This is a genomic window from Oxalicibacterium flavum (assembly GCF_014635065.1).
GTDB lineage: Bacteria > Pseudomonadota > Gammaproteobacteria > Burkholderiales > Burkholderiaceae_D > Oxalicibacterium > Oxalicibacterium flavum.
The window spans coordinates 284422-515107 of record NZ_BMCG01000002.1; the positions used below are offsets into that span (position 1 = coordinate 284422).

The window sequence follows — 230686 nt, forward strand, 5'->3', positions numbered from 1 at the left end:
TCGAGCTCCGGCAGCAGCCGCGTCAGGCCGTAGCCGCCGCGCAGCGCGAGCACGATGTCGATCTCCGGATCGCTGGCCGCTGCCAGCAGTTGCGCGATGCGCTGGTCGTCGCTGGCGCCGAAACGGTGGAAACGCTGCGCCGGATCGGTCAGGTTGCGCACGCGGCAGCCCTGCGCTTCCAGCGTGGCAATGCCGCGCGTGACGGCCGCCGGATCGGGCGCGTAGCCGCTCGGCGAGACGATCGCCACGCGCGGCCCCTGCCCGTCCTGCGCATTCAGGGTTGTCCGCAGGCGCTGGTTCAATTCTGTACTCATGGGCAGGCGAGCTGGGCGTCGGCATCGATGTCGGAATACGCACTCGGCTGCGCTTGCGGATGCAATTCGGCGGCACGGCAATGCGCGGCGATCAGAGCCGTCAGCTGCGGATTCAACTGGTCCGGCAGATCGTGGCCCATGCCGTCGATCTCGTGCATGACCGCGCCGGGCACCAGTTGAGCAACGTCGCGACCGCCCTCGATCGGCACCAGCGGGTCGGCCTTGCCGTGGATGACCAGGGTCGGCACGCGCAGCGCTTCAAGCAGCGCCACACGGTCGCCCGAGGCGCCGATCGCCAGCAGCTGGCGTGTGGTGGCGACCGGGTCCAGGCTGCGCTGCACGGTGCGCGCCACGCGCTCGCGCAGGGCCTCGGGCGGCGTCGGATAGGCCGGGCTGCCGATGACCTGCATGGTGCGCACGAAATGGGCGATCACGCCTTCATGGTTGAGCGGATCGGGCGGCGCCGCGAACAGCACCTTGCGCGCGGCGCGCGTCGGCGGCGGCAGGCCGCGGCGGCCGCTGGTGGACATGATGGAAGTCAGGCTCAAGGTGCGTTCGGGATAACGGCCGGCGACGATCTGCGCAATCATGCCCCCCATCGATGCACCGACCACGTGCGCCTGCCTGATCTGCAGCGCGTCGAGCAGTCCGACCGCGTCGCGCGCCATGTCGTCGAGCAGGTAGCCGGCCGCCAGCTTCATGCGCAGCGCGAGCTTGAGTACCGCCAGCAGCGTGTTCGGCTTGCCCAAGTGATCGAGATGGGTCGAGAGGCCGTTGTCGCGGTTGTCGAAGCGGATCACGTAGAAGCCGCGTTCCACCAGGCACCGGCAGAACGATTCCGGCCACGACACGGCCTGCATGCCGAGACCGACGATCAGCAGAATGGGTGGATGAGAGGGATCTCCCTGGGTGTCGTACCAGATATCGAGTTCGTTGACTTTGGCGATGGGCAAGGATGGACTTTCTCAAACGGTTGACGCCATGCGGCATTGCCACGACACGATACCATCGCCGCAGCTGAAAATCGAGTTGACCGGCATGCATGACGGGCGTGCCGTATTGCGCTTGGAACGCGCGCCCTGCCTGCGGTTCCCGCTGAAAAGCGGAGTCGCTTCAGGAATCGGCTCTGCCGGCCTGACGCAATGCCTGCGCCGCGCGCCGGCGTTCGGCGAAGAAGGCGCGCAGCAGTTCGCCGCACTCGTCGGCCAGCACGCCGCCCGTGACTTCGGTGTGATGATTGAGGCGTTCCTGCGCGAACAGGTCGAGCACCGAGCCGCAGGCGCCGGTCTTGGGATCGGTCGCGCCATAGACCACGCGCGCCAGCCGCGCATGGATCATGGCGCCGGCGCACATCACGCAGGGTTCGAGCGTGACGTAGAGTTCGCAACCCGGCAGACGGTAGTTGCCGAGGATGTCGGCGGCGGCGCGCAGCGCCCTGATCTCGGCATGTGCGGTCGGGTCGTGGGTGCCGATCGGCTGGTTGTAGCCGCTGGCGATGACCTCGCCCTCGCAGACGACGACCGCGCCGACCGGTACTTCGCCGAGCGTCCACGCATGGCGCGCCTGCATCAGCGCCTGCTGCATGAAGAGGATGTCGCGGCTGCGATTCTGCACGGTACCGTCCTGCATGTGCGGTGCCGTCAGTCGCCGGCCGTGATCTCGGCCCAGCAGTTCGGCGTTTCGTGCAGCACCAGCTTGTGCAGGCGCAGGCCGGTGCCGTAGCGATCGACGTAGGCGGCATTCAGGATTTCGAACGCGGTCTGCGCAAGGTTCTCGACCGTCGGGATGCGCTTGATGACGACCGTCTTGTGGCCCGGGATGCTTTCGAGGAATTCGCGCACCTTCTCGTCCTTTTCATAGACCAGGAAGGCGTGGTCCCAGACGTCCACCAGATGCTGCCTGGCGAGCGTCTTGATGTCGGAAAAGTCCATGATCATGCCGTTGTCGGAACTGCCCTCGACGTCGATGACTTCGCCGACCAGCGTGATCTCGAGCGTATAGCGATGACCGTGCAGATTGCGGCACTGGCTCTTGTGATCGGGGATGCGGTGGCCGGCGTCGAATTCCAGCTTGCGGGTGATGGTCAGCATGATTACGGTATCTGTAGGAGTTTATGGGTCTGCAGGCTCAGCTTCCATTTCGGATTGCGCTTGCAGACGTCGATCGCGAGTCTCGTGTTCTGTTCGGCCAGCGGGCCATCCATCGGTTGCACGAAGAAATGCTGGAAATCCAGCCCTTCGTAGGCCGCCAGCGACTGTTCCGCCTGCGGGATCACGACCTTGATCTCGCTGCCCTTCTTCACCACCAGTTCGGAACCCATCTTGGGACTCACGCAGACCCAGTCGATACCTGCCGGCACCGGCAGGGTGCCGTTGGTCTCGATCGCGATCTCGAAGCCGGCCGCGTGCATCGCATCGATCAGCGCGGCATCCAGTTGCAGCAGCGGCTCGCCGCCGGTGAAGACCACGTACTTGCTGGCGGTATAGGTGGTCGGCCACAGCGCATCGACGGTCGCCGCCAGTTGCGCGGCATTGGCGAACTTGCCGCCGCCCTCGCCGTCGGTGCCGACGAAATCGGTATCGCAGAATTGGCAGATCGCCTTCTCGCGGTCGCTCTCGCGGCCGGTCCACAGGTTGCATCCCGCAAAGCGACAGAACACCGCCGGGCGGCCGGCGTGCGCGCCTTCGCCCTGCAGGGTGTAGAACATCTCTTTTACGGTGTAGGTGTAGGTCAAGGTCGTGGCCTGTCGGAATCAAGCGCAAAGCAAGGCCGCGCTGCCCGCTCATCAAAGACGGCGGAAAACATGGCGCAGGCGGGAGATCGCGGGCCGTCATTATAGATCAGGCACCCGCAGAGGGCACGCGCCGCCCCTGCTTGCGGCCGCGGACGTTGGCAGGAAGTCAATGCGCCTGTTCGCGGCTCAGGGCGTTTTCGATCAGGTCGAGTTCGCGCAGCAGACCCTGATGGACCGAGTCGTCGAGCTTGTCGGTCAGCCACATCTGGAACAGTTCGTCGCGCTCGGCGCGGATCGCTTCGAGCCGGAAGGCGCGCTCGGCCTCGGCCAGCTCCAGGATGCGCGCGGCTTCCTCGCCGTCGCTGCCGCCATAATCGAGCCGGCGCTGGTAGAGCTCGATGACGCGCGAGACCGCCTCGGAACGCGCTTCATCCGCAGCCGTGATGCCCTCGCCGATCTGCCGCAATCTCGCCAGCGCCGCTTCGGCCGCTGCCGCGCGCGCCTGGCCTTCACCCGCGCCGATCACCGGTTCCGGCAGCGTTTCGAGATCGCGTGTCAGCAGCGGCAAGGCGATGCTGGCCGTCAGCAGCGACAGCAGGATCACGCCCTTGGCGAGGAAAATCAGCAGATCGCGTGCCGGGAAAGCACCGCCGTCCGGCAGCAGATACGGCAGTGTCAGGATGCCGGCCAGCGTCAGCGCACCGCGCACACCGGCAAAGGCCGTGACCAGCAGCATGATGAAGGACGCCTTGATATCGTCGGCATCATCCTTGTTGCGGTGACGGAACAGCGTCAGGTTCAGCGAACTCCAGACCCACAGGAACCGCAGCGCCGCCAGCACCGCCGTGATCGCCAGCACGTAGAGCGCGAGCCACCATGCGCTGCCCAGGCCCAGTTCCGACGCCACCTGCGGCAATCCCTCGACCGTGCTGCGCAACTGCGCGCCGAGGATCACGAAGATCACGCCGTTCAGCGCCATCTGGATCGTGTCCCACACCGCGCGCCGCTGCATGCGCGTGGCCGCCAGCCGACGTCCGACCAGGTCGGCGTAATGGGTCGTGATACCAGCCGCCGCAGCAGCCAGGATGCCCGATCCGCCGATATGCTCGGCCGCCATGTAGGCCGCGAACGGCACCAGCAGGCTGATCAGGATCTGCGTGCCCGGGTCCTCGCCGGCCACCGCCACCAGCCAGCGGTTGAGGATGCCGGTCAGCCACGCCACCGCGACGCCCGCCACCAGCCCGCCGCCGGCCGCCTGCAGGAAATCCAGCCCGGCGTCAACCAGCGAAAACGCGCCGGTAATGACCGCCAGTACCGCAAAATTGAAGCAGACCAGGCCCGACGCATCGTTGAGCAGCGACTCGCCTTCCAGGATGTGCATCAGGCGCGACGGGATCGGACTCTGCGAAGCGATGGCCGAGACCGCCACCGGATCGGTCGGCGACAGAATGGCCGCCAGTGCGAACGCGGCCGCCAGCGGCACCGCCGGAATCATCCAGTGCACGAAGTAGCCGACGCCGACCACGGTGAACAGCACGAGGCCGATCGCCAGCGTCATGATGGGACGCGCGTCGCGGAAGAAGGCACTCTTGGGAATGCGCCAGCCGTCTAGGAACAGCAGCGGCGGGATGAAGAAGAGGAAGAAGAATTCCGGATCGAGCGGCACGCTGATGCCGAATCCGTAGGACAGACCCGCGCCGGCCGCGATCTGCACCAGGGGCAGCGGCACCTTGAGCGGCAGCATGCGGGAAACGAAACTGCTGGCGACGACCGCCAGCAGCATGATGAGGACGATGGTGACGGTATGCATCGGGGCCGTTTGGGCAAATCGGTCAATCGGCAATTCGGTGCCGCGCGAGCCATGCCTGCCATGGCCCTGCCCGATTCTACGCGCTCCCGATACGGAAGGAAATGAGGGATCGCCTCATTGTCCTTCGGTTACAGACAACACGATGCAACATATAACGATGCAGCACGCCGATCAGGCGCGGTCCATCTTCTCGCGGCGAATCGCCTCGTCGTCCATCAGTTCGTACCACATGGCGTTGAGGACGGCGAAGGCGGCTGCCAGCGGCAGGCCGAGTATCCAGGCGAAATACCACATACGATTTTCCTTTTCTAAAACCGGCCGCCGGCGATGGCGGCCGCGTGAATCGACAGACGGATCAGTAGGCGTGACCGCTTTCCTCGCGGATCGCCTTTTCATCGACCTTGCCCCACAGCACCTTATAGACCCAGCTGGTATAGGCCAGGATCAGCGGCATGAAGATCGCGGTCACCACCAGCATGATGAACAGCGTCAGGTGGCTCGACGACGAATCCCATACCGTTAGGCTGGCGCGCGGATCGAGCGAGGACGGCAGGATGAACGGGAACATCGAGGCGCCCACGCTCAGTACGATGCCGGCGATGCTGACGGTACTGGCCAGCAGCGCCAGGATTTCGCGGCGCGCCAGCAGGCCGATCCAGGCCAGCGCGGCGCCGGCCAGGCCGAGCACCGGCGCCAGCAGCGTCCACGGATGCGCTTGGTAGTTGGCGAACCAGATGCCGGACTGCGTCTCGGCCGTCTTCAGCAGCGGGTTCGACGGGCCCGTTGCATCGACCACGCTGCTGATGCGATAACCGTCAACGTACAGCCACAGCAGCACGCCCGCCAGCGCGTACAGCACCAGCGTCGCCAGCGCCGCGAAGCCGCCGAAACGGCGCGCACGATCGGCCACCGGACCTTCGGTCTTCAGCTGCAGCCAGGTCGCGCCATGCATGACCAGCATCGCCAGCGACACCAGGCCGCACAGCAGCGCGAACGGGTTGAGCAGGCCGAAGAAGCTGCCTTCGTAGAAGATGTGCATCGCGCCGTCGAAACGGAACGGCACGCCCTGCAGCACGTTGCCCATCGCCACGCCGAAGATCAGCGCCGGGATGAAGCCGGACACGAACAGCGCGATGTCCCACGCCTTGCGCCAGCCCGCATCCTCGCGCTTGCTGCGGAACTTGAACGCCACCGGGCGCACGATCAGTGCGAACAGGATCGCGAACATCGCCAGGTAGAAGCCCGAGAACGAGACCGCGTACAGCTGCGGCCAGGCGGCGAAGATGGCGCCGCCGCCGAGGATCAGCCACACCTGGTTGCCTTCCCACACCGGGCCGACCGCGTTGATGACGACACGGCGCTCGACGTCGGTCTTGCCGGCGAACGGCAGCAGGATGTTGGTGCCGAGGTCGAAGCCGTCGGTGACGGCGAAGCCGACCAGCAGGACGCCTAGCAGCAGCCACCAGATCAGGCGCAGGACGTCGTAGTCGATAAGGGTATGCAGAATCATGCTAGCTCCACGGTTTCGGTTGGTGCGGAAGGTTGGTTGGCGCGGACATTGACGCCTTCGTCAGGCGCATGCTCGACCAGCGGCCCCTTGCGGATGGCCTTGAGCATCAGCTTCATCTCCACGATCAGCAGCACGGTGTAGATCAGGATGAAGCCGCCCAGCGAGATCAGGAGCGTCGTGATGCCGAGGTTGGACACTGCTACCGCCGTCGGCAGCACACCCTCGATGACCCACGGCTGACGGCCGAACTCGGCCACGATCCAGCCTGCCTCGGCCGCGATCCACGGCAGCGGGATCGACCACACCGCCACCTTCAGCAGCCAGCGATGGCGATCCAGCGCGCGGCGCGCCGACAGCACGAAGAACACGCCGGTCAGCAGGATCATGAACAGGCCGATGGCGACCATCACGCGGAAGCTCCAGAACAGCGGCCACACCTGCGGCACGGTATCCTGCGCGGCCTGGCGGATCTGTTCGGGCGTAGCCTGGCGCGGATCGTCAACGTAGCGGCGCAGCAGCAAGGCATAGCCAAGATCGCCGCCGTTCTCCTCGAACGCGCTGCGCAGTTCAGGCGTGATGTTCTTCATGCCGCCGTTCTCGCGAATCTTCTGCAGTGCATCGTAGGCTTTCAGGCCGTTCGAGATGCGGCCCTCCGCGCGCTCGACCAGTTCGATGATGCCGGGAATCGAGGTATCCAGCGAACGCGTGCCGATCAGGCCCATGACCCATGGAATGTGGATCGCGAAATGGTTCTCGCGCGCCTCCTGGTCGGGAAAACCGATCAGGGTGAAGTCCGCCGGCGCGTTCTGGGTATCCCACATGCCTTCGATGGCGGCCAGCTTCATCTTCTGGTGTTCGGTGGACAGGTAACCGCTTTCGTCGCCGAGCACTACCACCGACAGCGCAGCGGCCAGGCCGAACGAGGCGGCCACCGTCATCGAGCGCTTGGCGATCGCCAGATGACGGCCCTTCAGCACATACCAGGCCGACACGCCGAGCACGAAGATGGCGGCCGTCACGTAGCCGGCCGATACCGTGTGCACGAACTTGGCCTGCGCCACCGGGTTGGTCAGCACGGCGGCGAAATCGGTGACTTCCATGCGCATGGTGTCCGGGTTCAGCGCGGCGCCGACCGGGTTCTGCATCCAGCCGTTGGCGATCAGGATCCACAGTGCCGACAGGTTGGAACCCAGCGCCACCGCCCAGGTGGTGATCAGGTGGCCGACCTTGGACAGCTTGTCCCAGCCGAAGAAGAACAGGCCGACGAAGGTGGCTTCGAGAAAGAAGGCCATCAGGCCCTCGATCGCCAGCGGCGCGCCGAACACGTCGCCGACGTAGTGGCTGTAGTAGCTCCAGTTCATGCCGAACTGGAATTCCATGACGATGCCGGTCGCCACGCCCATGGCGAAGTTGATGCCGAACAGCGTGCCCCAGAACTTGGTCATGTCGCGCCAGATCACACGGCCCGTCATGACATAGACGGTTTCCATGATCGCCAGCACGATCGACAGGCCGATCGTCAGCGGTACGAACAGAAAGTGATACAGCGCCGTCGCGGCAAACTGTAGTCGTGATAGTGAAACAATATCGAGATCCATGACGTCCTCTTTTTAAAAACCCTTAAAACCCTAGAAACTCTTCACACAGCCATTCAAGATTTCTGCAACTTCATAAAATCATCTGTCCTTCAGTCCGCGCGCAAGGTATCGAGCAAGGCATCGAACAACGCCTCGCCGCGACGCGTATCGGCCACGATCACCCCTTTGCGCATCTGCACGATGCGATCGGCCAGCATCGCCTCGCGCCGCACGTGGGTGGCGATCAGAATGGCCCGTGCCCGGCCTGCGCGCTGCTCCAGATCGAGCGCATGCCGCAGTCGTGCCAGTACATCGCCGGCCGTGACGTGATCGAGTCCCTCGGTCGGTTCGTCGAGCAGCCACAACGGCACTTCGCGCAGGAACGCGCGTGCCAGTGCGAGGCGGCGCGCCTGTCCGCCGGAAAGACCCAATCCACCCTCGCCCAACCGCGTATCGAGTCCGCCAGGCGTCGCCGCGATCGTGTCGGCCAGCCCGGCCTGACGCAGCGCGCCCCACAGCGTGGCGTCATCGGCCTGCGGCGCGGCCAGCAGCAGGTTGTCGCGCACGCTGTCCTGGAACAGTTCGGTGCGTTGCGTGAGCAAGGTATGTGCCGCAACCGCGACCATGCCCTCCTGCACCGGCAGTTCGCCGGCCACGATTGCCATCAGGGTGGATTTGCCGGCGCCGCTATGGCCGATCAGTGCCACCCGCTCGCCATGACGGATGTGCAGCGACAAGTCATGCAGATAAGGGAGTCCGGTCGCGGCCGCACCTGCCGGGTCGCCTGCAATGGCGTCGAGACGGACAGCGAAGGTATTGGACGAGAAGGCACCGGCAGCCACCGCGCACTCGGACTCCTGCACCCGTTCGGCCAGCCGTCTTGCGGCTAGCAGCGTGCGTCCCCATTCCAGCGCGCCGCGCCGCAGGGCAGAAAAAGGTTCGGTTGCCGTCAGTACCAACAGCAGTGCCAGTGCCGCCACCGGCGTGCCGATGACGCCCTGCTCGACCAGCGCCGCGGTCCACAGCAAGGTGCCGCACAGCATGGCGACACCGGCGATTGCATAGGCCATGCCGGACAGCGACTCCAGATGATTGAGCGCATCGTCTGCCTCGGCCATGCGTGCATCGGCCTTTTGCAGTTTGTCGCTCTGCGCGGAAAGGCGGCCATGCATCAACAGTTCGGTCTGGCCCGCAACCAGGTCGATGCTGCGCGCACGCAGCGCTTCCAGCATGTGATAACGGCGCCGTGCGATATCGCGCGCACGCCATGCCACGGCCAGCGCGATGCCGAGTCCGCTACCCAGCAGCCAGAGACCGACGCTCAGCCCCAGCCACGCATCGATGAAGGCCAGCGCAATACCGGTCGCCAGTGCCGCCATGGTGGCGGCGAACATCGGCACCATGACCCGCAGATAGACGGAATCCAGCGCATCGATATCGGCCGTGAGGCGAAACAGCAGTTGCGCCGGCCGCGCCAGCAGGCGGCGCGCAGCCTCGGGTCCGGCCCAGCCGCGGAACAGACGCACGCGCAGATCGGCCAGCACTGCCAGCGTCGTGTCGTGCGTGATCAGGCGTTCCGCATAGCGCAGCCCGGTGCGCCCCATCGCCAGCAGGCGGATGCCGGCCGACGGCATGAAGACGTCGAAGGCAAAGGCCAGCGCGACATTCAGGCCGGCGATCGCGGTCGCCGTGATGAACCAGCCGGACAGTCCGAGCAGCGCCATGCCCGACAGCACGGTCAGGGCCGCCACGCCGGCGCCCAGCCATGCACGCTGACGGTGTTCTGCTGCGAACAGGTGGATCACGGCACGCAATTCGTTGACGGCCGACAGCTTCATGCCTCTCATGCCCGCACCTTTTCACGTTCGCCCAGCACGATCGAGCGGTCGAGGCGTTGCACCAGGGCCATGTCATGCGTGGCGACCGCCATGGTCCGCCCCTGCGCCAGATGCAGCAAGGCCCGCATCACCTCCTCTGCGGTGTCGCGATCGAGATGAGCGGTCGGTTCGTCAACCAACAGGATGTCGGCATGCGGATGCGCAGCCGCGCGTGCCAGTGCCAGCCGCACTGCCTCGCCGCCCGACAGGCCACCGCCCATCTCGGCCAGCATCACGCCCGCCTGTGCCTGCCGCACCTTGTGCAGCGCGGCCAGACGCAAGGCCAGTTCGACATCGCCGCTGTCCATGCCGGCGCGCCCCAGCGTGACGTTGCTGCGCACCGAACCGGCAAATACATGCGGCTTCTGTCCTATCCATGCCATGCGCGCGCGCAATGCAGCTGCGGTGTCGGCCTGCAGACGGCAATCGCCGATCACGATGTCGCCCTGCTGCGGCGACGCCATGCCGGCCATCAGCGACAGCAGGGTCGATTTGCCGGCACCGCTGGGCGCGACGATGGCGACATGCTCGCCGCGCTCGATGTGCAGATTCAGTCCCGCAAAGACGGCATGTCCGCTGTCCGGATAGGAAAAATGGAGATTGCGCACCGCGATGGTCGGTGCGCGCATCGCATCGTGACGCGCAGATGTCTGGCCCACTGCATGCAGGCCGGCTTCCGGCAGCGGCATGCCCTGCCGGGTCAGGCGTTCGATCTGTTCGAGCGCCGCCTCGCCGGCGGCGCGGTCATGCCACACCGCCGACAGTTCGCGCAACGGCTCGAAAAAGGACGGCGCCAGCAGCAGCACGAACAGCCCCTGCCCCAACGACAGCTTGCCGCTCCAGGCGCCGAAGTTTAGTTGTCCGAGCAGATGGAAACCGATATAGACCGCCACCATCGCCACGCCCAGAGCGGCAAACAGCTCGAGCACGGCGGACGACAGAAAAGCGATCCGCAGCACCGCCATCGTGCGGCGACGCAGGGCATGCGCGGCGGACTGCAGGCGATTCGCAGTGAGATCGACCGCCTGCAAGGAGCGGATCGTGGTCAGACCGCGCAGACGATCGAGCAGAAAACCGTTCATGCCGCCGATCTCGCTCATCTGTGCCTCGCTGGCCGCCTTGGCGCGCCAGCCCACCAGCGCCATGAAGATCGGGATCAGCGGTGCGGCCACCAGCAGGATCAGGCCGGCCAGCCACGAAACCGAGAACACCGCCGAAAGGATGAACAAGGGCACCAGCGTGGCGCGCATGCGGGCCGGCTGATAGCGTGCCAGATAAGGCAGGATCGCCTCGGCCTGTTCGGCCATGGCGCTGGCGGCCAGCCCCGAGGCCGGACGCTGCGGATCGAGCGGAGAGCGCATCGCCAGCGAATCGGCCAGCACCGCCCTGATTTTCGACAGGTGGGCGCGTGCGCGCTTGAACGTCAACCGCGTTCCCGCCATCTCGCACACCGCACGCAACACACCGAGCATGAATACCGCCAGCGCAGGCAGCACCACCGACCGCATGCCGCCACCGTCGGTCAGCGACTGCAGGCTCCAGGCCAGCAATGCCGCTTGCGGAATCCACAGCAGCGAGCCTGCCGTCTGCAAAACGCTCCCCGCGCTTCTTCCGTCTGAAAGATGCAGTGGGGATAACCTGGCCGCAGCTTGCTTCATGTGTTGATAGTCGATCAGTCTTGAAAGTCTGTCGATATGGCAAATCACCCAAGGACAATTCGCCCACGGACAAATTGCCTCATGCATCGACAGCAGTTGAGCGTATGGTCCTCCAACCAGCGAAACAACTTTTGAGCTATATCAACTAAACCGTATTCGCCTTGCCGGTTTACAACACAGCCCAACACAACCGCGACATATCCCGCAGCGCAAGACAAAAAACCGCTTGACCATGGTAGAACGATCGTTCTACCATGCATTCATGGACGATGCTTCCGAACTCACAGAAACACAGAAGAAGCTGCTCGCGGCAACCGAGCGGCTGATTTACGCCGGCGGTATTGCCGCCACCGGCATGGACAGGATAGTCAAGGAATCGGGCGTTGCAAGAAAAACCATCTACCGCTACTACCGCGACAAGGACGAACTGGTGGCCGACGCGCTGGCCAAGCGCGACGTGCGCTGGATGGACTGGTTCATTGCCGCCAGCGGCAAGGCCGACACGCCGGCCGGCCGCCTGCTCGCGACTTTTGATGCACTCGAGCAATGGTTTTTCACACCGGACTTCCGCGGCTGCGCCTTCATCAACGCCGCCGGCGAGATCGGCGATCCCGGCGACCCGATCCGCGAAGTCGCCAAGGAACACAAGGTCAAGCTGCACACCTACCTGCGCCAGCTGGCCGAGGAATACGGTGCCGACGATCCCGACGAGCTGGCATCCGAATTCCTGATCCTGATCGACGGCGCCATCACCGTGGCGCTGGTGCTGGAGAAGAAGGAAGCTGCGCGCGAGGCGCAGAAGCTGGCGCGCAAGCTGCTCCGGGAGTGAATGCGTCGCCGCTTCATTCCGAAATTTTTTCTTTGTTGTTCAATCCGTTGTTCTTCCAGGAGATATCGATGTCTGCAAATCCGAACGTCCGCCCGCCGCTGCCGCCCTTCACGCGCGAGACCGCCATCCAGAAAATTCGCCTGGCCGAAGACGGCTGGAACGGCCGCGACGCCTCCAAGGTCGCCCTCGCCTACAGCACCGACACCAGGTGGCGCAACCGTGCCGAGTTCGTCAAGAACCGCGAGGAAGCGCAAGCCTTCCTCGAGCGCAAATGGGCCAAGGAACTCGACTACCGCCTGATCAAGGAACTGTGGGCCTTCACCGACAACCGCATCGCCGTGCGCTACGCCTACGAATGGCACGACGACGCCGGCAACTGGTTCCGCTCCTACGGCAACGAGAACTGGGAATTCGGCGAAGACGGCCTGATGAAGGTGCGCCACGCCAGCATCAACGACCTGCCGATCAAGGAAGGCGACCGCAAGTTCCGCTGGCCGCTGGGCCGCCGTCCCGACGACCATCCGGGCCTGTCCGAACTCGGCCTGTAATTCACACCGCTGCCGCCATCGCGCGGACGGCGTTAAGATGGAGACCTGTCGCCGCCTTTTCATGATGCAGCGGCAGGTTTTTTCCTTTGGATGACAGCCATGCCCGATCCCGCCCTCTGCACCGACGACGAAGTCCGCACCCTGGTTCATGCGTTTTACGCCAAGGTCCGCAAGGACGATCTGCTCGGACCCATCTTCAACAGCCGCGTGCACGACTGGGACGAACACCTTGCGACACTGACCACGTTCTGGTCCTCCATCCTGCGCGGCAGCGGTGCCTACAGCGGCACGCCGATGCAGAAGCATGCCGCGCTGCCCCATCTCGATGAGGATTTGTTCAGACGCTGGCTCGCACTATTCCTCGAAACCACCGGCGAACAACCGAACCAGGCCATGGGTCAGCGCGCCTACACGATGGCACAGCGCATCGCGCAAAGCCTCTGGTACGGCTGGCAGATGAACCGCAAGCCGGACGCATTGCCGGCCGACTTGCGGTTGGACTGAAGCGGCTTTACTGCTCGTTTCACTTCATCAGAAGCGATAGGTAGCGGTCGCCACCGCGGTACGGCGCGTGCCATACCAGCAGTCGCCGCGCGACAGGCAGGTCGAGTTGTAGAGCTTATCGGTCAGGTTGTTGATGTTGAGCGCATAACGCCACGGACCGTTGTCCCACGCCAGCATCATGTCGAGCAGCGTTACCGACGGCGTGCGCGGCGCAGTACCGTCACGGAACGAACTCATGTAGCGGACGCCGGCGCCGAGCGACAGCCCTTCCACATTACCCACACTGAAACGCCACTTGCCCCAGACCGCTGCCTGATGCTGCGGAATGCCCGACAACTGGTCGTCGAGTTCGATGTAGTTGTAATGCGCAAGCGCGTCGAAGCTCGGCGTCAGGCTTGCCTTCCATTCGAGTTCGACGCCGCGGTTCTCGGTCTCGCCCGCCTGAATCTGATTGAGCGGATTACCCGGGTCTTCGGTCAACTGATTCTTTTCCTTGATGCGCCACACGGCAGCCGTGAACTGGCTCTTGCCATCGGCCGGCATGTACTTGACGCCTGCTTCGATCTGTTCGCCTTCTACCGGCTTGTAGCGCTGCCCGTAGAAATCGAGACCGGCCTGCGGCGTGAACGATTCGCTGTAGCTCACGTACGGCGACCAGCCATTGTCGAGCAAGTACATCAGGCCCAGGCGGCCGGTGGTGGCGCTGCTTTTCTCATCGTCGCTGCCGGCCGACGCATTGGTGACGCGATCGTGGCGCAGGCCGGCCACCACGATCCACTTGTCGCCAATCTTCATCTGATCCTGCAGATAGACGCCGGTCTGGCGCTGCTTGTTGCGCGGCTGATCAGCCAGCGTCAGCGGCACCGGATTGCCATAAACCGGATTGAAGACGTCGATCGTGTCACCGCCACCGCCCGAGGCCGAATCGAGCTGGTAATGCGTATAGTCCAGTCCGGCCAGCAACGTATGCTTGACGCCGCCGGTCTGCAGTTTTCCTTGCAGATGCTGGTCCAGCGTCGCGATCCTGGTCTTGGAAATGCTGCCATGTGCGATGCGCCCGATCACGCGCTGATTGATCGGGTCGAGTGTCCAGCCGCCGGGCTGCCCGGTCGTCGGATCGATGCTGAATGAATTGGCATAGTGCGAGAAGTAATCGACATCATTGACCGTGTAACGCACGTTCTGGCGCGCCGTCCATTGATCGTTGAACCTGTGCTCGAGCAGGTAGCCGACCGAGGTGCGGTCCGTGTCGTAACGGTCGGTCGGCTCGCCGATGAAGCGACTGGCAGGAATCTGCCCGTTCACGTTCGGCGTCAGCATGCCAGCCCACGGCAGGAACTGCGAAGTCGAACCCGTGCGATCGCGCTGGTGCGACGCCTGCAACGTCAGCGTGGTGGTGCCGTTCGGCTTCCACGTCAGCGAAGGTGCCAGCAGGTAACGGTCGTCGCTGACGTAATCAACCTGTGTGTCCGAGTCGCGCGCCACCGCCACCACGCGGTACAGCCACTGTCCATCCTCGGTCAGCGGCCCGGTCACGTCGGCCTGCAACTGCTTGCGACCGAAATTGCCGATCTGCACGCCGACCTCGCCCTGAAAGGTATCGAGCGGCCGCTTGGAAACCAGATTGAGCACGCCGGCGGTGCTGCCCTGCCCGTACATCATGGCAGACGGTCCGCGCAGCACTTCGATGCGCTCGAGTGTGTATGGATCAGGCCGCGCCGCACTCGTGTAGTAACCATTGGTCTGGCGCAGGCCGTCGATGAACGTGCTTGGCTCAGACCCGCGCACCAGCACGGAGTCGGTGCGCGAATCCAGACCATAGGCATCGGAGCGTACGCCCGCTGCATAGTTGAGCGCATCCTGCAGATTGGTCGCGCCCTGATCGATGATCTGGTCGCGTGTCACCACGGTGACAGACTGCGGCGTTTCGGCCAGTGGCGTATCGGTCTTGGTGGCAGTGGCCGAACGCGAAGCGCGGTAGCCTGCGACCGGCCCGGTCGCCGTCTCCTGCTCACCAACGACCTGGACCGACGGCAGCACCGCGTCCTGTTCCGATTGCTGGGCCTGTGCCTGCCCCGCCAACAGGACGAGCGTTGCGCCCGCGCCGGCGAAGAATGCCTGGCGCAAGGCCAGTTGCAAGGGTGATCGGGAATGAAATGTATGCAACGACATCATGGCAAATGAACTCCTGAAAATGAACGATGAGGAGCGGAGACATTTGCCGGCGTCCAGGTGGACGGAAAAACAAAAAGGCAGCACAGGCCGGCAGAATGTTCCGCACGGCTGGCTGCCTCGTCTGGTAGCTGGCTGATGCTAAAAAAGTGATCCTCGACAGTCTGCAGGCCCGGCATCTTCACCGCAACGGTTTTGTCCTGCTCCCTTATCGCGTGTGGTTTTTACGCAAACGTCATTGCCGGCCGGCATCGATCCGACCGGCTAAGGACCGTCTCCTTTTCTAGAATTTCAGCGACGCATTGATACTCAGCGAACGCGGGTCGCCGGTCTTCACGTAGTCGGAGTACTGGAACATCCAGTAGCGCTTGTCGGTCACGTTGTTGAGCGCCAGACGGAAGGTGGTTTCGTAACCCTTGATGCGCGTGTCGTAGCTCGCACCGAGGTTGAACAGCGTGTAGCCGGATACCTCCACATCGTTGGCCGGACGCAGCATGGTCGGCCCCGTATATTTGGCATTCGCGTGCAGACGCAAGCCTGGCACCTGCGGCACTTCCCAGGCGAGCTGCGCCGCGACGATGGTTTCCGGCGCGCCGGCCACGCGATTGCCGTTGAAGGCGAAGCCCTGTCTGTACTCGGAATCGAGCAGCATCAGGCTGCCGCCCACCTGCACGCCGTGCCCGAGCTGCACGGTCGAACCGAGTTCGAGGCCCTGATAGACCGACTGTCCATCCTGCACCAGATAGTTGTCGGCATTCGCGTATTCGGCCTTCTTCTCGATGCGGAACAAGGCAGCCGTCGCGCTCCAGTCGGTACGCTCGGTCTTGATGCCGACCTCGTACTGCCGGCTCTTCAGCGGATCGAGCAACTCGCCGTTGTTGCGGTAGGCCACGCCAACCGATGAGCCCGGCTCCAATGATTCGATATAGCTGGCATAGGCCATGGTGCGCGGATCGAAGCGGAACATGAGCGCCACGGTCGGTGTCAGCACGCCGTCCTTCTCGTAGGGCTGGCCCGGCGTGCCGTCAACGCCGTAGCTGACCTGGCGATAATCGGTATAACGCAGGCCGGCCAGCAGCGAGAGTTGTTCGGAGAAGGCGATGGTGTCGCTGGCAAACAGCGCCTTCTGCGTGATGCGGCCGGCGCGATACAGATCCAGGCTGCCCGGACCGTCGTAGCGGTTGACGTTCTGCTCGCGCAGGTTGCCGGTGCCGACCAGACCGAAGAAGCCGTTGGAACTGTAGTCGTTCTTCTGCACCTGCGAAGAAGCGCCGAATACGACCTGATGCTGCACGCTGCCGGTCGCGAACTTTCCTTCCAGCATGGCCTGCACCTGGTTGAACTGGTAGGCCTCGGCATAATCGGAGTGGTAGTCGTCGTAGTTGCCCAAGCTGTCGCTCAGGTAGAGCACGGACTCGTTGCGGCGCGTGCGCGTCGCGCTGTGGCTGTAGCTGGCGCTGAGCTTCCAGTCGGGCGCCAGCGCATATTGCAGGCCGGTCGAGTAAAAGCGGAAGGCATTGTCGGCAAAGGTGCCGCCACCGACCAGCGTGCGGTCGTTGTTGCGCACCACGGACGGCAAGCGGTTGCCCATCAGGCCCGTATAGATGGTCGGCTCCTGCCCTTTCGCGTCGCGGTCCTGCACCAGCGACTGGAAGTCCCAGGTCAGGCGATCGGTAAGGCGCGCATCCAGCGCCAGCGACAGCGAGTTACGCTTGAGCGAACCGTTGTTGAAGGTCTTGCCTTCCTCATGGCTGGCGTTCAGACGGTAACCGAAGCGCCCGCCCTCGCCCAGTCGGCCGCCGAGGTCAACATGCTCGCTGATCAAGCCCTTGGTCGAATAGCCGATATCGACACTGCGCAGGTTCTGTTCGGTCGGCTTCTTCGTCACATAGTTGACCATGCCACCCGGCGAGCCGAAGCCGTACATGAAGCCCGACGATCCTTTGAGCAGATCGACCTGTTCCAGATGCTCGTACGGCAGCGTGATGACGTAACTCAGGAAAGGCTTGCCGTCGATGCGATAGGAATTCTGCCAGTCGAGCGCCAGGCCGCGCACCGTCAGGTAGCTGGTCCACGCGCCGTAGGCACCGCTGTTGTCGGATACCGAGGCATCGGTGGCGAATACGTCGCCGAGCTTGGCGACCTGCCGGTCCTGCAATTCGGCATTGCTGACAACGATGCCCGAGAACGGCGTCTCCAGCATGCTGCGGCTGCCGAGCGCACCGGCATTGACCGGCGCATCGAGCGCGCCTGCCTGCACGGCGCTGACCTTCACCGCCGGCAAGGCGCCCGTCTCGCGCGCGGCGTCGCCATCGTTGCGCCGCACCACGGTCAGGGTGCCGTTCTGCGTGCGCACGAGTTCCAGAGAATGACCTGCCAGCGCGCGCTGCACGGCCTGCTCCACCGTCAGCTCGCCTTCGATGGCCGGCGCCCGCAAGCCCTGTACCAATGCCGGATCGACGGAGATCGCGGTATGGCTGCGGCGCGCGATCTCGACCAGCGTGTCGCCAAGCGGACCGGCCGCAATACGGAAATGCGTGGCGGCAACCGCGCCGGGCGTAACGGTTGCCGGGGTTGCGTTCTGCGCCTGCGCGATGCTCGATACGGCAAGTGCCACCGCCAGCACCAGCGGGCGGCGAGTCAGGGAAACAAGACGATTCATGGATGGGTTCCTGTGGTTCGTTGAACATGCTTTCACAGGACATGTGCAGTGAGGGCGGGAAAAGTGATCATCCCGCGCAGGATTTTTTTCAGGCCGTGTCGATGAATGCCAGCCAGCGGCTGTAGTACGTGATGCGAATCGGCAACGTCTGCACCAGCGATTCCAGCAGGCGGTCGGTATCGTCGAGGGGGAACCCGCCAAGCACGCGCAGACGCGCGGCCTCCGGCGAAATGCGGATGAAGCCGGTGCGGTACGGCCGCACCGCCGCGATGACGTCGGCCAGCGGCAGGTCGTGCGCCACCAGCATGCCGTGCTCCCAGGCGGCGCGGTCGGCCATGTCCTGCTGCAGCGGGCCGAACTGGCGGCGGTCGAACCAGAGCGCTTCGCCGGCCTGCAGGGTGCGCGTTTCGCCGCCTTGCGAAGTAACCTCGACCGATTGCGCCAATGCCAGCACGAAGCTGCGTTCGGCCTCCTGCCGCAGCAGGAAGCGCGCGGCCGGCGCGTGTGTGGCCGATGTGCGCACCGAACCGCAGGCGGTATGGATCACGAACGGCCGTGCGGCATCGGCCACCGTGGTCGCGATGCATTCGCCCTTGCGCAGATACAGCACACGCTGCGTGGCGTCGAACCTCACATCGACGGCCGAACATGCATTGAGCAGCACGCTGCTGCCATCCGGCAGATCGAAGCTGCGGCGCTCGCCGGTGCCCGTATGCAGGTCTGCCGCGGCGGCCACCATGGAACCGTCGCGCAGCGCCACCGCACCGGCGGCGCCAAGCACGCCGAACAGCAGCATGCCGCGCACCATCTTGCGGCGGCCTGCATGCGGTGCGCGCAGGATGGCTTGCGCCGCGGCCGCACCCTGGCGCGGTTCGCGCAGGGGTGCGAACGAACGCTCGAGCGTGCCGGCCACCTGCTGCCAGGCTTGCGCATGGTGCGGATGCGCTTTCTTCCATGCTTCGAACTGTCTTTTGTCGCGCTCGCTCATCTCGCCCGAGCGCCAGGCAACCATCCAGTCGATGGCGGCATCGAGCGCCGCGTAGGAAGGCGATGCGGCATCCTCGCGGGATGGCATATGAGCGGTGGGAGGCGGCATGGATCAGGAATGCGTCAGTCGGAAGAAACCAGGCAGCAGGCGCGGATGGCCTGCTTCATGTAGCGCCGCACGGTAATGACGGGCATGGCCAGCTGCGCCGAAATCTCGCTGTAGGTCAGCTCCTGCAACTGGTTCAGCAGGAACACCTGCTTGACCTTGAACGGCAAGGCGTCGAGCGCGTGGTCGAGCTGTTCGAGTGCTTCCATCACCAGCATGCGCTGCTCGGCCGATGGCGCGTATTCCTCGGGCAGCACGGCCAGCGCATCGAGGTAGGCCTGTTCCAGATCGCGCCGGCGCCAATGGTTGAACAGCACGCGTTTGGCAATCACGGTCAGGTAGGCGCGCGGCTCGTGCATCTGCACGACCTGCTCGGCCGCCATCAGTTGCACGAAAGTGTCCTGCGCCAGATCGGCGGCCTGCTCGCCGCAGCCGAGCTTGCGGCGCAGCCAGCCGAACAGCCACGGCTGGTGTTCGACATAGAGGTCGGCAAGCGGCAGGTCTTTGGATGAAATGGTGGTCAAGGCAATCCGGGTCGATAAACGACGATGCGAATGGCTGGCTGCATCAGGATGACCGGCTTGCCCATGTTGAGAATGGGTCTCATTATTTCATCGCCTCCCCGGCGCGGTCAATTTGACGTGCGCCATCTGTCGCATGGATGCCTCATTGCCGCAGACAAAGAAAAAGGCCGCCAATGTTTGGGCGGCCTTTCGGAAGGTTCAATGCACGCGCATCATGCGGCTCTCGTCCTGCTGCAGACGCCCCACGCCACCTGCCAGGCCACCGCCACCGCACCGACGAGGAACACCACGTCGCCAAAGGTACGTACCCAGCGCAGGGTCTGCAGCAGGTCCTGCTGCATGAACGCTTCGCTGCGCGCATACCAGAGTCCTTCGCTGACGCTGGCATGGAACTGGATCAGACCGATCGGCAACAGGCTGGTGAAGATCATCAGCAGCAGGCCAATGTTGAGTCCCCAGAAACCGACCTTCATCAGCCGGACGTTAAAGCGCAGTTCGGGCCGCACGTAGCGCAGCACCAGCAGCGTGAAGCCCAGCGCGAGGAAGCCATAGACACCGAACAGCGCGGCATGGGCGTGCACGGGCGTCGTGTTCAGGCCCTGGATGTAATAGAGCGAGATCGGCGGATTGATCATGAAGCCGAAGATGCCCGCACCCAGCATGTTCCAGAAGGCGACGGCGACGAAGCACATCAGCGGCCACTTCAGGCGTTCCATCCATTGCGCACGCGAACCGAGGCGCCAGTTTTCCCAGGCGTCGTAGCCGAGCACGATCAGCGGCACCACTTCCAGCGCGCTGAAGCTGGCGCCGACCGCCATCACCGGCGTCGAGGTGCCGGAGAAATACAGATGGTGGAAGGTGCCCGGAATACCGCCCAGCATGAACAGCGAAGCCGACGCCAGGCTGGCGGTGGTCGCCATGCGGCGCGAGACCAGTCCCAGCGTGGAGAAGATGAAGGCCAGTGCCGTGGTGGCAAACACCTCGAAGAAGCCTTCGACCCACAGGTGCACGACCCACCAGCGCCAATATTCCATTACCGACAGGTGCGTGCGTTCGCCATAGAAGAAGCCGGCGCCGTAGAACAGGCCGATGGCCGCGACCGAGGCCGTCAACAACGCCAGCAGGTTCTTGTCGCTGCCCGGCGTGGTCAGCGCTGGCAGAATGCCGCGCAGCATCAGCACCAGCCAGAACGCAATGCCGGCGAACTTGCCGATCTGCCACAGGCGTCCCAGATCGACGTACTCGTAGCCCTGGTGTCCAAGCCAGAAATTCCACTCGGCCGGCATGATCTGCGCGATCGCCAGATACTGGCCGATGAAGGAACCGACCACCACCGCCACCAATGCCCAGAACAGGATATCGACGCCCAGTTTCTGGTAGGCGGGATCCTTGCCGCCATTGATGAGCGGCGCAAGGAACAGGCCGGCGCCGAGGAAGCCGGTCGCGATCCAGAACAGCGCGCTCTGGATGTGCCAGGTCCGCACCAGCGAATACGGGAACCACTGCGAGACGTCGATACCGTAGAACTGCTGGCCTTCGACCGTATAGTGCGCGGTAAAGGCGCCGATGAACACCTGGAACACGAACAGCGCCACCACCAGGAACAGATACTTGCCCAGCGCGTGCTGCGAAGGCGTCAGCGCAAACGTGGTCAATGGATCGACCGACGGTACCACCGGCTGTTCCTCATCGTGCTTGCGCAGGAAGGCCCAGGCCCAGATCAGGAAACCGACGCCGGCCAGCAGGATCACCACGCTGATGATCGACCACATGATGTTCTCCGTGCTCGGATGGTTGCCGACCAGCGGCTCGTGCGGCCAGTTGTTGGTGTAGGTCACCTTCTGGTCCGGCCGTTCGGTCGCAGCGGCCCAGGCGGTCCAGAAGAAGAACTGCGTCATGCGCTCGCGGCGCTCCGCGCTCGGCAACGTGTCCTCCTTCATTGCAAAACTCTCGCGGCTCTTGCGCAGCGCGGGATCGGCCGAGAACAGCCTGTCGTAATAGACGGCCGTGGCCGCCATCGCCTGTGCGCGGCGCGGCGAGACCGTCAGCGTGCCCTTCTCATCGACACGGTTGCCGCGGTACTCGCGCTTCAACTGCTCGCGCAGCACCACCTGCTGCGATATGTCGAGCGTGTCGTATGCGCCACCATGGGCTTCCTGTGCCGCCAGGTCGAGCCAGGCGGTCGCCTCGCGATGCAACCAGTCTGCCGTCCAGTCCGGTGCCTGATAGGCGCCATGGCCCCAGATCGAGCCGAGCTGCATGCCGCCGACCGACTGCCACGCGGTCTGGCCGTCGAGGATGTCGTCCTTGCCGAACAGCGCCTTGCCGTCCGCCGAGACCACCTGCTGCGGAATCGGCGGCGCCTGACGATAGACTTCGCCGCCGTAATAACCGAGCAGCGAAAAGGTCACGATCAATATGCCGATCAACAAAAACCATAGCTTGCGGTACGGTCCCATGCACTCTCCTTCGTGATTTTCAACAAACATGCATTTCAAATGCATGAAAATGCGCGAAGCATGCATTGTATTGGCAACGCAGCATTTGATATGGATCAATAGGACTACATAAAATTACTGCCCTAGCTACCAAGGAGCCCCCTTCGCCACCGCGACGAAGCTCTTAGGCACAGCACCTTAGTGATCAGATTGCGTTTCTAACGGATCTTGTGAATTACGGTACGAATCTCATTGTTCGCGTATTAGGCACAGGAGATGAAGATGTCTCCAAGTTGATTGTCTGCGGCGGGCTGCTCAAGCACATTGTCGGAATGATGGATGCAACTGTGGTGCTATTAGAAAGCGGGCACTCTACTACTGCCTCTTGCAAGCGCGTTCGGCTTTCGAGGCCTCTCTTTACATCCAATTAGTCCTGAAAAAAGACCCGATCCGCCGCGCTCGCATTTATATGGTGGGAGAGTGCCGTCGTCATCGGGCCTTTGCGATAAGCGTGCTTGACGATTCCAAAGTCTCTGGCTCATTCAATGCAAAAGCAGGCGCACGAAGGTGTCCGCGTCAGGTCCGCCGCATCGCAGGCGTCGCCGAGCTTGCGGCGCAACCAGGAAAGAAGCCAGCCGTGATGTTCGCTGTAGAGCGACTGGACGGCGTCATGGCCGGAATGGGCGAGAGGCATGAAGGAAATGAAAAACGAAAATGAGAAGCACCAATCGATAATGCCTCTCATTATCTTCACCCACCCTGTCCGGCGGTCAATGCGTTGTTGTTTTGCGCGCAGATCACCAGCGATAGCTGGCCGTGGCAAGAACCGAGCGTTCGATGCCGTAACGACAATTCAGCATACTGTTGCGGCAGACCACCGTTTCCGTGTCGAACAGGTTGTTGGCGCTCAGGCCCAGCATCCACTTGCCGATTCCATAACGCAGCGAGGCATCGAACAGGGTCGCGCTGTCGTTCTCCAGCGTGTTGGTGACGTTTACATAAGTGGTACCGACGTACCGCACACCGATGCCCAGCCCCAGGCCATCGAGTGCGCCGCCATGCTGCGTGTAGTTGAGCCATGCCGAAGCCATGTTCTTCGGCGTCACGATCGGCATCTTGCCCAAGTTGGCCGTGTTGCTGCGCGTGACTTCGACGTCGTTATAGGTATAGGACGCCGCCACATTGACGCTCTTGCTCAATTCCGTCTTCAGTTCGAGTTCCACACCCTTCGAGTTGATCTCGCCGGTCTGCACGTTGAAAGTCGGGTAAAGCGGATGCGTCGTCAACACATTCTGCTGGGTCAGGTCGAACACGGACAGTGTGGCGAGGCTGTTGCTGCCCTTTGGCTGGTACTTGATGCCGGCCTCTACCTGCTGTCCGGTAGTCGGCTTGAATGCATTGCCATCCGGATCGGTGCCGGCCTGCGGCAGGAACGAAGTCGCATAACTGACGTAGGGTACGAAGCCGGCATCCGATACATAAGCCATTGCCACGCGCCCAGTCCATTTGCTGCTTTTCACGTTGCTCGATTCCGCGCCGGGCAGCCGGTTGTCCAGGCGATTGCGCGCGCTGTCGTGGCGCGCGCCCAGCGTCAGCACCCATTTGTCATCGAACCTGATCTGGTCCTGCAGATAGAAGCCGAGCTGTGTCGTGCGCTCGGCCTGATCGAGCCAGGTGCCGGCAGCCGTGGGCATCGGAATGTCCTGACCATAGACAGGGTTCAGCAAATCGAGCGATGGCGCGAGGCCGTTGCGGTACCACGAGTAGGCATCGAGCATCTTGTAGTCGATGCCGGCCAGCACCTGATGCGTCAGCCGTCCCTGCGACCAGTTTGCCTGCAGCTGGTTATCCATCACGAGGCTGTGCGCATTCTGGTGCGAGGTCATCGCGTAGCGGTTCATTGTATGACCATCGGCCTGCAGTCCGAGTTGATACAGATTGCGCAGATCGATCGCGCCATCCTGGTAACGCACCGACTGGCGGAACGAGAAGGTGTCGTTGAAGCGATGATCGAGGAAATAGGCGAGCGAATAGACGTCGCGCTCGTTACGGTCGAAGCTGTAATCGCCGCTCAGATAACGCGTCGGATAGATCGGCCGCGACTCGCCATCGTTGACATCGTGCTGGTAGCTCGCGAGGACGGTCACCGCGGTATCCGGCGAGATGCGCCACGAGAACGAGGGGGCAAGATAGACCGTGTCGTCCTGGTAGCGATGCCCGGCATCGTAGCGGTCCTGCGTCTTGCTGTCACGCACCAGCGCGGTCAGGCGGTACAACAGCTTACCATCGGCATCGAGCGCATCGCCGATATCGACGCCGACCTGGCGATGATCGAAGCTGCCGAGCTGCACTTCCACTTCGCGCAGCCGTTCGGCCTGCGGACGCTTGGTCACGCGGTTGACGATACCGCCCGGCTCCACCTGGCCGAACAGCACGGACGACGGTCCGCGCACCACTTCCACACGTTCGAGCCCATAAGCCGGCGTGCGTGCGCGCAACTGGTCGTAGGGCATCTGGCTCATGCCATCGCGATAGTCACCGGTCAGCTTGGCATCGAAGCCGCGCAGCACGACCCAGTCGTTGCGGATCTCGTTGCCGCCGAAGTTGTTGACCTGCACGCCCGGCGTATATTGGATCGCCTGCGCCACGCTCTGCGCATTGCGGTCACGCATCTCTTGCGCCGTAATAACGGAGACCGATTGCGGAATCTCTACCAGCGGCGTGTCGGTCTTGGTGCCGGCGCTGCTGCGGCGCGCCACGTAGCCGACCGTCTCCGCCTGCGTGGTCACGCTGACCGCCGGCAGCACGGCATCGCCGGCGGCGGCCGGCGCCTGCCGTACCGTCAACGTGCCGCTGCCGCCGACCGTCATTTCCAGCCCGCTGCCGCGCAGCGCCTGTGCATACGCCTCGCTGCTGGTCAGCTCGCCCTGCACCGCTGGCGCACGCAGGCCGCGTACCAGTTCCGGCGGCACCGAGAGCACCTGTCCGCCCTGGCGCGCAATGCGCGTCAGCGTCGCGTCCAGCGGACCGGCGGGAATGTCGAAGCTCTGGCGCGCGCCGGCCACCGCCTGTGCGTGCGCGGCATGCATGAAGGAGGGATAGGCCGCGGCAATGCACAATGCGGCAACGGTCGGCCGCAGCAGCGGCAGGGTCAGGCGGGACAGGCGTTTCAAGGGAGTTCTCCGGTTTCCGTAACAGATGAATGGGGTGCTTTCATCTGGTATGTGGAACGAGAACGAAAAAGTGTCAGGGCTGGCGCAAAAAATTATCGATAGAAATTTTTTACAGCGCCTCGATCGTGACCCAGTAGTCAGTGCGGCGATAGACCGCGATCGGCAGCGTCTCCATCAGTGCCGCCAGCGTGCGTTCGCTGTCGTCGAGCGGGAAGGTGCCGGTCACGCGCAGCGCGGCGGCCTGTGGCGATACACGCAGGAAGCCGCGCCGATAAGGCCGCAACGCCGCCACCACCTCGCCCAGCGGCCGATCGTGGACTTCGATGAAGCCCTCGGTCCACGCCGCCGATTCGGCCATGCCCTGCTGCACCGGCTCGATGCCAGCCGCATCGAAACGCGCACCCTGCCCGGCGCCGAACACCGCGCTCCGGCCTTGCCGCGTATCGATGCGCACCGAGGAATGCAGCACTGCCAGCATGCTGCTGCCGTCTTCCTGCCGTGCCAGGAAGCGCGTACCGAGCGCCTGCATGGTTCCCTCGCGCGTCTCGACGATAAGCGGCCGCGCAGCGTCTCTTGCCACATCGATCACCAGTTCGCCGCCCTGCAGCACGAGCCGGCGCTGGCGGTCGTCGAAACGCACATCGACCGCGCTGCGCGCATTGAGCCAGAGTGTGCTGCCGTCGGCCAGCATGATGCGGCGCCGCTCGCCGGTAGCCGTGCGCAGATCGGCCAGCACGTTCTGCAACGGCGTCACGCGCTGCGCGACAAAACCGGACCCGACCGCCAGCAGGAGCATGGCGGCACCACCGCGCAAGACCTTGCGGCGCGAGGACGGCGCCAGCAAGACGCGCCGTGCCGAGGCGCGGGCCTGCGTCGAATCCGGCAAGGCGTCGAACCTGCCAAGCCGCTGTTCCAGCCGCGACACCGCTGCCTCGTGTCGCGCATCGGCATGTCGCCATGTCTCGAAGGCGCGCCGTTCGTCGCTGCTGCATTCGCCGCTGCGCAACAGGATGATCCATTCGATGGCGGCCTGGGCCACCGGATCGTCAACCGCCGGCGCCGGCATGGAAGCAGTCTGCATGGGCATCGTCACAGCGCCGCGTAGCAGCACGTCAGGGCCTGCGCCATGTATTGGCGCACGCGGCTGGCGGACACGCCGAGTTCGGTGGCAATCTGCTGGTAGGTCAGGCCGTCGAGCTGGCTCATGAGAAAGGCGGTGCGCGCCTTGTGGGAAAGACCGTCGAGCAGGCTGTCGATCGCCAGCAGCGTCTCGAGCACGATGGCCTTTTCTTCGGGGGATGGCGCGACGTCTTCCGGCAAGGCCGCCAGCTCGGCCAGCCACGCCTGCTCCAGATCGCGGCGGCGCCAGCTCGCAAAGACGAGCCGCCGCGCGATCGTCGTCAGGTAGGCGCGTGGCTCCTGCATCGCGACCGGCTGCGCGGCCGACATCAGTTGCACGAAAGTATCCTGCGCCAGATCGGCTGCGTGGTCGCTGCAGCCGAGCTTCTTCCTCAGCCAGCCGAACAGCCAGCCATGGTGATCGCTGTAGAGCGCATGCATGTCCCGCTGCATGCGGGCGTCGCCTGCCGGCGCGGCATTGCTTACTGATGCTGACATGGCTCCACGAACATAATGAGAATTGTTCGCATTATATTCGCAGCAGCCACGCCCAGGCAATTCACGCGTCGCGGGTGTTGCGCAAACGCTCCACCCGCGATGTCACGCTCAGAACTTGAGATTGGCCGACAGCACGATCACGCGTGCGTCGCCAAGGAAGGAGTTGTTGACCCAGTAGCGCTTGTCGGTCAGGTTGTTGACGTTCAGGCGCAGCGTCAGCGGATAACCGGCAGCCGCCATGACGTAGCGCGCGCCGACATCGAACACCGTGTAGCTGGGCAGGCGGTCGGTATTCATCGTATCGGCCCATGCCGCGCCGACACGGTTGAAACCGCCGCTCAAGGTCAGACCCGGCACGCCCGGCACCTGATACTCGCCATAGAGCTTGAAGAATTGCTTGGCCGTTCCGGTAGGTCGCTTGCCTTCCAGCGCGGGATTCTGTTTTTGCTCCTTGACCTTGGCGTCGAGCAGCGTCAGGCCGCCGACCAGCGTCCAGTCGCGGCTGACCTTGCCGGTGGCGGTCAGCTCGATCCCGCGATGCACCTGACGGCCATCCTGCACATACGTGGGTTGGGTCGGTACGGTGGCATCGTAGTATTGCAATCCCTTGTCGATCTCGAACAGTGCGCCAGCCAGCTGCATGCCGCCGACCGACGCCTTGGCGCCTACTTCCACCTGTTTGCTGACCAGCGGCCCCATCACTTGCCCCGCATTCGTCACCGGTGCGCCGTTATACAGATCGGCCGCCACGCCACCCTGCTCCAGCGATTCCATGTAGGTGGCATAGGTGGTCACGTATGGCACCGGCTTGTAGAGCAGCGAGATGGTTGGCGTGGTCTTGCTTTCCTTGTAGGAAGAGCTCCAGCTGTCCGACGGATTCGAGCGGCTGCTGTTGTCGATCGTTGAACGGTTCAAACCGATCAGCATCGACCATTGCTCGTTGAAGGTAATGTCGTCGCCGATGATCCAGTTGTTCTGCCGGCTGATGGAACTGTTCCAGTTCGGCAGTTGACCATGCGAACCCCAGGCCGGTTCGTCGATATAACTGGGTGCATCGAGCGACAATCCGGTGCGCAGTGGTGCCGTGGACGAACCATCGATGTGGTCGTAGCGCGTCACGCGCGTGGCAAGATGCCCGGCCGTCAGCTTGTGGCTGATCGCGCCGGTATTGAAGCTGAAGTCGGCAAAGGCATTCCATGCCTCGCCCTGCATGTCCTGCGGAGCGGCAATGACATTGCTCTGGTTGTAGCTGCCATCGGGCTGGATGGTATTGGTGGAGAACGAATAGGCGCGCGTATCGCGTCGCTTCAGCCAGGAAGCGCGCAGCGTCACGTTGTCGTTGGCTTCCCACTTGATGTTGGTGCCGAGACGCTTGCTTTCGACGTCGAAGAAGGTCCACTTCTGCGACCACAGCTTGTCCGGATCGAGCCGGTCCGCAGACGGCCTGACGGCGCCGGTGACCAGCGCCCAGTACGCTTGCCGCTGCGAATCGTAATCGCGATACGAACCGTCAACCTGCACCAGCAGCTTGTCGGTCACCTTCCAGTCGAAGGCGCCGGACAGGAAGTTCTTCTTGATGTTGAAATCGTTGATGGTGGTTTCGCCATCCTGCACGACTGCATTGATGCGGTAACCGAAGCGTCCCTCGGCATCGATCGGGCCGCCGAAGTCGCCGTGGATGTAACCGTTACTGCCGCCCGTGTAACCTGTGGTGATCGAGTTGTAACGCTCGGCGGTCGGCCGCTTGGACACATAGTTGATGAGCCCGCCCACGTTGCCGGTACCGTACAGGAAGCCGGACAGACCGGTCAGGATCTCGATGCGTTCGACATCTTCGGTACTCGTGCCATGACCGTACATCGCGCCGGGCAACCCGTTGCGTGCCGGCGTGGTGCTCAAAAAGCCGCGCATATAAACGTACGGCGTATCGTTCTGCGATTGCGGCCAGGTCAGTTGCGTGGTCGGGTTGACGCGATACAACTGGTCGGCGGTCGTGGCCTGCAGGTTCTCGATCAGCTCGGTCGGAATGACGTTGACCGAATATGGCGTGTCCTGCAGGCTGCGGCCCTGCCATGGGCCGACACCGCTGACCTTGTTGGTGCGATACCCGGCCTCGGCCGTACCATCCGTCTCCACCACCGCACCGCTCACCTGCACTGCCGGCAATGTCGCTTCTTCCGGCAATGCCGGCGCCAGCGTATAACCGCCGTTGGGTTGCGCGACCGGCTGCAGGCCGGTGCCGCGGAACAGGCTGCGCAGTGCTTCGCCGGCCGTATAACTGCCGCTCACGCCCGGACTCTGGCGGCCGGCCACGTCGGCCGCGCCGTAGGAAATCATCACGCCGCTTTCCTGCGCGAAACGAACCAGCGCGCTTTCCAGCGAACCGGCGGGGATTGTGTATTGACGGCGCTGTTCGGCCGATGGTTGTGCCTGCGCCGACAGAGGCTGGCCGGCAATGCCGACGGCAGCAATCGCGAGCAAGGCGTGGCTGACGGCAACCGCCATGATGCGGCGGCGGCAGATCATGGAAAACGCGCGCGGAATGGCGCGGGATTGAACATGGTGCATCGGATGTTTCCTTTTCCGGGAGAGGGAGAAAATGGGCTTTCATCTCCTATGCCACTTGAAAAGAAAAAACACCTCAGGTTTTTTTGAGCGATATTTGCAGCCGCTGGCTCGGCATCCGGAATCGATGGCCGATGCGTTGGAATTGCCTGATTACACCGAATCCGACCTTGGTCTCAGCCTGACCCAGTAACGCGTCCAGGACTGCATCTCGATCGGCAAGGTCCGCAGCAGCATGTCGAGCACGCGCTCGGTATCGTCGAGCGGATAGATGCCAGACACCTTCAACTCGGCAATCGCCGGATCGCAGCTCAAATGGCCACGGCGATAGCGCTCCAGTTCCGCCAGGAAATCCGCGAGCGGCATCTCGCGCGCGACGAACATGCCGGTCGCCAGCGGTGAGGCCACATCCGGCAGCACCTCGCTCTCTGCGATGTGGCTGTGCGTGAAATGCGTACGCTCGCCGGCCTGCAGCACGCGAACGCCGGCCGCCGCATTGCGCGGGCTGACCTCGACCGCGCCTTCATAGACGCCGACGCTGGTATCCGCATTCCAGTGACGCACTTCGAAACGCGTGCCGAGCGCACGCAGGCGGCCATCCGGCGTATCGACCAGAAAAGGCCGCGCACCATGGCTTGCGGCCTGCGGATCGGCGGCGGTGGTGATGAGTATGTCGCCTTCGAGCAGCGTGACCAGCCGCTGCTGCGCGTCGAAGCGCAGATCGACCGCAGTAGCGCTGCCCATCACGAGTTGCGTGCCGTCAGCCAGCGTCAACGTGCGCCGCTCGCCGGGCGCGGTGCGGTAGTCGGCCAGCCATGCTTGCGCCGGTGTGCTCCTGCCGGCCATCCAGACACCGCCGCCCGCAACCGCCAGCACGGCCAGCAGCTTGAGCGACTGGCGCCGCTGCCGTGCTGCACTGGCGGAACGCGTCAGCGTGCCATGCACCAGCAGCGGATCGAAAGCCGCCAGTTGCGCGCGGAACGATTCGATATGTTGCCAGGCCTGTTCATGCGCCTCGCTTTCAGCACGCCAGCGCCGGCAGGCGGCGTGCGTGTCCGCCGTGGCGTCCGGCGCCTGCAGCGCGACCAGCCATTGCACGGCCTGCAGGCTGACGGATTCCGCGACGCTGGGTGCGTCTGGCAAGGAAGATGGGGAAACCGGGGCGATACTTGGCATGCTGGTCAGTCGGCCGATACCATCGCCGCGCCATGAAAGAAGCAGCGATGCATGGCCTTGACGATGTAGCGCTGCACGGTCGCCAGCGACAGTCCGAGTTCGGTCGCGATCTGCGGCTGCGTCATGCCGTCGAGCTGCGACAGCAGAAAAGCCTTGCGCACCGGCAGCGGCAGACCGTCCAGGCGGCGGTCGATCTCGACCAGCGCCTCGAGCAGGATGGCGCGCGTTTCCGGGTCCGGTGCAAGCTGCTCGGGCATGGCGGCCAGCGTGTCGAGATAGGCTGCCTCGATCTTGCGACGGCGATGGAAATTGGAAACCACACCCTGCGCAACCGTGGTCAGGTAGGCGCGCGGTTCCTGCAATGCCGGCGTTTCCTCGCGTGCCAGCAGGCGCACGAAGGTATCGTGCGCGAGGTCGGCGGCGTCGAAGGAATTGCCGAGCTTCTTGCGCAGCCAGCCGAGCAGCCAGCCATGATGGTTGGCGTAGAGATCGGCGATCGGCACTGCGGTCTTGTCGGGAGAGGAAACGAGGGTCACAACGGTCCAGTCGGGCGGATGCCACGCGGCTGGCTGGCGATCCGGGAATCGCGTGGCCTGCCTTATTTGAGAATGGTTCTCATTGTTTCATCAGCGCGACGCGAGCGTCAATAGAACCGCCCTGCTCTGTTGCAAAGTCGCCATATCCTGCGCGCAACAAAAAACGGCTGCCATGGTTTCCACCATGAAGCAGCCGTTTGCCGATCATCCTTGACTCAGAACGAGGCGCGCAGTCCCAGCGATATCTTGCGCGGCTCGCCGTAGATCAGGCCGTCGTAAAAACCGTACTGACGATAATAGGTCTTGTCGAACAGGTTGCTGACATTGAGGGTCGCGACCAGGTTGTCGTTGATCTGGTAACGCGCCATGGCGTTGAACAGCGCATAGGCACCGGTCTTGAGCGGCGTGTCATCGAATGCGCCGCCGCCCAGCGGCCGTCCCGGCATGGCGCTCCAGACCGAATGGCTTTGCCACGACACGCCGCCGCCTACCGTCAACTTGTTCCATTCGTCAGGCAAGCGATACGAGGTTTGCATGCGCAAAATCTGACGCGGATCGCGTTCCACCGTATTGACGTTATCGACGCTCAGATAGGTGTAGCCAACCATGGCCGTCCAGTTCTTTGTCAGGTTGCCACTGGCCTCGAACTCGAAGCCCTTGGTTTCCACGCCGCTGCCGCCTGCAATGTATGCCTGACTCGCCGTGCCCGGCACCAGATTGGCGCCGTCCGCCACCGCCACGTTGTTCTGTTTGGCCTGGAACACGGCCGCCGAAACGTTCAGGGCACCATCGAGCAGTTCGCCCTTGATACCGGCCTCGTAGCTCGATCCGGTGACTGGCTTCAGGTATTCACCGTCGCGGTCGCGCTGCGATTGCGGGTTGAAGATATCGGTATAGCTCGCATACAGCGAATAGTTGGCGTTGAGGTCATAAATGATGCCGGCGTACGGCGTGACGACATCGTGCCGCATCACGTTGTTGCGCGACACCGCATTCTGGAGGGTGAAGGTATCGATGTAGGTCTTGTAGTGCGTCAGACGCGCGCCGACGATGGTCTTGAGCGCATCGGTGAGGTTGAAGCGAGCCGCCGTGTAGAGACCGATGCTGTCGGTGGTGGTCTCGCTGCGTGCATTGGTGCGATAGGTGTTGAAGCCGGCATAATTGCCGTCCCAGTTGCGCCAATCCGCAATCGGCAGTTGCAGACGATACTGACAGCTGCCGCCTGCCGATACGCCGCCGATGTTGCAGTTGCCGAGATTGGACGAGAAGGTATAGGAGGTGTCCTCCAGATGGTAGCCATTGATGCCGACCATGGCCTCATGCTCGCGGCCGAACAACTGGAACGGACCATTGGCCGCCAGCGACATGCTGCTGCGCTCGCTTTCCGATTCCGAATGGATGCCGTTGAGCACGGCACCGGTGCCATCCTGATTGTAAAAGCCTCCCCATAGTCCGCCCGCGGTATTGGCCTTGGCGACACCGAAATTGTTGATCGCCTCGCCCTTGCTGTGCGCCAGCGACAGATTGGCCTTCCAGCCGCCGCCCAGCTTTTGTTCGAGGTCGGCGAACAGCGTCGTGGTCTCGCGATCCGTGTAGCTCCAGTTGGCAGCGGGATTGTAGCTGCGCGAGAAATTCGTGCGCGTGCCGTCGGCATACCAGATCGGCACGTTGGCGCCCCACGAGGTGCCGTCGTTGCGCGTCTTCTCGTGCTGGATGCCGACGCTGACACGCGTATCCGCCGTCAGGTCCGCCTCGACGATACCGAGCACGCCGAGATTGCTGACATGCTCGCGATCGCGGAAGGTGCCGCCATCGTCGCTGCTGATGACGAAACGCGAACGCACGCGGCTGTCGTCCGACAACGGCAGGTTGGCATCCACATCGACGTGCTTACTGTTCCAGCTGCCGACGCGCACGCCGCCGCTGATGCCGCGTTCCGTGGTCGGGCGCTTGCGCGACAGATTGATGGTGGCCGAAGGATCGCCCTTGCCGCCAAGCAGGCCGTTGGCCCCGCGCACCACCTCGACGTGATCGTAGAGGTCGAGGTTGATGCTGCTGCCGATACCGCTGAAGTCCGCGCCGCCGCTGATTTCCAGGCCATCGACACGATAGGTCGTGATGTCGAAGCCGCGCGCGCGATAGGTTGAGCGTGCACCAACGTCGGTCTGCGTCGAGCTAATGCCGGACGCGATGTTGAGCAATTGATCCATATTCTGGATGTTCTGATCGTCGAGCTGCTGGCGCGTCACCACGCTGACCGCTTGCGGGGTGTCGCGCGGCGCCAGCGTGAGGCCGGCAGACGAACTGGCTGCGCGTGCGCCATAGGAGCCGGAACCTTCGGTGGCAGTATCGCGCACGGCGGTGGCGATCACGGCCGGCAGCACGGAATCCTCGGCAGCGCCGGGTTCGGCCGCATTAGCGGCACGTGCGGCCTGCGTGGGCAGGATGGAAGCGACCGTCAGGCTCAGCAGTGCGCTGCGCACGGCACGGTGCATGGTGTGGGGACGCGATGGAATCGCGGGAACAGAGGCGTGGCGGGATGCCATGAAGCTTTCCTTTCGTAGAGAAATGCAGGCACGGAAAAAACGGCCTTTCATCTGCATTACCGTACGAAGCGGAAAAAGGTATCAGCGCAATCGCGAATCAGCCGCTGCCCGACTCACCACGCCACATCGCTTCCGCCAGCGGCATCATCACCATCAGCATGCCGAGCATGGACATCCCACGCCGCTGTCCCCGCCCGGCCACCGCGCGCAACGTGGCATGTCCGACTCCCGGCGGGGCCTTTCCGAACAGCCGCATCAGTTCTTCCGCACGCTGCCAGGCCGCACCATGCATGTCGCTCGTGTGCAGCCAGCGATCGAATGCATGGCGTTCCCGCTCACCTGCCTCATCGGACTGAAAACGCATCAGCCAATCCACCGCTTCTGCAAGGATGGCCGCGTCAATAGAAGCATGGGCGGAGGAAGGGGCAGATTGTGGCTGCATTCAGACCACCATCATGCAGGCCATGAATGCCGCGCGCATGTGACGCTTGACCGTGATCAGCGAGGTACCGAGCCGCTCCGCGATCTCGCCGTACTTGAGCCCGTCGAGCTGGGCCAGCAGGAAGATCTGACGCGTCTTCTCGGGCAGGCCGCGCAGCATGGCCTCGATGCGGCACAGCGCATCCAGCACCAATACGCGCGTCTCTTCGCACGGTGCGTGATACTCGGGCAGATGCGCAATGGCTTCCAGATACGCGCGCTCGACTTCCTGGCGCCGCCAGTGGTCAATCATCAGACCTTTCGCGACATGCGTGAGCAAGGCACGCGGCTCACCGCCGAGCGATTCCCCGCGCCGCCGCTTCAGAATGCGCACGAAGGTATCCTGCGCCAGGTCGGCCGCGTCGCAGGCATTGCCGAGCTTGCGCACCAGCCATGCCTGCAGCCAGCCGTGATGATCACGGTACAGGGTCTGCATGTCGTCATGCATTTCATGTTGGGGTTCGTGCTGGAAGATGGCTTGTGCTGCGGACATGGCGGCAAGAATCAAACAATAACGATTCTCATTTTATGAACCGCTGCGCCCCGTCACAACGGACGCATTCCCATAAACAACACTCATAAGGGATATCCCCAGTCACGCGCTAAGGGACAACCGAAACGATTTCGGTTTCAGAATGTTGTGAACACAATTCAAAAAAAACGGACGCATTCTTGCGTCCGTTTTTATCGAGCAAATCGCGCCCGGTTCAGAAGTCCATGCTGGCCGACAGCAGCCATGTCCGGGGCGGCGCTACCGAGATGAAGTTGCGGCCGCCTATCGTCCAGTGCGCATCGTCGAGCAGATTGTCGATGCCTGCGCGCAGCGTCACGAGACGCTCGCCAAGCCGCATCTGATAGCGCGCACCGATATCGACACGGTTCCACGATGGCAGGCGCTGCGTGTTGGCAAGGTCCGCATAGGCAGCGCCGGTATGGATCACGCGTGCGCTCAGTGTCATGCCGGGCACCTGAGCCAGATCGACCTCCGCACCAAGGTTCACGTTCAGTTCCGGCACGCCGATCGGCTTGGCGCCATCGAAAGTGCCGTTCTGCGTGCGCTGCATCTTGCCGTCTATCCATGCCACGCCGCCCAGAAGACGCACGCCCTTCGCCACCTCGCCAAAGGTTTCGAGCTCGATGCCGCGGTGCTGCTGCTCGCCTGCTGCGCGGAACACATTGTCGCTGTCGAGGAAGGCGGTGGTCTTGATGATGTCGAAGTACGCGGCGGTGATGCCGTAGTGTCCCCTGTCCCACTTCAGACCCACTTCGCGTTGCTTGGAGACGTAAGGCGGCAGGTTCTCGCCGATGTTGCTGCCTGCGGTAGCGGTCTGCCCTTTCGCCAGCGACTCCGCATAGTTGCCGTAGATCGAGAGTCCGTTGTCGATCTTGTACAAGGCGGCGACGGTCGGCGTGGTCTTCGAATGATCGGAGGCCCCCTGCTTGATGGTCTGGTTGCGCAGCGCCAGCGTCAGCAACAGACGTTCGTCGAACATCGACAGCGTGTCGGCAATCGCCACGCTGTTCAGATACAGCGCCGGGCTCGTGACGCCGGGAATGTCGGGGGTGCCATCGGCGAACGGATTCGGCACATCGGTATAGCCATACAGATCGGCCACCACCGGCGTTGCCAGCAATCGCGTCTGCTGTTTCATGTCCTGCAGCTGATGACGCTGACGCAGGATGGCCACCGACAGCTGGTGCTTGACGCTGCCGGTATCGAACTGCCCGCGCACGCCGGCGGTACCGACCTCGTTCTCCTGCGTCCACAACAGGCTGGTTGCGCGATCGTAGGTCACACGGCCTGCGCCATCGATGGTGGTGTTGTCGATGTAAAGCCGCTCGGGCGTATTCTCGTGCAGTTTGCCGTAGCGCACATAGGCGGTCCAGTCGTCGGCGACATCCCATTCCGCGCTGACGAGACCGAAAGTCTGGCGCACGTCCAGCGTCTCCCATTTCGGCTTGATGTGCACCGAAGGATCGGGCACGGCCGGCAGCGCCGCGCCCGGCGCCAGTATCCAGTGATTGAACAGCGGAGAAGACTTGCGGCGCGAATATCCGGCGTCTAGCGCCAGACGCACCCCGTCGCCACGGTAGTCGAGCGCAATCTGCGGCGCGACGAGATGACGTTCGGCATCGTCATACAGTTCGCCATCCTCTGCAGTCATGTTGAGACGGAAGCCGAAACGGTTGTCGGTGCCGAAGCGCTGGCCGATATCGATGTGCGTGCCGAACAGCGACTTGTCGTTGGCATAGACGGTCGCACTGCGTACCGGCGCATCGGTGGCGCGCTTGGGTACCAGATTGAAGGTGCCGCCTACCGTGCTGCCGTAACCGGAGGCGCCGACTACGCCACCAGCCGGTCCCTTCAGCACTTCCAGGCGCTCGTAGTGCTGAATCGGCACGTTGCTGTAGGCGATCAGGCCTTCGACGCCATCGAACAGATAACCGTCGCTGTTGGTCATGAAGCCGCGTATCGCACTTTGGTCGAGCGGCGATGTCGCCGACAGGCTGGTACGAATGGAAGGATCGTTGGCGACGACATCGTTGACGTTTCGCGCGCTCTGATTGCGGATCAGCTCGTTGGTATAGGACTTGACGCTGAACGGCGTCTTGAACATGTCGCTGTTGCCCAGCATGCCGATCCGACTGCCGCGCGCAACCTGCCCGCCGGCATACACCTGCGGCAGGTCGTTGCGCCCGGCCTGCGCCGCTACGCGGACTTCCGGCAGGGTTGTCGCGCCGGCCGGCAGGCGGCGCAGTACGTAGCGGCCATCGCCGGTACGACTGGCTTCCAAGCCGGTACCCGACAGCAGACGCGCGAAACCGCCCTGCACCGTGTAGCTGCCCCGCAGGCCGTCGGAATGCGCGGCTCCCAGTTGCGATGCATCAAACGACAGCGTGACGCCTGCCGCACCCGCATAGCGGCCGAGGACCTGCGCCAGCGGACCGCCTGCCACGTCGAAACTGCGTACCTCCGCTTCGCCTGCAGGCGCGATACCGGCCGTTACGGCTTCCTGCGCATTGGCAGTCATACCCGCGCCCAGGGCAAGCGCGAACACGGCGGAATGCACGGCAAGCAGCAAGGGCCGCCGAGGAAAATTTGAAAACGAGGATGTCATGAGAACTCTCTGGTTGAATGAAAAAAGCGTTTCAACCAGGAGGACGCGCAACACATGCTCAAAATGCAAAGAGGAGAAAAATTTCTGCGGCAATGAATCGTCACGCTGCCTTGATGGTGGTCCAGAATCGCGTGAAACGCTCGATCCGCAGCGGGAAACTCTCGGTCAGCGACAGCAGGGTCTGCTCGACGTCATCGAGCGGAAACGCGCCCGATACGCGGATTGCCGCCACCGCATCGTCACATGCCAGATGTCCGGAACGGTAGCGCGCCAGCTCCGCGACGAATTGTCGCAGCGGCATATCGACCACCACCAGCCGTCCGCGCTGCCAGGCAGCGACCGATGCATCGGCCGTGACCGGGGAGCCCATGCGTGTCGATGAAAATGCCAGCTGCTGGCCTGCTTCCAGCCGCAATGCATCGCTGCCCTGCATGACACGCACCTCGACTGCCTTTTCCAATACCGTGACGCGGGTTTCATCGTCTTCCACGCGCACATTGAAACGCGTGCCGAGCGCGGTGATGCGACCATGCCGTGTCTCCACGATGAACGGCCGCGCCATGGCCTGCTGATCCGGATGGGTGGTCACGAGTATCTCGCCTTGCTGCAACCGCACCAGGCGTTGCGTCTCGGAAAACGCCACATCGCCCCTGGTGTGCGTATTGAGCGACAGCATCGACAGGTCCGCCAGCGTGACGTCGCGCCGCTCGCCGGTCGCGGTCGCCAGATCGCTGCCCCATCCGGCCAGCGGCTGCATCCGGTAAGCCACCGCACCGCCGGCGCCCACGGTCACCAGAATCGCAAGGCCGCGCAGCACGCCGCGCCGTGCGCGTGCCTGCTGCATGGAGCGCGTGAGCGTATTGCCTGCCACCTTGCCCGGCACGCGGGCAAACTGCTGGCAGACCTGCTGCACCTTCTCCCATGCCAGGCCGTGCTCGGGATCGGCCGCCAGCCACTGTGCCCACTGGCATTGCAGCGCATCGCTGCCCTGCCCGGCCTGCAGGCGCGCATACCACTGCGCGGCCTCGTTAACGGCGCGAATGTGTTCGGGGGAATGCTGGGAGCCGCCCTTCGCCAGCAAGGTGGCGCGATCGGCGCTCATGGCAGCAGCAGACAGCAGTGCGCCATCGCGCGCGCGACGTAGGTATTGACCGAGCGCAATGAAATGTCGAGCCGCCGCGCGATCTCGGCATAGGACAGGTCCTCGAACTGGCTCAGGATGAACACCTGCTTGACCTTGGGACCGAGGCCATCGAGCATGCCGTCGATCTCGATAAGCGCTTCCTTCATGATCGCCTGTTCTTCCAGCGAGGGCATGTCCTGCACCGGCAATGCCGCCAGCACCTCGAGATAGCTGCGCTCCACGCGCTGCCGGCGGAAATGGTCGAGCACCAGCCGGTTCGCCACCGTCGCCAGATAGGCCCGCGGTTCGCGAATCTGCTGGCTGACCTGCGCCAGCATGACCTTGATGAAGGTGTCCTGCGCCAGATCGGCGGCATCGCCCGCATTGCCGAGCTTGCCGCGCAACCAGCCTTGCAGCCAGCCGTGATGCGCGCGATACAGGGCGTGGACTTCCTGATGGGAGGAATCGAGCGAGGACATGCGAATTTTAAAAATGAGAATTATTCGCAATGCTAAACGTGAATCAGCGGTACGGCAATCGTGCCATGTCGTGCTGTTGCATGCGTGTCATATGCATCGGATTGCATCTCGCCCGCCGATGAGACACGCACGCGTCACGAATCGGGCATCTGCCAGCCGCCGCCGAGCGCACCGACGAGCCGCATGCTGGCCGTCAGCAGTTCGGCCTGCACGTCGAGCGCATTGCGGCGGCTTTGCAGCGCGAGGTTCTGCGCGGTGGCGACTTCGAGGAAGGTGATCTCGCCGGCTTCGTAGCGATAGGTGACGACCTGCTCGTTCTCGCTTGCGAGTCTGACGAGTTCCTGCTGCTGTGCATCCTGTTCGCTCAGCGACTGCAGCGAAGCCAGTGCATCTTCGGTCTCGCGCACGCCCAGCAGCACTGCCGAACGCCATGCGGCGGCGCGCTCGTCGTATTGCGCGCGCGTCTGGTCCAGCACCGAGCGACGTGTACCGCCATCGAACAGCGTGGCGGCCAAGGCCGGCCCGGCCGACCAGACGCGCGTCGGCGCATCCCACAAGGCTTGCCAACCGCCGGCCTGCAGGGTACCGGTGGCACCGAGAGTCAGGTCCGGCAGCCAGGCGCTTTGCGCCACGCCGATGCGCGCATTGGCAGAGGCGACCTGGCGTTCGGCGGCGGCGATGTCCGGGCGCTGGATCAGCAAGGCCGATGGCAACGCGGCGGGTACGGCCGGCGCGTCAGGTAGCGGCAGGTCGTTGGGCGTCAGGCGCCATTGCGCGGGCGTGCTGCCGGCCAGCGTTGCCAGCGCGTGTTCCTCGAGCGTGCGCTGGCGCTGCACGGCCGATACCTGCGTGCGCAACGACTGCAGCTGCGTTTCGGCCTGGATCACGTCGGCACGCGCGACGAAGCCGGCTTCGTACTGCCGGCGCGTCAGTTGCAGCGAACGTTCATAGGCGGTCAGCGCGCGCGCCATCAGCGCGGCATGCTGGTCGAGCGCACGCACGCGCACATAACCTTGCGCGGCTTCCAGTTGCAGTGCGAGCCGCGCGGCATCGAGCAGCGCCTGCGCCGCCTGCGCATCGGCCTGCGCCGCTTCGCGCTGGCGCGCCACCCTGCCCCACAGGTCCGGCACCCACGCGATATCGAGCTCGGCACCATAGACATTGCGCGTGGTGGTCGTGTTGCCGCCGGTGCGTGAGCGCGAAACGCCGGCGCCCACCGTCGGCAGGCCGGCCGCCCTTGCGCTGCCGATCAGCGCGATGGCCTGGCGCCAGCGCGCCTCGGCCTCGGCCAGCGAAGCGTTGTTCTGCTCGACCTCGCGCAGCAGGCGGTCGAGATCGGCGTCGCGATAGATGTCCCACCAGGCGCCGGGCGCAGGTTGTTCGGCCAGCGAGGCCGTCGCCTGCCAGCCATCCTGATGACGGAAGGCGGTCGGCAATTCCATGGACGGCGCCACGTAGTCGGGACCGATGGCGCAGCCGCCGAGCAGCAGCGCCATCAGCAAGGCCGAGGGCAATCTGGAACGTGAAAGAGGAAAGCGAGCAAGTGTCATGGCAGAGTCATCGCAGGATCATGAGGAGACGGCGGGCTGTGCCGTCCGGTGCAGCACGCGCTGGCGCACGCGTTCGAGCAGCAGATAGACCACCGGCGTGGTGTAGAGCGTCAGCATCTGGCTGACCGTCAGGCCGCCGATGATGGCGATGCCGAGCGGCCGCCGCATCTCCGAGCCTTCGCCCATGCCGAGCACCAGCGGCACCGCGCCGAGCAAGGCGGCCAGGTTGGTCATCAGGATAGGACGCAGGCGGCGCTGCGCGGCTTCGCGGATTGCATCGAACGGCGTCGCACCGCGGTCGCGCTGGGCGGCCAGTGCAAAGTCGATCATCAGGATCGCATTCTTCATCACCACGCCGATCAGCAGGAACAGCCCGAGCAAGGCGATCAGGCTGAACTCGATGCCCGACAGCTTCAGCGCCAGCAAGGCGCCGACGCCGGCCGACGGCAGGGTCGAGAGAATCGTCAGCGGATGCAGCGTGCTTTCGTAGAGGATGCCGAGCACCAGATACACGGTGACCAGCACGCCGAGGATCAGCCACGGCTGCTTGCGCAATGTGGCCTGCAGGCTGTTGTCGTCCTCCGCGCTCTGGCCGGTATAGATGCTCGGCGGCAGCGTCAGGCCGGCGACGGCGCGATCGATGGCGGCCTGCGCCTGCTGCAGCGTGACGCCGGGCGCAAGACCATACTCGATCGCCAGCGCCGCGAACTGGCTGTCATGGAACACGCGATCCTGCGTCAGCCCGTAGCGCCAGGTCGCAAAGGCCGACAGCGGCACGCGCGCGCCACTGTCCGAGAACACCTCTACCTGCGCCAGCGAAGCCGGCTCGCCGCCCTGACGCGGATCGACTTCCATCACCACGCGGTACTGGTTCAGCTCGTCGTAGAGCGTCGCCACCTGCCGTTGCGAGAACGAGTTGTTGAGCGCGGCCGCCACCGTTTCCATCTTCACGCCGAGCCGGCGTGCTGCCTCGCGATCGATATCCAGCACGACCTGCTGCGCTTCCTCGCCGCCCGGAATATCGACGTTGACCAGTTCCGGCAACTTCTCCAGCGCCTCGCCGACCGGGCGCGTCCACTTGCGCAGGTCGGACAGCGAATCGGAACGCAGCACGTACAGGTATTCGCCATCCCCGCCCTGATTGGACAGGCGGATATCCTGATCGATGAAAATCATCAGCACCCCGCCCGCAACCTGCGGTGCCTTGGTGCGCAGGCGTGTGACCACCACGGAGGCCGACTCGCCGCGTTCCTTCAGCGGCTTGAGGCGGATGCGGAACCACGAGTTGGTCAGGCCGCCGCTGCCGCCGCTGGTACCGGTGACGTCCGCCACGGCCGGATCGGCCACCAGCAGCTTGCGATACGCCTCGATCTTGGGCTGCATGATCTGGAACGAAAAACCGTCGTCGCCGCGTACCAGCCCGCTCAGCTGGCCGGTATCCTGCTGCGGCAGCATGCCCTTGGGGATCGCGATGTAGAGCCAGGTATTCACCGCGATCGCGGCCAGCAGGATCAGCAGCGTCACCACGCGATGCCGCAGGGCCCACGCCAGCGTGCGCGCATAGAAGGCCTGCAGATCGGCGAACAGTTCCAGCCCGAAGCGGGCGAAGCGCCCCGGCTCGGTCTGCCGTGCCGGCAGCGCATGCGCGCACAGCGCCGGCGTCAACGTGACCGAGACCGCCAGCGAGATCAGCATGGCGGCCGCCAGCGTGATCGAGAACTCCTTGAACAGGCGCTCGACGATGCCGCCCATGAACAGGATGGAGATGAACACCACCACCAGCGCGCTGTTCATCGCCAGCAGCGTGAAGCCGACCTCGCCGGCACCGCGCAGCGCGGCGCGGAAGATCGCGAAACGGCCGTTGCCGTCGCCCTTCCCGCGAGCCTGTTCGACATGGCGCTGCACGTTCTCGAGCACGACGATCGCGTCGTCAACCACCAGGCCGGCCGCCACGATCAGCGCCATCAGCGACAGGTTGTTGAGCGAGAAGCCCTGCCACCACATGATCGCAAAGGTACCGATCAGCGACACCGGCAGCGCCAGCGCCGGAATGATCGCGGTGCGCGCGCTGCCAAGGAAGGCCCACACCACCATCATTACCAGCAGGCACGACAGCAACAGCGTGAATTGCGCCTCCGACAGCGTGGCACGGATGCCGGGCGAACGATCCATCACGACCTTCAGTTCGGCATCGGCCGGCAGCAAGGCGCGTAGCTGCGGCAGTTCCGCGTGGATGGCGTCGATGGTCTCGACGATGTTGGCGTTAGCGCGGCGGTTGATCAGCATGACCACGGCCGGGTCATGGTTGTGATAGCCGCTGGTATAACGATTCTCGACCGAATCGGTGACTGCGGCCACGTCCGCCAGCCGCACGATGGCGCCCTGGCTGCGATAGACGACCAGCTTGGCGAAGTCATCGGCAGTGCGCATCGGCGACGACAGCGCGATCTGCCAGCGCTGCGCGTCGTGCTCGAGCGTGCCCAGCGGCCGCCATGCATTCGCTTCGGCAATCGCGTTGCGCACGTCGTCCAGCGCCAGGCCGCGATGTGCGAGCGCGGCCGGATCGATCTGCACGCGCACCGCCGGCAACGAGGCGCCATCGACCTTCACTTCGCCGACGCCGATGATCTGCGACAGCTTCTGCGCCAGCACGGTGGACGCGTTGTCATAGAGTGCCGATGGCGGCAGGCTGGGCGAACTCAACGCCAGCGCCATGATCGGCGCCTGCGACGGATTGACCTTGACGTAACTCGGGTTCTCCTTCATGCCGGACGGCAGTTGCCCGCGCACGGCATTGATCGCGGCCTGCACCTCGCGCGCGGCTTCGTCGATGTTGCGCGTCAGGTCGAATTCCAGCGTCACGCTGGTGGACCCCTGGTTGCTGCTCGACTGCAGGCGCGTCACGCCGGCAATGCTGCCGAGCGCACGCTCCAGCGGGCCGGCAACGGTGGCCGCCATGCTCTCGGGACTGGCGCCCGGCAGGTTGGCGCGCACCTGGATCACCGGAAAATCCACCGCCGGCAGCGGCGCAACCGGCAGCAGCCGCCACGCCAGCAGACCCGCCAGCACGACCGCAATCGCCAGCATGGCGCTGGCGACCGGACGGCGGATGAAGAAACGGGCGATCGCGTCCATCAGCCTGGCGCCTGCTCCGTCTGCGGCGCATTGCGTTTGCGGCCGAGTCGGTCAAACGCCAGATAGACGACCGGCGTCGTGAACAGCGTCAACACCTGGCTCACGATCAGGCCGCCGACCATGACGATGCCGAGCGGCTGGCGCAGTTCGGCGCCGGAGCCGGTCGCCAGCATCAGCGGAATCGCACCGAACAGCGCCGCCAGCGTGGTCATGAGGATAGGACGGAAACGCAGCAGCGCCGCGCGGCGGATCGCCTCGGTCGGCGACATGCCGAGGTTGCGCTGCGCCTCCAGCGCGAAGTCAACCATCATGATGCCGTTCTTCTTGACCAGGCCGATCAGCAGCACGATGCCGATCACCGCGATCAGATCCAGCGGCCGGCCGCTCAGCAGCAGCGCGAGCAAGGCGCCGACCGTGGCCGACGGCAGCGTCGATAAAATCGTCAACGGATGCTTGGCGCTTTCGTACAGCATGCCGAGCACCAGGTACATGACGACCACCGCCGCCAGGATCAGCCACAGCGTGTTGGTGAGCGACTTGCGGAAGGCTTCCGCCGCACCCTGGAACACCAGTTCCACCGATGCCGGCAAGGCCACTTCCTGTTGCACCTCCTCCACCGCCGCCACCGCATCACCCAGCGAATAGCCGGCGCCGAGATTGAACGACAGCGTCACCGCCGGGAACTGGCCCTGGTGATCGATCGCCAGCGGCGCATGCCGCTCCACCACGCGCGCCACTGCAGACAACGGCACCGGCACCGCCTGTGCACTCTCCGCAATCAGCGTCTGCACGCCGGCGCTGACATTGGTATCCACCGACGTGACGTAAATGCCGTCGAGCGCATTCAGTCCGCTGCCTTCTGCCTCGCTGCTTTCGAGCACGACGCGATACTGGCTCGCATGCGTGAACATGGTGCTGACCTGGCGCTGGCCGAAGGCGCTCTGCAGCGCGGAGGCAATGTCGCCGACGCGCAGGCCCAGGCGCGAGGCTGCGTCGCGGTCGATCTCCACATAGGCCTGCAGGCCTTCGCCCTGCAGGTTGCTGGCGACGTCGGCCAGCTCCGGCCTTTGCTTCAAGGTGTCGAGCAGACGGTTGGTCCATTCGGCGAGTACCGCCCGATCCGGCGAACTCAACGTCATCTGGTATTGCGTGCGGCTGATGCGGTCTTCCATGCCGAGCTCCTGCACCGGCTGGAACCACGCCGAAATGCCGGGCACCGCGTTGGCCTTCTCGCGCAGCGTGGCGATCAATTCCTGTGCCGTGACGCTGCGCTGCGCGTGCGGCGCAAGGTTGATCTGCATGCGGCCGCTGTTGAGCGTGGCATTGCCTCCATCGACACCGATGAAGGACGAGATGCTTTCCACGCCCTCTTCCTGCAGCAGCGCGGACGCCAATGCCTGCTGACGCTCGGCCATGGCGGCGAAGGAAATGCTCTGCGGCGCCTCGGTCACGACCTGGATCGCGCCGCTGTCCTGCACCGGGAAGAAGCCCTTGGGCACGACCAGATACAGCAAGGCCGTCAGCACCAGCGTCGCCACCATCGCCAGCAGCGCCAGCGGCTGGCGCGCCAGCACCCAGTCCAGCGCGCGCGCATAACGGTCGATGGTGCCGCTGAGCCAGTCGCGCGGCGCCTCCTCGGTATCGTGATGCGCACCGGGCGCAGTCTTCAGCATGCGCGCCGCCATCATCGGCGTCAGCGTCAGCGAAACCACCAGCGAGATCGCAATCGCGATCGCCAGCGTGACGGCGAATTCGTGGAACATGCGGCCGACCACGTCGGCCATGAACAGCAGCGGGATCAGCACCGCCACCAGCGACACCGTCAGCGACACCAGCGTGAAGCCGATCTCGCGCGCGCCCTCGAGCGCCGCCTGCATCGGCCCGGCGCCAGCCTCGCGATGGCGTGCGATGTTCTCCAGCATCACGATCGCATCGTCCACCACGAAACCGGCCGCGATGGTCAGCGCCATCAGGCTCAGGTTGTTGAGCGAATAGCCGAGCAGATACATCGCGGCGAAGGTGCCGATCAGCGACAGCGGCACCGCGATACTCGGAATGATGGTGGCCGGCAATGTGCGCAGGAAGACGAAGGTCACGATCACCACCAGGATGATGGCGAACACCAGTTCCTTCTGCACGTCGCGCACCGAGCTGCGGATGCTCTCGGTGCGGTCGGAGATCACCTCGACCTTGACCGCAGCCGGCAATGTCGCCGTCAGTTGCGGCAGCAGTTCGCGCACGCGGTCGGCGACGTTGATGACGTTGGCGCCCGGCTGGCGCTGGATGTTCAGCAGCACGGCGGGCTGCACCTCGCAGTCGGCGGCTGCTTTTCCTTCTTCATCGCGGCAGGCCTGGCCCGACCATGCAGCGAGGAAACGATCCTCCGCACCGTCGGCCACGGTCGCCACGTCGCCCAGGCGCAGGGGCGCGCCATTCTTCCAGCTCACGATCAGGTTGCGGTATTCCTCGATGGAGCGCAGTTGATCGTTGGCATCCAGCATGGTCGAACGCGTGGCGCCGTCAAAGCTGCCCTTGGGCTGGTTGCTGTTGGCGGCGGCAATCGCGGTACGCAGCTGTTCGAGGCTCAGCCCTGCGGCAGCCAATGCACGAATGTTGGCCTGCACGCGGATCGCCGGCCGCTGGCCGCCGGCCAGGCTGACCAGGCCCACGCCCGGCAGGCGCGAGAGCTTCTGCGCCATGCGTGTTTCGACCAGATCGACCACGCGCGGCAGCGGCAAGGTGTCGGAGCTGATGGCCAGCGTCATGATCGGCGTGTCGGCCGGGTTGACCTTGCGATAGATCGGCGGCGTCGGCAGGTCGGACGGCAGCAGGCTGGCCGCGGTCTGGATCGCCGCCTGCACGTCCTGCTCGGCGACACCCATATCGACTTCGAGTTCGAACTTGAGCGTGACGACCGATACGCCCGACGAACTTGTGGAGGTCATCTGCTGCAGGCCCGGGATCTGACCGAGCCGGCGCTCGAGCGGTGCCGTGATGGTACGCGCAGTCACGTCGGAACTCGCGCCCGGCTGGTAGGCGAACACCTGGATCACCGGGTAGTCAACCTGCGGCAAGGCGGAAACGGGCAGCAGCCGCCATGCCATCAGGCCGGCGATCAGCATGGCGAGCATCAGCAGCGAGGTCGCTACCGGCCGCAGGATGAAAGGACGGGAAATCTGCATTGCGCCCGCCTACCGGGCGGCCGGCGCCGCGGTCTCGGCAACAGGCGAAGCGGCGGGTGCGGCGGCCCCCTCGGTCACGATCACCTCACGCCCTTCTCTCAGGCGATCCAGCCCTTCGAGCACCACGGCTTCGTCCTTGTTCAGGCCCTTGGCGACAACCACGCGGCCATTGCTCGACGGGCCCAGTTCCAGCATGCGCACCGTGGCCTTGCCATCGTTGATCGCATAGACGTAGCTGCCGCGCGAACCGTATTGCACCGCATCGAGCGGGATCGTCACCGCATTCGGCAGCTTTTGCAGTGCCAGACGCAGGTTGACGAACTGGTTGGGGAACAGGCTGTCGTCGGCATTCTCGAAACGCGCCTTCAGGCGCAGCGTGCCGGTGGCAACGTCGATCTGGTTGTCCAGCGTTTCCAGCCGGCCCTGGGCGAGCCGCTTGCTCGCGTTGCGATCCCAGGCTTCCGCCACCGGCTTGACGTCGCCGGCATAGGCGGTGCGCACCTGCGCGATCTGCGTTTCCGGTACGTTGAACAGCACCGAAATCGGCTTGGTCTGCAGCAGCGTGAACAGGCCGTTCGCATCGTTGGCCGTAATCAGGTTGCCGGCATCGACACGACGCAGACCGACGCGGCCACTGATCGGCGCCTCGATGCGCGTATAGGACAACTGCAACTTGGCGTTATCGACCTGTGCCTGATCGGACTGCAGCGTGCCGCGCAACTGCTGCACAAGTGCCGCCTGGCGATCGAGCTGCTGGCGCGCCACTGCGTCCTGCTTGAACAACTGCTCGTAGCGCGCCAGTTCGCTCTCCGCATTCTTCAACTGCGCCATGTTCTGCTGTTGCTGGCCCTGTGCCTGCGCCAGCTGCACGCGGAACGGCCGTGCATCGATCTCCGCCAGCAACTGGCCACGCTCCACGTGCTGTCCCTCGCGCACCAGCACGCGCGCCAGCTCGCCGTCAACGCGGCTGCGCACGGTCACCGTGTTGTACGGCGTGACGGTGCCGATCGCCTGCAACTGCACGGTGAAGTCTTCCACGCGCGCTGCCTCCACCTTGACCGCCACCGGCCCCGTCCACGGATTGGGACCGCCCTCTGCCGGTGCCTTGGAGCGCAACAGGAAGAACAGCACCAGGCCGATCAATACGGCCGCCAACACCAGCCAGATCAGGCGTCGGGAAAAACGGGAAGAGGACGATGCGGAGGCAGGATCAGGGTGTGGAGGAAACATGGAAGGCGCGCAAAAAATCGCCGGCGGCCAAAAGCCGCCGGACAGAATGGGGGACACTCAACAAATAAGAACAATTCTCATTTTAAAGAGAATCGTGCATTTGTGCAACGAGCCGCATGTTCCCCGCCACCCGAAGCCGAAATGCTTACTGCATATAGCGCGACTCGAACTCCGCTACCACCGTGCCCTGCCCGTCCAGCAGCCGCAGGCGCTCACCTTCGATCTGCCAACTTGCCACCGTCGGCAGCATGGTGTGGATACGATGTTCCTGATCCATGCCATGCGGACACGCCATCAGCGTTCCCGCCATGCGGCTGAAACTCAGGCGCTGCCCCTCCAGCCGATAGCTGCCGCCCATGCCATTGCATCCGCCCGAGCCGGAAACGCTATGCCGGTCCGGATGAAGCACCAGATGCGGCTCACGCTGATGCTCCGCCACCGTCACCGGCTGACCGTTCAGGCGCACCATCTTCCAATAGGTGTTCTCGAGCGTGGCGCGGCTTGACGGCTCCGCCGGCATTGCCCGTTTCAACAGCATATCGACGTGCCGCACACCATCGGCTCCCAGCACCGGATAAGCGGTATCCGTGACGAACAACAGGCTTCCGCCCGCCTTGATGCTGGCGCGCACCTGGTAGCGATGACCGGATTGCAGGCGCGCCGGATCATAGGGGATTTCGAACCGGATCGGCACCTGCCCGACCGGCTGCACGGTGGTGCCACCGATCTCCACCGCCGGCGCATCGGCACGGGACACGTCTTCGAGTTGCACCTCCAGCACTGCGTCGGGCGGCAAGGCCATGCGCTCGCGGTAGCTGGCGCTGCCGGTGATCGACGAGGTGGGCGGTACCGCCGCGCAGCCGCCCAATGCAACGATTCCCATCCAGGTGGCAAGCAATGTGCAATAACGGAAGATCATGGCGTGTTCTCCTTTTTTGATAGCGATGGCACCAAGGCAATCGGCCGACTGATTCTAACAATAGAGACAATACTGAAACAGAGTTGAATATCTGCAATATGGCGTGGTACTGATACTTCATCACAACGAAGGGAACAATCTGCAGTTGTCCCCGGGATTTCTCATCCGCTAGAATGCAAGGCATTTTCCCGTCAACGATGCCGATCTCCGGTGAGCCGCCGCCACGACCAGATGCCCGCTTCTTGATGCACCTATTCGTTTCCCGGATCAATCGTGGTTGCACGTTACTACCGAGAATTACTGAGCTTCCTGTCGCGCACTGTCAAGGATCGCGATGCTGCGGCCGATCTGGCGCAGGAAAGCTATGCCCGCGTACTGGCTGCGCAGCAGGCAGGCCAGGCCATCCATAATCCGCGCGCCCTCCTCTACCGCACCGCACGCAATCTCGTGATCGACCAGCATCGTCGCGACGCCACGCGTGCGGAAATCGAAGACGCCAACGCTGACGACATCCAGGATATCGAGGCCGGTCCTGCCGCACTCCAGCCAGACGTATTGCTGGCATCGCAACAGGGGGTCGAAGCCATGATTGCCGCGATTGAACAACTGCCACCGCGCTGCCGTGAGACTTTCATCCTGCACAAGTTCGACGGTCTCTCATATGCCGAGATTGCCGAGCGCATGAACATCTCCGCCCGCACGGTGGAAATGCAACTGAAGATCGCCATGGATGTTTGCTGGCGTTGCTTCGACGCACTGCACGGCGACGGCAAGCCACACCGCAGAAAACGGAACAGGAAATGATGCAACGCTACACTCGGCATCACTTGCACATCGACGCATCCGCTGGCTGGCGCACTGCGCCGCCTACCGTATTTTGCGCCGGTCGTGCGTCTGCATAACAAGGAACCAGTCAACGCCATGCGCTTATCCACACCCGCCACGGACAGCACCACCCTGCGCCCTCAGGTGCTCGACTGGTTCGCCCGTCGCCAGCGCCACGACTGGAGCAAACAGGACGAACAAGCATTCAATGCCTGGCTCGACGAAGACCCCAACCATGCCGCGAGTTACCGCGAATGGCTGTCCAACTGGCAAGCCATCGATACTCTACCTGCTGATGCCGTGGCGCGTTTGCGTGCCGGCCTCGCACGAGACAAGGCGCAGGGACAGGCAAAGTCACAAACGCAAGGCAAGACAACGACACAGGCTGCGCCGCTACACCCCACACGCCGACGATTCTTCCGTCCCATCCTGGCACTGGCAACCACCGCCGCGCTGGTCGTCGGTACCACGTGGCTGGTCCGGCCGCAGTGGTACGGCAGTCCCGTCTATACACAAATCTTCGAGACCGCACGCGGTCAACAGGGCCAGGTACAACTGCCGGACGGCAGCGTTCTGCAACTGGACACGTCCACCCGTCTCGAGATTGCCTATTACGAAGACCGCCGCCAAATACGACTCACTGACGGACAAGCTGCCTTTGACGTACAGGCCGATACCGCCCGGCCTTTCCACGTACTGGCCGGTCCCATACGCGCCACCGCACTTGGCACACGCTTCGTAGTCCGCCACACTCCAGAGATTGCCGGCGATGCCGGCGTCCACGTCACGGTGGAAAAAGGCAAGGTACGCGTGGCCAGCCTGACCGACCGCAACGACGCTGACGAAGAAGCCACCGCGCAATACCTGACCGCCGGCCAGCAGATCGGTGCCGATGCCCAAGGCATTCTCGGCCATATCGCCGCGGTCCCGTCCGATGGCATTGCACCCTGGCGTGACGGAAGGCTCAGCTTCATCAATGCCCGCCTCGATCGTGTACTCGACGAATTCCGCCGCTATGGCGATGTCCCCTTGCGAATCCGCGATCCGCAGGTCGCCGCGCTGCGCCTGTCCGGCACCTTCGACCCGCAAGATCCGGCCACCCTGCAACGCATCCTGCCCGCCGCCCTACCGGTTCGCCTTCAGCAATCGGCACAAGGCATCGAAATCCGCTCCCGGGAATAAACGCAAGACATACCCATATCACTTGCAGGGAAATGCGTCGGAAAAATTGTTGGCGATGCTTACCGTATTTCTCAAACCTCGCCCGTCTTCCCAATTAGGAATAATTTTTATTCAATCTTGGGAGATCAAAAACATGAAAGACGCCATCCTCCGTCCCGCACCGCTTGCCCTGCTGATTGCACTGGCATTCGGCAGCGGCGCACTGCACGCGCAGCCAGCGGCCGCACCCGCCAACTCCATACAAATCAGCATCAATGCACAGCCACTGGCGGAAGCCCTCAACGACTGGGCACGGCAGACGCGCATTCAGTTGGTGGTCGAACAGTCGCTGGTGGCGGGCAAAACCGCGCCGGCCGTTAACGGCAACCTGACACCACGCCAGGCACTCGACAGACTGCTTGCAGGAAGCGGGCTTGCTGCCATTGACGATACAGGAGGCGCAATCGTGATCAGGGCGATTCCGTCAGCCGGACAGGAAGCGACGCTTCCTGCCGTGAAGGTCATGGCGGAGACAATGCTCCCGGCTGCTTACGCAGGAGGACAAGTTGCTCGTGGCGGACGGGTCGGCATGCTGGGTAACCGCGATATGCTCGACACGCCTTTCAGCACCACCCAGTACACCGCCCAACTGGCGGAAGATCAGCAGGCGCAGACCATTGGCGACGTACTGGTCAACGATCCCTCGGTGCGTAATACCTATGCGCGCAGCGCGGGCCGCGAGGAATTCAACATCCGTGGCTTTACGCTGTTCAACTATGACGTCTCCTATAACGGCCTCTACGGCCTGTCGCCGCGCAATGCCGCCTCGCTGATCGGCGTGGAGCGCGTGGAAGTGCTGCGCGGCCCCAGTGCACTTCTCAACGGCATGGCGCCCGCCGGCTCTGTGGGCGGCGGCATCAATCTGGTGCCCAAGCGCGCAGGGGCCGATCCGCTCACTCGCTTGACACTGTCATACCTCGATGACGGTCAGTTCGGCGCGCATGCCGATGTATCACGCCGTTTTGGCAACGAACAACAGTGGGGTGTGCGCTTCAATGCCGCCAAGCGCTCGGGTGACACACCTGTCAATGGATCGAGCGAACGGGTAGATGCCCTTGCTCTCGGCCTGGACTATCAGGGCGAACGCGTGCGCCTGGAGGCGGATCTCAACTACCAGGACCGCGTGACACACGGCCGCAGCAGCCTGCTGTTCCCTCCAGCCTCCGGCACGCCCATCGCCGCGGCGCCGGACAACAAGCTCAACTTTCAGCCCAAGTGGAGCTACTGGGAAGCAAAGGAGCGGGCCGCCGTGGTGCGCGGCGAAGTTGACATCGCGCCCGGACTGGTCGCCTACGGCGCGCTGGGCGCCATGCAGTACGACTTCGACAGCCTGCAGACCACCTCGTTGCTGCAGGATGCGCAGGGCAATCTCCTCGTCCGTCCGTACCGGCTCAAGGAGTATGTCGATACCCGCACCATCGAGGCCGGCCTGCGCGGCAGGTTCGAGACCGGCAAGTTGCACCATGAGGTCGTGGTCAGCGCCACCAGCTATGCACAGGACAACGGTTTGCTGAGGCAAAACGACGCCATCTCCCCGTCGAGCATCTACACGCCGGCAGACATCGCATTCCCGAACATCACGCTCGGCGGTTCGATTCCGAGGACCTCTGAAACCCGGATGCGCAGCCTGGCCTTCGCGGACACGATTTCCTCGGCGGACCGCCGCATCCAGTTGACGCTGGGCGCTCGCCACCAGGAAGTACGCACGCGCACGCTGGACCCTGACACGGGCGCGCAATCGGCCCGCTACGACAAATCCGCGGTGACACCGATGGCTTCCCTGCTGTTCAAGGCAACGGAAGGCGTTTCTCTGTACGGCAACTACATCGAAGGTCTGTCCCAGGGTCCCACTGCGCCCAGCGGAACATCCAACATGGGCCAGATGTTCCCGCCGTCCAAATCCAAGCAGGTCGAAATCGGCGCCAAGTACGACACAGGTCGTTTTGCCACCACGGTCAGCCTGTTCCAGATCGAACGTCCCAGCAGCGTGCTGGATGCCGCCACTGCACCGCCCACGTTCCGCATGGATGGCCAACAGCGCAACCGCGGCCTGGAAATCATCAGCCAGGGCGAAGTGACCAGCGGTGTGCGGCTGTTGACAGGCATGGCTTATACCCAGGGCAAGCTGGTCAAGACCGAGGGTGGTGCCAACGATGGACGCACCGCCCCTGCAACACCACGGCTGCAAATCAACCTGGGCGGCGAATGGGACACGTCCTTCCTGCCGGGCCTGACCCTGACCGCACGCGGGCTGCGCACCAGCTCGCAGTACGTCGATATGGCAAACACCCAGCAACTGCCATCGTGGACGCGCTGGGACATCGGTGCACGCTACCGCTTCAACGCGGGCGGCAGGCCAGTGACGCTGCGCGCCTCCATCGAGAACGTGCTGGACAGGGACTTCTGGCAATCCGCCGCTCGCGAAGGCTTGACGATGGGCGCGCCGCGCACGCTACTGGTTTCTGTCTCCACCGATTTCTGAGCGCGCTTGAATGACAGGATCAGGCATTGCCCGCGAGTCGGCAATGCCTGATCCTGAATTGAAGGCACCGCTTCACCTCAAAACGAGCCACGCAACGTCAACATGAAGCTCCTCGGTTCGCCATACATGGTCCCCTGATCCAGCAGGTTGAAGCGCCCGTAGTACGTCTTGTCGAACACGTTGTTCAGCAACGCGGCAACGGTCCAGTTCTGATCAATGCGATATGCCACGCGTGCATTCCACAGCGCATAGCCCGGCTGCTCCATGCGTTGTCCGCTAAGCACTCGATAGAACATGGTCTGCGCATTGACGCCGCCGCCGACGTTCCAGCGGTTCAATTCGCCAGGCAGTTGATACGTGGTCCACAGACGGAAAATGTGCCTGGGCACCCAAGCCGCCAGCGGTTCGCCTTCGTTGATGCTTGGCGCGCCGGTAATCGTGCGGTCCCTGACGTATTTCGTGGTGTTGTACGTGTAGCCAGCGAACAGGTTCCAGTTGGCAGACAGCGCCCCACTCGCTTCCGCTTCGAAGCCCTGGCTGCGCGTTTCGCCACCCTGGACATAACAGGCCGAGTTGTTGCAGGCAGTCGGGTCTGTGTTGACGGGATCGCGCTGCGCGATATTCTTGCGCTCGATATGGAACAGCGCCAGCGAGGTACTGAGACGTCCATCGAACAGCTCGCCCTTGAGGCCGATTTCATAATTGGCGCCGGTGGTGGGGTCCAGTTGCCGGCCATCGAACATGAAGCGATTCTGCACCTCGAACACATCGGCATAACTGGCGTACGCGGACCAGGTCCTGTCCAGATCGACGACGAGCCCTGCAAACGGCGTGATGGCGCGATCGCTGTAATCGCTTGCCACCACGCCGGTTCGCAGATTGTGCTGCTTGAATTCCCAATGACTGTCGCGCGCGCCGAGGATCAGCGTGGTCGCATCGGCGAGCTTCAGACGCAGCGTGCCGTATATCCCGCTCTGGGTCGTATTCTGCTCGTTAGCGCCGTTGGGCGATACCGGCGTCATGGGTTCCGGCACCGAGTACGGATCGTAATTGAAGATATCGACCGGGGTATAAGGCATGGGATACAGACTGATGATGTCGGACCGATAGCGGTGCTCCGAACGGTTGGCGCCCAGCACCACTTCATGCCGCCGTCCCCATGCTTCGAAGCTGCCGCTCAGGAAGGCATCCAGTCCCTGGCGTTCGACTTCCGCATCGACCGCATTGCCGCGCTGGAAGGAACCCGTACCCGTCACCGGATCGATCGCGCCCAGCAGGAAGCCTATCTTGGAATCGGTCCTCGACAAGGTCCGTGTCGCGCCGACCTTGAGCTTCCAGTCGCTAGTGAAGTGGTGCTCCATCTCGCCGAAGAGTTCGGTGTTCTTTGCCTTTTCCCTATTCCATGCAGCACCCGGGAAAGTCGAACGCGGCAGCTTCAGATCCGCTCCGTTGCTGTATCGCGGCAGGTTGGTGCCGTTTATCGGGATGCCGGTCACATCCTGGTGGCTGGCACCGACAGTGAAGCGCGTCTGCGCTGAAAGATCGTATTCAACGACGCCATAGACCAGCGCCCTGTCCTGCTCGGCCACGTCATAGAAGAATTCGCGGTCTTCCTTCACCACCACGCCGCGCGCGCGCAACGAACCATCGGTATTCAATGGCGCACTGCCATCGATCTCTATCCGTTTGTTGTTCCAGGAACCATAGGAAGCGCTGGCCCTGAACTGTCTTTCCTGCGTGGGACGTTTGCGCACCAGCCCGATCACGGCACCGGGCGTGCCAGCACCGTTGAGCAGACCGGCCGCCCCGCGCAGCACTTCGACGTGGTCATAGATGGCGAGATCGGCCGTATCGAAACTGTAGTTATTGGTCGGCATGGCAACCGGCACGCCGTCGATCTGCGCATTGCTGACCAGGAATCCGCGTGCGAACAGGCTCGCCGATCTGTTCAAGGTGTTGTTGACCGTGATACCGGTGGACTGTCCCAGCGCCGCATCCAGGCTGGTCAGATTCTGATCCTGCAGGCGTTGCTGCGTAATCACGCTGACCGACTGCGGCGTCTGCCGAAGCGACTGCGCCGTCTTGCTGCCGATCGTCATGGCGGGAGAGGTATAGGAATCGCGTCCTTCGGTGACGGTTGAAATGCCCGTCACATGAACTGTCGGCAGGCGCTGCTGTGTCGCATGGCGACCACTCGCACTGGCGAGGCCCTTGGAACGGTCGTCTTCGGAAGATCTCTCCGCCTCGAGCAACGGCGACTGTGCTTCATGTGCCGGCGAATGTTGAGCGATCACCGGACTGGTAAAGGCCGACAATGCGGCGAGCGTAACTAACAGACGCGTCAGGCGTCCAACGAAATAAGTGGGTTTCATACATGCATTCGAGAAGCGGCCGTGCCGATGCAAGGCATCGCGGCCGTGTACTGGTAAACGCAGCCTCAATCGGCTGCGTATCGGAAGGATGACGGAGTCGCCCGAATGGGCGGATCAGGCTATCGCTGCAGGCGGATCGAGTCCTGACGGATAGGCATACCAAAGGCTGGGGAGCCGAACGCTGCACGGAAATACGGTCGCGAACACCAGCCTGTCATGCTCTGGCTTTTCCAGCGGCCGGGGAACGAATGTCAGCGAAAGCTGCGCGAAAGCATGACAGGATGCGCATCCATCGTCCTCTGCAAGATCCCGGTGCACAGGCACGTCGCGTTGCGTAATGTCGACTTCGGTATGCTCGTGCTCCAGATGCATCGCTTCGTGCATGGACAAACCGAAGGTCGAATTGAATCCGACCACGATCAGCAGCAACCAGAGCATGAAATGGCGACGCACCATATATGGCGTATGCACGAGGGAAAGAATCGTCGCAGTATATGCAACAAAGTTGCAAATTACAATGCTGGCTCGCTGTTGGTTTTCTCGAGCATCGAAGTTGATCTCGAGACCACTGAAAGGAGAGCATCACCCGAAGAACGACAGGTGCGAATGAGCGCGTCACACACGACGGGAAGTTCGATACCTCCGAAGGCGTGGCGTCCGGCATCGCCCGCCGATTGGCGAAAACGCCGCCGAGATCATCGACAGAGGGGCGCTGCTCGCAGCCGGTATGCCGAGATTCTGATAGGCGCACGTGGTCGTCGTGATGGCGAGGCTGATCGCCAGGATCGTGATCAGCTTCTCGCCCCATACGGCGTCAGCAAGCAGCTCACAACATGTTTCCCTTTGACAACGATTCAATCCAAAACAGGATATTTACCCATTTATCCCATTTTGGGTAAAATACCCTTATCTTTTCATTCTCCGGAGTCCGCCATGACCCAGCCCATTCTCGACACCCTCGACGCCCTGCCCCGCACGCCGGCTTCCGATGTGAAGAAGCATGGCTGGCGCGGCGTGATGCAGTCGGTCACGCATCATGGCAAGGTGCTGGTCACCAACCACAATGCGCCGGAAGCCGTGATTCTTTCCACTGCCGAATACCGCGCCATGGTCGAAGCCGTGCGTGCCGCCCAGGCGCAGGTGCCGGCCACGCTGGAGAATCTGCGCAAGCGTTTCGACGAGCGCCTGTCCGTGCTGAACGAAGCCGATGCCGGCGAGCGCCTGCGTGCGCTGATCGGTCAGGCACCGCGGCTTGAAGGCAAGGTCAAGGCAGGCAGCGGCTTCTGAATTCTCCCTTGGCGCGCCCTTTTCTTTATGTACTGGCCGGCGTCAATGGCGCCGGCAAGAGTTCGATCGGTGGTTACCTGCTGCGCCAGGCCGGCCTCGCCTGGTACAACCCGGACACCTTTGCGCGCGAGCTGGTCGCCGCCACCGGCTGCAGCCAGATCGATGCCAATGCCGCCGCCTGGCAGGAAGGCGTGCGACGGCTCGACGAGGCGATCGCCAATCGCCAGAACTTCGCCTTCGAAACCACGCTCGGCGGCAACTCGATTCCCGCGCGCCTGCGCAATGCCGCCACCACGCACGATGTGATCGTCTGGTTCTGCGGCCTGTCCTCGGCCGAACAGCACATTGCGCGCGTGCGCTCCCGCGTGCAGATGGGCGGCCACGATATCCCGGCTCCCAAGATCCGCGAGCGCTTCACTTCTTCCCTGGCCAACCTGATCGCGCTGATGCCGCATCTGGCGCATCTGCGCGTCTATGACAACAGCCGGGATGCCGCACCCGGCGAAACCGTGCCCGACCCGGTGCCGGTACTGGAAATGGTCGGCGGCCGCCTGTCGTGGCCGACCACCGCGGAAGACCTGCGGCAGACGCCGGACTGGGCCAAGCCGCTGGTGGAAGCGGCGCTGGACGCCTGAACCGCGCTATCAGCCCGCCATCAGGCCGATCACCAGCGCATTCACCAGATCGATGAAGAAGCCGCACACCAGCGGCACCACGATGAAGGCACGCGGCGCGGCGCCGTACTGGCGCGCCACCGCCGTCATGTTGGCGATCGCCGTGGCGGTCGAGCCGAGCGCGATGCCGCCGAAGCCGGCGCAGACCACCACCGCCTCGTAGTCGCGTCCCATGCAGCGGAACACGACGAAGACGATGAACAGCACCACCAGCAGCAGTTGCAGCGCCATGGCGATGCTGATGAAGCCAAGCATGGATTCGAGCTCCCACAGCTGCAAACCCATCAGCGCCATGACCAGGAACAGGCCAAGGCTGATATCCGAGATCAGCGCCACGCCCGGCTGCATGCTTTCCCACTTCCAGAGGCCGCCACGACCGCCGATCAGGTCGCCGATCGCGCGCAGCACGATGCCGGCCAGCAGGCAGCCGACGAAGGACGGCAACCGCAGCCCGGTTAACTCGATCGCGGAACTGATGCCCTGCCCGAACAGGATGGCGACGTTGAGCCACAGCACGGCCAGCAGCACGCCGTAGTAGTCGAGCGTGGTGTGCTGCGCGGTCAGGTGCAGGGTGCCGATGTCGAGCTCGGCATCGCCCGACGGCTGGATGCCGTGGCGGCGCATGAGCCACGCCGCCAATGGCCCGCCGACCAGACAGGCAGCAATCATGCCCAGCGTGTTGGCCGCAAGCCCCAGTTCGCCCGCACCGGCGATGCCGAGCGTATCGATGAAGTGCGGCGTCCATGCCACCGTGGTGCCGACACCGCCGGTCAGCGAGATCGAACCGACCATGAGCCCGGCGCGTGCATCGAGACCGTGCGCGGCGGCGATTGCCATGCCGAGCACGTTCTGCCCGATCATGAAGACCACCGCCAGCGCCAGCAGCACGATCAGGCTGCGCCCGCCCTGCCGCAGCGTGCGCACGTCCGAGTTGAGGCCGATGGCGGTGAAGAAATACAACAGCAGCATGTCGCGCGCATCGAGCGAAAAGCGCAGCTGTGCCTGCATGCCGTAGTAAAGCGCGCAGATCACGCCGGCGCACAGCACGCCGCCGATCACCGCGTCCGGAATGCTGTAGCGGCGCAGCCATTCGACGCGCGCCAGCAGCCCCTTGCCGATGAAGAGCAGCACGATGGCCAGCGTGAAGCTGACGAAGGGATTGATCTGGATGATGTTCAAGCGTCGTTACCTTCTCGTTCAATCATGATGACCTGCCATGTTGCACGCGGCGCGGACCACCGGCGCATCAATCGTCGTCCAGCGCGGCAAACCGGTCCGCCAGAAAATCCACCAGCGCACGCACCGCCGGCAGCAATCCGCGGCGCGAGGCGAACACCGCATGGATGATCTCGCGTCGCGGTTCCCAGCCCGGCAGCACGTGGATCAGACGGCCCTGCGCCAAATCGTCCGCCGCCATCATCGACGGCAGTTGCACCACGCCCACCCCGGCCACGGCGGCGATCCGCAAGGCCGGCATGCTGCGCGTGACCAGCCGCGGATGATGCCGGACCACGGCCCTGGCCCCATCCGGTCCGACCAGTTCCCACACATATTCGTTCTGCGCCAGCCCGAGCGCCATGCTGGGCAGAGACGCGAGATCGGCCGGCACTGTCGGCAATCCGGCCTCCAGCAAACGCGGACTGGCCAGCAGGCATTGACGCCGGTCGGCCAGCACGCGCATGATCAGTCCGCTGTCTTCCAGCGGTGGCGGGCGCACGCGGATGGCGATGTCGATACCTTCGGCCACCACATCGACGCGGCGATTCGTTTCTTCCAGATGCACTTCCACGCGCGGGTGCGCCACCATGAAGGCTGCCACCATGTCGGCCACGCGCGTTTCCAGCAAGGCCACCGGACAGCTCATGCGCACCACGCCGCACGGTTCGGCATGCGTGCGCGCAATCGCCTCCTCGGCCGCCTCCGCCTCCACCAGCATCGCCTTGCAATGGGCAAGATAGGTCTGGCCGATCTCCGTCACGCTGAACTGGCGCGTCGAGCGCTGAATCAGGCGCACGCCCAGCCGCGCCTCCAGTTGCGCGATGTGCCGGCTCAGCTTGGACTTGGGCACGCCGAGCGCACGGCTGGCCGGCGCAAAACCGCCATGCTCGACCACCTGGACGAAATAATAGAGATCGTTGAGATCGTGCATTTATCTTCCTGATCGTTCATCAAATGGAACGCTGTATGCAAATTATGCGTACTACCGGGATATTCGTTCCAATTATATGATGTCTCATACGTTCAACCGGAAGGAGAACCACCATGAAAAAAATCCTCGGCCTGTACAGCGCACCGCCCGCCCACTGGGTCGGCGACGGCTTCCCGGTGCGCTCGCTGTTCGGCTACGACGGCCTGGGCAAACATCTGAGCCCTTTCCTGCTGCTCGACCATGCGGCGCCGACGCCGTTCCCGCCGGCCACGCAGCCGCGCGGCGTGGGCCAGCATCCGCACCGCGGCTTCGAAACCGTGACCATCGTCTATCAGGGCGAGCTCGAGCATCGCGATTCCACCGGTGCCGGCGGCGTCATCGGCCCCGGCGACGTGCAGTGGATGACGGCGGCCGGCGGCATCCTGCACGAGGAATTCCACTCGCGCGCCTTCACCGAGCGCGGCGGCACGATCGAGATGGTGCAGCTGTGGGTCAACCTGCCGGCAAAGGACAAGATGACCGCACCCGGCTACCAGACGCTGCTGAACGCCGACATCCCGGTAGTGAAGCTGCCGGACGGCACGGGCACGGTACGCGTGATCGCCGGCGATTTCGACGGTCATCGCGGTCCGGCGCGCACCTTCACTCCGATCGAGGTGCGCGACATCCGCCTGCAGCAGGGCCGCAGTGCGCGCTTCGAGGCGGTGGAAGGCCATACGCTGGCGCTGGTGGTGCTACACGGCACCGTGCTCGTCAACGGCAGCGAGGTCGCGCGCGAAGGCCAGCTCGTGCATTTAGACCGGCACGGCAGCGCCGTCGAGATCGAGGCCAACAACGACGCGACCGTGCTGTGGCTGTCGGGCGAGCCGATCGACGAACCGGTGGTCGGCTACGGCCCGTTCGTGATGAACAGCCAGGAAGAAATCCTGCAGGCGATGGACGACTTCCGCAGCGGCCGTTTCGGCAGCATGCCAGCCTGATCGCGGCACGGCACAAGAAAGAGACTCCCATTGCCGGGAGCCTCTTTTTATTCCGCGAACGCCCGACTTCCCATACAGGGACCTTGCGTCGAACTGATGGGACATCCTTGCCTTGCCGGATACGTGCTTGCGGTTCTGAAAAAAGTCCTTCCGGAGTCCGAATCAATAAACGAACGGCATGGCGAAATCCGCACCGGACTGCGTGTTCTTGTGCCACCGCTGCATGACGGATTTCTGCCTGGTATAGAAACGCACGCCTTCTTCGCCATAGACATGCATGTCGCCGAACAGGCTGGCTTTCCAGCCGCCAAAGCCATGCCATGCCATCGGCACCGGGATCGGCACGTTGATGCCGACCATACCGACCTGAATGCGACGCGCAAATTCGCGCGCGGTGCCGCCGTCGCTGGTGAAGCAGGCCACGCCGTTGCCGAACTCATGCCTGTTGACAAGATCGATGGCGTCTTCCAGCGACTGCACGCGGGTACAGGACAGCACGGGACCAAAAATCTCTTCCCTGTAGATTGTCATGTCGGGCGTGACGTGATCGAACAGCGTGCCGCCGATGAAATATCCGCCTTCGTTGCCGGGCACCTTGTAGTTGCGGCCGTCGACCAGCAGTTTTGCGCCCTCTTCCACGCCCCTTGCGATGTACCCTTCGATACGGTCGAACGCTTCGCGCGTCACCACCGGCCCCATTTCGGCGTCCAGGCGCATGCCGTCGGAAATCTTCAGCGTTCTGACGCGTTCGATCAGCCGCGGCATGACGCGCTCGGCCGCGTCGCCCACCAGCACCGCGACCGAAATGGCCATGCAACGCTCGCCGGCCGAACCGTAGGCCGCGCCAATCAGCGCATCCACCGCCTGTTCGATATCGGCGTCGGGCATGATGACCAGATGATTCTTGGCGCCGCCCAGTGCCTGGAAGCGCTTGCCGTATTTGACGGCCTGCTCGGAAATGTAACGTGCGATCGGCGTGGAACCCACAAAGCTGACAGCCGAGATATCAGGATGCGCGATCAACGCATCGACCGTGTCCTTGCCGCCCTGCACGACATTGAAGACGCCGGGCGGCAAGCCCGCTTCGGTAAACAATCGTGCCATGAACAGGCTGGCGCTCGGATCGCGTTCGCTCGGTTTCAGGATGAACGTGTTGCCGGTGGCGATCGCAATCGGAAACATCCAGCACGGCACCATGCACGGGAAATTGAACGGCGTGATCCCGGCGACGACGCCCAGGGGCTGACGCATGGTCCAGTTGTCCATGCCGCTGCTGACTTCTTCCGTGTAATCGCCTTTCAGCAATTGCGGAATGCCGCAGGCGAATTCGATGATGTCGATACCGCGGGCGACCTCGCCCAGGGCGTCGGTAAATACCTTGCCATGCTCGGCAGTGATCATCGCCGCCAGTTCTTCCTTGTTCTCGTTCATCAACCGCAGAAACTTGTTGACGATACGCGCGCGGCGGATGGGCGGCACGGCGGCCCATCCTTCGAATGCATTGAGCGACGAAGCGACAGCCGCATCGACATCGGAACGCGTGGCCAATGCCACTTTTCTGGCAACGGAGCCGATGGCCGGATTGAAGACGGCCTGGGTATCCACCGTTTCGGCAAGGACCATCCTGCCGCTGACGTAATGACCGATGGTAGCCGTGGATGTATAGGCAGGGACTTTGCTCATTGAAGACCTTTCAGTTCGGAGAATGAGGCAAGTCTAGTTTCATGCTATGTTAAGAACAATCGCTCAAAATTGAATTCATTGTTCACTATTTAAAACAATACGATGAACCAGAAAAAGCATGAAGCCTTATGGGGACACATCCACTCTCTTGTGGTCCTCGAAGAAGTCGGCAGCTATACCGCGGCCGCGACGCGGCTCGGCATCAGCAAGAGCGCGGTCAGCCAAAGAGTCAGCGAACTCGAGAAGGTCGTGGGAATGTCGCTGGTTCAGCGCACCACCCGCAGCGTGCGCTTGACCGAAGCCGGACAACGCCTGGTCGATTCGAGCCGCGATTATTTCGAAGGCATCGAACGCAACTTCGTTCAGTTGCGGGATTCGTTGCGCGACCCGCGCGGAATCGTGCGCGTCACCGCTCCGGTAGCGCTGGCGCGGCAGCAGATCGTGCCACGCCTGGCGGACTTTCTACGCCGCTATCCCGATATCCGGATCGAGCTGGAACTGTCCGACCAGATCGTGGCGCTGGCCAAGGAAGGTTTCGATCTGGCGATACGCCATAGCGAAACGGTGCCGGACACGCATATCGCCTGGACGCTCTGCAAGACCGATGCCGTACTGGTCGCCACCAAACGATATCTGATCGAGCGCGGCAACCCGCACACTCCCGAAGCGTTGAGCAATCATGATTGCCTCCATTACTTCCGGCGCGGCCAGATACCCGTCTGGTCCTTTCAAAAGGAAGGCCGCAATGCGAATCGCATCAATGTCCCCATCAACGGACCGCTCGCGACCAACAACAGCGAAGCCCTGAGGGAAGCCGCGCTTGGCGACCTCGGCATTGCCTTGGTCCCCGACTTCTCCGCGGAAAAGGATTTACGGGAAGGCAGGCTCGTTCGCGTCCTGCCGAACTGGCGCTCGGTCGGGGCATTTGGCGGCAAACTGCATGCGGTGCGTCCGTACAGCCCTTACATTTCCAAACCCGTGCGCATATTCGTGGACTACCTGAGAGAACAATTGCGCAACGGCTTTGCAAATAAAAGCCCCACGTGAATCGAGGCCGGCATCCGTGGATGCTGCCTCGCCTTTGGTTTTGCGCATCAACGGCATCGCGCATGTGCACTATCCTGAGCGCTGTCGCCTGTGCATGGGCCGGCTCCGGTGCGGTACGCCATTGCCATGGCGCATTGCAATGTTACCCATAATCAAGTAAAATCAAGGACTTGCCAGCTTTTAACAGAAATTGGCCCCTATCTTGCTTATCAGCATGTCATAGCCCTCGAGGCGCCGTTTCGGTGCATCGATGGACCGCACGCCGACCGGCCCTGCCGCCGATCGATTTTTCCGGCACCCGACCACCGCACCATCACCGCGAACGGTCCCGCTGCCCTCATCTGTTGCCACCCTCGCCCGCATCTGCGTCGAACCGGCAACGCCAACCGGACCTTGCTGTCCGGAACAGCCGCTCCCGGAGCGGCACCGCCGCGCTAGCGGCGGGTTCTTGTTTCCGCGCGAAACACAGCCTCCCGGCACGATGCCAGGGGTTCTGCCTTCTTTCGCCTCGCAGGAAACACCATTGATGTACAAGGAAGGAAAAGCAGTCATGATCAACTTCAAAGGGAAAACCATACACGCCGCCATCTTCGATATGGACGGCACCATGTTCGATACGGAATGCCTGCGCTTTCGCACCATCCGGGAAGCGTCGGAAGAACTGACCGGCCGCCCCATCTCCGACGAGATTCTGATGGGCTCGCTGGGACTGAGCGCAAAGAAGGCGGAAGCACTCGCCAAGGAACACAACGGCCAGGATTACCCCTACGCCGAAATCCGCCGCCGCGCCGACGAACTCGAACTTGCCTACGTGCGCACCCACGGCGTACCGATCAAGACCGGCCTGCTCGAAGTGCTGGAACGGCTGCGCAAGAGCGGCCTCGCGATGGCCGTCGCCACTTCCAGCCGCCGCGCCATTGCCGAGGAATACCTGATCAATGCCAACGTCCTCAAATACTTCGACATCACCGTCTGCGGCGACGAAGTCCGCCAGGGCAAGCCGCATCCGGAAATCTTCCTGCGCGCGGCCCACGGCCTGAGCTGCACGCCCGACACCTGCCTGATGTTCGAGGATTCGGAAAACGGCCTGCTCGCCGCCGAACAGTCGGGCGGACAAGCCATCCTGATCAAGGACATCAAATGGCCGCGCCCCGAGATTCGTTCCCGCGCCTTCCAGGGCTATGAACGGATGCAGGATTTTCTTGCCGACCTGATCGAATGCACGCCGCTGATGAGCGCGCCCAAACTGACGGAAAACTTTCCGCTGACGCTCAATCAGGAAACCGTCGGCATTCACGGCTTCGGCGCCATCGGCGGCGGCTATCTGACGCAGATCTTTTCGCACTGGGACGGCTACACGCGCCCGCGCGAAATCATCGGCGTGACCGGCGATCCCATGCTGCTCAAGCTGGTCAATGCCTTCGGCAAGTTCAGCGTGCGTTACTACGCCGCCTCCTTCGACCAGACCATCGAGAACGTGCGCCTGATCGACATGCAGGACCAGGATGCGATCTCGGACATGTACAGCGTCTCCGAGATCGTCGGAATGAGCCTGCCCGAACATGCGATCCGCCAGCAGGCCGATGCCATCGCGCGCGGCCTGATCCGCCGCTTCGAACAGCGCGGCCGTCCGCTGACGATCCTGGTGGTGCTCAACAAGATCGCCGGTGCGCGCTTCGTGCGCCGCCACGTCGAAGCCGCGCTGGCGCGCATGGTGCCGGCCGAGACCGCGCAGCAGATCATGCAGAAGACGCACTTCTCGGAAACCGTGGTCAATCGCATCGTCTCGCGCCTGACCAAGGAGGCGCTGCTGCGCCAGGTGCGCATCAAGTTCAAGATCTTCGAGCAGAACGTCGCGCAGGCGCGCGAGCAGGCCGATGCCGTTGCGCCTGCCGCCTATGTCGCGCCGGCCACCGATATCGACCGCATCGCCGCCAAACTGCGCCAGGCCTCGCAACTTGCCAATGCGCTCGGCCAGCTGAATCTGATCCTCTTCAACAGCGAACCCGACATGCAGCTCTATGCCGAACGCGGCAGTCCGCTGCTCGAACGCCTGCGGCAAATCAGGACGGTGGCCGACATCACGCAGATCCAGACCGTCAAGAACCGCCTGTGGAACGGCACCCATGCGGTGATCGCATGGTATGCCAGCCTGCTCGGCCACCAGACCATCGGCCAGGGCATGAGCGACGACCGCGTCACCGCGCTGGCGGCGCTATTGATCAAGACCGAGATCGAACCGGCCATGCTGAAGGAAGACCCGGAGTTACAGAGCATCCTGCCGTCCTTCATCAAGACCTTCCTCGCGCGCTGCCGCGCTTCGTTCAAGGACCCGTGCGACCGGGTCGGCCGCGACCCGTTGCGCAAGCTGCAGCGCAAGGAACGCATCCTCGGCAGCATCGATCTCGCGCACAAGTTCGGCATGCCCACGCCCATGCTCGAATATGGCGTGGCGCTTGGCATTCTCTATGCACTGCGTTCAACCGACAGCGAAGACCGCGAAATCCGCCTGATCAAGGAACTGTATGCGCGCGCGCACAATGTGAGCGCCGTCCTCGCCTATCGCGGCAATTACAACGGGCGTCCGTACGCGGGACTGGATACGCAGGCCGATGCCGAACTGATCGGTCGCATTGCAGCGCACTTCAACCAACTGCTGCGCGAACCGCAGGGTGAACACTGGAACTGGCCGCTGACGCGTATCGAACAGCATCCGCTGTCCGCCGCCATGCACAAGAGCATGAACGAGCCGGTCGCGCCGCACGCGGTGCAAAGCGAACCGGTGGATGCGGTGCAATAAACACCTTCCACAACGGCAAACGCCTCACTGGCGCTTGTCCAGCGCCATCCGCAATCCGAACAGCCACGCCATGGCGGCAAAAACCATGGCGCCCCAGGCCGGCTCCCGCATGCTGAACGCGACGACGATTGCCCCTCCGGCCATGGCCATGATGAACAGGCCAATGCCGCGTGAGCGCCATGTGCCATAAAAATGGGTGCGCTGCACCGGCGCGCTTCCTGCCGGCTGGCGCTTCTCCCATGCCTCGAGCGCAGCCCGGAATTCGCGCAGCAGTCGTTCGCGGCTGGGCAGATCGACTGCGCTCACCAGCAAGGTGGCGCGGCCGGGCCGTACCAGCTTGAGGTAATCGTCCGTTCCCCAGGTGGACAGTTCGCCGTAGGGCACCGGCGAACGGCGCGAAAAATGCAGCGCCTCGGGCGTCACCGTCACACTGTTGCGGGTCGGGAAGCCGCGAAAGGCCATCAGCGGCGGCAGCACCAGCACCAATACCGCGGCACCCGCCGCCGCCAGGAGATCGACACGGTTGAAGACAGCGAGGGCGAACACGGTCGGCGCCAGCAGGAAAGCCAGCAGCGTGGACAACTGGTGCCAGCGGGTATAGACACGCACCTGGATCGCGTGGTCCGCAGGCGCGGTCGGTGTACTCGGTATGGATTCCGTCATGCTTCCTTCCTGCGTCGCCAGCGGCACCGCATCGATCAAATGGCGATAATGATATTGCAACTTTATCTTGCCAACAATCGATTGGACGCGAGGCTACGCCGCTCGCCTCCGGCACGATGCAATCCCGCCGCCGCCCTGCATTGCCAAACGACCGGTGGCGGCGCATAATCCGTCGCTTAAGCTCAAGAGAGAATGGTTTCTATTTACAAACCCTCTCTTCCATCCACCGGGGCACGGGAAAACAGCATGATGAAGATTGGAGACGGCGCCTGCGCGACTTCGGTCGAAACCTTGTACCACGACAATCACCTCTGGCTGCAAGGCTGGCTGCGCAGAAGGCTGGGCAACGCCGCCGATGCCGCCGATCTGGCGCACGACACCTTCGTCCGTCTCATTTCCGGTTCGTCTCCCGGCCATTTCAACACGTCGGCAGAAGCGCGCGGCTACCTGCGCACCACGGCCAAGAACCTGTGCATCAATCTGTGGCGTCGGCAGGAAATCGAACGTGCCTGGCTGGAAACGCTGGCAAGCTACCCCGATCAGGCCTATCCCTCCGCCGAACGGCAGGCCGTGGTGCTGGAAGCCCTGCACGAAATCGGCACCATGCTGTATGCGCTTCCGCCCAAGGCCTCGCGCGCCTTCCTGCTGGCGGTCGCCTGCCAGGCCACCGACGACCAGGTTGCGGCCGAACTCGGGGTATCGAGCCGCATGGTGCGCAAGTACGTGGCGCAGGCCATGCTCGGCTGTCTCAAGCTGCGCGCACGGCAGACAGTGGCGGAACTGCGCCAGGAGCATGAAATCTGACGCTGCCTCGCAGGCATCTCGATGCCTTGTCGTTCACCGATACACATGAGTCTTTCCTCCACCACCACGCTCGACGAGCTTTCCCACACCACGCTGGAACAGGCGGCGGAATGGTATGCCCTGCTGCGCTCGGGCGATGCCAGCGAACAAGACAGATCGCGCTGGCAGGCATGGCTGCACACAAGCAATGAACACCGTGCCGCATGGCGCCATGTGGAAGACATCAGCCGCAGCTTCGCTCCCCTGCAGGACACACTGGACCCGCGTACAACGGCCGGCAATCTGTTCGCCGCCAATGCCCGCCTGCGCCAGCGCCGCCGCACGCTGTTGAGCGTGGGCGTACTGGCCGGCACCGGCGTGCTGGGCTGGGCGGCGTGGCGGCATGCGCTGCTGCCGGACACCATGCTGGCATGGACCGCGGATCACCGCAGCGCCACCGGCGAACAACGCGAGGTCACGCTGCCCGACGGCACCCAGGTCCGGCTCAACACCGCCAGCGCCTTCAATGTGGATTACAGCGCGACCCTGCGTCGCATCGTCCTGCTGGAAGGAGAAATATTCGTTAGCACCGCGACCGATGCGCAACGCCCTTTCGTGGTCGATACGGATCAGGGGCGGCTGCGCGCGCTCGGCACGCGCTTCAATGCGCACCGCATCGAGGATGAAACCCGGCTGGCCGTCTATCAGGGTGCAGTCGAGGTACGCCCGGCGGAGAGCGGCAACGCCGCCGTCGTCCGCTCCGGCTGGCAAACCCGGTTCACGCGCGATGGCATGGCGGCGCCAAGTGCACACAATATCGAAGAGCCGGCATGGACACGCGGCATCCTGATTGCAGACGACCTGCCGCTACGCGACGTGGTACGCGAACTGCGTCGCTATCGCAGGGGGCATATCGGCCTGGACGACAGCGTTGCCGACCTGAAAGTCTATGGCAACCTGCCGCTGCACGACACCGACCGTGCTCTGCTCATGCTCACCACTGCGCTGCCGGTCCAGTTGCGCGAGACCTTTCCATGGTGGATCAGCCTCGAGGCACGGCGCTAGAGGTTCGGTACCGACCGTGTCCTTCGCTCCCTCGCCGCCATGAGCATCGCTTCCTTCTCTGCCCGTTTTCCTTTCCAATCAAAGACTTATCGGATTTTCTGCAAAAAGATGAAAAAAGCGGTTCCGGGTTTTGTCCTCTCGCTGGTTTTACCCGATGAGAGAAGCATCATCATCGCTCACGTAGCCACCCACGTATGATCCGTACCCGATAGACGGCAGGTCATGTCCAGGCAGCCAGACAGATGGCGTGATGAACATCTTCACGACCCATTGCCCATACTCTGCCGGAGGAACCATTCATGACTTGTCGTACCCTACCCAACCGCCATACGCCGCATGTGCCTGCCAGCCGTCCCACTGCTTCCGTATTCGCCCTGAAACCGCTGGCATTGGCCATTCACCTGATGGCGTTCGGCAGTCTGCTGGCCGCCGCAGGCTGGAGTGCAGATGCACAGGCGCAAATCGCCGCCCCGCCATCGGCAAACACCGCCCAGGCCCGCCACTATGACATTCCGGCCGGTGCGTTGAGCACGGTCCTGACCCGCTTTTCGTCGGAAACCGGCATCCACCTGATCGGCGCCAGCAGCCAGGCGCAGGGCAAGAACAGCCCCGGCCTGCATGGACAACACAGCGTGGAAAGCGGATTCGCCGCCCTGCTTGCCGGCACCGGACTGGAAGCATTCCGCCAGGCCGACGGCAGCTATGGCATTCGTCCCCAGGGCGATGCACAGGTGTCGGCACAACCTGCCGGTGAAGCATTGCCCGCCGTGACGGTGACCGGCAACTGGCTGAACAATCCCAACGAACGACGTGTGCTCGAACATCCGGGTGCGCGTTCGATTCTGGAACGTGAGCGCATCCACGAGAGCGGCGCTGCCAGCGTGCGCGAAGCGTTGCGGCAAGTTGCCGGCGTGCAGGCCCAGGAAAACAACGGCACCAGCGACAGCGACGTCGCACTCAACGTCGGCGTGCGCGGCCTGACGGCGCGCATGTCGCCGCGTTCGCTGATCATGCTCGACGGCGTTCCGGTGTCGTTCGCGCCCTACGGCCAGCCGCAGCTGTCGCTGGCGCCGGTCTCGCTCGGCAACATGGAATCGATCGACGTGGTCCGCGGCGCGGGTTCGGTGCGCTACGGCCCGCAGAACGTAGGCGGCATCATCAACTTCGTCACGCGCGCGATTCCGCAGGATTTTGCCGGCAGCGTCAGCCTCGATACGGAAATCTACGGCCATACCGATCACATCAAGTACAGCCCCAACCTGTTCCTCGGCGGCACCAACGACAAGGGCCTGGGCGGTGCGATCCTGTACTCGGGCACGCACGGCAAGGGTTACCGCGCCGCCAACAGCACGACCGACATCGACGACATCATCCTCAAGGGTAGCTACCGCTTCTCGCCGCAAAGCGATCTGGCCGTCTCGCTGCACCACTTCGACGGCAAGGGCCGCATGCCGGGCGGCCTGACCACGGCCGAATACGCCAACGATCCGTTCCAGTCCACGCGCCCCTACGACCAGTTCATGGGCGACCGTACCGATGCCTCGGCCAAGTACACCTATCACGACGGCATCAACAATTTCGAGGTGCTGGCCTATTACGTCGATTCCTTCCGTGGCAGCTATGTCGAGCAGGAAGGTGCGGATGCCAACGCCGGACGCCGCCGCCTGACTTCGGCGCCGCGCAACTACCACTACTTCGGCATCGAGCCGCGCTATTCGCGCCTGTTCGAGACCGGCTCCGTGATTCAGGAAATCAGCATCGGCTACCGTTACCTGAAGGAATCCAGCGCCGAGGTCGCGGCGCGCACCGCCTACTACGATCCGGCCGGCGGCAACGCCTTCGACCTCGCCATGCTGCCCTACCAGACCAGCAAGGGCGGCACCACCGCCCACGCGTTCTACATCGACGACCGCATCGACTTCGGCAAGTGGACCATCACGCCCGGCGTGCGCTTCGAACGCATCAGCACCTACAACGACGTCGCCACCATCAACACCGCCGGTGCAGTGACCGACTTCATCCAGCCGAGCATCGATGCGCGCGAAACGCTGCCGACGATCTCCGTGCAGTACCGCGCCAACGAGGCATGGTCGCTGTTCGCCAATGCCGGCAAATCCTTCGGCCCGCAGCAATACAACCAACTGACCTCGACCACCAACGGCCTGCACCCGGAATCGGCCAAGACCTACGAGATCGGCACCCACTTCAACAACCAGTCATTGCAGGGCGAACTGACGCTGTTCCACATCGACTTCGACAAGGAACTGCAGCTTGAGCGCACCATCACCGGCGAAGGCCAGTGGACCGACCTTGGCGCGACGCTGCACCGCGGGCTGGAATCGGCGGTGCGCTACGATCTGGGCGACTGGGACAAGGCGCTGCGCGGCCTGTCGCTGTACGCGACCTACACCTATACGCAGGCCATCTCGCGCGCCGGCAACTTCGAAGGACGCGACCTGCCGCTCTATTCGCGCCACGTGGCGCAGTTCGGCACGCGCTACGAGATCGACCGCTGGACCTTCAACGCCGACGTGCACATGCAGTCCAAGCAGCGTTCGCCGGGTTCAGGCGCAACCTACGTCACGCAGGAGAATGCGGCAGGCCGCCTGGGCGACATTCCCGGCTACGCCACGCTTGGCCTGCGTGCCGGCTACGACTTCGGCAAGCAGATGGACAACCTGAAGCTGTCGGTCGGCGTCAAGAACGTATTCGACCGCCGCTACTTCACGCGCTCGACCGACAACAACGGCGGCAAGTTCGTCGGCATGCCGCGCACGATCTATCTGCAGGCATCGGTCGGATTCTGATCGGAACGGTTACCGCTCCATGCAAACATGCCGCCTTGAAGGCGGCATGTTTGTTTTATGCGTGAGCGAAGATACGACTATGCAGCTCAGCGTTCCGACAACCGCTGCAGACGTCGCGCCGCTTCGTGCAAGGTATCTTCGCGCTTGGCAAAGCAAAAACGCACGACCTTTTCGTCGAAGCCATCATGATAAAAAGCCGATAGCGGAATGCATGCCACACCGATCTCGCGCGTCAGCCATTCGGAAAATTCCAGTGACGACATCTCGCCCAGCACTGGCAAATGGGCAAAGCTGGCAGAGACAAAGTAACTCCCTTCGGATGGCAACCAGCGCAGGCCGCAGTTGGCTACAGCATTCACGAACAGATCGCGCTTCTGCTGATAAAAGGCTGCTAGTTGCAGATGCGCGCCGCACGGCAGATACTGCGCCAGCGCATGTTGCGAAGGCGCATGCGTGCAGAACACGATGAACTGGTGCGCCTTCTGGAATTCCGCCATCAGCGCGCGCGGCGCGAGGCAATAGGCAATCTTCCAGCCCGTGATGTGGAACGCCTTGCCGAACGACGACACCACATAGGACCGCTCGGCCAGTTCCGGATAACGCGCCACGCTTTCATGGCGCTTGCCGTCGAACACCATGTGCTCATAGACCTCGTCGCTGATAACGACGACATTGGTATCCCTGAGCACCTCCGCCAGCATCTGCATGTCTTCGGCAGTCCACAGCCGTGCGGTCGGATTGTGCGGTGAATTGATGAGGATGGCACGCGTGCGTGGCGACAGCGCAGCCAGCACCGCATCCCAATCGGGCCGATAGTCGGGCGCGCGCAGGCGGATGGGTACAGGCTTGCCACCATTCAGCAGGATAGCCGGCTCGTAACTGTCGAATGCCGGCTCGAACAGAATGACTTCATCACCCGGCCGTACCAGCGCACTGATAGCCGCATGGATGGCTTGCGTCGCACCGGCCGTGATCGTGATCTCCGTTCCCGGATCGTAGGTACGTCCGTAGAGCGCCTGTATCTGCTGCGCCACCGCCTCGCGCAAGGCCGGCACACCGGCCATCGGCGCGTACTGGTTGTGTCCGCTCTGCAGCGCCTCCTGCATGAGCCGCAACAGCTCCGGATCGCAATCGAAATCCGGAAAACCCTGCCCCAGATTGACGGCATTGGCCTGCTGGGCCAGTACCGTCATATGGGTGAAGATGGTGGTACCGGCATGCGGCAGTTTGGAATCGAACTGGATCATGGAGAAAACGAGCCGTAAATGGAATCAACATGATAACAATGCTGAATATCCAGTATGAACAAGCTGTGGAAGAAGTCCATTGAAGCTCAAGCGATCATTTAAACAAAATGGGGAGGCGTATGCACGCACTCCCCATTCCAATACTCTTCAGCTCGACGAATAGTCGATCATTCCCACTCAATCGTTGCCGGCGGTTTTCCCGAAATGTCATACACCACGCGATTGATCCCGCGCACTTCATTGATGATGCGGTTCGAGACCTTGCCCAGCAGCTCGTGCGGCAGGTGTGCCCAATGCGCCGTCATGAAGTCCAGCGTCTGCACTGCGCGCAAGGCGACCACGTATTCGTAGGTACGGCCGTCGCCCATCACGCCGACGGATTTGACCGGCAGGAAGACCGCGAAGGCCTGGCTGGTGGCGTCGTACCAGTTCTTGTGGAAGGCGCCGTGGCCTTCGCCTGCAGCCAGTTCGGTGGCGAGCGGGATCGGGGTATTGCGCAGTTCCTCGATGAAGATGGCGTCGGCGCGGCGCAGCAGGTCGGCGTATTCCTTCTTGACCTCGCCGAGGATGCGCACGCCCAGGCCCGGACCGGGGAATGGGTGGCGATAGACCATCTCGTGCGGCAGGCCGAGCGCGACGCCCAGCTTGCGCACTTCGTCCTTGAAGAGTTCGCGCAGCGGTTCGAGCAACTTGAGGTTGAGCGTCTCCGGCAGGCCACCGACGTTGTGGTGGCTCTTGATGGTGTGCCCCTTCTTGCCCTTGCCAGCGCTTTCGATCACGTCCGGATAGATGGTGCCCTGCGCCAGCCATTTGGCGTCCTTGAGCTTGCCGGCTTCGGTCTGGAAAACTTCGACGAACTCGGCGCCGATGATCTTGCGCTTGGCTTCGGGATCGGTCACACCGGCCAGCTTGCCCATGAACTGCGCGGTCGCGTCAACGTGAATGACCTTGACGCCGAGGTTCTTGCCGAACATGTCCATGACCATCTTGCCTTCGTCCAGGCGCAGCAGGCCGTGGTCAACGAATACGCAGGTCAGCTGATCGCCGATGGCGCGATGGATCAGCGCGGCCGCCACGCTGCTGTCAACACCGCCGGACAGGCCGAGGATGACGTGGTCGTTGCCGACCTGGGCACGGATTTTCTCGACGGCCTCGCTGATGTAGTCGGGCATGTTCCATTCCGACTTGCAGCCGCAGATTTCGTGCACAAAGCGGCCGAGGATGGCTTCGCCCTGCAGCGTGTGCGTGACTTCCGGGTGGAATTGGAAGGCGTAGAAGCGGCGCTCCTCGTCGGCCATGCCGGCGATCGGGCAGTTCGGCGTCGATGCCATCAGCTTGAAGCCGGGCGGCATGTCATTGACCTTGTCGCCGTGGCTCATCCAGACCTTGAGCATGCCGTAGCCTTCGGGCGTGGTGAAGTCGCTGATTTCGTTGAGCAGGCGCGTATGTCCATGCGCGCGCACCTCGGCGTAGCCGAACTCGCGCACCAGGCCGTTCTCGACCTTGCCGCCGAGCTGTTCGGCCATCGCCTGCATGCCGTAGCAGATGCCCAGCACCGGCACGCCGAGTTCGAACACGGCCTGCGGGACACGCGGCGTATCGCCCTCGATCACGGAATTGGGGCCGCCCGACAGGATCACGCCGGCGGCGCCGTATTCGCGCACGAAGTCGTCGCTGACGTCATAGGGAAACACTTCGGAAAACACGCCTGCGTCGCGCACGCGGCGTGCGATCAATTGCGTAACTTGCGAACCGAAATCGAGGATGAGAATCTTGGAGTGCATGGGATGAGTCGCTTGGCAGGTGGCTATAAGGGTCAGTGACAATAAGGTTCAGCGTGCTACAGAGCCAGCACCGCTGGAAGACGAAGAAAGATGCCATTCGCGTTCGGCCAGCGCCAGCAGGTCCGCCAACAGCTCGCGGTCGCCCGCCGTGAAGGCGCGCGGACGGTCGTGCAACAGGCCCAGCAGTCCGACGACGGTGCCCGATGCATCGCGCAGCGGTTGCCGCAACTGGAAGCGTACCTCGATCTGTCCGACCTGCCCCAGCGCCGGCTGGAACGGCGTCTGCTTTTCCGGCAATATCTGCAAGTCGTCCGGCAAGGCAGGCTGCGCGCAAAAGACATGGGCTGGCGTCTGCTGCCGGCCGTGCTGCGACTCCGGCAGCACCAGTACGCAGGCGGCGACGCCGAACAGATGCTTGCCGATCCGTTCGATGCGCTCGAACTGCGTCGCCGTCTGTCCGGACATGTCGCTTGCCTTCACCGCGTGCGTGAGGCCTTGCCTCAGTCGGCGCGGTAGTTCGGCGCTTCCTTGGTGATCTGCACGTCGTGCACGTGCGATTCGCGCATGCCGGCCGAAGTGATCTCGACAAACTCGGCGCGTTCGCGGAATTCATCGATGCTGGCGCAGCCGCAGTAGCCCATCGACGAACGCACGCCACCGACCAGTTGGTACAGGATCGCGATCGCGCTGCCCTTGTATGGCACGCGGCCTTCGATGCCTTCCGGCACGAACTTGTCGACGTTGCTGGCGGTGTCCTGGAAATAGCGGTCTGCCGAGCCGTCGGCCATTGCGCCCAGGCTGCCCATGCCGCGATACGACTTGTAGCTGCGGCCCTGGAACAGGATGACTTCCCCCGGCGCCTCTTCGGTGCCGGCGAACATGCTGCCCATCATGACACTGGATGCTCCGGCGGCCAGCGCCTTGGCGATATCGCCCGAGAAGCGGATGCCGCCGTCGGCGATGCATGGCACGCCCGATTCCTTCAGCGCCTCGGCCACGCTCGAGATCGCATAGACCTGCGGCACGCCAACACCGGCGACGATACGCGTGGTGCAGATCGAGCCGGGACCGATGCCGACCTTGACGCCGTCCGCGCCGTGATCAACCAGCGCCTTGGCGGCAGCGGCGGTCGCGATGTTACCGCCGATGACATCGACGCCCTTGTAGTTGTCCTTGATCCAGCGCACGCGGTCGAGCACGCCCTTGGAATGGCCGTGCGCGGTGTCAACCACGATCACATCGACGCCGGCCTTGACCAGCAAGTCGATGCGCTCGTCGTTGTCGGCACCAACGCCGACCGCCGCGCCGACGCGCAGCTTGCCGAGGCTGTCCTTGGCTGCCATCGGGTGCTCGGTTGACTTCTGAATGTCCTTGACCGTCATCAGGCCGCGCAGCTCGAACTCGTCGTCAACCACCAGCACGCGCTCGAGGCGGTGCTTGTTCATCAGACGCTTGGCTTCCGACAGATCGGCGCCATCCTTGACATAGACCAGCTTTTCGCGCGGCGTCATCTTGGCGCTGACCGGTGCGTCGAGCTCTTCCTCGAACCGCAGATCGCGGTTGGTGATGATGCCAACGACCTTCTTGCCCTCGACCACCGGGAAGCCGCTGATGCCATGCTGCTGCGACAGCGCGATGACGTCGCGGATCTTCGTGTTGGGAGGAATCGTGATCGGGTCGCGCACCACGCCGGACTCGAAACGCTTGACCTTGGCGACTTCGCGCGCCTGATCGCGCGCCGTCAGATTCTTGTGAATGATGCCAATGCCGCCTTCTTGCGCCATCGTGATCGCCAGGCGCGACTCCGTCACCGTATCCATCGCTGCCGACAGCAGCGGAATGTTCAAGGTGATGTTACGCGTCAAGCGCGTGGTAAGAGAGGTGTCCTTGGGGAGAATGTCGGAGTAAGCCGGGACCAGCAGCACGTCATCGAATGTGAGTGCTTTTTGTAAGAGACGCATAGTGTTTTTCCTATTGGCGCAAAAGCGAATTATACAGAAATCCTTGCCCGCCGTCGCCGGAACATCAAAAACCACGCCATTTTCACCTGCAATTGACTTCCGGCCCGAAGCGTGGCGAAATCGTCATCGATCCGTGCTTTCGCGGCCTTTTTTCTCAAAGGAATCCCATGCCAGGAAACACTCTGCGACATCTTTCCCTCGCCGTTCTTCTCTGTGTATCCGGCGGCGCAGCCGTGGCCCAGTATGTCTGGCAGGACGAAAAAGGCGTGCGCCAGTATTCCGACGTGCCGCCGCCCGCCTCCGTCCCCCAAGAAAGAATATTGAAGTCGCCCGGCACTATGGTCCGTCCGGTGCCGACGGCCGCTCCACCGAGCGCAGCCCCCTCTTCGCTAGCCGAACGCGAGGCCGATTTCCAGAAGCGCCGCGCCGAAGCAGCAGAAAAGCAGCAGAAGGATCAGGAACAGGCCCGGCAGGACGCCGAGCGCAAGAGGAATTGCGAACGCCTTGCCCAGTACGGTCGCGCTCTTGAGTCCGGCGAGCGCATCCGGGGCGTCACGCCCTCCGGCGAGCGCAATTACCTGAGCGACGAAGAACGCGAGCGCGAGCTGCGTGAAAACAGACGGGCGCGAGAACACTGCATCTGACGACAGACTTGATCGCAAAAAGCCGGATCACTGATCCGGCTTTTTTTGTTCCGCCTTGTTCGCCCGTCGCCGTCGCGATTCCTTGGGATCGGCTATCAGCGGCCGGTAGATCTCGATGCGGTCATGCTCGCGCACCACGGTGTCGAGCGGCTTGACCTTGCCGTAAATGCCGACGCGCCAGACCGAAATATCGATCTCCGACGCCTGCGCCACGATGCCGCTGCGTTCGATGGCCTGCTGGATGGTGGTGCCTGGCTCGACCGTGCAATCCAGCACAAGCTGGCGCTCCGGGCAGACATAGCAGACCTGGACCGCCACGCCGGCAGGCTGCTCAGCCATAGACCTGATCCGCGCGCTTGCTGAAGGAATCCACGAAACTCGTCGCGATCATGTTGAAGACCGGACCGATGATGGATTCGATGAGGCGATTGGAGAATTCGTACTGCAGGTCGAAATCGATCTTGCAGGCATCCTCGCGCAAGGGCTTGAAGGTCCAGGTACCGTGCAGATGCTTGAACGGTCCCTCGAGCAGCGTCATCGTCATCGAGCGCGGACGGTCGTTGGTGTTCTCGGTCGTGAAGCTCTGCCGCACACCGTGGTAATTGATCATGAGCGTGGCGATCAGATGATTCTCGCCGCGCTCCTTGACTTCCACGCCACCGCACCAGGGAAGAAACTGGGGATAATCCTCGACCCGGTCAACCAGCTCGAACATCTGTTCGGCGCTGTACCCGAGCAAGACTGATTTATGCACTACCGCCATCGAATGGAACCGTTTGATAGAATCGCGAAGTTGCCATTTTACCTGACCCCTCGCAGAAACTCATGAGCATTGTCGATAACAAAAAAGCCTTCCACGATTACTTCATCGAGGAGCGCTTTGAGGCCGGGGTCGTGCTCGAGGGATGGGAAGTCAAGTCGATCCGGGCCGGACGCGTGCAGCTGAAGGAAGCCTACGTGGTCGTGCGCAAGGGCGAAGTATTCCTGTTCGGCTGCCACATCAGCCCGCTGCCGACCGCTTCCACCCACGTCCATCCCGATCCGGTCCGTACCCGCAAGCTGCTGCTCAAGTCGGAAGAAATCAAGAAACTCATTGGCAAGGTTGACCGCGCCGGCTACACCATGGTGCCGCTGAACCTGCACTACCAGCGCGGCCGCATCAAGTGCGAGATCGGGCTCGCCAAGGGCAAGAAGCAGCACGACAAGCGCGACGCCGAGCGCAAGCGCGATACGCAGCGCGAGATTCAGGCGGCGATGAAGCAGAATCGACGCTGATTGCACCCACATAAAAAGAAACGGCGCCTTCCACAGGCGCCGTTGTCCTTTCCGGCGATACGGTCAGGTCTTCTTCTGCGACTTGACCACCTGCATCGCCGTCGCAATCAGCCCGCTCATGTCGCCCAGGTTGGCCGGCACGATGATCGAGTTGTTGGTCCTGGCCAGTTCGGCAAAGGCATCGACGTACTGCTCCGCCACCTTCAGGTTGACCGCATCCTCGCCGCCCGGCTCCTGGATCGCCGCGCCGGTCTTGCGAATGGCTTCCGCGGTCGCCACGGCAATCGAGAGGATGGCCGAGGCTTCGCCCTGGGCACGGTTGATGGCGGCCTGCTTCTCGCCTTCCGAGCGGGCGATGGCGGCTTCGCGTTCGCCGTTGGCAATGTTGATCTGTTCCTGCTTGCGGCCTTCCGACGCGGCGATCAGCGCGCGCTTCTCGCGCTCCGCCGTGATCTGCGACTGCATCGCATGCAGAATTTCACGCGGCGGCGTGAGGTCCTTGATCTCGTAGCGCAGCACCTTGACGCCCCAGTTGGTGGCCGACTCGTCCACCGCGCTGACGACGGCATGGTTGATCAGGTCGCGTTCCTCGAACGTCTTGTCGAGTTCCATGCGGCCGATCACCGAACGCAAGGTGGTCTGCGCCAGTTGCGAGATCGCCGAGATGTAGTTGGACGATCCGTAGGACGCCCGCATCGGATCGGTCACCTGAAAATACAGGATTCCATCGACCTCGAGCTGCGTGTTGTCCTTGGTGATGCAGACCTGCATCGGCACATCGAGCGGGATCTCCTTCAACGAGTGCTTGTAGGCGATGCGGTCGATGAAGGGCAGCACGATCTTGAGCCCCGGCCCCAGCGTCGCATGGTATTTCCCCAGCCGCTCGACCACCCACGCGTGCTGCTGCGGCACGACGTTGACGGTCTTGACGACGAAGACGATGGCGACGATGAGTAGAAAGATGACTGTGGTGGAAGTGGTACCGAACATGAAGGCTCCTGCTCAAGATTGGCTTGTATGGGCGTTGGTGACGATCAGGCGGTTGCCGCGCGCTTCCCGGATCACGAAGGCGCCTTCAACCGGATTGCCGCCCTCCGCCAGCTCCACGTCCCACAGCGCGCCGCGATAACGGGCGCGCGCGGTGGCCGGCGCGCCCGGCACGACGTGCCAGTTGCCGACTTCCAGCGTCTGGCCGACGTCGAGATTCACATTGGGATCGCGGCTGGCGTCCACCGCATTGGGACGCGCAAAGCGGCTGCGCCGCAGGCCGAAGGTGGCGAGCGCGGCGGTAACGGCCGCCAGCACGGTCTGCGTCATCGCATCGAACCCGAGCAGCGCCGCCACGCCGCCGGCGGCCGCGCCGATGGCGATCATCAGCAGGTAGAACGTGCCGGACGCCATTTCCAGGCCAACCAGCACGCATGCCACGATGAACCAGATCATCCAGTCACTCATGCGCGATTTTCTCCCATCATCCTGCTCCGCTCATCCGTTCAAGGATGTTTTCATGCGGACAACACGAGCAGTGTAGGACAAAACGCCAGCCGGCGGCGCACTAGTTTTGCAGGCGCTCGCTTTACAGCCTTGCAGCCAGTGCCTGCCAGGTCTCCACCACGGAATCCGGATTGAGCGACAGCGAACCGATACCCTCCTGCATCAGCCAGGCGGCAAAGTCCGGATGGTCGGACGGCCCCTGCCCGCAGATGCCGACGTACTTGCCGTGCTTGCGGCAGGCCGCGATCGCGCGCGAGAACATCGCCATCACGGCCGGATCGCGCTCGTCGAAATCGGCGGCAAGGATATCCATGCCCGAGTCGCGGTCGAGTCCCAGCGTCAGTTGCGTCAGATCGTTGGAGCCGATCGAGAAGCCGTCGAAGTAGTCGAGAAACTCCTCGGCCAGGATCGCATTGGACGGCACCTCGCACATCATGACGATGCGCAGGCCGTTCTCGCCGCGCTTGAGTCCGTTTTGCGCCAGCAGCGCGATGACCTTCTCCGCCTGCCCCAGCGTGCGCACGAAGGGCACCATGATCTCGACGTTGGTCAGGCCCATGTCCTCGCGCACGCGCTTGAGCGCAATGCATTCCATCTCGAACGCCTGCGCGAAGTCCGGCGCCAGATAGCGCGCCACGCCGCGAAAACCGAGCATGGGATTTTCCTCGTCGGGCTCGTAACGAGTTCCGCCGATCAGCTTCTTGTACTCGTTCGACTTGAAGTCGGACAGGCGCACGATCACCGGCTTGGGCCAGAACGCGCCGCCGATGGTGGCGATGCCTTCGGCCAGCTTGTCGATGTAGAAGTCGCGCGGCGAAGCGTATCCGCGCGAGACCGACTCGACCGCACGCTTCAGATCGGCATCGATCTTCGGATAGTCGAGGATCGCCTTCGGATGCACGCCGATATTGTTGTTGATGATGAATTCCAGCCGCGCCAGGCCGACACCCGCGTTCGGCACCGCCTGGAACTCGAACGCCAGTTGCGGGTTGCCGACATTGAGCGTGATCTTCAGCGGCAACTCGGGCAAGGCACCGCGCGAGAATTCCGTGACCTCGGTTTCCAGCAGCCCGTCATAGACCTTGCCCTCGTCGCCTTCGGCGCAGGAGACGGTCACCAGTGCATTGTCGCGCAACAGTTCGGTCGCATTGCCGCAGCCGACCACGGCCGGCACGCCCAGCTCGCGCGCGATGATCGCCGCGTGGCAGGTCCGCCCACCGCGATTGGTGACGATGGCCGCGGCGCGCTTCATGACCGGCTCCCAGTTCGGATCTGTCATGTCGGCCACCAGCACGTCGCCGGGCTGCACGCGCTCCATGTCGGCCGGATCGAGGATCACGCGCACCGGGCCGGAACCGATCTTCTGGCCGATCGCGCGGCCGGTCGCGAGCACCACGCCGTTACCCTTCATGCGAAAGCGTTGCTGGATATCCGTCGCGCCCTGCTGCGACTTCACGGTCTCCGGACGCGCCTGCAGAATGTAGAGTTTGCCGTCCTGCCCGTCCCTGCCCCATTCGATGTCCATCGGCCGGCCGTAATGCTGCTCGATGATGACCGCATAGCGCGCCAGTTCGACGATCTCGTCATCGGTGAGCGAATAGCGGTCGCGCAGTTCGTCCGGCACGTCAACCGTGCGCACCGATCTGCCGGCACGCGCTTCCTGCGTGAACTCCATCTTGATCAGCTTGGAGCCGAGATTGCGGCGAATGATCGGCGACTTGCCTGCGGCCAGCATCGGCTTGTGCACATAGAACTCGTCGGGGTTGACCGCGCCCTGCACCACCGTCTCGCCGAGACCGTAGCTCGAGGTAATGAAGACCACATCGCTGAAACCGGACTCGGTATCCAGCGTAAACATCACGCCTGCCGCGCCGAGGTCGGAGCGCACCATGCGCTGCACGCCGGCCGACAGTGCCACATCGGCATGCACATACCCCTTGTGGACGCGATATGAAATCGCGCGGTCGTTGTAGAGCGAGGCGAAGACGTGCTTGATCGCTTCCAGCACATTGTCGATGCCAACCACATTGAGAAAGGTTTCCTGCTGCCCGGCAAAGGAGGCATCCGGCAGATCTTCGGCGGTGGCCGACGAACGCACCGCAAACGAGGCATTGCCCGCATCCTGCGTCAGCGCCGCATAACTTTGCGTGATCTCCTGCTGCAGGCGCGGCGGGAATGGCGTGGCGACGATCCAGTCGCGAATCTGCACGCCGGCTTCGGCCAGCGCGCGCACATCATCGACGTCGAGTCCGTCGAGCCGGTCGGCGATGCGTTGCGCCAGACTCGGGCCGCCCTGCGCATGCGAGAGAAAGTCGCGAAACGCCTGCGCCGTCGTCGCAAAGCCGCCGGGCACGCGCACGCCGGCGCCAGCCAACTGGCTGATCATCTCGCCCAGCGACGCATTCTTGCCGCCGACCGACATCACATCGGTCATGCGCAACTGTTCGAAGGGGATAACATAGGTGTCCGGAGAGGATGCGACAGCGCTACTCTCCGGATGTAATGCCTTTGACATACCAAACCTCTTTCAGGGGTGAGAAGAAATTTTCATGCGTGCATTGCAGCCGGCCATTTTGCTATTCTCCTATGGCAAAACGAACGAGCAGTTGAAAAATATTCTACCGAATCCGGGGCGTCGCGGAAGATCGCGAAACGATCAATTTACTTACGTCAGCCTTACATCTCGCCATGTCCGACACCAGCCAGCAAGCCGCTCTGCGCACGGTCTTCTTCGTCTCGGACGGTACCGGTATCACCGCCGAAACCTTCGGCCATTCGGTACTCACGCAGTTCGACGTGCGCGTGCGCCAGATCCGGCTGCCGTTCATCGATTCGATCGAAAAGGCCGAGGAAGCGCTGCGCACCATCAACGCCACCTGCATTGCCGACGGCCAGCGCGCCATCGTCTTTTCCACGCTGGTAAAGGACGAACTCTCCGATATCCTGCGCCGCTCGCAGGGCATGTACATGGACCTGATCCGGACTTTCATTGCTCCACTGGAACAGGAATTCGGCTTGAAGGCGATGCATACCATCGGGCGCAGCCATACCAGCACCGACTCGGCCGAATACAAGAACCGCATCGAAGCGATCAATTTTTCGCTGGCGCACGATGACGGGCAATCGAGCAAGAATCTGGAAGAAGCCGATGTGATCCTGGTCGGCGTGTCGCGCTCGGGCAAGACGCCGACCACGCTGTTCCTGGCGATGCAATACGGCATCAAGGCCGCCAACTATCCGCTGACGCCGGACGATTTCGAACGCGGCAAGCTGCCCTCCAGCCTGCTGCCCTATCGCGACAAGATGTTCGGCCTGTCGATCGCGCCCGAACGCCTGAGCGAAATCCGCAACGAGCGGCTGCCGGGCAGCAAGTATGCGGCGCTTGCGAATTGCCGTTATGAAGTCAACGAAGCGGAAACAATGATGAAGCGCGAGGGGATACGCTGGATGTCCTCGACCACCAAGTCCATCGAGGAAATCGCCGCGACCATCCTGCAGGAAATCCGCAGCAACGGCCGCTGAAGCAATTGCGATATGGTCAGCGTGCGAGCGTCTGCCTGACCTGTTCGAAGAAGCAGACGGCCGCACTGGCCGCGACGTTGAGCGATTCGACCTCGCCCAGATGCGGAATCGCCACACGATGCGTCGCCGCCGCCAGCAGCGCTTCATCGACACCCTGCCCTTCGTGGCCGAAGAGCCAGGCGACCGGCGCCGAAAGATCGAGCTGGTACAGCGACTGCTCGGTATGTGAACTGGTGGCGATGACGGGAATTGCGGCGCTCGCTACCAGCGGCGCCAGTTCGGCATTCTCGAAAATCTCGAGCACGAAGTGCGCGCCCATGCCGGCGCGCAAGACCCTGGGCGACCACGCCTGCACCGTGCCCGCGCTGCAGAACACCTGCTTCACGCCGGCCGCGGCCGCGCTGCGCAGGATGGAACCGAGATTGCCCGGGTCCTGCACGCGATCCAGCAGCACCGACGATTGCGTCAATGCCGACGGCGCAGCAGGCACCGGCGTTTCCACCACGAACAGCAGATCGACGCCATGCTCGACCTGGCTCAGGGGATGAAACAAGGCGTCGGGCAGAGCGACTACCCTGGCGTCGCCCTGTTCGCAACGCTGCACGATTCCAGACACTTCCGGATTCGCCAGCGCACTTTCACCAACCACGCACAGCAAGGGCATGCCGGTCTGACGCAGCCAGGTGTCGCACAGGTGCACGCCGTCGAGCAGCGATTGCCCGGCCTTGCGGCGCGCCTGCGCATTGTCGGCCAGCCGCCGCAGTTCCTTGTATTGCGGATTGTCGCGCGAAGTGATCGAGCGGATCGTCATGATGCCTCTGCCGGCTGCAGCAGCGCACGCACCGGCGCATACGAGGTGCGATGCACGGGCGATACGCCATGCAGGCGCAGGCGTTCGAGATGCAGCTCGGTCGGATAGCCCTTGTGCTGGTCGAAGCCGTAGAGCGGATACTGTTCGTGCAGCAGACGCAGCGCGTGATCGCGTGCGGTCTTGGCGAGGATGGAAGCGGCGGAGATCGCCCTGACCTTGTCGTCGCCCTGGATCACGGCCTCCGTGCGAACGTTCATCACCGGGCAGCGGTTGCCGTCGATCAGCGCCAGCGTCGGCACGATATGCAGGCCTTCGACCGCGCGCCGCATCGCCAGCATGGTCGCCTGCAGGATGTTGTGGGTATCGATTTCCTTCTCGCAGCACTGCGCGATCGACCACGCCAGCGCACGCTCCTTGATCTGCACGGCCAGTTCGTCGCGGCGCGCCTCGGTCAGCTTCTTGGAGTCGCGCAGGCCTCGGATCGGGCGCCTGGGATCGAGGATCACGGCCGCCGCGAACACCGGCCCGGCGAGCGGCCCGCGGCCTGCTTCATCGACGCCGCAGACGATGTCGTCCTCGCAAACCGAGAACAGGGACATGCTGAGCTGGCGCGTTTTCTTCATGGTTGCCATCCTAGTCCAGGCTGCCCGTGCGGTCGATCAGGTTCATGACCGCCTGCGCGCTCTCGCCCGCCGTGTCGCGCAGCAGGCTGAAGTGCATCTCGACGAAGCGCTGCCGCAGACGCTCGCGATGCGCGGCGTCCTCGAGCTGCAGCCACATCGCGTCGGCCAGCGCCTGCGGCGTAGCGGCATCCTGCAGCAATTCCGGCACCAGAAATTCACGCGCGAGGATGTTCGGCAGGCCGATCCACGGCTGGTATCCCATGTGCCGCAGCACGTGCCACGAAGCGCGCATCATCTTGTAGGCGATCACCATCGGCTTCTTGAACAGTGCCACCTCGAGCGAGGCGGTGCCGGAAGCGACCAGCACCGCGTCGGCCGCTGCCAGCGCGGCATGCGACTTGCCGTCGGCGATCAGCAGCGGCACGTCCTGCAGGCCGGCCTGCGCGATCAGTTCCTGGAAGTAGCGATGCCGCGTCTCGCCCGCCATCGGCGCCACGAAGCGCAGCGACGGATCGCGCTGCAACAGCAGCTTGGCGGCACCGACGAAGGCGGCCGCATTGTATTTGAGTTCGGACATGCGGCTACCCGGCAGGATCGCGACCACGCGCCCTTCCTGTGGCAGACCGAGTTCGGCGCGTGCCGCCGCCTGGTCCGGCTCCATCGGGATCACCTGCGCCAGCGGATGGCCGACGTAGGTGGCCGGAATGCCGGCCTTGCGGTAGATCTCTTCCTCGAACGGAAAGATCACCAGCATGTGCGACACCGAGCGCGCGATCTTCTTGATGCGGCCGCCGCGCCAGGCCCAGATCGAGGGGCCGACGAAATGCACGGTCGGGATGCCGGCATCCTTGAGCTGCGCTTCCAGTCCGAGGTTGAAATCCGGCGCATCGACGCCGATGAAGACGGCCGGCCGCTCCGCGAGCAGCTGGTCGCGCAGTGTGTTCTGGATGCCCTTGATCTCGCGGTAATGCGCGAGCACCTCGAACAGCCCGCGTACCGAGAGTTTTTCCATCGGGAAGTCGCTGACGAAGCCGTACTTCGCCATCGCCGGACCGCCGATGCCGTGCATGTGCGCATCGGGCAGGCGCGGCCGCAGGCCGGACAGCAGGCGCCCGGCCAACAGGTCGCCGGAAGTCTCGCCCGCCACCATGGCGACCGAGAGGCCTGCCTGTTTTTCAGCGAATGATGCCACGGGGCGATGCGTCTATGAATTCGCGCAACTGCTTGAGATAGGCGGCGGCGTCCGGCGATTTCTGCTCTTCCTGCTGCAGCGCGGCCTTGGCCTCGTCGAGCGGCAGGCCCGAACGATAGACGATGCGGTAGCCGCGCTTGATCGCCGCGATCTGCTCGCTGCTGAAGCCGCGGCGCTTTAGGCCTTCGCTGTTGATGCCGGCCGGTGCTGCACGATTGCCCGCCGCCGTCACGAACGGTGGCACGTCCTGGCTGACGGCGGCCGTGAAGGCGGTCATCGCATGCGCGCCGATATGACAGAACTGGTGCACCGAGGTGAAGCCGCCGAGGAACACCCAGTCGCCCAGATGCACGTGGCCAGCCAGCGTCGCATTGTTGGCGAGAATGATGTTGTCGCCGAGCTGGCAGTCGTGCGCGATGTGCACGTAGGCCATGATCCAGTTGTTGCTGCCCAGGCGCGTGATGCCTCCGTCCTGCACAGTACCGAGGTTGATGGTGACGAATTCGCGGATGGTGTTGCCGTCGCCGATGATCAGCTGCGTCGGCTCACCCGCGTACTTCTTGTCCTGCGGCGCAGCGCCGATGGAAGCGAACTGGAAGATATGGTTGTCGCGGCCGATCGTGGTGTGGCCTTCGATCACGACGTGCGGGCCGATACGCGTACCGGCGCCGATCTGCACGTGCGGGCCGACGACCGTATAGGCGCCGATCTCTACCGACGCATCGACCTTGGCGGCAGGATCAACCAGCGCGGTCGGATGGATCGCCATGTTTACTGTCCCGCTGCCGGTGCAGCGTCGCTGATGGTGCGCATGGTGCACATGAGTTCGGCTTCCAGCGCGACCTGCCCGTCAACCGAGCCGACCGCCTGGTATTTCCAGATGCCGCGCGCGTTGCGCAGGATCTCGACGTCCATCTTCAATTGATCGCCCGGCTCGACCGGACGCTTGAAGCGCGCGCCGTCGATGCCGACGAAATAGACGACGCTGTTGTCATCCGGCTTCAGGCCCATGGTCAGGAAGGACAGCAAGGCGGCGGTCTGCGCCAGCGCCTCGATCATCAGCACGCCCGGCATGACCGGCTTGTGCGGGAAATGGCCGTTGAAGAATTCCTCGTTGGCGGTGACGTTCTTGATCGCGGTGATCGATTTGCCCGACTCCCACGTCAACACGCGGTCAACCAGCAGCAGCGGATAACGGTGCGGCAGGTACTGTTTGATCTGGTTGATGTCGAGGGTCTTGCTGACTGGAGTGTTCATTCTGCGATTTTCGGTTTCGTTTGATCGCCAGGCGATTTGATGGTTTTTTCGAGTTCCCGGATTTTCTCACGCATCGCGGCCAGATTGCGCACGATGACGGCGGATTTTTCCCATTCGGCATTCTTTGCCAGCGGATAGAAGCCCGTATATTGCCCCGGCTCGTGGATCGAGCGCGACACCAGGCTGCCGGACGAGATGTGCACCTTGTCGGCGATCGTCAGGTGGCCGAGCACCATGGCCGCACCGCCAAAGGTACAGTACTTGCCGATCACGGCGCTGCCGGCCACGCCGACGCAGCCGGCCATCGCCGTGTGCGCGCCGATATGGCAGTTGTGGCCGATCTGGATCTGGTTGTCGAGCTTGACGCCATCCTCGATCACGGTGTCGGCCAGCGCGCCGCGGTCGATCGAGGTATTGGCGCCGATCTCCACGTCGTCGCCGATGCGCACCGCGCCGGTCTGCGGAATCTTGACCCACGCGCCGCCTTCGTTGGCAAAGCCGAAGCCATCGGCGCCGATCACCGCGCCTGACTGGATGATGCCGCGCGCGCCGATGCGGCATCCATCCAGGAAACTCACGCGCGGATGAAAATGCGTGCCCGGACCCACATATGCGTTGCGCCCAATCACGCAACCGGCTTCGATCACGCAATCGTCTTCCACCACCGCGCCGGCACCGATGGCCACATGCGGACCAACGACAGCCGAAGGCGCGACACTGGCAGTCGGATCGACGAAGGCGGAAGGATGAATACCTGCTTCCCTCGCAGGCGCTGCCAGCGCGACGAAATACTGCGCCGCATGCGCAAAGTAGGCGTACGGGTTGGCGGTAACGATGCGCGCGCCGGCGTAATCGGCACCGATCGCCTCGTTGTCCTTGTCGGAAAGGATCAGGCAGGCTGCACGCGTCTGCGCCGCCTGCGTTCTCAGCTTGGGATTGGAGAGGAAAGTGATGTGCGACGCATCGGCGTCGTTCAATGGTGCGATGCCAACCACGGTCAGGTCGGCATCGCCTATCAGTCGGCCACCCAAGCGTTCGACCAAATCACCCAGTCGAGTGCTCATCGTTGCCTTGTCCGTTTACTTGGCGAGTGCCTTGATGACCTTGTCGGTGATATCGATGCGGTTGCTGACATAAGCCGCTTCCTGCAGGACGATGTCGAACTTCTCTGCTTCGGCAATCTGCTTGATGACCTTGTTGGTACGGTCGATGGCGCCGGCGGTCTCTTCATTGCGGCGCTGGCTCAGGTCTTCCTGGAACTCGCGCTGGCGGCGCTGCAGGTCGCGGTCCATGTCGGACAGCTCACGCTGACGGCGCACGCGATCCGATTCGGACAGCACCGGCGCATCCTTGTCGAACTTGTCGGCAGCGCTCTTCAGGCGGGTCGCCATATCCTGCAATTCCTTCTGGCGACGCGAAAATTCCTGCTCGAGTCGTGCCTGCGCGGCCTTGTAAGGCGCGGCTTCGCGGAACACGCGCTCGGTGCTGATGAAGCCGATCTTTGCCGACTCCTGAGCTTGCGCCGGGGAAATCAGGCAGAAAGCCGACAGCATGACCGCCGCGCCCTTGGTGATGACTGATGAGGTAAAAGTTGCCTTCAAGATTGTTCTCCGCATTTCATGTTGCGATCATCAAACGAATATTATGCCTCAGATGATCAGAAGCCTGTACCCAGTTGGAACTGGAAGGCCTGTGTTTCGTCACGTGTTTCGGGTCTGCCATCCTTGTTCGGATTCAGAGCCTTGCCGAAGCTCAGCTTGAGCGGGCCGATCGGCGACACCCAGCTCAGACCGATACCGACAGAATACTTGAGATCGCTGCCGAAACTCGTTTTCGGACCAGCTTTTTCATCGGTGTTATAGACGTTACCGGCATCGGTAAACACGAACCAGCGCAGAGTACGATCGGTTCCGGAACCCGGGAACGGGAACTGCAGTTCCGCGTTCAGGATCAGACGCGCCGAACCGCCATATGGATCGCCATTTTGGTCTTTCGGACCGAGCGACGCACTTTCATAGCCACGCACCGAACCGATACCACCGGCATAGAAGTTCTTGAAGATCGGGTAACCCTTGTCGCCGATCCCTTTGCCGTAGTTGATTTCACCGTTCAGCGCCAGCGTGCTGGCAGAGAACAGCGGCATGAAATACTGGTGCTGATACGTGGCACGGTAATACTTGGAATCGCCGGCGGGCGAAACCTCGAAGTTGGCGCGTTGATAGCGGCCCTTGGTCGGTACCAGCGCGCTGTCGCGGCTGTCGCGCTGCCATGCCACCGTCAATGGAATGCCCAGGGCCGACGCCTTGTAGGTTCCGTTCGCCGAGGTATCGATGCTCGGGTCCATGCGCTCCACATATCTCTTGAAGCGATCCGGACTGTTGTAATACGGATCCGAACTCGTATAGACCTCCACTTCCGTGCGCTCGACGCCGGCGCCGAAGAAGACGCGATCCACTTCCGAGAATGGCACGCCAAAGCGGATGCTGCCGCCGGTGCTGCGGAAGCGGTAGTCACCGGTGCTGATCGTTGGCGGGCGCGTGGTACGCGTGAACAGTTCGTAGGTGCGGCTGATGCCGTCTTCCGTGAAGTACGGGTTGGTGCTCGACAGCGCGATCGTGCGGTTCAGGCGGCTGGTATTGACGTCGATGCCGATCGTGTTGCCGCTGCCGAAGGCATTGGCCTGGTTGATGGAGCCGCTCAGGGTGAGCTTCTCGCTGCTCGAGAAACCGGCACCCAGCATGATGTTGCCGGTCGGCTTTTCGGTCACGCCAACATTGACGTCGACCTGATCCACGCTGCCCGGCACATCCGGCGTTTCGATCGTCACGTCGTTGAAGTAGTCGAGACGGTCGATGCGATCGCGCGAGAGCTTGATCTTCTCGCCGTCATACCACGAGTGTTCGTACTGGCGCATCTCGCGACGAATCACTTCGTCGCGCGTCTTGGTGTTGCCGCCGATGTTGATGTTGCGCACATAGACGCGCTTGCCCGGATCGATGAGGATGGTGAACGCGACTTCCTTGTTCTCGCGATTGATCTGCGGATTGGCGTTGACGTTGGCGAAGGCGTAACCGAAGTTGCCCATGCGCTCGGAAATCGCCTTGGTGCTGGCGGTCAGCTTCTCGCCCGAATAGACATCGCCCTTCTTCAACTGCACCAGCGAGGCCAGTTCATCCTTGCGGCCCAGGGTTTCGCCTTCGATCTGCACGTCCGATACCGTGTACTTCTCGCCTTCGGTGATGTTGATGGTGATGAAGATGTCTTTCTTGTCGGGCGAGATCGAGACCTGCGTCGAATCGACGCGCATCTCGATGTAGCCGTTGTTCTGGTAGAAGGACTTCAGCTTCTCGATATCGCCCGCCAACTTCTGCTTGGAATACTGGTCGGCCTTGGAATACCAGGTAAACCAGCCCGGCGTGCGCAGGCTCAGGTTGTTGACCAGTTCCTTTTCCTTGTAGGCCTTGGCACCGATCACATTGATGCTCTTGATGCGCGCCACGTCGCCCTCTTCCACCGCGAAGGTGACCGAGACGCGGTTGCGCTCGAGCGGCGTGACGGTGGTCGTGATCGAGACGCCGTACAGGCCGCGCGACAGGTACTGGCGTTTCAGCTCCTGCTCGGCACGGTCAACCAGCGCCTTGTCATAGATGCGCGATTCGCCGACGCCGATTTCCTTGAGGGCCTTGGTCAGTTGTTCCTTGTCGAATTCCTTGGTGCCCGTGAATTCCACGCTGGCGATCGCCGGGCGTTCCTCGAGGAACACCACCAGCACGTCGTTCTCGACCTCGATGCGCACATCCTTGAAGAAGCCGGTCGCGTACAGAGCGCGGATCGCATCGGCGCCCTTCTCGTCGGTAAAGGTATCGCCCACACGCACCGGCAGATAACTGAAGACGGTACCGGCTTCGGTACGCTGGATTCCTTCGACGCGAATGTCCTTGACGGTGAAAGGTTCGGCCGCCTGGGCATAACCGGAGCACAGTGCGAAGGCGGCGATGGCAACGAGACGACGGGGGAAAATCGGCAAGGAAAAACGCTCGGAATGTAATTTCATTGGTGTCGGGATAAGGTTACCTTGTAGGACGATGCTTCAAGCGGCATCGTTCAAGAAACAAGCCGGTTGATGTCGTTGAAGACCGCCACCAGCATCAGGGTCATCAGCACTCCTATGCCCGCGCGCTGCGCAATCGCGCCTACACGCTCGGAGACCGGACGGCCCGTCAAAACTTCCACAGCATAATACAGCAAATGCCCCCCATCCAGCACCGGAATGGGAAGCAGATTCATCACGCCCAGACTGATGCTGACGAAGGCGATGAAGCTCAGATAACTGACCAGGCCGATACGTGCGGTCTGCCCCGCGTAATCGGCGATCGTGATCGGTCCGGTCACGTTCTTCCACGACACTTCGCCCACGATCATCTTGCCGACCATCTTGAGCGTCATGACGCTGGTATCCCAGGTCTTGACCACGCCCTTGACGAGCGCCGCCAGCGGGTTGACGCCTTCGCTGACCATCTCCGGCATCATCGACACCTCGACCTTGACGCGGCCGATTGCCTGACCGTCCTGCTCGACGCGCTCGGGCGTCAGACGCAGCGTCAGCGGCTGTCCGTCGCGCTGCAGATCGACCAGCAGATTGCGTTCGGGTGCGTCGCGGATCGTCTCGACCAGCGCCAGTCCGTCCGGCACCGCTTTGCCGTCGATGGCAAGCACCAGATCGCCCTCCTTCAAACCGGCGCGATCTGCGGCACCGTCCGGCACCACCTTGCCCAGCACCGGCGGCGGACGCGCCACGTCCAGTCCGAGCTTGCCGAGGAAATCGCCTTCGAGCTCCTCGGTCGACACGCCGGCCACCGGCAGCACGACCGTGCGCACCGCCCCATCATCGTTCGACGGCGCCACTTCCAGCAGCGCCGGCTTGCGGTCCACCACTGCCTGTACCAGCGACCAGCGCAATTCATTCCAGACATGGACGGCTTCGCCATCGACCTTGAGCACGCGCTCGCCGCCGCGCAATCCGGCCTGATAGGCGGCCGTCTGCTCGGCCGGCGCCCTCAGCTTGGGCGCGGGTTCCGGAATGCCATGCACGTACAGCGCGGCAAACACCAGGATCGCCAGCAGGAAATTGGCGATCGGACCCGCCGCCACGATCGCAATGCGGCGCCATACGGATTGGCTCGTGAATTCACGTTTGGTGTCTTCCGGAGAAATGACCATGCCATCGCCTTCGCGCGCATCGAGCATTTTCACGTAGCCACCCAGGGGCAGAATGGAAACCGCCCACTCGGTCTGATCGGGGCCGAAGCGACGCGACCAGACGACCTTGCCCATGCCGACCGAGAAGCGCAGCACCTTGACGCCGCACCAGCGCGCCACCAGATAGTGCCCAAGCTCGTGCACGACGATCAGGACGCCGAGGACGACGGCAAAGGCAAGTATGGTTTGCAGCAATGTCATGACTGAATAAGGGTATGGGCCAGTTCGCGCGCGCGTCTGTCGAGTTCGAAGACCGATGCGATGTCGTCAACCGGGCTGGCAGGCAACGCATCCATCACGCGAGCAATGAGATCGCAGACCGCACGGAAACCGATGCGACGATCAAGGAAGGCCTGGACCGCAATCTCGTTCGCGGCATTCAACACGGCCGGCGCGGAACCGCCCGCGTGCAATGCATCATACGCCAGTTTCAGGCACGGAAAACGCCGCATGTCGGGCGCCACGAAGGTCAGTTGCGCGATCTGCACCAGATCGATCGGCGCCACGCCCGAGGCGATGCGTTCGGGATAGGCCAGCGCGTGCGCGATCGGCGTGCGCATGTCCGGGTTGCCGAGCTGCGCCAGCACCGAACCGTCGGCATACGACACCATCGAATGCACCACGCTTTGCGGATGAATCACGACCTCGATGGCGGATGCCGGCATGCCAAACAGATAATGGGCCTCGATGACTTCCAGCCCCTTGTTCATCATGGTGGCGGAATCGACCGAAATCTTGCGCCCCATCACCCATTTCGGATGCGCCACCGCCTCCTCGCAGGTCACGCTGTCGAAGGTATCGAGCGGCCGCGTCAGGAAGGGGCCGCCCGAGGCGGTCAGCATGATCTTCTCTATGCCGTGCGCCGTCGGGGTGCGCGTGTAGTGCTGCGGCAGACACTGGAAAATGGCGTTGTGCTCGCTGTCGATCGGCATCAGCACGGCGCCGCTGGCCGTCACCGCATCCATGAACAGAGGGCCAGACATCACCAGCGCCTCCTTGTTCGCCAGCAAGATCTTCTTGCCGGCGCACGCCGCCGCCAGCGTTGGCGCCAGACCTGCACCGCCCACGATGGCCGCCATCACGGTATCGCAGCCATCGGCCGTCACGGCCGCGCACAGTGCCGACTCGCCAAAGGCGACTGCCGTAGTCACCTTTCGCTCCCGCAGCAGCGCTTCCAGGCGCTGCGCCGCATCGGCCGAACCAACCACGGCCACCTCGGGATGAAAGCGCTCGCATTGCGCCGCCAGTTCCTCGACCCGGTTCTGTGCCGTCAACGCAAAGATGCGGTAACGGTCCGGATGCCGCGCCACGACGTCCAGCGTCGATACGCCGATGGACCCGGTCGAACCGAGAATGGTGATGTGCTGCATGAAAACCTTACATCCAGTGGCTGAACAGAACGGCAAGCGGCACCGTCGGAATCAGCGCATCCAGACGATCGAGCACGCCGCCGTGGCCGGGCAGAAGATTGCTGCTGTCCTTCATGCCGGCACGGCGCTTGAGTTGGGATTCGAACAGGTCGCCGACGATGCTGGCGGCGACCATCAGGATCAGCACCGCCGCCATGCCGGCCACGCCCCAGTGGCGGAACAGCTGCACGGCAAAGGTGTCTTCGAGTGCCGGCACGGCGAGCGAGGCAAAGCCCGCCGCCAGCACCAGCAGCGCGCCGCCGATTGCGCCTTCCCACGACTTGCCGGGCGAGATGGACGGCGCCAGCTTGCGCTTGCCGAAAGCCTTGCCGCTGAAATAGGCGCCGACGTCGGCGATCCAGACCAGCATCATGACCGAGAACATGTAGAGCACCGAATGCGCGAACAGCGCCAGGATGCCGAGGAAGGCGCCGAGCAGCGCAATGCCGTAAATGCCGGTCAGGAAACGCCCGTTCATGCTGTCCTGCGGCGGCAGGCCGATGGCCAGCGAGGGCGTCAGGCGCGCGGCCCAGATCGCCACGCAGATCGCGGGCAGCAGGATGCTCTGGTTGTAGTTGCCGTTATAGACCAGCCAGGCGAAGGCCGCGACCCAGATCGCGGCGCCGAACAAGGGCTGGCGGTTGCCGAACAGGCGCAGGCATTCCCACGAGGCGACGGCAAAGAAGGCTCCGGTCAGCACCGCAAAGGCCAGCCATGAACCGGAAGACAGCACCGCCAGCAGCACGATCAGCAGAACGACTGCCGTGATGATGCGGGTCCTCAGCATTTGGCGACCGCCATTTGCTCGACAACCTGTTGACTGGTACGGCCGAAACGACGTTCGCGTTGCTGGTAGGAGGAGATCGCCAGCCCCAGCGCATCGGCGTCGAAATCGGGCCAGTAGGTATCGGTGAAATACAGCTCGGTATACGCCAGTTGCCAGAGCAGGAAGTTGGAGATGCGCTCCTCGCCGCCGGTGCGGATGAACAGGTCCGGCTCGGGCGCATAAGCCAGCGCCAGATACGGCGCCAGCTCTTCCTCGCCGAAACCGGCAGCGCCCGGATTGTCGGCGATCATGCGATTGACGGCCTGCATGATGTCCCAGCGGCCGCCGTAATTGGCGCACACCGTGACCGTCAGTCCGGTGTTGGCGGCCGTCTTGCGCTCGGCGCTGGCGATCAGCTTCTGCAGCTTGTCGTCGAAACGGCTCAGGTCGCCGACGATCTTCAGACGAATGCCGTTGGCGTGCATCTTCGACACCTCGCGTTCGAGCGCGGTGACGAACAGGCGCATCAGGGTCGAGACCTCGTCGGCCGGACGACGCCAGTTTTCGGAACTGAAGGCAAAGAAAGTGACGTACTCGACACCCTGGCGGGCGCAGGCCTCAACCACGCCGCGCACGGCTTCCACGCCCTTGACGTGGCCCGCCACGCGCGGCATGAAGCGTTTGGTCGCCCAGCGTCCGTTGCCATCCATGATGATGGCGATATGACGCGGCACAGCCGATGTTTCCGGCACGACCTGGGTTGAACTCTTGGACGTCATAGGGTGACAGGCAAATTGGAGAAAACGGAAAAAGAAAACGGGGGCCTGCTCAAACCGTCATGACCTCTTTTTCCTTCTCGACCACCAGTTTATCGACTTCGGCCACGAAACGATCGGTCAGCTTCTGCACGTCGTCCTGTGCGCGGCGCTCATCGTCTTCCGAGCACTCCTTGTCCTTCAGCAGCTTCTTCAGGGTCTCGTTGGCATCGCGGCGAATGTTGCGGATCGCGATCTTCGCGTCTTCCGCTTCGGTCTTGACCAGTTTCACCATTTCGCGGCGGCGCTCTTCGTTGAGCGGCGGCGTTGGCACGCGGATCAGATCGCCCTGCGACGACGGATTGAGGCCGAGATCGGCTTCGCGGATTGCCTTTTCGATAGCAGCGCCCATTTTCTTCTCGAACGGCTGCACGCCGATGGTGCGCGCGTCAACCAGCGTCAGGCTTGCGACCTGGTTGATCGGCGTGGGATTACCGTAGTAGTCGACCGTCACGTGATCGAGAATGCCGACGTGGGCACGGCCGGTGCGCACCTTGGCCAGGTCGGCCTTCAGCGTCTCGATCGATTTCTGCATCTTCTGCTCGGCGGTCTTCTTTGCATCTGCAACAGACATTTACTGCTCTCCTCTTCTTGCTGCGAGTTGAATCCGGATTATTGATTGATGAAGCATTTGCCGTTCGGCAAACCGTACGCTATCACACGTGGACCAGCGTACCCTCGTCTTCGCCCAGCACGACGCGCTTCAACGCGCCCGGCTTGACGATGGAGAATACCTTGATCGGCAGGCGCTGGTCGCGGCACAGCGCAAAGGCGGTGGCGTCCATGACCTGCAGGTGCTTGGAAATGGCTTCGTCGAAGCTGATCGTCGCATAGCGCGTGGCAGACGGATCCTTGTTGGGGTCTGCGCTATAGACGCCATCTACCTTGGTCGCCTTGAGCACGACCTCGGCGCCGATTTCCGAACCGCGCAGCGCGGCGGCGGTATCGGTGGTGAAGAACGGGTTGCCGGTACCGGCCGCGAACACCACGATCTTGCCCTCTTCCAGGTATTGCAGCGCCTTGGGACGCACATAGGGTTCGACCACCTGCTCGATGCCGATGGCCGACATCACACGGGCCGTCATGCCGACTTGCCGCATGGCATCGGCCAGCGCCAGCGAGTTCATGACGGTGGCCAGCATGCCCATGTAATCGGCCGTGGCGCGATCCATGCCCTGCGCACCCGGTGCGACGCCACGGAAAATGTTGCCGCCGCCGATCACAATCGCCAGTTCCACGCCCAGTTTTGCCACTTCCGACACATCGGCGACCATTCTTTCGATGGTGGCCCGATTGATTCCGTATGGATCATCTCCCATCAACGCTTCTCCCGACAGTTTGAGGAGGACACGTTTGTATGCTGGAGTTGTCATTGGCTGCATTCCTTGTCTTGCCCGGCTCTTCCGGGACAGTTCAGTTCTTGTTCGTTGTTATTACAGCCGGCGCATGCACCGGTTTGCCACATGCAGACGAATCTTAATCGTTTGTCACATCAAAGCATACTTGATGATGTGAAAAAAACGGGCCTTCCGGCCCGATTTTTTTACTACGCCTGTTTTGCCGCTGCTACTTGCGCCGCCACTTCGGCAGCAAAGTCATCCTGTTTCTTCTCGATGCCTTCGCCAACCACGTACATCGTGAAGGACTTCACCGTGGTCTTGGCTTCCTTGAGCATCTGCTCGACGGTCTGCTTGTCGTTCTTGACGAACGGCTGGTTCAGCAGCGAAACCTCTTTCAGGTATTTCTGCACGGAACCTTCGACCATCTTGGTGACGATATCGGCCGGCTTGCCCGACTCGGCAGCTTTCTGCTCGGCAACCGAACGCTCCTTGGCGATCAGATCGGCCGGCACGTCGGACGAAGCCAGCGACACCGGCTTCATGGCGGCGATGTGCATGGCCACATCCTTGCCGACCTGGTCTTCGGCACCGTCGAAATCGACGATCACGCCGATGCGCGTACCGTGCAGGTAGGCAGCCAGCTTGCCGGTGGTATCGAAACGCACGAAACGGCGGATCGACATGTTCTCGCCGATACGGCCGATCAGTTCGGTACGGGTTTCCTCGGCGGTCTTGTCGCCCAGCTTGACTGCCGACAGCGCAGCCACGTCAGCCGGATTGGCCTCGGCAACTGCCTTGGCCAGCGCGTTGGCAAAGCCCAGGAAGTCGTCGTTCTTGGTGACGAAATCGGTTTCGCAGTTGACTTCGACCATCGCGCCGACATTGCCGGACACGTAGGTGGCGATCACGCCTTCTGCGGTCACGCGCGAAGCGGCCTTGGATGCCTTGCTGCCGAGCTTGACGCGCAGGATCTCTTCCGCACGTTCCATGTCGCCGTCGGCTTCGGTCAGCGCCTTCTTGCATTCCATCATGGGCGCGTCGGTACGTGCGCGCAGTTCACCAACCAGTGCTGCAGTAATTGCTGCCATTACAAATCTCCTTGCAATCGACGTCTTTCTGACGCCATCGATTCAAACACGTTCAAAAATCCGCGTTCAAAATGTGTATTTCAAAACGCGCCCGAAAAAAAGGGGCGAACGATCGTTGCCCCTTTGGTCCTGACGCGCGAGTCATCAGAGGCAGGGCATTACGCCTGTTCGCTGACCTCGACGAAATCGTCGCCGCCCTTGATCGATTCGACCAGTTCGGTTGCTGCATTGGCACGGCCTTCGAGAATGGCGTCAGCCACGCCGCGAGCGTACAGGGTGATCGCCTTCGACGAGTCGTCGTTGCCCGGGATCACGTAGGTCACGCCTTCCGGCGAGTGGTTGGTATCAACCACGCCGATGACCGGAATGCCGAGCTTGGCGGCTTCGGTGATCGTGCCCTTGTGGTAGCCGACGTCGATCACGAAGATGGCGTCGGGAATGCCGCCCATGTCCTTGATGCCGCCGATGGATTTTTCCAGCTTGACCTTCTCGCGCTCGAACATCAGCGCTTCCTTCTTGCTCAGCTTGGCGACCGAACCGTCTTCGATCGCAGCTTCCATTTCCTTCAGGCGCTTGATCGAGGTCTTGATGGTCTTGAAGTTGGTCAGCATGCCGCCGAGCCAGCGCTGGTCGACGAAAGGCATGCCGGCGCGTTGCGCCTCGGCCGCGATCAGCTCACGCGCCTGACGCTTGGTGCCGACGAACAGCACGGTGCCGCGGTTGGCGGACAGCTGGCGAACATACTTCATCGCCTCCTGGTACATACCCAGGGTTTTTTCCAGGTTGACGATATGGATCTTGTTGCGATGACCGAAAATATAAGGGGCCATCTTGGGGTTCCAGAAGCGCGTTTGGTGACCGAAGTGGACACCGGCTTCCAGCATTTCACGCATGGTGACGGACATGAATTTCTCCAGGGTTAGGGTCTGGAATCCGCTCAGTCACCCGGCAACATGCCAGGCACCCTTTGCGAGCGAATTCGCGATTTACAAACAACCGCCCGAAAACCGATCCGGGCAGCCCGAGATTCTACCCCGGAATGCCATTCCTTTTCAAGTCCTGCAATGCGGGACGCGGCGCCCTGGCGTACGCTCGTCTATAATCTCGCCTGAACATTCTTCTTTTCATTGCTGACATTATTGCTGACATTTCAGCAACTTCCGGATTCCCCATGAGCAACATCACCATCAAAACCGCCGAAGACATTGCCGGCATGCGCGTCGCAGGCCGCCTCGGCTCCGAGGTTCTCGACTACATCACCCCCTTCGTCAAGCCCGGCATCACCACCGGCGAGCTGGACCGCCTGTGCCACGACTACATGGTCAACGTGCAGGGCACGATTCCGGCACCGCTCAACTATTGCCCGCCCGGCTACACGCCCTACCCCAAATCGGTCTGCACCTCGGTCAACGACGTGATCTGCCACGGCATTCCGGGCGACAAGGTGCTGAAGAACGGCGACGTCATCAATATCGACGTCACCGTCATCAAGGATGGCTACCATGGCGACACCAGCCGCATGTTCTTCGTTGGCGAACCATCGATCCTGGCACGCCGCCTGAGCGAAATCACCTATGAATGCATGTGGCTCGGCATCTCGAAGATCAAGCCCGGCGCGCATCTGGGCGACATCGGCCACGTGATCCAGCAGCATGCCGAAAAGGCCGGCTACAGCGTGGTGCGCGAATTCTGCGGCCACGGCATCGGCAAGATCTTCCACGAAGAGCCGCAGGTGCTGCACTACGGCCGCCCCGGCACGCTCGAGAAACTCGTGCCCGGCATGATCTTCACGGTCGAACCCATGATCAACGCCGGCCGCCGCGAAATCCGCGAGATGGGCGACGGCTGGACCATCAAGACCAAGGACCGCAGCCTGTCGGCGCAGTGGGAACACACGGTACTGGTGACCGAAACCGGCTACGAAATCCTGACGCAATCGGCCGGCACCCCGCCGCCGCCAGCCTTCATCGTGCCGACCGCCGCGCCGCAAGCCATCGACGCCTGACCATGTCCGCTCCCGCCCCGGCCCTTGTTCCCACCCTTGCCCTCGCTCTCAAGCAGCAGCTCAAGAGCGGTCGGCAGGCCGTCATCGACAATTTTCTGGCGAACGGCAAGGCTGAAATACTGCTCGGGGCGCTCAAGGACGCGGTCGATGTCGCACTGATCCGTGCCTGGACCGAGTTCGGCCTGCCGCCCAGTGCCGCGCTGGTCGCCGTCGGCGGCTACGGACGTGGCGAACTGTTTCCGCATTCCGACGTCGATGTGCTGATCCTGTTGCAGGAGCAGCCGGATGCCGAACTGCAGGGCAAGCTCGAGGAACTGGTGCAACTGTTCTGGGATATCGGCCTCGAGATCGGCCACAGCATCCGCACCGTCGAGGAATGTCTGCGCGAAGCCAAGGCGGATATCACGGTACAGACCAGCCTGCTCGAGGCGCGCCTGATCGTCGGCAACGCTGCGCTGTTCCAGGAACTCAAGCAGCGCTGCGACGCCGCCATGGATGCGCAGGCCTTCTTCCAGGCCAAGACGCTCGAACTGCGGCAGCGCCACGCCAAGTACGAAGACACACCCTACAGCCTCGAACCCAATTGCAAGGAAAGCCCGGGCGGCCTGCGCGACCTGCAGGTGATCCTGTGGGTCGCCAAGGCAGCCGGCCTCGGCGATTCGTGGCGCAAGCTCGCCGAGCGCGACCTGATCACGCCGACCGAGGCGCGCCAGCTCAAGCAGAACGAACGCGCACTCAAGGAAGTGCGCATCCGCCTGCACATCGTCACCGGCCGCCACGAAGACCGGTTGGTGTTCGACGTACAGACCGCGATCGCCGAATCGATTGGCTTCCACAACAGCGACACGCGACGCGCCAGCGAGTACCTGATGCAGCGCTACTATCGCGCCGCCAAGGCCGTCACCCAGCTCAACGCGATCCTGCTGCAGAACATCGAGGCGCGCCTGTTCCCGGAAATGGTGTCGCCGGTCGCCATCAACCAGCGCTTCAACGAGGTCAACGGCTTCATCGACATCGCCGCCGACGATACCTTCGACACCACGCCATCGGCCATGCTCGAAGTGTTCCTGCTGCTGGCGCTGCATCCGCAGCTCAAGGACATGACAGCGCGCACCCTGCGCGCGCTCTGGCATTCGCGCTTCAAGATCGACAACAAGTTCCGCCGCGACCCGGCCAATCGCGCGCTGTTCCTGCAGATCCTGCAGGCGCCGCAGGGCGTGACCCATGCGCTGCGCCGCATGAACCAGACCAGCATCCTGGGCCGCTACCTGCCGAACTTCCGCGCCATCGTCGGCCAGATGCAGCACGACCTGTTCCACGTCTATACGGTTGACCAGCACATCATGATGGTGGTGCGCAACGTGCGCCGTTTCATGCTCAGCGAACACGCGCACGAATATCCATTCTGCAGCCAACTCGCCGCCAATTTCGAGAAGCCGTGGCTGCTCTACATCGCCGCCCTGTTCCACGATATCGCCAAGGGCCGCGGCGGCGATCACTCGCAGCTCGGCATGCAGGATGCGCACGATTTCTGCACCGACCATGGCTTGAGCAAGGAAGATACCGAACTGGTCGTGTTCCTCGTCGAGAATCACCTGACGATGTCGCAGGTCGCGCAGAAGCAGGACCTTTCCGACCCCGAGGTGATCGCGCATTTTGCGCAGGTGGTCCGGGACGAACGCCACCTGACCGCGCTCTATCTGCTGACCGTGGCCGATATCCGCGGCACCAGCCCCAAGGTCTGGAACGCGTGGAAAGGCAAGCTGCTCGAAGACCTCTACAACATGACGGCGCGCGTGTTCGACGGCCAGGCGCCATCGGCCGAACGCGAACTGAAGAATCGTCAGGAAGAGGCATTGAAGAACTTGCGGCTGTACGGCCTGCCCGACCATGCACACGAAAAGCTCTGGGCCCAGCTCGACGTCGTGTATTTCCTGCGGCACGATGCTTCCGACATCGCCTGGCAGACACGCGTGCTGCACGACCGCATCGACAGCGAGACGCCCGTCGTCAAATGCCGCATCGCTCCCATCGGCGAAGGCCTGCAGGTCACCGTCTATCTGAAGGACCGGTCGGATTTGTTCGCACGCATCTGCAGCTATTTCGACGGCAAGAACTTCAGCATTCTCGATGCCAAGATTCATACGACCCGGCATGGCTACGCGCTCGACACCTTCCTGATCAGCGATCCGACCTTTGCCGACAATTACCGCGACCTGATCAGCCTGATCGAGCACGAGCTCGGCGAGGCGCTGCGCGCACAGGGCGCGCTACCGGCGCCGTGCTGCGGCCGCCTGTCGCGCCTGTCGCGCAACTTTCCCGCCACGCCGCTGGTCGATCTGCGTCCCGACGAACGTGGCCAGCAATACCTGCTGACAGTTTCGGCCAACGACCGCAACGGTCTGCTATATTCGATCGCCAATGTGCTGGCACGCTACAAGGTCAACCTGCACACCGCCAAGATCATGACGCTCGGCGAACGCGTCGAGGATATCTTCCTGATCGACGGCGCGGTGCTCGACAATCCGCGCAGCCAGATCCAGCTCGAAAGCGACCTGCTCGACGTGCTGCGCATCTGACCTACAGCTTCCACCTGAAACACATACGGCGCCGTCTTGGCGCCGCGATTCCAACTGCAACCATGACCGAACCCTACCGCCTCTCCAAACGCATGTCAGAACTGGGCCTGTGCTCGCGCCGCGAAGCCGACGAATGGATCGCGCGCGGCTGGGTGCGTGTCGATGGCAAGGTCGTCTCCGAGCTCGGCACCAAGGTCCTGCCCTCGCAGCGCGTGAGCGTCGAACGCCAGGCAGCCGCCGAACAGAGCAAGCGCGTCACCATTCTCATCAACAAGCCGGTCGGCTACGTCAGCGGCCAGGCCGAGGACGGCTACAAGCCGGCGGTGGCGCTGGTCAATGCCAATACACGCTGGAGTGACGACAAGGCACCCGTGCAATTCCACCCGACGCAACTGCGCAGCCTGGTCCCGGCCGGCCGCCTCGACATCGATTCGGTCGGTCTGCTGGTGCTGACGCAGGATGGCCGCGTCGCCAAAAAACTCATTGGCGAAGATACCGAGATCGAAAAGGAATACCTGGTGCGCGTGCAGTACGGCAAGCCGGGCCGCCTGCCGGACGCCGATCTCAGGCGCCTGAATCACGGCCTCTCGCTCGACGGCAAGAAACTGCTGCCGGCCAAGGTCAGCTGGCAGAACGAGGATCAACTGCGCTTCATCCTGCGCGAAGGCAAGAAGCGGCAGATTCGCCGCATGTGCGAGATGGTCGGACTGAAGGTGCTTGGCCTCAAGCGCGTGCGTATTGGCCGCGTCAAGCTCGGCGATCTGCCGACCGGACAATGGCGCTATCTGCGCGAGGATGAGCAGTTCTAGCAGAGGACTGGAGCAAACGCGTCAATCGTCCTCGTTGGGGTCTAGTTCGGGAAACAGGACTTCCGTGAAGCCGAAACGGCTGAAATCCTCGATGCGCATCGGATAGAGAATGCCGTCGAGGTGGTCGCATTCGTGCTGCACCACGCGCGCATGGAAACCGTCGGCATCGCGGCTGATCGGATTGCCGAACTGGTCGAAACCTTCGTAATGCAGGGTCGAGAAGCGCGGCACCACGCCGCGCATGCCGGGCACCGACAGGCAGCCTTCCCAGCCATCCTCGCGTTCGGCATGCAATGGCCGCAGGACGGGATTGATCAGCACCGTTTCCGGCACCGGTGGTGCTTCCGGGTAACGCACGTTCTGTTTGAAGCCATAGATCACCACGCGCAGGTTGACGCCGATCTGCGGTGCGGCAAGGCCGGCCCCGTTGGCAGCGTGCATGGTGTCGAACATGTCGGCGATCAGCGCATGCAGCTCGGGCGTGTCGAATTGCGTGACCGGCTCGGCGATGCGCAGCAGGCGCGGGTCGCCCATCTTCAGGATGTCGCGTACTGTCATTTTTCCTCCTGTGCTGCGTCTGTGCTGACACCGGCGGCATCTGCGCTTCCGGCTTCGGCCAGCAAGGCGAGCAGCGCGTCTTCGTCGAGGATCGCAATGCCCAGTTCCTCGGCCTTGGCGAGCTTGCTGCCGGCTTCCTCGCCGGCCACCACGTAATGCGTTTTCTTGGAGACCGAACCGGCCACCTTGCCGCCGGCTTCCTCGATGCGGTGCGCAGCTTCGTCGCGCTTGAGCGTCGGCAGCGTACCGGTCAGTACGAAGGTCTTGCCGGCCAGCGGCTTTACCGCACGTTCCACCACGTGCTCCGGCCAGTGTACGCCGGCCGCGCGCAGCTGCTCGATCAGTTCCATGTTCATCGGATCGTCGAGAAAGCTGCGGATGGAAGCTGCCACCACCGGGCCGATGTCGGCCACTTCCAGCAACTGTTCCTCGCTGGCCGTCAGGATCGCGTCGAGATTGCCGAAGTGGCGCGCCAGTTCCTTGGCGGTCGCCTCGCCGACATGACGGATGCCAAGCGCATAGACGAAACGCGCCAGCGTGGTCGCCTTCGATTTTTCCAGCGCCGCCATCACGTTCTGTGCCGACTTGTCGGCCATGCGGTCGAGCTCGGCCAGCGCACGGAAACCAATCTTGTAGAGATCGGCCGCGGTCGTGATGATGCGCTTGTCCACCAGTTGCTCGACGAGCTGGTCGCCCAGCCCTTCGACGTCCATCGCGCGACGCGAGACGAAATGCAGCAGGCCGCCCTTGCGCTGCGCCGCGCACTTGACCCAGCCGCCCGAGCAGCGCGCAATCGCCTCGTCTTCGGGCCGTATCACGGGCGAGCCGCAGACCGGGCAATGCGTCGGCATCACGAATTCGCGCGCGTCGGCCGGACGCAGTTCGGGCACGAAGGACAGCACTTCCGGAATCACGTCGCCGGCGCGGCGCACCGCGACCGTATCGCCGATGCGGATGTCCTTGCGCCGCACCTCGTCCTCGTTGTGCAGCGTGGCGTTGGTCACGGTCACGCCACCGACCAGCACCGGCGCCAGGCGCGCCACCGGCGTGATGGCGCCGGTGCGGCCGACCTGCACCTCGATGTCCTGCACCGTGGTCAGCGCTTCCTGCGCCGGAAACTTGTGCGCGATCGCGTAGCGCGGCGCGCGCGACACGAAGCCGAGCTGGCGCTGCTGGTCGGCGCGGTTGACCTTATAGACCACGCCGTCGATTTCGTACGGCAGGCTGGCGCGCTTGTCGCCGATACCGCGATAGAAATCCAGCAAGCCCTGTGCGCCGTGCACCACCGCGCGCTCGGCGCAGACCGGCACACCCATGTCCGCATACCAGTCGAGCAGCGCCGAATGCGAAGGCGGCATCTCCGCACCTTCCAGCAAGCCGACACCGTACGCGAAGAAGCGCAGCGTGCGCTGCGCCGTGATGCGCGAATCGAGCTGGCGCAGGCTGCCGGCGGCCGCATTGCGCGGATTGGCGAATTCCTTGGCGCCCGCTTCGCGCTGGCGCGTATTGAGCTTGACGAGGTCGTCCTTGTACATCATGACCTCGCCGCGAATGTCGATCACCGTCGGCGGATGGTCGGTATGCAGGCGCAGCGGAATCGCGCGGATGGTGCGGATGTTGGCGGTGACGTTCTCGCCGGTGCTGCCGTCGCCGCGCGTGGCAGCCTCGACCAGCAGGCCGTTTTCATAGCGCAGGTTGATCGCCAGGCCGTCGAACTTGAGTTCAGTCGCGTACTCGACGTCCTGCAGGCTTGCCAGTCCTTCGCTGACGCGGCGGTCGAAATTGACGATGTCCTCGTCCTCGAAGCCGTTGCCCAGCGACAGCATGGGCACCGAATGCGTGACCGGCGGGAATGCCGACAGCGCCAGTGCACCGACGCGCTGCGTGGGCGAATCGTGCACCAGCAGTTCGGGATGGGCGGCCTCGATTTCCTGAAGTTCGCGGAACAGCTTGTCGTACTCGGCGTCCGGAATCGTCGGCGCGTCGAGCACGTGATAGGCGTAGTTGTGACGATTGAGTTCGTGGCGCAGCCAGGCGGCACGCGCCGGCGGATCGCCGGCATCCGGCACTGCCGGCGTGTCCTGCGATCCGGCAGAGAAAAAATCCGATTGCATCTTCTTTAATTGAACAAACGCAGCGCCCGCGTGGAACCGGCTGGAATCTCGGACGATTCCATGTCGGCATAGAAGGCATCGATCTGGCCCGAGATTTCGGCCAGGGCGGCTTCCGACAGCGGCTGACCGCCGTCGTCAACTACCGTGCCGTCGAGGCGCGAGGCCAGCGAACGTGCGCAGGCGACCATCGCCGCAAAGCCTTCGCGCTGCGGGCTGACTGCCGGCACGTCGAGCAGGAGCGTCAGGCGGCTGGTGGTTTCCTCGGCCAGCGTGACGTTGGTCGACAGCGAGAACAGCACACCGCCGTCGCCGTCCGGCATCACCAGCCGGCCTTCCGGGCGCACGTCGAAACCCTGGCGCTCGAGCGCCGACAGCAGCGTGGTCACCGACCATGGCGCGCCGTTGGACTGCACATTGATGCCGAGCTTGGCATCGTGTTCGGCGACAAAATGATGCAGCGAACGCGCGGTCGTCATCACCTCGGTCATGTCGGGCACATCGGGATCGGCATCGAATTCGTCGGCGATCTGGCGCAGGCGCATGACGAATTCCGAATATTCGAGCTCGTTGAGCGCATTGTTGCGGTTGGCAAGCTGCACGCCGGCCATCAGCGAGACATAGACGCTGCCATGGGTGATGGCTTCCCAGCCGCCATCGGCGCGCTGGCCGACGAAATGGATCGGCTTGCCGCCCACCGAACGCAGCGACTGCGTGGCGGCCAGCACCTTCTCGCCGCGCAGCTGCGCGTTCAGCGCCAGCGGCACCGTGCAGTCGATCAGATAATCGACCGGCAGTTCGCGTTCCTCGGCCAGTTGCAGGTTGTCAACCGGCGCCGGTGCTTCCAGCGGCGCGTCGGCGGAAACATCGGCCGGCACATCCTGCGCCGCGCCTTCCTGCTGCACGGCATCGAGATCGGCCTGCGACAGATGCGGCTCCTGACGTTCGCCGACAGGCAGGCTGCCAGCGCCCATCAGCACGTCGTCATGCGAAGACGAAAAGGCGCGTTCCACGCTCTTTTTCGCCTTGTGCTCCTGCCACTTGTTGTAGGCAACGACACCGACGACGATCACGCCGCCGATGACGATCAGGCTCAGTTGAAGATCGGTCATGCGGCACCGCCCGTCGCGCAGAGAAGCGGCGCAGCACTTGCGCCCGTATAAAAAACAGATCGTTTCATGATTGTCCGGTTTCCGCGGAACGGCGCTCTGTCCATGGATGGGACGCCGCGCATTCCGTATTGCATTGGGAGAAAGTATTACAAAGCGGGCCGGCCGACGCAACACCTGCCGTCGTCCGTCCCGCCATCGTTGGTTCCATCTTCACGTGCGCATTCATCGTCAGGCAGTCGCAAAGTCGGCCGCCGACTCCATATCCACGGCCACGATACGCGAAACGCCCTGCTCCTGCATGGTCACGCCGATCAGCTGCTGCGCCATCTCCATCGCGATCTTGTTGTGCGAGATGAAGAGGAACTGCGTGTGCGACGACATGCGCTTGACCATGTTGCAGAAGCGCTCGGTATTGGCATCGTCCAGCGGTGCATCGACCTCGTCGAGCAGACAGAACGGTGCCGGATTCAGCTGGAACATCGAGAACACCAGCGCGGTCGCCGTCAGCGCCTTCTCGCCACCCGACAGCAGGTGGATGGTCGCGTTCTTCTTGCCCGGCGGCTGCGCCATGACCTGCACGCCGGAATCGAGAATCTCTTCGCCGGTCATGATCAACTTGGCCTGGCCGCCGCCGAACAGGATCGGGAACAGTTCGCCGAAATGCTTGTTGACCTTGTCGAAGGTGTCCTGCAGCAGTTCGCGCGTTTCCTTGTCGATCTTGGCGATCGCATCTTCCAGCGTGGTGATCGCCTCGGTCAGGTCGGCATTCTGCGCATCGAGGAAGTTCTTGCGCTCGGAGGCCGCCGCCAGTTCGTCGAGCGCCGCCAGGTTGACCGCGCCCAGTGCCGCGATCGCATTGGTCAGGCGCGTGACCTCGCCCTGCAGATAGGACGGCCGCATGTCCGGGTTCAGCTTCTCGGCCAGCGCGGCTTCGTCGGCCTGCGCCTCGGCCAGCTGTTGCGCGTACTGTTCCTGATTCAGGCGCGCCGCCTGCTCCTTCAGCTGCAGTTCGGTGATGCGGTCGCGGATCGGCTGCAGGCTGCGTTCTGCCTGCATGCGCGCCTCGTCGTGGCCGCGCAGGGTCTGCGTCAGCTGGTCGAGTTCGTGGCGTGCATCGGCCAGCGCGCGTTCCTGCTCGGAACGCTTGTCGAGCAGCGTCTGCAGGCCGGCCTGCGCCGCCTGGTCGTCCAGGCTTTCGAGTTCCAGCGAGCCCTGCTGCATGTTGGCGAACAACTGCGCCGCCTGCTCGAGCGCGGTGGCGATGCTGCGTTTCAATTCCTCGATCTTGTTGCGCTGCGATTTTTCCGAGAACTCGGCTTCCTGCGCCGCGCGTTCGAGTTCGCGCACGCGCTGGCGCGCATCGTTCAACTGCTGTTCCTTGGTCAGGTAATCGGTCTGGCCGTTCTCGTGGGTTTCCTGCAATTCGGCCAGTTCGGCGTCGAGCTGCTCGAACTTGGCTTCCGACTCGGCACGGACCTGCTGCTGCTCGGCTTCCTGCGCGGCGATTTCCTCGAGGTCGGCGGCAATCTGCGAACTGCGCTGGTTGAAGCGTTCCTGCACTTCCGACTGCTTCATGACGTCGATCTGCAAGCCGTGCACGGCCTGCGTCAGCGTACCCACGCGCTGGCGGATTTCCTGCAGGCGCTGCGTGGCCTGCGTCAGTGCGGATTCGGCACGCACCGAGCGCGACCTGGCCTCGTCGGCCAGCATCTGCTGCGCGCGCAATTGCTTGGTGATGTTCTCGATTTCCTGCTGGCGCGCCAGCATGCCGTCCTGCTCGGAATCCGATGCATAGAAGCGCACGCTCGAGCGGCCGATCACGTGGCCCTGCTTCGTCGCGAAGCAGGCGCCTGCCGGCAGCTTGCTGCGGTCAACGAAGGCGGCCGCCGTGTCGTCGGCGACATAGACGTTGTGCAGCCAGTCCTGCATCAATGCGCGCAGGCCCGGATCGTTGAGCTGCAGCAGGCTGAGGAAGGGTTTGAGCCCAGGCGCCGCTTCGGCCGCTGCGCCGACCGCCGCATTCGGCGAGAACAGCGCGAGCTTGGCCGGTGGCGCGTCATTGAAGAAGGCCTTGGCCCAGTCGAGATTCGAGACTTCGAGCGCCGAGGTGCGTTCGCGCAGCACGGCTTCGAGCGCAGTTTCCCAACCCTGGTCGATCTGCAGCTTCTGCCACAGGCGCGGCAGGTCGCCGAGTTCGTGCTTCTGCAGCCACGGCTGCACCTTGCCCTGCGTCTGCACGTTTTCCTGCAACTGCTTGAGTGCAGCAAGGCGCGCCTCGAGCTGGGCGTTGTTGGCGGTTTCGGTGTTGACCTGCTGCTGGGCGGTGCGGCGTTCTTCTTCCAGCTTCGGCAACTGCTCCTGCGCTTCCTCGAGCTGGGCGGTCGCTTCTTCGAGCGTGGCCTGCTTTTCCTCGAGCTGCATCTTCAGGTTGGACAGATGCGTGGAATCCGGCAGGTTCAGGCCCTGCTTTTCCTGCATCAGGCGTTCGCGGCGCGTCGCCAGATTGGCGAGAATGCCCGAGGCGTTGCGCTGGTGCGCCGATTCGAGCTCGATCTGCTGCTGCGCCTGCATGATGCGGCCGCGCGATTCGGTGGTCTTCAGTTGCGCCTCGCGCCATGCCTGCTCGAGTTCCGGAATGCGCTCGCCTTCGCGCTGCGCGACTTCCTGCGCCTGCTCGACGCGCATCGCCTGTTCCTCGAGCTGGATTTCGGCTTCGGCCAGGTCCTCCTGGTATTGCGAACCCTGGCGCTGCCACTGGTCGCGCTGTGCGGTCAGCGAATTCAACTGCGACTGCAGGCGCGTGCGCGATTCGATGACGAACTTGATCTGCGCTTCCAGGCTGCCGATCTCGGAATTGGTCTGGTACAGATGGCCCTGCGCCTGGTGCATGCGGTCGCCGGCCGCATAGTGCGCCTGCCGCATGTGTTCGAGTTCGGCTTCGACGTGGCGCAGCTTGGCGGTCTGTTCCTCGAGTTCGATCTGCGCCTTTTCGATGTCGCGGAAGAATTTTTCCTGCTCGGTCTTGGCTTCGTTCTTGCGCAGCAGCCACAGCAGCTTCTGCTTCTCGTCCTGCTCGGCCTGAAGTTCGTGGAATTTCTGCGCGACGGCAGCCTGGCCCTGCAGCTTTTCGAGATTGGTGTTGAGTTCGCGCAGGATGTCTTCCACGCGCAGCAGGTTTTCGCGCGTGTCGTGCAGCCGGTTTTCCGTCTCGCGGCGGCGTTCCTTGTACTTGGACACGCCGGCGGCTTCCTCGAGGAAGATGCGCAGTTCCTCGGGACGCGCCTCGATGATGCGCGAGATCATGCCCTGGCCGATGATGGCGTAGGCGCGCGGGCCGAGGCCGGTGCCGAGGAAGATGTCCTGGATGTCACGGCGGCGCACCGCCTGGTTGTTGATGTAGTAGGTCGAGGTGCCGTCTCGCGTCAGCGTGCGCTTGACTGCGATCTCGGCGTACTGGCTCCACTGGCCGGCGGCCTTGCCGTCGCTGTTGTCGAACACCAGTTCGACCGAGGAGCGGCCGGCCGGCTTGCGGTTGGTGGTGCCGTTGAAGATGACGTCCTGCATGGACTCGCCGCGCAGTTCGGACGCCTTGGATTCGCCCAGTACCCAGCGCACCGCATCGATGATGTTGGATTTGCCGCAGCCGTTCGGCCCAACCACCCCGACCAGTTGGCCCGGCACCTGAAAATTGGTTGGATCCACGAACGACTTGAATCCGGACAGTTTGATGGAAGTTAAACGCACGTTATCGACCGTTCCCAGGATATACAGCAAGAATTCAATCGCTCCGCCCGAACGAACGGGACGGCTGATGAGCCCGCGTCGCGTCCTTCGGCGGGGCTTGAAAGGGCCTAATCATAGCATTTGATGCAATGAAAAGAGGCTGAAATACAATCGGCGGCGGCAAATGGCACGTCCAGGTCAGGCATGCCTAAATAAGAACGCCGCCAACGGTATAATGTTGCCAATCCGAATCCTGCCCGCCGGGCCTCCACCTTCATTCTGCCGCGATCAGCCGTGAATCCTCTTCTGAACCAGCTCCAGCCCTACCCGTTCGAAAAACTCAAGCAACTCTTCGCCGGCGTCCAGCCCGATCCTACCTACGGTCCGATCAGCCTCGGCATCGGCGAACCGCGTCATCCGACGCCGGCCTTCATCAAGCAGGCGCTGGCCGATCACCTGGACGGCCTGGCGAGCTATCCGACCACCGCCGGCAGCGACGCGCTGCGCCAGACCATCGCCCACTGGCTCGAACGCCGCTACGGTCTGCCGGCACTCGACGCGGCCACCCAGGTGCTGCCGGTCAACGGCTCGCGCGAAGCCCTGTTTGCCCTCGCGCAGACCGTGATCGATCCGAACAGCAAGGCGCTGGTGGTCTGCCCCAACCCGCTGTACCAGATCTATGAAGGCGCGGCCTATCTGGCCGGCGCCGAGCCGTATTTCGTCAACTGCGATCCGCAGCGCAATTTCGCGCCCGACTTTTCGGCCGTCACGCCCGAGGCATGGGCGCGCGTGCAACTGCTCTACGTCTGCTCGCCCGGCAACCCGGCCGGCGCGGTACTGACGCTGGACGACTGGAAGGAACTGTTCGCACTGTCGGACCGTTACGGCTTCGTGATCGCGGCCGACGAATGCTATTCGGAAATCTACTTCAAGGACGAAGCGCCGCTGGGCGCCCTGGAAGCCGCGCACAAGCTGGGCCGCACCGGCTATCCGCGCCTGATCGGATTTTCCAGCCTGTCCAAGCGCTCCAACGTGCCGGGCATGCGCTCGGGCTTCGTCGCCGGCGATGCGGCCATCCTCAAGAAATTCCTGCTCTACCGCACCTACCACGGCAGCGCCATGAGTCCTTCCGTGCAGAGCGCCTCGATCGCGGCCTGGAACGATGAACAGCACGTGATCGACAACCGCCAGAAGTACATCGCCAAGTTCAGGCAGGTCACGCCGCTGCTGCAGGAAGTGCTGGACGTCGAACTGCCGGACGCCGGTTTCTATCTGTGGGCCCGTGTCGACAAGCTGGCGAACATCAGCGACGTCGAGTTCGCGAAGCGCCTGTATGCCGAATATAATGTGACGGTTCTGCCGGGCAGCTATCTGGGCCGCGAGGCGCACGGCATCAATCCCGGCACCAACCGCGTGCGCATGGCGCTGGTGGCCGAGGTTGACGAATGCCTGGAAGCCGCGCAGCGCATCGTCACCTTCTGCAAGAAGCTGGCAGGCTGACGCGCCCGCCGGTTTCACTTACCACTTCACCCTTTTCACTCATCAACGAAGAAGCTAGGACATGACTCAACAACTCGAACAACTGATCGACCAGGCCTGGGAAAACCGTGCCGATTTCTCGCCCAAGAACGCGCCTGCCGACGTGCGCAATGCCGTCGCCGCCGTCATCGAGGAACTTAACAAGGGCACGCTGCGCGTGGCGCAGAAGATCAACGGCGAATGGATCGTCAATCAGTGGATCAAGAAGGCCGTGCTGCTGTCGTTCCGTCTCGAGGACAACGTGGCCCTGCCGGCCGGCGGCAACATGCAGTTCTACGACAAGGTACCGACCAAGTTCGCCAACTACACCGAGGCCGATTTCGCGGCCGGCGGTTTCCGCGTGGTGCCGCCCGCCGTGGCACGCCACGGCAGCTTCATCGGCAAGAACGTGGTGCTGATGCCGTCCTATGTCAACATCGGCGCCTACGTCGATGAAGGCGCCATGGTCGATACCTGGGCCACCGTCGGTTCCTGCGCACAGATCGGCAAGAACGTCCACCTGTCGGGCGGCGTCGGCATCGGCGGCGTGCTGGAACCGATGCAGGCCAACCCGACCATCATCGAGGACAACTGCTTCATCGGCGCGCGCTCCGAGATCGTCGAAGGCGTGATCGTCGAGGAAAACTCGGTGATCTCGATGGGCGTCTACATCGGCAAATCGACCAAGATCTACGACCGCGCCACCGGCGAAGTCAGCTATGGCCGCATCCCGGCCGGCTCGGTCGTGGTGTCGGGCAACCTGCCGTCGGCCGATGGCAAGTACAGCCTGTACTGCGCCGTAATCGTCAAGAAGGTTGACGCGCAGACGCGCTCCAAGACCGCGATCAACGAACTGCTGCGCGACTAAGATCGCGGCGGCGACGCCTCGTCCTGATCTCACCTACCTGAAAAGCGGGAGCAAGCATGGCAATGGATCGGTTGTTTCTCTTGATGAAGGAAAAGGCGGCATCCGACCTTTTCATTGCCGTCAATTCGCCGATCCATATCAAGATCAACGGCCAGTTGATTCCCGTGAATCAGACCAGGCTCGATCAGGCCGGCGTCATGGCCCTGCTCAGGGAAGTGGTGTCGCCTGCCAGGCTGGAAGAACTGGAACGCGACAATGAGCTCAACATCGGTATTCCGGTGTCGGGCGTCGGCAGTTTCCGGCTCTCGGCCTTCCGTCAGCGCGGCAGCATCTCGGCCGTGCTGCGCTACATTCCGGGCGACATTCCTCCTTTGGACAGCCTGCTGCTGCCACCGATTCTTTCCGAACTGATCCTCGAAAAACGCGGCCTGCTGCTGGTCGTCGGTGCCACAGGTTCCGGCAAATCGACCACCATCGCTTCCATGCTCGATCATCGCAATGCACAGCGCACCGGGCATATCCTGACGCTCGAGGACCCGATCGAATTCCTGTTCCGCAACAAGAAATCCATCGTCAACCAGCGCGAGATCGGCAGCGATTCGCGCGACCTGTCGGTGGCGTTGCGCAACGCGCTGCGGCAGGCGCCGGACTGCATCCTGATCGGCGAGATCCGCGACAAGGAAACCATGTCGGCCGCCCTCGCCTATGCGCAGTCCGGCCATCTGGTGGTCGCCACCCTGCACGCGAACAACAGTTATCAGGCGCTGATGCGCATCATCAACTTCTTCGCGCTCGAGCATCGCCAGTCGCTGCTCAGCGATCTGTCCTCGACGCTGCGCGCGATCGTCTCGCAGCGGCTGGTCGGCACCGTTGACGGCACACGGCGTGCGGCGGTGGAAGTCATGATGAACACGCGTCACGTGGCTGAACTGATCGAACAGGGCGAACTGGCGCAGATCAAGGACGCCATCGACAACAGCATGTCGCCGGGTTCGCAAACCTTCGAGCAGGCGCTCATGCAGTTGATCCAGGACGGCATCGTCAGTCAGGAAGAGGCGCTTGCGCATGCCGATTCGGCCAGCAACCTGTTCTGGCTCATCAACAACAACGGCAGGAAGCCGGAAGACGACGCGCCACCGCAGGAAGAAGGCGCCAGCTTCACCGAATTCACCCTCAAGATGTAATCCCATGACCATCACCCTGTACGGCATTCCCAACTGCGACACCGTCAAGAAGGCGCGCACCTGGCTCGAAACCAACGACATCGACTACACCTTCCACGACTTCAAGAAGAACGGCATCACCGCCGCGCTCGTCGCGGGCTGGCTGCAGGACGTGCCACGCGACACGCTGATCAACCGCAAGGGCACGACCTGGCGCAAGATTCCGGACGAACAGAAGGCCGCGATCACCGACGATGCCAGCGCCGTCGCGCTGATGCTCGAAGCGCCCTCCGTCATCAAGCGGCCGGTGCTGACCGGCGCCGGCCAGACCAGCGTCGGCTTCTCGGCCGATGCCTATCAACAGATTTTCAAGAAATGACCATCATGAGCAAGACGCTCGCCCTGACCGAAGAACTGATTTCCCTGTCCTCCGTCACGCCACGCGACGAAGGCTGCCAGACCCGCCTGATCGAACTGCTGGAACCGCTGGGCTTCCAGTGCGAAACCATCGAATCCGGCGGCGTCACCAACCTGTGGGCGCGCCGCGGCACCGCGCAGCCGCTGCTGGTGTTCGCCGGCCACACCGACGTGGTGCCGACCGGCCCGCTCGAGCAGTGGACCTCGCCGCCGTTCGAGCCGACCCAGCGCGACGGCAAGCTCTACGGTCGCGGCGCGGCCGACATGAAGACCTCGATCGCGGCCATGGTGGTCGCCGCCGAGGAATTCGTCGCCGCCCATCCCGATCACAAGGGCTCGATCGGTTTCCTCATCACCAGCGACGAGGAAGGCCCGGCCATCGACGGCACCGTGATCGTCTGCGATGCACTGAAGGCGCGCGGCGAACAGCTCGACTACTGCGTGGTCGGCGAACCGACCTCGTCCAACGTGCTCGGCGACACCATCAAGAACGGCCGCCGCGGCACCATGTCGGGCAGGCTGACCGTCAAAGGCATCCAGGGCCACATCGCCTATCCGCAACTGGCGCGCAACCCGGTGCACGAACTGGCGCCGGCACTGGCGGAGCTGGTCGCCGAGAAATGGGACGACGGCAACGAATACTATCTGCCGACCTCGTGGCAGGTATCCAACATCCATGCCGGCACCGGCGCCTCCAACGTCATTCCGGGCAGCGTGGTGGTGGATTTCAACTTCCGTTTCTGCACCGCCAGCACGGTGGAAAGCCTGCAGCAGCGCGTACACGCGATCCTCGACCGCCACCAGCTCGACTACGACCTGGCATGGACCGTCGGTGGCCATCCGTTCCTGACGCCCAAGGGCACGCTCAGCGAAGCAATGGCAGCCGCCATCCAGAGCGAAACCGGCGTCGCCACCGAACTCTCGACCACCGGCGGCACCTCGGACGGCCGTTTCATCGCGCGCATCTGCCCGCAGGTCATCGAGTTCGGCCCGCCCAACGGCAGCATCCACAAGATCGACGAACACATCGAAGTGCGCTTCATCGATCCGCTGAAGAACATCTATCGGCGCACGATGGAAAACCTGCTGCTGTAAATCCTTTCCACGGCAGGCAGATGCGCTATGCTCGTGCTGCCTGCCGCTTGCGCCCCGATCCATTCTCTACACGCCATCATGCCGATCCATCCCCAGGAATTCACCACCATCCGCGACCTGCTGCGCTACGCCGTCACGCGCTTCAACACCGCCAACCTGTTCTTCGGTCACGGCAGCAGCAACGCGCTGGACGAGGCCGCCTACCTGATCCTGCATACGCTCAAGCTGCCGCTCGACAAGCTCGATCCCTTCTTCGACGCGCGCCTGCTGCAGAACGAGGTTGATGCCGTGCTGCGCGTGATCGACCAGCGCGCCGACGAACGCCTGCCGGCGGCCTACCTCACGAACGAAGCCTGGCTCGGCGGCTACCGCTTTTATGTTGACCAGCGCGTGATCGTGCCGCGCTCCTTCATCGCCGAACTGATCCCCGAGCAGTTCTCGCCCTGGGTCAACAACCCGGACAAGGTCGAGAACATCCTCGAACTGTGCACCGGCTCGGCCTGCCTGCCGATCCTGCTGGCCGACGCCTTCCCGAACGCGCAGATCGACGCCGTCGATATTTCGCCCGATGCGCTGGCGGTGGCCGAACGCAACGTTGCCGAGTACGACCTGCAGGAACGCATCACGCTGATCGAATCCGACCTGTACACCAATGTGCCGGACCGCAAATACGATCTGATCGTCACCAATCCGCCCTACGTCAACGCCGCCTCGATGAGCAAGCTGCCGCCCGAATACCTGGCCGAGCCGCAGATCGCGCTGGCCGGCGGCGAGGACGGCATGGACCTGGTGCGCAACATCGTCGAGGGCGCGCGCTCGCGGCTGACCGCGCACGGCCTGCTGGTGGTCGAAGTCGGCAACGAACGCGCCTATGCCGAAGCCGCCTTCGCCGACCTCGACCTGACTTGGGTCACCACCAGCGCCGGCGACGACATGGTGTTCCTCATCACGGCCGACCAGTTGCAGTAAGCGTCAGGCGTCATATAATTTTTGCAACCTGTGACGGCTTGTGCTGTCATAGCGTTGCATTCGTTTTTGGTTTTCCCCCGTTGATTTGAAAGACCGCGACCGTTATCCGTCGCTCAGTACCGTTCATGATCCGTTTCCAGCAGGTTTCCCTCATGCGCGGCGTCAAGCCGCTTCTCGAATCAGTCGATGTCACCCTCAATCCGGGCGACAAGATCGGCCTGATCGGCGCCAACGGCGCCGGCAAGTCCAGCCTGTTTGCGATGCTGCGCGGCGAACTGCATGCGGACCAGGGCAGCGTCGATTTTCCGGCGCGCTGGCGCGTCGCGCACGTGGCGCAGGAAACGCCGGCGCTCGACCGTAGTGCAATCGACTACGCGATCGATGGCGACACGACGCTGCGCCGGCTGGAAGCCGAACTCGCGCAGCTCGAAAGCCAGCCCGACACACCCGAGAATGGCACGCGCCTCGGCGAACTGCACGGTGCGCTGGCCGACGCCGGCGTCTATACCGTCCGTTCGCGCGCCGAGCAATTGCTGACCGGCCTCGGCTTCTCGCTGGCGCAGATGGAACAGCCGGTCGCCAGTTTCTCCGGCGGCTGGCGCATGCGCCTGAACCTGGCGCAGGCGCTGATGTGCCCTTCCGACCTGCTGCTGCTCGACGAACCGACCAACCACCTCGACCTCGACGCCATCCTCTGGCTCGAGGACTGGCTCAAGCGCTATGAAGGCACGCTGCTCGTCATCTCGCACGATCGCGATTTCCTCGACGGCGTGGTCAACGTGATCGTCCACATCGACGAGCGCAAGCTCAAGCGCTACAGCGGCAACTATTCAGCCTTCGAGCGCCAGCGTGCCGCGCAGCTCGAACTGCAGCAAGGCATGTTCGAGAAGCAGCAGCGGCAGCGTGCGCATCTGCAGTCCTTCATCGACCGCTTCAAGGCAAAGGCCACCAAGGCACGCCAGGCGCAAAGCCGCATGAAGGCGCTGGCGAAGATGGAGGAACTGGCGCCGCTGCGCGCGGCCGCCGAGTTCTCGTTCGAGTTCCGCGAGCCGGCCAGCGCACCCAATCCGCTGCTGGTGATGGAAGACGTAGACGCCGGCTACCGCAGCGAAGATGCCAGGAGCGGCGCGGTAACCGAAAAGAAGATCGTCTCCGGCATCAATTTCTCGCTGCAGAGCGGCCAGCGCATCGGCCTGCTCGGCGTCAACGGCGCCGGCAAATCGACGCTGATCAAGACCATCGCCACCGAGATCGCGCCGCTGAACGGCAGCGCCCATACCGGCAAGGGTCTCGTGATCGGCTACTTCGCGCAGCACCAGGTCGAGATGCTGCGGCATGACGAATCGCCGCTGTGGCATCTGATGCGCATCGCGCCCGATACCCGCGAACAGGAACTGCGCAACTTCCTCGGCAGCTTCAACTTCGACGGCACCATGGCGACCAGTTCGATCGCGCCGTTCTCCGGCGGCGAGAAGGCACGCCTGGCATTGGCGCTGATCGTCTGGCAGCGCCCCAACCTGCTGCTGCTCGACGAACCGACCAACCACCTCGACCTCGAAACGCGCGAAGCGCTGACCATGGCGCTCGCGCAGTTCGAAGGCACGCTGGTGCTCGTCTCGCACGATCGCCACCTGCTGCGCGCCACCACCGACCAGTTCCTGATCGTGGCCGACGGCCGGCTGCAACCGTTCGACGGCGATCTCGACGATTATCGCGACTGGCTGTTCAAGACCAAGCTGGCCGGCAAGGAAGCGGTCGCGCCGCTGCCAGCGGCCAGCGAAGCGTCGAAGGAAAGCAAGCCGGCAGCCCCGGCCATCGACCGCCGCGAGCAGAAGAAGCTCGAAGCCGAGCAGCGCCAGAAACTGGCCGCGCTGCGCAAGCCGATCGACGCGCGCATCAAGCGGCTCGAGGAACAGATGGCGAAGTGCAATGCGCGCAAGAGCGATCTCGAAGCGCAGCTCGCGCAGGAAAGCATCTACGAGGCATCCAACAAGGATGCCCTCAAGCAGCTACTGACAGACCAGGCCTGGTGCACCAGGGAACTGGCGGACCTGGAGACCGAATGGCTGGAACAGCAGGAAACGCTGGAACAGCTCGATTCCTCAACCTGACAGCGGGATTTCAATGAGCGCCATTCCTTCCCTTTCCATCATCGGTTGCGGCAAGCTGGGCCGCTCGCTGGCACGCATGCTGGTCACGCACAACAGCGTGCTGCTGGCCGACATCCTGAATCACGACGTCGCCAGCGGCGGTCGCGCCACCGCCTTCATCCGCGCCGGCCGCGTCGCACGCGGCTATGGCGATCTGCGGCCGGCAGACATCTTCCTGATCGCAGCACCCGACGACCAGATCGAAGGCTGCTGCGCGGCGCTGGCACAGACCGGCGCGCTGTCGGCCCGCAGCGTGGTGTTCCATTGCAGCGGCGCGCTGCCGTCCACCGTGCTGGCGCCGGCACAGGCGCAGGGTGCGGCGGTCGCCAGCATCCATCCGATCCGCACCTTCGCCATGCCGGAGAAGGTCATCGACGACTTCGCCGGCACCTACTGCGGCGTGGAAGGCGACCGGCGCGCGCTCGACGTCCTGACACCGCTGTTCAACGGCATCGGCGCGCGCTTCGTGCCCATCGAGCGCGACGCCAAGGTGTACTACCACGCGGCTGCCGTGTTCGCCTCCAACTACCTGGTGACGCTGCTCGACACCGCGATCCAGACCTATGCGCGCGCCGGTATTCCGCAGGACGTGGCGCAGAAGATGATGTCGGTGCTGGTGCGCGAGACCGTCAACAACGTGTTGCAGACCGGCCCCGAGCAGGCACTGACGGGACCGATCGCTCGCGGCGACATCGATACGGTCAACCGCCAGTATCACGCGATCAATGCGGTGGAACCGGCACACGGCAGGCTCTACAAGCAGCTTGGTCTGGCGACTGCACGGCTGGCGCAGCGGCGCAAGGCGGCCGAAGCGGCGCAAAAGGAATAAGGCCGGCGGCCAGCGCCGAATTACAGCGACTCCATCACCGCGCGCAGGAACGACTGCGTGCGCTCGTGCTGCGGATTGCCGAACACCTGTTCCGGCGTACCCTGCTCGACGATCTTCCCTTCCGAGAAAAAACAGATGCGGTCCGCGAATTCCTTGGCGAAGCCCATCTGGTGCGTGACCATCAGCATGGTCAGGTCGTGCTCGTCGCCCAGATGACGGATCACGTTCAACACCTCGCCGCACAGTTCGGGATCAAGCGCCGAAGTCACCTCGTCGAACAGCATGATCTGCGGCCGCATCGCCAGTGCGCGCGCGATCGCCACGCGCTGCTGCTGACCGCCCGAGAGCTGCGCCGGATAGTGGTCGAGCTTGTCGGCCAGCCCCACGCGCTCCAGCAGTTCGGCGGCGCGCGCCTGCGCTTCCTTCTTCGACAAACCCAGCGCGGCGACCGGCCCTTCGGCCGCATTCTCGAGCGCCGTCATGTGCGGGAACAGGTTGAAGTTCTGGAACACCATGCCGATGCGGCTGCGCCCTTCGCGCTTCCAGCGTTCGCTGGCGCGCACCAGGCTGCCGTTTCCCGGCATGTGCGTGAGCGGACGGCCATCAACCTCGATCAAGCCGTCGTCGATGTCTTCCAGCAGCATCAGCATGCGCAGCAGCGTGGATTTACCGGAGCCGCTGGGACCGATCAGCGCCACCTTTTCGTTGCGTGCGATGTCGAGATCGAGCGCGTCGAGCACGGTCAGCGGACCGTAACGCTTGGTCACGCCCTGGAAACGCACGATGGGAGAGTCAACGGAAGAAGGCAAAGGATTCGTCATGCCGTGGTCCTGGTCTGGGTGGATGGCAATTGCAGGCGAAGTTCCAGTCTGCGCACCAGCAGCGCCACCACGATGCTGATGATGAGAAAGAAGATGCCTGCCAAGGTGATCGGCTCCAGGTAGCGGAAGCTGCGCGAGCCGATGTTCTTGGCCTGCAGCATGAGTTCCACCACCGTGATCGCCGACAGCACCGGCGTGTCCTTGAACATCGCCACAAGGTAGTTGCCGAGCGCCGGCACGATGGGCCGCAGCGCTTGCGGCAGGATCACGCGGCGATAGGCATGCAGGCGCGGCATGCTCAAGGCCTTGCAGGCTTCCCACTGGCCGCGCGGAATGCCGTCGAGCCCGGCGCGATAGACTTCCGCCGCGTAGCACGCGTAGTGCAGCGCGATGCCGGCGATGCCCGCGCTCCATGCCGACAGCGTCAGGCCGAATTCCGGCATCACGTAGAACAGGAAATAGAGCTGGATCAGCAGCGGCGTGCTGCGGATGAATTCGATCACGGTGGCGGCCGGCCACGACAGCACGCGCAGCGGACTGCGGCGCATCAGCGCCAGCAGCAGGCCGAGCACCAGCGCGATGCTGAAGGCGACCAGCGTGATGACCACGGTGTTGACCGCAGCCCGCAGCAGGTCGGGCAGGATGCTCCACGCGAAATCCAGATCGACAAGCTGCTCCATCAATGCTGCTCCCGCACGATGCCGCGCGTGAAGCGGCGCGCCAGCAGGCGCATGCCGAGATTGATGCATTGCGCGAGGATGAAGTACAGCAGCAGCGTGATGCCGAAGATCTCACGGCTCTGGAAGGTCAGCTGCACCAGCTGGTTGGCGCGGAAGGTCAGATCGGCCATCGTGATCAGCGACACCAGCGCCGTGCCCTTCAGCAGTTCGATCAGCAGATTGGTCGCCGGCGGAATCGCGTTGACCAGCGCCTGCGGCAGCACGATGCGCAGGAAGCGCCGCAGCGGCGGAATGTTGAGCGCGATGGCGGCCTCGATCTGTCCGCGCGGCACGCTCTGCAGGGCGCCGCGCATGACTTCCGCGCCATAGGCGCCGATGTGCAGCCCGAGCCCGAGCACGGCGACCGTGAAGGAACCCATCTCGACATTGAACGGCGGCAGCGGCAATACGTAGTACAGCCAGAACAACTGCACCAGCAGCGAGGTGCCGCGGAAAACTTCGATATAGACGTTGGCCAGCCAGCGCAGGCCGCGCCAGCGCGACAGCTTGGCAAGCGCGGCGGCGAAGGCCATGACCACCGCCAGCAGCGATGCGAGCAGCGTGATTTCGAGCGTGACGAGTACGCCCTTGAGCAGCAGCGGCAGCAGTTCCATCATGCGCCTGTCCCATCACCCAATGCCGGTAAAGCCGAGGAATGCGCACGCATCATGGCTGCTCCCAGTCCGCCAGCCTGCGTTCGGTCAGGTTCGAGCGGTCGAAGCCGAACGGCGCGACGGTTTGCATGTGTTCGTCGCTGCCTATCCACTCGCGCAACGCAGCGTTGACCACATCGCGCAGGTCCTGGTCGCTCTTGCGGAAGGCCAGCGCGCCGTAGCCCATGTGCGCGGGATCGTCGTGGAATTCAAGCACGGCTTCCATCTTCCCCTTGCTCTTGGCCGCCATGTCCTTCATGGTCAGGCGCGTGCCGACCGCCGCATGCGCGCGCCGCGTCTTCACGGCCTGGAACTGCGCGATGGTGTTGGGCACCTGCAGGATCTGGCTTTCGCGCACGCCGCCCTTGATCGCGTAATCGTATTCGGCGGTGCCGGCCATGACGGCGAGCTTGAGCGATGGATCGCGCGCGATGTCGGCAAAGCTGTGCAGGCGGCGCGGATTGCCCTTGCGCACCAGCAGCGTGTCGTCGAGCTGGTAATGCGGATCGGCGAACAGCACCTGCTGCATGCGGTCCGGCGTGATGTACATGCCGGCCGCGATGACGTCGAAGCGATTGGCCTGCAGGCCCGGAATCAGCGCGCCCCATTCGGTCAGCACCGCCTTTACGCGCGGGATGCCGAGCCGCGCGAAGACGGCCTTGGCGATCTCGGGCGATTCCCCGGTGACTTCGCCGTCGAGATCGGCATAGGCGAACGGCACTTCGTTGGCGTAACCGATGCGGACCTCGCCGGTGCGCTGGATGCGCTCCCAGGTGGTTTCGGCACGGATGGAGAAGGACGCCGATAGACCGGCAACGACCAGGATCGCCGCCGCAAGCCGTCCGATTGCAAGCTGCATCGCGGCTCCTCGTTGCGGATGAATGGACAGGCAAGCCGGCTGGTGCCGTCTTGCCAGCGTGCCATATTAACGAAGCAATTTATGCGATGTCAAATCGTTCGTATTGAAATTAATCAATATCATCGAGGTTTGGAACCTCCCGGCCGCCCGCCTTCGCCCTGCGTTCTGCAGGAAATTTGATCTACATCCGGTTTCCCGGCTGCGTGCAGGCGCATGCTGTCTCCATTGCAAGCGATGGGAGAATGGGATGCTGGACATAGTCGTCAGAGGTTTGCTGGTGGCCGGCGGCGCCATCACCAGCTGGTTTGTCGCGCACGATGCGCTCAACTACGAGATCGTCCGGATGGCGGCCGCGATCCTGATCTTCGTGCTGATGGTCGCGCTGGCGACCTTCTGGCGCGTCATCTGGAGCGGGATCGCGAGACTGTTCGGCCGGCAGCAGCCGAAGCCGTAGCAGCTCTACAGGAGCCGCAGCGCCTGCTCGAGGTCGGCGATCAGGTCGTCGGACTCTTCGAGTCCGATGTTGAGCCGTACCAGTTGCCCGGCATGCGACCAGTTGGCGCGCATGCCCTGCATGCGGTACGGCACGGCCAGGCTGTGCACGCCGCCCCAGCTGAAGCCGATCCTGAACAGCTTGAGGCCATCGACGAAACGGTCGGTCTGCGCCTCCGCGTATTGCGGATCGAACAGCACCGAGAACAGCCCGCCGGCGCCGCTGAAATCGCGCTGCCAGTGAGCATGGCCGGGGCAATCGGCGAACGCCGGATGCAGCACGGCAGCGATCTCCGGCCGCTCCTTCAGCCAGGCCGCGACCTTGCGCGCCGCGGCGTCGTGCGCCTCGAAGCGCAGCTTCATGGTCGGCAGGCTGCGCAGTACCAGATAGGCATCGTCGGGACCGACACCGAAGCCGAGCCGCATGTGCGCCATCTCCAGCCGCTCGTTGAGCGCGCGATCGCGCGTGATGACGGCGCCCATCAGCACGTCGGAACCGCCGGACTGGTACTTGGTCAACGCCTGCATCACGATATCGACGCCCAGATCGAAGGCGCGCAACGCAAGGCCTGCGGCCCACGTGTTGTCGAGCGCGACCAGCACGCCCTTCTCGTGCGCGGCCTGGCAGATCGCCGGCAGGTCGGGCACCTCCATCGAGACCGAACCCGGCGCCTCGGTCCAGATCAGGCGCGTCTCGGGACGAATCAGTGCGGCAATGCCGGCACCGACCATCGGATCGTAGTAGCGCACTGTGATGCCGAAATCCTGCCGCAGCCAGTTGGCGAGTTCGCGGCTCGGGCTATAGACATTGTCCGGCAGCAGCACGTCGTCGCCGGTCTTGAGAAAGGCGAAATCGACCATCGCGATCGCCGCCAGCCCGCTCGGCGCCAGCACGCAATGACGGCCATCCTCGATCTCGGCCAGCCGCGCTTCCAGCGTGAAGGTGGTCGGCGTGCCGTGCAGGCCGTAGGTGTAGCCGCTCTTGTCCTGCCAGTTGCGCGCACGCATGGCGGCGACGTTCTCGAACAGCACGGTGGAGGCATGATGGATGGCTTGCGGCAAGGCACCGAAGCCGTCGGGCGCACGGTAGTCGCTGTGGATCAATGCAGTCTGCAACGAGCGGCGATCTGTCACGTGCGGTTCCTCCGAAGATGTTTACTGTGGGGTGCGCGTTCCTGCTGAGGCGGCAGCGCCGGTAGCCGGCACGATCTGCAGCGCGAAAGGCTTGGTGACCTCGCCATCGGCCGACATCCATTCGCCGGTGACGCGGTCGCCGGCGATGGTGCCATCCCACTGGCCGGAGATATGCGTGCCGTCCTGCGATTCCTCGAGCAGCAGGATGTCGCCCTCGATCTCGCCGGCCAGCAGGATTTGCAGCGACTGGCCGAAGAAGAAGTATTCGCCCTCCACGCCCTCGTCTGCCGGCACCTTGGGACGAATCGTGACCTGCACGCCGTCGTCGCCGATGGTGCCGCGCAGATGCACGGCCTGACGGAAGGCGGCCGGCACGCCGGTGGTCTGCACCTGCGCCATCGGCGCCACGTCGGCAGCGAAAACCGGGCCGGCCAGCAGGCTGGCCGCCAGCGTGGCCGGCAACAGAATGGCTTTCATCATTGCGCCTCCCCCCACATATCGTGGGCATCGGCCGCGGTGATCGTGACGTCTGCGAATTCGCCGACCTTGAGCTTGCGATGTGGCTCATACGGCGGCTTGACATAGACCACGCCGTCGATCTCCGGCGCATCGGCAGCGGAACGACCGATGCCGCCGCTGCGGTCGAGCTCGTCGATCAGCACGCGCATGGTCTTGCCGACCTTGGCCTGCAGGCGCTGCCTCGAGATTTCTTCCTGCAGCAGCATGACGCGCGCGCGGCGTTCCTCGCGCACCTCTTCCGGCACCGCGCCCGGAATGTCGTTGGCGGTCGCGCCTTCGACCGGTGAATAGGCGAAGCAGCCGAGACGGTCGATCTGCGCTTCCTTCAGGAAGTCGAGCAGGTATTCGAACTCGGCCTCGGTCTCGCCGGGAAAGCCGGCGATGAAGGTCGAGCGGATCGTCAGGTCGGGACACATCGCGCGCCAGGCCTGGATGCGTTCGATGTTCTTCTCGCCGCTGGCCGGGCGCTTCATGCGCTTCAGCACGTCGGGATGCGCGTGCTGCAGCGGCACGTCCAGATACGGCAGCACCTTGCCCTCGGCCATCATCGGAATCACCTGATCGACGTGCGGATACGGATAGACGTAGTGCAGGCGAATCCACGCGCCGTATTGCGCGGCCAGGTTGCCGAGCGCCTCGGCCAGCTGCGTCATGTGGGTCTTGACCGGCTTGCCGTTCCAGAACCCGGTGCGGAACTTGACATCGACGCCGTAGGCGCTGGTGTCCTGCGAGATCACCAGCAATTCCTTGACGCCGGCCTTGAACAGGTTTTCGGCTTCCAGCATGACGTCGGCGATCGGACGCGAGACCAGGTCGCCGCGCATGGATGGAATGATGCAGAAGCTGCAGCGATGGTTGCAGCCTTCGGAAATCTTGAGGTAGGCGAAATGCTTGGGCGTGAGCTTGATGCCCTGCGCCGGCACCAGATCGATGAAGGGCGCATGCGGCTTGGGCATGTGAACGTGCACCGCATCCATCACCTCGCCCAGCGCGTGCGGGCCGGTCACCGCCAGCACCTTGGGATGCACCTTGGTGATGATGTCGTCGCCGTCGGCATCCTTCTTGGCGCCGAGGCAACCGGTCACGATGACCTTGCCGTTCTCGTGCAGTGCCTCGCCAATGGCGTCGAGCGATTCCTGCACGGCGGCATCGATGAAGCCGCAGGTATTGACGATGACCAGGTCGGCGCCGTCGTAGGATTTGGCGGTGTCGTAGCCTTCGGCGCGCAACTGGGTAAGGATTTGCTCCGAATCGACCAGCGCCTTCGGACATCCGAGGGAAACGAAGCCGATCTTGGGCGCAGCTTGGGGAACGTTGATCATGTGGAAACGGCAAAAAAGCGGTGAAAAATCGAATCCGCTATTGTACCTGCACGGCCCGTCCGCCTGTCGGACAATACGCTACCGGGTGTTGTACCGTATCACGAGCGCAATGACTGGCCGTCGCGCTCTGCCAGCGGGGTGAATCCGCCGAACGGGGCAGCCGCGGTCCTGTGCTCCTGGGCGGGCATGAGCAGCGTGCCGACCTCCCTGGTGCCGACCGCCGTGGCCGTGGCATCGCCGGACGGGCGGTCCTGAAATTCGACGAAGGACTGGATGCTGCGTTCCAGATGAGCGCCCATGGCCTGCCCGTAGCAACGAATCATCTGCGCCAGCGCCTGGCAGGTCAGCATCGGCGCCGCCCCCGCCTCTTCCTCGACCATGATCTGCAGCAGGATGCTGCGCGTGATGTCCTCGCCGCTGCGCGCGTCAACCACTGCAAACGAGGCATTGTCGCGCACCAGTTGCCTGACATCGGCCAAGGTAATGTAGGCGCTCGTCTGCGTATCGTACAGACGACGATTCGGATACTTCTTGATCAGGCGCTCGGCAAACTTCTTTGCATTCGTCATCGGAAATCCCTGTAGGCAGTGCAAGGCTTCTGAACAAACCGGCTCCGCAAGGGAGCCGCAAAACGGAGAACCACGTAATCGGACCATTATAGTGCTCAAAAAAGCCGGACCATGCAATCGTTCTGCCGCAAACCGCGCCTGGCGGCAATATTGCCGCCAGGCTGCGCCGCAGTTGCCCGAACGAATGCCTGCCGATGCCATTTCCCGGAGGCTTGCCGTGCATGGAACGCCTTGCTGTAGTATTCGGACGGATCGAAACAGCACACGGGTCTTTCTGCACACCACATGTACATCGTCGTCATCGCCTGGCTCTACGTCGTCTTCATGATGTCCATCACGGAAACCTCGCCGGTGGCCGGCATCATGACGTTCGTGTTCTATGGCCTTTTGCCGACCGGCATCATGGTCTGGCTGGCAGGAACGGGCAAGCGCAGGCAAAAGCGCAAGGCGCGCGATGCCGCAGCGCGGGAAGCAGCCAATACCGCCAAAGAGAGAAGTGAGTGAGGCGACTCAGCAGCGCCAGATCAGCGCCGCCATGCGCCCGGTGACACCGTCACGCCGAAAGGAAAAAAAACGCTCGGGATCGTCCACAGTGCAGCAATCGCCACCGCTGACGAGAACGATGTCGAGTTCGGCCAGGATCGCGCGCGCCAGTCCATAGATGTCGCACAGATACTTGCGGGGCATGTCGTGGCCGGGGATGGGATGAAAGAATGCCGACGTGTGCGGACGGCGCTCGCCAAATGCAGCCTTCACATCCTCGCCGACCTCGAACCGTGTCGGGCCAATGGCCGGCCCCAGCCATGCCTGCAGCGTGCCGGCTCCGACGGACCGCATCCGCGCCACGGTGCTTTCCAGCACGCCTCCGGCCAGGCCACGCCATCCGGCATGCGCAGCGGCGACCACCCGTCCGTCCAGGTCGGTCAGCAGTACGGGCAGGCAATCGGCCGTCATGATTGCGCACACGACGCCGGCCTTGGTGGCAAAGACCGCATCGGCCTCGGGCGCATCGGCCACCTGCGATGCGTCCAGCACACGGTTACCGTGAACCTGCGTCAACCACGCCGGCTCGGCCGGCACGCAGTTTCGCAAGACGGCCCGATTGCGCGCCACATGCGCGGGATCGTCACCCACGTGCATGCCAAGATTCAATCCCCCACTTCCATGGCGATCGCCATGGACGCCTTCGCTCACACCGCCAATACGCGTGGTCATCAGCGCGCCCACGCCAGGCATCGGCACGCGCCACTGCGGCACGATGACGGGGAATGGGGCGGAAAATGCCATCGCGCTCAGGACTGAGGTTGCGCAATGCCGGCGCGCTCGAGCAGATCGGCAAAATCCGCCGGCAAGGCTGCCGACCATTCGCCGGCCTCGCCCGAGACCGGATGAATCAGGCCGAGCCGGCGCGCATGCAGCGCCTGGCGCGGGAAGACCTGCATCAGGTGCTGTTTTCCGTACAGCGCGTCGCCCACCAGCGCGAAGCCCAGCGATTGCATGTGCACGCGAATCTGGTGCGTGCGGCCGGTCTCGAGCCGGCAGCAGACGAGGCTGACTGGCTTGCCGTCCAGCGTGCCGGTCGCGAGCCGCTCGTAATGCGTGACGGCAGGCTTGGCGGAGAAATTGGTCGAGACCGCCATCTTGATGCGGTCGCGCGGATGACGGCCGATGGCGGCATCCACTGTGCCGGACGAATTGGGCGTGCCCCACACCAGCGCCAGGTATTCGCGCTTGACGGTGCGTGCCTGCAACTGGCGCACCAGATCGGTATGCGCGACCAGCGTTTTCGCCACCACCATCAGGCCGCTGGTGTCCTTGTCGAGCCGGTGCACGATGCCGGCACGCGGCACGCCTGCGATCGCAGGAAAGTGATGCAGCAGGCCGTTGAGCAAGGTGCCCGACCAGTTGCCTGCCGCCGGGTGCACGACCAGGCCCACCGGCTTGTCAATGACCAGAATGGCATCGTCCTCATGCACGATGGCGAGGTCCATCGGCTCCGCCTTGAACGCCTGCTCCTCGGGAGCCGGCTGCGGCCGGATGACGAGCTTCTCATCCCCGTAGAGCGTCATTTTGGCTCTAGCAACTTCGCCATCCACGCTGACGTGGCCGGCTTCTATCCACTGCTGCAGGCGGCTGCGCGAATACTGCGGCACCAGCGCGGAAATCGCCTTGTCGAGACGCACACCGCAGGCCTCGGGCGTCAGTTGCAATTCGATCGCGGGCAAGGCGGCACCGTCGTCCGCATCGTCCAGCCCGTCCCACTCGCCGTCGGAAATCGAATTATCGGGAATAGGTATGTCTGTCGGCTTCACTGCGTTCCCATCGGATATAATCAGTCATTGTTCAGCGGTCGATTCGCCCATCATGCAAAAACACATGTCCAAAATCATTCCCATCGTGCTTGCCCTTCTGCTGTCGGCATGCGGTTCCACATCCAAGGATATCGACGAGACCAAGAACTGGTCACCTTCGAAATTATACGCGGAGGCCCGCGATGAAATGAACACGGGCAACTACGAACGCGCGATCCAGCACTTCGAGAAACTCGAATCGCGCTATCCGTTCGGCACCTATGCGCAACAGGCGCAGATGGAAATCGCCTACGCCCACTATCGCCAGGGCGACCAGGCACAGGCACTGGCGGCGGTCGAACGCTTCATCAAACTGCATCCCGACCATCCGAACGTCGACTACATGTACTACCTGCGCGGCCTGATCAACTTCAATGACCGCGTCAGCATTTTCGACGTCTTCTCGCGCCAGGATCCGACCGAGCGCGATCCGAAGGCGGTGCGCGAAGCCTTCGATGCCTTCAAGCTGCTGGTCGAACGCTTTCCCGACAGCAAATACACGCCGGACGCCCGCGATCGCCTCGCCTATCTCGTCAATGCCATGGCCAGCTACGACGTGCACGTGGCAAGCTACTACTATCGCCGCGGCGCCTATGTAGCGGCCGCCGCGCGCGCCCAATCGGCCATCAAGAATTATCCGGGAACGCCTGCCACCGAACAGGCGCTGTACATCATGATGAAATCGTACGAGGCGCTCAACCTGCCCGAACTGCGGGCCGATGCCCAGCGCGTGCTGGATCTGAACTATCCGAACAGCACCTATTACCACGGCGGCCCGGTCAAGAAGGAAAAACCGTGGTGGCAGGTCTGGTAAGACCTTCCCGCTCAACAACAAAAAAGGCCTCGCAATGCGAGGCCTTTTTATTTGAACCACAACTCGTATTTCAACAATTAGCAACAGTTTGAAAAAGCTTAGGATTGAACGTCCTACTTGTGTCATTCTCATGACTACTCGGCTTATCGCATTTTCCTCATGCCCGTACTTCACTCTGATCGCCGCTTTGTCTTGAAGTCACTGCTTGCAGCGAGCGCCGTCTTTTGTCTGCCATCATGCATATCCGGAACACATTTCGACGGTAGCTTTCTGCAACTATGGCCTAGCCATCTGGACTTGCCCCCAAATGCATGGAAAAAACGCTTCGATATATTGCGCCAAGCGCAATGTCAGGATCTTTTTGTACAGTGGGTAGGGATAGAAGATGGAAATAACTCTTGGCGAGCATCCCAAGCCTTCATGGACATGCTCTTTGACTTAGCTGGAGAAAGAAGTATCGGCTTACATCTGGGCCTGCCCTACCATCAGAATTGGTGGGCAATTCTGAAAGCAAAGGACTTTGCCGAATTAGATACCTTCTTCGCTCAAACGCTAAATAGCGCCACCCGTTATATAGAAGAGTCCCCATTAAGCAGTCATGCAAATTTTCGCGGCTGGTACATTCCCTACGAACTGGAACAATACCACTGGGGCACAGCATCTTCCCAAGAAAAATTGATTCCTTGGCTGCAATCACTTTCAAATATCGCCACGACAGACAAAGGTTTGCAACCAGCGATTTCAACTTACTTCAGCCAGCTTCCTACGGACGGATCGTTGGTCTCATTGTGGAGCAACATTCTTGATCACGCCAATCTATATCCCATGATTCAGGACGGTGTTGGAGTGGCAGGGCTGGGCAACTATGAGGCTCTCGTACCGCTTCAGCAGCTATTTAATACGCGTCAGATCCGCTACGACCTGATCGTTGAACTGTTTCATCAACTTTCTGACGATACGAAACAAGAGAAATTTTTGGCCACTTCCGCTTCGCCATCAAGAGTACGGAAACAGATGGAAGTAGCCAGTAGTTTCGGTGCAACCCGCATCGTTGCCTTTGCCATCGATCCATGGCTGACTGACGACACAGCGCCGGCACAGCGCTTAAGACAGGCGCTAATCAAAAATTAAACATACGACCAGAAAGTATCAAAGGCTTCGGCCGATAATTTCACGCATGATTTCACTGGTTCCACCAAAGATGCGCAAGGCCCGTGCATCCGCCCAGGCACGGCCGATATCATATTCCGCCATATAACCGTAGCCACCATGCATCTGCAATAACTCGTCCAGCACCTTGCCTTGCAACTCCGTCGCGTTCAACTTCGCCATGGCTGCAATGGTTGGATCTAGGTCACCCTCCATATGCTGCCGCAGGCAATCGTCAAGAAATATGCGCAGCATGGTACTTTGGGAAAATGCATCGGCAAGCCGAAACCGCGTATTCTGATAATCGATCACACGACGGCCGAAAGCCTTGCGAGTACTGGTGTATTCGACGGTCTTGAGCAGCATACCTTCCAGTGAGGCCGCCGCCCTCAAAGCGATAGCCAAACGCTCCTGCGCAAGTTCCCGCGACATGTATTCAAATGCCGCGTTCTCTTCGCCCAACAGGTTATCGGCCGACACCCTTACATCGTCAAAAAACAGTTCACATGTATCTTGCGCATGCTGCCCGATTTTGTATAAGGGTGAGCCTTTGCTAAATCCGGAAGCATGCGTTTCAACGCAAAACAACGACAATCCTCTTGCTCCAAGGTCAGGATTCGTACTGGCGACGACCAGAACGAGTCCTGCATTGACACCATTTGTAATGAAAGTCTTCTGACCATTGAGTATGTAATGCTGGCCGTCTTTTCGCGCCGTCATGCGGATGGCCTTGAGATCACTGCCTGCTCCGGGTTCTGTCATGGCAATGGCGCCGATCAATTCGCCGCATGCCATGGGAACCAACCATCTGTTTTTCTGCTTTTCCGTCCCGTAGGTATGCAGATAGGGCGCGACCATATCTGAATGGATCGAGAATCCCACTCCCAGACAATTATTGCGGGCAAGTTCCTCAATAACCACCGCGGCATGGCCGAAATCTCCACCGCCGCCATACGGTTCGGGCAGCGCACAATTAAGCAGCCCTTCCGAGCCAGCCCTGCGCCATAGCTCCGGAGGCGTAACACCGGCTTGCTCCCAAGCGGAATAATGCGGCAGAATCTCGCGCTTAACAAAGCGATGCACCTGCTCACGAAAATGTTCGTGGTCATCACGAAAAACGGGACGCTTGCTCATTTCTTGAACGCTTCAGTACGACTGATTTGACCATGCAGAACCGGCTTCTTGTTTGTGCCAAGCATGAAGAAGCTGTAATGATCTCCGGGCCTCAATTCTGGCAGTTCAACGACATTCGACATCGCCTCATCACATCCTGCATTCAACTTTGCAGACACGGGATTGACGTCTCTCTTGATCGCATTCCCTTGTTTCACTTCCTTGAAAAGCGCGGTGGCGGAAGGCACGATTTCCAGACGACCGACAGGACAAGCAGACGCCAGATTATAAAAATGCAGCGTCGCCTTGAGGCCATCCTGCCTATCATGGGTATCATCCAGCACGTCGAAGATCAGCCGCCCTTCCCGTTGCTTGGGTACCAGCGTCACATAGGTACCAGGCTTGACGGGAACATTGGCCGACTGACCATTGAGTGTCACATTGACATCGCCACTTTTGCGAACGATCGCATAGTCGCTAACGATTTGATGCCTTTCCAACTTATTTGGTGCGCCGCTCGCAATTCTGATCTGCAATACGGAAGAATCCATGTTCACCACTCGCACAAAGGAGGAACCCGCGGGTGGCTTGGCTGCATATAGTTGCGCCAGCGCTCCTTCGGCCATAACCCATGGCGTCGCAGTCATGCCTGCCACCACGTACAGCAGTCGCTTCCAAATATGATTCATGCATTCCTCGATTTTTGGGAAAGATAGGTCTGTTTATACAACTGCTCCATCTGCTTTCTATCGACCTTGTCAGTAACGGTAATAGACAATTGCTCGCAGGCGAGCAGTTCGGAAGGCACCATGTATGGCGGTAAACGCATTGCCAGAATCTCCCTCCAATTCGCCAGGCATTCAGGAAGAGCCGTGCCGTTCCCTTCCTCGGTATCACGCAACTCGACGAACCCCACGAGCCTGACTATCGTCCCTTCGGGACGACGCAATGCTACTGCCACACCGGCCCGAACCGATGGCAACGCCGACAAAGCCAGATCAATTTCCGCCAGTTCTATACGATAGCCATGGAACTTGATTTGATCGTCCATCCTGCCGCGGAAGGTCACCAATCCGTGGGAATCCATTTCTCCGATGTCCCCAGTCCGATAGCCGCGTTTACCATCCCGCACAAACATGCGCGTCTGATTCAGATCTGAGCGATTCAGATAACCACGCATTACATGATCGCCGGCGATGCAAATTTCACCTTCATCGATGAAGACGGTGGCATAGGGCTTGGCTCGTCCTATGGGGAAAGGATTCGGCAACGTGTCACGCAAAGTCTTGTCCACCTCCACCCAAGTGGTGGAGCAGGTCGCTTCTGTTGGACCATACGAATTGATGATGCGTGCTGCTGGAAAACGAAGCCAGATTTCATCAACAAGGGCAACCGACAAGGACTCTGCCCCAAACAGAAAGACGCGCAAATCCGGCATTTTCTCTTGGCAGAAATCAGGGTCGATCAGTTGCTGGCGCAGGAAGGACGGCGTGGAAGCCCATACCGTCGCACGGCTGTGAGCAAGATAAGCAAGAAAATGATCCCGGCGCGCAATGATCTCCCGCGAACACAATACACATGCGCCACCCGTAACAAGCGCCCCCACCCAGTTGAACAGCGAGAAATCGAAGCTGAACAGCATTTGATCCATGAAGACCGGCCGCTCTCCCAAGGCCAGGGAATGCAGAATCCAGCCTGCGAACAGACTGACGCTTTCGCGACCGATCTGAACGCCCTTGGGATCGCCCGTGCTACCGGACGTAAACATGATGTACGCAACACCCTCTTCTTCCAGACGTGCATCCTGGTTCACAACGCCTTCGAAACATTCCAGCTGCGCATCGTAACGCAGGGACGTTTTCAACAATGAGGAAATACGCGCAATACGTTCGTGAGGATTGATGACATCGACCGGAACAAACGGCACTTTCATCATGAGGCAACCGAGCATGGCGATCAGAAAAGCAGGCTCCTTGTGCCCCGTAATGAGCAGAGGCGCTCCGGCAAGGACGCCAGCCGCTTCGGCCTGACGCATCCAGTCATCCGTTGCCTGTTGCAACTGTTGCCAATCGAGCGAGCCGGAAGCATGTACCACAGCCTGCTCATCGACCATCGCCTCACCGACAAACTCGAATCGGTCGAAATCAAAATGCATGATCGCCCTTCCCGCTCCAGATCAATTCGACTGGTGCGAAGCGATGAAATCGGCCAGCGTGGAAATCGACTCCAGATGAACATCTATTTCCGTTGGTGGAATCTTGCATCCAAATTCGCGCTCTACCGCCAAGGCAACATCCACCGCCGCAAGGGAATCGATCAGGCCCGACTCGACCAGCAAGGTGTCCGTGTCGACTTTGGAGAGGACGACTCCTTCGATCAGCTCAGCCACTCGGGCCTCTATCTTTTGTTTGCTCATTACTTTTCTCCAAATAGGAAATTCAAAACTAGAATTGAAAATAAAGAAACCTGGCTTCCTTGTGCAGATTGATCAAGCACAGGAATAACAGGAACAACATCACAAGCAGCCACTGCCATGTTGGCTGCCATTGCATGAAGCGCCATTTCGCATTTCCTGTCTTGAACAAAGCTGGAGAGTATTCCCCCATGATCTGATGCGCGTTGGGAAAGAACCATGCAATCGACAGGAAAACAACGATATAGATCAGTTGCTGATGCTGCCCTAGCATCCATCGCCAGGCATCGGCTGCAGGCAGATCCGCGAAATACGCCCAGGTTTCCCAGGATTCGAATCCACGCAGGCCTGCCATTCCCTCCAACAAGCTGCAAGCATCGCCAACGCCGTGCGCACGAAAAAATACCTGCGCCACCAACACCGCAATGAACGTCAGCAAAACGCTGGCGGCATGATTGCGCCAGTTGACCTTGCGCGCGGCAGGTTGACGACCGACGAAGAAAATTCTCCATGCATGATTGATCGACAGATAGGCAGCATGCAGCAAACCAAACACCAGATATTGCAAACCGGCGCCATGCCAGACTCCGGCCAGACCCATGGTAAAAACCGTCGGAAATACGATCGTGCTGACAAATCCTCCGAGGGTGCGAACACCCGCCGTTCCTACCGGCAGGCCACGTGCTGTCCGCCGCCGAGAAACCGCCATGGCGACCGGATAATACAGATAAGCAGTCAGATAGCGTGTCAGCGTCATGTGCCAACGCGCCCAGAAGTCGATAATGCTGGCAGCCTTGTAAGGCGAGTTGAAATTCAAGGGAAAACGGATGCCGAACATCCTGGCCAAGCCCAGCGCCATGTCTGAGTAACCGGAAAAATCGAAATACAACTGCAACGCATAGCAAAGAATCGCTGCCCATGCACTCCAGAATTGCAAATCGCCTGGTGCGGCGAATCCGGTGTCTGCATAGGGAGCAATGCTATCGGCTAACAACACCTTCTTCGCCAGACCGATAACGAACAGCATGCCGCCAGCAGAAAGATTCTCGGCCTTGAATACATAATTCTCACGTTGCGCGAACTGCGGCATCATCTCTTTGTGATGCAGAATAGGACCGGCGATCAGATGCGGGAAGAAGGTGACGAATAGCACGTAGCTCAACAGGCTTCGTTCATTGACGATACCTGCACGGCAATCCAGCAGATATCCGAGCTGCGTAAAGGTAAAGAACGAAATACCCAATGGAAGGATGATGTCTTCAAGCGGTGCATCCGTCACTCCCAGCCCATTCAGAAAAGCCAGAAGGGTAACGAAGTACTTGTAATGGAACAACACCAGAAGGTTGACAAAAACTGCCATTCCAACCGTCCAGTTCTGTAGTGTCGTACGGTTTCGTAACGCCAGAATGGCGAGGCTAATCAAATAGTTGAACAAGATCGAACCGGCCAGCAGCACGACAAACTGCGGATTCCACCAACCATAGAAAACGAAAGACGTCAGGCACAGCCAGACCGCTGCAAAACGCAAATTGATTCTTCCCGCGACGTAATGCACGGTCAGCGTGACCGGCAGAAACACCAGAAGAAAGAGATAGGAGTTGAAAAGCATTTTATTTATTTTTTATTGCCGTGCTGCGAGTGCTGCACGCTCAGCCTCTGTCAAAGGCAGTGAAAGCGCCAATTCGGAAAACTCCCAGATCACCAGTTTCAGAGTGGATGGCCATGAGCTTTTCTGTTTCAAGGCTTCTTGCAACGCTCCGGAGAACTGCCCGCCATCCATGCTGATGTTCCATACCTCGCGCCCCAGAGCCATGCCAAGGTGTTCGGCAAAGTAACTGCGCCGACCATTGGAACTACCCGCCAAGAGAACCTCTGCCGCAGGGCCGTCATCCAGAAGTCCGCCGCCACGTACAACACTTATCGGTTGCTCGGATACCACGTCAAGTTTGGGCCGCCATTTTTCCGGAGCATTCTCCAGACCGGCAAGAACGATCAGATCACCCATGCGAGGACGAAGAGGTTCAGCCTCTTCAAACTTGAACAGCTGATTGCTACGTCCCTTCAGCAGGACAAGTGCCTCTTCTGCCACACTAGCTGCAGCAATCCGTGCGCCAACAGCATTCATGTGCGCATCGGTCCGAAAAAAAAGTGGTTCGTTCGCCTGCAACATGGCTGGACGCAAATCGGCAAAAGGCACCCCGTCCTTTTTCAACTCAGCCTGCCATTCGTCCAGTTTTTGGCGCATGGACTCAGACACAGACAAGCCGCAAAGATGCGCCGACTCGACACGCGATTTATCAGGAACGGCGACGACAAGAATCTGCACGCCCTGCTGTCTGATCTGGCTGATCCAGATACGCATGAGTTGCAACCGCTCGGCCAGCACGCTACCCGCTGCAGGTTGCAGCCCATCCTGGTAAAACAACCATTGCGGGCAACCCAGTCTCACCTTGCTTCCGAGATCTCCCAGAAAGCGATAGCGCCATGCGGCATTCCAAGTATTGATGCTGTCCTGCATTGGCAAGCGCAAAGACGAATTCAATGCCTGAGAAACAGTCACGCCGCCACCTCCGGCTACAGCACTGACTATCAGCCATGTGCTCCAGAGTAGCCCTGCCAACAGCAAGCCAGCTATTGCGCCAGCTATCAAGCGATGCGATTTACCGACCATGATCCAGTTTGACCAATGCATCGTTTACGCGAGCAGCCCATTGCGCAGGAGGCATCAAGGACCCGCTGTCCCAGCTTCCTGTCGCATCCGGGCCTTGGCTGAAAACCGGATCGAAAATCTGCCATAACAGAACTTGGGGTGGTGACTTTCTAAACTCATCGGATTCCAGATATTCCAGCAGTACCATCCATGGGCCGACATTCCCTGGTTTCCAGTTCAATGACACCGGGCGATCAAGCGCTTGGGACAATTTCTGCGGAAAGCCGAAATAAGGCTGCACCATGCTGTGTCCGCTAATATGCACGGGAGATGGGCCACTTTCATCAAGCAACTCTCCGGCTACGCTGCGCCGTGTGGTATACGTCTCGCGTCCTATCTGCTTGCGCTCTTCCGGAGAAAGGAACAACTCCGCAAGATCGCCAAACCGCCTTTCCCTGACCTCTGCTCCCAGTTGCAAACCGGTTCCAGCCTTCCCCTTCAGTACCGGTATCTGCTTCTTGATGAATTCAGCACTCGCTACCGCAGTCGCTTCTGCTGCCGGCAAAGTCCAATGCTGATCCGAACGGTAATAAGCAGGAACACCTTTCTTCTGCTCAGCTTGCAGCAAAGCCTTCACATCCAAAATCGGCATTCCGGCCGCATCCAGCTTTTTCAAGATCGTTTCATACCTACCCAACACCGCGGGGCTGACCTGACGGTTTGCGGGCAATTTGTCCTGTGCGAAATAGACTTTGTCGGGGAGCAGTAATACCTCAAGACGCACTCCCCGCTCAGCAAGTGCATGACGCACAAAAGCCAGGAGCTTGACGGATGCATCGATTCCGTTTTCATCCAATACCGTCAGGCTGCCCCAACCCGGGAATAGCCATCCCTCATTTCCTTTTATTACCAGTTGTGTGGAGTTCTGAGGAGAAACAGGATCTGCCTGCACACCTATTGCAGCCGCACTCAGTACGCAGGCAATCAATGCACGGTATAAAAACATGGGCATGGAAAAAGGAATTGTCACGATATCTCCGCAATGTGCTGTTGCTTAATAAGAAAACGTCATGTTCATGAACAGGCCACGTGCACGGCCTGCATCGCCGCCTCCGATGTTGATGCGATATTGCAAGGTCCAATCGATATACGAGCGTGGTGCGTTATAGCGGTCCTCACGGAACCAATAGCGCACATTGATACCAGGACCTGCTCCCAATGCCCAACTGGAACCATTGCCCTGAAGAGGCACGTCTCCGCTCAGGTTTGACGTATTCAACACTGCGCGATCCCTCTGCCATAACCAGTCGATCCCCCCAACCACGTAGGGAAATACAACCAGCCGCTCGCTGAGATCATCCAGCCGCATACTGCGTCCCACCCTGACTTCCGCGGCAGCGAATGACTGATCCTGTCTCAGTCTTCCGGACGATTCAGACTGCACAACATTCGTTGACGAATTTGTTTCCCGGATACGTATTGACGAATTTCCAGTGATATAACCCGCCTGCATGTAACCTTCCATCGTCCACCAGCTCCTCTCATCCATGCGCAAGCCGGTCCCTTCGTAGAATCCATAGGTCATGTAGGCCATCCAGTTACCACTTGAACTGGAGGCTTGGTAGGGATAAGTGAGATTCACGCTTTGCAGGGCGCACCTTCTATCCACATCGGATGGAATGATCGTTCCACGCCGAGTGGCATGTCCGAGATTAAAGCGGCGCTCCAGTCCGAAGGTGAATCCGGAACTGGTTGACGGAGTCAGCCGCGCCCCCAGCGCGGCTACTGTTGTCGGCCATCCTGCCAAGCCATTCCCTTGTGACTCCGCAATGGCAAGCGATCCATTACCACATGGATTCGAAATGGTTTGTGCATCGGTGCGGCCGCCTTCGTCGTACAACGTGTTCGACAAACGACCATATATTTCAAAGACACGCGTGGAAGTATTGAGAAAGTCGGCAGGACGCCAATAGGCTTCGGCTGTGCCGAAAACGGCGTTTCCCGGCACCGTGACAGCAGCTCCGGCAGCCCCCGAAGAAGCCGGCCTGGCACCGCGATAACCGACGGAATAGGATGCCCCCCATTCGCGCGACAAGCCTGCAATACCAGCTCGAGTGTTGTAGCGTTGTTCTTGCGTCAATGGCAGATGACCATCGTCCGCCTCGTCAATAGCGTGCTTAAGTGCGTCGACCGCCATTTGCTTGTTCCCCACTCCTGCAAAGGCGTAAGCCTCATCGATCACCAGTGTCGGAGGCGCCTTTCCCGTCGCGCGCGCAGCCTTGAAGTCCTGCAGCGCCTGACGCGGCTGTCCTAATCTTTGCGATAAATAAGCGCGTTGAATGAGAAGATTCACGTCGTCGGGCTTTTTCTCCAGTGCCTCGATCAGCATGCCTTCTGCTTCCTTCTGCTGAGTTGCATTTCCTGCGCTCAAGGCAGTCATCAGCAAACGCTGATTGTCCACATTGTCAGGCTGCTCCTTGACAGCCTGACGAGCATATTCAATGGCCTGCTGATACTGTTGACGTCCGTAGGCGATATATGCCATCGCTGCAGATCCACTTCCTTCCACACCATCCCAGGGCTGCATCTCGCAAACGGTACCGTAAGGCGTAGCGCGGCATACCTGGAACGGCGCCATGTAGGCAGCGGCAGACAGATCGACCTTGCCACGCTCCCTCCGAGCCGCCTGGCGGCGGCGCTCAGCTAGCTCATCGTCCTTGGGCAAAAACGACAACAGGCCCAACGCACGTTCTTGCCGGCCGGAAGCGATCGCGGCATCGGAAGCCAGCAGACGTACATTGCGTACCTGTGTTTCATCCAGCCAGTCCAGTGCGAGTACCGCATCGAAATCCTCATCGGCAGCTTGATTGTCATGCTTTCGTTGTCTTACATACGCACGCAATACTTGTACCGCAACGCTTTCATCATCGATATCAAGCGCATCTGTCGCAGCCTGTTCAGCCTCCGCCAGACGGTTCAACTCAACTAGAATGGTTACCTGAACCAGTCTGTAATTGAGAGAATCAGGCGCCAATGCAATAACCTTGTTTATCAAGGAAAGTGCATCTTCCAAGCGCCCATTCATCAATGCGCCATGCGCCTCTTCCGCAGGACGAATTGCCATTGAACGCCTTGCGTTACGCTGCCGTGCTTCCAGGTCCGCCCGATTGGGTGCACCGGCATCAATGGCTTTCTGGGCAGCCGCAGCCGTCTGTTCATACTTTTGTTGAGCATCCAGCGCGTCCAACCATAAAAGCGCCCAGTTTCCTTGAGAAGGATCGGTCAGATAGGCAACTTCCGCATCGCGGCTTGCATCCTCAAACCTTTGCTGATTGAATGCATCGTAAGCACGAGTGGCGATCGGAAACGCCTTGCGATATGCAGGTGTATCCGTGCTTGATCCGCCTCCGGAAGCGGAAAGGTTGTTGCGTGCCTGAAGTAACTGAGAATTACCCAAACCATCCTTGATGGCTTGCTCCACGACTGCATTCGCCTCGACCAGCTTGCCTCGTTTCTGCAGAATGAAAACCAGCAACAAACGCAGTCTCGCAATGTCCGGGCGCAGACGAATTGCCCGTTCGGCTTGTGATTGTGCGGATTGCAGGCGGCCGGCGTCGTAGTTCTTGTATGCCTGGTCTGCCAGACGCCATGCCTCCCCCGTAAGCGGCACTTCCTTGTTTCGTTTTTCCACAACCCGCGTTGACATCAGCGAATCATCGACGACCTCGGCAAGGACAGAGTGCGAAGCGAACAACATACCAAGAACGAGTATGGAGATACCAAGCCAGCAAAAGCGAAATGAAGACATCAGGCAGCCTTTTCCTCAAGCATTGCATTGCTCAGGGAGAACCGCTCCTGCTCCATCACACCTTTCTGAAACGCGATCGCTTCCTCAAGCGTCGATTGATCCAGCCAGTTTTCTCGCATCATGATTTCACCCAGCGGCCGCTTCTCTTTTTCTTGTATTTCGAGCGCTTTGTTCAGGATGTCTTCATCAATGGCCTGCCAGGACAACAGCAGTTCGCCAAGGCGCAGCTTTTGTTGCGCAAGCTGATCTGTCGATGGGAAATCGTGCATGGTCTTGTCCCAGGCCAGCCGCTTGCCTGTAACAAGGTGCACAATAAAAAGACGCCACGCACGAGCTGCAGCCGCGGCGTTAATGAAGTTGCCAACGATCATGCGGGGAACGGAAAGCAAGGCATGCTCCCATCCATACATGGTGCCGACAAAGTAGGCACGTTGTGTGACACGCAAAAACAAGGCAAATGCATTGAGGCCCATCAGCGTAACCAACCAGCCTCCTGGAGGGAAAACAGAGGGGTAATAGACGGTCCAGATACCAAGTTTATCGAGAACGAAGAACGCCAGAAAATTGGCCAGAAGGACATAAGCCAATATAGCCACGAAGGATGTCACCAGCCCTTTGCGATCGCGAAAAAGCAGGTATTTGACCGCTAACGAACCTTCCCATCCGACTTGCTGCCATCCCTGCAGGGCGATTCCCAAGGTCCATCGTGCCTTCTGTCTGTAAGCGGTGAAAAAGGTGTTGGGGAAATACTCGCGCACGCCCAGTGGCATGCGCAAGGTGGACATCTGCTCTTTTCCAAAACCGAACAACGGATTCCGACGAACCAGATACTCGACCGGGAATTTTCCGAAAATCTGTTTCATGCCTCGACGTGCAAGGCGTGCACCAATGTCATAGTCCTCTGTTAGCGTGTCGCTGTTGAAAGGCTGATTATTCGTTTCCGCCGCCAGCTCTTCCATTGCCCTGCGCGAGAAGCAGGTGCCGACACCCGCCGATGGAACCATTCTCGACAGACTTTCACGAACGACCAAATCCTTGCTGTGCCACTCGGCAAATTCGTCCATGTACGTACCGGCCACCAACTCATACCATTCGCGCTCCAACGATGTCACTGGCAATTGGATGAAATCGATGCGGGGAAGCAGGTAGTTGTAATACTTCAGTTCCAGCGGGTGCAGAACATCTTCACTGTCATGCAGAATCATGCCGGCGAAAGGCTCGGATCGCCTGTCCCCCTCGGCAAAGATCGCCTGCACGATCCAGTTAAGGCAATCCGCCTTGCAGGTTGGTCCTGCGTGTGGCACTTCCACACGAATCAATTGCCGATAACGGCGACGCATGCGCTCGACTTCCTTGATGGTCCGCTCATCATTGCAATACGTTCCGACAAAAATCATGTAGTTCTTGTATTCGAGCGTCGACACCATGTTCTCAAGCATGGGAGCGATGACGTCAAATTCCAGCCAGGCCGGAACCATGATGGCAAGTGGCTGCTCCTCACGCGAGCGCAATTGCTCAGTTGTCAGTGCCGCATACCGTTTGCTGACCGTGAATTTTCGATAGACCTGCCGTACCCAGTACCAGACATCGATAAAAATGTCATCAAGACTCGAAAGCAGGATGACTACCCCTACCACGGCGGTAAGCAGCTCGAGGTAGTGGTAGTAATCGGCAATCAGGTAAGGCAAGTAAAGAGAAGACATCTTTTACCCTTGCGACTCTTTACGCTTCCGTGATGCACGCCGGGCCAGAATCGCCAGCAGCAACAAGGCAAGAAGTCCAATGCTGATTGCCGGCACGCTCCACGAGATGTAGCGACGCCATTCAAAGAAGGCGCTTTCGCCTGCACCTGGCGGATGGCTCGCATCCGGATTGGCGCTGTCAATCCAGGCCAGAGGGCCAGCGTCGCCTATGACTGCGATATTTCCGCGATTGAGAACAAACGGCACATCCGACCGCGCATTCTCATTGAGCAGCGCATACCAGTAGAGTCCGGAATCTTTGCCGTCATCGATGACTTCTACCGTGCTCAGCTGTTCCACACCCTTGATGTCAAGAAGAGGGGCTTTTCTACCATCAACACGTAACTCTTTGCCCCCGACAATCTGCACTTTGGGCTTGGCGCCGGAAACCGGCACTTCCATCGACAGGAATGGTCCCTTGGATTTGACGGAAGACTCACCGGACGCGACGACGAATCTGGTGCCGGTAGGAGAAAGTCCGCTCGCCGAACCGATACGCACAATCTGCTTCAGGTGGGTTGGCGCAGACGCCAGATATTTTTCCGGAACAAAAAGCTGCGGGGTATTTGACAGCAAAGGCAGCAAGCCGATAAATGTGCCGTCCGGGTATGGATCTCCCAGCTTGATGTGACTGGAGGGAAGAACCTCCACTGGGTAACCTTGCGGAATCTCGTCACAGTTGGCCGATACAGGTTGACGCTGGAAGGAAACCTTCACCGAGTTTGTCACGCCGAGCACATATCCCGGCACACGCGCCGTCAGCCGTTCCGGACGGCCGTTAGCATTCAACTGTTTCGCGGACAGCAGAATGCCGTTCCAGAATACGGACACGACCGGCTTTGTCGTCGACGCGCTTGGCGCTGCTGCCACGTCGAGTACTAGCGTTTCCGGCATGCGCCCATCCAATGCCACTACACTCAACGGGAAGTTTGCCGTCCAGTCGCCGCGCGCCACGACATCAAAGTTATTGCTGGTGGCATCCAGGCTGGTCAGTCGCACGCTATTGGATTTAGCTTCATTGTCCGCTCTTGCGAGCTTTGCATCGACCTGTTCCGATACAAGTAGATTTCGCCACGTGCTGGAGAACACACCTGAAGCTTGTGCGCCGGCATTGTCGGCGATACCAATAATTTTCTGCTTGCCGAATGTCAGCAAACTGATCTGGCCGCTTTGCAATACGCTTCCAGCGGCAGTGGCACGATGCTTGCGCCACAAAGAAAACTCTTCCAGAGCAGCAGCATCCAACGATAACTGCTGCTGCAACGCATCCAGAGCCGCATTCAGTTTTTTGTGCAGCGCCTCATCGACAATGGCCAATTCGGCCTTGATGGCTGGTGCATTCAACACCAGTAAAGCGCCAAGCTCCGCAGGATTGGCGAGCTTGTGGCGCTCCTTGCCGCTTAACGCGGAAAATGCAGGGAAGCGCGTCAAGCCTGAAGGCACACTGACGCCCTTGAGATCAATCTCGCTGCCAACCGATGGCAATGCGCGGATATCAACCCGTTTGCCGTTTCTTTCAAGAGCTATACCGAGACGCCAAGCACTATCAAAACTCTTGGGTTCCAGTTTTTCATCAGCCACCAGCAACACGGGACGCCCAGGCAAGGTGCTCCATGCTTCCTTAAGGGTGGTAATCGCATCGGAGTTGTAACGGTAGCTGATCACCGTGTCGTTTGACACGGTAAAGGAATTGGCAATCGAATTATTGGGAGAGCAACGATTGAAATGCGTCATTGCCTGCCAATCGACCGACAGCCTGACAAAGCCGTTTCTATGAACACCGCCACTCAAAGCGAATGTCTTCTCCAGCCGCCCTTCTCCATCTGTAATTCTCTGGGCCCAGGTAGGCTGCCCATCCAGAGACAAAACCAGCGTTGCCGGTTCCGGTTCGCCTTTCAGATATCGGCCTGCAAATTGAATGTTGGCGTTCGAAAGCACGACGCCGGCAGGAACAGGCAAGTAGAAATCCTGGTGTGCATTGCCATCCGCCAGCACGATCGGTGCCGTAATGCCCAGATCCTTTAGCGTGATGTCTCTGCTGGCGAGTGTCTCGGTGCGCAATTCACGCAACGATTCACTGGCAGGGCTGGCCATTGTCAGACAAGGAATCAGCAACAGCGCTGCGCCCAACCCACGATATATCTGCCGACTACTCATGAACTGCTCCAATACAAACATACACACTCGATTTTTCAGGAATGAGTGAATGACGAATCAGGTTTAACTACCGGTAAATTCCGATACAGATCGCCCACACAACGCGTCCACGATTCTGGTACTGGCATTGCCGTCGCCGTAGGGATTCATGCGCAAACAGACGCTGTCATAGCGCTTCCGATCGTCCAGCAACGCATTGACTTCGGTGACGATCCTTTCATGAGACGTCCCCACCAATGTCACCGTACCTGCGGCGACTGCCTCCGGCCGCTCCGTTACTTCCCGCATGACCAGAACCGGCTTCCCAAGGTAAGGCGCTTCTTCCTGCACCCCACCGGAATCGGTCAGAATGATGCTGGCTTGCTGCATGAACCAGACAAAGTCGAGGTAATCCAAAGGGGCGATCAAATGCACATTCCCCAAGCCTGACAACTTCTCTCTGACGACATCGTTCACATTTGGATTCAAATGGACCGGATAGACGATCTGTACGTCATCTCGCCGAGACAACTGATGCAAGGCGGTACAGATATTTCGGAAGCCGTCACCGAAACTCTCACGGCGATGCCCAGTGACCAGTAACAGGCGACGGTTACGATCGATCCATGAATACTTTTCTTCGAGGGGACGCAAAAGGCTTTCATCTTCCGAGAGCCTGCGGCAAGTCATGGCAAGGGCATCGATCACTGTGTTGCCTGTGATGAAAACCCGTCCTTGCAAGTTTTCTTTCAGCAGATTGTTTCGCGACGTTGCCGTAGGGGCAAAAAGCCATGTAGCCACGGTATCGATAAAACGTCGGTTCATCTCTTCAGGAAATGGCAATGCCATGTTCCCGGTTCGCAACCCAGCTTCCACATGTGCGATTGCGATATTTCTATGAAAGGCGGCCAAGGCACAGGCGGAAGCTGTCGTTGTATCGCCATGTACCAGCACGACATCCGGTTGCTCCGCCATCAGGACCGCATCGATCTTTTGTAGCAAACTGGCGAATAGGCCATTCAGCGTCTGATTACGCACCATCAGGTTCAAGTCATGGTCGGCCTGCAGACTAAACAGTCGCATTACCTGATCCAGCATTTCTCGGTGCTGTCCGGTTACGCACAACCTGCTTTCCACTCCACCCGCTTCCTTCAACAGGTGAACTAGAGGCGCCATCTTGATTGCCTCTGGACGCGTGCCAACTACCGAAAGTATTTTTATTGCCATAAGCCGCTCAACGAATTTCACTTATGGTCGATATAGCGCACCCGATTAAAGGAGGATAAAAAGCCATATCAACTGCCTTCTTCAACAAACCTGCTTTCCATTTACGCCGCCGCCATTTCCATGTGGAAATGGCGAGCAGGCGCAATTCAAACAAATTAGTTGCAGCAGTTCAATCCGAAAGACGTTGCGTAATGACTCCCAAATTCATGGGAAGGCACTAAAAAGATACTTTTATTTCCACATGGAAATTTAATTAACAATTACCAAAAGATGGCAGGAACTGTTTTTTGTTTAGCCGCTTGGCTATTGAGGAAAATTGGGAATTCTTTCCTCGGCAGGGATTTAACAATTGCCTCGAAATGCAAACAATTGTTTCCTAGCAACAGAACATTTCCGCATGGAAATGTTCTGTTACTAAAAGAGATCACTCGGCGATTTTACGTTTGAATACCCAGGTCGACTCATTGGATCCGCTTTCATCGAAAACATAGCCCTCGGTATCGAATTTCTTCAATTGCTGCGGCCGCACGAACGCCTTGTCGATTGCATAGCGCGCCATCAAACCGCGCGCGCGTTTGGCATGAAACGAGATCACCTTGTACTTGCCGTCCTTCCAGTCGAGAAAGACCGGCGTGACGACCGGAACGTCGAGCAAGGCCGGCCGCACCACCTTGAAGTATTCCTCCGACGCCAGATTCACCAGCGCGGTCGCGCCGGTTTCGGCAATCTGCCTGTTCAAGGCCTGCGTCACCTCGTCGTCCCAGAAGGCATAGAGGTCCTTACCGGCCGGGTTGGCCAATCGCGTGCCCATCTCGAGCCGGTATGGCTGCATCAGGTCCAGCGGCCGCAGCAGGCCGTAAAGACCGGATAGAATGCGAAGGTGCGCCTGTGCGTACTGCAACTGCGCCGCATTCATCGTCGCCGCATTCAATCCCTCATAGACATCGCCGTTGAAGGCCAGCATGGCCTGCTTGGAATTTGCGACGGTAAAGCGCGTGGACCATTCGGCGTAGCGATTGACGTTGAGTGTCGCGAGCTTGTCCGAAATCTTCATCAGGCTGGCGATCTGTGCCGGCGATTGGCGGCGCAGGATATCGATCAGTTCGGCCGAACGCTTGACGAAATCGGGCCTGGTGCTGACATCGGTATGCGCGGGCGTATCGTAATCGAGGGTCTTGGCAGGCGACAGGACTATGAGCATTTCTCTTCCGGACAAAGGTAAAGCTGGCAATGATACCGAAGCGCATCGTTCTCGACACCAACGTGTGTCTCGATCTGTTCGTCTTCCGCGATGCGCGCTGGTCCGTCCTGCTGGCCGCCATGCGCAGCGGCGAGGTCGAAGCCGTGACGCGCACCGATTGCCGCATGGAGTGGCAGATCGTGCTTGGCTACACGCACCTGAAGCTCGATGAACGACGGCGCCAGGAAGTGCATGCCGAATTCGACACCCTGATCCGCTGCCATCCGCTCGCCGACCCGGAGCCCGAAGCGTGCCGCCTGCCGGTCTGCAAGGACAAGGACGATCAGAAATTTCTGGAGCTCGCGCGCGACCTGCGCGCCGACACGCTGATCACCAAGGACAAGGCGCTGCTGAAGCTGGCGCGCAAGACGCGCCGCGACGGCCTGTTCGCGATCGTGACGCCGGAAGCCTGGACCGCGGAATATCGCAGCGCATGCGCGCAGTGAATGTGGTCCGGCCTGCCCTGCCATTTATGCGGGCATCCTGTATATTTCCGTGACGTTCCTCTTTCCCTCTCACTGCCCATGACTGCTGAAATCCAGGCTTCGCGCCGCGACGCCACGCTGATCCTGACCCTCTCCAATCCGGGCGCGCGCAACGCCCTGCATCCGGACATGTTCGCCGCAGCCATCGAAGTGCTGTCGACCGCCGAGCGTGACGATTCGATACGCGCCGTGGTACTGACCGGTGCCGACAATTTTTTCTGTGCCGGCGGCAACCTGAATCGCCTGCTCGAACTGCGCAATCAGGATGCGGGGCGGCAGACGGAAGGCGTCGATCTGCTGCGCGGCTGGATCGAGGCCATCCGCGATTGCCCCAAACCCGTGATCGCTGCCGTCGAGGGTGCCGCGGCCGGCGCCGGATTCTCGCTGGCGCTGGCCTGCGACCTGATCGTGGCGGGCAGCACGACGAAGTTCGCGATGTCCTATGTGCGCGTCGGACTGACACCGGATGGCGGCGGCTCGTGGTTCCTGTCGCAATCGCTGCCGCGGCAACTGGCGACCGAACTCATGATCGAAGGCAAGACCATCGATGCGAAACGGCTGCACGATCTCGGCCTCGTCAATCGCGTGGTTCCGGACGGCAGCGTGCTGGATACCGCGCTCGACTGGGCCGATGAACTGGCGGGACTGTCCGACAACGCTGTCGACCGCATCAAGCAGCTGGCGCGCGAGGCGAGCGATAATTCGCTGGCGCGCCACTTCGAGGTGGAACGCCGTCACTTCGTCGAAAGTCTCAATCACCGGCATGCCGAGGAAGGCATCACCGCATTTCTGGAAAAAAGGACCCCGCACTACAAATGACGCAAGCACAAAGAAGACGCGTCTATCTGATGCGTCACGGCAGCGTGACCTACTTCGACGAGAACGGTCACCCCTACTCCCCCGACGAAGTACCTCTCAACGAGACCGGCCGTAAGCAGACCACCGCCGCCGGCCTCAGCTTCGCCGCGCAGAACATCCGCTTCGACCGCGTGATCACGTCCGACCTGCCGCGCGCGGTCGAATCCGCGACGCGCGTGCTGGCCGAAACCGGCCAGCGGATCGAGATCGAGCAATGGCCCGACTTCACCGAGGTGCGCGGCCATTCGCTCGACGCCATCCTCGACGAGGACCTCGAGGAAGCCTTTACCAGCGCCTTCTCGTGCATGGCCGGCGAGCACTGCCGCTTCCTCGGCGGCGAGAGCGTGGGCGAACTGATGGACCGCATTCATCCGGTGGTCGACCGCCTGCGCGCCGACTCCTCGTGGGATACCGTGCTGCTGGTGCTGCACGGCGGCGTCAACCGCGCGCTGCTGTCGTATGCGATCACGGGACAGCGCCTTTTCCTCGGCAACCTCGAGCAATCGCCTGGCTGCATCAATGTGCTCGACGTCGGCACACGTGCCGACGACTGGGTCGTGCACGCGATCAACCACGCCCCGCTGCTGCCACTGCATACGCATACGCGCCTGACCACCATGGAAGAAGTGCTCAGCCACTACAAGCGCTCGCGCGGCCTGTAAGTACCGGCGTGTCCGAAAGCGAAGCCGTGCGGATTTCTGCATAATGCGGCAACGCCTTTTCGGCATCGTGCCGCATCACGTCAGAAAAATTGTCAGGAGAAACCATGATCGACGTCTATTCCACCGCCACCCCCAACGGCCATAAGGTCCACATCATGCTGGAAGAATGCGGCCTGCCCTGGCAGGCGCACCACATCGATATCGGCGCCGGCGACCAGTTCAAGCCGGACTTCCTGAAGATTTCTCCCAACAACAAGATTCCGGCCATTACCGACAGCGACGGCCCCGACGGCAAGCCGATCTCGCTGTTCGAATCGGGCGCCATCCTGGTCTATCTGGCCAGCAAGGTCGGCAGGTTCCTTGGCGAAACCGATCGCGAAAAATTCGAGACCCTGCAATGGCTGATGTTCCAGATGGGTGGCGTCGGGCCCATGCTGGGCCAGGCGCACCATTTCCGCATGTATGCGCCGGAAAAGATCGAGTACGCAATCAACCGCTACACCAACGAAGCCAAGCGGCTGTACGGCGTGATCGACCGCCGTCTGGCGGAAAGTCAGTACCTGGCCGGCAACAGCTACACGATCGCCGACATCGCCACCTTCCCGTGGCTGCGTTCGTGGGAAAAACAGGGCATCGTGCTGGCGGACTATCCGCATCTGAAACGCTGGTTCGACGAGATCGCCGAGCGTCCTGCCGTCAAGAAAGGCACGCAGATGTTCGTCAAGCAGCGCAATACCGTCATCGACGACAAGGCGCGCGAGGTGCTGTACGGCGCCACGCAGTACGCCAAACGCTGATGCGCTCCTGACGCGCTGCCCTTGAAATGAAGCCAGCCGCCCCGCCACTGGTCCTGTCGATTCAGTCGCACGTCGCCTACGGCCACGTCGGCAATGCCGCCGCCATGCTGCCGCTGCAGCTGCTCGGCGTGCAGCCGGTGGCCGTGCACACGGTGCAGTTCTCCAACCACACCGGCTATGGCGAATTCAAGGGACAGGTATTCAGCGCCGAACACATCCACGACGTGCTCGAAGGTCTGCGCGCGCGTGGCGTGCTGGCCGAATGCCGTGCGGTGCTGTCGGGTTACCTGGGCGACGCCGCCATCGGCGAGGTGATCCTGTCGGCGGTGCAGGAGATTCGCCGCCATCGTCCCGACCTCGTCTATCTGTGCGACCCGGTCATGGGCGACGTCGGACGCGGCCTCTTCGTGCGCCCCGGCATTCCCGAATTCCTGCGCGAACGCGCATTGCAGGAAGCCAGCATCCTCACGCCCAACCAGTTCGAATTCGAACTGCTGCACGGCAGTACCGTCACGCACACCGAAGACGCCGTGCAAGCCGCACGCAAACTCCTCGGCAACGCCCGCCGGCGCGGGCCCGACACGATCGTCATCACCAGCCTGCGCACCGCAGACCTGCCCGCCGATCAGCTGAGCACGCTGGTCGTCACCGCAACCAATGCGTGGACCATCCACACGCCCTTTCTCGACCTGCATCCGCTACCCAACGGCATGGGCGATGTCTTTTCCGCCGTATTGCTCGGCCATCTGCTCAATGGGCACCCCATACAGGATGCCGTGGCACTCGCCGTCGGCAGCCTTTATGCGCTGGTGGCCCGCACCGTTCCCGGGCAACGCGACCTGCCGCTGATCGCCGCACGCAGCGAGTTGATCTCTCCCTCGCAGCATTTCAAACCCGTCGCCTGGCCGCCGCCACAATCGTAAAGACGATGCGCGCCATGGCTCTTGCCGCCTTGTCGGTTTTACGGCGTCGCACGCGAGCGCGACAAACCGCCGAATGAACGAGGGCTGTTGCCAACGAATGGCAATTCGTTCATAATTGCACGTTGTCGGTCGAGTGCAGTAGCGATCGGCACGCAGATGAAATGCCACATTTCATGCTCAGGATTTCCAGAAAGGAAGCTCCCATGCTTCCTTTTTTATTCAGGAGAAAATTTGCATGCGTGTGTCCGGCGGATTGTCATCCGCAGTACAATACGTCCCCATGGCGGGGTAGCAAAGTGGTTATGCAGCGGCCTGCAAAGCCGTCTACGCCGGTTCGATCCCGACCCCCGCCTCCAGTTTTCCAAAAAGCGCCGCAGGCGCTTTTTTTATGCTGTTTTACATTAGTGTGCGATCAGCAGACTAACTGCATGCCCCGATGGTGAAATTGGTAGACACAAGAGACTTAAAATCTCTCGCCTTTGCGGGCGTGCCGGTTCGATTCCGGCTCGGGGCACCACAAGCAAGTCAATAGACGTCCACGGACGTCTATTTTTTTTGCAAAAAACCTATATTCCATGCGGATTACCAAAATTTTCCAGTCTCCCGAGATCAACCGGCATCAACCCACATCAACCGCTTAATGTTGGTACAAATCTTGGTATATGCTGGTTCGATATTCTTTATACCAACATCGACACAGATATGGCATTAAGCGACTTTCAGATTAAAGCAGCCAAACCCTCCTACAAACAATACAAACTGACCGACGCTGAAGGCATGCATCTTCTGGTGCACCCCAACGACTCCAAATACTGGCGATTGAGCTATCGCTTCGACAAAAAGCAAAAGACGCTCGCCCTGGGCGTATATCGGTTCAGCGACACCAGGAGCAATATTCCGGCGCTGTATAGCCGACGGAGTCGGGGGTGGATGGTGGAGATGGTGGACGTGGTGTTTTAAAAACTACAGGATTCCTCACGACACCGATACGATAGGAACTTATTTACTGCATAAGAGTTGGACACCACATGAAAACAAATTCAATTCTTTTCTTATTCTTAACGACATGCTTGATCCCGGCGACCCAAGCAGCAACTGCCAGCGACGTCGACAAGTTGACTACTTATTCGGTAGTACTTGGCCGTAGTGTTGGCGGTGTCGGGCTGCAATTAACGTTCGTCGTGTAAACGGTCATTCCAACCCTTAGCTGAAGAATTACCCTAGACGATCAACCTTCCGTTGTGGTCCGACATGTGTTGACAGTGAAAGTCCGCTTCGACCCTTAGCGGCCGTTCGGGAGACTGTGCTCTTAGCGTTTCGCTACAAGCGTTCCGATGCCTGTTCGAATACTAATTCTGTCAGGACATGTCCAGACCGAGCATCTGAGTGCCAACAAAGGTTATGGAGCCCAATATCAGGAGTGCCAAAATGAAAAATGCGACTGCCTTACCCGTCGCGCCTAGGACCGCTCGTGCTTCGTTCTGCTGTTCTTTCCCCTTCCTCCCTTGGTCATAATGCCACTTGATTGCATAGAACATGCCAATGGCTAGCACTAGAAACTTGAAGGTAACGAAGGTGATAGGGACCCAATCCATGATTTAGCTCCTTTCTTTAAATCCCTTATTACTTCTAAAGTCGAAATTACAAGGGCGTACACCAGAATTATTTTGGGTACAGATGGCCGCGGAGAACTCTTTACCGACTGCCATGCAATTTGTTGTTATTGAAGCGTCAGAAGCAGTGTACGTAAAAGCAACTTCCATACATGAGGACAAAATGTCCCAGCGGGAATACGGAACACGCTATCGTTCTCGGCCATTCAGGAAAGGCCTATGGTGTGCAGAATTCAGTAAAGACTGTGCCGGGTTCCTGGATGCGGTTCTGGGGAATAGCCAGCGACCAAGTAATCAGCGCTTATCGCTTACAGCCACCTAGACTCACTGCCCCGAACAGGAGACGGCAATATTCGCCACGCCAATCCGAAACGAGAACCCCAAAAACTGAGATTTTAAATGACGGCGCTGTCCTAGGCGTCTGGCCGGCGCGCCAACAACTGGGACAGCCGCTTCAGAGCTGCATGCAACCGCTGACGGTCCTTGATGCTGCCCAATGAGATTCTGATTGCGTTATCGAACTCGCCATTCAACGAGAAAGCTTCCGCTGGCATGACCGCCAGTCCCTCCTTTTCCGCTACGCGTGCTAGTTGATGCGACTGCCAATATGCAGGCAATTCGATCCATACATGTAATCCGTCACCGGCTCCTTCATATCGTCCTGACAGAATATCCCGAGCCATCTTGTGGCGTACCCGCGCCTCGTCCCGCACACCAGCCATCAACTTGTCCGCAGAACCATCGAGTATCCATTGGGTAGCCAGCGCAGCCGTCAGGGAAGAAACCATCAATGCGAACGACCTCAAGGCAACCAAGAAGCGCTCACGTTCCAATGGATCACGCACGAGCACGAATGCGACCCGCAAACCTGGAGTGAGGCACTTCGACAGTGTGGAGATGTAATAAACGTGTTCTGGCGCGAATGTGGCTATCGGAGGCGGTGGCGACTCGGCCAGCAGCCAGTAAGGGTCGTCTTCAACGATGCGCAGGCCGCAGCGCTTTGCCACAACGGCTAGCTCTTTGCGCCGTTTGCCCGGCATCGTAACGACCGTCGGGTTCTGTAACGTCGGGTTGAGGTAGACAAGCCGAGGAGCATGCTGTCGAACAGCTTCCTCGAGTGCTTGCGGAAGCATTCCGTGCTTGTCAGTACTGACCGGAACAATGCTGCGGCCGAATTGGGTTGCAGCGGTTCGTAAGCCAGGATACACCGTCGGTTCGGCCAAGATTACGTCTCCAGGCTCTGTCAGCGCAAAGATAAGTGCGGCAATAGCAGCCTGTGCACCCGGGCAGACGACTACATGCTCAGGGGGTACGCTCCCAAACATAGGCTCAATCCACTTTGCGCCGGCCTCGCGGTCGGTGATGCTGCCTCCGCCTAGATGATAGGTCATCAGCAAGCCAGTATCGGCACGCATGAGCACCTGCGCCAGCCCCTGCTTCAACAGGTCATCGAAATCTACATTGTCCGGGTGCGGCGGGATATTCATGCTCAGGTCAAGGACAGCCGACAGTTCCGCCTTCGGCGCCGCCACATACGTGCCGCGCGCTCCGCGCCCTTGCAGCAGATTCCTGCGCCGGGCTTCGTCGTATGCGCGTGTCACCGTCGTAAGGTCGACATCCAACAGCGCTGCGAGCCGGCGTTGTGGTGGAAGTCGGTCACCAGGCTTAAGTACGCCATCTTCCACCGCCTGCTGTAACGCATCCGCTATCTGAAGAAATCGCGGCCCGCCCTGCGATGCCAAACGTGGCAACCAGATTGGAAAAGCCTCATCTTGTTCGGCAGTCAACTGGGGCATTTTGTCTCAATGTATGGATTTTGCTTCTACGTAGTATGCCCAATGTGGGAGGCGACGCCAAATATGCATCAGCCTGCATTCATGCTTTTTCATATCAGTTGTTGGGTACCTCTAATGATTATGACAGCGGGCGCAATGGCTCTAAACCACAAACAAATCTGGAGCAGCTTGTTTTCTTCGCTTATCTACGGGAGTTTGTATGAACACGCAGTCAATCACTTCTTCTCCTTCGCCTCGACGCAGCTTCGGCAGTCTTACAGTTCGCCTAGGATTCTCTCTTCTCTTGGTCATTGGTCCGATTGGTGCGGCCTTGAGCGGTATGGGGCCAGAAAAACTACCTCTGCCCGCAATTGTTGTGCTGTGCGTAGGTTTCTTGCTGGTGCAGCTTGTATGGTCCTTGCACCCAGGGACTCGAAAAAAATAGCACGAGAAGACCGGGAATGACAGAACACATTTCCCTGACTTAGTTTTTTAAATGGCCTGTTGAAATCGGGCCATTTAACTGTCTCGAATCCCTGCATCTTCAGCTTAGAAGCAAAGGCTCATGGATTTTTTATGCTGCGTTCTCGCTGCCGCTCCCGCACCTCGCCAAGCAGTCCCTGCAATGAGCGCAAGCGGTGTGCGAAGCCTGTTTTTCGGTGTTGCATAAAAAGATGGAAATAGTGCTTCCAAAATCATTTTCCACCGTGCTATAATTTTGTCTTTCGCGGCTGTAGCTCAGCTGGATAGAGTACTTGGCTACGAACCAAGGGGTCGTGGGTTCGATTCCTGCCAGCCGCACCAAACAAGCAGCAAGAAAAAGGTCAGCGCCACAAGCGCTGGCCTTTTTTCTTTCCGGCGCCAGAATTCTTCCGGCCTCTCCCCGGCTCCGCTCGGAATATGCCGGCTCGCGTCTTCGACACAGGCAGTTATGCTAGAGTCGCACGCACCGCCGGTGCTTTTGTCGCTTCCTTTCCCCAATTTCGTATCCCGCATGAAGGAAAACCACGCCATCGCCCCCATTCACCCCGACTGGCTGCCCACCATACTGGAAGGTTCGTTCAGCGAAATCTACGTGGTGAACTGCGAGACCCTGCGCTTCGAATACGTCAATCCCGTCGCGGCCCGCAATCTGCAATACAGCCTGGCGGAACTGCAGTCCATGTCGCCGACCTGCATCGCGCCTGCACTGGTCTCGGCCACCTACCGTGAGTGGCTTGCCGCACTTCACGAAGGCAACGAGCCGGTTTCGGTCAAGCTCGTGCATGCCCGCCGCGATGGCTCCTGTTACCCGATCGAAATACGCCTGTTCCATCTGGCGTCGCACAGCGGGCCGGTGGTCATCGCCATCGGCAACGACGTCAGCCTGCGCGACCGTTCGGACCAGGCCTTGCGCGCCAGCGAATCCCGCTTCGGCGCGATGGTGTCCAATACGCCGGGCCTCGTCTATCAGTTCTGTCTGGACAACGACGGCAATCCATCCTTCCCCTACCTGAGCGACGGCTGCGAAGCGCTGCTGGGCCTTCGCGCCGAGGTGCTGCACGCGGAACCGTCGCAGTTCTTCGCGCTGATCGTCGATGAGGATCGCCAGTCCTATCTCGACACCATGCATGCCTCGATGGCGCAGATGAGCAACTGGAACTGGGAGGGACGCATCCGCATCCGGGAATGGAACGATATCAAGTGGATCAACCTGCGCGCCATGCCACGTGCGCTCGAGGGCAATGCCGTCCAGTGGGAAGGCATCATGACCAACATCACGACCGGCAAGCTCGAACAGGAAGAAATCATCCGCTCGCGCGCGCAACTGGCGGAACTTTCGGCGCATATCGATACCGTCAAGGAACAGGAACGCACCCGTATCTCGCGCGAGATCCACGACGATCTGGGCGGCAACCTGACGGCCATCAAGATGGCGCTCGCCCTGCTGACGCGCCGGCTTCCGGCCGACGACGGCAAGCTGAAGGAAAAAGCCGATTATGTCGAGCAACTGGTCGACCGCACGATCGAAACCGTCCACAGGATCGCCGGCGACCTGCGTCCCGGCGTGCTCGATTTCGGGCTGGTCGCGGCCATCGACTGGCAGGCGCGGGAATTCGAGAAGCAATCGGGGCTCCCGTGTCGCTTCGTTTCCAACAAGACCGAGATCGACCTCGATCTCGACCATGCCACCGCCCTGTTCCGGATTTTTCAAGAGGCATTGACCAACATCGCCAAGCATGCGCAGGCCAGCAGGGTCGAGGTCACGCTCTCGCACGACGACCGGCACGTGCGGCTCGAAGTGGTGGACAACGGACGCGGCATCCAGGCCACCGATCAGGAGAAATCCAAGTCCTTCGGCATTCGCGGCATGGTGGAGCGTTCGATCGCGCTCGGCGGCAGCCTGTCGGTCAGCACCTCGCCGCGTGGCGGCACCATCGTCGCCATTCATGTCCCGTTACCGGCCTCCGCGAGGTGACGCCTTGCGCAATCGGACATGCATCCGGTAAGCTAGCTTCACGTTTGACAAGACCTTTTCCGCTGTACCCGGCGCCACGTAGTTTTGTTCCACCTGGTAAATGACTAACAAGAATGCAATCAGGGTCCTGATCGCGGACGATCACGCCATCGTGCGCGAAGGATTGAAACAGATCCTGGCCGACACCCGCGACATCGTCGTTGCCGGACACGCCGAGAATGGCAGCGATGCCATTCATCTGGTACGGGACAAGGCTTGCGACGTGCTGCTGCTCGACATTTCCATGCCGGATCGCAACGGCATCGACGTGCTCAAGCAGTTGCGCAAGGAAATACCCAGGCTTGCCGTCCTGATGCTGTCCATGCACCGCGAGGATCAGTACGCGATCCGCTCGCTCAAGGCCGGCGCCGCCGGTTACCTGAACAAGCAAAGCGCCCCGGCAGAACTCGTCAACGCCATCCGCCAGGTCGCCGGCGGCCGCAAGTACGTCAGCACCGCGCTGGCACAGGAACTTGCCAACCAGATCGGCGACGACCACGAGGCACCGCCGCATGAGGCACTCTCCGACCGCGAATACCAGACCCTGGTCATGATCGCCTCCGGCAAGACCGTCGGCGACATCGCGGCCGAACTGCGGCTGTCGGTAAAAACCATCAGCATGTATCGCTCGCGCCTGTTGCAAAAAATGAAATTGCGGCACAACGCCGAACTCACGCATTACGCCATCAAGAACCGGCTCGTCGACTAAGGCATCGGCGAACGTGCAGCCCTTCCTCGGTGTCAGGATTCATGCGCCAAACTGACATGCAATCCTGTCACTGATTGCCACATCAAGCATCTGCAGAATGGCATATGATGCGCACAAAGCCGTTCATCGGTGCCCCTATGCCAGCGTGCGTGCAAGTCATGCCAGACAAACCAGCCAAACCCGCCATCAATCCCGTCGATATCGCACGCGAAGCGTTCCGCCAACTGGCCATTCGCAAGGTCGCACCAACGCCCGATGCCTATCGCGACACCTACGACGAAATTGCCGGCTATGCCCGCGAAGCCACACCCGAACAGATACTGGGCGAATTTGCCGCCACCCTGCTCAACAGTCCGGAAGGATTGGCGCCGATAGGCAAGGCGCTGCAACAGGCCGCCGCAACCCCTTACTGGCCCGATTACGCCAAGGGATTGATGCAACTCGTCGATCAGTTGCGCCTGCAGCGCGATCGCGCCGCCTCCGGTGGCGGCACCTCCCTGCTCGACGACGATCCACAGTCGGCCATGCTGCGCGACCTGCTCATGCGCACGCTGACGCTTGCCGTCGCCTCGCTGCTGCAAGGAGTTCCCGCGCTCGCGCAGGAAGCCGAAACGCTGGGTCGCGCCATCAAGGACGCGCACAGCCAGCAGGCGCTGGAAGAAGCCTCCGGCAAGCTGCGACAACTGTGCTTCAAGATCGAGCTGAAAAGCGGCGACATGGCCGAACAGCACGACCTGTTGATGCGCCTGTTCAAGCTGCTGCTGGAGAACGTCAGCAACCTGCTCGACGAGGATGCCTGGATACACGGGCAGATCGCCGCCGTTCAGCAATTGCTCGACGGCCCCATCGACGACATCGCCCTGCGCGACGTCATGCGCAGTCTCAAGGACGTCATTTACAAGCAGAGCGTGCTCAAGGGCAGCCTGGTCGAGGCAAGGGACTCGGTCAAGGACATGATGGAAACCTTCCTTGCCAGCCTTGGCGAGATCGCCAGCACTACCGACAACTACCATCGCAAGATTGCCGGCTACTCGGAACAGATCGAACAGACTGCCGACGCGCGGCAGGTCGGCCGCATACTCGACGAGGTCATGAAGGAAACGCGGTATACCCAGCATGAAGCGCTGCGCTCGCGCGACGCCATTCTCGCTGCCCGCAAGACCGTCGCGGACGCCGAGGAACGCATCCGGACCCTCGAGAGCCAGTTGCAGGAAATGAGCGAACTGGTGCGTGAAGACCAGTTGACAGGCAGCCTCAACCGGCGCGGCCTGGAAGACGTGTTCGAACGCGAGATCGACCGGGCGCAACATGACCACGCCCCGCTGTGCATCGCCATGCTCGACCTCGACGATTTCAAGAAGATCAACGACAAGTACGGACACTCCGCTGGCGACGAAGCGCTGATCCACCTGGTGCGCGTGATCAAGGACACGCTGCGAACGATGGACGTCATCGCCCGTTTCGGCGGCGAGGAATTCCTGATCGTGCTACCCGAAACCGGCATCGCGGAAGCCGTGCAGACCGTTACCCGCCTGCAGCGCGAACTAACCAAGCAGATCTTCATGCACAATCACACGCGCCTGCTGATGACTTTCAGTGCCGGCCTCGCGCAGCGCCGCGACGGCGAAGACCGGGAGTCGCTGATCAAGCGTGCCGACATGGCGCTCTACGCCGCCAAGCGGGCCGGCAAGAATCGCGTGGTGACGGCCGACTGACTGATTGCGGGAGCTGCCTGCCCCCGCAGCATGCCATTCTGCAACCTCCCCATTCGCAAACAGACATCGCGCCGTCTCGCCGATCGCACCGCCTGCCGACGCGATGTAACAATCCTTCACATTTCCCACTCTCCTCCTCGGTAACCGGTCGCGCTCGCTGGCGGGCGCCCCAATCGGCAGCTTCCGGCAAAACTTGAGGGTGAAATTAACGATATTTCTCTCTAAAAGCAGCAAAAAAGCCTTAAAGATTTTCCGGAAGGCAACCGTCAAAGGACTTATCTGGCTGCAGCAGTGCCGGGCGGGACCGGAAAATTTAGTTTCCCTGCGACGCTAAACTTTTTCCGGGACCGTCCGATAAAACTTTCAAGGGCAGCCCGAACGCCTCGCAAGACGCAGACGGGCCAGTCGGAAAAATGCAGTCAGACCTCTATCGGCCTACCACAGGAGAAACACCATGGCAGCAGTTATCAACACCAACATCCCGTCGCTGAATGCACAACGCAATCTGACGACGTCGCAATCTTCGCTGGCAACGTCGTTGCAGCGTCTGTCCTCGGGTCTGCGCATCAACAGCGCGAAGGACGATGCTGCCGGCCTCGCCATTTCCGAGCGTTTCAGCACCCAGATCCGCGGCCTGAACCAGGCTGTGCGCAATGCCAACGACGGCATCTCGCTGGCACAGACCGCTGAAGGCGCAATGGCCGAAATCGGCAACAACCTGCAGCGTATCCGCGAACTGTCGGTGCAAGCCGCCAACGCAACCAACTCCACGACCGACCGCGCCGCTCTGGACGCAGAGGTCAAGCAACTGCGCTCGGAAATCGACCGCGTTGCCAACCAGACCAACTTCAACGGCACCAAGCTGCTGGACGGCAGCTTCTCCGGCGCCCTGTTCCAGGTCGGCGCCGACGCTGGCCAGACCATCGGCATCAACAGCATCGTCAATGCTCAATCGTCGTCGATCGGCAACACCGTGTTTGCTGCCAACGTTGAAGGCGGCGGCACCATTTCGGCCAGCGGCCTGACCGTTACCGACGGCAAAATCTCGCTGACCGGCGGCACGATCAACAGCATCGAGATCGACGACGTCGAACTGGATGCCAGCGCCTCCGACGCAGAAGCCGTTTCCGCTCTGCAAAGCGCCATCAACGCCAAGATGGACCAGACCGGCGTATATGCAAAAGTCAATGCCGCCGGTACCGGCCTCGACCTGATCGCGATCAAGGGCGACACGGATATCACCACGACCGGCTTCGACGAAGCTGACTTCGGTGCCGACGTTGAAATCGATCTGGACGATACTACTACCTTCACGCGTGCACATGCCCAGGATCTCGACATCACCACCGTCGAAGGCGCACAGCGCGCACTGTCGATCGTCGACAATGCACTGACCAGCGTCAGCTCCTCGCGTGCAGAGATGGGTGCGATCCAGAACCGCTTCACCTCGGTGGTCGCCAACCTGCAAACCGCGTCGGAAAACCTGAGCGCCTCGCGTAGCCGCATCCTGGATGCCGACTTCGCAGCGGAAACGGCCAACCTGACCCGCGGCCAGATCCTGCAACAAGCCGGTACCGCCATGCTGGCACAGGCGAACTCGCTGCCGAACGGCGTGCTCGCGCTGCTGCAAGGCTGATCGCAGGCAGCTCTGTGATCCAGGCAAATCCCCGGCGGCAGGTTGGCGCCGGGGATTTGTCACGATAGGAGAACATCATGGAAATAAGTCAAATCGGTGCCGCCGGCAACTGGGCAGATACGCAAAGCGTCGCGCACACGGGATCGCACAGAAGCGATGCAAGGCCCGCCACGCCCGTCATCACCTCGACCGCCGTTCGGCAGCCGGCTCAAGCATCGGCGCAGATGCCAACGCAGGAAGCATTGCAAAGCATTAACAAAACCCTGCAATCCATGTCGTCCCGCCTGCAGTTCTCGCTGGACGAGGAAAGCAATCGCACCATCGTGAAAGTCGTCGACCGGGAAACCGACCAGGTTATCCGTCAGATTCCGACCGAAGAAGCCATCGAAATTTCCAAGGCGCTCGACAAGCTGCAGGGTCTGCTGATCCACGCGCAGGCTTGATCATCGAACAAAGCGGTAAATACCCCTCTTACCCTCGGCTTGGCGTTTCCCGCCCTCCTATATATTGTGGGCAATCTTGACAGGAGAAGTTCGTGGCCATCACATCGTCAACAGGCCTTGCATCCGGCATCGACATAGAAACCACCATCAGCAAGCTGATGTCGGTTGAACAGAAGCCGCTGATCGCGCTCGCGCAAAAGGAAGCCGCCTACCAGGCCAAGCTGTCCGCCTACGGCACGCTCAGCAGCGCAGTCAGCACGTTTCAGACCGCCATGGCGAACCTGGGCAAGGCATCGACCTTCGAATCCCTGAAAACCACGGTAGCCGACACCGCCATTTTCGGCGCCAAGGCCAGCGCCAGTGCCATCGCCGGCACCTATCAGGTCAACGTCACCCAGCTGGCGCAGGCGCAAACCCTCTCGACCACCGGCCAGACCAGCAAGACGGCTTCCATCGGTAGCGGCGCGACCACCACCATTTCGTTCCAGTTCGGCACCATCAGCGGCGGCACGCTGACCGACGGCGTCTATTCGGGCGCAACCTTCACGCAGGATGCCGAGCAGGCGACCGGCTCGATCACGATCGACAGCTCCAACAATTCGCTGCAGGGCATTCGCGACGCGATCAATGCCGCCAACATCGGCGTCACTGCAACCCTGGTATCCGACGGCAGCGCCAATCCGGACAAGCTGGTGCTGACCTCGACCAAGACCGGCGAAACCTCGAGCATGAAGATCACGGTCGACGGCGACGCCGCGCTGCAGAACCTGCTCGAATACGATCCGACCGGCACGCAGAACCTGGTGCAGCACAACGCAGCGCAGAATACCCAGTTGACGGTCAATGGCATGGCCATCAGCAGCGCCACCAACACCATTTCGGAAGCGATTCAGGGCGTGACCATCGACGCGCTCAAGATTGGCCAGAGCAGCCTGACGATCGTCAAGGACACCTCCGCCGTCGAAACCGGCGTCAACAACTTCGTCAAGGCCTACAACGAACTCAATACCGCGCTGGCCACGCTGACCGGCTACAACGCCGAAACCAAGACCGGCGGCGCCCTGCTCGGCGACGCGACGGCACGCACCATCCAGGAACAGGTGCGCAAGATGCTGACCGGCTCGCTCGAGGGCCTGAGCAACACCACGATGTCGCTGTCGAAAATCGGCGTCGCCTTCCAGAAGGATGGCTCGCTGGCGGTTGACTCCGCCAAGCTGACCAAGGCCATCAGCGAGAACTACGGCGATATCGCGGGACTCTTTGCGACAGTAGGCAAGGCCACCGACAGCCTGGTCAATTTCACCGGTTCCAGCAACGCGACCAAGGCCGGCAGCTACGACATCGTCGTCACCCGCCTCGCGACCCAGGCATCGCTGACCGGCACGGTCAACCTGAGCGCCGGAAACACCACGATTGCGCCGAACACCGCGATCAGCTTTTCCATCGACGGAGTGACCGCCAAGGTAACGCTGACCGAAGGCACATACACGGGCAAGCAGCTTGCCGCCATGCTCCAGTCTGCGATCAACGGCACGGCTGCCTTCAAGTCGGCCGACGTTGCCGTCACGGCAACCATCGACGGCAACGGCAACCTCAGCCTGGTCTCCGACCGCTATGGTTCGGCCTCCAAAATATCGGTCGGCTCATCGACCGGGACCTCGGCTGCCACCTTCCTCGGTACGGCCAGAACCGGCACCGACGGCGTGGATGTGGCCGGCACCATCGGCGGCAGGACGGCGACGGGTTCCGGCCAGTCCCTGACCGGCGCCACCGGTACCGATGTCGAAGGACTGAAGCTCGAGATCGTCGGCGGCGCCATCGGCGCGCGCGGCCGCATCGATTTTTCACAGGGTTACGCGGACCGTCTCAACAAGCTGGCCGAGAGCTTCACCAGCACTGATGGACTGATCGCCAGCCGCACCACCGGCATCAATGCTTCGATCAAGGATCTGGGCAAGCAGTCGGACGCGATCGAAACGCGCCTAACGAGCATCGAAGCACGCTATCGCGCGCAATTCACGGCGCTGGAAGTCATGATCTCGAACATGAACTCGACCAGCACTTTCCTGTCGCAACAGCTGGCGCAGATATCCAGCCTGTCTTCATCCAAGAAATAACAGATCAATCCGAGGAGAAACGCATGTTTGGAACCCCGCGCAGCGGCGCCAATGCCTACGCCAAGGTCGGCATGGAAACCGGCGTTATCGCCGCCAATCCGCACAAGCTGATCGTGATGCTGTTCGAAGGCGCGCAGGTTGCGCTGAACAACGCGCTGCAATGCATGCAGGCCGGCAAGGTGGCCGAAAAAGGCAAGGCCATTTCCAAGGCCATCTCGATCATCGACAACGGCCTGCGCGCGAGCCTCGACAAGAATGCCGGCGGCGAGATCGCGGCCAATCTGGATTCGCTGTACGAATACATGAGCGCGCGCCTGCTGCAGGCCAATCTGAACAACCAGCCGGAGCTGATCCAGGAAGTGCTCGCGCTGCTGCAGGACATCAAGGGCGCATGGGAAGAGATTTCCCCGCAGGCCGATGCGCAGGCATCGGCTGCCGTACCGCCACAGGCTGCAGCCGCCTCGTCCTACGATGCACTGGCCCCACATATGCCTCGCTTAATGAAAGCCTGACCGATGAACGAACAAGAAGTCATCCACCTGTACGAAAACGTCGCCAGCATCACGCAACAGATGCTCACGGCGGCACGCGAGGGCGACTGGGATCGTCTGGCTGCACTGGAAACACGCTGCTCCGACCAGGTCAACATCCTGAAGAGCGGTGAACCGCCACTGCCGCTGACGGGCGCTTCGCGCGAGCGCAAGGTCGAGATCATCAAGAAAATCCTCGCCGACGATCGCGAGATTCGCAATCTGACCCAGCCGTGGATGGAACAGCTCACGCGCCTGATCAACAGCACGGGCACCGAACGCAGGCTCAACCAGGCCTACGGCGCCCGCTCGATGTAAGCTGAATGCTGACCCGGGCCGACGCCACAGGAACCCGGCCCGTCACGCTGGTCGAAGCCAGCCTGCCGGCAACGGCGGTCGGCCAGCCGAGGCAGGAGTCGCTGGAACGTCTGCTGCAGCTCACGCTCGGCAGGGAATATCAGGCGCAGGTACTGTCGCGCCTGACCGACGGCAGCTTTCTGGTCCGCATCGACAATGCCGCCGCCAGCATGAAGCTGCCGCCCGGCACAAAACCGGGCGATACGCTCGACATGACGTTGCTGGCTACGCAACCGCGCCCCACCTTCCTGCTCGGCCGCGCCGAAGCGGGAGTGACCGCCGCCTCGCTCAGCAATGCCGGCCGGCTGATCGGCAACATGCTGCAACTGGCCGGCCAGGATGGCGCACGTCCGGCCGTCACCGGCACTGTTCCGCTGGTCCCGTCGGCCGCCGCCACGCCAACGCAGATCGCAGGCGCCATGCGCAATGCCGTCAGCATGAGCGGCGTGTTCTACGAATCCCACGTGGCGCAATGGGCCGCCGGCGCGCGCGCGCAGGTCGAATTGCTGCGCGAACCCGCCATCAAGCGGTTGCCGGTTGCAGCGCCGCCGCTGGCCGGCGCACCTGCCGCACAGGGCGAAGACGCCATTCCGGACACACTGCCCAGGTTGCAAAACCCCGCGCAGACCATGCAGCCGCATGCCAACCCGGCCGCACGCACTGCCGCCCTCCCGCAATCCCGGACCGATGCGATCGAGGCGATTGCGCCCAAAGTGCAGGACGCACCCGATGCACCGTTGCTCGACAGCGCAAGATTGCTCAATCAGCAGCTCGATACGCTGGAACAACGGCGCTTGCTGTGGCAGGGAGAACTGTTTCCGGGACAATCCCTTGAATGGGAAATCAACGACGAGACGCCGCGAAACAAGGCGGATCAGGCCGAGCCCGACGCGGAACAGGTCTGGAGCAGCAGCGTGCGATTTTCGATGCCCTCACTGGGAGCGATAGCCGCGACCGTGCGCCTGGTCGGCGAGCATGTGCAGGTGCAGCTGACCACCGGCGATGACGATACCGCCGACCTGCTGCGCCGGCATGGCCCGCTTCTTGCGGACTCCCTCGATGCCGCAGGCGCCACGCTGGACGTACTATCGGTGCGCCGCGAGGAGTGAGCATGGAGCAGCACAAGCCGCCTGCCAGCGCCGTCGCCCTCGCCTATCAGAGCGGCGATTCGGCACCGCGCGTGGTGGCTCAGGGACGCGGCCTGGTTGCAGAAGAGATCATCGCCCGCGCCCGCGAACACGGCGTGGCGATCCATGAATCGAAGGAACTGGTCGCCCTGCTCATGCAGGTCGATCTGGACGACCATATACCGCCCGCCCTGTATCGCGCAGTCGCCGAACTGCTGGCGTGGCTGTATCGCGTCGAAGCTGCCAAACAGAGCGGCGGCAATGTATCATGAGCGATTGCGGGCGTCGGAAAGTCGCCCGAGGGATGGAAATATAACAATGACTGTAGCCGATCACGAAGACGAAGAGCTGAACCCGTTCCGGGTCAGTTCGCGTCGTGAAATTCTCGCACTGCTGCGCAACATCGGCGAGCGCAACCAGCTTGTCCGCATGGTCATCGACCAGGGTGCCGACACCATCGTCACCTCGATTCTCGATGTCGATGACCGCAACGACACCATGCTGCTCGACTGCGCGCCGACACCCGAGATGAATCGCCGTGTCCTCGAAGGCAAGACCCTGTCCTTCGAGACGATGCTCGACAGCATCCGCATCCTGTTTACGTCGTCCGGCGCCGAAAGCTGCATGCACGAAGGCTTGCCCGCCTTTGTCGTGCCGCTGCCGCCGAACCTGATCCGGCTGCAGAGGCGCGAGTTCTATCGCGTGCCGACGCCCGTCACCACCCCGGTCCTGTGCACGGTGCCGGCCAGGACCGACACCATGGAAACCGTGCCGGTGGTCACGACGCTGTACAACATCAGCGGCAGCGGGATTGCCATCATGGATGAGAAAAAATTGCTGGATACGACCTTCGGCCGCATCTACGAGGATTGCCGCGTCGAATTGCCGGGCGGCGCAGTCACGGTGGCCCTGCAGATCCGCAACGCGCTGGAATTGAGCCTGCCCAACGGCAGGAGCACGCATCGCATCGGCTGCCAGTTCGTTGATCCTTCCAATGCGGTGATGGGCGCGATCCAGAAGTACATCACCAAGCTCGAACGAGACCGCAACGCGCGCGCGACCGGTCTCGGTTGACAGCCAAAGACCGACGGCAGCCTTAGCTGCCGCCTTACATGAAGTCGCAACGATTGAGGGCCGAAGCAGCCGCCCTGCCCGCCATCGTCAAACCTGCATGTTCATCATTTCCTGGTAGGCCGAGACGAGCTTGTTGCGTACCTGCACCGTTCCCTGAAACGAGATGCTGGCCTTTTGCATGGAAATCATCACGTCCGACAGATTGACACTGTCGTCGCCGAGGCTGAAGCGCTGACCCAGCTGATCGGCGTGATTCTGGGCGCTTGCCACACTGTCGAGCGAGGCCTTGAGGGCTTGGGAAAAATCGACCTGCGCGGCGCTTTTGGTCGCCGGTGCGGTACCTGCGGCACCGGTTACCGCCGCGGCCGGACGCGCCTGCGCCGCCGCCGACTTCAGCTGGGCGACCATGGCCTGTATGGCAGTGGCATCGATTCCGTTCACTTTCATTGCTCCTCTCCAACACGTTGTGCGGGGCGCACCATCCGGCACGCCCTGGCGGCAGTGGCTGCACCTCTGCTCGCTACCCCGCCACGTTATCATCAGCATACGTTCGAAAGGTTCCGATAAGCCGTAGAAACCCCGCTCTATTCCCCCGATTGAAATCGTCGGGAACCCCGACAATCACGCTACGGAAAAAAGTTTTGTCAGCGAGACCTCCAATGAACATTGCACGCAACATCGAGAATCGCCGCCCGGGAGCGCAAACATGGCTGTAGTCGTCGCAGGTGAAGGCGCATTGACGCCTGGCGCCAAGGAAGGCGCCGCTTCCAGGAACGCCTTCATGGACATGGTCAGGACGCCCAACGGCCGCCGCATCATGCTGATGATCGGCGTGGCTGCCGTGATCGCCGTCATGGCAGGCATCGTGCTGTGGAGCCAGAAGCCGGACTACCGCGTGCTGTTCTCCAATTTCTCGGACCGCGACGGCGGCGCCATCGTCGCCTCGCTGCAGGCCGCCAACATTCCCTACAAGTTCGCCGACGGCGGCGGCGCGATCCTGGTGCCGGCCGACCGCGTCCACGAAGTGCGCCTGAAGCTGGCGGCCGAAGGCCTGCCGAAAGGCGGCAACGTCGGCTTCGAACTGATGGAAAACCAGAAGCTCGGCATCTCGCAATTCCTCGAACAGGTCAACTTTCAGCGCGCGCTCGAAGGCGAACTGGCGCGTTCGATCCAGTCCGTCAGCACCGTGCAGTCGGCGCGCGTGCACCTCGCCATGCCCAAGGCCTCGGTCTTCGTGCGCGACCAGCAGAAGCCGACCGCTTCCGTGCTGCTGAACCTGCATCCGGGCCGCACGCTCGACCAGCAGCAAGTCAGCGCGATCGTGCACCTGGTCGCCAGCAGCGTGCCGGAACTGCCGCCGAAGAACGTCACCATCGTCGACCAGGCCGGCAACCTGCTGTCGGAAAACAACAAGCCGGCCGGCGCCAACACGCTCGATCCGTCGCAGCTCAAGTACGTGCAGGAGCTGCAGCAAAGCATCGCCAAGCGCATCGAATCGATCATCACGCCGATCGTCGGCAACAATAACGTGCGTGCCGAGGCCACCGCCGATGTCGATTTCTCGACCAGCGAGCAGGCAGCCGAAATCTACAAGCCCAATCAGGTTCCCAACAGCGCCACCGTGCGCAGCATGCAGACCAGCGAATCCAATACCGGTGGTGGCGCATCGGGCGTGCCCGGCTCGCTGACCAATCAGCCTGCCCCCAATGCCACCGCGCCGCTGACCGCACCGCAGCTCAATCCGGACGGCACGCCAATGACGCCGGCGCAACAGGCCGCCGCGCAGCAGGCGCAGCAGGCGCAGGGCGCGCAAGGCGCAGCGGGTGCCGCTGGCAGTACCGCCGCTGCCGCCACACCGACCCAGCGCGACGTCACCACCAATTACGAAGTCGACAAGACCGTGCGCTACGTGCAGCAGCCGATGGGCGGCCTGAAGCGCCTGTCGGTGGCAGTGGTGGTCAACTACAAGCGCGTGATCGACAAGGACGGCAAGGTCAGCTACCAGCCCCTGTCCGAAGCCGAACAGACCCAGATCAGCGACCTCGTGAAGGAAGCAATGGGTTACAACAGGGATCGCGGCGATACCCTCAACGTGGTCAACAGCCCGTTCGCCGGCATCAACGATCCGGAACCGGAACCGTTGCCGTTGTGGGAACGTCCCGAGATCATCGACATGGCGATCCAGGCCGCCAAGTATCTGGCACTCGGCATCGTGCTGCTGATCATGTACCGCAAGATCCTGTCGCCCATGGTCAAGAAGCTGCAGCCCGAGCCGGCGCTGGCCCTGCCCAACGAATCCGAACGGATCGGCGAGCCGGTCGAAGCGCTGGAGGAAGAGTCGAAGCCGATGGGGCCGACCAGGCACACCTATCAGCAGAATCTGGAAGCGGCCAAGGAACTGGCACGCAAGGACCCCAAGGTCGTGGCCAATATCGTGAAAGCGTGGGTGGGAAATGAATGACGGCATTCAGAAAGGGGCGGTGCTGATGCTCGCCCTCGGTGCGGACGAAGCAGCCGAAGTCATGCGCTATCTGAGCCCGCGCGAAGTGCAGAAGCTCGGCGCCGCCATGTCCACCATGAAGGCGATCCAGAGCGAGGAACTGGTCAGCGTGCTGGCCGATTTCCGCGCCGAGACCGAAAAGAACACCTCGCTCGGCCTCGACTCCGACGACTACATCCGCGACGTGCTGACCAAGGCGCTCGGCGACGACAAGGCGGCGTCCCTGCTCAACCGCATCCTCGGCGCGCGCGATGCCAGCGGCATCGAGAGCCTCAAGTGGATGGATGCACAATCGGTCGCCGACCTCGTGCGCAACGAGCATCCGCAGATCATTGCCACCATCCTGGTCCACCTCGAACGCGATCAGGCCAGCGAGGTGCTCGACCACTTCACCGAGCGTTTGCGCAACGATGTCGTGCTGCGCATCGCCACGCTCGACGGCGTGCAGCCGACCGCCCTGCGCGAACTCAACGAAGTGCTGACCAAGCTGCTGACCGGCAACGAGAACCTGAAGAAGAAGCCGATGGGCGGCATTCGCGCCGCCGCCGAGATTCTCAACTTCTTCAGCGGCGAGAACGAACTGTCGGTCATGAACAACCTCAAGAGCTACGACGCGGACATGGCGCAGAAGATCATGGACGAGATGTTCGTGTTCGAAAACATCCTCGACATCGAGGACCGCAGCATCCAGCTGCTGCTGCGCGAGGTCCAGTCCGAGACGCTGATCGTCGCCCTCAAGGGCGCGACCCAGGAATTGCGCGAGAAATTCTTCCGCAACATGTCCTCGCGTGCCGGCGAAATGATGCGCGAAGACCTCGAATCGAAAGGTCCGGTGCGCCTGTCCGAGGTCGAGGCAAACCAGAAGGAAATCCTGCAGATCGTCCGTCGCCTGGCCGACGAAGGCCAGCTGACGCTCGGCGGAAAAGCCGAAGACGCCTATGTCTAACCTGATCCCGCGCGAGAAGCAGTCGGCCTACCAGCGGTGGGAGATGGAGTCGTTCGGCGACGACGCCCCCCTGCGCGAAACCGCGGCCATGAGCGCCGCGACCGCCGCCCACGATGCGCAGCAGGCCGCGCTGCAGAAACAGATCGACGACGCGCGTGCGCAGGCACATGCGGAAGGATTCGCAGCGGGCCGGCGCGAAGGCCATGACGCCGGCCTCGCCGAAGGACGCGCCACCGGGCTCGCGGAAGGACGCCAGGCAGCCGAGCAGGAACGCACGCATCTGCTGCAGATCGCCGAGTCCTTCGGTACCGAGGTGGCACAGGCCAACGAGCTGATCGCCGCCGACATGCTGACGCTCTCGCTCGACCTCGCCAAGGCGATGCTGAAGACCGCGCTGCGCGTCAAGCCCGAACTGGTAGTGCCGGTGGTGCGCGAAGCCATCCACTATCTGCCCACGCTGCAGCAGCCCGCCCTGCTCCACCTGCATCCGGAAGACGCCGCCATCGTCGGCGGCCAGATGGGCGACGAACTGACCGCCGCCGGCTGGCGCGTGGTCGAAGACCTGCACATGGAGCGCGGCGGGTGCCGAGTCGAAACCGCCACCAACCAGATCGACGCCACTGCCACCACGCGCTGGCAACGGCTGGCTGCCGCCCTCGGCAAGGATGCCGACTGGCTCGACGACTGATGAACGAATCCCTGCCACCCTCGCCGTCTTCCACGGTCCCCAACAGCGGCCGCTGGCAAGCCTACCTGCGCGACTGCAGCGAACTGCTCGATATTGCGGAGCCGATGCGGGTTTCGGGGCGCATCACGCGCGTGGCCGGCCTTGTGATGGAAGCCGTCGGCCTCAGGCTCGCGGTCGGCAGCGCCTGCACCATTCCGCTACCGAGCGGCTCGCGCATCGAGGCCGAAGTGGTCGGTTTCGAGGACAACAAACTGTTCCTGATGCCGCAGAGCGACGTCGAGGGCATCGTGCCCGGTGCGCGCGTCTATCCGGTCGAGGTGGTGCAGACGCTGCCGCGCCCCGGCGCGGTCGCCCATCCGCGCCGCCGTCCCAGCGACCGCGGCCGCCACCTGCCGGTCGGCATCGAACTGCTGGGCCGCGTGGTCGACGGCGCCGGCCGGCCGCTCGATACGCTCGGCCCGCTCAATGCCATGCATGCCGCACCGCTCAATGCGCGTGCCGCCAATCCGCTCGGGCGCGCGCCGATCAAGGACGTGCTCGATGTCGGCGTGCGCGCCATCAACAGCATGCTGACGGTCGGACGCGGCCAGCGCATGGGCCTGTTCGCCGGCTCCGGCGTCGGCAAGAGCGTGCTGCTCGGCATGATGGCGCGCTACACCACGGCCGACGTGATCGTGGTCGGCCTGATCGGCGAACGCGGCCGCGAGGTCAAGGAATTCATCGAACAGATTCTCGGCGCCGAAGGCCTGGCGCGCTCGGTGGTGGTCGCGGCCCCGGCCGACACGCCGCCGCTGATGCGCCTGCAGGGCGCGGCCTATGCCACCACCATCGCCGAACATTTCCGCGACGAAGGCAAGGACGTGCTGCTGATCATGGATTCGCTGACGCGTTACGCGATGGCGCAGCGCGAGATCGCGCTGGCGATCGGCGAGCCGCCGGCCACCAAGGGCTATCCGCCCTCGGTCTTCGCCAAGCTGCCGGCGCTGGTCGAACGCGCCGGCAACGGCAAGGAAGGCGGCGGTTCGATCACTGCCTTTTACACCGTGCTGACCGAGGGCGACGACCAGCAGGACCCGATCGCCGATTCCGCGCGCGCGATCCTCGACGGCCACATCGTGCTGAACCGCTCGCTGGCCGAGGCCGGCCACTATCCGGCGATCGACATCGAACAGTCGATCAGCCGCGCCATGCACAACATCACGAGCGTCGAGCACCAGAAACTGACGCGCCGGCTCAAGCAGCTGACCTCGCGCTACCAGCGCAACCGCGACCTGATCAGCGTCGGCGCCTACAGCGCCGGCACCGACCCGGTGCTGGACGAGGCGATCAAGCTGAACCCGAAGATCGAAGCCTTCCTGCAGCAGGACATCACCGAGCGCGCCGGCATAAACGAGAGTTTGGGGCAATTGGCGGCTCTGTTCCCGTGATTGACCAGCCGCAGCCGCGGCTATACTCGGACATATGGCTACTTCCTCCGCCCTCGGCACGCTGATCGAACTGGCAACTCGGGATACCGACGACGCCGCCAAACGACTGGGCAAGGCAATGAAAGCGGTCGAGGATGCCGAACAGAAGCTGGCGTTGCTGAACCAGTATCGCGACGACTACATGACGCGCTTTCAGCACAGCCTGGGCACGGGATTGAGCGCCATGGCCTATGCCAACTACCAGCAGTTCATCGGCAAGCTGGATCAGGCCGTGAGCAGCCAGCAGCTCGTGATCCGCGATGCCAAGTTGGCCGTGGAGCGCGCACGGGAGGCGTGGCAGGCCTGCGAACGCAAGCGCATGTCGTACGGCACCCTCGCCGAGCGTGCCGACAAGGCGCAGCAGGCCAGGGACAACAAGCGCGACCAGAAGCAGATGGACGAACACGCGGCAAGACGCTTGCTGCACAAACGATAACCAGACAGGCACACCATGAGCACCTCCGCGATCAGCAATGTCTTCAGCGTTCTTCCGACGCCCGCCAGCGGTGGCAAACAGGATGGCGATACGGCCGATGCTGGCGCATTCAACCAGGTCCTTTCGCGCGAAATGGATCGCGGTGCCAATCGCGGCCCGGCCGACGCCGCCACGAAAAAGGATGCCTCGACAACCGGCGGCGACAAGTCCGGCAAGGACAGCACAGATGCCTCGTCCTCGTCCGCCACCGAAGGTGGCAAGGTGAGCGGTGAGGAAAACGACACGACCGTTGCCGACGCTGCCACCGACGAAGCCGATACCGACCCCGCTGCAGCGGCAGAGCTGGCCGCCTTTCTGGCCGCCATGACGCAGGCCAATCCGGCCCCGGCCACGGCGGCTGCAGCCGACGACGCGCCTGTCGCCCTGCCGACCGATGCCAAAACCGCCGCCGGCCGCCCCGCCATCGATCCGGATGCGGATGCCGTCACCACCGGCCTGGCCGCGACCGGCAAGCAGGAAGCCACCGGCAAGGGCGAGGACTTCGTGGCTGCACTCGAGAAAGCCGCCGCGCCAGCCGCAGGCGGCAAGGCCACGGCATCCGGCATGAAGGCAGAGATCGACAAGGCCGTGACGCAAGTCGTCAAGGCCGTCGAGGCACCGGCACCGACGGCAGCACAGAGTCTCGCCGCCACCGGCACCACCACCCTGCAGCAGCTCGATCAGTTGCAGGCGCAACAGGCCAACCGCCTGATGCCGCAGGTCGGTACCCCAGACTGGAACCAGGCACTGGGCCAGAAGGTCGTCTGGATGGTGCAAGGCGTGCAACAGACCGCCACGCTGACGCTGAATCCGCCGGACCTCGGTCCGATGCAGGTCACGGTCAACGTCCAGCACAACCAGGCCACCGCGAACTTCACCGCGCCCCAGCCCGAGGTCCGCCACGCGCTCGAAGCGGCCATGCCACGTCTGCGCGAGATGCTCAATGAAGCCGGCATCCAGCTCGGCCAGTCCAGCGTCAGCGCCGGCTCGCCCGATCAGCAAGGCAACGGCTTTGCCGATTCGCGCCAGAACGGGCAAGGCGGCAACCGTGCCGCGACAGCAGAAGCCACGCCGACCGTCAGCCATGTGCCGACGCCGGCTGCCGGCACCGGCATGGTCGATACCTTCGCCTGATCCCGCCGCGGACCGTCCGCCCCGGCACGGTCCGCATGCGGCCGGTATCCGCTCGACCCCGAAAAATTCCCCTCGTTTTCGCTGTGCACGGGTGTCTCGCCTGCCGTTAATGATGGTTTAATAGCACCCTGAGGCGTCCCTGCGGCAACAGCTCGCGGCGCCGCAAACGATCGGCCTCGGGATGCCGACCCGCGCATACGCTGAACTGCGCCGTGTTCCCCTTTCTTTTCCGTGCATCCCCTGCGTCGCTTTTTTTTAATAATGGCACCGTGTCGATTGCGGTCGTGCGTACCGTGTCATGTCGTACTTGAGGAAAACAGATGGCAACAGCGGCTAAAGGCGCTTCCAAGAAACCGGAAACCGATTCCGAAAAACCGAAATCGAAACTGCTGCTCATCGTCCTGATCGTGGTGGCGGTGCTGGGCGCAGGCGGTGCCGCGGCCTGGTATTTCCTGATCTTCAAGGCCGATGCGCCGGCGCACGAAGCAGCCCAGGCCAGCGCGCCCAAACCGCCTGTCTTCCTGCCGATGGAAACCTTCACCGTCAATCTGCAGGCCGAGGATGGCGAGCGTTTCCTGCAGACCGGACTGACGCTGCAGGTAGCCAGCCAGGAACAGGTGGATGTCATCAAGCTCTACATGCCGCACGTGCGCAGCCGCCTGTTGCTGCTGCTGTCGAGCAAGAAGGCATCGGACATCCTGAGCATCGAAGGCAAGAACAAGCTGGCGCAGGAGATCATCGACACACTAAAACAGCCGTTCACGCCGGGTGGTCCCAGCGTGAACGTCATGAGCGTCCTGTTTACCTCGTTCGTCGTGCAATAAACGATCATGGCCGATAATTTTCTCTCCCAGGAAGAAGTCGATGCGCTGCTGAAAGGCGTCACCGGCGACCAGGACGACGCCGGCAAGCCGGAGGACGTCTCGGGCGTACGTCCGTACAACCTGGCGACGCAGGAACGCATCGTGCGCGGCCGCATGCCGACGCTGGAGATCATCAACGAGCGTTTCTCGCGCCTGTTCCGCATCGGCCTGTTCAACTTCCTGCATCGCAGCGCCGAGGTCTCGGTCGGTCCGGTGCGCGTCTCCAAGTACAGCGAGTTCATCCGCAACCTGGTGGTGCCGACCAATCTCAACCTGATCCACATGAAGCCGCTGCGCGGCACCGGCCTGTTCGTGCTCGATCCGAACCTGGTGTTCCTGCTGGTTGACAACCTGTTCGGCGGCGACGGCCGCTTCCACACGCGCGTCGAAGGCCGCGACTTCACGCAGACCGAGCAGCGCATCATCCAGCGCATCCTCGACATCATCTTCGAGACCTACGCCAAGTCGTGGGAACCGGTGCATCCGGTGCAGTTCGAGTTCATCCGTTCCGAGATGAACACGCAGTTCGCCAACATCGCCACCCCCAACGAAGTCGTGGTCTCGACCACCTTCACCATCGAGCTGGGCCCGGTCAGCGGCGACATGCACTTCTGCGTCCCCTACTCGATGATCGAACCGATCCGCGACCTGCTGACCAGCAGCATGCAGGGCGAAACGCTGGAAATGGACAAGCGCTGGATACGCCTGATGACGCAGCAGATCCAGACCGCCGAGGTCGAGATCCTCGCCAACATGGGTTCGGCGCAGGTCACGCTGGGCGACATCCTGAACATGAAGGAAGGCGACGTGATCCCGATCACGGTTCCCGATCGCGTGACTGCCGAGGTCGATGGCGTGCCCGTCATGGAATGCTCGTACGGCAAGCTCAACGGACAATATGCATTGCGCGTGGAAAAACTGATCTACAGCGCGAACGAATCAACGCAAGGAGAAGAGAATCATGGCTGACGACAACCAACCGGACACCAGCTCCGCCGACGACGACTGGGGCGCCGCCATGGCCGAACAGGAACAGGCGGAAACGTCTTCCCTGCAGGCCAAGCAGGCTTCCGCCACCGTGTTCAAGGATTTCTCCGGCGGCGACATGAAGACCGGCACCCACAACGACATCGACTTCATCCTCGACATCCCGGTGCAGTTGACGGTCGAACTCGGCCGCACCAAGATCGCGATCAAGAACCTGCTGCAGCTGGCGCAGGGCTCTGTGGTGGAACTCGACGGCCTGGCCGGCGAACCGATGGACGTGCTCGTCAACGGCTGCCTGATCGCGCAGGGCGAAGTGGTGGTCGTCAACGACAAGTTCGGCATCCGCCTGACCGACATCATTTCGCCGTCCGAACGCATCCGCAAGCTGAACCGATAATGCTGGCTCGTCTTTCCCGCACGCTGACTGCCGGCGTGCTGTCCCTCCTGTCGCTGGCAGCATTTGCCAGCCCCGCCGCCCCCGCCAAACCGGTCGCCAGCATTCCGCAGGCATCGCCGGCCGGCAACCTGCTGCAGGTACTGCTCGGCCTGATCGTGGTGCTGGCGCTGATGGCGCTGCTGGCGTGGGCGCTGCGGCGCTTCAATGCCGGCAAGGCGCTCGGCCAGTCGAACGTGCGCGTGGTCGGCGGCGTCAGCGTCGGCACGCGCGAGCGCGTGGTGGTGGTCGAGATTGCCGATCAATGGATCGTGGTCGGCGTCGCACCCGGCCGCGTCAACGCGCTGGCGACCATGCACAAGCAGGAAACCGCGCTGGCCGACGATCCGGTCCCGGCCCGCAACTTCTCCGGCTGGCTGGCGCAGAACCTCGACAAGCGCAAGCGTGACCAGGACGGAGCCACGCCATGAGCAGGCACCTCACGCCGCGCCGCATCCTCGCCGCCGTCCTGCCCGCCTTGCTGCTGGTACCGGGTGTGGTGCTCGCACAGCAGGGCCTGCCGGCGCTGACCAGCACGCCGGCCCCCGGCGGCGGCCAGACCTATTCGCTGAGTCTGCAGACGCTGATCCTGCTGACCAGCCTGTCCTTCCTGCCGGCCGTGCTGCTGATGATGACCAGCTTCACGCGCATCGTGATCGTGCTGTCGCTGCTGCGGCAGGCGCTCGGCACGCAGGGCGCGCCGCCGAACCAGGTACTGATCGGCCTCGCGCTGTTCCTGACGCTGTTCGTCATGAGCCCGGTGCTCGACCGCATCTATACCGAGGCCTACCAGCCGTTCTCCGAAAACCGCATGCAGATGCAGGAAGCGCTCGAGCGCGGCGCGGTGCCGCTCAAGGAATTCATGATCCGCCAGACGCGCGAGACCGACCTGGCGCTCTACGTGAAGCTGTCCAATACCCCCGAACTGCAGGGACCGGAAGACGTGCCATTGCGCGTGCTGGTGCCGGCCTTCATCACCAGCGAACTGAAGACGGCGTTCCAGATATCGTTCGCGATCTTCATCCCGTTCCTGATCATCGACATGGTGGTCGCCAGCGTGCTGATGTCGATGGGCATGATGATGGTGTCGCCGGCCATCGTGGCGCTGCCGTTCAAGCTGATGCTGTTCGTCCTGGTCGACGGCTGGCAGCTGCTGATCGGCTCGCTCGCGCAGAGTTTCTATTAGAGACGCACCATGACACCCGAAAGCGTATTGACCATGGGCCGCCAGGCAATCGAAGTCCTGCTGATGGTGGCCGCACCGATGCTGCTGATCGCGCTGATCATCGGCCTGATCGTCAGCATCTTCCAGGCCGCCACCCAGATCAACGAACAGACCCTGTCGTTCATTCCGAAGCTGGTCGGCATCATGCTGGCGCTGGTTATCGCCGGCCCGTGGATGCTGTCGATCATGCTCGACTACATGCGCCAGATGTTCACCAGCATCCCGACGCTCGTCGGTTGACGGTGTCGCGGCCCGCGCTCCGACGCTCCCCGCCATGATCCACATCGCCAGCGCCGATCTGCAGACCTGGATTTCAGCCTTCCTGTGGCCGCTCACGCGCATCGTCGGCGTGCTGGCGGTGGCGCCGTTGTTCGGCAACGTCAGCGTGCCGGCGCGCGTCAAGATCCTGCTCGGCGTGCTGCTGGCCATGATCATCGCCCCCGGCGTGCCGGAAGTGCCAGCGCTCGATCCGATGTCGCTGCAGGCCTTTCTGATCCTCGTGCAGCAGCTCGTGATCGGCCTGGCGATGGGTTTTGCGATGCGCATCGCACTGGCCGGCGTCGAAATGGCCGGCACCATCGTCGGCATGACGATGGGTCTCGGCTTCGCCAGCTTCTTCGATCCGCAGACGCGTGGACAGACATCCGTCATCAGCCAGTTCTTCGCGCTGCTGACATTGATGGTCTATCTCGCCACCAATCTGCACCTGGTCGTGCTGGCGACACTCGCGCAGAGCTTCGAACTGCTGCCGATCTCGGGCAGCTTCGTTTCCAATGCCGGTTTCTTCCAGGTCGCCAGTTGGGGCGGCCGCATCTTCAGCGCCGGCGTGCAGCTGTCGCTGCCGATCGTGGCGGCGCTGCTGATCACCAACGCCGCGCTCGGCATCCTGACGCGCGCTTCGCCGCAACTGAACATCTTCGGCATCGGCTTTCCGATCACGATCGGCGTCGGCTTCCTGATGATAGGCGCGGTACTCCCCTATCTGACCAATCCTCTCATCAACCTGCTGCAGGAAGGCATCACGACCATGGGCCGCATCACGCTCGCCTTCATGCCGCTCAATTGAAAAAGCCCTGCGCGGCGGAACCGGGCAAGGCTTGAAAGAACATCCGGCGCAAGCCGGATTTCTATTTGAGCAGGTTGAACAGCGACAATCCCGTGATCTTGATGAAGGATTGCTGTGCCGCTTCCAGCGTGTATTGCTGCTGGGTGAACAGCGAGTAGGCTTCGATCGGATCGATCTCGATCAGCGTCTTGAGCGTGTCCGCATACTGGATCGCCAGGTCGCTGCCGACGCTGTCGAGATTGTCGATCTCGTTCAGGCGCGAGCCGATCGAGCTGCGCACCGAGGAAACCGTGTCCAGCGTGCGGTCGATGTGGTTGTTGATCGCGGCCAGCGAGTTGGTCAACCGTGCCTGGTTGGCCTCGCCCGTCATCGGTTCGCCGAGCGCGCCGATCAGGTCGGCAATCGTGGTGAAGATGCTTTGCGCGGTGCTGGGCGCGATGCCGAAGGTATCGCCGTCGGCCGGATTACCGTCGATGACCACCTGCATGCCGTTGATGACGATCGGTTCGCCGCTGACGAAAGGCTGCGGCGTGGCCGGCGTGCCCGGTGCCGGCACTTCCGTCACCAGATAGGTGGTCTCCTCGGTGACGGGATCGATGGAAAAGGTCAGCGTATAGGTGCTGCCGTTCAGTTGCGTGGTGTCGACCACCGAGCCGATGCCGATCACGCCGCCGCCGGTGTTGCCGGCGCCCGCGCTGGTCGTGAAGCGGCCGTTCCCGGTCAGCGTGCTCTCGAATATCCTGGTGCCCGAATCGCTGGTCGCCAACTGGCGATCGCTCGCGACCTGCAGCATGCGTTGTCCCTGGTCGCCGGCATAGGTGGCACCGGTCGCGGTCTTGCTGAATGGCTGGGTCGTGGTGCTGAAACCGGCGAAGATGTATTCGCCATTGGCGTTGCGCGTATTGGCCAGCCCCAGCAATTCGTCATAGTTGCTGTTGAGCTGCGCCAGGTAAAGCCGGCGCTGATCGTCGCTCATCGAGGCATTGCCGGCGCCGACCACCGCATCCTTCACCGACTGCAGCAACAGGGTCATGCTCTGCAGGATGCTTTCTTCCTGCGCCAGCGCGCCCTTGGCGTTCTGGCGGTTGGTGGCGAACTGCTCGTTCATCGAGATCGCCTGGTTGATGCCGATCGCGGAAGCCGCCGCAATCGGATCGTCTGCCGGCGTCAGCACGCGCCGATTGGTAGAAATCTGCTGTTGCGTCTTCAACATGGCGGCCTGCAGATCGGCGATCTTGCCCGACCCCATGTCATAAATCATGCTGGTGCTGATGCGCATGGCTGTTCCTTGTCTTGTTCCGCGTCTTAGCGGCCGAGCGAGATGAGGACGTCGAACATGTCGCTCACCGCCTGCATGACACGCGCCGCCGCCTGATAGGCCTGTTGATACTGCAGAAGATTGGTGGCTTCCTCGTCGAGGTTGACGCCCGATTCGGATTGCTGCGCAGTCTGAATCTGCAGCAGCAATGCCGCATCGGCCTCGCTGTTGACCTGCAGCTCGCGCGTCTTGTTGCCGACCTGGCTGACGATCTGGCTGTAGGCACTGTTGTAGTTGGCGGTTCCGCCCTGCAGCACGTTCTTGGTCTGCAGCTCGCCCAGCAGCAGCATGTTGCGGTTGTCGCCGCTGCCATTGACGTTGGGGCCGACGGTGAAGGTGTCGCCATTGGCAGGCGCACCCGAAATCTGGATTTCGACGCCACCGAACGAGATGGTGGCACCAGCGGTATAGGGCACCGGGTCGCCTGCCGGAATCGTCGTCGTCACGCCGTTGACGGTGACGTCGACGTCCATGTTCGGGAAGCCGCTGAAGGTACTGGTCGCCGAATCGTAGGTCAGCGTCAGTGCCGGCGTCAGCGTGGCCGGCGTATAGGCGGCGTTGGCGGTGCCGGTGCTGATGGTGCCGCTGCCGGCATTGCCGGTGGTGGCGCCGGTCACGACAGGCGCGGCGGCCGCGATCAGCTTGGTGTCCGTGATCAGCACGTTGAAGTTCGATGCGCCATTGGCGGTCGGCCGGATCATGAATTCGTCGCCGGCCGCCATCGGGCCGTCCAGCGTCAGCGTCACGCCGTCGATTATATCGGCCGGGAAATCGTCATCGTTGTAGACCGACACGTTGTCCGGCAAGCGCGTCACGCGGTAGTTGGTACCGTCGAACGAAATGCGATAGTCGTTGGTCGACAGCGCGCCGGCATCGGTGATGGCCGCGCCGATCGCCGAGCCCGGCGAGTTGCCGGCACCGGCCTGTACTGCCGGCGAGGCGACATTGAAGAAATCGGTACCCAGATCGCCGTTCTGGTCGAGGCCAAGCTTGTGCTGTTCGTTGAAGGTGCTCGCCAGACCGATCGCGATGCGGCCCAGCGCATTCTGAATCTGATCCAGCGTCTTGCTGCGATACTCGAACAGACCGCCGAGGTTACCGCCCGTCAGCGAGTTTTCCGGAATCAGGATATTGGTGCCGCTGGCGTTGTAGCCGACCTGCAGACGGCCCGGATCGGTGGTTGACGGCATGACCACCAGTTCCTGCACGTTGGGGCCGACCACCAGCGGCTGACCGTTGCCGATGAAGACGCCGTAGCCCGATTCCTGCTGCACGATGGTGACCTTGGTCTGCTTGGACAGTTCGGCCACCAGCAGGTCGCGCTGGTCGAGCAGGTCGTTGGGCGGCTGGCCGGTACCATTCTGTGCCTTGGCGATCGCCTCGTTGAGCTGCGCGATCTGCTTGGCGTAGGCGTTGATGTTGGTGACCGCCGCGGTAATCTCTTCATTGACGCCCTGCCGCATGCCTTGCAACTGGCTGTCCAGGCTGCGAAAGCGCGCGGCCAGCGCCTCGGCGCCCGACAGCATCGCCTGGCGCGAAGCAGCCGTCCCCGGGTTGGCGACCAGATCCTGCAGACCGGCAAAGAAATCCTGCAGCACCGGCGACAGGCCGACGCTGGAATCGGCAACCAGGTTGTTGATCTTGCTGATCTGCGCGTAATACGTCGAATACTGGCTGGCCGACGATTGCGCCGACATCGCCTGCGTGGCGAGAAAGCTGTTGTAGACGCGCTGCACGGTCTGCACGTCGACACCGTTGCCGATGAAGCCGACACCCTGGTTGGTGGCGCCGGCAGAAGTCTGGATGACCAACTGCCGGCTGTAGCCCGGCGTTTTCTGATTGGCAATATTGTGGCTGGTCGTGGCCATCCCGATCTGGGCGGCGGCGAGTCCACTTTTGGCAATGCTGAGAATATTGGCCATGGTTTTCTTCTAAGTCGTTATTCGTGTGAACGGCATGTCAACGGAAAACTTGAGCTGCCCTTCCCTTGCCGTCCTCAGCTCGAGAAATTGCTCTTGATGATGTTGGTCAACTTGTTTGCGTATTCGGGATCGGTGGCATAGCCGGCGCGCTGCAGGCCGCGTGCGAAGCCCTCGGCGTCGCGCGCATTGGCGATGACTTTTTCGTAGCGCGGATTGTTGCTCAGCAGGTTCGCGTAGTCGCGGAAGGAATCGGCATAGGAATCGTAGGCACGGAATTTCTCGACGCGGCGTTGCGGCACGCCGTCGATGTATTCGGTGGTCACCGCATCGACGGTGCGCCCCTTCCAGTTCGCCGTCGCCTTGATGCCGAACAGGTTGTGGCTGTTGCTGCCGTCGGCGGTGCGGATCATGCGCTTGCCCCAGCCGCTTTCGAGCGCGGCCTGGCCCAGCATGAAGCGCGCCGGAATGCCGGTGCTGCGCTCGGCCGCTTCGGCGTGCGCCTGCAGCTTGTCCTGGAACGCCTGCACATGCGCCGGCTTGGACGATTTCGAGACGACCGCATCGCCGGCCTCCTCCGTGGTTCGCGGCGAGGCGCGCACCGCGCGCGGCGACATCGATTGCAGCAGATCGGTCTTCAACGTTTCGGTCAGGCCGGTCTGCACGCCGCCGCTGCCGTTGGTGCCGTCGTCCAGCGCTGCCGCGTCCTGGTTGACCGAGAGCTGGCGGATCAGCACCTCGGCCAGGCCGATGCCGCGGCTTGCCATGTTCTGGCCGAGCTGCTGGTCCAGCATCGACTGGTACATCTTGGTCTGCTCGCTGTCGAACAGGCCTTCCTTCGGCGTCGCCTCGCGCATGCTCTTCAGCATCATGTTCACGAACAACGCCTCGAACTGCTGCGCGGCCGCCTTCAAGGCCTCCGGCGAGTTCTGCTTCGCCGACTGCTTGAGCGATTCGATGCTGCGCGCATCGATCGCAAGACTGGCGGTGGCGTCGTTGGGCGTGATCATGGCTTACCGAACAATAATCAGATGATTTCCAGTTCCGCGCGCAGCGAACCCGAAGCCTTCATGGCCTGCAGGATCGCCAGCAGGTCCTGCGGCGTGGCGCCGATCGAATTGAGCGCCTTGACCACGTCGGCCAGCGATGCGGAATTCTTCAGTAGCACGACCTTGCCCGGATCTCGGTTGATCTCGATCTGAGACTGCTGCGTGACCACGGTCTGACCGCCCGAGAACGGTGCCGGCTGGCTGATCACGGGCTGCGTGTTGATGACCACCGACAGGTTGCCGTGCGACACCGCGCATGCATCGAGCGTGACCGCCTGGTTCATGACGACCGAGCCGGTACGCGCATTCATGATGACCTTGGCGCGCACCTGGGCCGGCGTGACGTTGATGCTTTCGAGCGCGCCGAGGAAGCTCACGCGCTCGTCGTTGCTCAGCGGCGCGCGCACGCGGATCACGCGGCCGTCCTGCGCGGCGGCGGTCTGCGGACCGAAGCGCGCGTTGACGGCATCAACCACGCGGCTGGCGGTCGAGAAATCGCTTTCCTTCAGTTCCAGGAAGATGGTGTCGCCCTGTCCCAGCGCGGTCGGTACCGCGCGTTCGACGGTGGCGCCGGCCGAGATACGGCCCACGCTCAGATGATTGATCTGCGCCTTGCTGCCATTGGCGGCGGCCCCCGCGCCGCCGACCACCACGTTGCCCTGCGCCATGCCGTAGATCTGGCCGTCGGCACCTTTCAACGGCGTCATCAGCAGCGTGCCGCCGCGCAAGCTCTTGGCATTGCCCATCGACGACACCGTGATGTCAAGCGTCTGGCCAGGCTGCGCAAAGGCCGGCAGCGAGGTCGTCACCATCACGGCGGCGACGTTCTTCAGTTGCATGTTGATGCCGGCCGGCATGTTGATGCCCATCTGCTTGAGCATGCTGACCACGCTCTGCACCGTGAACGGCGTCTGCGTGGTCTGGTCGCCGCTGCCGTCGAGGCCGACCACCAGGCCGTAGCCGATCAACTGGTTTTCACGCACGCCCTGCACGCTGGCGAGGTCCTTCAGGCGCTCCGCATGGGCCGCACCCAGCGGCAGCAGCAGGCAGGCAGCGCACGCCAGCGCGCGCGCGGAGCGGGAAAACAAGGAGGGGGAAAGATTCTTCATGATGTTCCTCGATTCACGATCAGAGCGGTACCACGCTCAGGAAGAAGCGCGACAGCATGTTCATGACGGCAGCGCCGTCGATGCGGCTGTTGGTGCGGTATTCGATGCGTGCATCGGCCACGTTGGTCGACGACACGACGTTGTTGCCCGAGACGGTGCTGGGATCGACCACGCCGGAGAAGCGGATGAATTCGGCGCCCTTGTCGAGCGACACCTGCTTCTCGCCGGCCACCACCAGATTGCCGTTGGACAGCACATCGATGACGGTCACGGTCAGCGTGCTGACGAAATTGTTGCTGGAAGTGATCGCTCCCCTGTCCTCGAATTCCGACGAGGTCGAGGCGCTGGCACCGAGACGGTTGGTCACGCCGCCGAAGATGCCGAACAGATTGGGCGCATCTGCCGCCAGCGAACCGGTCTTGCTGCCCGAACTGCCGGCAGCCTTGCCGGCCGAACTGCGCTCGTTGACGACGATGGTAATGGTGTCACCGATCAGGCGCGCGCGGCGATCCTCGAACACCGGACGATAGGTCGACGACTGGAAGATCGCGCCGTTGGTGGCAGGCGTGGTCGCGTAGGCCGGTTGCGGACGCGCCGTCAGCGGCGTCTGCACCACGGTTTCGGGCAGCGTGCCGCAACCCGTGAGAAGCGCGACCGCGATCGCGAACAATGCCGACAGGGAAAATTTCATGATGCATCCTCTTGCGATCGCCGATCAGATTTGCGTCAGGCGCTGCAGCATCTGGTCGGAGGTGGTGATCGCCTTGCTGTTGATCTCGTAGGCGCGCTGCGTCTGAATCATGTTGACGAGTTCCTCGACGACGTTGACGTTCGAGGTTTCCAGATAATTCTGCTGCAGCAGGCCGGCGCCGTTGGAACCCGGCACATTGGTGACCGGATTGCCGGATGCGGTGGTTTCCACATACAGGTTCTCGCCCTTGCTTTCCAGGCCGCCCGGGTTGATGAAGGTCGCCAGCTGGATGCTGCCGATCTCGACGTTGGCCGCATTGCCCGAGGTCGTCACGCTGACGATGCCGTCGCGCGAGATGGTCAGGCTGGTGGCGTCCTCCGGGATCACGATCACGGGTTCCAGCAGGTAGCCGTTGGAAGTCGTCACCTGGCCCTGGCTGTCGGTCTTGAAGGAGCCGTCGCGCGTATAGGCCAGCGTGCCGTCCGGCATCTGCACCTGGAAAAAGCCGTCGCCGCGGATCGCCACGTTGCGCGCGTCGTCGGTCTTCTGCAGATTGCCCTGGGTATGCATGCGTTCGGTGGCGACCGGCGCCACGCCCGTGCCGAGCTGCAGGCCGGTCGGCAATTCGGTCTGCTGCGACGAAGCCGCGCCGGGCTGGCGGATGGTCTGGTACAGCAGATCCTCGAACACCGCGCGCGAGCGCTTGAAGCCGGTGGTGCTGACGTTCGCCAGGTTGTTGGAGATCACGTCCATCTGCATCTGCTGTGCATCCAGACCTGTCTTGGAAATCCATAGTGAGCGAATCATTTCATTCTCCGTTTCGGCAGCGCGGGCGACGGTTTGCCGCCAGAATCATTCTGCCTGTATGTGCATCAACTCAAAGAGAGGAACTCAGAGGCTTTTGCCGCATTGCTCTCGGCATGTTTGAGCATGTTCATGTGAACCTCGAACTGGCGTGACAGCGCGATCATGTTGACCATCGCATCGACCACGTTGACGTTGCTGCCCTCGAGCGCGCCGCCGATGATGCTGACGTTGGCATCGGCCTCGGCCGGCTCGCCGTCGGCGGTCACGAAAAGGCCGTCGCTGCCGCGCACCAGCGTCGCCTCGTCCGGATTGACGAGCTTCAGGCGCGCGAGCTGGATGGTGGCACCCGGCGTCGAGCCGGCCTGCACCGTGGAAATCGTGCCGTCCCTGGCGATCGTGATATGGGTATCCGGCGGAATCGCGATCGGCCCGCCGTCGCCCAGCACGTTCAGTCCGTTTTCGGTCTGCAATACGCCGTTCTCGTTGATCTTGAGGCTGCCGGCACGCGTATAGCCTTCGCTGCCGTCCTCGCGCTCGACCGCGATCCAGCCCTTGCCCTGCACCGCGATGTCCATGTCGCGCCCGGTGTGCTGGATCGGCCCCGTGCGGAAATCGCTGCCGACCGTGGAGTCGACCACGAAGGCGCGCGTCGGCAGGCCGTTGCTGACCACCGGCACGGCGCGGAAAGTATCGAGCTGCGCGCGAAAGCCGCTGGTCGATACGTTGGCGAGGTTGTGCGACGTCGTGGCCTGCTGCTCCATGATCTGCTTGGCGCCAGTCATCGCGGTATATATCAGACGATCCATTTCATCTCTCCCGGGACATGCATCCACCCTTCAGGCGCGAAGGGCGGAGACGGTCATCGTGGCGATCAGCCATCAACGCAGGTTGACCAGCGTCTGCAGGATCTGGTCCTGCGTCTTGATGGTCTGCGCATTGGCCTGGTAGTAGCGCTGCGCGGTGATCATGTTGACCAGTTCCGCCGTCAGATCGACGTTCGACTCCTCGATGCGGCCCGACTGCACGGCGCCAAGTCCGCTGGAGCCGGGGGTACTGGTCATCGGCACGCCCGATTCGGCGGTCTCGACCCACTGGTTCTCGCCGATGTTCTGCAGGCCGTTCGGGTTGGCGAAGTTGGACAGGATGACCTGGCCCAGCACGTTGACCTGGCCGTTGGTGTAGCGGCCGACGATCTCGCCGTTGTTGGAAACCGAGAAGTCAACCAGCGTGCCGGCTGCATAACCGTTCGGCAACTGGCGGCTGACGCCGAAGTCCTGCGCGAACTGCTGGGTGCCGGCGTGATCGATGACGATGTTGTACGGCGTGTAGGCGCCGGTCGTCACTTCCATCGGCACCGTCATCGTGCTCGGTGTGGTCGTCAGCACGCCGCCTTCGTTGAAGCTCATGGTGCCGATCAGGCCCTGCGGGGTCGAGCCGGTATCGACCGGCACGCCGTCGTTGGTGGCAAACACGCTCCATTCGCCGCCGGCCGTCTTCACATAGAAGGTACGCAACGTATGGACGTTGCCGAGGCTGTCATAGACCGGCGCCGAGGTCGAATCGCTGAAGGTGGTCGGGTCGGTCGGATCGAAGTCGGCCGCGACCAGGTTGCCCTTGCGCGAATCCAGCGTCAGCTTCAGTTCATAGGAACTGGTTGCTTCCGGCATCAGGTCCGCCTTGTTGATGATGATCTCGGTCGGTGCGCCGATCGCGACCACGCCGTTGGCATCCGCCATGTAGCCGGTCAGACGCGCGCCTGCCGCGTTCTCGATGTAGCCTTCCTTGCTCAGCGTGAACTGGCCGTTGCGCGTGTAGCTGATCGCGCCGTTGGTGCTCATGCGGAAGAAGCCGTTGCCACTGATCGCCATGTCGAGCGGGTTGTCCGACTTGCTGACGTTGCCCTGGCTAAACAGTTGCGCCACGCGCGCGACCTGGGTACCGATGCCGATCTGGTTGCCGCCCGAGCCGGTCAGCGTGCCGGCGTAGATATCGGAAAACTGGACCTGCGACTGCTTGAAGCCGACCGTGTTGGCATTGGCAACGTTGTGGCCGATGGCCTCCAGACTTTGCGAAGCGGCGCTCAAGCCGCTCAAACCTTGTTGAAAACTCATTGCATTTCTCCTGGATTGATTGCCGCTGTTTAAAGAATCTGACGAATGTCCGAGACATCGACCGCGCCCAGACCGGGCACGTTGACCTTGGTGCCCGAGCTGCCGGTCGTGACCGAGGTGACAATGCCGAACTGCAGCGACGTCGCGGTTACCGCGGAGCCTGCCACCGTTGCCTTGACCGAGAAGGTGTAATTGCCGTCGGCAGCCTTGCCGCCATCGCTGGTGGTGCCATCCCACAGCAGCGGGATCGGGCCAGCCTTCTGCGGGCCAAGATCGACCGTGTGGATGACCTTGCCGGAAGCATCCTTGACTTCCAGCGTCGCCGCATCGACATCGGCAGCGAACTCGACGCCCATGATCCCCTGCCCTTCGTTCAGCGCGACCGCATTGCCCTCGGTCAGCACGCCGCGCTCGATCAGGTTGGCCGCCTGCAGCGACTGCGCCGACTGGTAGCTGCCGATCAGCGATTCGAGCGTGGCATTGACCTTGTCGATACCGGTCACGGTCGACAGCTGCGCGAGCTGGCTGGTGACCTGCGCGTTGTCGAGCGGGTTGAGCGGATCCTGGTTCTGCATCTGCGTCACCAGCAGTTTGAGAAAGCGGTCCTGCGCCTCCTCGGCGGTGGATTGCGTACTCGTCGTGCTGGTGTTCATTGCATCGAGCACCGACTGCGGCAAGGTACTGGTAATGGCTGCCATTATTTTTCCTCTGTGGTTACTGACCCAGGGTCAGGGTCTTGAGCAGCATCGTCTTGGCCGCGTTCATGGTCTCGACGTTGGTCTGATAGGAACGCGAGGCCGAGATCATGTTGACCATCTCTTCCACCACGTTGACGTTGGGCATGGCGACATGCCCGGTTTCATCCGCATTCGGATGCTTGGGATCGAACACCATCTTGAGCGGCGAAGTGTCCTCGACCACGCGCGTCACGCGCACGCCGGTCGAGGTCGGATCGGTCATCGGCGTGGCGGTGAATTCGACCTGCTTGGCGCGATAGGTCGAACCGTCGGCGCTGGTGGTGCTTTCGGCGTTGGCGATATTGCTGGTCACCGCGTTGAGACGCTGGCTTTGCGCGCTCATGGCCGAACCGGCCACATTGAAGATATTGAATAGCGACATGATCATTGCCCCTGGATGGCGGTCAGCATGCCCTTGATCTTGGACGATGCCAGGGTCAGGCTGACCTCGTAACGCATGGCGTTATCGGTGAACTGGTTGCGCTGCACATCCATATCGACGGTATTGCCGTCGATATTGCCCTGCTGCGTATTTGCATACAGCAGCGGTGCGCCGCCGATGCTGCCCTTGGTATTCGAAGACAGATGCAAGGTGCTGGTCTTGGCCACTTCGTGCGGCGTCACGCTGCCGGTACTGGCCATGGTGACCGCGCTGCCGGTACCGGCCGGGACCGTACCGCCTGCCTTGGCGATGGCGCCCTTGAGCGCCGCATTGAAGTCGATGTCGCGCGCCTTGAAGTTCGGCGTGTCCGCGTTCGCGATGTTCGAGGCCAGCAGTTGCTGGCGCTGCGCGCGCAGGTTGAGCGCGGTCTCGTGGAACCGCATCAAGTCGTCAATTTTTCCCATCGCCACCTCCGCATGAGCAGACCGGCAACCCGGTCATGGATTTTTTCAATTTCCAGATCGATCGTGAACGAGCGCAGACAGTACGGACGTACGGCAAGGCTAGGCGCCCCCACTCAGCCGACAAAGTGCACGGTTGATATGGAAATGGAATTACATAGCGTGGATCATACGGAGCGTGCATGCACGTCCATCGAACGATAAGAAGACGAAAATCCACCCTGTTCACGGCTTTGCGTCGGCCACCAGTCATTACCATGGCAATGGACGATAACCACGGACAATCATGAAAGCCATTTTCGGAACCATGCTGGCCGCCCTCTGCATGGCGGCGCCACCGGTCTGGGCGCAGGCTGCGGAAACACCGCGTCAGGACATCAACGTCATCCAGCAAACCGTCGAACAGTTTCTGGTGACGCAGGCTGCCGGCCTGCCGGGCGAAGTGAAGGTCACGGTCGGCGCCATCGATTCGCGCCTGCGCATGCCGGCCTGCACGGTGCCGCAGGCATTCATGCCGCCCGGCGGCAAGGCCTGGGGCAAGACCACGGTCGGCGTGCGCTGCACCGCGCCATCGCCATGGACCATCTATGTCGCCGCGCAGGTGAAGGTATACGGCGAATACCTGGCGGCCGCGGTACCGCTGGCACAGGGACAGACCATCGGCGAAACCGACCTCGCACGCGTCAAGGGTGACCTGACGGCCCTGCCGCCGGGCATCATCGTCGATGCCTCGCAGGCGGTCGGCCGCACCACCACCTCGTCGGTGCGGCTCGGCGCGCCGTTGCGGCAGGACGCACTGCGCAACCAGCAGGCGATCCAGCAGGGTCAGGCGGTACGCGTCGTATACAATGGCAGCGGCTTTTCCATCAGCAGCGAGGCGCGCGCGCTCAATAACGCCAACGAGGGGCAGATGACGCAGGTACGCACCCAGAACGGGCAGGTTCTGAGCGGCATCGCCCGGCTGGGCGGCGTTGTTGAAATGACATATTGAAGGATGTTTGCGCAATCGTTTTACGTTTGCTTCATTTTTGTCTAAAGTTCCAAGGGAACACGCCGATAGACGATGCATGGATAGGCGTTTTGCCGCACAAAATGGAGCAGGACCGTGAAAATTGATGACGCAAGCAAGAAAATTGCAGGATTGGGCGTTGGAACGACGCCGACCCGCGCCGGCAAAGGGGCTGAAAAGACCGATGCCGCCGGCAAGGCTTCGTCCGACAATGTAACGCTATCGGCACAGGCCAAGGCGCTGACCAGCCAGTCTGGCAGCACCGGCGTGTTCGATGCGAAGAAAGTCGACGAGATCAAGGCGGCGATTGCCGGCGGTCAGTTCAAGGTCAACGCGGAAAGCGTGGCCGACGGATTGATGGACACGGTAAAGGACCTGATCTCCACACGGAGATAAGCATGACAACATTCGGTAGCGGCCCCGCTGCAACCCTGGCTGACGAACACGAAGCCATCCGCGCCTTGACCGCCCTGCTGCAGCAGGAACAGGAATCCCTGATCGCCACCGATGTTGAACGTATCTCCGCCCTGACGGAACCCAAGGCGCAGGCCGCCTACCGCATGGCCGAACTGGCCTCGCGCCGCCACCAGGCACTGGCCGCCGCCGGACACGAAGCCTCCGAGACCGGCATGCAAGCCTGGCTCGCCGCCCCGGCAGCCACCGCCGAAGCCGCCTCCTCCTGGAACGAACTGCTCCAACTGGCCGAAGAAGCCAAGGAAATCAACCGCGTCAACGGCACCCTGATCAACAAGCAGATGGTACGCAACCAGGCCGTGCTCGAAGTGCTGCAGCATGGCAGCGTGCAGGGCAGTCCGGTCTATGGCCCCAACGGCCAGACCGCCAGCAAGTCGGTCGGCCGCCACATCGTCGCGTAAGCACCGACGGTTTTCTCCCGTACAAAACAAAACCGGCAAGGCGCACAGCCTTGCCGGTTTTTTTATTGTTGCAGCCTCGCGTCAGCTTCAGCGGAGCGCCTATCGAAAATCAGCGCCGACGCGGCGCATAGATGTCGCGCCCTGCTTCATCGATCTGCTGACGCAGCGTGCGCCTTTCGTCCGGCGACAGCCGGTCGTTGCGACGCTGCTGTGCACGCTCCGCGTTGCGCTGCTGCTCGTAGCGCTCCGCCTGCTGGCGGCGGCTGTCGTTGCCACGGCGGCTGTCTTCCTGTGCCTGGAAGCCGTATCCCGAAAAGCGCGACTGCGCACCCGCCACCGTCGCACTCCCCATGCAAGCGGCAAACAGCAGAATCCATGCAGTTTTATTCAATGTACTATTCATCATTCTCGTCTTTCCGACGCCCGGCAGCCTGAACGCCACCCATGCCCAAAGTGTAGGACGCTTTGCCTGCTGCCCTAAGCGCTTTTCCGTAAAGGTTGTAACACTTTGTAATGCCTTCCCTGCCGGTATTACCGTCAATGGGTTCTGAAGTTACCATATCGACATGACGACGACAAATGCGACCATGAACGCAACCATGAACGAGACGGCACACATGACCAATTCCCACCAGACCAAGGTGCTGGTGGTTGACGACGACCTGCGCCTGCGCGATCTGCTGCGACGCTATCTGTCGGAACAGGGCTTCAACGTGGTCACCGCCGAGAATGCACAGGCCATGAACAAGCTCTGGCTGCGCGAGCGCTACGACCTGCTGGTGCTGGACTTGATGCTGCCGGGCGAAGACGGGCTGTCGATCTGCCGCCGCCTGCGCGGTGCCGGCGACAAGACGCCGATCATCATGCTGACCGCCAAGGGCGAGGACGTCGACCGCATCGTCGGCCTCGAAATGGGCGCCGACGACTACCTGCCTAAGCCCTTCAACCCGCGCGAGCTGGTGGCGCGCATCAATGCCGTGTTGCGCCGCGTCGGTCCCGACGAGATTCCGGGCGCGCCGTCCGAGACGCCTCAGACTTTCACCTTCGGTGATTTCGAACTCGACCTCGGCACGCGCACGCTGAAGAAGAAAGGCGAAACTGTGCCGCTGACCACCGGCGAATTCTCGGTGCTCAAGGTCTTCGCGCGCCACGCGCGCCAGCCGCTGTCGCGCGAAAAACTGATGGAACTGGCGCGCGGCCGCGAGTACGAAGTCTTCGACCGCAGCCTGGACGTGCAGATTTCGCGCCTGCGCAAGCTGATCGAACCCGATCCCTCGACACCGCTGTACATCCAGACCGTCTGGGGCCTCGGCTACGTCTTCATCCCGGAAGGCAAGCCGCGCTGACCGCCGGCTGCCTGATTCGACATTCCCGCGCCCATTTCCTTGCAGCCGAAAGAATCCCGCATGACCGCATCGTCAAACCGACTGACATGGCTCAGCAGCGGGTTGTTCTGGCGTACCTTCTTTCTGCTGGCATTCACGATCGCCGCCAGCATGGCAGCCTGGGTGGCGAGCTTCCGCATCGTCGAACAGACGCCGCGCGCCAACCAGATCGCGGCCCAGGTCATCTCCATCGTCACCATCACGCGCACCGCCCTCACCCACTCGGCGCCCGACCTGCGGCGCGAACTGCTGTTCGATCTCGCCAGCAACGAAGGCATCCGCATCTATCCGCTCGAAACCACCGACCGCGTCGAACCGCCGCTCAACACGCGCATGATGCAGGCGATCGAGGAAAACATCCGGCTTGGCCTCGGCGAGGACACGCAGTTCGCGCGCAACGTCAACGAAGTGCCAGGGTTCTGGGTCAGCTTCACCATCGCCGACGACGAATACTGGCTGATGCTCGACCGCGAACGCATCGAAAGCACCACCGGCGTGCAATGGGCCGGCTGGGCCGCCGTCACGCTGCTGTTGTCGCTGCTGGGCGCGCTGATCATCTCGGGCCTCATCAACCAGCCACTGGCGCGCCTGGCGGCCGCTGCCAAGGCCGTCGCCAATGGCCGCCACATCACGCCGCTGCCGGAGCGCGGCCCGGCCGAAATCCGCGAAACCAATCGCAGCTTCAACCAGATGGTCGATGATCTCGAACGCGTCGATTCCGACCGCGCGCTGGTGCTGGCCGGCATCTCGCACGACCTGCGCACGCCGCTGGCGCGCATGCAGCTCGAGGTCGAACTGGCCGGCCTGCCGGACGAGGCGCGCAAGGGCATGCAATCGGACCTGGAGCAGATGGATGCCATCATCGGCCAGTTCCTCGACTATGCGAAACCGACCGACGATGCGAGCTTTGCGCGCGTCGATCTGTCTGCACTGCTGCGGCAGGCGGTGGCCGAGGCGCAGCGGCTGAGCGACGTCTCCATCGAGGCCGACATCGCCGAGGATATCGCAGTCAACGGCAATCCGGTCGAGATCAAGCGCATCGTCAGCAACCTGGTCGAGAACGCGCGGCGCTACGGCAAGCGCGCATCCGACGCACCGGTGCAGATCGAACTGCGCGCACATGGCGACCATGACAAGGTGATCGTCGAGTTCGGCGATCATGGCAACGGCGTCCCCGACGAAGAGATCACGCGCCTGCTGCGTCCCTTCACGCGCATGGATCAGGCGCGTGGCCAGGCCAATGGCGCCGGGCTGGGACTCGCCATCGTCGAGCGTATCGTCAAACGCCACGGCGGCCGTCTGCTGCTGTCCAATCGCGACAGCGGGGGACTCGTCATCCGCATCGCGCTGCCGATCGCCAGGAAATAAGCTCCACGCTCATTTCCTGCGTACCAAAAGAAAAACGCACATTCCTTCGAATGTGCGTTTTGCGTGGAAAGCGGCCGAATCGATCGGCAAGCAACGATCAGCGCTGGTCGTCGTCCCTGACTTCCTTCACCACGCCTTCGATGACGTCGCCGCGCGACGCCGTGTGGCCGTAACCCGCATGACCAGGGTAGGCAGGCTGCGCCATGCCGGCAGCACGCATCTTTTCCATCGCGCGATGCTTCTTGTACAACAGGACCGGAATCAGCAGCCAGCTCAGCAGCAGCACGGCCACCACCACCAGCAGACCCACCAGCATCAGCAGGCCGAGCATCAGCCATGCGAAGAGGCGTGAAAAGAATCCGCCGGAACGGCTGCGGCGAAGGACCTGTTGCCAGTTGCTGGCTTGCTGCGTGAAGAAGAATGAAGTCATGGATGGCTTTCGATTACTTGTTTGCGGCTTTGCAGGTGCCGAATCGGCTGTCTGCATCCGTACTATGCGGCAATCCCGCACATGTCGCAATAGATGGGGACTTTTTACGGTAATTCAATGCATGTTCGACATTTTTATCGACACGGAACGACATGACAAAAAACCATGGCTGGTGTCGCCCGTCTTGCATGGGACCACGAAAACCGCAATAAATTTCCGCGTGGCCGCGATTCGGTACTTAGTCGATACGATACAGCAAGGCCACCGCCTCTGCAGCGATGCCCTCCTCGCGCCCCAGATAGCCGAGCTTTTCATTGGTCTTGGCCTTGATGTTGATCTGGTTCGCCACCAGCCCGAGGTCGGCCGCCAGGTTGGCGACCATGGCCGGGATGTGCGGCGCCATCTTCGGTTTCTGCGCGATGATGGTGGCGTCGATATTGCCGACCGCGTAGCCGGCGGCCAGCACGCGCTTGGCGGCTTCGCGCAGCAGCACGCGCGAATCGGCGCCCTTGAATTCGTCCGCCGTGTCGGGAAAATGACGGCCGATATCGCCAAGGCCGGCGGCGCCGAACAGCGCATCGGTAATCGCGTGCAGCAGCACGTCGGCGTCCGAATGGCCGAGCAGGCCGGTCGGATGCGGGATCGTCACGCCGCCGATGATCAGCTTGCGGCCTTCGACCAGCGCGTGGCAGTCGTAGCCCTGGCCGATACGATAGGGAATGGCGGGATGGCTCATGCCTGACCTTTCAGATGAAGTTCGGCCAGCGCCACATCCTGCGGCAGCGTGACCTTGAAATTACGTGTACTGCCTTCGACCAGCTTCGGCACCAGGCCGAGCGCCTCGATGGCGGATGCCTCGTCGGTAACATCGGTCGCCTGCTCGAGCGCGCGCCGCAGCAGGCCGTAACTGAACATCTGCGGCGTCTGCGCCGCCCACAGGCGCTCGCGCGGCACGGTTTCCGCCACGCCCTGCCCGGCATCGGCGCGCTTGAGCGTATCAACCACCGGCAGTGCCAGCAGACCGCCCACCTCGTCACCCTTGAGCGCAGCGATCAAACGTTCGATCAGTTCCCCGTCCAGCCCCGGACGCGCCGCATCATGCACCAGTACCCAGTCGTCATCACCGACCTGTTCGCGCATCGCGCGCAAGCCGTGCAGCACCGAATCCTGACGCGTCGCACCGCCTACGCGCAGCACCGAGAGATCGACGCGGCCGGCCAGGGCGGAGGCAGCCAGCGCGCCATCGACATAACCGTCGTCGGGGCTGACCACCACGAAGGTATGGGCGATCATCGGCGTCTGCGCGAAAGCCGCCAAGGCATGCACCAGCATCGGCTGGCCGGCGATGTTCACATACTGCTTGGGGATTGCGCTGCCCATGCGAGCACCGATGCCCGCGGCGGGGATCAGACCGAAATAGCGTGCCGGCGTCATGCGATGCGAATGGATAGCGATGCGCGGGAAAGCGATACGGAGCCGGGTTGGAAAATCGCGAATGGATGCGCGGAGAAAATCGCGGAAGAAACTTCTAGGGAAGGCATGATGTCCGTCAGGGGATGCGCCCGACTCGAATAGGGGCTTGGTTTATAATCGCACCATAATTTTTCACTGTCAAATCAGGGACAAACGGCATGCGCTGCATGCTGCACCCGACCTTCCATGACATGTGCCCTGTGTGCCATGTTGGCAATTTGATGTCCTTCGATCCTAAAAAGAATCTTCCCAAAGCCGGTACCCGTTTCGTTCTGCCGCCCGTCCACGGTTCGGCCGATGCCTTCGTGCTCGCGCAGGCTGCCATCGAACTGAAATCGCAGCAGCGCATGCTCGCCATCGTGGTCGCCAATCCCGGCGACGCGCAGCGCCTGCTGGCGGAAATCCCGTGGTTCGGCGGCAGCGCCGAACAGCCGCTGCGCTGCCACCTGCTGCCCGACTGGGAAACCCTGCCCTACGATGCCTTCTCGCCGCACGAGGACCTCGTGTCCGAACGTTTGGCGACGCTGTACGAAGTCCTGAACGGCCAGTGCGACGTGCTGATCGTGCCGGCCACCACCGCGCTGCTGCGCATGGCGCCGCCGGCCTTTCTGGCGTCCTACACCTTCTACTTCAAGCAGGGCGAGACACTCGACGAGAATCGCCTGAAGACGCAGTTGCAGCTGGCCGGCTACACGCCCGTCAAGCAGGTCATGTCGCCCGGCGAGTATTCGGTGCGCGGCGGCCTGATCGACCTCTTTCCGATGGGCTCGGTGCTGCCCTACCGCATCGACCTGTTCGGCGACACCATCGACACCATCCGTACCTTCGACGCCGACTCGCAGCGCTCGCTGTACCCGGTCAGGGAAGTACGCCTGCTGCCGGCACGCGAATTCCCGATGGACGAGGAAGCGCGCACTGCCTTCCGCGGCCGCTGGCGCGAAGTGTTCGAGGGCGATCCTTCGCGCTCGGTCATCTACAAGGACATCGGCAACGGCATCGCCTCGGCCGGCATCGAATACTATCTGCCGCTTTTCTTCGAGCAAACCGCCACCCTGTTCGACTACCTGCCCGCCGACACCACCTTCGCCCTGATCGGCGAGATCGACGAGGCGATCCGCCGCTTCTGGAGCGATACGCAGTCGCGCTACCGCTTCCTCAAGTCAGACCGCGAACGACCGGTGCTGGCGCCCGAGCAGATCTTCCTGTCGGACGAACAGTTCTTCACGCAGGCCAAGCCCTTCGGGCGCTGGGTCGTGCATGCGCAGGCGGTCGCGTCCGAAATCGCCGCGCCGCTGCCCAACATCGCCGTCAACCGCCGCGCCGACGATCCGCTCGTCAACCTGCGGTCCTGGCTGCTGCAGACCGACAAGCGCGTGCTGATCTGCGCCGAAAGCGCAGGCCGGCGCGAAACGCTGCAGCAGTACTTCAACGAATACGACCTGCCGCTGACGCTGGCCGAAAACTACGCAGACTTCGCGACCGCCGACGCCCGCCTGATGCTCGGCGTGGCGCCGCTGCATGCCGGCTTCGAACTCGGCGAGGCCTTCGACAAGCTGGCCTTCGTCACCGAAGCCGAACTCTATGCCGGCTCGGGCCGTCGCATCGGCGGCAAGAAGCAGGAAGGCGCGACCCAGGTCGAATCCATGGTGCGCGACCTGTCGGAACTCAAGATCGGCGACCCGGTGGTGCACGTCAACCACGGCATCGGCCGCTACATGGGCCTGATCAGCATGGACCTCGGCGAAGGCGAGACCGAGTTCCTGCATCTCGAATACGCGAAGGAAACCAAGCTCTACGTGCCGGTCTCGCAGCTGCACGTGATCTCGCGCTATTCGGGCGCCTCGCCCGAGGACGCGCCGCTGCATGCGCTGGGGTCCGGCCAGTGGGAAAAGGCCAAGCGCCGCGCCGCCGAGAAGATCCGCGACACCGCCGCCGAACTGCTGAACCTCTACGCGCGCCGCGCGCTGCGCGAAGGCCATGCCTTCCAGTACTCAGCGCACGACTACGACGCCTTTGCCGAAAGCTTCGGCTTCGAGGAAACGCCGGACCAGCGCGAAGCCATCAACAACGTGATCCGCGACATGACCTCCGGCAAGCCGATGGACCGCCTGGTGTGCGGCGACGTCGGCTTCGGCAAGACCGAGGTTGCCCTGCGCGCCGCCTTCATCGCCGTCATGGGCGGCAAGCAGGTCGCGATCCTGGCGCCGACCACGCTGCTGGCCGAGCAGCATGCGCAGACCTTTGCCGACCGCTTTGCCGACTGGCCGGTGCGCATCGCCGAGCTGTCGCGCTTCCGTACCGGCAAGGAAGTCGCGCAGGCGATCAAGGGCATGTCGGACGGCACGGTCGATATCGTGATCGGCACCCACAAGCTGCTCTCGCCCGAGGTGAAATTCACGCGGCTCGGACTCGTCATCATCGACGAGGAACACCGCTTCGGCGTGCGCCAGAAGGAAGCGCTGAAAGCGCTGCGCGCCGAGGTCGATGTGCTGACGCTGACCGCCACGCCGATCCCGCGCACGCTCGGCATGGCGCTCGAAGGCCTGCGCGACTTTTCGATCATCGCCACCGCGCCGCAGAAACGTCTGGCGATCAAGACCTTCGTGCGCGGCGAGAACGATTCCATCATCCGCGAAGCCTGCCTGCGCGAATTGAAGCGCGGCGGCCAGGTCTATTTCCTGCACAACGAGGTCGAGACGATCGCCAACCGCAAGGCGATGCTCGAGGAACTGCTGCCGGAAGCGCGCATCGGCGTGGCTCACGGCCAGATGCACGAACGCGACCTGGAAAAGGTCATGCGCGATTTCGTCGCGCAGCGCTTCAACGTCCTGCTCTGCACCACGATCATCGAAACCGGCATCGACGTGCCGACCGCCAACACCATCATCATGCACCGCGCCGACAAGTTCGGCCTCGCACAACTGCACCAGTTGCGCGGCCGCGTTGGCCGTTCACATCACCAGGCCTATGCCTACCTGCTGGTGCACGACGTGCAGGGCCTGAGCAAGCAGGCGCAGCGCCGGCTCGACGCGATCCAGCAGATGGAGGAACTCGGCAGCGGCTTCTACCTCGCCATGCACGATCTGGAAATCCGTGGCGCCGGCGAGGTGCTCGGCGAGAACCAGTCGGGCGAGATGACCGAGATCGGCTTCCAGCTCTATTCGGACATGCTCAACGAAGCCGTGCGCTCGCTGAAGAACGGCAAGGAGCCGGACCTCGCCGCACCGCTGTCGTCCACCACCGAGATCAACCTGCACGTGCCCGCCCTGCTGCCGGAAACCTATTGCGGCGACGTGCACGAGCGCCTGTCGATCTACAAGCGGCTCGCCAACTGCAGCACGCAGGATGCGGTCAACGACCTGCAGGAAGAACTGATCGACCGTTTCGGCAAGCTGCCGGATGCAGCGCAGGCACTGATCGAAACGCACCGCCTGCGCGTGGCCGCCAAGCCGGTCGGCATCGTCAAGATCGATGCGCACGCGGAATCGGCTACGCTGCAGTTCGAGCCCAATCCGCCGATCGATGCCATGCGCATCATCGAACTGATCCAGAAGAACCGCCACATCAAGCTCAACGGCCAGGACAAGCTGCGCATCACGGCCAGCATGCCCGATCTGGCGGCGCGCGCGACGCAGATCAGGAACACCATACGCGCGCTGCTATCATGAGCGGCATGACTTCCTCATACTCACGCATCACTGCCCATTCATGAATCTGATTCTGCAAGGAAACTCCGCCCCGCGTCATCTCGTCGAACAGGTCGCCGCCCTGGCCCGCCCGCGCGCCATCGTCGCCATCGGCGAGCACGCCTACCGCTGCGAGGAAGTCACTTACAACGACGAAGTCAAGGCGCAGATCGATCTGGCGGCCTGGGCCTCGCAGCTCGACTATGCCTTTCTCGAAGGCCGCCGCGCGCTTGGCGATTTCGGCCTGCTGGCGATGGACATGGATTCGACCCTGATCACCATCGAATGCATCGACGAGATCGCCGACATGCAGGGCCTGAAGCCGCAGGTGGCGGAAATCACCGAAGCCGCCATGCGCGGCAAGATCGAATTCCGAGAAAGCTTGATGCGGCGCGTGGCGCTGCTCGAAGGGCTGGATGCGAGCGCCCTGCAGCGTGTCTATAACGAACGGCTGCAGTTGTCGCCGGGTGCCGAAGCGATGCTGGCGGCAGTCAAGGCCGCCGGGCTGAAGACGCTGCTGGTCTCGGGCGGCTTCACCTTCTTCACCGACCGCGTCAAGGAACGGCTCGGGCTCGACCATGCGCATTCCAACCGGCTCGAAGTCGTGGACGGCAAGCTGACCGGCCGTATCGTCGGCGACATCGTTGACGGCGAAGAAAAGATGCGCACCGTGCAGCGCGTCTGCGACGAACTCGGCATCTCGCCGAAACAGGCCATCGTCATGGGCGACGGTGCCAACGACCTGCGCATGATGGGCATCGCCGGCCTGTCGGTCGCCTTCCGCGCCAAGCCCATCGTGCGCGAGCAGGCGGACGTCAGCCTCAACTTCGTCGGTCTCGACGGCATTCTCAAGCTCTTCACCCGCTGATCGTCGCACGTTGCGGCGCAGGTGACGTTCGCCGCCTGCCGCCTCGGCAATCGCACCGTGTTCCGGCATTCTGCCGGAACATCCGCTGTCGCATCCCCGCCAATAGCCGTGCAAATCAGTCGGAAATCCACCGCTTTGTGCGCCGATTCGTTTGCATTGCTACGTAGTTTTACTTATTCTTTCAGGCAGAACAGGAGAATCACCCCAGACACCCGGCCGGCCACACGGCACGCACCATCGCAGGAACTCCGCCATGAACAACACCTTTGGCCCCCGCCCCGTCGAATCCTCGAGCTGGCAACGCTGGAGCAAGGAAGCGCTCCATCTCTCCGGCAAGCATCTCGCCCTCAACGTCTGCCTCGTGCTCGCCACCGTCGGCCTGCTGTCGCCGTTCTCGCCGATGCTGCTGCTGATCATCTCGCCGGCGCTGGTCGGCATCTTCGTGCTGGTGGCCTACAGCGCCGACTCGTCCGAACCCGTGCTGACGACGCTCAAACGCGCTCCCGCCGGCATTCTGCGCGTCCTGCTGTGCTCGACGCTGGCGGTCACCGTCCTTGCGGTCGCCTTCTTCCTGATCGTCATGATCGTCAAGGGCACCGCCGTCGGCGGTCCCGCGGCGACCTCGACCTACGTGCCGCAGGACTACCAGATCAGCGACTTCCTGGTCGGCTCCAAGGCGCTGTTCTCCATCGGCCTGTGGCTGCTGGTAATCCTGCCGTGGTTCGCCATCCCGCTGATCGTCTGCACCGATCTGCCGCTGCGCCTGTGCCTGGACCATACCTTCAAGGCCTTCAACCAGAACAAGTTCGTCGTCATCGTGGTCTTCCTCAGCGCCCTGCTGATGATGGGCGGCGCCCTGTTTCACGGGCTGACCGTGGTGCCGCTGTTCCCCATCCTTGGCGGCTTGATGTACGCGGCCTATCGCCACATCTTCATGGGCATGCCGCCGCTGGAAACCAGCGAAGCCAAGAGCAAGGCCGGCATCTTCGACCGCTTTCTGCAGCCCAAGTGACCTCTCCCGCCGCGCATCGGTCTTGATGCGCGGAACTTCGCCTCCACATACCCTATCAGACTGACAACTGTCCTCTGGAGGCAAGCATGAACGATCAACTGGTGCTGGACCAGCCGCTGCAATCGGCCAAGAACCTGGCGTGGTGGCTCTACATCGGCCACGGCCTCAGCCTCGTGTTCTCGCTCGGCATGCTGTCCTTCGTGCCGCTGATCATCAACTACGTCAAACGCGGCGACACCGCCGGCACCTTCGTCCACAGCCATCACAGCTGGCAGATTCGCTCGTTCTGGTGGTACGTGGTCTGGGTGGTGGTCGGCGGCGTGCTGTGGATCACCTTCATCGGCATTCCTGCCGCGATGCTGGTGTGGGCGGTGGCGTGGCTGTGGAAGGCCTACCGGCTGATCAAGGGCCTGGTCGATCTGAACGAAAACAGGACCATGCCCTAAAACGACGTGCCGCTGCGCCTTGCAGCGGCACACACAGACCGGCACTGCAGAAATCGACCGCACTGCCAACGGCTGCGCGTAACCGGTACGCAGCGCGTCCCGCATGCTCGGTCCGCGCAGGTATCTCCCCTATAATGTCTGCTGATCAAGTCCACGGGCGGTGCCTGATGGCGCAGGCTCTTCATCGTCATGCGCACATCGATCCAGCCGGCATGCCGCCCGCTCCCCTGTTCTGTTTGAATGACGCCTTTGTTCGAGGAAGGAAACAATGATTCTTGGTATTGACGTGGGTGGAACCCATACCGATTCTGTACTGATGCAGAACGGGAAGATCCTCCGCAAATCGAAGGTCATGACCGACAAGAGCGACCTGCTCAAATCGGTCACGCTCGCCACCCATGCCGTGGCGCAGCCGGAAGACATCAAGCAGCTACGCCGCATCGTGCTCAGCACGACCATGACCACCAATGCCGTCGCCCAGCACCAGCTCGACCCGGTCGGCCTGATCGTCATGAGCGGACCCGGCGTCGCGCACCGCGACCTTCCGCTCAGCGACCGCGCCGCCTTCGTCAAGGGCTACATGAACCATCGCGGACTCGAAGCCGAAAGCGTCGATGAGGACGAGATTGTGGAACTCAAGACCCGTTTTGCCGAACAGGGCGTCAAGCACTTCGGCGTGATCGGCAAGTTCTCCACGCGCAGCCCGGCGCACGAACAGACCGTGCGCGCGCTGCTCGACGATCAGGCCAGTCACGTCACGCTCGGCCATCAACTGTCGGGCGAACTCAGCTTCCCGCGCCGCATCTCGACCGCCTACCTGAACGAAGCGGTCTGGCGTCTGCACAGCACCATGGCCGACCAGTTGCAGACCTACCTGCAGCAACTCGGTGTGGACGTACCGCTGTACATCCTCAAGGCCGACGGCGGCACCATCGACGTTGAACAATCTCGCCACTACCCGGTGCAGACCATCCTGTCCGGCCCGGCCGCCACCATCATGGGCGTGCTGCCCTATGCGCCGACCGACCGTGATTCGCTCTCCATCGACGTCGGCGGCACCACCACCGACATCGCGCTCTTTGCCGACGGCGCGCCGCTGCTCGAACCCAAGGGCGTGCAGATCGAGGAACACAAGACGCTGATCCGCGGCCTGCTCACGCATTCGATCGCCATCGGCGGCGACAGCCACGTGCAGGTGATCGACGGCAAGCTCGTCATCGGTCCCGAGCGCAAAGGCTCGGCCATGGCCTTCGACGGCCCGGTGCCGACGCCGACCGACGCCATGATCGTGCTCGGCCTCGCCGACATCGGCGACAAGGCCAAGGCCACCGCCGCCATCGACAGCATCGCCGCGCAACTCGGGCAGAGCACGCCGCAGGCCGCGCAAGCCATCATGGACCTCGCCTGCGAAACCATCGCCGCCAAGGTGCGCAGCATGATCGCCGAGGTCAACAGCAAGCCGGTCTATACGATCCATGAAATGCTCGAAGGCAAGGTGCTGGCGCCGACCGACGCCATCGTCGTCGGCGGTCCCGCGCCGTACATGGCAAAACAGGTTGGCGAACTGCTGAAGATGACGCCCGTGGTCCCCGGCGATTCGGACGTCATCAACGCCAGCGGCGCCGCCATGGCGCGCACCACAGTCGAACTGACGCTGATGGCCGATACCGAGGAACGCCAGATGTCGATCGCCGAGGAAGGCGTGCAGGCCGACATCCCGCGCAACTTCACGCTGGCCGACCTGATCGCCGTCGGCCGCGAAAAGCTCGAACAGATCGCCCGCGTCGCCGGTGCGCCCGAGGAAGACATCGAGATCGAAGTGGCCGACAGCCAGAGCTTCAACGTGATCCGCGACGGCTCCACCACCGGCAAAAACTTCCGCGTCAGGCTGCAGATCAAGCCGGGCCTGACCAAACATGCCATTCAGTAAGAGAGACACGCCATGACCAAGAAAACCGGACTGGTATTTTTCCCCGCCTACGACTACGCGATCTCGCCCAACCATCCCGAGCGCGAGGAACGCCTGCTCTATACGCAGGATCAGGTCAGAGAAGAAGGCCTGCTCGACTTCGACAACATCATCGAATTCAAGCCCGATCTCGCCACCGCAGAAGACATCAACCGCGTGCACTTCTGCGTGCCCAGCATCGACGAGCTCGTGCACGCCTCGCACCTGATCTCGGTCGGCGGCACGCTGACCGCGGCCGACAAGGTGATGAACAAGGAAGTCGATAACGCCTTCGCGCTCGTGCGCCCCTGCGGACACCACTCGATGCGCGTGGTGCACGGCACGCGCGGCTTCTGCACGCTCAACATGGAAGCCATCATGGTCGAGTACATCCGCGAGAAGTACGGCGACAAGAACGGCATCAAGAAGATCGCCATCGTCGATACCGACTGCCACCACGGCGACGGCTCGCAGGACATCTTCTGGCACGACCCGAACACGCTGTTCATCTCCATGCACCAGGATGGCCGCACGCTGTATCCCGGCTCGGGCTTCCCCGACGAGCTCGGCGGCCCCAATGCCTTCGGCACCACCATCAACCTGCCGATGCCGCCCAACACCTGCGAAGAAGGCTTCCTCTACGTGCTCGACGAGATCGTGATGCCCATCCTGGCCGACTTCAAACCCGACCTCATCATCAACTCGGCCGGCCAGGACAACCACTATTCCGACCCGATCACCAACATGAAATTCACGGCGCAAGGCTACGCGGTACTGAACGACCGCCTCAAGCCCGACATCGCCGTGCTCGAAGGCGGCTACTCGATCGAAAGCGCCCTGCCCTACATCAACACCGGCATCATCCTCGCGATGGCCGGCATGGACTATTCGCAGATCCGCGAACCCGACTACAGCGCCGAAGACCAGAAACAGGACCCGCGCATCAATGACTACCTGAAGAAACTCAAGGAAGTCACGTTCGAACGCTGGAACAATCGCAAGGCATTACGCGATCAGGTATATGGCAACCAGCCCTTCCACACGCGCGACCAGGACATCTACTACGACACGGCCGGCATCCGCGAATCGCAGACCGAGACCGTGCGCACCTGCGACGTTCCGGATTGCGGCGGCGCCGTCACCATCGAATCGCGCAACGAAAGCCGGCCACGGTTACCGGTGTTTGCGGTGCAGATTCCGCGGTTCTGCTGCCCGAAATGCCGGACGTGGGCGGAAGATCAGTACAACAAAGCGGAGAAGCGTTTGTACACGCAAGTGCTGCTGCAGGATAAGCAGAAGGATATGTACACGCAGAAGTAAATATTTTTACCTTTATGGATTTAGCCAATAGCTAGCCAAATACAAAAGTCCCGCGAATTGTGGGACTTTTTTGTAAATCTACCTAACTCTGTAGTTTCATTAAGAAAATCTTGTAAATAGAATTTAGGTACTTCTATATCAATCTGCTGTGGCACTACCCCCCATAGGAAAACAATATGTCGAGTTTGATACTGCAAATCCAATCTGAAGCCATGGATGGCTCAAGCTCTGTCGCTAGTCTTCTCCGAAAGGTGCGTGCAGCGGCCGTAAAATTGGATCTCGCAGACGAGCTGCAATGGATAACTTTGGAACTAAATGGTTATGATGACGTAGCCGAAGAGGATCTCCCCTCCTATCGAAAGCTAGTCGGTGAAATGAAGGTTAAGAATCCTTATCACGGACTTCAAACACTTCAATTTGCAGATGCGAAGCTTGCTGAGATAGTTACAGCTGCTCCATGTCGTCAATCAGTTGCAGAACTAGAGGCGCTACTTGCCTCAGGGAGTGGCAGCCTACATGTTCAGCTATCTCAAGAGCATATAAATTTGCTACTGCAATTGATGAGCGTAAAAATGGAACCAATCTTGAAGATAGAACGTACAGCGGTCATTAGAGTGTTAGACGCCGTACGCAATCTTGTTCTTAACTGGAGCCTTGAGATGGAGAAAGTCGGCGTTCTTGGAGAAAGTATGACGTTCAATACACAAGAAAAAATAAAAGCGCAGCCTGCGGGACAACAATTTTTTATTCAAAATGTCGGCGTGCTAGGCAACGTATCAGATCATGCAATAGTATCCAATACTCAGCATGCTTCCATGGCATTGGACCTCGATCAAGTTCGTGATGTAGTGGCGCAGCTCAATAATCTTATAAGCTCCTTACCAAACGCTACCAATCAGAGTCTCACGCCTATCCTAGCCGAGCTTAACGCTGAACTAGTGAAATCAGCTCCCACGACAAGCCGCATCAAAACACTATTGCAATCGGCAAAATCAATCTGTGAAGGGGCAACAGGCAACATTATTGCAAGCGGAGCGATCGCATTACTCACGCCATTGATTGGTCCCTGAAACCACCGATGGCCACATCGACATGCTCAACTTATGAACAATCAATCCCTAGCCAACTCAATGCAATATTGACAGACGTATTTGCGACAACCAGCTTCAACCTCATGTGCAGCTAGGTTTTAGATGCAATTTCTTGAATAAACAATTTAGATGCCCAAAGAAAAAAAGAAAAGCACCCTATTGGGTGCTTTTCTTTTTTCATAATCTACTTAGGCATAAGCTAAGTTTCGATCCGGCATAACCAACTCTCTCACTGGATGCCAACACGCCAATCTAGCGCCATCTGCTGACAATAATGCTGGCCGATCCTTGGTGCAACGCTCACCCGCATTATCACAACGCGGCGCAAAGCTGCATCCCGGCGGCAGCGCAGACAGGTCAGGCGGCGCACCGCGCACAGCCGGCAGCGGCTGGCCGCGATTCTCGGTACTGACGGTCGAACCGAGCAAACCCGCCGTGTAGGGATGACGCGGCGCGGTGACGATGCCCTTGACCGTGTTCTCTTCCACGATGCGGCCGCCGTACATGACGGCGATACGGTCCGCGACTTCCACTGCCGCGCCGATGTCGTGGGTGACGAAAATGACGGACATGCCGGTTTCCTTCTGCAGCTCGCGCAGCAGCAACAGGATCTGGATCTGCACCGAGGCGTCGAGCGCGGTGGTCGGCTCATCGGCCAGCAGCAGCTTGGGCTTGCACGAGAGCGCCAACGCGATCATCGCGCGCTGCCGCATGCCGCCCGACAGTTCATGCGGATACGCATCGAAGCGGCGCTTGGCTTGTGGAATCTGCACGCGTTCGAGCATTTCCAGCGCGCGTTTGGCGGCGGTCGCCTTGTCCACCTGCTCGTGCGCGCGGATCGTTTCGACGATCTGCTGGCCGATGGTATAGACGGGATCGAAGGCGAGGCCCGGTTCCTGGAAGATCATGGAGACCGTGCCGCCGCGATAGGCGTCGAGTTCCCTGCCCTTCAGCGCCAGCACGTCCTTGCCGTCGATCCGGATGCTGCCGCTGATACGCGTGGTGCGTTGCGGGTGCAGGCGCAGCAGCGTGCGCAGCGTGACGCTCTTGCCGGAGCCGGATTCGCCAAGCAGGCCCAGCACCTGCCCTGCCGGCAGGTCGAAGCCGATATGGTCGAGCGCGTGCGCCTTGCGGTTGCCGTGGAATTCCACGTTCAGGTCGCTGACGCGCACCAGGGGTTGATTCATGTCGTTCATGCTGCCACCTCTTCTTCGATTGCCGGCGCGCCGACCGCGCGGCTGTGGCCGGATGCCGCGCAGTTCATGTGACAGGCGACCACGTGTTCCTTGTTGCCGCCGACCGCGCCCAGGTAGGGAATCTTGTCGGCGCAGACGGCTTCGGCATACGGGCAGCGTTCGCGGAAGCGGCAGCCGCTCGGCGGGTTGATCGGGTTGGGCGGATCGCCCGCCAGCGGCGGCTGCTGGGTGCGGTGATCCGGGTCCATCGACGGCACGGCCGACAGCAGCGCGCGCGTGTAGGGATGGCGCGTGTTCTCGTAGATCGCTTCAACCGGGCCCTTCTCGACCACCTGCCCCATGTACATGACCATCACGTCGTCGCTGATGTAGTGCACCACGTGCAGGTCGTGCGAGATGAACAGATAGGTCAGGTCGTGCTCGGCCTTGAGTTCCTGCAGCAGGTTGAGGACCTGCGCCTGCACCGATTTGTCGAGCGCGGCAACAGCTTCATCGAGGATCACGAGGCGCGGCTCGAAGGCCAGCGCGCGTGCGATGTTGACGCGCTGGCGCTGGCCGCCCGACAGTTCGTGCGGATAACGTGAGGCGAACATGGACGGTTCCAGCCCCACGCGGCGCAGCAGTGCATGCGCGCGCTTGACGGCTTCCGTACGCGGTACGCCGTGCACCTGCGGGCCGTAGGCGACCGTATCGCCGATGGTCAGGCGCGGATTGAGCGAGGCGAAGGAATCCTGGAACACCATCTGCAGGTTGCGGCGGAAGTCCTTGAAGGCGATGCCGCCGAACTCGGCCACGCCCTCGCCGTCGAAGATCATGCTGCCGCTGTCTGGTTCCATCAGGCGTGCCACCAGCCGCGCGGTGCTCGACTTGCCGCAGCCCGATTCGCCGACGATGCCGAGCGTGCGGCCCTTGGCGACCGAGAAGCTCACGCCGTCAACAGCATGCACGAATTTCTTCTCCTTCTGCAGCAGGCCGCCGCGCACCGGAAAGTATTTCCTGAGGTCCTGCACCAGCAGCAATGGCTGGGCCGGTCCGCCCTTGTCCTCGGCGGGAAAGATCGTATCGTCGGTTTTCATTTGCGGATATCCATGGCTGAACGCACGCCGTCTGCCAGCAGGTTGAAGGCGATCGATGTGGCGAAGATGAGAATGCCGGGCAAGGCCGCGATCCACGGGTTGCGGAAAATGGCCGAGCGCAGCGTGTTGAGCATCAGGCCCCATTCCGGCTCGGGCGGACGCACGCCCAGGCCGAGGAAGGACAGGCCAGCCGCCAGGATCATGCTGACGCTCAGCAGGCCCGTCGCATAGACGAACACCGGTCCCAGTACGTTGCCGAGCACGTGGGTGCGGATGATGGAAAACGCATTGGCGCCGCTCATGCGCGCCGCTTCGATGTAGTCGAGCTTGCGCACCTGCGTGGTCACGCTTTCCGCCACACGCACGATCTGCGGCACGAACACCAGCGTCAGGGCGAGAATGCTGTTGCTCATGCCGGGGCCGAGCGCGCCGGAGATCGCAACCGCCAGCAGCACCGAGGGAAATGCGTAGAACACGTCGAGCACGCGCATGATGACCATGTTGAGGCGGCCGCCCACGTAACCGGCCAGCAGGCCGATCGAGGTGCCGATGCCGAAGGCGAACAGCACCGGCATCACGCCCATCAGCAGCGACAGGCGGCCGCCGTACATGAGGCGGCTCAGCATGTCGCGGCCGAGCTCGTCGGAGCCGAGCAGGTAGCCTTCGCTGCCGACGGGCAGCAGGCGCTTGATCATGCTGCCCTTGAACGGATCGGCCGGCGCCAGCCACGGCGCGAAGACGGCGGCGCCGACGATGATCACGATCACCAGCAAGGCACCCATCGCGACCGGGTCGCGCATGAGCTTGCGCAGTACGGTCTGCCAGTAGCCGCGCGACTGCGGCACCAGCGTGACTTCGGGCAGTGCCGGTCGTGAAAGGGATTGAAATACGGAAGCCATGAATGTCCTTTCAGCGACCCATGCGCGGGTCGAGCAGCGGTTGCAGGATATCGACCAGCAGGTTCAGCGTGACGAAGAACATGCAGAGCACGAGGATGGTCCCCTGCAGCAGCGGCATGTCGCGCTGGAAGATCGCGGTGTTCAGCAGGAAGCCGGTGCCGGGCCAGGCGAACACGGTTTCGACCAGGATCGAACCGCCCATCAGGTAACCGATCTGCAGGCCGGTCACGGCCAGCACGGTCGGCGCGGTGTTCTTGGCGATATGACGGAAGATCGCGCCGTTGCCGAGGCCGCGCGCGCGCAGCGCGGTGACGAATTCCTGTTCGAGCATATCGGCCACCAGCGCGCGCACGGTGCGCGTGATGATGCCCATCGGGATCACGGCCATCGTAGCAGCCGGCAGGATCAGGTGCTTGAGATGATCGATGTCCCATTGCCAGCCGCCGCCCGGTCCGGCGCCCATCGCGGGCAGCCAGCCGAGCCAGATCGAGAACACGATGGTCAGTACCAGTCCCAACCAGTAATGCGGAATGCTGACGCCGATCACCGAGAAGAAGGTGGCGATGCGGTCGATGATGCCGCCATGCCAGTAGCCGGCCAGCGCGCCGAGCACGCAGCCTGCGAGCACGCCGATCAGGCCGGCGGCGCCCGCCAGCAGCAGCGTATTGCTGACGGCGCTCATGACTTCGCTGACGACTTCGCGGCCCGACGCGATCGAGGTGCCGAGATCGCCCTGCACGGCGCGCAGCAGCCACAGGCCGTACTGCACCGGCACCGGCTTGTCGAGACCATAGGCGCTCTTGAGCGCGGCGATGACTTCGGCCGGCGCGTCGGCCGGCGCGATCGCATTGAGCGGGTCGCCGGGCGCGAGATAGACGAGCATGAAGGACAGCAGCGTCACGCCGAGCGCAATCGGAATCGCGTACAGCAGGCGCTTGATGATGTAGGTAAACATGGACGGCTTTCGATGATGCACTTGCGGTATTCGGCCGTGACGCGGATACGGCTTGCGCCGCACCGCGTCCGGGAGGACTTCAACTACTAACAACTACGGGTACTGCAGGTACTTCTACTGCGGGTGCTGCTACTTCAACTGCTCTTTCAACTGCGGAACAAATAAACCTGCTCCGGCAAGGTGTTACCGACTACTTCCAACACCACCGTCGCTCCCGCGCAGGCGGGAGCCCAGAGGCGGACTGGATTCCCGCCTGCGCGGGAATGACGGTGCGCTGTATTACACAGGCGAATACAGATCGCCCTTACATCCCGATCGTCGTCAGATCCTGGAACCAGTGCTGCGCCTGCACGAAGCGCTTGACCTTGGGCGAGATCGCGTGCGGGTTGACGTCATGCACGACCCACAGCATCAGCGCGTCATCAACCATGGTTTGGTGCACCTGCGCCAGCAGCGCATCCTGTGCCTTCACGTCGAAGGTGGTGCGTACCTGATCGAGCCAGCCATCGACCTTGGGATTGTTGTAGCCGCCCCAGTTCACGCCATTGGGCGAGACATAGCGGCTGTCGACGAAGCGCGTGATCGCGTAGAACGGATCGGCGGTCACGTAGCCAAGGTTGATCGCGGTGATGCCCTTGCCGGCATTGATGTCGCCCTTGGCACCGCTGCGCCAGTGGAGGTACAGGGTTTCGAGCTCGACCACTTCGAACGAGACCTGAATGCCGATCTCGGCCAGGCTCTGCTGGATGTACTCGTTCATCGGCAGCGACAGCATCTGGCCGGTGCCGCCCTGGGCGATCACGATCTTGGCCTTCAGCGGCTTGTTCGGACCGTAGCCGGCTTCGGCCATCAGCTTCTTGGCAGCCGCGAGGTCGTACTTGAGCTTGAAGGTCGGCTTGCCGAACCAAGGGCTGGTCGCGTCAACCTGACCCACGGCGGGAACCGCGAGGCCGTTCATCAGCGCCACGATGCCATCACGATCAACCGCCAGGTTGGCAGCCTTGCGCACGCGGATGTCGGTCCACGGCGAACCCGGATAGGTGCTGAAGTGGTACGGCCACACGTGCGGCGTGACGTTCTTGACGATCTTCATGCGGCCGGCTTCGAGCTGCGGCACCATGTCCGGCGGTGGCGTCTCGATGATGTCGACCTGACCGTTGAGCAGTGCGTTGGCGCGCGTCACGGCATCAGGAATCGGCAGCAGGACGATGCGGTCAGTCTTGGCCAGACGCGACTTGTCCCAGTAAGCGGTGTTCTTCACTAGTTCGGCACGCTCGCGCGGAACCAGCTTGTCGAGCTTGAACGGACCGGTGCCGGACGGCTGCGAGGCGAACTTGTTCCAGTCCTTGCCCAGCTTTTCCCACTGCGCGGGGCTGGAAACGAGGAACCATGGCAACTGGTACGGGAACAGCGCGTCGACGTCCTTGGTCGTGATCTCGACCGAGTAGTCGCCGAGCTTGCGGTAGGACGCGATCGACGGAATGCGCGGGCGCACCTGCGCGCTCTGCTTGGCGTCGAACTGCGGCGACTTCTCATTGAGGACCTTCTCGAGATTCCAGATCACGGCGTCGGCCTTAAAGTCCGAACCGTCGTGGAACTTCACGCCCTGACGCAGCGTGAACACCCATTTCTTCTGGTCCTTGGGGTCAACCTTCCATTCGGTGGCCAGGCCCGGAATCAGCTTGCCGGGACGCGAATCGATATTGGCTTCCCATGCCACCAGCGGATCGTAGATGGTATGGCCGGTGAACTGGTAGGCGCCGGCGCCGCGGTCGGGCTGGCCGGTGGTCAGCGGAATATCCGCCATAGAAATACCGTAACGGGCGACCGTTTCGGCCTGCGCGCCGGCATGCAGTGTCAGCGCAAGCGGCACGGCAACCAGCAAACGGGAAATCCATTTGTATGAGGGCATGGCAATCTCCAAGATGAGCGACACAAGAAAGATGTGACATGTCAGAGATAAGCACGTCGCATGCCAGCTTTTGCCATCCGGGAAGCACTGTTTAAATGCCGGTTGACGACGGTGCATGCCTGCCCGCGCAGCGCGCACGGATGCTGGTTCAGCGAAAGCGCATCCGCGCTGGCACCGTTTTGGAACAGGACTGACCAAACTGGGGCAATGCGCGGCATGCTGCCGCGTTCAAGCCAGATTCAAGCGAAAAGCGGTCCAGCCGGACCATTGAAGAAAAGGAAACGAAGGGAAGAAAATGCGTGTGCCGACAGCGTCAGGGCTTGATCGGCACTTCTGTGACGGCCTCGGGCAGGCCGGACTGGATCATCAACTGCACGCGACGGTTGCGCAGGCGCCCTTCCGCCGTGTCGTTGGAAGCGACCGGCTGATTGGCGCCATGACCGACCGCCAGCAGACGGCCTTCGGCAATGCCAGCATCGATGAACAGGCGCACCACGCTGCTGGCGCGTACCGCCGACAGCTCCCAGTTGGACGGGAACATCGGATTGCTGATCGGGACGTTGTCGGTATGGCCTTCGACCTGGATCTGGTTGTCGACCTGGGTCAGGACCTCGGCCACCGCGCGCAGCGTCTTCTCGGACTGCGGACTCAGCCTGGCCTCGGCCGGCGCGAACAATACGCTGGCATTGATCTCGACACTGACGCCACGTTCGGTCTGCGTCACGCGCACCTTGCCCTGGTCGACCAGCGGGGCCATCGCCGCCAGCAGGTTGCGCGCGATGCCGGTCATCTGCTCGCGCTCCTTCTTGATGGCGGCATCGTTATTGGGGCGGCGCGGCACCGGCAGCGGCAAAGGCAATGCCGGACGCTGCGATTCGATCGGACTGTCAACCACCGGCGCCTGCGGCCGCAGGCCGCTGAAGGCGATGCCCAGCGAATCGGAAAGAATGCGGTACTTGCCTTCGTTGACCGACGACACCGCATACATGACGACGAAGAAGGCGAACAGCAGCGTGATGAAATCGGCGTAGGAGACCAGCCACCGTTCGTGGTTGTCCTGATCGTCGTCGTATCGGCGTCTGCGTCGCATGAATGCTCCGTCGCCGTTACAACAGGTAGATCGCCATGCGCTCTTCGATCAGGCGCGGATTGTCGCCGGCGGCGATGCCGGCAAATGCCTCGGCCAGCAGTTCGTGACGGAACACGTCGCGGTTGACGAGCGCCTTGAGCTTGTTGGAAATCGGCAGGAAGATCAGGTTGGCGAAGCCGACGCCATAGATGGTGGCGACGAACGCGACCGCGATGCCGCTGCCGAGCCGGCTCGGGTCGGACAGGTTTTCCATCACGTGGATCAAACCCAGCACGGCACCGAGGATGCCGATGGTCGGCGCATAGCCGCCGGCGGCTTCCCAGATCTTGGCGGCCAGCCGCTGGCGAGTTTCATAGACGCCGATTTCCATGTCCAGCACTTCGCGCACACGACGCGGCTCGACACCGTCAACGATCAGCCGCAGGCCGTGCGCGATGAACGGGTCCTGCACACCGGGAATCAGTTTTTCGAGACTCAGCAGGCCTTCGCGGCGCGCCGTCACGCTCCATGCCATGACGTCGCGCATCAGTTCTGGAAAGTCGTCGGTCTGCGGCCGGAACACGCGGCGCGCCATGCGGATGCCGGCGATGAAGTTGCTCCAGCCGCTCTGCAGCAGCACCGCGCCCATGGTGCCGACCACGACGATGACGAAGGCCGCCGGCTGGATCAGCGATCCGAGCGTGCCCCCTTCCAGCGTCTGTCCAATCAGCAGGCCGCCAACGGCCAGTGCGATCCCGATCAGGCTACCCCAGTCCACGCCCTCTCCCGTAAATTGGCACGCATGCGTGCGATGGCCTGGCTGTGCAGCTGCGAGACGCGCGATTCGGTGACGCCCATGATGGCGCCGATTTCCTTCAGGTTCATTTCCTGCTCGTAGTACAGGCCCATGAGGATCTTCTCGCGCTCGGGCAAGGCCTCGATGGCGGCGATCACGGCCGAGCGGAAGCCGCTGTTCATCAGGCTTTGCAGCGGATCGCCTGCATGATCGATGCAGTAGCGGTCGAGGAAGTGCTCGTTGTCCTCGCTGTCGTGGAAATCTTCGTAATAGACGAGCTGGTGGCCGCCGCCGTCGCCGAGCAGGTCCTGGTAATCGGCCAGCGACAGCTTGAGCTGCTTGGCGACTTCGCTCTCGTTGGGCGGGCGGCCGAGCTGCTGCTGCAGCGCATTCATCGCGACCTCGATCTTGCGCATGTTCTGGCGCATGCTGCGCGGCATCCAGTCGCTGCTGCGCAGTTCATCCAGCATGGCGCCGCGGATGCGCTGCACCGCATAGGTCTCGAACTGCGCGCCGTGCGTTTCCTCGTAGCGGTTGACGGCGTCGAGCAGGCCCATCATGCCGGCCTGGATCAGGTCATCCACTTCCACGCTGGGCGGCAGCTTGGCCTTCATCTGATGGGCGAGCTTCTTCACCAGCGGCGCGTGCTCGCTGACGAGATGATCCCTGTCCGATTTTCCGGCCGCGGTGTACATCGCTCTCAAATCCCGACACCCATTGCCGCATCGGGAGTCGCAAAGCGCTCGGCCAGACGGCGGAAAGCCAGCGCCGCTCCCGCACGCGGGAAGGCATCGACCACGGCACGGCCAAGCCGCGCCGCGCGGACGAGTTGTTCGTCATTGGGGATCGAGCCGACCGAGAACAGGCGTACCGCCAGATACCGGCTCGCCACCTGCGCCAGATTGCGATAGACCATGTCGGCTTCCTGTTCGTCGGCGCCGGTGACCAGCACACCGAAAGGCCGGCAGCCGAGCCGCATGTGCAGCCGCTTGATCAGGGCATAGGCCTTCTTGATCGAATCGGCGGCCGGCGTGACCTGGATCACGATATCGCCCTCGCCCATCGCCGCCAGCGGCAGATCGTCGCTGTCGTCGAGTTCGGCATCGGCAATCACCACGTCGGACTGCACCGCCAGCACATTGAAGGTATTGGAAAGTCGGCGCAGCTGATCGGCGTCGCACGACAACGCGCCGCGCGAACCGGCAGCCAGCGACACCAGATGAAAGCCCTGCGGCATGGTGTGCAGCACCTGGTCGAGCGCGCGCTGCTGGCGCGAGACGTCGAGCAGCGTGGCGCGCAGATCGACGCCCATGCGACGCGCGATACCGAATTCCGAGAGACAGGCATCGAGCAACGCAACCTCGCGGCCGCTCTCGGCCAGCGAGGCGCCGAGGTTGACCAGCATCGCGCTCTTCTCGGACGGCAGTGCCGCCGACAGGAACGTGACGATGCGCGGCCGCGGCCCGGCAAGCAGGCGACGCAGACCTTCCGCCTGATCGCATTCAAAACTAGCCAAGCATCACCTCACGCAGACTTTTATCGTTCATGGCACGCGCCGTATTGGCCATCACCAGCGGAATCTCCTCGTCGCTGAACTGGAACGGTGCCGTTTCGCGTTTGAGCTTGAAGGCGCGGTCAACCAGATAGGCCTTGTTGGCCACATGCAGGTCTTCCGGCACGCGTTGTCCGTTCGCCACGTAGTATAAGTTCAATTTCTGACGGATGGCGACATCGACAGCGTTGCCAATGGTTGCAGCTTCGTCCAGTTTGGTCAATATGCAGCCGGCCAGGCCGTCGCCCATGTAGTTGCGCGCGACCTCGTTGAGCGTCTCGCCGTTCGAGGTGGCGTTCAGGCACAGCAGGCGCTTGATTTCGGTACCGGAGCCCGACAGCATCGCGATCTGCTCGGCCACCATCTGGTCGCGCTGGCCTACGCCGACGGTATCGATCAGGATGGTGTGCTTGCCCTTCAGTTCTTCCAGTGCAATGCGCAGGTCTGCCTCGTCCTTGACCGAGTGCACCATCACGCCGAGGATCTTGCCGTAAATGCGCAACTGCTCGTAGCCGCCGATACGGTAGCCGTCTGTGGTGATCAGGGCCAGCTTGCCGGGACCGTGGCGCATCACGCAGCGCGCCGCCAGCTTGGCGGTAGTGGTGGTCTTGCCGACGCCGGTCGGTCCGACCAGCGCATAGACGCCGCCCTTTTCGAGAATCTCGTTTTCGTTGCCGATGGTAGTCAGGTTACGCTCCAGCACCGACTTGACCCAGTCCATGCCGCGCTTGTGCGACAGGCCGCTCGGCATGCGTTCGGTCATGTAGCGCGACAGGCTGGCGCTGAAACCGGCCGCCAGCATTTCGCGCAGTACGCTTGCACGTGCCGGTTCCTTCTTCTGACGGTCGCCCCAGGTCAGTTCAGCCAGCTGCGTTTCCAGCATGCCGCGCATGGAACGGATTTCCTTCATGAGACTGTCGAGCTCCGAACGCTCGGCGCCGGACGCGGCGCTCGGCGCGGTAGCGGCCGGCGCCACCGATGGAGCCGCTGCGGCAGGCTTGGCAGCCGGCTTCGGCGGCGCTGCGGGAGCCGGCGGCGCAAAGGTGATGGCCGGCTTGTCCTGCCTGGGCATCAGGGCCGACAGCGTATGCGGCGACAGCGGCCGCTTTTCGACCACCGGCGCAGCCAGCGAAGCCATGTCGTCGGCCGCCAGCGCCAGAATCTCGGTACGGTTGCCGACGCGTCGGTTGGAGAGGATGACGGCATCCGCGCCCAGCGCCTCGCGCACCATGTGCCACGCCTCGCGCGACGACGAAGCGGTAAATTTTCTGACGTTCATGTTTGTCCTCCGACCAGGCTGGTCACTCGAATGGTTTTGGTGTCCGGCACCTCAGCGTGCGACAGCACCTTCAATTGCGGCAAGGCCCGGCGCAGGAAGCGCGCGAGCAGTGTTCTCAGTTGCGCCGGCACCAGCAGCACCGGCGTCAGGCCCATCTGTTCCTGATGGCGCGTGGCGGCTTCGGCCTGCGCGGCGATGGTGTCGGCCAGACCCGGCTCGATGCCCGCGCCTTCCGGGCCGCTGGCCTGCAGCGCCTGCGTCAGCAGGCGTTCGAGGCGGTTGTCGAGCGTCATGACCGACAGTTCGTTGGTGGACGGGAAAAGCTGCTGCACGATGGCGCGGCCCAGCGCCACGCGCACCTGCGCCGTCAGTTCGTTGACGTCCTGCGTATAGACCGCCGTCTCGGTCAGCGTCTCGATGATGGTATGCATGTCGCGGATGTGCACGCCTTCGATCAGCAGGTTCTGCAGCACCTTCTGCAGCGTCGAGAGCGTGATCAGCTTGGGCACCAGGTCTTCCACCAGCTTGGGCGTCTCGCGCGTCAGGTGGTCGAGCAGCGCCTGCACTTCCTGGCGGCCCAGCAGTTCGGCCGCATGCGTGGTGATCAGGTGGTTCAGGTGGGTAGCGACCACGGTGCCGGCATCAACCACGGTGTAGCCCATGCCCTGCGCCTGCTCGCGCATGCCGGCGTCGATCCAGGTTGCCGGCAGGCCGAAGGCCGGGTCGCTGGTGATCACGCCCGGCAGCTGGCCGGTCACCATGCCGGGATTGATGGCGAGGTACTGGCCGGCATGCGCCTCGCCGCTGCCGACTTCCACGCCCTTCAAGGTGATGCGGTAGGCCGAGGGCTTGAGTTCGAGGTTGTCGCGGATGTGCACCGGCGGCGACAGGAAGCCGACCTCCTGCGCGAATTTCTTGCGGATGCCCTTGATGCGGCGCAGCAGCTCGCCGCTCTGCGCCTTGTCGACCAGCGGTATCAGGCGGTAGCCGACTTCGAGGCCGAGCGTATCGACCTGCACGATGTCCTGCCAGGTCGCCTCCTCGACTTCCGGCGCGGCAGCAGGCGCGGCGATCTCGGCTTCGACTTCCGGCGCATTCTTCATGCGCTGCGTGATCATGTAGGCGGCGCCAGCCAGTACCGCCGCCAGGAACAGGAAGGCCACGTGCGGCATGCCCGGAATCACGCCCATGCCGCCGATGATGGCGGCCGCGATGTAGAGCACCTGCGGCTTGGCAAACAGCTGGCCGACCAGCTGGCCACCGATGTCCTGCTCGCTGGCCACGCGCGAGACCACAATACCGGCCGCGGTCGAGATGATCAGCGACGGGATCTGCGCCACCAGGCCGTCACCGATCGCCAGCAGCGTGTAGTTCTCGATGGCGTTGGAGAACGCCATGTCGTGCTGGATCATGCCGACGATCAGGCCGCCGACGACGTTAATGACGGTGATGATGATGCCGGCGATGGCATCGCCGCGCACGTACTTGCTGGCGCCGTCCATGGCGCCGTAGAACTCGGCTTCCTGCGCGACCTGGGTGCGGCGCAGGCGTGCATCCTGTTCGCCGATCAGGCCGGCGTTGAGGTCGGCGTCGATCGCCATCTGCTTGCCGGGCATGGCATCCAGCGCAAAACGCGCGCCGACTTCGGCGATACGGCCGGCGCCCTTGGTGACGACCGTGAAGTTGATGATGGTCAGGATGATGAAGACCACGATACCGACCGTGTAGTTGCCGCCGATCAGGAAGTGGCCGAAGGCTTCGATCACCTTGCCGGCCGCGTCCGGGCCGTTGTGGCCTTCGGTCAGCACCACGCGCGTGGAAGCGACGTTGAGCGACAGGCGCAGCATGGTGCTGACCAGCAGCACGGTCGGGAACACCATGAAGTCGAGCGGCTTGACCGTGTAGAGCGCGGTCAGCAGCACGATGATCGACAGCGCGATGTTGAATGTGAACAGCATGTCCAGCGCCATCGCCGGCAGCGGCAGCACCATCATCGCCAGCATCATGATGATGAGGATAGGCGCGGCCACCACTTTCGAATTGGAGCCCGACATCCAGGCCGGCAGTTTCAGACTGTTCATCATTTCATGTCACGCGCATCGGCGTCCTGCGCAGCGGGGTTGAGAGGATCCATTTGCGGCGGCACGTCGAGGTCGTGCGGTTCGACCGGGCGCTTGCCACCATGCTTGCCGTAGGCGCGCAGCTGGAACACGTAGGCCAGCACTTCGGCCACGGCAATGTAGAGGCCTTCCGGAATCTCGTCGCCGAGATCGGTGTGGCGGTACAGCGCGCGCGCCAGCGGCGGTGCCTCGAGCAGGACGACATTGTTCTCGGCGGCGATCTCGCGGATCTTGGCCGCCACTTCGTCGGCGCCCTTGGCGACCACCTTCGGCGCGCGCATGCCGTTCTCGGCGTACTTGAGCGCAACCGCATAGTGGGTCGGGTTGGTCACCACCACGTCGGCGGTCGGCACTTCGCTCATCATGCGACGACGTGCGATCTCGCGCTGCTGCTGGCGGATCTTGGCCTTGATCTCGGGGTTGCCGTCGGTTTCCTTGGCTTCCTGCTTGACGTCCTGGCGCGACATCATGAGTTTCTTGGCATGCGCCCACATCTGGTATGGCGCATCGATGGCAGCGATCAGGATCAGGCCGCTGGCGATGAAAAGGAAACTGACCAGCATCAGCTGGCCCAGGTGTTCGGTGCCGCTCTTGAGCGGTTCCACGCTCAGCGCCATGACGGCGTCGAGTTCGAAGCGAATCACCATCCATGCGATCCAGCCGACCAGCACCGCCTTGCCGACCGCCTTCAGCAGTTCGACGCCGGCGCGCTTGGAGACCATGTTGCCCAGGCCCTTGATCGGGTTCATGCGGGAAAACTTGGGTTGCAGCGCCTTGGCGCTCACCAGCCAGCCACCGATCAGCATCGGCGTCGCCAGCGCCACCACCATCAGCACCAGCGCGGCCGGTGCGCAGGCGATCAGCAGATCGACGATGCGTGGCGCGGTGTGGCTGATCAGCAGGTTCATGTCGAACGCCATCTCGCGGTCGAACGCCAGGCCCGACGCCAGCAGCGCGTTGATCTGGCGGATGATGTTGCCGCCCGTGAACCAGAGCGCGGCGCCCGCGCTCAGCAGCAGCGTGCAGGTGGCCAGCTCGCGCGAACGCGGAACGTCGCCCTCTTCCCGCGCTTGCTGCAGCTTGCGCGGTGAGGCCGGTTCTGTCTTTTCGAGATCGCTTTCTTCAGCCAATTCCCTGCTCCTGGACCAACCGCAGCGCGTCGACATGACGCCATGCGGACCAATGGAAGGGATTATTGGTCAGAACAGGGGAAAACCATCGGGGGAATAGGACGGGAAACTACCCGCTATTAATGTTTCTGGCGGGCATGCGGCTGTGCGGGTGGCGCCGGGCGGCATGCCCCTTTGCCACATCCGGCCGCTCAGGCGGGACTCAAAGCCTGATCCGGCGTGCCCAGGCCAGCGCGGCCAGATGCGCCTCGTTGACCTGCCGTGCGCTGACGAACAGGGAGTCGGCCAGCGCCTCCAGCGCGCCATTGCCATGTTCACAGGCCTCGGCCAGCGCCAGAAACGGGCCATACATGCCCTCGCGCGACAGCAAGGCTTGCGATACGGCATCCGACAGATGCACGCGGTCCAGCACTTCGCTCATCGGCATGCCGAGCAGGCGATCCAGTTGGGAAAACATGCCGACCACGAACAGGTTTTCGGCCTCCCCTTTGGGCAGGATGCCGTGTCCCGCCAGTTCTGCGATACGGCCCCGCACGATGGCGGACTGCATCAGCAGCTCACCCGCCGGATCATCGCCAGCGGTTGCCAGCAGCAGCGACAGCCAGCGATACAGTGGCGAATAGCCGAGCATGGTCACCGCATGGCGCAGCGACTGGATTTCGATTCCGAGTCCGAAACTGGCGCTGTTGATGTAGCGGAACAGCTTGTACGACAGTGTGGCATCGCGCTTGAGCACTTCCTCGAGCTGCCGCACGTCGCTGTTGTTGCGCACCATGTCCATCAACTGGACGATGATGACCTGCGATGCATTCAGTCCTTTTTTGCCCGTTGCCGGACGCGGTCTCGCCTGCAGATTGCCGATGAATGCCGCCATGCCGGCCGCGGCACAGGCGTCATACGTTGCCCAGTCGTCAACAGGACGCGCCAGCAGCTGCACCCCGGCACTGCGAAACATTGCCGCGTTACCGGTGGCTTGCCAGAAACGTCCCTCGGCATGCGTCAGCACCGCCGGCAAGGTGCTGGACGCCGGCAATGCGTCGGCATTGCATAGCGAGATACCGTAGCCGCGCTGACGCAAGGTGCGCGCATGTTCGAGCGTGGCGGCATCCTGCAGGTCGGTGGCGCTCACGCGCAGCACGGTACGCGTCGGCGGCAACAGGCCGAGGACGGAAGACACCAGCACTGCCGGCGTGGCCTCGAAGAACAGGAGCAGATCGTCGAGCTGCCATCCGCTGTCCTCCCGCACCAGCTGCGAGGCGGCGAACTCGATCAGGGCAATCAGTTCCTCGTCACTCGCCAGGCCTCCGCCCGCGTCGGCGCTGTACCAAGAGAGCTCGTATCCGAGCAGCTGCTGCGCCGCATTCAACAGAGGAGAACGGACAATGAACTGGTTGTCTGGCATGAATGGAAACGGGAAATGGAGGAAGGCGGATCAGAAGCCGAGACTGTCGAGCAGATCGTCAACCTGCTCCTGGGTGGCGACCACATCGTTACCGGTCGGGTTGATCTGCGGACCATTGAGCAAACCATTATGCAGGCCGCTGTCAACCTCACGCTTCTTCTCGGGCGGCGCGTAATCGACGAGCAGTTGCAGCAACTGCTGCTCCAGCCCGTGCGCAAGTTCGGTCACCTTCCGGATCACCTGCCCGGTCAGGTCCTGAAAATCCTGCGCCATCATGATGTTCATCAGGTGCTGGCGCGTATCGGCGGCCGCGGTCTGCGCCTGCTCCAGTCCGGCCACGGTGCGTGCCGCCAGTTCGCGACAGGCCTGTTCGGAAAACGGCTGCGCCAGCAGTTGCTGCCAGTCGGCCGTCAGGCGCGCGGCATTGTCCTGGATGCCCTGCTGCAGCGGGCTCGCAAGGTCGGTCGCGTTGAGCACGCGCTGCGCGGCCTGTTCGGTCATGCGCGCGACGTAGTCGAGCCGGTCGCGGGCATCTGGAATGTCGTGGGAGGCACGTTCGATCAGCTGATCGAAGCCGAGACCGCGCAGGCTGTCGTGCAGCGCGCGCGTCATGTGGCCGACGCGCGCCAGCATCTCTTCGCTGACCGCTCCGTCTGGCGAACCGGTATCGGCCAGACCCGCCGAAATGGCGCTCAACTCAACCTCCGGCGCTGGCGAGTTTCTCGAAGATCTTGGCCAGCTTTTCATCCAGCGTGGCAGCCGTGAACGGCTTGACCACATAGCCGTTGGCGCCGGCCTGGGCGGCGGCGATGATGTTTTCCTTCTTGGCCTCGGCCGTGACCATCAGTACCGGCAGCTTGGACAGCGCCGGATCGGCACGGATCTGCTGCAGCATGGTCAGACCGTCCATATTGGGCATGTTCCAGTCCGACACCACGAAATCGAATTGCTCGCTGCGCAGCTTGGCCAGCGCCATGGCGCCATCCTCGGCTTCATCGACATTGGTGTAGCCCAGCTCCTTGAGCAGGTTGCGGACGATACGACGCATTGTCGAAAAATCATCGACAACGAGAAATTTGGTATTTGGACCTGCCATGAAATACTCCATTCATTCTTGATTCATTATCGATCCGGCACGCAATCGAACTAAGTCCCGATCAGACGCCAATCATTTGCCATTATGCACTGCCCCGCCAGCCGGACAGTAGCAAAATAGAGTCCACAAATGCCTGCTGTTCGTCAGACACGCAACGCACGGCTGCTGTTTGTTGCCAAATGATTCATGACCATGCCCGGCAATTCTTGCAACGCGCCGACCTCGTGCGCCGCACCGACCGCAATCGCCTCGCGCGGCATGCCGAACACCACGCACGATGCCTCGTCCTGAGCGAAATTGTAGGCGCCGGCCTTTTTCATCTCGAGCATGCCCTGCGCGCCATCCTTGCCCATGCCGGTCAGGATCACGCCGACCGCGTTCTTGCCGGCGTGGATGGCGGCCGAGTTGAACAGCACATCGACCGACGGGCGATGGCGATTGACCGGCGGTCCCTGGTCGAGCTGGGTCATGTAGTTGGCGCCGCTGCGCACCAGTTGCAGATGCGAGTGGCCGGGCGCGAGATAGGCGTGGCCCGGCAGGATGCGCTCGCCGCCTTCGGACTCCTTGACGCCGATCTTGCACAGGTTGTCGAGACGCTGCGCGAACGACTTGGTGAAGCCGGCCGGCATGTGCTGCGTGATCAGGATGCCCGGGCAGTCCGACGGCATCTGCATCAGGAATTCCTTGATCGCCTCGGTACCGCCGGTGGAGGCGCCGATGATGATGAGCTTTTCGCTACTGGTCAACGGGTTGCGCACCTGCGGCAGCACCGCGCCCGGCCCCTTCTGTGCATCGGCCGGCGCGACCTGACGCGCCTTGATGCGCGCACGCGAGGCGGCGCGGATCTTGTCGGTGATGAGCTCGGTGTATTCGAGCATGCCGCTCTGGATCGACATCTTGGGCTTGGTGACGAAATCGACCGCGCCCAGCTCCAGCGCGCGCAGCGTGATCTCCGAACCGCGCTCGGTCAGCGACGACACCATGACGACCGGCATCGGCCGCAGCCGCATCAGCTTTTCGAGGAAGTCGAGGCCATCCATCTTGGGCATCTCGACGTCCAGCGTCAGCACGTCCGGATTGGTCTGCTTGATCAGGTCGCGCGCGATGATCGGATCGGGCGCCTGTCCCACGACTTCCATGTCGGGCTGGCTGTTGATGATTTCCTTCATGACGCTGCGGATCAATGCCGAGTCGTCGACGATGAGCACCTTGGTTTTCATGTTCTTGTCCTCCCTGCCTGTTGTTGTCGTTATGCGAACTCAGGAAAAGAGTTCGATGTCGCCGCTGACATTGCTTGCCTGCAGACGATTGGCGTAATCCTGCTCGCGGTTGACCAGCGTGTTGTTGTTGAGCTGGCGCAGCTTCTTGACTAGCACCTTGCCGCTGCGCGGAAAGTAATAGACCTTGCGCGGATGCACATCGTTGAGATCCTCGGCCACGATGCGGATATTCTCGGTCTTGAGGAAGTTACGCACGAACTGCGCGTTGCGCTCGCCCACGTTCATGTTGACGAAACCCTGCAGCACCTTGCCGCCGCCGAAAACCTTGGCTTCGAGATTCTCGCGCCGCGCTCCGGCCTTGAGCAGGTCGTTGATCAGGATTTCCATGGCATAGGTGCCATAGCGCGCGGAAGCCGAGACCGGACTGTCGGTATCGCCTTCCGGCAGCATGAAGTGGTTCATGCCACCGACGCCCGAGACGCGGTCGCGTATGCAGGCAGACACGCACGAGCCAAGCACGGTCACGATCAGCATGTCCTTGCCGGTGTAGTAATACTCGCCGGGCAGAATCTTGGCTGCATCGCGATCGAAGGTGCGATCGAAATAGACATTGGTCGCGAAATGTTCGTTGAGTACGCCGCTCATGATGTCCTCCTATGCCCGCCGCAACCTGGCGCCGCCGGCATTCCGCGCGGGGTCCAGCTCATAGACGGTCTTGCCGCGCAGCTTGTAGGCATTGCTGGCGTAGAGGAAATTTTCGGAATGGCCGGCAAACAACAGCGCATCCTCCTTCATCATCGGTGCAAAGCGATCGAGAATCTTGCCCTGCGTCGGCTTGTCGAAATAGATCATGACGTTGCGACAGAAGATCGCATCGAACTGTCCCGAGATCGGCCATTGATCGGACAGCAGATTGAGCTGGCGGAAGGTGATCATCTGCCGCAACTCGGGCCGCACGCGCACCATGCCTTCCTGCGCGCCCTTGCCGCGCAGGAAAAATCGGCGCATGCGTTCCATCGGCATTTTCTCGAGACGGTCGATCGCGTAGATGCCGTTCTCGCCGGTACGCAGCACGTTGGTATCGATGTCGGTGGCGATGATGCGCACCGGCGGCGTCAGCGTATTGAACGCTTCGCACGCGGTAATCGCGATCGAATACGGCTCCTCGCCGGTTGACGCCGCGCTGCACCAGATCTCGATCGGCGTCTTCACGCGCTTCAGATGCTCGGCCAGGATCGGGAAGTGATGGGCCTCGCGGAAGAAGGCCGTCAGATTGGTGGTCAGCGCATTGGTGAATGCCTCCCACTCGTCGCCATCGTCACGCTGCTCGAGCGCGTCGAGATACGCGGTAAACGAATGGATGCCGGTGGCGCGCAGACGACGCGCCAGGCGGCTATAGACCATTTCCTGCTTGCTGGCGGCCAGGGCAATGCCTGCCCGCTTGTAGATCAGGCCACGCACACGTTCGAAGTCGCGTGCCGTGAACTCGAATTCCTTGGTGCCTTCCGGCCGGGTTTGCGCATTTGCCTTCATGATGCCGATGATTCCTTCTTGTCCCCTTGCTGCGCGATCTCCCGCCTAGCCTGCCGCATATACTGCCGCACCTTTTCAGGCTGCAGCGTATTCGTCTTCAGGCCGCCATCGCTTCGATCAGTCCCATCTCGGAACTGGACATCAGCTTGTCGATATCGACCAGGATCAGCATGCGCTCGTCGAGCGTGCCCAGTCCGATCAGATAATCGGTATTGAATGCGGTTCCCATTTCCGGCGCCGGCTTGATCTGCTCAGGCGACAGTGTGGTCACGTCGGATACGCTGTCAACCACCATGCCGACCACGCGGCCGCCGATGTTGAGAATGATGACCACGGTGAACTGGTCGTAGGTCGGTTCGCCCAGATTGAACTTGATGCGCATATCGACGATCGGCACGATGATGCCGCGCAGGTTGACCACGCCCTTGACGAAGTCCGGCGCATTGGCGATGCGCGTGACGGCCTCGTAACCGCGGATTTCCTGCACCTTCAGGATATCGATGCCGTATTCTTCCTTGCCCAGCTTGAAGGCCAGGAATTCATTGCCGGCTTCGGTCCCGGTCGCGCTGTTTTTCAGGGGATCGTTCATGTGTCTCTCCTTCTCGGAACTCTCTGTTAGTCAGGAATAAATCAGGAATAAATGGATTCGTCATTCAGTTGCCGGCTCGAACGCAGCAATGCCGCCACGTCGATGATCAGTGCCACGCCGCCGTCGCCGAGGATCGTGGCGCCGGAAATGCCAGCCACCTTGCGATAGTTGGATTCCAGGTTCTTGACCACCACCTGCTGCTGGCCGACCAGATCGTCGACGAACAGCGCCGCCTTGCGTCCTTCCGATTCCAGTATCACTACAATACCGCGAGATGGATCGGTAAAGCGCGGCGTCACGTCAAAAATCCTGTAAAGCGGGATCAGCGGCAGATACTCGCCACGTACCTTGATGACCTGCCCCTGCCCCGCGATTTCCTTGATGTCGTCCGATACTGGTTGCAGCGACTCCACCACGTAGCCAAGCGGCAGAATATAAATCTCTTCGCCCACCTTGATCGACATGCCGTCGAGGATGGCCAGCGTCAGCGGCAGCGAGATCGATATCGTGGTGCCGAAACCGCGGCTCGACGCGATCTCGACCGCGCCGCCCATTGCGGTGATGTTGCGCTTGACCACGTCCATGCCGACGCCACGTCCCGACACATCGGTCACGGCTTCCGCGGTCGAGAAACCGGGGGCGAAGATCAGTTGCCATACCTCGCTGTCCGGCATGTCGTCGGCCACCGGCAGGCCGTTCTGCCGGGCCTTCTCCATGATGCGTTCGCGGTTCAGACCGCCACCGTCGTCGCTGACCTCGATGATGATGTTGCCACCCTGGTGGGCTGCAGACAGCGACAGTTTCCCGGCAGCGACCTTGCCGGCCGCCAGGCGCGCCTCGGGCAGTTCGATGCCATGATCGATGCTGTTGCGCACCAGGTGCGTGAGCGGATCGACGATGCGCTCGATCAGCCCCTTGTCGAGTTCGGTGGCGGCCCCGTAGGTGACGAATTCCACCTTCTTGCCGAGCTTGCCGGCCAGATCGCGCACCATGCGCGGAAAGCGCGAGAACACGTAATCCATCGGCATCATGCGGATCGACATCACGGCTTCCTGCAGGTCGCGCGTATTGCGCGTGAGCTGCGACACGCTGTTGAGCAGCCGTTCGTGCTGCATGGGGTCGAGTGCCAGCGTGCGCTGCTCGATCATGGCCTGCGTAATGACCAGTTCGCCGACCAGATTGATCAGTTGATCGACCTTTTCGATACCGACCCTGATCGACGACGATTCCGCGTTGGCCGACACCGTCTTGTCCTCGCGTCGCACCGCCGGCTTGCGTTCGGCAGCCGCAGCGTCGGCCTGTTCTTGTGCGCCCGCCGCCTCCATCGTCTGTCCGTCGGCGCCTGGCGGCGGCAATTCCTTCGGCACAAAGGGCGGAAAGAAACCGTATCCCTGCGCGTTTTCCTGCTCCCTGGTCGCCTCGGCCTGTGCAATCTCCGAACGCAGCGGCTCGAAGAAACCGTATCCCTTGCCCTCCTCGTCGCCCGCCACCGCGGCAGCCGCTCCCTCATCGGTGATCTGCAGGTCGTCCGGTTCGAGGATGAAGGAACAGATGGCGATGATGTCATCGACACCTTCGGAAGTGGTCAGCCTGAATTCGGTACGCTGGTCCGGCAGGACGGCCCGCGCGATATCGCCCAGCAAGCCCAGTTCCGCCGCCAGCGCATCGACATCGCGCGCCACGGTCTGTGACGGCAACACCACACGAAACACATGCTTGCCTCCGGCCGCGGAAGGCGCGGCCTGCTGCGCTTCCTGTCCCGGCTGGGAGGACTGCGGCGCCACATGCGCGCCCGCTTCCGCCGCCAGCGATTCGAGCATGATGCGCACGTCCGCTACTGCGTCGCGATCGACATCGGTATGCAGGCGATGGCCGTCGAGCTGCATCTTGAGCACGTCCTTGGCCGACAGAAAGGCATCCACATGCTCGCTCGTCAGCGCCACTTCTCCCTGGCGGATCTTGTCGAGCAGCGTCTCGAGCACATGCGTGACTTCGGTCAGATCGGTAATGCCGAAGGTCGCCGCGCCGCCTTTTATGGAATGCGCCGCGCGAAAGATGGCATTGAGATCCTCGGCATCGGGCGCCTCGATATCGACTGCCAGCAACAGCTTTTCCATTTCTGCCAGCAGTTCTTCGGTTTCGTCGAAGAACACCTGGAAAAACTGACTCATGTCGATGGTCATCTTGCTACCCCGTTTTTTTCACATTGGCCGTCACAGTACCTGTGCGTCGCCTCATCGTCTTGACTTCGATCAACCGATCACCTTTTTCACGACTTCGGTCAGACGCTGGGGATCGAACGGCTTGACCAGCCAGCCATTGGCGCCGGCGGCACGGCCCTTTGCCTTCATCTCGTCGCTGGATTCGGTGGTCAGGACCAGGATCGGCACCTTCTGGTAGCTTGCCAGCGCGCGCAGGGAACGGATCAGGGTGAAGCCATCCATGCGCGGCATGTTCTGATCGGTCAGCACCAGGTCGAATACCTGCGATTTCGCCTTCTCGAGACCATCCTGCCCGTCCACCGCCTCGGTCACCTGATAACCGGCCGCGCGCAGGCTGAAGACCACCATCTGTCGCAGCGATCCCGAATCATCGACCGCCAATATCGTCTTTGCCATTTTCACTCCCGCTCAATTCTGTTTTCAGGCAGCACCGCCACCTGCACGAAAAATTCACCTTCAGAACAGCTCGATATCACCGCTTTCCATGTGCGTCTGTCCCACTGCCTTGCGCAGCACCTGATCGAGGCCGACACTTTCCTTCTCGAGCAGCACCTTGATGCGATCGAGGAATGCCGACAGATCGGCATCAGCCGGCACCGCCGCCGTGTCGCCATCGGTGCCGAGTATTTCGAGCACATCGCGGAAACCGACGACGCGCTGCAGCGTGCGCGAGATCAGTTGGTCCGTCATGTCCTGGAACTGCAATCCGGTCACCGCGTCATTGACATGCACGCCGATTTCCGCCGCGTTGTCGCGCAGCGATCGGCTCGCTTCTTCCATGCCCTGCGCCGAGGCCAGCACACGCTCGACGATTTGCTGCTGGGCCTGGATGGCGGAATGGATCGCCATGAAGCTTGCACCCAGCTTGGTGATCGCCTCCTGCAACAGCAGATTGGTCTGCACCAGGTCGGTCTCTACCTCGTTCAGATGCAGCCTGCCATGCTCGGACAGCGACGACAGCACATCCTGCAACCTGGGTGCCAGCGAAGTGGTGGTAGTCATGGAAGCGAACTCATCATTGTTGGGGCTGCAATACGCATATCCGAATCGACATTTCAGCGTGGCGGCGAGACATCGGCCTCGCCTGGTGTCGCCGCGTCCTGCCCGACCGCCTGCTGTACTGCTTCCTCGTTCTGTACATCGACGGTCTGGTTTTCCCGGGTAATCGACTCTTCCGTCTTCTTGTTCATGACAATGATGCTGATGCGACGATTGATCGGATTGTAGGGATTTCCAGTGTCGAACAGCACTGCCGACGACAGGCCGACCACACGCAGTATCTTGTCTTCCTGCAGTCCGCCTGCAATCAGTTCACGCCGCGAAGCATTGGCCCGATCGGACGACAGTTCCCAGTTGCTGTAGCTGCGTTCGCCGCTTGCATAAGGCGTGGCATCGGTATGACCGGACAGGCTGACCTTGTTCGGAATGTCGTTGAGCGTCTTGGCGATCTCGTGCAGGATGACCTTGGTATAAGGCTGCAGCTCGGCACGCGACAATGCGAACATCGGCCGGTTCTGTTCATCGACGATCTGGATGCGCAAGCCTTCCGTCGTGATATCGATCAGCAACTGGTTCTTGTACTGCTGCAGGCTCGGAATGTTGGCGATCGCGGTTTCGATGCGTTCCTTGAGTGCACGCAGGCGGCGTGCTTCGGCACGCGCCAGTTCGGCTTCGGCTTCCTTCAGGTCGAAGCGCTTGCGGGTCTTGGGATCTTCGCCCTGCTGCTGCTGGCCTTCGATACGCGTCAGATCCTTGCCGCCGCCCTGGATCACGCTCGAGGCGTCTCCGCTGCCGGTGCCGCCCGCCATCGCTACCTTCAGCGGCGTGGCGAAATAGTCGGCAATACCCTCGAGGTCGCCCTTGGAGGTCGAGCCGAGCAGCCACATGAGCAGAAAGAAAGCCATCATCGCCGTCACGAAATCGGCATAGGCGATCTTCCACGCGCCGCCGTGATGGCCGCTCGACTTCTTAATGCGCTTGATGATGATGGGGCGCAATCCTT

Annotated in this window: 206 protein-coding genes, 3 tRNA genes and 1 pseudogene (2 of these 210 running past the window's edge); 77 read left to right on the forward strand and 133 right to left on the reverse strand. The window is 62.2% G+C overall.

What is annotated here, in order from left to right; all coding sequences use genetic code 11:
* From ldcA to cydD, 11 genes are all read right to left on the reverse strand, one after another.
* A protein-coding gene (ldcA, locus tag IEV38_RS04885; RefSeq protein WP_188395057.1) for a muramoyltetrapeptide carboxypeptidase crosses the window boundary here: on the reverse strand, positions 1-314 show its 5' end (the start). It extends 646 nt beyond the left edge of the window; only the first 314 of its 960 coding nucleotides appear in the window; the start codon lies at positions 312-314; its stop codon lies beyond the left edge, outside the window.
* Positions 311-1267 (reverse strand): alpha/beta fold hydrolase, encoded by a 957-nt coding sequence (locus IEV38_RS04890; RefSeq protein WP_188395058.1) that lies wholly within the window; start codon positions 1265-1267, stop codon positions 311-313. The genes ldcA and IEV38_RS04890 overlap by 4 nt, the downstream gene beginning before the upstream one ends.
* A 160-nt stretch (positions 1268-1427) precedes the next feature.
* Entirely contained in the window at positions 1428-1943 is a 516-nt protein-coding gene (gene tadA / locus IEV38_RS04895) for a tRNA adenosine(34) deaminase TadA (RefSeq protein ID WP_188395059.1), read from the reverse strand.
* Between the two features lie 11 nt (positions 1944-1954).
* Positions 1955-2404 carry a 6-carboxytetrahydropterin synthase QueD gene (gene queD / locus IEV38_RS04900; RefSeq protein ID WP_188395060.1) on the reverse strand — a complete coding sequence of 150 codons (450 nt, stop codon included), beginning with the start codon at positions 2402-2404 and terminating at the stop codon, positions 1955-1957.
* A gap of 2 nt (positions 2405-2406) precedes the next feature.
* Positions 2407-3021 (reverse strand): 7-carboxy-7-deazaguanine synthase, encoded by a 615-nt coding sequence (gene queE / locus IEV38_RS04905; protein WP_188395442.1) that lies wholly within the window; start codon positions 3019-3021, stop codon positions 2407-2409.
* 193 nt (positions 3022-3214) lie between these two features.
* Entirely contained in the window at positions 3215-4858 is a 1644-nt protein-coding gene (locus IEV38_RS04910) for a Na+/H+ antiporter (RefSeq protein ID WP_188395061.1), read from the reverse strand.
* A gap of 171 nt (positions 4859-5029) precedes the next feature.
* Positions 5030-5152: a cytochrome bd-I oxidase subunit CydX gene (gene cydX, locus IEV38_RS04915; RefSeq protein ID WP_188379722.1), complete on the reverse strand. Its 123-nt coding sequence runs from the start codon at positions 5150-5152 to the stop codon at positions 5030-5032.
* Between the two features lie 61 nt (positions 5153-5213).
* Positions 5214-6368, reverse strand: a complete 1155-nt coding sequence (gene cydB, locus IEV38_RS04920; protein WP_188395062.1) for a cytochrome d ubiquinol oxidase subunit II — start codon at positions 6366-6368, stop codon at positions 5214-5216.
* Positions 6365-7966: a cytochrome ubiquinol oxidase subunit I gene (locus IEV38_RS04925; RefSeq protein WP_188395063.1), complete on the reverse strand. Its 1602-nt coding sequence runs from the start codon at positions 7964-7966 to the stop codon at positions 6365-6367. The genes cydB and IEV38_RS04925 overlap by 4 nt, the downstream gene beginning before the upstream one ends.
* Positions 7967-8055: 89 nt before the next feature.
* Positions 8056-9783, reverse strand: a complete 1728-nt coding sequence (locus tag IEV38_RS04930; protein WP_188395443.1) for an amino acid ABC transporter ATP-binding/permease protein — start codon at positions 9781-9783, stop codon at positions 8056-8058.
* Between the two features lie 5 nt (positions 9784-9788).
* Entirely contained in the window at positions 9789-11480 is a 1692-nt protein-coding gene (gene cydD, locus IEV38_RS04935; protein ID WP_188395064.1) for a thiol reductant ABC exporter subunit CydD, read from the reverse strand.
* Positions 11481-11742: 262 nt separating this feature from the next.
* Here cydD and IEV38_RS04940 point away from each other — a divergent pair, with 262 nt between their 5' ends.
* The 3 genes from IEV38_RS04940 (at position 11743) to IEV38_RS04950 (ending at position 13361) form a co-directional block, all read left to right on the forward strand.
* Positions 11743-12309, forward strand: a complete 567-nt coding sequence (locus IEV38_RS04940; RefSeq protein ID WP_188395065.1) for a TetR/AcrR family transcriptional regulator — start codon at positions 11743-11745, stop codon at positions 12307-12309.
* Between the two features lie 68 nt (positions 12310-12377).
* A complete protein-coding gene (locus tag IEV38_RS04945) occupies positions 12378-12857 on the forward strand; it encodes a nuclear transport factor 2 family protein (protein ID WP_188395066.1) in 480 nt (159 codons plus the stop codon).
* A gap of 99 nt (positions 12858-12956) precedes the next feature.
* Complete coding sequence (locus IEV38_RS04950) at positions 12957-13361, forward strand: group III truncated hemoglobin (protein WP_188395067.1); 405 nt, start codon at positions 12957-12959, stop codon at positions 13359-13361.
* Between the two features lie 27 nt (positions 13362-13388).
* Here the strand turns inward: IEV38_RS04950 and IEV38_RS04955 are convergent, their stop codons facing one another.
* The 24 genes and pseudogenes from IEV38_RS04955 to IEV38_RS05065 all read right to left on the reverse strand — a co-directional run bounded on the left by IEV38_RS04955 (position 13389) and on the right by IEV38_RS05065 (position 49080).
* The gene (locus IEV38_RS04955; protein ID WP_188395444.1) at positions 13389-15533 is read right to left on the reverse strand and encodes a TonB-dependent siderophore receptor; all 2145 of its coding nucleotides are present in this window, start codon (positions 15531-15533) and stop codon (positions 13389-13391) included.
* Between the two features lie 283 nt (positions 15534-15816).
* Complete coding sequence (locus tag IEV38_RS04960) at positions 15817-18195, reverse strand: TonB-dependent siderophore receptor (RefSeq protein WP_188395068.1); 2379 nt, start codon at positions 18193-18195, stop codon at positions 15817-15819.
* An 88-nt stretch (positions 18196-18283) separates the two neighbouring features.
* A complete protein-coding gene (locus IEV38_RS04965) occupies positions 18284-19270 on the reverse strand; it encodes a DUF4880 domain-containing protein (protein WP_188395069.1) in 987 nt (328 codons plus the stop codon).
* A 35-nt stretch (positions 19271-19305) separates the two neighbouring features.
* Positions 19306-19803 (reverse strand): sigma-70 family RNA polymerase sigma factor, encoded by a 498-nt coding sequence (locus tag IEV38_RS04970; RefSeq protein ID WP_188395445.1) that lies wholly within the window; start codon positions 19801-19803, stop codon positions 19306-19308.
* A 221-nt stretch (positions 19804-20024) separates the two neighbouring features.
* The gene (locus IEV38_RS04975) at positions 20025-22271 is read right to left on the reverse strand and encodes a nitric-oxide reductase large subunit (RefSeq protein WP_188395070.1); all 2247 of its coding nucleotides are present in this window, start codon (positions 22269-22271) and stop codon (positions 20025-20027) included.
* A gap of 524 nt (positions 22272-22795) precedes the next feature.
* A pseudogene (locus IEV38_RS15255) lies at positions 22796-22944 on the reverse strand (sigma factor); the annotation flags it as partial.
* A gap of 103 nt (positions 22945-23047) precedes the next feature.
* Positions 23048-25423, reverse strand: a complete 2376-nt coding sequence (locus IEV38_RS04985) for a TonB-dependent siderophore receptor (protein ID WP_229728705.1) — start codon at positions 25421-25423, stop codon at positions 23048-23050.
* Positions 25424-25532: 109 nt separating this feature from the next.
* On the reverse strand, positions 25533-26504 hold the full coding sequence (locus IEV38_RS04990) for a FecR domain-containing protein (RefSeq protein WP_188395072.1): 972 nt from the start codon (positions 26502-26504) through the stop codon (positions 25533-25535).
* 8 nt (positions 26505-26512) lie between these two features.
* Positions 26513-27040 carry a sigma-70 family RNA polymerase sigma factor gene (locus tag IEV38_RS04995; RefSeq protein ID WP_188395073.1) on the reverse strand — a complete coding sequence of 176 codons (528 nt, stop codon included), beginning with the start codon at positions 27038-27040 and terminating at the stop codon, positions 26513-26515.
* A 108-nt stretch (positions 27041-27148) separates the two neighbouring features.
* Positions 27149-29608, reverse strand: coding sequence for a TonB-dependent siderophore receptor (locus tag IEV38_RS05000; protein ID WP_188395074.1), 2460 nt, complete (start codon positions 29606-29608; stop codon positions 27149-27151).
* Positions 29609-29758: 150 nt separating this feature from the next.
* On the reverse strand, positions 29759-30748 hold the full coding sequence (locus IEV38_RS05005) for a FecR domain-containing protein (RefSeq protein ID WP_229728712.1): 990 nt from the start codon (positions 30746-30748) through the stop codon (positions 29759-29761).
* 38 nt (positions 30749-30786) lie between these two features.
* Complete coding sequence (locus IEV38_RS05010; protein WP_229728720.1) at positions 30787-31317, reverse strand: sigma-70 family RNA polymerase sigma factor; 531 nt, start codon at positions 31315-31317, stop codon at positions 30787-30789.
* Between the two features lie 79 nt (positions 31318-31396).
* Complete coding sequence (locus tag IEV38_RS15370) at positions 31397-31525, reverse strand: hypothetical protein (RefSeq protein ID WP_268234707.1); 129 nt, start codon at positions 31523-31525, stop codon at positions 31397-31399.
* Between the two features lie 7 nt (positions 31526-31532).
* On the reverse strand, positions 31533-33863 hold the full coding sequence (locus tag IEV38_RS05015; protein ID WP_188395076.1) for a TonB-dependent siderophore receptor: 2331 nt from the start codon (positions 33861-33863) through the stop codon (positions 31533-31535).
* Between the two features lie 97 nt (positions 33864-33960).
* Positions 33961-34305 carry a DUF4880 domain-containing protein gene (locus tag IEV38_RS05020; RefSeq protein ID WP_188395077.1) on the reverse strand — a complete coding sequence of 115 codons (345 nt, stop codon included), beginning with the start codon at positions 34303-34305 and terminating at the stop codon, positions 33961-33963.
* Entirely contained in the window at positions 34306-34836 is a 531-nt protein-coding gene (locus tag IEV38_RS05025; RefSeq protein ID WP_229728727.1) for a sigma-70 family RNA polymerase sigma factor, read from the reverse strand.
* 214 nt (positions 34837-35050) lie between these two features.
* The gene (locus IEV38_RS05030; RefSeq protein ID WP_229728741.1) at positions 35051-37402 is read right to left on the reverse strand and encodes a TonB-dependent receptor; all 2352 of its coding nucleotides are present in this window, start codon (positions 37400-37402) and stop codon (positions 35051-35053) included.
* A 160-nt stretch (positions 37403-37562) separates the two neighbouring features.
* Positions 37563-38564: a FecR domain-containing protein gene (locus IEV38_RS05035; protein WP_188395078.1), complete on the reverse strand. Its 1002-nt coding sequence runs from the start codon at positions 38562-38564 to the stop codon at positions 37563-37565.
* On the reverse strand, positions 38561-39064 hold the full coding sequence (locus IEV38_RS05040) for a sigma-70 family RNA polymerase sigma factor (RefSeq protein ID WP_188395079.1): 504 nt from the start codon (positions 39062-39064) through the stop codon (positions 38561-38563). The genes IEV38_RS05035 and IEV38_RS05040 overlap by 4 nt, the downstream gene beginning before the upstream one ends.
* Before the next feature lie 134 nt (positions 39065-39198).
* Entirely contained in the window at positions 39199-40614 is a 1416-nt protein-coding gene (locus IEV38_RS05045) for an efflux transporter outer membrane subunit (protein ID WP_188395080.1), read from the reverse strand.
* A gap of 18 nt (positions 40615-40632) precedes the next feature.
* Positions 40633-43749 (reverse strand): efflux RND transporter permease subunit, encoded by a 3117-nt coding sequence (locus IEV38_RS05050; RefSeq protein WP_188395081.1) that lies wholly within the window; start codon positions 43747-43749, stop codon positions 40633-40635.
* A complete protein-coding gene (locus IEV38_RS05055) occupies positions 43749-46931 on the reverse strand; it encodes an efflux RND transporter permease subunit (RefSeq protein WP_188395082.1) in 3183 nt (1060 codons plus the stop codon). The genes IEV38_RS05050 and IEV38_RS05055 overlap by 1 nt, the downstream gene beginning before the upstream one ends.
* 9 nt (positions 46932-46940) lie before the next feature.
* On the reverse strand, positions 46941-48161 hold the full coding sequence (locus IEV38_RS05060; protein ID WP_188395083.1) for an efflux RND transporter periplasmic adaptor subunit: 1221 nt from the start codon (positions 48159-48161) through the stop codon (positions 46941-46943).
* A gap of 145 nt (positions 48162-48306) precedes the next feature.
* The gene (locus IEV38_RS05065) at positions 48307-49080 is read right to left on the reverse strand and encodes a YbaY family lipoprotein (protein ID WP_188395084.1); all 774 of its coding nucleotides are present in this window, start codon (positions 49078-49080) and stop codon (positions 48307-48309) included.
* Between the two features lie 273 nt (positions 49081-49353).
* Here IEV38_RS05065 and IEV38_RS05070 point away from each other — a divergent pair, with 273 nt between their 5' ends.
* The 3 genes from IEV38_RS05070 to IEV38_RS05080 all read left to right on the forward strand — a co-directional run bounded on the left by IEV38_RS05070 (position 49354) and on the right by IEV38_RS05080 (position 53608).
* A complete protein-coding gene (locus tag IEV38_RS05070; protein WP_188395085.1) occupies positions 49354-49884 on the forward strand; it encodes a sigma-70 family RNA polymerase sigma factor in 531 nt (176 codons plus the stop codon).
* A gap of 117 nt (positions 49885-50001) precedes the next feature.
* The gene (locus tag IEV38_RS05075; protein ID WP_188395086.1) at positions 50002-51087 is read left to right on the forward strand and encodes a FecR family protein; all 1086 of its coding nucleotides are present in this window, start codon (positions 50002-50004) and stop codon (positions 51085-51087) included.
* A gap of 133 nt (positions 51088-51220) precedes the next feature.
* A complete protein-coding gene (locus tag IEV38_RS05080; protein WP_188395087.1) occupies positions 51221-53608 on the forward strand; it encodes a TonB-dependent receptor in 2388 nt (795 codons plus the stop codon).
* A 77-nt stretch (positions 53609-53685) separates the two neighbouring features.
* On the opposite strand, the gene IEV38_RS05085 is transcribed toward IEV38_RS05080, so the two are convergent.
* Both IEV38_RS05085 and IEV38_RS05090 read right to left on the reverse strand, forming a co-directional pair.
* On the reverse strand, positions 53686-55980 hold the full coding sequence (locus IEV38_RS05085; protein WP_188395088.1) for a TonB-dependent siderophore receptor: 2295 nt from the start codon (positions 55978-55980) through the stop codon (positions 53686-53688).
* Positions 55981-56094: 114 nt separating this feature from the next.
* Complete coding sequence (locus IEV38_RS05090; RefSeq protein WP_188395089.1) at positions 56095-56418, reverse strand: hypothetical protein; 324 nt, start codon at positions 56416-56418, stop codon at positions 56095-56097.
* A gap of 495 nt (positions 56419-56913) precedes the next feature.
* Here IEV38_RS05090 and IEV38_RS05095 point away from each other — a divergent pair, with 495 nt between their 5' ends.
* The gene (locus tag IEV38_RS05095) at positions 56914-57267 is read left to right on the forward strand and encodes a type II toxin-antitoxin system Phd/YefM family antitoxin (RefSeq protein WP_188395090.1); all 354 of its coding nucleotides are present in this window, start codon (positions 56914-56916) and stop codon (positions 57265-57267) included.
* Positions 57268-57275: 8 nt separating this feature from the next.
* Positions 57276-57902, forward strand: coding sequence for an ATPase (locus tag IEV38_RS05100; RefSeq protein WP_188395091.1), 627 nt, complete (start codon positions 57276-57278; stop codon positions 57900-57902).
* 9 nt (positions 57903-57911) lie between these two features.
* Here IEV38_RS05100 and gltS read toward each other — a convergent pair whose 3' ends face one another.
* Together gltS and IEV38_RS05110 are read right to left on the reverse strand one after the other, a co-directional pair.
* Positions 57912-59120, reverse strand: coding sequence for a sodium/glutamate symporter (gene gltS / locus IEV38_RS05105; protein ID WP_229728749.1), 1209 nt, complete (start codon positions 59118-59120; stop codon positions 57912-57914).
* A 67-nt stretch (positions 59121-59187) separates the two neighbouring features.
* Positions 59188-60090 carry a LysR family transcriptional regulator gene (locus IEV38_RS05110; protein WP_188395092.1) on the reverse strand — a complete coding sequence of 301 codons (903 nt, stop codon included), beginning with the start codon at positions 60088-60090 and terminating at the stop codon, positions 59188-59190.
* A 113-nt stretch (positions 60091-60203) separates the two neighbouring features.
* Here IEV38_RS05110 and IEV38_RS05115 point away from each other — a divergent pair, with 113 nt between their 5' ends.
* Positions 60204-61070 (forward strand): pirin family protein, encoded by an 867-nt coding sequence (locus tag IEV38_RS05115; RefSeq protein ID WP_188395093.1) that lies wholly within the window; start codon positions 60204-60206, stop codon positions 61068-61070.
* A gap of 162 nt (positions 61071-61232) precedes the next feature.
* Here the strand turns inward: IEV38_RS05115 and IEV38_RS05120 are convergent, their stop codons facing one another.
* Positions 61233-62753, reverse strand: a complete 1521-nt coding sequence (locus IEV38_RS05120; RefSeq protein ID WP_188395094.1) for a CoA-acylating methylmalonate-semialdehyde dehydrogenase — start codon at positions 62751-62753, stop codon at positions 61233-61235.
* 102 nt (positions 62754-62855) lie between these two features.
* On the opposite strand from IEV38_RS05120, the gene IEV38_RS05125 reads away from it, so the two are divergent.
* The gene (locus IEV38_RS05125) at positions 62856-63800 is read left to right on the forward strand and encodes a LysR family transcriptional regulator (RefSeq protein ID WP_188395095.1); all 945 of its coding nucleotides are present in this window, start codon (positions 62856-62858) and stop codon (positions 63798-63800) included.
* 550 nt (positions 63801-64350) lie between these two features.
* Positions 64351-66600, forward strand: a complete 2250-nt coding sequence (gene mtlD / locus IEV38_RS05130) for a bifunctional mannitol-1-phosphate dehydrogenase/phosphatase (protein ID WP_188395096.1) — start codon at positions 64351-64353, stop codon at positions 66598-66600.
* A gap of 24 nt (positions 66601-66624) precedes the next feature.
* On the opposite strand, the gene IEV38_RS05135 is transcribed toward mtlD, so the two are convergent.
* Complete coding sequence (locus IEV38_RS05135; protein ID WP_188395097.1) at positions 66625-67263, reverse strand: hypothetical protein; 639 nt, start codon at positions 67261-67263, stop codon at positions 66625-66627.
* Positions 67264-67509: 246 nt separating this feature from the next.
* On the opposite strand from IEV38_RS05135, the gene IEV38_RS05140 reads away from it, so the two are divergent.
* The 3 genes from IEV38_RS05140 (at position 67510) to IEV38_RS05150 (ending at position 71918) form a co-directional block, all read left to right on the forward strand.
* Positions 67510-68067, forward strand: a complete 558-nt coding sequence (locus tag IEV38_RS05140; RefSeq protein WP_229728751.1) for a sigma-70 family RNA polymerase sigma factor — start codon at positions 67510-67512, stop codon at positions 68065-68067.
* Between the two features lie 45 nt (positions 68068-68112).
* A complete protein-coding gene (locus IEV38_RS05145; RefSeq protein ID WP_188395098.1) occupies positions 68113-69111 on the forward strand; it encodes a FecR family protein in 999 nt (332 codons plus the stop codon).
* Between the two features lie 299 nt (positions 69112-69410).
* Positions 69411-71918, forward strand: coding sequence for a TonB-dependent siderophore receptor (locus tag IEV38_RS05150; RefSeq protein WP_229728759.1), 2508 nt, complete (start codon positions 69411-69413; stop codon positions 71916-71918).
* An 86-nt stretch (positions 71919-72004) separates the two neighbouring features.
* Here IEV38_RS05150 and IEV38_RS05155 read toward each other — a convergent pair whose 3' ends face one another.
* The 4 genes from IEV38_RS05155 to guaB form a co-directional block, all read right to left on the reverse strand.
* Positions 72005-73165, reverse strand: a complete 1161-nt coding sequence (locus tag IEV38_RS05155; protein WP_188395099.1) for a methionine aminotransferase — start codon at positions 73163-73165, stop codon at positions 72005-72007.
* A gap of 167 nt (positions 73166-73332) precedes the next feature.
* Entirely contained in the window at positions 73333-74949 is a 1617-nt protein-coding gene (gene guaA, locus IEV38_RS05160; RefSeq protein WP_188395100.1) for a glutamine-hydrolyzing GMP synthase, read from the reverse strand.
* 48 nt (positions 74950-74997) lie between these two features.
* A complete protein-coding gene (locus tag IEV38_RS05165) occupies positions 74998-75414 on the reverse strand; it encodes a GAF domain-containing protein (RefSeq protein WP_188395101.1) in 417 nt (138 codons plus the stop codon).
* A 35-nt stretch (positions 75415-75449) separates the two neighbouring features.
* A complete protein-coding gene (guaB, locus tag IEV38_RS05170) occupies positions 75450-76910 on the reverse strand; it encodes an IMP dehydrogenase (RefSeq protein ID WP_188395102.1) in 1461 nt (486 codons plus the stop codon).
* A 167-nt stretch (positions 76911-77077) separates the two neighbouring features.
* Here guaB and IEV38_RS05175 point away from each other — a divergent pair, with 167 nt between their 5' ends.
* The gene (locus IEV38_RS05175; protein WP_188395103.1) at positions 77078-77554 is read left to right on the forward strand and encodes a DUF4124 domain-containing protein; all 477 of its coding nucleotides are present in this window, start codon (positions 77078-77080) and stop codon (positions 77552-77554) included.
* A gap of 27 nt (positions 77555-77581) precedes the next feature.
* On the opposite strand, the gene IEV38_RS05180 is transcribed toward IEV38_RS05175, so the two are convergent.
* Both IEV38_RS05180 and IEV38_RS05185 read right to left on the reverse strand, forming a co-directional pair.
* On the reverse strand, positions 77582-77893 hold the full coding sequence (locus IEV38_RS05180; protein ID WP_188395104.1) for an RnfH family protein: 312 nt from the start codon (positions 77891-77893) through the stop codon (positions 77582-77584).
* Positions 77886-78317, reverse strand: a complete 432-nt coding sequence (locus tag IEV38_RS05185; RefSeq protein ID WP_188395105.1) for a type II toxin-antitoxin system RatA family toxin — start codon at positions 78315-78317, stop codon at positions 77886-77888. The genes IEV38_RS05180 and IEV38_RS05185 overlap by 8 nt, the downstream gene beginning before the upstream one ends.
* 62 nt (positions 78318-78379) lie before the next feature.
* Here IEV38_RS05185 and smpB point away from each other — a divergent pair, with 62 nt between their 5' ends.
* Positions 78380-78829, forward strand: a complete 450-nt coding sequence (smpB, locus tag IEV38_RS05190; protein WP_188395106.1) for an SsrA-binding protein SmpB — start codon at positions 78380-78382, stop codon at positions 78827-78829.
* Between the two features lie 63 nt (positions 78830-78892).
* Here smpB and IEV38_RS05195 read toward each other — a convergent pair whose 3' ends face one another.
* From IEV38_RS05195 to ppsA, 3 genes are all read right to left on the reverse strand, one after another.
* Complete coding sequence (locus tag IEV38_RS05195; RefSeq protein WP_188395107.1) at positions 78893-79819, reverse strand: SPFH domain-containing protein; 927 nt, start codon at positions 79817-79819, stop codon at positions 78893-78895.
* Positions 79820-79831: 12 nt separating this feature from the next.
* Positions 79832-80284: an NfeD family protein gene (locus IEV38_RS05200; protein ID WP_188395108.1), complete on the reverse strand. Its 453-nt coding sequence runs from the start codon at positions 80282-80284 to the stop codon at positions 79832-79834.
* Between the two features lie 121 nt (positions 80285-80405).
* Entirely contained in the window at positions 80406-82838 is a 2433-nt protein-coding gene (gene ppsA / locus IEV38_RS05205; RefSeq protein WP_188395109.1) for a phosphoenolpyruvate synthase, read from the reverse strand.
* 173 nt (positions 82839-83011) lie between these two features.
* Here ppsA and ppsR point away from each other — a divergent pair, with 173 nt between their 5' ends.
* On the forward strand, positions 83012-83845 hold the full coding sequence (gene ppsR / locus IEV38_RS05210; RefSeq protein ID WP_188395110.1) for a posphoenolpyruvate synthetase regulatory kinase/phosphorylase PpsR: 834 nt from the start codon (positions 83012-83014) through the stop codon (positions 83843-83845).
* A gap of 16 nt (positions 83846-83861) precedes the next feature.
* Here ppsR and IEV38_RS05215 read toward each other — a convergent pair whose 3' ends face one another.
* The 16 genes from IEV38_RS05215 to rpsB all read right to left on the reverse strand — a co-directional run bounded on the left by IEV38_RS05215 (position 83862) and on the right by rpsB (position 99310).
* The gene (locus IEV38_RS05215) at positions 83862-84656 is read right to left on the reverse strand and encodes a TrmH family RNA methyltransferase (protein WP_188395111.1); all 795 of its coding nucleotides are present in this window, start codon (positions 84654-84656) and stop codon (positions 83862-83864) included.
* Complete coding sequence (gene rnhB, locus IEV38_RS05220) at positions 84653-85279, reverse strand: ribonuclease HII (RefSeq protein ID WP_188395112.1); 627 nt, start codon at positions 85277-85279, stop codon at positions 84653-84655. The genes IEV38_RS05215 and rnhB overlap by 4 nt, the downstream gene beginning before the upstream one ends.
* 10 nt (positions 85280-85289) lie before the next feature.
* Positions 85290-86471 (reverse strand): lipid-A-disaccharide synthase, encoded by a 1182-nt coding sequence (lpxB, locus tag IEV38_RS05225; RefSeq protein WP_188395113.1) that lies wholly within the window; start codon positions 86469-86471, stop codon positions 85290-85292.
* Positions 86455-87240: an acyl-ACP--UDP-N-acetylglucosamine O-acyltransferase gene (lpxA, locus tag IEV38_RS05230; RefSeq protein ID WP_188395114.1), complete on the reverse strand. Its 786-nt coding sequence runs from the start codon at positions 87238-87240 to the stop codon at positions 86455-86457. Before lpxA ends, lpxB begins: the two co-directional genes overlap by 17 nt.
* Before the next feature lie 2 nt (positions 87241-87242).
* Positions 87243-87728, reverse strand: a complete 486-nt coding sequence (gene fabZ, locus IEV38_RS05235; RefSeq protein WP_188395115.1) for a 3-hydroxyacyl-ACP dehydratase FabZ — start codon at positions 87726-87728, stop codon at positions 87243-87245.
* Positions 87725-88792, reverse strand: a complete 1068-nt coding sequence (lpxD, locus tag IEV38_RS05240; RefSeq protein ID WP_188395116.1) for a UDP-3-O-(3-hydroxymyristoyl)glucosamine N-acyltransferase — start codon at positions 88790-88792, stop codon at positions 87725-87727. Before lpxD ends, fabZ begins: the two co-directional genes overlap by 4 nt.
* A 15-nt stretch (positions 88793-88807) precedes the next feature.
* Complete coding sequence (locus IEV38_RS05245) at positions 88808-89344, reverse strand: OmpH/Skp family outer membrane protein (protein WP_188395117.1); 537 nt, start codon at positions 89342-89344, stop codon at positions 88808-88810.
* Between the two features lie 41 nt (positions 89345-89385).
* Positions 89386-91782 (reverse strand): outer membrane protein assembly factor BamA, encoded by a 2397-nt coding sequence (bamA, locus tag IEV38_RS05250; RefSeq protein WP_188395118.1) that lies wholly within the window; start codon positions 91780-91782, stop codon positions 89386-89388.
* Between the two features lie 50 nt (positions 91783-91832).
* Entirely contained in the window at positions 91833-93188 is a 1356-nt protein-coding gene (rseP, locus tag IEV38_RS05255; RefSeq protein ID WP_188395119.1) for an RIP metalloprotease RseP, read from the reverse strand.
* On the reverse strand, positions 93185-94357 hold the full coding sequence (gene ispC / locus IEV38_RS05260) for a 1-deoxy-D-xylulose-5-phosphate reductoisomerase (RefSeq protein WP_188395120.1): 1173 nt from the start codon (positions 94355-94357) through the stop codon (positions 93185-93187). The genes rseP and ispC overlap by 4 nt, the downstream gene beginning before the upstream one ends.
* A gap of 7 nt (positions 94358-94364) precedes the next feature.
* Positions 94365-95183 carry a phosphatidate cytidylyltransferase gene (locus IEV38_RS05265; RefSeq protein ID WP_188395121.1) on the reverse strand — a complete coding sequence of 273 codons (819 nt, stop codon included), beginning with the start codon at positions 95181-95183 and terminating at the stop codon, positions 94365-94367.
* Entirely contained in the window at positions 95177-95941 is a 765-nt protein-coding gene (gene uppS / locus IEV38_RS05270) for a polyprenyl diphosphate synthase (RefSeq protein ID WP_188395122.1), read from the reverse strand. The genes IEV38_RS05265 and uppS overlap by 7 nt, the downstream gene beginning before the upstream one ends.
* 49 nt (positions 95942-95990) lie before the next feature.
* Positions 95991-96551, reverse strand: coding sequence for a ribosome recycling factor (gene frr / locus IEV38_RS05275; protein ID WP_188395123.1), 561 nt, complete (start codon positions 96549-96551; stop codon positions 95991-95993).
* Positions 96552-96633: 82 nt separating this feature from the next.
* Positions 96634-97350 (reverse strand): UMP kinase, encoded by a 717-nt coding sequence (pyrH, locus tag IEV38_RS05280; RefSeq protein WP_188395124.1) that lies wholly within the window; start codon positions 97348-97350, stop codon positions 96634-96636.
* Positions 97351-97523: 173 nt separating this feature from the next.
* Positions 97524-98405, reverse strand: a complete 882-nt coding sequence (gene tsf / locus IEV38_RS05285; protein WP_188395125.1) for a translation elongation factor Ts — start codon at positions 98403-98405, stop codon at positions 97524-97526.
* 158 nt (positions 98406-98563) lie between these two features.
* Complete coding sequence (gene rpsB, locus IEV38_RS05290) at positions 98564-99310, reverse strand: 30S ribosomal protein S2 (RefSeq protein WP_188395126.1); 747 nt, start codon at positions 99308-99310, stop codon at positions 98564-98566.
* A gap of 266 nt (positions 99311-99576) precedes the next feature.
* On the opposite strand from rpsB, the gene map reads away from it, so the two are divergent.
* From map to IEV38_RS05305, 3 genes are all read left to right on the forward strand, one after another.
* Entirely contained in the window at positions 99577-100410 is an 834-nt protein-coding gene (gene map / locus IEV38_RS05295) for a type I methionyl aminopeptidase (RefSeq protein WP_188395127.1), read from the forward strand.
* A gap of 2 nt (positions 100411-100412) precedes the next feature.
* On the forward strand, positions 100413-102989 hold the full coding sequence (locus IEV38_RS05300) for a [protein-PII] uridylyltransferase (RefSeq protein ID WP_188395128.1): 2577 nt from the start codon (positions 100413-100415) through the stop codon (positions 102987-102989).
* Positions 102990-103051: 62 nt separating this feature from the next.
* Entirely contained in the window at positions 103052-103798 is a 747-nt protein-coding gene (locus IEV38_RS05305; RefSeq protein WP_188395129.1) for a pseudouridine synthase, read from the forward strand.
* A gap of 21 nt (positions 103799-103819) precedes the next feature.
* On the opposite strand, the gene def is transcribed toward IEV38_RS05305, so the two are convergent.
* The 4 genes from def to smc form a co-directional block, all read right to left on the reverse strand.
* On the reverse strand, positions 103820-104356 hold the full coding sequence (gene def / locus IEV38_RS05310; protein WP_188395130.1) for a peptide deformylase: 537 nt from the start codon (positions 104354-104356) through the stop codon (positions 103820-103822).
* A complete protein-coding gene (gene ligA, locus IEV38_RS05315; RefSeq protein ID WP_188395131.1) occupies positions 104353-106470 on the reverse strand; it encodes an NAD-dependent DNA ligase LigA in 2118 nt (705 codons plus the stop codon). Before ligA ends, def begins: the two co-directional genes overlap by 4 nt.
* 5 nt (positions 106471-106475) lie before the next feature.
* Positions 106476-107579, reverse strand: a complete 1104-nt coding sequence (locus IEV38_RS05320; RefSeq protein ID WP_188395132.1) for a cell division protein ZipA C-terminal FtsZ-binding domain-containing protein — start codon at positions 107577-107579, stop codon at positions 106476-106478.
* Positions 107580-107807: 228 nt separating this feature from the next.
* Positions 107808-111323, reverse strand: a complete 3516-nt coding sequence (gene smc / locus IEV38_RS05325) for a chromosome segregation protein SMC (RefSeq protein WP_188395133.1) — start codon at positions 111321-111323, stop codon at positions 107808-107810.
* 273 nt (positions 111324-111596) lie between these two features.
* On the opposite strand from smc, the gene dapC reads away from it, so the two are divergent.
* From dapC to IEV38_RS05365, 8 genes are all read left to right on the forward strand, one after another.
* Positions 111597-112802, forward strand: coding sequence for a succinyldiaminopimelate transaminase (gene dapC, locus IEV38_RS05330; RefSeq protein ID WP_188395134.1), 1206 nt, complete (start codon positions 111597-111599; stop codon positions 112800-112802).
* Between the two features lie 61 nt (positions 112803-112863).
* The gene (gene dapD / locus IEV38_RS05335) at positions 112864-113688 is read left to right on the forward strand and encodes a 2,3,4,5-tetrahydropyridine-2,6-dicarboxylate N-succinyltransferase (RefSeq protein ID WP_188395135.1); all 825 of its coding nucleotides are present in this window, start codon (positions 112864-112866) and stop codon (positions 113686-113688) included.
* Positions 113689-113744: 56 nt separating this feature from the next.
* Entirely contained in the window at positions 113745-114872 is a 1128-nt protein-coding gene (locus tag IEV38_RS05340; protein WP_188395136.1) for a PilT/PilU family type 4a pilus ATPase, read from the forward strand.
* A gap of 4 nt (positions 114873-114876) precedes the next feature.
* Positions 114877-115230: an ArsC family reductase gene (locus IEV38_RS05345; protein ID WP_188395137.1), complete on the forward strand. Its 354-nt coding sequence runs from the start codon at positions 114877-114879 to the stop codon at positions 115228-115230.
* Positions 115231-115235: 5 nt separating this feature from the next.
* The gene (gene dapE / locus IEV38_RS05350; protein WP_188395138.1) at positions 115236-116363 is read left to right on the forward strand and encodes a succinyl-diaminopimelate desuccinylase; all 1128 of its coding nucleotides are present in this window, start codon (positions 115236-115238) and stop codon (positions 116361-116363) included.
* Between the two features lie 78 nt (positions 116364-116441).
* Positions 116442-117332 (forward strand): 50S ribosomal protein L3 N(5)-glutamine methyltransferase, encoded by an 891-nt coding sequence (gene prmB / locus IEV38_RS05355; protein WP_188395139.1) that lies wholly within the window; start codon positions 116442-116444, stop codon positions 117330-117332.
* Positions 117333-117457: 125 nt separating this feature from the next.
* The gene (locus tag IEV38_RS05360) at positions 117458-119443 is read left to right on the forward strand and encodes an ATP-binding cassette domain-containing protein (RefSeq protein WP_188395140.1); all 1986 of its coding nucleotides are present in this window, start codon (positions 117458-117460) and stop codon (positions 119441-119443) included.
* Positions 119444-119456: 13 nt separating this feature from the next.
* The gene (locus IEV38_RS05365; RefSeq protein ID WP_188395141.1) at positions 119457-120311 is read left to right on the forward strand and encodes a Rossmann-like and DUF2520 domain-containing protein; all 855 of its coding nucleotides are present in this window, start codon (positions 119457-119459) and stop codon (positions 120309-120311) included.
* A 20-nt stretch (positions 120312-120331) separates the two neighbouring features.
* Here IEV38_RS05365 and ehuA read toward each other — a convergent pair whose 3' ends face one another.
* The 4 genes from ehuA to ehuB are packed head-to-tail and all read right to left on the reverse strand — an operon-like array spanning position 120332 to position 123363.
* Complete coding sequence (gene ehuA, locus IEV38_RS05370) at positions 120332-121132, reverse strand: ectoine/hydroxyectoine ABC transporter ATP-binding protein EhuA (protein WP_308633549.1); 801 nt, start codon at positions 121130-121132, stop codon at positions 120332-120334.
* Positions 121129-121812 (reverse strand): ectoine/hydroxyectoine ABC transporter permease subunit EhuD, encoded by a 684-nt coding sequence (gene ehuD / locus IEV38_RS05375; RefSeq protein ID WP_188395454.1) that lies wholly within the window; start codon positions 121810-121812, stop codon positions 121129-121131. The genes ehuA and ehuD overlap by 4 nt, the downstream gene beginning before the upstream one ends.
* Positions 121812-122468 carry an ectoine/hydroxyectoine ABC transporter permease subunit EhuC gene (ehuC, locus tag IEV38_RS05380; protein ID WP_188395142.1) on the reverse strand — a complete coding sequence of 219 codons (657 nt, stop codon included), beginning with the start codon at positions 122466-122468 and terminating at the stop codon, positions 121812-121814. Before ehuC ends, ehuD begins: the two co-directional genes overlap by 1 nt.
* A 49-nt stretch (positions 122469-122517) precedes the next feature.
* Positions 122518-123363, reverse strand: coding sequence for an ectoine/hydroxyectoine ABC transporter substrate-binding protein EhuB (ehuB, locus tag IEV38_RS05385; protein WP_188395143.1), 846 nt, complete (start codon positions 123361-123363; stop codon positions 122518-122520).
* A 247-nt stretch (positions 123364-123610) separates the two neighbouring features.
* Here ehuB and IEV38_RS05390 point away from each other — a divergent pair, with 247 nt between their 5' ends.
* Positions 123611-123817 carry a hypothetical protein gene (locus IEV38_RS05390; RefSeq protein WP_188395144.1) on the forward strand — a complete coding sequence of 69 codons (207 nt, stop codon included), beginning with the start codon at positions 123611-123613 and terminating at the stop codon, positions 123815-123817.
* Positions 123818-123822: 5 nt separating this feature from the next.
* On the opposite strand, the gene IEV38_RS05395 is transcribed toward IEV38_RS05390, so the two are convergent.
* The 4 genes from IEV38_RS05395 to phaR all read right to left on the reverse strand — a co-directional run bounded on the left by IEV38_RS05395 (position 123823) and on the right by phaR (position 127399).
* Positions 123823-124989 carry a cystathionine beta-lyase gene (locus tag IEV38_RS05395; RefSeq protein ID WP_188395145.1) on the reverse strand — a complete coding sequence of 389 codons (1167 nt, stop codon included), beginning with the start codon at positions 124987-124989 and terminating at the stop codon, positions 123823-123825.
* A 21-nt stretch (positions 124990-125010) separates the two neighbouring features.
* Entirely contained in the window at positions 125011-125469 is a 459-nt protein-coding gene (locus IEV38_RS05400; RefSeq protein ID WP_188395146.1) for a hypothetical protein, read from the reverse strand.
* Positions 125466-126830, reverse strand: a complete 1365-nt coding sequence (gene rimO, locus IEV38_RS05405; RefSeq protein ID WP_188395147.1) for a 30S ribosomal protein S12 methylthiotransferase RimO — start codon at positions 126828-126830, stop codon at positions 125466-125468. Before rimO ends, IEV38_RS05400 begins: the two co-directional genes overlap by 4 nt.
* Positions 126831-126928: 98 nt before the next feature.
* A complete protein-coding gene (phaR, locus tag IEV38_RS05410; protein WP_188395148.1) occupies positions 126929-127399 on the reverse strand; it encodes a polyhydroxyalkanoate synthesis repressor PhaR in 471 nt (156 codons plus the stop codon).
* Between the two features lie 285 nt (positions 127400-127684).
* Between phaR and IEV38_RS05415 the strand changes: the two genes are divergently transcribed.
* Entirely contained in the window at positions 127685-127903 is a 219-nt protein-coding gene (locus IEV38_RS05415; RefSeq protein ID WP_188395149.1) for a hypothetical protein, read from the forward strand.
* A gap of 6 nt (positions 127904-127909) precedes the next feature.
* On the opposite strand, the gene pgeF is transcribed toward IEV38_RS05415, so the two are convergent.
* On the reverse strand, positions 127910-128686 hold the full coding sequence (gene pgeF / locus IEV38_RS05420; RefSeq protein ID WP_188395150.1) for a peptidoglycan editing factor PgeF: 777 nt from the start codon (positions 128684-128686) through the stop codon (positions 127910-127912).
* Positions 128687-128691: 5 nt separating this feature from the next.
* Positions 128692-129711, reverse strand: a complete 1020-nt coding sequence (locus IEV38_RS05425; RefSeq protein ID WP_229728775.1) for an RluA family pseudouridine synthase — start codon at positions 129709-129711, stop codon at positions 128692-128694.
* Between the two features lie 52 nt (positions 129712-129763).
* On the opposite strand from IEV38_RS05425, the gene IEV38_RS05430 reads away from it, so the two are divergent.
* Together IEV38_RS05430 and IEV38_RS05435 are read left to right on the forward strand one after the other, a co-directional pair.
* On the forward strand, positions 129764-130564 hold the full coding sequence (locus tag IEV38_RS05430; protein ID WP_268234709.1) for an outer membrane protein assembly factor BamD: 801 nt from the start codon (positions 129764-129766) through the stop codon (positions 130562-130564).
* Between the two features lie 159 nt (positions 130565-130723).
* Positions 130724-131695: a DUF4434 domain-containing protein gene (locus IEV38_RS05435; RefSeq protein WP_188395152.1), complete on the forward strand. Its 972-nt coding sequence runs from the start codon at positions 130724-130726 to the stop codon at positions 131693-131695.
* An 18-nt stretch (positions 131696-131713) separates the two neighbouring features.
* Here IEV38_RS05435 and IEV38_RS05440 read toward each other — a convergent pair whose 3' ends face one another.
* The 12 genes from IEV38_RS05440 to yaaA form a co-directional block, all read right to left on the reverse strand.
* Positions 131714-132847: an acyl-CoA dehydrogenase family protein gene (locus IEV38_RS05440; protein WP_188395153.1), complete on the reverse strand. Its 1134-nt coding sequence runs from the start codon at positions 132845-132847 to the stop codon at positions 131714-131716.
* Positions 132844-133515, reverse strand: a complete 672-nt coding sequence (locus tag IEV38_RS05445; protein ID WP_188395154.1) for an alginate O-acetyltransferase AlgF — start codon at positions 133513-133515, stop codon at positions 132844-132846. Before IEV38_RS05445 ends, IEV38_RS05440 begins: the two co-directional genes overlap by 4 nt.
* Entirely contained in the window at positions 133512-134981 is a 1470-nt protein-coding gene (locus IEV38_RS05450) for an AMP-binding protein (protein WP_188395155.1), read from the reverse strand. Before IEV38_RS05450 ends, IEV38_RS05445 begins: the two co-directional genes overlap by 4 nt.
* 21 nt (positions 134982-135002) lie before the next feature.
* Positions 135003-135242 (reverse strand): acyl carrier protein, encoded by a 240-nt coding sequence (locus IEV38_RS05455; protein ID WP_188395156.1) that lies wholly within the window; start codon positions 135240-135242, stop codon positions 135003-135005.
* 28 nt (positions 135243-135270) lie between these two features.
* Complete coding sequence (locus IEV38_RS05460) at positions 135271-136848, reverse strand: MBOAT family O-acyltransferase (RefSeq protein ID WP_188395157.1); 1578 nt, start codon at positions 136846-136848, stop codon at positions 135271-135273.
* 12 nt (positions 136849-136860) lie between these two features.
* Entirely contained in the window at positions 136861-137910 is a 1050-nt protein-coding gene (locus tag IEV38_RS05465; protein WP_229728777.1) for an alginate O-acetyltransferase AlgX-related protein, read from the reverse strand.
* Positions 137900-138919, reverse strand: a complete 1020-nt coding sequence (locus IEV38_RS05470; RefSeq protein WP_229728778.1) for an alginate O-acetyltransferase AlgX-related protein — start codon at positions 138917-138919, stop codon at positions 137900-137902. Before IEV38_RS05470 ends, IEV38_RS05465 begins: the two co-directional genes overlap by 11 nt.
* Positions 138920-138943: 24 nt before the next feature.
* The gene (locus tag IEV38_RS05475) at positions 138944-141697 is read right to left on the reverse strand and encodes an NfrA family protein (protein ID WP_188395159.1); all 2754 of its coding nucleotides are present in this window, start codon (positions 141695-141697) and stop codon (positions 138944-138946) included.
* Positions 141697-143400, reverse strand: a complete 1704-nt coding sequence (locus IEV38_RS05480; protein ID WP_188395160.1) for a glycosyl transferase family protein — start codon at positions 143398-143400, stop codon at positions 141697-141699. Before IEV38_RS05480 ends, IEV38_RS05475 begins: the two co-directional genes overlap by 1 nt.
* Positions 143401-143403: 3 nt before the next feature.
* A complete protein-coding gene (locus tag IEV38_RS05485) occupies positions 143404-145617 on the reverse strand; it encodes a cellulose biosynthesis cyclic di-GMP-binding regulatory protein BcsB (protein ID WP_229728791.1) in 2214 nt (737 codons plus the stop codon).
* Positions 145618-145659: 42 nt separating this feature from the next.
* Positions 145660-146796 (reverse strand): non-hydrolyzing UDP-N-acetylglucosamine 2-epimerase, encoded by a 1137-nt coding sequence (wecB, locus tag IEV38_RS05490; RefSeq protein WP_188395458.1) that lies wholly within the window; start codon positions 146794-146796, stop codon positions 145660-145662.
* 430 nt (positions 146797-147226) lie between these two features.
* A complete protein-coding gene (yaaA, locus tag IEV38_RS05495) occupies positions 147227-148003 on the reverse strand; it encodes a peroxide stress protein YaaA (RefSeq protein ID WP_188395161.1) in 777 nt (258 codons plus the stop codon).
* A gap of 29 nt (positions 148004-148032) precedes the next feature.
* On the opposite strand from yaaA, the gene IEV38_RS05500 reads away from it, so the two are divergent.
* The 8 genes from IEV38_RS05500 to IEV38_RS05535 all read left to right on the forward strand — a co-directional run bounded on the left by IEV38_RS05500 (position 148033) and on the right by IEV38_RS05535 (position 152727).
* Positions 148033-148488, forward strand: coding sequence for a putative toxin-antitoxin system toxin component, PIN family (locus IEV38_RS05500; protein WP_188395162.1), 456 nt, complete (start codon positions 148033-148035; stop codon positions 148486-148488).
* Positions 148489-148566: 78 nt separating this feature from the next.
* On the forward strand, positions 148567-149346 hold the full coding sequence (locus IEV38_RS05505; protein WP_188395163.1) for an oxepin-CoA hydrolase, alternative type: 780 nt from the start codon (positions 148567-148569) through the stop codon (positions 149344-149346).
* Positions 149343-150047, forward strand: a complete 705-nt coding sequence (locus IEV38_RS05510; RefSeq protein ID WP_188395164.1) for a histidine phosphatase family protein — start codon at positions 149343-149345, stop codon at positions 150045-150047. The genes IEV38_RS05505 and IEV38_RS05510 overlap by 4 nt, the downstream gene beginning before the upstream one ends.
* 104 nt (positions 150048-150151) lie before the next feature.
* Complete coding sequence (locus IEV38_RS05515; protein WP_188395165.1) at positions 150152-150844, forward strand: glutathione binding-like protein; 693 nt, start codon at positions 150152-150154, stop codon at positions 150842-150844.
* A 26-nt stretch (positions 150845-150870) separates the two neighbouring features.
* Positions 150871-151767, forward strand: coding sequence for a pyridoxal kinase PdxY (gene pdxY / locus IEV38_RS05520; protein WP_188395166.1), 897 nt, complete (start codon positions 150871-150873; stop codon positions 151765-151767).
* A 282-nt stretch (positions 151768-152049) separates the two neighbouring features.
* Positions 152050-152123: transfer RNA gene (locus tag IEV38_RS05525), tRNA-Cys, on the forward strand.
* Positions 152124-152197: 74 nt separating this feature from the next.
* A tRNA-Leu gene (locus tag IEV38_RS05530) sits at positions 152198-152284 on the forward strand.
* 185 nt (positions 152285-152469) lie between these two features.
* A complete protein-coding gene (locus IEV38_RS05535) occupies positions 152470-152727 on the forward strand; it encodes an Arm DNA-binding domain-containing protein (protein ID WP_371869842.1) in 258 nt (85 codons plus the stop codon).
* Between the two features lie 398 nt (positions 152728-153125).
* On the opposite strand, the gene IEV38_RS05540 is transcribed toward IEV38_RS05535, so the two are convergent.
* Together IEV38_RS05540 and IEV38_RS05545 are read right to left on the reverse strand one after the other, a co-directional pair.
* On the reverse strand, positions 153126-153362 hold the full coding sequence (locus tag IEV38_RS05540; RefSeq protein WP_188395167.1) for a hypothetical protein: 237 nt from the start codon (positions 153360-153362) through the stop codon (positions 153126-153128).
* Between the two features lie 431 nt (positions 153363-153793).
* Positions 153794-155176, reverse strand: a complete 1383-nt coding sequence (locus tag IEV38_RS05545; RefSeq protein ID WP_188395168.1) for an aminotransferase-like domain-containing protein — start codon at positions 155174-155176, stop codon at positions 153794-153796.
* Between the two features lie 706 nt (positions 155177-155882).
* On the opposite strand from IEV38_RS05545, the gene IEV38_RS05550 reads away from it, so the two are divergent.
* The 12 genes from IEV38_RS05550 (at position 155883) to IEV38_RS05605 (ending at position 167360) form a co-directional block, all read left to right on the forward strand.
* Positions 155883-155959: transfer RNA gene (locus IEV38_RS05550), tRNA-Arg, on the forward strand.
* Between the two features lie 190 nt (positions 155960-156149).
* Positions 156150-157613 (forward strand): PAS domain-containing sensor histidine kinase, encoded by a 1464-nt coding sequence (locus IEV38_RS05555; protein ID WP_188395169.1) that lies wholly within the window; start codon positions 156150-156152, stop codon positions 157611-157613.
* Between the two features lie 100 nt (positions 157614-157713).
* Positions 157714-158361: a response regulator gene (locus IEV38_RS05560; RefSeq protein ID WP_188395170.1), complete on the forward strand. Its 648-nt coding sequence runs from the start codon at positions 157714-157716 to the stop codon at positions 158359-158361.
* 158 nt (positions 158362-158519) lie between these two features.
* A complete protein-coding gene (locus IEV38_RS05565) occupies positions 158520-160076 on the forward strand; it encodes a GGDEF domain-containing protein (RefSeq protein WP_188395171.1) in 1557 nt (518 codons plus the stop codon).
* A gap of 454 nt (positions 160077-160530) precedes the next feature.
* On the forward strand, positions 160531-161712 hold the full coding sequence (locus tag IEV38_RS05570; protein ID WP_188395172.1) for a flagellin: 1182 nt from the start codon (positions 160531-160533) through the stop codon (positions 161710-161712).
* Between the two features lie 77 nt (positions 161713-161789).
* Positions 161790-162155, forward strand: a complete 366-nt coding sequence (locus IEV38_RS05575) for a flagellar protein FlaG (protein WP_188395173.1) — start codon at positions 161790-161792, stop codon at positions 162153-162155.
* A 92-nt stretch (positions 162156-162247) separates the two neighbouring features.
* Positions 162248-164272, forward strand: a complete 2025-nt coding sequence (gene fliD / locus IEV38_RS05580; protein WP_229728797.1) for a flagellar filament capping protein FliD — start codon at positions 162248-162250, stop codon at positions 164270-164272.
* Positions 164273-164295: 23 nt separating this feature from the next.
* A complete protein-coding gene (gene fliS, locus IEV38_RS05585; RefSeq protein ID WP_188395174.1) occupies positions 164296-164784 on the forward strand; it encodes a flagellar export chaperone FliS in 489 nt (162 codons plus the stop codon).
* Positions 164785-164787: 3 nt separating this feature from the next.
* On the forward strand, positions 164788-165120 hold the full coding sequence (locus IEV38_RS05590; RefSeq protein ID WP_188395175.1) for a flagellar protein FliT: 333 nt from the start codon (positions 164788-164790) through the stop codon (positions 165118-165120).
* Between the two features lie 5 nt (positions 165121-165125).
* Positions 165126-166268 carry a flagellar hook-length control protein FliK gene (gene fliK / locus IEV38_RS05595; protein WP_188395176.1) on the forward strand — a complete coding sequence of 381 codons (1143 nt, stop codon included), beginning with the start codon at positions 165126-165128 and terminating at the stop codon, positions 166266-166268.
* A 2-nt stretch (positions 166269-166270) separates the two neighbouring features.
* Positions 166271-166558: an EscU/YscU/HrcU family type III secretion system export apparatus switch protein gene (locus IEV38_RS05600; RefSeq protein WP_188395177.1), complete on the forward strand. Its 288-nt coding sequence runs from the start codon at positions 166271-166273 to the stop codon at positions 166556-166558.
* Positions 166559-166604: 46 nt separating this feature from the next.
* Complete coding sequence (locus IEV38_RS05605; RefSeq protein WP_188395178.1) at positions 166605-167360, forward strand: flagellar brake protein; 756 nt, start codon at positions 166605-166607, stop codon at positions 167358-167360.
* A gap of 87 nt (positions 167361-167447) precedes the next feature.
* On the opposite strand, the gene fliE is transcribed toward IEV38_RS05605, so the two are convergent.
* Positions 167448-167807, reverse strand: coding sequence for a flagellar hook-basal body complex protein FliE (fliE, locus tag IEV38_RS05610; RefSeq protein ID WP_188395179.1), 360 nt, complete (start codon positions 167805-167807; stop codon positions 167448-167450).
* Between the two features lie 259 nt (positions 167808-168066).
* Between fliE and fliF the strand changes: the two genes are divergently transcribed.
* The 13 genes from fliF to fliR all read left to right on the forward strand — a co-directional run bounded on the left by fliF (position 168067) and on the right by fliR (position 179143).
* The gene (gene fliF / locus IEV38_RS05615; RefSeq protein WP_188395180.1) at positions 168067-169821 is read left to right on the forward strand and encodes a flagellar basal-body MS-ring/collar protein FliF; all 1755 of its coding nucleotides are present in this window, start codon (positions 168067-168069) and stop codon (positions 169819-169821) included.
* Complete coding sequence (fliG, locus tag IEV38_RS05620) at positions 169814-170806, forward strand: flagellar motor switch protein FliG (RefSeq protein ID WP_188395181.1); 993 nt, start codon at positions 169814-169816, stop codon at positions 170804-170806. Before fliF ends, fliG begins: the two co-directional genes overlap by 8 nt.
* Entirely contained in the window at positions 170799-171494 is a 696-nt protein-coding gene (gene fliH / locus IEV38_RS05625; protein ID WP_188395182.1) for a flagellar assembly protein FliH, read from the forward strand. Before fliG ends, fliH begins: the two co-directional genes overlap by 8 nt.
* Complete coding sequence (gene fliI, locus IEV38_RS05630) at positions 171494-172921, forward strand: flagellar protein export ATPase FliI (protein WP_188395183.1); 1428 nt, start codon at positions 171494-171496, stop codon at positions 172919-172921. The genes fliH and fliI overlap by 1 nt, the downstream gene beginning before the upstream one ends.
* 34 nt (positions 172922-172955) lie before the next feature.
* Positions 172956-173396, forward strand: a complete 441-nt coding sequence (gene fliJ / locus IEV38_RS05635) for a flagellar export protein FliJ (protein ID WP_188395184.1) — start codon at positions 172956-172958, stop codon at positions 173394-173396.
* Between the two features lie 15 nt (positions 173397-173411).
* Complete coding sequence (locus IEV38_RS05640; protein WP_188395185.1) at positions 173412-174569, forward strand: flagellar hook-length control protein FliK; 1158 nt, start codon at positions 173412-173414, stop codon at positions 174567-174569.
* A gap of 320 nt (positions 174570-174889) precedes the next feature.
* Entirely contained in the window at positions 174890-175393 is a 504-nt protein-coding gene (gene fliL / locus IEV38_RS05645; RefSeq protein WP_188395186.1) for a flagellar basal body-associated protein FliL, read from the forward strand.
* 6 nt (positions 175394-175399) lie between these two features.
* Entirely contained in the window at positions 175400-176401 is a 1002-nt protein-coding gene (gene fliM, locus IEV38_RS05650; protein ID WP_188395187.1) for a flagellar motor switch protein FliM, read from the forward strand.
* Entirely contained in the window at positions 176394-176816 is a 423-nt protein-coding gene (gene fliN, locus IEV38_RS05655) for a flagellar motor switch protein FliN (RefSeq protein ID WP_188395188.1), read from the forward strand. The genes fliM and fliN overlap by 8 nt, the downstream gene beginning before the upstream one ends.
* Positions 176816-177283 (forward strand): flagellar biosynthetic protein FliO, encoded by a 468-nt coding sequence (fliO, locus tag IEV38_RS05660; protein WP_188395189.1) that lies wholly within the window; start codon positions 176816-176818, stop codon positions 177281-177283. The genes fliN and fliO overlap by 1 nt, the downstream gene beginning before the upstream one ends.
* Entirely contained in the window at positions 177280-178038 is a 759-nt protein-coding gene (gene fliP / locus IEV38_RS05665; protein WP_188395190.1) for a flagellar type III secretion system pore protein FliP, read from the forward strand. The genes fliO and fliP overlap by 4 nt, the downstream gene beginning before the upstream one ends.
* Positions 178039-178047: 9 nt before the next feature.
* Positions 178048-178317 (forward strand): flagellar biosynthesis protein FliQ, encoded by a 270-nt coding sequence (gene fliQ, locus IEV38_RS05670; protein WP_188395191.1) that lies wholly within the window; start codon positions 178048-178050, stop codon positions 178315-178317.
* 34 nt (positions 178318-178351) lie between these two features.
* Positions 178352-179143: a flagellar biosynthetic protein FliR gene (fliR, locus tag IEV38_RS05675; protein ID WP_188395192.1), complete on the forward strand. Its 792-nt coding sequence runs from the start codon at positions 178352-178354 to the stop codon at positions 179141-179143.
* Between the two features lie 61 nt (positions 179144-179204).
* On the opposite strand, the gene flgL is transcribed toward fliR, so the two are convergent.
* The 11 genes from flgL to flgB form a co-directional block, all read right to left on the reverse strand.
* Positions 179205-180422 (reverse strand): flagellar hook-associated protein FlgL, encoded by a 1218-nt coding sequence (gene flgL, locus IEV38_RS05680; RefSeq protein WP_188395193.1) that lies wholly within the window; start codon positions 180420-180422, stop codon positions 179205-179207.
* 26 nt (positions 180423-180448) lie between these two features.
* Positions 180449-182383, reverse strand: coding sequence for a flagellar hook-associated protein FlgK (gene flgK / locus IEV38_RS05685; RefSeq protein ID WP_188395194.1), 1935 nt, complete (start codon positions 182381-182383; stop codon positions 180449-180451).
* 74 nt (positions 182384-182457) lie between these two features.
* Positions 182458-183390, reverse strand: coding sequence for a flagellar assembly peptidoglycan hydrolase FlgJ (flgJ, locus tag IEV38_RS05690; protein WP_188395195.1), 933 nt, complete (start codon positions 183388-183390; stop codon positions 182458-182460).
* 17 nt (positions 183391-183407) lie between these two features.
* The gene (locus tag IEV38_RS05695; RefSeq protein WP_229728799.1) at positions 183408-184538 is read right to left on the reverse strand and encodes a flagellar basal body P-ring protein FlgI; all 1131 of its coding nucleotides are present in this window, start codon (positions 184536-184538) and stop codon (positions 183408-183410) included.
* A gap of 19 nt (positions 184539-184557) precedes the next feature.
* Entirely contained in the window at positions 184558-185229 is a 672-nt protein-coding gene (locus tag IEV38_RS05700) for a flagellar basal body L-ring protein FlgH (RefSeq protein WP_188395196.1), read from the reverse strand.
* A gap of 24 nt (positions 185230-185253) precedes the next feature.
* Positions 185254-186036 (reverse strand): flagellar basal-body rod protein FlgG, encoded by a 783-nt coding sequence (gene flgG / locus IEV38_RS05705; RefSeq protein WP_188395197.1) that lies wholly within the window; start codon positions 186034-186036, stop codon positions 185254-185256.
* A 65-nt stretch (positions 186037-186101) separates the two neighbouring features.
* Positions 186102-186842 carry a flagellar basal-body rod protein FlgF gene (flgF, locus tag IEV38_RS05710; protein WP_188395198.1) on the reverse strand — a complete coding sequence of 247 codons (741 nt, stop codon included), beginning with the start codon at positions 186840-186842 and terminating at the stop codon, positions 186102-186104.
* Between the two features lie 72 nt (positions 186843-186914).
* A complete protein-coding gene (gene flgE, locus IEV38_RS05715) occupies positions 186915-188147 on the reverse strand; it encodes a flagellar hook protein FlgE (protein ID WP_188395199.1) in 1233 nt (410 codons plus the stop codon).
* 29 nt (positions 188148-188176) lie between these two features.
* Positions 188177-188845 carry a flagellar hook assembly protein FlgD gene (locus tag IEV38_RS05720; RefSeq protein ID WP_188395200.1) on the reverse strand — a complete coding sequence of 223 codons (669 nt, stop codon included), beginning with the start codon at positions 188843-188845 and terminating at the stop codon, positions 188177-188179.
* A 16-nt stretch (positions 188846-188861) separates the two neighbouring features.
* The gene (gene flgC, locus IEV38_RS05725) at positions 188862-189266 is read right to left on the reverse strand and encodes a flagellar basal body rod protein FlgC (RefSeq protein WP_188395201.1); all 405 of its coding nucleotides are present in this window, start codon (positions 189264-189266) and stop codon (positions 188862-188864) included.
* Positions 189267-189268: 2 nt separating this feature from the next.
* Positions 189269-189730, reverse strand: a complete 462-nt coding sequence (gene flgB / locus IEV38_RS05730) for a flagellar basal body rod protein FlgB (protein WP_229728801.1) — start codon at positions 189728-189730, stop codon at positions 189269-189271.
* 283 nt (positions 189731-190013) lie between these two features.
* Here flgB and flgA point away from each other — a divergent pair, with 283 nt between their 5' ends.
* The 3 genes from flgA (at position 190014) to IEV38_RS05745 (ending at position 191611) form a co-directional block, all read left to right on the forward strand.
* Positions 190014-190718, forward strand: coding sequence for a flagellar basal body P-ring formation chaperone FlgA (gene flgA / locus IEV38_RS05735; protein ID WP_188395202.1), 705 nt, complete (start codon positions 190014-190016; stop codon positions 190716-190718).
* Between the two features lie 114 nt (positions 190719-190832).
* Entirely contained in the window at positions 190833-191132 is a 300-nt protein-coding gene (gene flgM / locus IEV38_RS05740; protein ID WP_188395203.1) for a flagellar biosynthesis anti-sigma factor FlgM, read from the forward strand.
* Between the two features lie 2 nt (positions 191133-191134).
* Entirely contained in the window at positions 191135-191611 is a 477-nt protein-coding gene (locus IEV38_RS05745; RefSeq protein ID WP_188395204.1) for a flagella synthesis protein FlgN, read from the forward strand.
* A gap of 109 nt (positions 191612-191720) precedes the next feature.
* Here the strand turns inward: IEV38_RS05745 and IEV38_RS05750 are convergent, their stop codons facing one another.
* Positions 191721-192002, reverse strand: a complete 282-nt coding sequence (locus IEV38_RS05750; protein ID WP_229728803.1) for an OmpH/Skp family outer membrane protein — start codon at positions 192000-192002, stop codon at positions 191721-191723.
* 226 nt (positions 192003-192228) lie between these two features.
* Between IEV38_RS05750 and ompR the strand changes: the two genes are divergently transcribed.
* Together ompR and IEV38_RS05760 are read left to right on the forward strand one after the other, a co-directional pair.
* Complete coding sequence (ompR, locus tag IEV38_RS05755; protein WP_188395205.1) at positions 192229-192957, forward strand: osmolarity response regulator transcription factor OmpR; 729 nt, start codon at positions 192229-192231, stop codon at positions 192955-192957.
* Positions 192958-193017: 60 nt separating this feature from the next.
* A complete protein-coding gene (locus IEV38_RS05760) occupies positions 193018-194364 on the forward strand; it encodes a sensor histidine kinase family protein (protein WP_188395206.1) in 1347 nt (448 codons plus the stop codon).
* Positions 194365-194461: 97 nt separating this feature from the next.
* Here the strand turns inward: IEV38_RS05760 and IEV38_RS05765 are convergent, their stop codons facing one another.
* From IEV38_RS05765 to ispD, 3 genes are all read right to left on the reverse strand, one after another.
* Entirely contained in the window at positions 194462-194794 is a 333-nt protein-coding gene (locus IEV38_RS05765; protein ID WP_188395207.1) for a hypothetical protein, read from the reverse strand.
* Positions 194795-195032: 238 nt separating this feature from the next.
* Positions 195033-195530, reverse strand: a complete 498-nt coding sequence (ispF, locus tag IEV38_RS05770; protein ID WP_188395208.1) for a 2-C-methyl-D-erythritol 2,4-cyclodiphosphate synthase — start codon at positions 195528-195530, stop codon at positions 195033-195035.
* The gene (ispD, locus tag IEV38_RS05775) at positions 195527-196228 is read right to left on the reverse strand and encodes a 2-C-methyl-D-erythritol 4-phosphate cytidylyltransferase (protein ID WP_188395209.1); all 702 of its coding nucleotides are present in this window, start codon (positions 196226-196228) and stop codon (positions 195527-195529) included. The genes ispF and ispD overlap by 4 nt, the downstream gene beginning before the upstream one ends.
* Positions 196229-196488: 260 nt before the next feature.
* Between ispD and mfd the strand changes: the two genes are divergently transcribed.
* From mfd to IEV38_RS05810, 7 genes are all read left to right on the forward strand, one after another.
* On the forward strand, positions 196489-199935 hold the full coding sequence (mfd, locus tag IEV38_RS05780) for a transcription-repair coupling factor (RefSeq protein ID WP_188395210.1): 3447 nt from the start codon (positions 196489-196491) through the stop codon (positions 199933-199935).
* A 40-nt stretch (positions 199936-199975) separates the two neighbouring features.
* Entirely contained in the window at positions 199976-200821 is an 846-nt protein-coding gene (serB, locus tag IEV38_RS05785) for a phosphoserine phosphatase SerB (protein WP_188395211.1), read from the forward strand.
* 253 nt (positions 200822-201074) lie between these two features.
* The gene (locus IEV38_RS05790) at positions 201075-201833 is read left to right on the forward strand and encodes a hypothetical protein (RefSeq protein WP_188395212.1); all 759 of its coding nucleotides are present in this window, start codon (positions 201075-201077) and stop codon (positions 201831-201833) included.
* 86 nt (positions 201834-201919) lie between these two features.
* On the forward strand, positions 201920-202279 hold the full coding sequence (locus IEV38_RS05795; RefSeq protein WP_188395213.1) for a DUF4870 family protein: 360 nt from the start codon (positions 201920-201922) through the stop codon (positions 202277-202279).
* A 268-nt stretch (positions 202280-202547) separates the two neighbouring features.
* Positions 202548-204209 (forward strand): hydantoinase/oxoprolinase family protein, encoded by a 1662-nt coding sequence (locus IEV38_RS05800; protein WP_188395214.1) that lies wholly within the window; start codon positions 202548-202550, stop codon positions 204207-204209.
* 12 nt (positions 204210-204221) lie between these two features.
* On the forward strand, positions 204222-205547 hold the full coding sequence (locus IEV38_RS05805; protein ID WP_188395215.1) for a histone deacetylase family protein: 1326 nt from the start codon (positions 204222-204224) through the stop codon (positions 205545-205547).
* A 176-nt stretch (positions 205548-205723) separates the two neighbouring features.
* A complete protein-coding gene (locus IEV38_RS05810; RefSeq protein WP_188395216.1) occupies positions 205724-206617 on the forward strand; it encodes an AbiTii domain-containing protein in 894 nt (297 codons plus the stop codon).
* 209 nt (positions 206618-206826) lie between these two features.
* Here the strand turns inward: IEV38_RS05810 and IEV38_RS05815 are convergent, their stop codons facing one another.
* The 23 genes from IEV38_RS05815 to motB all read right to left on the reverse strand — a co-directional run.
* A complete protein-coding gene (locus IEV38_RS05815) occupies positions 206827-207825 on the reverse strand; it encodes an ABC transporter ATP-binding protein (protein ID WP_188395217.1) in 999 nt (332 codons plus the stop codon).
* Positions 207826-207830: 5 nt separating this feature from the next.
* Positions 207831-208910, reverse strand: coding sequence for an ABC transporter ATP-binding protein (locus IEV38_RS05820; RefSeq protein WP_188395218.1), 1080 nt, complete (start codon positions 208908-208910; stop codon positions 207831-207833).
* Positions 208907-209809 (reverse strand): ABC transporter permease, encoded by a 903-nt coding sequence (locus IEV38_RS05825; protein WP_188395219.1) that lies wholly within the window; start codon positions 209807-209809, stop codon positions 208907-208909. The genes IEV38_RS05820 and IEV38_RS05825 overlap by 4 nt, the downstream gene beginning before the upstream one ends.
* A gap of 10 nt (positions 209810-209819) precedes the next feature.
* Positions 209820-210764 (reverse strand): ABC transporter permease, encoded by a 945-nt coding sequence (locus tag IEV38_RS05830; RefSeq protein WP_188395220.1) that lies wholly within the window; start codon positions 210762-210764, stop codon positions 209820-209822.
* Between the two features lie 304 nt (positions 210765-211068).
* On the reverse strand, positions 211069-212676 hold the full coding sequence (locus IEV38_RS05835) for an ABC transporter substrate-binding protein (protein ID WP_188395221.1): 1608 nt from the start codon (positions 212674-212676) through the stop codon (positions 211069-211071).
* Between the two features lie 313 nt (positions 212677-212989).
* A complete protein-coding gene (gene motD / locus IEV38_RS05840) occupies positions 212990-213766 on the reverse strand; it encodes a flagellar motor protein MotD (protein WP_188395222.1) in 777 nt (258 codons plus the stop codon).
* 16 nt (positions 213767-213782) lie between these two features.
* Positions 213783-214523 carry a flagellar motor protein gene (locus IEV38_RS05845; RefSeq protein WP_188395223.1) on the reverse strand — a complete coding sequence of 247 codons (741 nt, stop codon included), beginning with the start codon at positions 214521-214523 and terminating at the stop codon, positions 213783-213785.
* A complete protein-coding gene (locus tag IEV38_RS05850; protein WP_188395224.1) occupies positions 214505-215236 on the reverse strand; it encodes an RNA polymerase sigma factor FliA in 732 nt (243 codons plus the stop codon). Before IEV38_RS05850 ends, IEV38_RS05845 begins: the two co-directional genes overlap by 19 nt.
* 5 nt (positions 215237-215241) lie before the next feature.
* Positions 215242-216057, reverse strand: coding sequence for a MinD/ParA family ATP-binding protein (locus tag IEV38_RS05855; RefSeq protein ID WP_188395225.1), 816 nt, complete (start codon positions 216055-216057; stop codon positions 215242-215244).
* A complete protein-coding gene (gene flhF, locus IEV38_RS05860) occupies positions 216050-217372 on the reverse strand; it encodes a flagellar biosynthesis GTPase FlhF (RefSeq protein ID WP_188395226.1) in 1323 nt (440 codons plus the stop codon). Before flhF ends, IEV38_RS05855 begins: the two co-directional genes overlap by 8 nt.
* Entirely contained in the window at positions 217369-219453 is a 2085-nt protein-coding gene (gene flhA / locus IEV38_RS05865; RefSeq protein WP_188395463.1) for a flagellar biosynthesis protein FlhA, read from the reverse strand. The genes flhF and flhA overlap by 4 nt, the downstream gene beginning before the upstream one ends.
* Entirely contained in the window at positions 219453-220622 is a 1170-nt protein-coding gene (gene flhB / locus IEV38_RS05870) for a flagellar biosynthesis protein FlhB (protein WP_188395227.1), read from the reverse strand. Before flhB ends, flhA begins: the two co-directional genes overlap by 1 nt.
* A 202-nt stretch (positions 220623-220824) precedes the next feature.
* Entirely contained in the window at positions 220825-222024 is a 1200-nt protein-coding gene (locus tag IEV38_RS05875) for an EAL and HDOD domain-containing protein (RefSeq protein WP_188395228.1), read from the reverse strand.
* Positions 222025-222054: 30 nt separating this feature from the next.
* The gene (gene cheZ / locus IEV38_RS05880) at positions 222055-222711 is read right to left on the reverse strand and encodes a protein phosphatase CheZ (RefSeq protein ID WP_371869846.1); all 657 of its coding nucleotides are present in this window, start codon (positions 222709-222711) and stop codon (positions 222055-222057) included.
* A 10-nt stretch (positions 222712-222721) separates the two neighbouring features.
* Positions 222722-223120, reverse strand: a complete 399-nt coding sequence (cheY, locus tag IEV38_RS05885; RefSeq protein WP_188395230.1) for a chemotaxis response regulator CheY — start codon at positions 223118-223120, stop codon at positions 222722-222724.
* Between the two features lie 143 nt (positions 223121-223263).
* Positions 223264-224340: a protein-glutamate methylesterase/protein-glutamine glutaminase gene (locus IEV38_RS05890; RefSeq protein WP_188395231.1), complete on the reverse strand. Its 1077-nt coding sequence runs from the start codon at positions 224338-224340 to the stop codon at positions 223264-223266.
* Between the two features lie 39 nt (positions 224341-224379).
* Entirely contained in the window at positions 224380-224985 is a 606-nt protein-coding gene (cheD, locus tag IEV38_RS05895; RefSeq protein WP_188395232.1) for a chemoreceptor glutamine deamidase CheD, read from the reverse strand.
* 9 nt (positions 224986-224994) lie between these two features.
* Complete coding sequence (locus tag IEV38_RS05900) at positions 224995-225873, reverse strand: CheR family methyltransferase (protein ID WP_188395233.1); 879 nt, start codon at positions 225871-225873, stop codon at positions 224995-224997.
* Between the two features lie 97 nt (positions 225874-225970).
* Complete coding sequence (locus IEV38_RS05905; protein ID WP_188395234.1) at positions 225971-226462, reverse strand: chemotaxis protein CheW; 492 nt, start codon at positions 226460-226462, stop codon at positions 225971-225973.
* A gap of 41 nt (positions 226463-226503) precedes the next feature.
* Positions 226504-228645 (reverse strand): chemotaxis protein CheA, encoded by a 2142-nt coding sequence (gene cheA / locus IEV38_RS05910; protein ID WP_188395235.1) that lies wholly within the window; start codon positions 228643-228645, stop codon positions 226504-226506.
* A gap of 69 nt (positions 228646-228714) precedes the next feature.
* Positions 228715-229080 (reverse strand): response regulator, encoded by a 366-nt coding sequence (locus IEV38_RS05915; protein ID WP_188395236.1) that lies wholly within the window; start codon positions 229078-229080, stop codon positions 228715-228717.
* Positions 229081-229140: 60 nt separating this feature from the next.
* The gene (locus IEV38_RS05920) at positions 229141-229686 is read right to left on the reverse strand and encodes a chemotaxis protein (protein WP_188395237.1); all 546 of its coding nucleotides are present in this window, start codon (positions 229684-229686) and stop codon (positions 229141-229143) included.
* Between the two features lie 53 nt (positions 229687-229739).
* A protein-coding gene (motB, locus tag IEV38_RS05925) for a flagellar motor protein MotB (RefSeq protein WP_188395238.1) crosses the window boundary here: on the reverse strand, positions 229740-230686 show its 3' portion. The gene runs 10 nt beyond the window's last position; the window shows 947 of its 957 coding nt (coding positions 11-957); its start codon lies beyond the right edge, outside the window; it ends in the stop codon at positions 229740-229742.

What these genes read in the sequence shown, in the direction of transcription:
- tadA (WP_188395059.1), bottom strand. Translation starts at nt 1,943, where the DNA reads ATGCAGGACGGTACCGTGCAGAATCGCAGCCGCGACATCCTCTTCATG.
- queD (WP_188395060.1), bottom strand. Translation starts at nt 2,404, where the DNA reads ATGCTGACCATCACCCGCAAGCTGGAATTCGACGCCGGCCACCGCATC.
- queE (WP_188395442.1), bottom strand. Translation starts at nt 3,021, where the DNA reads ATGTTCTACACCCTGCAGGGCGAAGGCGCGCACGCCGGCCGCCCGGCG.
- IEV38_RS04910 (WP_188395061.1), bottom strand. Translation starts at nt 4,858, where the DNA reads ATGCATACCGTCACCATCGTCCTCATCATGCTGCTGGCGGTCGTCGCC.
- cydX (WP_188379722.1), bottom strand. Translation starts at nt 5,152, where the DNA reads ATGTGGTATTTCGCCTGGATACTCGGCCTGCCGCTGGCAGCCGCCTTC.
- cydB (WP_188395062.1), bottom strand. Translation starts at nt 6,368, where the DNA reads ATGATTCTGCATACCCTTATCGACTACGACGTCCTGCGCCTGATCTGG.
- IEV38_RS04925 (WP_188395063.1), bottom strand. Translation starts at nt 7,966, where the DNA reads ATGGATCTCGATATTGTTTCACTATCACGACTACAGTTTGCCGCGACG.
- IEV38_RS04930 (WP_188395443.1), bottom strand. Translation starts at nt 9,783, where the DNA reads ATGAAGCTGTCGGCCGTCAACGAATTGCGTGCCGTGATCCACCTGTTC.
- cydD (WP_188395064.1), bottom strand. Translation starts at nt 11,480, where the DNA reads ATGAAGCAAGCTGCGGCCAGGTTATCCCCACTGCATCTTTCAGACGGA.
- IEV38_RS04940 (WP_188395065.1), top strand. Translation starts at nt 11,743, where the DNA reads ATGGACGATGCTTCCGAACTCACAGAAACACAGAAGAAGCTGCTCGCG.
- IEV38_RS04945 (WP_188395066.1), top strand. Translation starts at nt 12,378, where the DNA reads ATGTCTGCAAATCCGAACGTCCGCCCGCCGCTGCCGCCCTTCACGCGC.
- IEV38_RS04950 (WP_188395067.1), top strand. Translation starts at nt 12,957, where the DNA reads ATGCCCGATCCCGCCCTCTGCACCGACGACGAAGTCCGCACCCTGGTT.
- IEV38_RS04955 (WP_188395444.1), bottom strand. Translation starts at nt 15,533, where the DNA reads ATGTCGTTGCATACATTTCATTCCCGATCACCCTTGCAACTGGCCTTG.
- IEV38_RS04960 (WP_188395068.1), bottom strand. Translation starts at nt 18,195, where the DNA reads ATGAATCGTCTTGTTTCCCTGACTCGCCGCCCGCTGGTGCTGGCGGTG.
- IEV38_RS04965 (WP_188395069.1), bottom strand. Translation starts at nt 19,270, where the DNA reads ATGCCATCCCGCGAGGATGCCGCATCGCCTTCCTACGCGGCGCTCGAT.
- IEV38_RS04975 (WP_188395070.1), bottom strand. Translation starts at nt 22,271, where the DNA reads ATGGGACCGTACCGCAAGCTATGGTTTTTGTTGATCGGCATATTGATC.
- IEV38_RS04990 (WP_188395072.1), bottom strand. Translation starts at nt 26,504, where the DNA reads ATGCAGACTGCTTCCATGCCGGCGCCGGCGGTTGACGATCCGGTGGCC.
- IEV38_RS04995 (WP_188395073.1), bottom strand. Translation starts at nt 27,040, where the DNA reads ATGTCAGCATCAGTAAGCAATGCCGCGCCGGCAGGCGACGCCCGCATG.
- IEV38_RS05000 (WP_188395074.1), bottom strand. Translation starts at nt 29,608, where the DNA reads ATGCACCATGTTCAATCCCGCGCCATTCCGCGCGCGTTTTCCATGATC.
- IEV38_RS15370 (WP_268234707.1), bottom strand. Translation starts at nt 31,525, where the DNA reads ATGATCGGCAAACGGCTGCTTCATGGTGGAAACCATGGCAGCCGTTTT.
- IEV38_RS05015 (WP_188395076.1), bottom strand. Translation starts at nt 33,863, where the DNA reads ATGGCATCCCGCCACGCCTCTGTTCCCGCGATTCCATCGCGTCCCCAC.
- IEV38_RS05020 (WP_188395077.1), bottom strand. Translation starts at nt 34,305, where the DNA reads ATGCAGCCACAATCTGCCCCTTCCTCCGCCCATGCTTCTATTGACGCG.
- IEV38_RS05025 (WP_229728727.1), bottom strand. Translation starts at nt 34,836, where the DNA reads ATGTCCGCAGCACAAGCCATCTTCCAGCACGAACCCCAACATGAAATG.
- IEV38_RS05035 (WP_188395078.1), bottom strand. Translation starts at nt 38,564, where the DNA reads ATGAGCGCCGATCGCGCCACCTTGCTGGCGAAGGGCGGCTCCCAGCAT.
- IEV38_RS05040 (WP_188395079.1), bottom strand. Translation starts at nt 39,064, where the DNA reads ATGTCCTCGCTCGATTCCTCCCATCAGGAAGTCCACGCCCTGTATCGC.
- IEV38_RS05045 (WP_188395080.1), bottom strand. Translation starts at nt 40,614, where the DNA reads ATGACACTTGCTCGCTTTCCTCTTTCACGTTCCAGATTGCCCTCGGCC.
- IEV38_RS05050 (WP_188395081.1), bottom strand. Translation starts at nt 43,749, where the DNA reads ATGGACGCGATCGCCCGTTTCTTCATCCGCCGTCCGGTCGCCAGCGCC.
- IEV38_RS05055 (WP_188395082.1), bottom strand. Translation starts at nt 46,931, where the DNA reads ATGCAGATTTCCCGTCCTTTCATCCTGCGGCCGGTAGCGACCTCGCTG.
- IEV38_RS05060 (WP_188395083.1), bottom strand. Translation starts at nt 48,161, where the DNA reads ATGTTTCCTCCACACCCTGATCCTGCCTCCGCATCGTCCTCTTCCCGT.
- IEV38_RS05065 (WP_188395084.1), bottom strand. Translation starts at nt 49,080, where the DNA reads ATGATCTTCCGTTATTGCACATTGCTTGCCACCTGGATGGGAATCGTT.
- IEV38_RS05075 (WP_188395086.1), top strand. Translation starts at nt 50,002, where the DNA reads ATGCGCTTATCCACACCCGCCACGGACAGCACCACCCTGCGCCCTCAG.
- IEV38_RS05080 (WP_188395087.1), top strand. Translation starts at nt 51,221, where the DNA reads ATGAAAGACGCCATCCTCCGTCCCGCACCGCTTGCCCTGCTGATTGCA.
- IEV38_RS05085 (WP_188395088.1), bottom strand. Translation starts at nt 55,980, where the DNA reads ATGAAACCCACTTATTTCGTTGGACGCCTGACGCGTCTGTTAGTTACG.
- IEV38_RS05090 (WP_188395089.1), bottom strand. Translation starts at nt 56,418, where the DNA reads ATGCTCTGGTTGCTGCTGATCGTGGTCGGATTCAATTCGACCTTCGGT.
- IEV38_RS05095 (WP_188395090.1), top strand. Translation starts at nt 56,914, where the DNA reads ATGACCCAGCCCATTCTCGACACCCTCGACGCCCTGCCCCGCACGCCG.
- IEV38_RS05110 (WP_188395092.1), bottom strand. Translation starts at nt 60,090, where the DNA reads ATGCACGATCTCAACGATCTCTATTATTTCGTCCAGGTGGTCGAGCAT.
- IEV38_RS05115 (WP_188395093.1), top strand. Translation starts at nt 60,204, where the DNA reads ATGAAAAAAATCCTCGGCCTGTACAGCGCACCGCCCGCCCACTGGGTC.
- IEV38_RS05120 (WP_188395094.1), bottom strand. Translation starts at nt 62,753, where the DNA reads ATGAGCAAAGTCCCTGCCTATACATCCACGGCTACCATCGGTCATTAC.
- IEV38_RS05125 (WP_188395095.1), top strand. Translation starts at nt 62,856, where the DNA reads ATGAACCAGAAAAAGCATGAAGCCTTATGGGGACACATCCACTCTCTT.
- mtlD (WP_188395096.1), top strand. Translation starts at nt 64,351, where the DNA reads ATGATCAACTTCAAAGGGAAAACCATACACGCCGCCATCTTCGATATG.
- IEV38_RS05135 (WP_188395097.1), bottom strand. Translation starts at nt 67,263, where the DNA reads ATGACGGAATCCATACCGAGTACACCGACCGCGCCTGCGGACCACGCG.
- IEV38_RS05140 (WP_229728751.1), top strand. Translation starts at nt 67,510, where the DNA reads ATGATGAAGATTGGAGACGGCGCCTGCGCGACTTCGGTCGAAACCTTG.
- IEV38_RS05145 (WP_188395098.1), top strand. Translation starts at nt 68,113, where the DNA reads ATGAGTCTTTCCTCCACCACCACGCTCGACGAGCTTTCCCACACCACG.
- IEV38_RS05150 (WP_229728759.1), top strand. Translation starts at nt 69,411, where the DNA reads ATGACTTGTCGTACCCTACCCAACCGCCATACGCCGCATGTGCCTGCC.
- IEV38_RS05155 (WP_188395099.1), bottom strand. Translation starts at nt 73,165, where the DNA reads ATGATCCAGTTCGATTCCAAACTGCCGCATGCCGGTACCACCATCTTC.
- guaA (WP_188395100.1), bottom strand. Translation starts at nt 74,949, where the DNA reads ATGCACTCCAAGATTCTCATCCTCGATTTCGGTTCGCAAGTTACGCAA.
- IEV38_RS05165 (WP_188395101.1), bottom strand. Translation starts at nt 75,414, where the DNA reads ATGTCCGGACAGACGGCGACGCAGTTCGAGCGCATCGAACGGATCGGC.
- guaB (WP_188395102.1), bottom strand. Translation starts at nt 76,910, where the DNA reads ATGCGTCTCTTACAAAAAGCACTCACATTCGATGACGTGCTGCTGGTC.
- IEV38_RS05175 (WP_188395103.1), top strand. Translation starts at nt 77,078, where the DNA reads ATGCCAGGAAACACTCTGCGACATCTTTCCCTCGCCGTTCTTCTCTGT.
- IEV38_RS05180 (WP_188395104.1), bottom strand. Translation starts at nt 77,893, where the DNA reads ATGGCTGAGCAGCCTGCCGGCGTGGCGGTCCAGGTCTGCTATGTCTGC.
- IEV38_RS05185 (WP_188395105.1), bottom strand. Translation starts at nt 78,317, where the DNA reads ATGGCGGTAGTGCATAAATCAGTCTTGCTCGGGTACAGCGCCGAACAG.
- smpB (WP_188395106.1), top strand. Translation starts at nt 78,380, where the DNA reads ATGAGCATTGTCGATAACAAAAAAGCCTTCCACGATTACTTCATCGAG.
- IEV38_RS05195 (WP_188395107.1), bottom strand. Translation starts at nt 79,819, where the DNA reads ATGTTCGGTACCACTTCCACCACAGTCATCTTTCTACTCATCGTCGCC.
- IEV38_RS05200 (WP_188395108.1), bottom strand. Translation starts at nt 80,284, where the DNA reads ATGAGTGACTGGATGATCTGGTTCATCGTGGCATGCGTGCTGGTTGGC.
- ppsA (WP_188395109.1), bottom strand. Translation starts at nt 82,838, where the DNA reads ATGTCAAAGGCATTACATCCGGAGAGTAGCGCTGTCGCATCCTCTCCG.
- ppsR (WP_188395110.1), top strand. Translation starts at nt 83,012, where the DNA reads ATGTCCGACACCAGCCAGCAAGCCGCTCTGCGCACGGTCTTCTTCGTC.
- IEV38_RS05215 (WP_188395111.1), bottom strand. Translation starts at nt 84,656, where the DNA reads ATGACGATCCGCTCGATCACTTCGCGCGACAATCCGCAATACAAGGAA.
- rnhB (WP_188395112.1), bottom strand. Translation starts at nt 85,279, where the DNA reads ATGAAGAAAACGCGCCAGCTCAGCATGTCCCTGTTCTCGGTTTGCGAG.
- lpxA (WP_188395114.1), bottom strand. Translation starts at nt 87,240, where the DNA reads ATGGCGATCCATCCGACCGCGCTGGTTGATCCTGCCGCCAAGGTCGAT.
- fabZ (WP_188395115.1), bottom strand. Translation starts at nt 87,728, where the DNA reads ATGAACACTCCAGTCAGCAAGACCCTCGACATCAACCAGATCAAACAG.
- lpxD (WP_188395116.1), bottom strand. Translation starts at nt 88,792, where the DNA reads ATGAGCACTCGACTGGGTGATTTGGTCGAACGCTTGGGTGGCCGACTG.
- IEV38_RS05245 (WP_188395117.1), bottom strand. Translation starts at nt 89,344, where the DNA reads ATGCGGAGAACAATCTTGAAGGCAACTTTTACCTCATCAGTCATCACC.
- bamA (WP_188395118.1), bottom strand. Translation starts at nt 91,782, where the DNA reads ATGAAATTACATTCCGAGCGTTTTTCCTTGCCGATTTTCCCCCGTCGT.
- rseP (WP_188395119.1), bottom strand. Translation starts at nt 93,188, where the DNA reads ATGACATTGCTGCAAACCATACTTGCCTTTGCCGTCGTCCTCGGCGTC.
- ispC (WP_188395120.1), bottom strand. Translation starts at nt 94,357, where the DNA reads ATGCAGCACATCACCATTCTCGGTTCGACCGGGTCCATCGGCGTATCG.
- IEV38_RS05265 (WP_188395121.1), bottom strand. Translation starts at nt 95,183, where the DNA reads ATGCTGAGGACCCGCATCATCACGGCAGTCGTTCTGCTGATCGTGCTG.
- uppS (WP_188395122.1), bottom strand. Translation starts at nt 95,941, where the DNA reads ATGACGTCCAAGAGTTCAACCCAGGTCGTGCCGGAAACATCGGCTGTG.
- frr (WP_188395123.1), bottom strand. Translation starts at nt 96,551, where the DNA reads ATGTCTGTTGCAGATGCAAAGAAGACCGCCGAGCAGAAGATGCAGAAA.
- pyrH (WP_188395124.1), bottom strand. Translation starts at nt 97,350, where the DNA reads ATGACAACTCCAGCATACAAACGTGTCCTCCTCAAACTGTCGGGAGAA.
- tsf (WP_188395125.1), bottom strand. Translation starts at nt 98,405, where the DNA reads ATGGCAGCAATTACTGCAGCACTGGTTGGTGAACTGCGCGCACGTACC.
- rpsB (WP_188395126.1), bottom strand. Translation starts at nt 99,310, where the DNA reads ATGTCCGTCACCATGCGTGAAATGCTGGAAGCCGGTGTCCACTTCGGT.
- map (WP_188395127.1), top strand. Translation starts at nt 99,577, where the DNA reads ATGAGCAACATCACCATCAAAACCGCCGAAGACATTGCCGGCATGCGC.
- IEV38_RS05300 (WP_188395128.1), top strand. Translation starts at nt 100,413, where the DNA reads ATGTCCGCTCCCGCCCCGGCCCTTGTTCCCACCCTTGCCCTCGCTCTC.
- IEV38_RS05305 (WP_188395129.1), top strand. Translation starts at nt 103,052, where the DNA reads ATGACCGAACCCTACCGCCTCTCCAAACGCATGTCAGAACTGGGCCTG.
- def (WP_188395130.1), bottom strand. Translation starts at nt 104,356, where the DNA reads ATGACAGTACGCGACATCCTGAAGATGGGCGACCCGCGCCTGCTGCGC.
- ligA (WP_188395131.1), bottom strand. Translation starts at nt 106,470, where the DNA reads ATGCAATCGGATTTTTTCTCTGCCGGATCGCAGGACACGCCGGCAGTG.
- IEV38_RS05320 (WP_188395132.1), bottom strand. Translation starts at nt 107,579, where the DNA reads ATGACCGATCTTCAACTGAGCCTGATCGTCATCGGCGGCGTGATCGTC.
- dapD (WP_188395135.1), top strand. Translation starts at nt 112,864, where the DNA reads ATGACTCAACAACTCGAACAACTGATCGACCAGGCCTGGGAAAACCGT.
- IEV38_RS05340 (WP_188395136.1), top strand. Translation starts at nt 113,745, where the DNA reads ATGGCAATGGATCGGTTGTTTCTCTTGATGAAGGAAAAGGCGGCATCC.
- IEV38_RS05345 (WP_188395137.1), top strand. Translation starts at nt 114,877, where the DNA reads ATGACCATCACCCTGTACGGCATTCCCAACTGCGACACCGTCAAGAAG.
- dapE (WP_188395138.1), top strand. Translation starts at nt 115,236, where the DNA reads ATGAGCAAGACGCTCGCCCTGACCGAAGAACTGATTTCCCTGTCCTCC.
- prmB (WP_188395139.1), top strand. Translation starts at nt 116,442, where the DNA reads ATGCCGATCCATCCCCAGGAATTCACCACCATCCGCGACCTGCTGCGC.
- IEV38_RS05360 (WP_188395140.1), top strand. Translation starts at nt 117,458, where the DNA reads ATGATCCGTTTCCAGCAGGTTTCCCTCATGCGCGGCGTCAAGCCGCTT.
- IEV38_RS05365 (WP_188395141.1), top strand. Translation starts at nt 119,457, where the DNA reads ATGAGCGCCATTCCTTCCCTTTCCATCATCGGTTGCGGCAAGCTGGGC.
- ehuA (WP_308633549.1), bottom strand. Translation starts at nt 121,132, where the DNA reads ATGACGAATCCTTTGCCTTCTTCCGTTGACTCTCCCATCGTGCGTTTC.
- ehuD (WP_188395454.1), bottom strand. Translation starts at nt 121,812, where the DNA reads ATGGAGCAGCTTGTCGATCTGGATTTCGCGTGGAGCATCCTGCCCGAC.
- ehuC (WP_188395142.1), bottom strand. Translation starts at nt 122,468, where the DNA reads ATGATGGAACTGCTGCCGCTGCTGCTCAAGGGCGTACTCGTCACGCTC.
- ehuB (WP_188395143.1), bottom strand. Translation starts at nt 123,363, where the DNA reads ATGCAGCTTGCAATCGGACGGCTTGCGGCGGCGATCCTGGTCGTTGCC.
- IEV38_RS05390 (WP_188395144.1), top strand. Translation starts at nt 123,611, where the DNA reads ATGCTGGACATAGTCGTCAGAGGTTTGCTGGTGGCCGGCGGCGCCATC.
- IEV38_RS05400 (WP_188395146.1), bottom strand. Translation starts at nt 125,469, where the DNA reads ATGATGAAAGCCATTCTGTTGCCGGCCACGCTGGCGGCCAGCCTGCTG.
- rimO (WP_188395147.1), bottom strand. Translation starts at nt 126,830, where the DNA reads ATGATCAACGTTCCCCAAGCTGCGCCCAAGATCGGCTTCGTTTCCCTC.
- phaR (WP_188395148.1), bottom strand. Translation starts at nt 127,399, where the DNA reads ATGACGAATGCAAAGAAGTTTGCCGAGCGCCTGATCAAGAAGTATCCG.
- IEV38_RS05415 (WP_188395149.1), top strand. Translation starts at nt 127,685, where the DNA reads ATGTACATCGTCGTCATCGCCTGGCTCTACGTCGTCTTCATGATGTCC.
- pgeF (WP_188395150.1), bottom strand. Translation starts at nt 128,686, where the DNA reads ATGGCATTTTCCGCCCCATTCCCCGTCATCGTGCCGCAGTGGCGCGTG.
- IEV38_RS05430 (WP_268234709.1), top strand. Translation starts at nt 129,764, where the DNA reads ATGCAAAAACACATGTCCAAAATCATTCCCATCGTGCTTGCCCTTCTG.
- IEV38_RS05435 (WP_188395152.1), top strand. Translation starts at nt 130,724, where the DNA reads ATGCCCGTACTTCACTCTGATCGCCGCTTTGTCTTGAAGTCACTGCTT.
- IEV38_RS05440 (WP_188395153.1), bottom strand. Translation starts at nt 132,847, where the DNA reads ATGAGCAAGCGTCCCGTTTTTCGTGATGACCACGAACATTTTCGTGAG.
- IEV38_RS05445 (WP_188395154.1), bottom strand. Translation starts at nt 133,515, where the DNA reads ATGAATCATATTTGGAAGCGACTGCTGTACGTGGTGGCAGGCATGACT.
- IEV38_RS05450 (WP_188395155.1), bottom strand. Translation starts at nt 134,981, where the DNA reads ATGCATTTTGATTTCGACCGATTCGAGTTTGTCGGTGAGGCGATGGTC.
- IEV38_RS05455 (WP_188395156.1), bottom strand. Translation starts at nt 135,242, where the DNA reads ATGAGCAAACAAAAGATAGAGGCCCGAGTGGCTGAGCTGATCGAAGGA.
- IEV38_RS05460 (WP_188395157.1), bottom strand. Translation starts at nt 136,848, where the DNA reads ATGCTTTTCAACTCCTATCTCTTTCTTCTGGTGTTTCTGCCGGTCACG.
- IEV38_RS05465 (WP_229728777.1), bottom strand. Translation starts at nt 137,910, where the DNA reads ATGGTCGGTAAATCGCATCGCTTGATAGCTGGCGCAATAGCTGGCTTG.
- IEV38_RS05475 (WP_188395159.1), bottom strand. Translation starts at nt 141,697, where the DNA reads ATGTCTTCATTTCGCTTTTGCTGGCTTGGTATCTCCATACTCGTTCTT.
- IEV38_RS05480 (WP_188395160.1), bottom strand. Translation starts at nt 143,400, where the DNA reads ATGTCTTCTCTTTACTTGCCTTACCTGATTGCCGATTACTACCACTAC.
- IEV38_RS05485 (WP_229728791.1), bottom strand. Translation starts at nt 145,617, where the DNA reads ATGTTTGTATTGGAGCAGTTCATGAGTAGTCGGCAGATATATCGTGGG.
- yaaA (WP_188395161.1), bottom strand. Translation starts at nt 148,003, where the DNA reads ATGCTCATAGTCCTGTCGCCTGCCAAGACCCTCGATTACGATACGCCC.
- IEV38_RS05500 (WP_188395162.1), top strand. Translation starts at nt 148,033, where the DNA reads ATGATACCGAAGCGCATCGTTCTCGACACCAACGTGTGTCTCGATCTG.
- IEV38_RS05505 (WP_188395163.1), top strand. Translation starts at nt 148,567, where the DNA reads ATGACTGCTGAAATCCAGGCTTCGCGCCGCGACGCCACGCTGATCCTG.
- IEV38_RS05510 (WP_188395164.1), top strand. Translation starts at nt 149,343, where the DNA reads ATGACGCAAGCACAAAGAAGACGCGTCTATCTGATGCGTCACGGCAGC.
- IEV38_RS05515 (WP_188395165.1), top strand. Translation starts at nt 150,152, where the DNA reads ATGATCGACGTCTATTCCACCGCCACCCCCAACGGCCATAAGGTCCAC.
- pdxY (WP_188395166.1), top strand. Translation starts at nt 150,871, where the DNA reads ATGAAGCCAGCCGCCCCGCCACTGGTCCTGTCGATTCAGTCGCACGTC.
- IEV38_RS05535 (WP_371869842.1), top strand. Translation starts at nt 152,470, where the DNA reads ATGGCATTAAGCGACTTTCAGATTAAAGCAGCCAAACCCTCCTACAAA.
- IEV38_RS05540 (WP_188395167.1), bottom strand. Translation starts at nt 153,362, where the DNA reads ATGGATTGGGTCCCTATCACCTTCGTTACCTTCAAGTTTCTAGTGCTA.
- IEV38_RS05545 (WP_188395168.1), bottom strand. Translation starts at nt 155,176, where the DNA reads ATGCCCCAGTTGACTGCCGAACAAGATGAGGCTTTTCCAATCTGGTTG.
- IEV38_RS05555 (WP_188395169.1), top strand. Translation starts at nt 156,150, where the DNA reads ATGAAGGAAAACCACGCCATCGCCCCCATTCACCCCGACTGGCTGCCC.
- IEV38_RS05560 (WP_188395170.1), top strand. Translation starts at nt 157,714, where the DNA reads ATGACTAACAAGAATGCAATCAGGGTCCTGATCGCGGACGATCACGCC.
- IEV38_RS05565 (WP_188395171.1), top strand. Translation starts at nt 158,520, where the DNA reads ATGCCAGACAAACCAGCCAAACCCGCCATCAATCCCGTCGATATCGCA.
- IEV38_RS05570 (WP_188395172.1), top strand. Translation starts at nt 160,531, where the DNA reads ATGGCAGCAGTTATCAACACCAACATCCCGTCGCTGAATGCACAACGC.
- IEV38_RS05575 (WP_188395173.1), top strand. Translation starts at nt 161,790, where the DNA reads ATGGAAATAAGTCAAATCGGTGCCGCCGGCAACTGGGCAGATACGCAA.
- fliS (WP_188395174.1), top strand. Translation starts at nt 164,296, where the DNA reads ATGTTTGGAACCCCGCGCAGCGGCGCCAATGCCTACGCCAAGGTCGGC.
- IEV38_RS05590 (WP_188395175.1), top strand. Translation starts at nt 164,788, where the DNA reads ATGAACGAACAAGAAGTCATCCACCTGTACGAAAACGTCGCCAGCATC.
- fliK (WP_188395176.1), top strand. Translation starts at nt 165,126, where the DNA reads ATGCTGACCCGGGCCGACGCCACAGGAACCCGGCCCGTCACGCTGGTC.
- IEV38_RS05600 (WP_188395177.1), top strand. Translation starts at nt 166,271, where the DNA reads ATGGAGCAGCACAAGCCGCCTGCCAGCGCCGTCGCCCTCGCCTATCAG.
- IEV38_RS05605 (WP_188395178.1), top strand. Translation starts at nt 166,605, where the DNA reads ATGACTGTAGCCGATCACGAAGACGAAGAGCTGAACCCGTTCCGGGTC.
- fliE (WP_188395179.1), bottom strand. Translation starts at nt 167,807, where the DNA reads ATGAAAGTGAACGGAATCGATGCCACTGCCATACAGGCCATGGTCGCC.
- fliF (WP_188395180.1), top strand. Translation starts at nt 168,067, where the DNA reads ATGGCTGTAGTCGTCGCAGGTGAAGGCGCATTGACGCCTGGCGCCAAG.
- fliG (WP_188395181.1), top strand. Translation starts at nt 169,814, where the DNA reads ATGAATGACGGCATTCAGAAAGGGGCGGTGCTGATGCTCGCCCTCGGT.
- fliH (WP_188395182.1), top strand. Translation starts at nt 170,799, where the DNA reads ATGTCTAACCTGATCCCGCGCGAGAAGCAGTCGGCCTACCAGCGGTGG.
- fliI (WP_188395183.1), top strand. Translation starts at nt 171,494, where the DNA reads ATGAACGAATCCCTGCCACCCTCGCCGTCTTCCACGGTCCCCAACAGC.
- fliJ (WP_188395184.1), top strand. Translation starts at nt 172,956, where the DNA reads ATGGCTACTTCCTCCGCCCTCGGCACGCTGATCGAACTGGCAACTCGG.
- IEV38_RS05640 (WP_188395185.1), top strand. Translation starts at nt 173,412, where the DNA reads ATGAGCACCTCCGCGATCAGCAATGTCTTCAGCGTTCTTCCGACGCCC.
- fliL (WP_188395186.1), top strand. Translation starts at nt 174,890, where the DNA reads ATGGCAACAGCGGCTAAAGGCGCTTCCAAGAAACCGGAAACCGATTCC.
- fliM (WP_188395187.1), top strand. Translation starts at nt 175,400, where the DNA reads ATGGCCGATAATTTTCTCTCCCAGGAAGAAGTCGATGCGCTGCTGAAA.
- fliN (WP_188395188.1), top strand. Translation starts at nt 176,394, where the DNA reads ATGGCTGACGACAACCAACCGGACACCAGCTCCGCCGACGACGACTGG.
- fliO (WP_188395189.1), top strand. Translation starts at nt 176,816, where the DNA reads ATGCTGGCTCGTCTTTCCCGCACGCTGACTGCCGGCGTGCTGTCCCTC.
- fliP (WP_188395190.1), top strand. Translation starts at nt 177,280, where the DNA reads ATGAGCAGGCACCTCACGCCGCGCCGCATCCTCGCCGCCGTCCTGCCC.
- fliQ (WP_188395191.1), top strand. Translation starts at nt 178,048, where the DNA reads ATGACACCCGAAAGCGTATTGACCATGGGCCGCCAGGCAATCGAAGTC.
- fliR (WP_188395192.1), top strand. Translation starts at nt 178,352, where the DNA reads ATGATCCACATCGCCAGCGCCGATCTGCAGACCTGGATTTCAGCCTTC.
- flgL (WP_188395193.1), bottom strand. Translation starts at nt 180,422, where the DNA reads ATGCGCATCAGCACCAGCATGATTTATGACATGGGGTCGGGCAAGATC.
- flgK (WP_188395194.1), bottom strand. Translation starts at nt 182,383, where the DNA reads ATGGCCAATATTCTCAGCATTGCCAAAAGTGGACTCGCCGCCGCCCAG.
- flgJ (WP_188395195.1), bottom strand. Translation starts at nt 183,390, where the DNA reads ATGATCACGCCCAACGACGCCACCGCCAGTCTTGCGATCGATGCGCGC.
- IEV38_RS05695 (WP_229728799.1), bottom strand. Translation starts at nt 184,538, where the DNA reads ATGAAGAATCTTTCCCCCTCCTTGTTTTCCCGCTCCGCGCGCGCGCTG.
- IEV38_RS05700 (WP_188395196.1), bottom strand. Translation starts at nt 185,229, where the DNA reads ATGAAATTTTCCCTGTCGGCATTGTTCGCGATCGCGGTCGCGCTTCTC.
- flgG (WP_188395197.1), bottom strand. Translation starts at nt 186,036, where the DNA reads ATGATTCGCTCACTATGGATTTCCAAGACAGGTCTGGATGCACAGCAG.
- flgF (WP_188395198.1), bottom strand. Translation starts at nt 186,842, where the DNA reads ATGGATCGTCTGATATATACCGCGATGACTGGCGCCAAGCAGATCATG.
- flgE (WP_188395199.1), bottom strand. Translation starts at nt 188,147, where the DNA reads ATGAGTTTTCAACAAGGTTTGAGCGGCTTGAGCGCCGCTTCGCAAAGT.
- IEV38_RS05720 (WP_188395200.1), bottom strand. Translation starts at nt 188,845, where the DNA reads ATGGCAGCCATTACCAGTACCTTGCCGCAGTCGGTGCTCGATGCAATG.
- flgC (WP_188395201.1), bottom strand. Translation starts at nt 189,266, where the DNA reads ATGTCGCTATTCAATATCTTCAATGTGGCCGGTTCGGCCATGAGCGCG.
- flgB (WP_229728801.1), bottom strand. Translation starts at nt 189,730, where the DNA reads ATGGGAAAAATTGACGACTTGATGCGGTTCCACGAGACCGCGCTCAAC.
- flgA (WP_188395202.1), top strand. Translation starts at nt 190,014, where the DNA reads ATGAAAGCCATTTTCGGAACCATGCTGGCCGCCCTCTGCATGGCGGCG.
- IEV38_RS05745 (WP_188395204.1), top strand. Translation starts at nt 191,135, where the DNA reads ATGACAACATTCGGTAGCGGCCCCGCTGCAACCCTGGCTGACGAACAC.
- ompR (WP_188395205.1), top strand. Translation starts at nt 192,229, where the DNA reads ATGACCAATTCCCACCAGACCAAGGTGCTGGTGGTTGACGACGACCTG.
- IEV38_RS05760 (WP_188395206.1), top strand. Translation starts at nt 193,018, where the DNA reads ATGACCGCATCGTCAAACCGACTGACATGGCTCAGCAGCGGGTTGTTC.
- IEV38_RS05765 (WP_188395207.1), bottom strand. Translation starts at nt 194,794, where the DNA reads ATGACTTCATTCTTCTTCACGCAGCAAGCCAGCAACTGGCAACAGGTC.
- ispF (WP_188395208.1), bottom strand. Translation starts at nt 195,530, where the DNA reads ATGAGCCATCCCGCCATTCCCTATCGTATCGGCCAGGGCTACGACTGC.
- ispD (WP_188395209.1), bottom strand. Translation starts at nt 196,228, where the DNA reads ATGACGCCGGCACGCTATTTCGGTCTGATCCCCGCCGCGGGCATCGGT.
- mfd (WP_188395210.1), top strand. Translation starts at nt 196,489, where the DNA reads ATGTCCTTCGATCCTAAAAAGAATCTTCCCAAAGCCGGTACCCGTTTC.
- serB (WP_188395211.1), top strand. Translation starts at nt 199,976, where the DNA reads ATGAATCTGATTCTGCAAGGAAACTCCGCCCCGCGTCATCTCGTCGAA.
- IEV38_RS05790 (WP_188395212.1), top strand. Translation starts at nt 201,075, where the DNA reads ATGAACAACACCTTTGGCCCCCGCCCCGTCGAATCCTCGAGCTGGCAA.
- IEV38_RS05795 (WP_188395213.1), top strand. Translation starts at nt 201,920, where the DNA reads ATGAACGATCAACTGGTGCTGGACCAGCCGCTGCAATCGGCCAAGAAC.
- IEV38_RS05800 (WP_188395214.1), top strand. Translation starts at nt 202,548, where the DNA reads ATGATTCTTGGTATTGACGTGGGTGGAACCCATACCGATTCTGTACTG.
- IEV38_RS05805 (WP_188395215.1), top strand. Translation starts at nt 204,222, where the DNA reads ATGACCAAGAAAACCGGACTGGTATTTTTCCCCGCCTACGACTACGCG.
- IEV38_RS05810 (WP_188395216.1), top strand. Translation starts at nt 205,724, where the DNA reads ATGTCGAGTTTGATACTGCAAATCCAATCTGAAGCCATGGATGGCTCA.
- IEV38_RS05815 (WP_188395217.1), bottom strand. Translation starts at nt 207,825, where the DNA reads ATGAATCAACCCCTGGTGCGCGTCAGCGACCTGAACGTGGAATTCCAC.
- IEV38_RS05820 (WP_188395218.1), bottom strand. Translation starts at nt 208,910, where the DNA reads ATGAAAACCGACGATACGATCTTTCCCGCCGAGGACAAGGGCGGACCG.
- IEV38_RS05825 (WP_188395219.1), bottom strand. Translation starts at nt 209,809, where the DNA reads ATGGCTTCCGTATTTCAATCCCTTTCACGACCGGCACTGCCCGAAGTC.
- IEV38_RS05830 (WP_188395220.1), bottom strand. Translation starts at nt 210,764, where the DNA reads ATGTTTACCTACATCATCAAGCGCCTGCTGTACGCGATTCCGATTGCG.
- IEV38_RS05835 (WP_188395221.1), bottom strand. Translation starts at nt 212,676, where the DNA reads ATGCCCTCATACAAATGGATTTCCCGTTTGCTGGTTGCCGTGCCGCTT.
- motD (WP_188395222.1), bottom strand. Translation starts at nt 213,766, where the DNA reads ATGCGACGCAGACGCCGATACGACGACGATCAGGACAACCACGAACGG.
- IEV38_RS05850 (WP_188395224.1), bottom strand. Translation starts at nt 215,236, where the DNA reads ATGTACACCGCGGCCGGAAAATCGGACAGGGATCATCTCGTCAGCGAG.
- flhF (WP_188395226.1), bottom strand. Translation starts at nt 217,372, where the DNA reads ATGAACGTCAGAAAATTTACCGCTTCGTCGTCGCGCGAGGCGTGGCAC.
- flhA (WP_188395463.1), bottom strand. Translation starts at nt 219,453, where the DNA reads ATGAACAGTCTGAAACTGCCGGCCTGGATGTCGGGCTCCAATTCGAAA.
- IEV38_RS05875 (WP_188395228.1), bottom strand. Translation starts at nt 222,024, where the DNA reads ATGCCAGACAACCAGTTCATTGTCCGTTCTCCTCTGTTGAATGCGGCG.
- cheY (WP_188395230.1), bottom strand. Translation starts at nt 223,120, where the DNA reads ATGGCAGGTCCAAATACCAAATTTCTCGTTGTCGATGATTTTTCGACA.
- IEV38_RS05890 (WP_188395231.1), bottom strand. Translation starts at nt 224,340, where the DNA reads ATGAAAACCAAGGTGCTCATCGTCGACGACTCGGCATTGATCCGCAGC.
- cheD (WP_188395232.1), bottom strand. Translation starts at nt 224,985, where the DNA reads ATGAGCGGCGTACTCAACGAACATTTCGCGACCAATGTCTATTTCGAT.
- IEV38_RS05900 (WP_188395233.1), bottom strand. Translation starts at nt 225,873, where the DNA reads ATGAAGGCAAATGCGCAAACCCGGCCGGAAGGCACCAAGGAATTCGAG.
- IEV38_RS05905 (WP_188395234.1), bottom strand. Translation starts at nt 226,462, where the DNA reads ATGAACGATCCCCTGAAAAACAGCGCGACCGGGACCGAAGCCGGCAAT.
- cheA (WP_188395235.1), bottom strand. Translation starts at nt 228,645, where the DNA reads ATGACCATCGACATGAGTCAGTTTTTCCAGGTGTTCTTCGACGAAACC.
- IEV38_RS05915 (WP_188395236.1), bottom strand. Translation starts at nt 229,080, where the DNA reads ATGGCAAAGACGATATTGGCGGTCGATGATTCGGGATCGCTGCGACAG.
- IEV38_RS05920 (WP_188395237.1), bottom strand. Translation starts at nt 229,686, where the DNA reads ATGACTACCACCACTTCGCTGGCACCCAGGTTGCAGGATGTGCTGTCG.